The following is a 230,686-nucleotide window of genomic DNA, read 5'->3' as shown; positions in this document are numbered from 1 at the left end:
GGAATAGGGCCGTAAAAGCTGCAAGGGTAAATGCAGAAGACTAATTAGCAAAATTTAAACAGATAAGAATTTAATTTTATGAATGTATATCTCGCAGAATTTATTGGAACAGCACTGATGATTCTTCTAGGAAATGGCGTTGTGGCGAATGTTGTGCTTAAAGATACTAAGGGTAATGGCAGCGGCTGGATGGTGATAACAACGGCATGGGCACTTGCTGTTTTTGTTGGTGTAGTGGTCGCCGGCCCCTATAGTGGGGCGCATTTAAACCCTGTTGTTACCTTAGGTTTGGCTATTGGCAAAGGCTTTAGCTGGGCATTGGTACCATATTACATTATGGCACAGCTTGCTGGTGCCATTACAGGTTCGCTATTGGTTTGGCTGATGTACAAAGATCATTTCGATGCCACAGAAGATCCCGGTTTAAAAGCTGCGCCTTTTGCAACTGCCCCGGCCATTAGAAATAAAGTTTCCAATCTTGCTTCAGAAATTGTTGGCACCTTTGTTTTAATATTTGTGATTTTCTATTTTACAGATGCAAGCATGGGTACCAAAGAAACCGTTACCCCTATCGGTTTAGGTTCAATGGGTGCTATACCGGTTGCATTTTTAGTTTGGGTAATTGGTTTGGCCTTAGGCGGAACAACGGGATATGCGATAAACCCTGCACGGGATTTAGGTCCGCGGATTGTACATTTCTTAATTCCGATGAAAGGTAAAGGAAACAGCGATTGGAGTTATGCTTGGGTACCGATTGTTGGACCAATTATAGGATCTATATTGGCTGCAATTGTATTTTTAATGATAAGTAAGTAGCCATTGTGTAATTCGATTTTAATTTGATTAGGTGTTATTTTGAGCCTGTAGGAACACCATAATGGTAACACGGTCGTCATTCTCGCGCATGTGGGAATCTTAATGCGTTTGCTGGTACCGATAGTTGTAAGATTGCTTCGTCGGCTGAAAAAGCCTTCTCGCAATGACGATCGCCTCAAAAACTTTACGAATAGTGAATAGAAGAGCGATCCAAGACAATCTTTTTTGTATTTTTTTAACACGGTCGTCATTCTCGCGCATGCGGGAATCATAATGCGGTTGCTGGTACCGATAGTTGTAAGATTGCTTCGTCGGCTGAAAAAGCCTTATCGCAATAACGATCGTCCTAGAACTTTACAAATAGTGAATAGAAGAGCGATTTAAGAAAATCTTTTATGTATTTTTTTAACACGGTCGTCATTCTCGCGCATGCGGGAATCTTAATGCGTTTTGCTGGTACCGATAGTTTTAAGATTTGCTTCGTCGGCTGAAAAAGCCTTCTCGCAATAGCGATCGCCTCAAAAACTTTACGAATAGTGAAATAGAACAGCGATCCAGTGGTTTTCAATTCCTATAAATAATCGTTTATCATCACTAATTAATTACCTTTGAAATACGGTCGAACTGAATAGATAAATTAACCTAAGCATTTAAAATTGCAAAACTACTTTCTGGTTGTTGATACTGAAACATCTGGTCTGCCAAAAAACTGGTCTGCCCCCTATTCTAGTGAAAAAAACTGGCCATACATCGTACAGATTGCATGGATAATTTACGACAGTTCACATCAGGAAATCAAAAGAGAAAACCATTACATCAAGAATACAGGTTTCACCATTGATAAAGCAGCATTAAAAATTCATAAAATTACGCCCGAGTATTTAGCTGTTCATGGAGAAGATAAAGAAAAAGTGATGCTGCAATTTGCTGCTGATATCGAAATGTACAACCCTTTGGTAATTGGCCACTTTATCGAACTGGATTACCACATGGTGAATGTAGAATTATACCGTATTGGCAAGGAAAATATCTTTAAAAACCTCGTTTTCTTCTGTACCATGAAAGCCAGCGCCCCATACATTACCAATACGGTGATCAGTCACTTAAAATTGGATAAGTTTTATACCATTTTGTTTAATGAAGTACCAGAAAACATGCATAGCGCATTATCTGACGCTTTAAATACAGCAAAAATTTTCTTTCACCTTTTAAAAACAGGTGCAATAAGTTTAAATTCAGTTTATACCCAGGAGCATACTTTTACATTGGAGAAGAAAGAAGAAAAATTTTCGTTTAAAAGAATTTTACAGGAACTTTTTAATGGAAGATAAATTAGCAGATCAAATTTATACCGCCCGCATTGGCGACATAACTTTCAGAAAAATAGTTAGCTGCCCGCCAGGCACACCCATTTTTGAAGCTGCTATAAAAATGGCAGAACAAAAAACCAGTTGTCTCTTTATAAAAGATCAGGATAACTACCTGGGCTTTGTAACCGATATTACCCTACGGGATAATGTGATTGCCAATCAACTTGATACCAACCTACCTATCGACCAGGTAATGGATACCAACATTGTAACCATTACACCCGAAGCTTACGTGTATGAAGCGATATTGATGATGTTCAGTAAAAAATCGCGTTATCTTTTAGTTAATGATCATGGCAATTATGTTGGTTTTCTGAGCAGGAACAGGCTTTTGAGTGAGCAGGCAGAATCACCGTTGGTTTTTATCCAATCGGTAAAATCGGCTGTAAATACGAGTGATTTAAAATTGAAATGGCAAAAAGTGCCGGGTATTGTAGCACAATTATTGGCTCGGGGGGTACATGCCAAAATCGTTAATGAGGTAGTTACCACCATTGCAGATACCATTTCATTTAAAATTATTGAAGATGTAATTACTAAACTCGGCCCTCCGCCCGCAAAATTTGTTTTCATGGTTTTGGGAAGCGAAGGCAGAAAGGAACTCAGTCTTAAAACCGACCAGGACAATGCCATTATTTACGAAGATACCGCCGAAGATAAAAGAGCGGCAGTACGCTCATATTTTCTTGATATGGCTACACAGGTTTCCGATAAACTCAACTTTGTTGGTTTTGTATACTGTGATGGTGATTATATGGCTACCAATCCTAACTGGACACACTCGCTTTCGCATTGGAAATACAATTACAAAAACTGGATAGAGGAAGCCCTTCCGGAAGCAGCAGTAAAATTTGCGGCATTTTTCGATTGCCGGGCCATTTATGGTGATCTAACCATTATGGATATTCTGAGGTTGTTTGTTGATGAAGAACTGCAAAAACCTATTGAAAAGTTTTATGTATACCTTGCTAAAAATGCTTTATTGTATGAGCCGCCGCTCACTTATTTCAGAAACATCAGAACCCAAAAGATCCATAAAAAGGAAGTATTTGATATTAAAACGGCTATGACCCCCATTGTAGATCTGGCGAGGGTGTATGCCTTGCAGAACAGGATTTTTCAAAAAGAGAATACCGGCGAACGTTTAAAAGCATTAAAAGAACTGGGTATTTTTAGTGAAAAACAGTTTAATGAACTTTCCCAATCATATTATTACCTTATGGGCTTAAGGTTAAAACACCAGGCCAATCTGATTATTAATGACCAGGCCGTACCCAATAACTTTATTGAAATTGATTCCCTAACAAAAATTGAAAAGGTAACATTGATCGAAATCTTTAAAATTATACAGAACTTCCAAAGTGGCATCAGGATGAAGTTTACCAACAGTTTAGGTTAACTCAAAACAATCTGACTAACATAGTAAAATACCCGTTGCAGCATACATACAAACCATGTAAGCATCCGCATACACGCAAATCGCCGTGAACGCACAAGGCAAGCAAACGTTTGCGTGTTCTAATCTGTATTTCTTTCAAATTAAAGCTTCAGCATTCTAAAATCACAGGGCTAAATACCTGAAAAAAAACATTTTGACAACCATTGGAAGAAATTTTAATCAAACGTTTGCGCAAAGTTTAATTGAATTAACTTATCGCCTAGTGTGTAACTTAACCATAGAATCGGTAACACACATCGCTCCAATAAACTGATTTCTCTATTAAGGATTTGAATGGCGGCCTGGACTGGCAAATAATGATGGCATAATCAGATATAATATATCTGGATTATTGGCAAGGAGGCTGGGCTCAGCAAAATAATAAAGACAAATAACCAATTGCAATATTATCAACCCTAACCTAAAATTATCTTATGAAAAAAAACAGTCTACTCTTAACAGGCATTGTCTCAGCCTGTTTTCTTACTTTTTCCTGTAAAAAAGCCGAAACGCTAAAAACGGAAGAAAAAACGCCCACCTTAAGCCAAAAGCTGGCCACTACCAACATTATTACCCAAAGCCGCAATGTAAATATTGTGTATTTTGTGCCCAATGATCTTGATACCCTTGCCGGTTATAGAAAAAGATTGAGCGATTTATTATTGTGGACGCAAGACTGGTACAAACAGGAAATGAACCGCAATGGTTATGGAAACAAAACTTTTGGCCTTGTTAATGATGGAGCCGGAGGAGTAAAAATTTTAACCATCAGAGGGAGTTTGCCAAAAGCCAGCTATCCTTACTCCGGAGGGAACGGTGCAGTGGCAAGTGAGGTAAATGCTTACTTTGCAGCCCATCCGGCAGATAAAACCAGCGACCACACGTTAATTATTATTCCACGTTATTCTATCGGTACAAATGGCACACCAAGTGGAGGTCCGTTTTATGGTACCGGAAGATGGTGTTATGCACTTGATTACGAAGAAATGGATATTGCCAACCTTGGTTTGAGTACTGCTGTGGGAAACCGTTTCAGCGTCTGGTTCGGTGGTATGGTTCACGAACTTGGTCATGGATTAAATTTGCCGCATAACCGACAAAAAGTTTCCGAAAACTCAACACTTGGCATGGCATTGATGTGGGCCGGTAATGGAACTTTAGGTAAAAGCCCTACCTTTTTAACCGCTGCTGATGCCGCTATTTTAAATGCCAATCAGGTTTTCAACAACAATTCCAATACCTATTATGGTGCAGTAACCAGCAATATTAATAAAATATACGCCAGCTATTCCACTTCATTAGCATCAATTGTTGTATCTGGAAAATTTACATCAACGGGCAACGTAACCAGTATTTTATATTATAACGACCCTAATGTGAACAATGAAGGCACCGGCGTAAACCACGATTACAATGCCATCACCTGGGAATCGAAAAAAATTGGCACAGATAGCTTCAGGGTAGTAATGCCTATTGCCGATTTACAGGAAAAAGCAGACGGCATACCCTATGAGTTGAAAGTAAAGTTGGTACACGATAATGGAACCGTAACAGAACAAATTTATTCCTATACGTTTTCGGGTGGTTTACCTGTATTAACCTTCTCAACCAAAAATGAGCTGAGTAAAACCGGATGGAGAGTTGCCTCATTCAGTTCGGAAGAAACCAGTGGCGAAGGCGCAACAAATGGTAGAGCTGCAAGATTGATTGATAGCAACATAAGCACCTACTGGCACTCGAGATGGAGCAGTTCGGCAACAAGTTATCCGCATACAATCGTAATTAATCTGGGTGCTTCAAAAACAGCTACAGGCTTAAGTTTAACACAAAGAAGTGGCTTAAGCAGGGCGGTAAAGAGTTTTGAATTGTTAACCAGTACAGATGGGGTAAACTTTACTTCCGTTAATAATTACGTGGCACAAAATGTAAACGGACCGCAATACTTTGATTTTGGCAGTGCAAAAACATTCCAGTATTTCAAAGTGATTTTGAATACGGCACAGGATGGTTTACAGTTTGCCAGCTTAGCAGAACTGGGATTATATTAGATTTTCAAAAAACTAAGCCACAAAAAAAAGTCCTGATTTACATCAGGACTTTTTTTAAATATGATTGTCGCCGAAGCGAAAATTTCTATTTTACTGCATCAATTACAGCTTTGAAAGCTTCTGGGTGATTCATTGCTAAATCAGCCAATACTTTACGGTTTAAACCGATTTCTTTTGAAGCTAATTTACCGATCAATTGAGAGTAAGAAATACCGTGTTGACGTGCACCAGCGTTGATACGTTGGATCCACAATCCGCGGAATTCTCTTTTCTTAACTTTACGGTCACGGTATGCATATTGCAAACCTTTTTCTACTGTGTTTTTAGCAACAGTATAAACCTTACTTCTTGCTCCCCAATAGCCTTTGGCTAGATTAAGGATTTTTTTTCTTCTTCTTCTCGAAGCTACTGCGTTTACCGAACGTGGCATGTTGTTGTTGTTTTTTGGCAAGCGGCGTTCCGTTTAACCGGAAACTTAAAGCCTGATACCTGGTGAATTAATAAATTACTTTCCGATACAAAGCATACGTTTAACGTTACCCATATCAGCATCAGATACGATACTTGCTTGACCTAAGGCACGTTTACGTTTAGTACTCATCTTTGTTAAGATGTGACTTTTGTATGCGTTGTTTCTTTTGATTTTACCTGTTCCAGTAAGCGAAAAACGCTTTTTAGCACTGGAATTGGTTTTCATTTTTGGCATAACCTGTTTTTTAATTTATAAACCTATTTTTATTTTTTTGCTACTTTAGGTGCAACTGTAAGGAACATCCTTTTACCCTCTAATTTAGGTAATAACTCTACTTTTCCTACATCTTCCAAAGCCTGAGCAAATTTTAACAATAAAATTTCTCCCTGCTCTTTGTATACAATTGCTCTACCTTTAAAATGCACATAAGCCCTTACCTTCTCACCGTTCTCTAAAAAGCTTATAGCGTGCTTCAATTTAAACTGGAAATCGTGATCGTTGGTATTAGGGCCAAAACGGATCTCCTTAATTACAGTTTGTTTAGCATTTGATTTAATTTCTTTCTGCTTTTTCTTTTGTTCGTAAACAAATTTACTGTAATCAATAATCCTACAAACCGGTGGTACGGCATTTGGAGAAATCTCTACCAAATCCAATTCCAGTTCATCAGCAAGCGCCAAAGCTTTCGCCAAAGGATAAATCCCCGGTTCAACATTATCGCCAGCTAAACGCACTTCGGGCGATTTTATATACTGATTAATGTTATGCTCTGCTTCTTTTTTCTTAAAAGGCGGACGTGGTCCCCTGTTAAATCCTGGTCTTCCTAATGCCAAATTTGTACTATTTTAATTTAAACTGTTATTTCTTTTCTTAATAAATTGTTGAATTCTTCCAACGTCATTTCGCCTAAATCTCCCTCACCATGTTTACGGACAGAAACTTTTCCTTCTGCCATTTCTTTATCACCGATAATGAGCATGTATGGGATCTTTTTAACTTCCGAATCGCGTATTTTGCGACCGATTTTCTCATCACGAAAGTCAATCAGCCCGCGAATATCGGAATTATTTAGTTCATCTAAAACTTTTTTTGCATATTCTTCATATTTTTCTGAAATAGGAAGTACAATAAACTGTTCCGGACTTAACCATAACGGGAAGTTTCCTGCGCAATGTTCAATCAAAACGGCAATAAATCTTTCCAATGAACCAAAAGGCGCACGGTGGATCATTACCGGTCTGTGTTTCTGGTTATCGCTACCAGTATATTCCAATTCAAAACGCTCTGGCAAGTTGTAATCTACCTGAATGGTACCCAACTGCCATTTTCTACCCAAAGCATCTTTCACCATAAAATCAAGCTTAGGACCATAGAATGCAGCTTCGCCATATTCTACAACAGTATTTAAGCCTTTCTCTGCAGCTGCTTCGATAATTGCATTTTCAGATAGTCTCCAGTTCTCATCAGAACCAATATATTTTGCCTTATTCTCTGGATCTCTTAATGAAACCTGTGCAGTATAGCTTTCAAAACCTAATGATTTAAATACATAAAGCACTAAATCAATTACTTTTTTAAACTCTTCTTTCACCTGCTCAGGCATACAAAATAAGTGAGCATCATCTTGAGTAAAACCACGTACACGGGTTAAACCATGTAACTCGCCACTTTGTTCGTAACGGTATACGGTACCAAACTCTGCAAAACGAACCGGAAGATCTTTGTAAGAACGTGGTTTTGTTTTGTAAATCTCACAGTGGTGAGGGCAGTTCATCGGTTTTAAAAAGAACTCCTCTCCTTCTTGCGGGGTTTTAATCGGCTGGAAAGAATCTTTACCGTATTTTTCCCAGTGACCAGAAGTTACATATAAATTTTTATGCCCGATGTGTGGGGTTACAACTTGCTCGTAGCCTGCTTTAGCTTGTGCTTTAGTTAAAAAGTTAACCAAACGTTCGCGCAGAGCAGTTCCTTTAGGCAACCATAAAGGTAAGCCCATGCCTACTTTTTCTGAGAAGGCAAATAACTCCAACTCTTTTCCTAATTTACGGTGATCGCGTTTTTTAGCTTCCTCAATCATCAAAAGATATTCGGTAAGCTCGCTCGCCTTAGGGAAAGTTACTCCATAAATACGGGTTAACTGTTTTTTAGTTTCATCACCTCGCCAGTACGCGCCAGCTACATTCATCAGTTTTACGGCTTTTACAAAACCTGTATTTGGAATGTGCGGCCCACGGCATAAATCAGTAAACGAACCCTGGGTATAAAAAGTAATTTTACCATCTTCAAGGCCATCAATCAAATCGAGTTTGTACTCATCGCCTTTTTCGGTAAAATATTTCACTGCATCAGCCTTGCTTACACTTTCGCGCACAAAAGTTTCCTTTTGCTTAGCCAGTTCGATCATTTTGGTTTCAATGGCTTTGAAATCGTCCGAAGAAAATTCACGGTCGCCAAAGTCTACATCATAATAAAAACCAGTTTCTATAGCCGGCCCGATACCAAATTTGGTGCCTTGATAAAGTGCTTCTAAAGCCTCAGCCATTAAGTGAGCGGATGAATGCCAAAAAGTCGATTTTCCGGCAGTATCATTCCAGGTCAATAATTTCACTGATGAATCAGATTCGATTGGTCTTGTTGAATCCCAAACTTCGCCATTAACCTCAGCGGCTAATACGTTACGGGCTAAACCCTCAGAAATTGACAATGCAATTTGGTGGGCAGAAGTGCCCTTTTCATACTGACGAACGGAGCCGTCAGGTAAAGTAATGTTAATCATCTACAACTATGATTTAAATTTTAAATAAAAAAGATTTAAAGATCACTTACAATGTGATTTTATTTTGTACAAATGTATGCATTTTCAGACTAAAAAGCAAGGTGAAGATTCTAAAAACACACATGAACACGGTAATTATATATTGATTTGGCCTATACTAATTATTTGCTGACTTGATTATTTTATGCCTGCCTAACAAAGTTGTCATGCTAGATTGATTTAGCATCTGACCTAAAAACTTACCCTGAAATAAGTTAAGGGTAACGACTGTAAAAATTGAATACTGGCAAGTACCGACTTATAAAAATTTAGCTTTCAAATATTTACGCAATGGAATATCTACAAACCTCATGATCAGATAAGCTAAAATAATTAAAAGCATTACCGATACAGGAATTACCACCCACAAAGTTGACATAGTTGGTTTAACCACGGCAACATACGTGAGGAATACCCAAACAAAAGGATAATGAGTCATGTATAAAGGATAAGATATATCGCCAGATAGTTTGCAAAGATTTTTTGATCCATGATTTAATGTTGCCCCGGCACCTAAAGCTACCAACAGTGGAAAATAAAACAGTACAATTATAGGTTCGGTAATCCAGTTGTAAGCATCTCTATAAGGGAAAAGAAAGGCCGCAAGTAATAGTACAATCATACCTAAAAAGCCAAGTTTATTTTTAATGATCCAGTTAAATCGGTAAACGAGCATTCCGGCAGAGAATGAATAGAGTACCCTAACGCCTCCATCCCAAAAATTTTGGCCGCCCCAGCCGCCACTCAAATTCGAATTGGGAACTTTTAAAGCTACGTAACAAATGCATGCTGCGCCAACCAAAACGAGTGCAAACAACACTTTTTTATTGAGTTTATACAACAAAAGAATATAAAAGATGTTCGCAATATATTCCCAAAATAACGACCAGGCAGGCGCATTTAAGCAGAAAAGATTGGTGTACCTTTCGGGCATAACCGGATATGGAATTAAAAATGCGGATGTTAAAAACAGTAATAAAGTTTTTCCAAAGCCATAAACAGGATAAAAATCGCTAAAGGGATCGAATAAAAAAGTGAGCAAACCTAAAATTGAACCAATAACAACAAGTGGATGCAAACGGATTAACCTCAATTTAAAAAATTGCATAAGCCCAATGTGTGGTGCCCTGGTATCGTAGGCATAGGCAATTACAAAGCCTGATAAACAGAAAAAGAAATCGACCGCAAGAAAACCATGTGAAAGGAAATTTTTATTGTAATCGGTAATGGCGATTTCCATAAAATGGTATATTACTACCACAATTGCGGCTACGCCCCGTAATCCATCTAAAATTTCGAAATGTTGTTTTGTTGCAAGTAAGTTGGTCTTGTTTTCCGTTGTTATCACCTTGGTCAGATTATTGTAAGCCCCAATAATAGTTATTCTTCATTTAGCAGCAAAAACTAAAGCCAAGGATTTCAAAAATGATACAAAAAAGCCCTGAAAGCTTAAAACTTCAGGGCTTACTACACCCATCTTACTGGGTGTAGTCATATTTTACGCTATTCTATATGGTAAACTATATAGAATTAATTTATACCAAAAGATCTGATTTGACCTCCACCACCTGGTCTGTTTTGTCTAAAACGTTTCATCATGTTCTCCATTTTAGCTTTGTATTCTTCAGCAGTAATCAATTTTGCTTTCTTAGGTGCAGTTACATCTTTGGAACTTACGTTTCTATATTCTATACTTTTTGCAATCGAACTATTGCCTCTACCCTCAATCGCTAATACCGCACCTTCTGTCCACATATTTGGGTTGGGAGAAAAATCGAAGCCCAAATCTTTTGTGTACCAGATTTTGGTTTCTTCTACTACATTTTTATCCATATCCAATATTTTAATTGCCTTGGTAGATCTAACAATGGCCTGGTGACAAGTAAAACCAATAATCTGTTTGGTCGAATCTGTTTTAACCACTTCAATTGTTGGTGCCGGAGCAGGCTTTGCTTTAGTGGTATCGTTAGGATTACCACCACCCATTCTAAACGAGCTAATTGGTCCTGAGCTTGCCAAAGTTAATTTACTTGGCATATAATAAGTGGTATCGTTGAGATCGAATACCTCCGTAAGTCCTTTATCGGCGAATGTATAATAATACTCACGGTTACCACCACCGCCACCAAAACGCATCATCATACGGCCCATGCCGCCACCGCCACCACCTGCACCATTACTATCTTCAGTTTCTTCAACTGGCATATAACTCGCGTTTGTAGCCGTAAATAACAGTTCGAAATTGCTTTTGCTTGATGATGGCATCCTCGCCTTCATCTGATCGGTTAATTGTATACCGCTGGCCGAAGCCATAGCCGCCGGATCGATTGTATTTTCGAATTGAATTGCTCCGGAAGTTTTTTTCTGCGCATTTGCATAACCTGCAATGGACATAACTCCAAGTAAAGCGATGAATATTTTTTTCATTATGATTTTGTTTTCTTGTTAGATACGAAAGCTTTTAAAAGGTTTAACAAAGATATTGCTGCTTGTTACGTAAAGCTGTTAAATTGTGTTAAAATCAATGGATGGATTCGCTGGACAGGGTGTTTAAAGGAAGATGTAATTTATTTTTTACAATAGAGCTTATTTTTTGAAAAGCAATTGCAGTGGTTCTTTGGTTGCAGTAGTCCTGCCCTCTGCTTAATCCCGATTGAACATACTCTTTAATTAAAAATTGATCTTTAAATCGGGATAACGCTGACGGTCAGGTTTATTTAACAAAAAACTGTGGTTCTTTTAAAATAAAACCTCGCAGGTTTTAAAAACCTGCGAGGTTTAAATTATTTCTCCTCGGTCTGTGTCCTCACAGACCGAAATTTTTGATAATGATAATGATGGTCTGTGAGGACACAGACCATGGCTGGAGGCTAATATTCTGTACTCTCCAACCAGCCATTACACAATACATCTGCGATATGCATGGTTTTAATGGCGAGGTTATTTTTTTCGATGTAACCCTGAAGGTGTAAAAGACAAGATAAGTCGGTCGAGATAATATAATCTGCTTGTTGTGCTAAAGCATGGTTAACCTTTTGCTCAGCCATAGCAGATGAAATGGCATCAAATTTTACGGCAAAAGTTCCTCCAAAACCGCAGCACATATCCGTATCTTCCATTTCAATCATTTCCAAGCCGTGCACTTTAGCAAGTAGCTGGCGCGGTTCATCTTTAATTTTGCATTCGCGTAATGCACTGCACGAATCATGATAAACAGCCTTTCCTTCTAATTCAGCACCGAAATAATCTTTTTTGGCCACATTTACCAGGAAATCAGAAAGTTCCCAGATGTTGGATTGCAAGCTACGGCATTTATTGTGTACAATGGTATTGGTAAAAAGATCGTTAAAACCACCTTTCACCATTCCTACACATGAAGCTGAAGGTGCCACTACATAGGTGTTTTCGGTAAAATCATTCAAAAATTTTGTACCAACTTCCTTAGCTTCATCCCAATAACCAGCATTATACGCAGGTTGCCCACAACAGGTTTGTTTTGAATTGTATGTAACGTTACAGCCCGATTTTTCTAACAGCCTTAAAGTGTTAAAAGCGGTTTCGGGATATAACTGATCTACAAAACAGGGAACAAACAATTCTACTTTCATCAACAAATTCTTTAGTCTGCAAACTTACAATTTTGCGGTTTCATTGCGCTCGATTTTTTTTAGGAATACTAAAACCACCAATCCCACTATAAAAAATGATGCCAAAGCGATAATGGATTGGCGCATATTGTGTGTTAAACCTTCGATAAGTGCAAAACTAAACAGGCCAATTACGATTGCCAATTTCTCTGTAGCATCGTAGAAACTAAAAAATGAAGCAGTGTCGGTTGTATTTTCCGGAATATGCTTAGAATAAGTAGAACGTGATAAAGATTGTATACCACCCATAATTAGGCCTACAATGGCGGCCAGGGCGTAAAATTGAGTAGAATTAATTATAAAATAGCCATAAATACAGCAAGCTACCCAAACCAAAACTACGATGATTAAAACATTAATATTACCCATTTTTTTGGCTAAAAGCGACATCATCCATGCACCTAAGATTGCCACCAATTGAATGATTAAGATCACAGCAATTAAACTGCCCGATTCCATTTTTAAAACCTTGGCGCCGAAACCCGCCGCAGCAAGCATAATGGTTTGTACACCCATCGAATAGAAAAAGAAGGCAATTAAATATGTTTTTAAAAACTTCATTTGCCTTAATTGATTCCACACTTTTGCAAATTCACCGAAACTGCTTTTAATAATTCCCTTGTTTACTGCGCCTGGATTAGGCACATCTTTAGGCAACGCCTTAAAAGGAATCTGAGCGAATAAAAACCACCAGATACCAACCAGCAAAAATGATATTTGAGCCGGCAATGATTTATCCGTTATACCAAATAATTCGGGTTTTAGCACAAAAACAAAACAGATTAACTGCAATATCACGCTACCCACATAGCCATATGAAAATCCCTGTGCACTTACTTTATCCTGGTTATCGGTTGAAGCAATTATGGGTAAATAGGCATTGTTAAACATTACACCGCCAACATAGCCCATTGCAGCCAGCACAAAGCAAATAATTCCGGCTTCTAAAGTTTCTAATTTGAAGAAAAATAAACCCATACAGGCAAAAGATCCTATATAGGTAAACAATTTCATGAAGAATTTCTTTTTGCCTTTTGCATCCGCATAGGAAGATAGTACAGGCAGCAAAACTACCATTAATAAGTAAGCGAAAGCAAGCGCATAATTAGAAAGAACGGTATTAATAAAGGTTTTACCAAAAAAAGTTACTTCATCACCATGCGCCTCTGTTGTGGTGATTGCTACGTAATAAACAGGAAAAATGGTCGAAGTAATTACTAAATTATAGGCAGAATTTGCCCAGTCGAAGAAAGCCCAGGAGCGTATGGTTTTCTTATTATCTTTTTCTATCATTGATTTTTCGGTTCTCGGAAGACTATACTGATTGTTTGGGTAACACTGATTAAATAGTTCATCACAAAACTAATATTTTATCGCTAACTTGAGATGCATTTTTCTCAACTCTCAACTCTCAACTCTCAACTCTCAACTCTCAACTCTCAACTCTCACATCTCACCTCTCAACTCTCACATCTAAAGATAATACTTCTTCCCGTCTGTTTTAATCTTGCCGGCATCTAATAGTTCTCTAATGGCATTAATTCTTTCTGTTTCAGCTCCATTTTTAACGTTGGTAACCAAATCATCAAGATTTAAAGGTTGCTGTTGCAGTAATGAAACAATTTCGTACTCAATTTCATCTCCTATCTGGTTCTGATTTTCTGCCCTTTTTTCAGCTAAACAAACATCGCAAACACCACATTTTGTAGCATGATGTTCATCAAAATAGTTAAGCAATTGAACGCTTCTGCATAGATGAGAGGAAGCATACCCAACAACCGCATTAATCTGCTTGTGTAAAATTTCCTTTCTTAAATCAAGGTATTTCACATCCAAATCAAAATGATCCATATCTACCCTTGACCTAACATATTGTAACTGCGGCTGATCGGTTTGCTGGATGTAAGTTAGCAATTCGATACTTTGCAACTTATTTAATAACGCGACGATTTCTTTATAGGATAATCCGGTTTTCTTCGCTAAATCGGCCTCGTTAATTTTAACAAAACCATCAAAGGCTCCACCGTGCGAACGCAGAATTGTTTTAATGATTCCATCATAAACCTTATTTTCAATCTGGAAACGGTAAATATCTTCATGACTGGCAATAAACATAATCCTTGATGGTAAAAAAACACTTTCAGATAAAGTGATGTAACCATCATGCTCCAAGAATTTTAATGCAGAAATTGTTTTTAAAACACTAATATTAAATCGTTTGCAAAAATCAGCAATATCAAAGGTAAAAGTCAAACCCTCTCCTGCACCAAATGCAAGCTGAAAATAATTACCAAGATAATGATAAGTTTTTCTGATCTCATCTGGTGAAGGAAAACTATCAAGATACCTCGATTCCAGCCCTAAAACATCAGCGTTATTGGCCAATAATACAGCATAACTTCGCTTTTCATCTCTGCCTGCCCTACCTGCTTCCTGGTAATATGCCTCTAAACTTTCGGGTAAGTCTAAATGCACTACAAAGCGCACATCAGCTTTATCAATCCCCATCCCAAAGGCATTTGTAGCCACCATTATCCGGGTTTTGTTATTCTTCCAATCCTCTTGTTTTGCGAAACGCACATCACGTTCCAGTCCGGCATGATAAAAATCGGCTTTAATTTGGTTGCGGTTTATAAAATTCGATACTTCTGCGGTTTCCCTACGGTTACGAACATAAACAAGGCCTGTACCTTTAACATTTTGGCAAATATCAATCAGTTTTTTATACTTATCTTCATTACCGAAAACCACATAACTTAAATTATCTCTTGCAAAACTTTTAACAAAAATCTGTGGATCTTTCATTTCCAGTTTTTCTACAATATCCTTTCGTACAAAATCAGTTGCTGTGGCAGTAAGTGCCAAAACCGGAACATTGGGAAGAATTTCGCGCAGTTTAGCAATTTGCTGATAAGGTGGTCGGAAATCGTAGCCCCATTGCGAGATACAATGTGCTTCATCAACCGCAATTAAGTTTACATTCATATACGAAATGCGAACACGCACTAAATCAGCTAGTAAACGCTCGGGAGATAAATAAAGAAATTTAGTTTTTCCATAAATGCAATTGTCGAGTAAAATATCGATTTCTCGTTTTCCCATCCCTGCATAAATGGCAATTGCTTCAATACCTTTTGCTTTCAGGTTTTCTACCTGATCTTTCATTAGCGCAATTAAGGGCGAAACAACAATGCAGATTCCTTCTTTAACCAAGGCAGGCACCTGAAAACAGATTGATTTACCACCGCCAGTAGGCAACAACGCCAAACTGTCTTTCCCCTCTAAAACCGAAGAAATAATATCTTCTTGTAAGGGTCTGAAAGCCTGGTGTCCCCAATATTTTTGTAAAATCTCTATTGCTGTCATAAATCGGCGGTATCAAAACTATACATTTAATCCAAAATCGCCATTTATTATTGCCATAAATTGAAAAAATCATCTATAAAAGATTATTAACTTTGCTAAACAAGACAGTTGCATGTTAGAATTACAGTTTGAAAATCATATTCTCTACGGAGTTGCGTCACCCTGTCCCAATTTCCACCAAGAAATAAGGGTCTGAAAGCTTGAAAACGCGAAGCACAGCCCGGATTAATAAAAAATAATGCTTTACAAAGATCTTTAGCTAATTATTAAAAGAAGTAAAAAACGCTCACAATATTGAGATAAATACATTTTAACAAAACGACCATACAAATTATTCAAATAACTATCCCTTACATAATGAAACATCTCTATTTTCTATCCGCTCTTTCCCTATTATTTTTGTATTCTACTGCCCAGGAAAAAAAGTGGGACATTGAAAAATACCAGGGAACGACAAAAAATTTCACCCTAAACACAGATGAAGGCACCTGGATGAACCTTGATGTAAGTGCCGACGGACAGGAAATTGTTTTTGATTTATTAGGTGATATTTACGTAATGCCGATTACCGGTGGTGGGGCAAAATTAATTAGTGGCGGTGTGGCCTGGGATGTTCAACCTCGTTTTAGCCCGAATGGAAAATATATTTCTTACACAAGCGATAAAAGCGGTGGAGATAACATCTGGATAATGAACCGCGATGGTTCTGGCAAAAAACAGGTAACTAAAGAAAGTTTCAGGTTATTAAATAATGCTACGTGGATGCCCAATAGCGAATATGTAGTTGCCAGAAAACATTTTACAGCAGGCCGTTCATTAGGGGCCGGCGAAATGTGGATGTACAATATAAACGGCGGTGATGGCGTACAACTAACCAAACGTAAAAACGATCAGCAAGATGCGGGTGAGCCCAATGTTTCGCCAGATGGCAGGTATCTCTATTTTAGTGAAGATGTTAGTCCGGGGCCTAATTTCGAATACAGTAAAGATCCCAATGGTACCATCTATGCTATCCGCCAGCTGGATTTAACCACAGGTAAATTAATTACACTTATTGATGAACAGGGTGGGGCGTGCAGACCACAGGTTTCTCCGGATGGAAACTTGATTGCATTTGTAAAAAGGGTTAGGTTAAAATCTACTTTATATGTACAAAACCTTAAAACAGGTGAAGAATGGCCGATAAATGAAGATTTATCGCACGATCAGCAAGAAACATGGGCTATTTTTGGCGTATATCCAAATTTCGCCTGGACACCTGATAGTAAAAGCCTCCTTTTTTATGCAAAAGGTAAAATCAGGAAAACCGAAATCGGCACATTGATCAACAGCACCATTCCTTTTCAGGCAAATACCATTCAAACCGTTCAAAAAGCCTTACATTTTGAGCAGCAGGTTTTTAGCAATGAGTTTTCGGCAAAGATGTTAAGGCAGCTAACCACTTCGCCCGATGGAAAAGTTATTGTTTTTAACGCTGCCGGATTTTTATACAAACAAGAATTACCAGCCGGAACACCAGAAAGGTTAACTAATGGTTTGGATTTCGAATTTGAACCTGCTTTTAGTCCTGACGGAAAATATATAGTTTATACCACCTGGAGTGATGAATTGCGTGGAGCAATAAAACGAACCGACCTAAAATCGGGAAAAACCATTATGTTAAGTGATGAAAAAGGCTTTTATTATTCGCCACAATACTCTACCAAAGGCGATAAAATAGTTTTTAGGAAAGGAAGCGGAAACGATGTTTTAGGCTATAATTATGGTCGTGGAACGGGCATTTTTATCATGCCAGCCACCGGTGGTGCCAAAACATTGGTTTTAGATAATGGAATCCGTCCGCAATTTAACAATACCGATACCCGGATTTACTTCCAAAGTTATGCAGATGGCAAAAAAGCTTTAAAAAGTATCGATTTGAATGGTGCAAATGAAAGAACGCATTTTACCTCGCAATATGCCAATCAATTCGTCATCAGTCCGGATAATAAATGGTTAGCATTTAACGAATTGTTTAATGTTTACATTACGCCAATGATCAATATTGGTACTGCACAGGATGCTTCTGCAGGTAATAAAGCTATACCAGTTACAAAAGTAACCACCGATGGCGGAACATATATTCAATGGAGTGCCGACAGTAAAAATTTACATTGGACGTTAGGCCCAAAATATTTTACTGTTGATGTAAACAGTGCTTTTAATTTTGATGGCACTATCCCTAAAACTGAAGCTTCGGCTATCGACATCAATCTGGTATTAAAATCCGATATCCCAACGGGTATAGTGGCGTTAAAAGGTGCCAGAATCATTTCAATGAAAGGTGATGAGGTGATTGAAAACGGAACTATTGTTACGGATGGAAATAAAATTATGGCAATTGGGAAATCTGATGCCGTAAATGTTCCGGCCAATGCTAAAGTAATTGATGTGAATGGCAAAACCATTATGCCGGGCATTGTAGATGTGCATGCGCATTTACGCACCAGTCCGGATGGAATTACCCCTCAAAACGATTGGAGTTATATGGCAAATTTAGCTTTTGGGGTAACCACTTCACACGATCCATCAAGCAATACAGAAATGGTATTTAGCCAAAGCGAAATGCTTAAAGCTGGTAGAATGGTTGGACCAAGAGTTTTTTCAACAGGATCAATTTTATATGGTGCAGATGGCGACTTTAAAGTGGTAATTAACAGCTTAGATGATGCTTTAGCCAATTTGAGAAGATTAAAAGCGGTAGGTGCATTTTCAGTAAAATCTTACAATCAACCCCGCAGAGAGCAACGCCAACAAATTTTAGAAGCTGCGCGCCAGTTAAAAATGGAAGTGGTGCCAGAGGGTGGATCTACTTTTTTCACCAACATGAATATGGTTGCCGATGGCCATACCGGAATTGAACACAGCATTCCTGTTTTGCCGGTATATAAAGATGTTACTACGCTTTGGAACAATACTGAAGTTGGCTATACCCCTACTTTAATTGTAGCTTATGGTGGCCAATGGGGCGAAAATTATTGGTACGACAGAACTAATGTTTGGGAAAACGAAAAATTGATGACGTATACTCCGCGTTCCATAATAGATGCAAGGGCCAGGCGCAGAACCACTTCAGAATATAGCGATTATAACCACATCGACATTGCAAAAGCAACCAAACAAATTGCCGATGGCGGTACAAAAGTTAATTTGGGTGCACATGGGCAGATACAGGGCTTAGGTGCTCATTGGGAGTTGTGGATGTTGGTACAAGGTGGTTTCAGTCCGCTACAAGCCATTAGGGCTGCAACGTTAAATGGAGCAGGTTATTTAGGCATGAGTAAAGAAATTGGCTCACTAGAAGTTGGCAAACTTGCTGATATGGTAATTATGGATGCCAATCCTCTGGATGATATCAGAAATTCGGAGAAAATTAAATTTGTAATGATCAATGGCAGACTTTACGATAGTGCTACGTTAAATGAGGTAGGTACCAGAGAAAAATTAAGGGGTAAGTTATGGTTCGAAAATAGCAGGGGAAATGGATATATTATTCCAAATGGAGAATCAGAAACCTGGACTTTTACTGTGCCACATTGTGATTAATTTTTTTAGCATAATAACCTAATATTGAGTAAATTTGATTTATGGAAACAGTACTGCTTCAGATTAATAACAATAAGGCATACCAACTTCTTAAAGATTTGGAGGATTTAAATATTGTAAAAGTTTTAAAGAAAACGGAACTGACTGAATCGAGTAAGAAGCAGGGAATTAGTTTCCCTGCTGTCTCCTCACACCACCGTACGTACCGTTCGGTATACGGCGGTTTGTTAGAATAACTTCGTTTGGTGTGTCGTTTTCCAATAGTAATAATTGGTAAATCCATCAAGTCCATGCCTCAAAAAGAACTTCTTGTCAAGGGTTGTAAGTAATATCGGGCTGTTTGCAGTCCTACAGTACCCCTTACGGGTATTGGCCAATTGATAGGCCCTTGATTTTACCAACCCCATCTTCATTAAATTCCGCGCTCTACCCGTTATACTCTTCCATTGCTTCCAAAGAACAATCCGCAGTCTGGTCCTCATCAACTCGTCCAGTCTGGTCATATGACTCTTTGCTTCTGCAATAGAGAAATAATTAACCCAACCATGAATGATTTCCTTAAGCGTTAATATTCTTTCTTGGAATGGAACTGGTTGGCTACGTTTAGTTTGCTCCCGGATTTTCTCCTTGATCGCTCTTAGAGATTTGGATGAAATTCGCATCTTCCATCCCTCTTTGCTACCATAGAATGAAAACCCGAGCAGACTACTTTGGCTTGGCCTGCTAACCTTACTTTTCTCCCTGTTAACCTTCAGTTTCAGGCAGTCTTCCAGATATACTGAAATACTTCTCATTACCCGGTGTGCTGATTTCCTGCTTCTTAGATAGATACTGCAATCATCAGCATATCGCACGAACCTGTGCCCACGCTCTTCGAGCTTAACATCGAGTTCGTGAAGGATAACATTTGATAGTAACGGACTTAATGGACTGCCTTGTGGCGTTCCTTCTTTTCTTGGGCTGACCAATCCATTCTCCATGATCCCCACACTCAAATAAAGACGAATAAGCTTCAATGTCCGCTTATCCTTTATCTTTACTGACAGCAGATGCATAAGTTTATCATGGTTTACCCGGTCAAAAAATTTGTCCAGGTCAAGTTCCACAATCCAGGTGTAACCTGTGTTAAGATATTCCTGAGCCTTTAACACTGCCTGATGGGCATTGCGATCTGGCCGGAAACCATAACTATCAGAGGAAAAGTCGCCCTCGTACTTGGGGCTCAGCCATTGAGAGATGGCCTGCTGGATCAACCGGTCAATGACCGTTGGGATGCCAAGCATCCTCTTACCACCACTGCCTTTGGGAATCTCTACCTTTCTTACAGCGTTCGGTCGGTAATGGCCTGATAAAATATCACTCCGTAATGCCTGCCAGTTAGCATTCAGGTAGTCGCGAAGTTCATCGGTCTGCATACCATCAATACCACCAGCACCCTTATTGGCAGTAACCTGCCTAAAGGCTCTTTGTACATTTCGGATGTCTAATATTTCTTCAAGCATAATACTAAAAAAAAAAACTCCTTCCCAGGCATTGTGTACATTGGTTGCACGGCTCGGCTCAGCTCCTCTTATAATTTACTCTCGGATTCCGTCCTACCCTCATATAAGCAGTTCTCTAATGTGGTTCCGCTGTAAACGCTCTGCCATAAACTTCCTGTTTCCTTTGCCATCCTAACATTTGGTCCTTTCTGCATCCGAAAAATGCAGTACTACGACCGCTGCTGACTTCTGATTGAGGCATTTAACATCTCTGCCAAATGTTTCTTCTCCTGTAATCGCGCTTACAATTGACAGAACTCATTCAGATCTCCCGGGGTAAGACAATCTACTTCCTATGGATGTGGCCTCTGTATCTGCGTAATAGTCCCCGTGCAGTATTGGGCTTCTGTTTGTTTCGCAACATCACCCGGACTAAATCCGCCTCGTATACAGTTTCTGTTCGTAAGCCCCCATATTTGCCGCGGACTTCCTTCAGATTCGCAGTCACCCACGACACCCTTGTCTCGAGCTAACACTTCCTACTGCTAAGCGTGTTCGGGACTTGAACCCTATAGTCGATTGCCATGCCCGGCGCACGAAAAAAAAATCAGCCCATGATTTTATAGGGCTGATTTCAAAATCGGATATGGATCTAATTGATAAAGCTATTGAAGAAGATTGTGGAAATATCGACTTAGATGGCTGGAAATAGGGTTTTATTGGACACCAATATCATATCAGCATTATTTAAAGGAGATATTACTGTTGCAAATCATATTGATAAATCAGAAGTATACTTATCTTCAATTATCATTGGGGAACTTTGTTATGGTGCTGAATATTCAACCAAAATCCAGCAGAATATTTCCAACATTAAACAGCTAATTTCAGCTTACGAAGTTTTAATTATCGATGATGAAACAGCGCTTATTTATGGTAAAATTAAGGCAGATTTAAGAAGGAATGGCACTCCGATCCCTGAAAATGACATTTGGATCGCATCTACTGCAATACAACACAAGCTAAAGCTAAGCACAAGGGATAAACATTTCTTAAAAATCGAAGGGTTAAAAACGTTAGCTTGGTAAGTCGAATAAATCTTTAAGCCTGCATTTATTTAATAAATAGGTAATCATTTAATATAAGTTAAACACCTCATCTATTTACAATTTGCTTATATGAAACCCAACAAGCGCTATACCATTGCCTGTGTTATATTTTTAATACTTAGTTTACTTGTATTTTCTTATAGCGGCTATTACATTCTGGGTATACAAACTGTAAACTTATTCCTGGCACTGATTGCAATGGCTTTTATCACCTCTTTAATAGCGGTGATTAAAGATCGGAAATCTACGCCATCCTGGTTATTGCTGATCTTAAATTCAATTATATTGATCTGCATCCTCTATTTCCTTACACGTTTTAAAATGAAGATGTAAAGCTAATGCCATCTTTAAATTATTGATTATCCTCCCTATACCGCAGCGGAATGGAAAGATAGACCTAGACAGATTTCTCGACTTTGTTGCAATCGCTCGAAATGAAGATTTATAATAAGAATTTACAAGACCAATAAACCGTATTCTCTCAAAGTATTAATAGGTTTTGAATACCAAAAAAGTTCGAAATTTTCCATTTCCCGTTCAAAATCTATTTTAACTTCTTGAAAAGTAAGCACCTTTTCATTATCTATCGAAACCTTATCTAAAATAGCATTCAGCCACTCCCCTTCTTTTTTATTGGTTTGTACCGTAAAAGTTTCCTTTTTATCGTGGAAGGTAAGCGATGCCATTTCCCAGGTATGGCCTTTTTTAGATTTTGTAAAGTAACTGGTGGCAGGCTTACTACCTATCCATACTACTTTTGCAGTTGGTTTGGTGTTAAACTGATCTCCGTTGTGTAAAGCTTTCTCAATAAAATCGGCAGGAATTTTTGTTCTCGGGATTTTGAAATCGAACCAATCCTGAAGTTCGTAATCAAAACATATTCCATGCATGAAGTTAAAAAGTGATTTCTTTAAACCAAAGCTAAATTTATTGTGATCGATACCTGTTTTATCAGTGTAGTTAATATCATTATTGGCAAAGGAACCAATTGCTTCAGTGTCCTTTACCACGCCAAATTTTTCGGGGTACATCCCCACCGGACTATGGGCCGTCATGGCAAATTGGTGCCAAAAACCCGATTGTAATATCCCAACTTCAAACAACTGGCGTACCATTTCTAAGCTATCAACTGTTTCCTGTATGGTTTGGGTAGGATAGCCATACATTAAATACGCATGTACCATTATTCCTGCTTCAGTAAAATTACGGGTAACTTTTGCTACCTGCTCTACTGTTACGCCCTTATCAATTAGTTTTAACAGGCGATCTGATGCTACTTCCAATCCACCAGAAACAGCAATACATCCCGATGCCTTTAATAATAAGCACAAATCATGCGTAAAGCTTTTTTCAAAACGAATATTTGTCCACCAGGTTACGGCCAATTGCCTTCTGATGATTTCCAAGGCAACTTCGCGCATTAACGCGGGCGGTGCAGCTTCATCAACAAAATGGAAGCCATTCTGTCCTGTTTTTGCATATAAATCCTCAATGCGGTCTACAATTAATTTGGCTGCAACAGGTTCATAAACCTTAATATAATCGAGAGAAATGTCGCAAAAAGTACACTTACCCCAATAACAGCCATGTGCCATGGTAAGTTTATTCCATCGTCCATCGCTCCACATGCGGTGCATCGGGTTAACAATTTCGATTACTGAAATGTATTTATCCAACAATAATCCTGTATAATCCGGTGTTCCTACATCAGCCTGCTTGTAATCGTTTCTAAAGGCATCATTGCGGTAAACAACTTTACCGTTTTCTAACAAGAAAGTTCTTTTATAAAAATGTGCTTCTGTTGGGAAAGGATGTGTGATATTATGGTATAAAAGTTCAATTGGTAATTCGCCGTCATCTAAAGTGATGAAATCAAAAAATTCAAAAACCCTCGCATCCGATAGTGACCTTAACTCTGTATTTGGAAAACCACCACCCATAGAAATCTTAATCTCCGGATGGTTTGCCTTAATCCATTGTGCGCAACGGAACGCGCTATACAAATTACCCGGAAAAGGAACAGAAATTAAAAATAATTTTGGCTGAACGGCCTCAATCTTTTCTTTCAAAACCGAAATCAGAATACGATCAATATATGTCGGCTCTTTTATCAAAGCACCATATAATTCATCAAACGAATTGGCACTTCTTCCTAAACGCTCTGCATAACGGCTAAAGCCGAAATTTTCATCAATACATTCAACTATATAATCAGATATATCTTCGAGATAAAGTGTGGCAAGGTGTTTGGCTTTATCTTGCGTACCCATGGCACCAAAAGCCCAATCCAATTCTTCTAAAGTTGCAAAACGCGAAGCTTGAGGAAGAAAATCATCACTACAGATCTGCAAGGCCAATGTTGGGTTTTTTCCTTGTAAAAAGGCAATTACAGCATCAATAGTTTTTAAATATTCATTTTTGAGTGCAAAAATCCTTTGCGAGTTATCGCTTTTTGGAAGAAGATTATCTTCTGTTTGGATAAATAAATCTTGTAGGCCTTTTTTAGAAAAAAGCCTTAAAATAACTTCAATTCCCAAATCTGCCTGGGTAGAACTGATATTTTTCGTGTTTAGAAAACCTTTTATATACGCTGTTGCTGGATATGGAGTATTCAGTTGGGTAAATGGTGGCGTAATTGCAAGTATATCGGTTTTCAAGAAGGATTGTTTTTTGTTGCAAAAGTAAGGGAATTATTAATAGCGTAGTCACCCTATCCGGATTTTACATCTTGATCAAGGTCTATTCTGCGTAAAAGATGCTAAAATAAATTCAGCGTGAATAATCAATGACGCAATTTTAAACTAAAACCGCTATGTAAACGTTTTAACAATACATCAACGCATTTTCTACCTGAATGAAAGTTTTTTGTTTTTTCTTCCTGATGCTCTTCGTGCAAATCAGCTTTGCGCAAAAAGCATTTGTATTTCCCAAAATTAAAGCGCAAGGTACTTCTGCTGAACAATTTACACCTGCCAACTGGACTGCTATTGACCGGGTTTATGGTGACCTTAACAATGATGCGACAGATGATTTAGCTTTGGTTTTTGAATTTAACAAAACTATAGATGAAACACGCGTTTATGGCGACAACAATACCGATATCATAAAAGAAACGCAAAAGCCGAGAATATTGGCCATTTTTTTTAAAGATAAATCAACAGGAGCGTATCATTTATCTACCCAGAACAATGACTTTATTCTTCGATCGGAAGAAGGAGGTAAATTAGGCGATCCACTACAACAAATTACCATTAAAGATCAACAACTTTATCTGCGCTTTCAAGGTGGCTCTGAGTGGCGTTGGGAATTGGGCTATACTTTTAAATTTGAAAATAAAGACTGGTTTTTAACAAGTGCAATCAATCTTTATTTTAACCAAAACAGCGGCGATATGACCGAAAGGGTTTACGATTTCAAAACGCGTGAATTATTTACCACCGTTGGCAACTTGCACAGAAGAGATATTGCGAACCGGAGAACGAGTGAGGTTTTATACTTTTCTCAAATGAGGACTTTCAAAACCTTTAAAAAGCCATGGGCATGGGAAGTAATGCCTAATGTTTATTTGTAGTGAAAAACTAACCTCGCAAGCTTTAGAAACTTGCGGAGTTTATTTTAGCTTGCCACTAAAAACTCCAAACACAAACCTTCTTAACTTTCTACAGGTGAAGCAATTGTAAAATTTTACAGTTAAATATTTTGTGCGATTACAAAACCACTCGCCCAGGCCCATTGAAAATTATAGCCGCCCAACCAACCTGTAACATCTAAACATTCGCCACCAAAAAACAAATTTGGAATCTTTTTACTCTCGAGCGTTTTAGAAGAAATTTCGTTCGTATCTATCCCGCCACGCATTACTTCGGCTTTATCGTAACCTTTATCACCCGCAGGCTTAACTTTAAAATGATGAATGGTTTGCTCAATTAAATCGATTTCCGATTTTGTTAAGGCTGCAACAGGTTTATTTAAAGGCAAAAATTTACCTAAAGCATCGGTAAATTTCTTAGTATAAATCCTATTTAATAATGTAGATAATAAGGTTTTACCGTTATTTTTCCTTTCATCATCCAATAAGGAAACAATATTTTGATGAGGCAACAGGTTTAAATTAACTGTTTCTCCCCTTCTCCAAAAGGAAGATATCTGCAAAATTGCCGGGCCACTTAAGCCCCAATGTGTAAAAAGAATATTTTCTTCAAAAGAGATTTCATTATTGCTTACTTCGCAAAAAACAGAATTGCCAGAGAGCTGTGCAAACCATTCTTCATCTTTACCGGTAATGGTTAGCGGCACTAACGCTGGTGCAGTTTCTATAATTTTAAGCTCATGCTTTCTGGCAAATCGCAAAGCGAAATCAGTAGCACCCATTTTTGGGATCGGTAAACCACCAGTTGCAATTACCAGTTTTTCAGATTTTAAAATAATCGTTTTCCCATTTTTTTCATAGCTTATTTTAAACCCTTCAGGAAGTATTTCGATATCCTTAACGTCAGCATTACATCTTATTTCCTGTCCGAAATCTGCACAAATGGAAGTAAAAACTTCTACAACATCTTTGGCATTCTTATCATCAGGAAATAATTGACCTAATGTTTTTTCTTTTCCTGTAATCCCGTAGGTTTCGAAAAAACCAATGGTATCATCAACAGTCCATTGTGTAAAAGCCGATTTGACGAAATGCGGATTGGCCGATATAAACTGCTCAGCAGATGCAAATTGATTGGTATAATTGCACCTTCCCCCGCCCGAAATCAATATTTTAGCACCTGGCTTTTCATTTTTTTCCAGTACAATTACTTTTTTCCCCAAATAGCCTGCCTGCACCGCAAACATCAATCCGCAGGCACCTGCACCAATAATTATTGCATCAGCATTCATCAATAAAATTTATTATGGTTACTTTTGCACAAAAGTAGCATTATTTTCAAGCGCATGGCAAAACAGATTAGCGAATTAAAATTAGGTATTTTAGGTGGCGGACAATTGGGTAGAATGCTCATTCAGCAAGCCATAAATTACAACGTAACCACATTAGTTTTAGACCCGGATCCTGATGCCCCCTGCAAAAATATTTCCAACTATTTTGAAAATGGTTCAATCACTGATTTTGATACCGTTTATAATTTCGGAAAGAAAGCAGACATTATTACCATTGAAATCGAAAAAGTAAATATTGATGCCTTGGAGCAACTTGAAAAAGAAGGCAAAAAGGTTTTCCCACAATCGAGGGTAATCCGCTTAATACAGGATAAAGGCGTACAAAAACAATTTTTCAAAGAAAACGATATTCCTACATCTCCTTTTCAGATTGTAAATACTAAAGAAGATATGGAGAACAGTCCTTTCCATTTTCCATACATTTTAAAATTGCGAAAAGATGGTTACGATGGTAAAGGTGTAATGAAAATTAACAGTGCTGCTGATCTTGATAAAGCTTTTGATGCACCATGTATTATTGAAAAACTTGTTGATTTTGACAAAGAAGTAGCGGTAATTGTGGCTCGTAATGCCAATGGTGATATGAAAACTTTCCCTATGGTAGAAATGGAATTCAATCCTGAAGCCAATCTTGTAGAATTTTTAATTTCTCCATCCACTTTTGCCGAAAGTTTGCAGCAAAAAGCGGAGAATATTGCTAAAAATATTGCCTCAGCCATGAACATTACCGGAATTTTAGCCGTAGAAATGTTTGTTTGTAAAGATGGCGAATTGTTGGTTAACGAAGTTGCTCCCCGCCCACACAATAGTGGCCACCAAACGATAGAAGGCAATTATGTTTCTCAGTTCGAACAGCATTTACGTTCTATATATAACCTGCCACTTGGCGATACCGGTAGCATTACCAACGCCATTATGATTAATTTACTTGGCGAGAAAGGTTTTGAAGGCGTAGCTAAATATGAAAATCTAGAAAAAATATTGGCAATAGATGGTGTTTATGTCCATTTATATGGTAAAAAATACACAAAACCTTTCCGCAAAATGGGCCATGTAACCATAGTGGATATTGACAGGGAAAAAGCCATTGAAAAAGCACGGTTTGTACAAAAAACATTAAAAGTAGTGGCATAAGCCCCCTAGCCCCCTGAAGGGGGAACTAATAGCAGGATGGAAAAACAAAAAGTTTAAAGAATAAAAATTAAACGATATACACGAACGTCTAGAACTCAAAGGCCCTGAAGGGGAAACCGATAACAAGGTGGCAATAGCATAAATAAATAACACGAGTAAAAAAAAAACGATTGATATGAACGATGGAAATTCAAGTTCCCCTTTAGGGGCGGAGGGGTTTTTGGTAGGAATAATCATGGGTAGTAAATCAGATCTTCCTGTGATGCAAGATGCTGCCGATGTGCTTAAAGAATTTGGAATAAACTATGAAATTACAGTAGTTTCTGCACACAGAACACCAGAACGCATGTTCAACTATGCTAAAGAAGCACAAGGACGTGGCCTGAAAGTAATTATTGCTGGTGCTGGTGGCGCAGCCCATTTACCAGGCATGGTTGCTTCCATTACAACATTGCCAGTAATTGGAGTTCCAGTAAAATCATCAAACTCTATTGATGGCTGGGACAGTATTTTATCGATCTTACAAATGCCAAATGGCATTCCCGTTGCTACAGTAGCATTAAATGCAGCTAAAAATGCAGGCTTATTGGCTACGCAGATCTTAGCTACGGCTGACGAATCTTTAACGGTTAAAATGCAGGCTTATAAAGATGAGTTGAGAAGAAAAGTTGAAGAAAGTGCTGATAGTCTTGAGTCTTAAATGTTAATCATAAGCGTCGTCATTTCGAGCGTAGTGCAACACAATGTAGAAATCTGTTCTGATAGATTTCTACATTTCACTGCGTTTCAGTCGGGATGATTGTTATGACAATTACAAATTTTATGCGGCTAAATTATAGTTGTTTTTGAACGGTGTTTGTTTTTTTATTACCGAGGCTACCCTAAGCACTATTTTGTTTCTAACGGCGTTTAGAATACTCATGCTATGTTTTCCCTCATCCTTTTTTCTGTTATAATAGTTCCTGATTTCTGGATTATTTTGGATAGCGGACAAGGCGCACAGGTGCAATAGTCTTTTTAGTTCCTTGTTTGCCATCCTATGAACTCTTGGTTTGCCCTTTATGCTAATGCCGCTGCTGTGCTCAAATGGGGCTACCCCTGCATAACAGGCCAGTTGTTTTCCGCTTGGGCTACCTGCAAAATTAGCTGTGCATCCAATAAGGTATATGGCAGTCACGTGTCCTATTCCCGGTATGCTGACCAGAAGTTCGTAATTGCTTTTGAAAGCCCTGTTTTCTCCTATTATTTTTCTGATCTCCATTTCAATATTCTTGATGGACCGGGCTATTCCATCGATGGCTGATTTCAGCGATCTCTCAATGAGCTTCTGATGTGGCTTCTCATTTACATTTCCCAGCTCTTTAATGGAAACTTTTAGACTGGTTATCTGCTTCAACAGCTTTGTCCTGGCAGATATAAAGTCCTTCAGGTGTATCAGAACAGGGTCTAACGGAGGTGTGGCAGTCAAAGAGTCTGATTCCCGATAGGCATAGTTGCATAAGCGAAGGCTGTCTATCCTGTCATTCTTTCCCCTGGCTATCCCAAAGCTCCACTTGATGTGTGCCGCATTGCCAATGTGGATGGGAAGATTTTTCTTGCTGCAGAAAGACCAGATCAGGCGGTGATAGATACCGGTGTTTTCGATCACAACAAGTGAATGTTCATCCATAGTAACCCTATGGCTCTTGAGCCACCTGTCAAAAGCTTTGATCCCTGTGATACTGTTATCAAATCGGGCAGTATCGACAGCCTGTTTTACATGGCTGACAACCGCCATAAGGGAAGCATCGAAATAAGGTTTTGAAACATCGATACCGATGAAGAATTTTGTAGTGACAATCATCTTATTATTTTTATGTTTGCAACAGTTACCTAATTCCAGCCCATCGATCCAAGTCCTTAATAATGGGTAATTCCCTAATTGTTATCTGGTCACTAAGGGAGAAAAACCGGTAGCGGATTGCATCATTCCATAGGCATAAAAACCTTGACGAATCATTAATGTGCCGCTACCGGTTAGGTAACATTTTAAATATTTTAGTCATAGCTAAACTAATCGTAATTTCAATTAATCCCTAAATAAAATACTTAGACAAATCTAAAGGACGACAACTTTATTATAAATATAGTAATCCGATCAATTCAAACTCGGATCAACCGGGAAATTACTGATATGTGCATACTTCGGACCTAAATTTACAACCACATCCCGCCAAAGTTTTTCATCATCATTACTAAAAATAAGATCAGGATTAAAAGTATCGCTCACCATCCATGCATTCTCTTCAATCTCCCGATCCAGTTGTCCTTGGTCCCAACCAGAATAACCCATAAAAAATTTCACTTCATCAGTACTTATTGCATTGGTATTTAAGAGAATTTTAAGGGTTTCAAAATTTCCACCCCAGTACAAACCATTGCCGATAGGTTCTCCGCTCTGTAGTTTATCAAAACTTCGATGTATAAAATGTAAGGTATCCGCAGCTACCGGGCCGCCAAAATAAATATAGTTTTTCGCATCCCATAAATCCTGAATTACGTCGTTAAGGATTAAATTTCCTACCTGGTTAAGAATATATCCTACAGTACCATCATTGCCATGTTCGGTTAATAATACTACAGATCTTTTAAAATTAGGATCGGCCATAAAGGGTTCTGAGATGAGCAGGCGGCCTGTTTTTGGTTTTATATTGTTTAGCATGATGATAATCGTTTGTTACACCGTAAAAGATGCCTATTTTTGTTAAATGCAAGTTACAAATGAATTTCTACAAAACCTGCGCCAAGATTACAAAAGCGCTTCGCTAGATGAATCTGACGTTGATCAAGACCCAATTGCCCAGTTTAAAAAGTGGTTTCAGCATGCTGTTGATGCTCAGATATACGAACCGAATGTAATGACTTTGGCTACGGCTGATAAAACTGGCCGACCAGATGCCCGCATCGTTTTACTTAAAGGTGTTGATACAGATGGCTTTAGATTTTTCACCAATTATCTGAGCGCAAAAGGAAAAGAATTAAAGCGCAATCCATATGCGGCTCTGGTATTTTTCTGGCCAGAATTAGAAAGACAGGTTAGAATTGAGGGAACAGTAGAAAAACTGGATAAAGAAACCTCAGAAACGTATTTTAACACCAGGCCAATTGCCAGTCAGATTGGTGCAGTAGCTTCACCTCAAAGTCAGATTATTCCAAACAGAGGGTTTTTGGAAGAAAAATTCGAAGCGTTAAAAGCCAAAAGCAATGATGATGGTATACCTAAACCTGCACACTGGGGTGGTTATATCGTAAAACCTACACGAATAGAATTTTGGCAAGGAAGAAGAAGCAGATTGCACGATAGGATAAATTTCGAAAAAGTTAAAGGAATCTGGACCAAAACCAGATTAGCTCCTTAAGGGGTTGATAAAATAAATAGAGATCTGCTATCCAGCAAGATCTCTATTTTAACTAATCATTAACTAACCTAAATTGACTAGGAAGTACCTTTATAAAAACGTCTTCATTTTCTAAAAATGTCGACGGTTATTTTCTATATTTTAAAGCAATTTAATTCTGTTTTTGTTTTTCTTAATAGCTTAAAAACCCTTAAAAAAGACATTAAAATGAAGTAATATCCATGTATATCTACTTTCCGTCAATACAATAGTTACCTTAAAAGGTTAACATTTTATTTAATAAATTTTAAGTTTATTTTTTGTTAATCAGCATTTTAAAAGCTTATAAGGCAATAAAAAATTATTGTATTAAAGGTCATTTTCATCCTGTAATCTTCATTCCCAATATGATAGAAAACTGATGGTGAAAATTTTTGATTAAATTAAAAATTAATACAAAAACATTCAAAAATCATCATCATATCAGTTAATCAAGCTTGAATTTTTAATTATAATGATTGATGGAACTCGGCTTCAAATAAGTAAATTCGCTTTTTAAATCCTTTAAAAGATGAAACAAATTGCAGTAATCGGATCTGGTACAATGGGAAATGGCATAGCCCATACTTTTGCGCAATTCAATTACCAGGTAAACTTGATTGATATCAATCAAACTGCGCTGGATAAGGCTTTACAAACCATTATAAAAAATCTAGACAGGCAGGTTACTAAAGGATCCTTAACCGAAGCCCAAAAAGCAGCAACAATTGATAACATTACAACATATACATCAATAAAAGATGGCATTCAAAATGCTGATTTAATTGTAGAAGCAGCCACGGAGAATGTAGATTTAAAATTGAATATTTTTAAAGAATTAGATCAATTTGCTCCCGCTCATGCCATTCTTGCTTCCAATACGTCTTCTATTTCCATCACTCAAATTGCTGCTGTAACCAATCGGGGCGATAAAGTAATCGGAATGCATTTTATGAATCCCGTTCCGGTGATGAAACTGGTAGAAGTAATCCGTGGTTATGCCACAAGCGATGAAACAACGAATACCATCATGTCGCTATCACAAAGCCTTGAAAAAGTTCCTGTAGAAGTAAATGATTATCCTGGTTTTGTAGCCAACCGCATTTTAATGCCGATGATTAACGAAGCCATTTATACATTATATGAAGGTGTTGCCGGGGTTTATGAAATTGATACGGTGATGAAACTCGGAATGGCACACCCAATGGGACCGCTTCAATTGGCAGATTTTATTGGTTTAGATGTTTGCTTAGCAATTTTAAAAGTTTTGAACGATGGTTTTGGTAATCCTAAATATGCGCCATGCCCTTTACTGGTAAATATGGTAGCTGCTGGTAAAAAAGGTGCTAAAACCGGCGAAGGCTTTTATAAATATAAGGTCGGCTGAAAAGATCTGGTGGTTTCTGATAAATTTAAAAAATCCTAATTTTTTTAGCATTTAATTTTATATTTGCTGTATGAATGAGAATCTGGATCCTGAAGCAAGCAACCTTACCCCTACCGATCGTGATATTGAAAGGGTTTTAAGGCCACAGGCTTTTGAAGATTTTACCGGACAGGAAAAAGTGATGGAAAACCTGAAGATTTTTGTTCAGGCGGCAAAACTTCGTGGCGAAGCTTTAGATCATGTGCTTTTACATGGTCCTCCGGGATTAGGTAAAACTACACTTTCTCATATTATTGCCAATGAAATGGCAACTGGTATTAAGGTAACTTCGGGTCCTGTTTTAGATAAACCCGGCGATTTGGCTGGTTTGTTAACCGGGCTTGATGAAGGTGATATTCTATTTATAGACGAAATTCACCGCCTATCTCCTTTGGTTGAAGAATACCTCTATTCGGCCATGGAAGATTTTAAGATCGATATTATGCTCGAAACCGGACCAAATGCCCGCTCAGTTCAAATATCGCTCAATCCTTTTACATTAGTTGGTGCCACCACCCGATCTGGATTATTAACTGCACCTTTGAGGGCCCGTTTTGGGATCAATGCCAGGTTAGCTTATTATGATGCCAAATTACTGACAACGATTGTTTTACGTTCTTCGGAAATATTAAAAACTCCAATCAGTGATGAAGGAGCTTACGAAATTGCCCGCCGTAGCCGTGGTACACCCCGTATAGCCAACGCACTTTTACGGAGAACGAGGGATTTTGCCCAAATTAAAGGAAACGGAAATATTGACACCGAAATAGCCCGCTATGCTTTAGATGCCTTAAATGTAGATGAACATGGCCTCGATGAAATGGACAACAGAATTCTGGTAACCATTATCGATAAATTTAAAGGTGGCCCGGTGGGATTAAAAACCATTGCAACTGCTGTTGGAGAAGATGAAGGAACTATTGAAGAGGTTTATGAGCCATTTTTGATTCAGGAAGGATACATTATGCGCACTTCAAGAGGAAGAGAAGTTACCGAGGCAGCCTATAAACATTTGAAAAAGAATTTTCCAGGGCAAACCGGAAAGTTGTTTTAACATCAATATTTTTCCCACAGATTAACTCAGATAAAAAACACAGATCATCAAAGATAGAACATGTAGGATACTGATAAAAAAATATTTTCAATCTGCGGCCCTGATCTGCTAAATCTGTGGGAAAAGTGCCACAAGGTATTTAAAGATCTAATCGGTTAGCTTTTCTGAAAATACTATCCGCGATATTATCCGTATTAAAATTGACTAATATACCTAATTTATAATCTGACAACTTTAAATAAGTTAGCAATTGCTTATGATGAACGTTCATAATAAACTCCACTGATTTCAGTTCAATAACTACCTTATTTTCTACCAAAAGATCTAATCTATATCCAACATCGACTGTAATTTCCTCATAGTGCATAGGTAATGAAACCTGCCTTTTCACAAGTAATCCAGCCTTTTCTATTTCATATTTTAAGGCAGCTTCATAAGCAGATTCGAGTAAGCCTGGTCCAAGTGCATTATAAACTCTAAAAATACTTCCCCGAATGATGTATGATATTTCATTTTCCGTCATTATCTAAATATAATAATTTATTCTAAAAAGGAATATATTAAATCCCGGAACAGAAAACCTGTTTAACAGATTTAAAAAAACATTAAGGCAACTTTTATGTTCAATAATTACAAATCAAACATTATGAATATTGAATTACGTAAGCTAACGCTCGAAGATTACGCAGACCTTAAAGAATCTATGCTCCAGGCATACGACAGCATGGGTGGTTCCATCTGGCCAAAATCAAGTATCGCAAAATTAGTTAATATTTTTCCTGAAGGACAGCTTTGTATTGCTGTTGATGATAAAGTAGTAGCCTGTTCGTTAGCCATTATTGTTGAATATGATGAATATGGCGACAGGCACACCTATAAACTCATTACTGGCGATTACTCGTTTTCCACACACGATCCGAACGGAGATACACTTTATGGCATCGAAATTTTCGTTCACCCCGAGTTTCGCGGTTTGCGTTTAGGAAGAAGGTTATATGAAGCCCGGAAAGAACTTTGCGAAAGCCTGAATTTAAAAAGTATTATTGCCGGAGGTAGAATTCCAGGTTACCACGAATATGCTGAAAAACTTAGTCCGCGACAATATATCGATAAGGTTAAATCCAAAGAAATTTACGATCCTACGCTAACTTTCCAAATTTCCAATGACTTTCACGTAAGAAAGGTATTGAAAAACTATTTACCCGGCGATAAAGAATCAAAAGAATATGCCACCTTAATTGAGTGGAACAATATTTATTACCAGGGTATAGATGCTTCAGCACGATCAGCAATGACCATCCGGTTAGGATTGGTGCAATGGGAAATGCGTTTATTCCCGAATATGGAAGCATTTTATGAGCAGGTAGAATTTTTTGTTGATGCGTTGAGCGGTTACAAATCAGATTTTGTAATGTTTCCGGAGCTATTTAACACGCCATTACTGCAACCTTACAATCACTTACCAGAAATTGAGGCCATGCGCAAACTCGCCGAAAAAACTGAAGAGATTGTACAAAAAATGCATGAATATTCACTGAGTTACAATACAAATATCATTACAGGTAGTATGCCGCTTATTGAGGATGGCAAGCTTTATAATGCAACCTACCTTTGCCACCGCACCGGCAAAATAGATGAGTACAGAAAAATACACATTACGCCAAATGAACAGAAATATTATGGCATGATTGGAGGCGATAAAGTACAGGTTTTTGATACTGACTGTGGTAAAGTGGGTATTTTAATCTGCTATGATGTAGAATTTCCGGAGTTAAGCCGCATTTATGCCGATCAAGGCATGCAGATTCTGTTTGTTCCGTTTTTAACTGATACACAGAACGGTTATACTCGCGTTCGCCATTGTGCACAGGCAAGAGCAATTGAAAATGAATGCTACGTGGCCATTGCAGGCTGTGTAGGTAATTTACCAAAGGTAAATAATATGGATATTCAATTTGCGCAATCTGCCGTGTTTACACCTTCCGATTTTGCGTTTCCAACCAATGCAATAAAAGCAGAAGCTACGCCGAACACAGAAATGGTGCTGGTAGTGGATGTTGATTTGCACTTACTGGACGAACTTCATCATTACGGAACAGTAAAAGTGCTTAAAGACCGCCGAAAAGATCTTTACCAGGTTAAACTTTTAAAATAACAAGCCATAAAAAATGCCGGTCAAATTAATGAGCCGGCATTTTCATTTTAAATCTAAAGCTAATTATTTTCTCATCACAAACCAGATAATCAGACCAATAATAACTGCTATTGGCAATACCCATTTTAAGGCTTGTCCCGCACCGTTTTCGTCTTTTTCCGTTACAGCAGGCTTTGCTGGTCCTGGATCTTGTTTATGACTTTCGTAATCTTTTTCAATCGGTTTAGGAGCTTCTCCTGATTCCGTATGTTGCGGATCTATATTTTCCATAGCTAATACTCTAAAAGTTCTCCATTCCAGTTGTTATGCCATTCTGGATGAACCATAATCAATTAATTTAGTTTCAGTATTTAGAACAAGCGATTAATGAAAATGTTTTAAATCCTAAGCCTTATCTTTGCAGTTAGGTGTATAACAATTCTGCAAAATATAGCCAATTGATCAAAGATGAAGCCTTGCGTTTGGGCTTTATGGCCTGTGGCATTTCGAAAGCTGAATTTCTTGAAGAAGAAGCACCGAGGCTTGAAAACTGGCTGAACCAAAACCGACATGGCGAAATGAAGTACATGGAAAATTATTTCGATAAACGCCTCGATCCAAGGTTACTGGTAGATGGGGCAAAATCGGTAATTTCCTTATCATTAAACTATTACACCAACGAAAAGCAATCAGATCCGGATGCACCGAAAATATCAAAATATGCTTACGGACAAGATTATCATACTGTAATTAAAGAGAAACTGAAGGAACTCACTCATTTTATTGAAGAAAACATTGGAGAGGTTTCTGGAAGGGCCTTTGTAGATTCTGCACCGGTTTTAGACCGTGCCTGGGCAAAAAGATCGGGTATTGGCTGGATTGGTAAAAATTCCAACTTAATCAGTAAAACCGATGGTTCATTTTTTTTCCTTGCTGAATTAATTGTTGACCTAGAATTGGATTATGATCATCCTTACCAGGCTGATTATTGTGGAAGCTGCACCCGCTGTTTGGATGCCTGCCCTACTGATGCAATTATTGCCCCGCAAGTTGTTGACGGTACGAAATGTATTTCTTACCTCACCATTGAGCTTAAAAATGAGATTCCGAACGAATTTAAGGAGAAGATGAGCAATTGGATGTTCGGTTGCGATATTTGTCAGGATGTTTGCCCATGGAACCGGTTTTCAAAAGTTCATAACGAAAACGCCTTTAAACCTGAAAATGGATTACTGGATTTGAATGCAAATGATTTAACAGAAATTACAGATGATGTTTTCAAAAAAGTGTTTAAGGGATCAGCTGTGAAACGCACCAAATTTGCAGGATTAAAAAGAAATATTGATTTTTTGAAGCCAGAATAATGAAAAATCTTTGCTACATTTGATATTATGACTGATATTCAATTATATACAAAATTAGCAGACCTACCTACAGAATTAAAAAAAAGGGTATCAGATTATATTGATTCTTTATTAGCCAAGGAGAAATCAAATACTAAACAAAACCATAGAGTAGCCGGATTAGGGAAGGGTTTAATTACCATTAAAAATAATTTTAACGATCCGATCGAAGGTTTTGAGAATTACATTTAATGAATTTATTGCTTGATACGCACATTGTAATTTGGTTTATCACGAATGACACCAAACTCTCAAAAAAAATTAAAAGCCTGATCGAAGATCCCAACAACAAATGCGTTGTCAGTTTAGCATCATACTGGGAATTATCAATTAAATATGCGCTTGGCAGATTACAATTAAACTCAACGATAGAAGAAATATTTGATATAATTGAAAAAAGTGGCTTTGATATATTGCCCATTACAATGAGCCATATTATTCAGCTTTCTAAGCTAGATCATTTCCATAATGATCCTTTTGATAGATTAATGATATCGCAGTCCCTAACCGAAAAATTGTATATGGTAAGTTGCGATAACTACTTCCCTGCGTATAAAATTAAACTTATTAATTAAGCAATAGTAAATGTTTAAGAAAGGAAGCCAAGCTTTTAAAAACTCAACTTCCTCAAATCATTCTAATTTACAGAGAAACTATTATCGCTTTTTACTTTATCTGGCGTGTGCGGATTGCCCATTACCACTTTTGATAACTTTTTAGTGGTTTTTATTTCAATCTTAACCTGTTGATTTCCTTTTTCCCAAACACCAATAGTACTGTGGTTATTTTCTGTAGATCCATCTTTATAAGTTAAAGTTAAATCGATTGGCAAAGGCTTTATGCTTTTATTTTCGATTATAATTGTATAACCATCAGAAGTTTTATCGACTGATTTTATGGCCATATCGGTTACACCGCCCTCAAAAAACCAGGCTTTCCAAAACCAATTCAGGTTTTTTCCACTACCCTCGTTTATACTGTTGAAAAAATCGTACGGCATTGGGTGCTTGCCATTCCAGTTTTTAATATAAGTATGCAAAGCTTTGGTGAATAATTCATCACCCAGATAATCCTTAACAAAAAGATAAGCCAAACCAGGTTTTGGATAAGAGTTGGTAAATGATCCCGATCCTTTTAAATCAGGAGTTAAGGTCATAATTGGTGTATCATCTTTGCCTCCAGATGAGGATGCTGTAGGTTGAACGCCATACTCATCTACAATAGTAGAATCGATCATTGGCGAGATCAACCACTCGCCTATTGTTGCCCAACCTTCGTCCATCCATCCATATTTGGTTTCATTTATACCCATATAAAAAGGAAACATGGTATGAAAAATTTCATGATCTGTTAAGGTAATCGCATCTACGCGATTATCTACTGGATTATCATTTACCATCATTGGATATTCCATTTGGTCTAACCCATCAAATATAGTTTCGTGGTTATAAGGAAAAGGCCATTTCGGAAAGGTGTAACTCATTGATTCTACTGTTTTACGGGCAAAATCGATTACTTCATAATAATCTTTATGTTTTGGATTAAAAACAGCATCAACACGGGTTCTTCTTTTCGTTTTTGGATCAACAACCAAACTGCTCGATTTCCATAAATAATGGTCGCTAAGGGCAAAAACAAAATCCGTTACATTTTTCGCTTCGAACTTAAAGGTATTAAAAGCATTGGGCTGCGTTACTTTTTTATCTGCCAGGTTTTTATCCGTGATTACATCTACCACAGCATCATTTTTTTCGGCAGAAAGCATTCTCGAAACAACATCTTTCTGGAAAACTTCTGCAGGATTTTTCAAATCTCCGGTAGCCCAAACTCCATATCCACCGGGTACCGTTATCGAAGCATTAAATTGATCAAAATCATTGTAAAACTCTTCGGCACCAGTATAAGGAAATTTGTTCCATCCATCAACATCATCATAAACTGCAATACGGGGAAAAAAGTAGGCCACAAAATGTGAACCTTCATCTACCTGACCGGTACGCATATGCGAACCCTTGTTAAGGGTATAATTGTAATCTATTGAAAAACTAATGGTTTTACCAGGCAATACTGCTGCAACGTTAACAGTCATATTGGTTCCATCTATTTTAAAATCGGTTATTGCTTTGCCGTTGGCAAGCAATTTTTCTATCGCAACACCTTCACCAAGATCAGATTCTGCAAATTTTGATTTCCGAGGTGTTCCTTTTTTGTAGAGATTCGGATAAAGTTTAAACCAGATCTCTTTAAGCGTATCAGGACTGTTATTTGTATAGGTTACCTGTACTTTTCCCTTCAACAACCTGCTGGTAGGATTAAAATTTACATTCAGATCGTACTTAGAGCTATTTTGCCAATAGTTTTTACCAGGTTTGCCATTGGCACTTCTGGTTTCCTTTTGATAGGTTTTCTGAAATTCAGATGCTATAGGCAACGTTGTTTGCGCGTTTAAACAAAACGCACTTAATATTAATAAACTAAATATTGGTAAGGATTTCATTTTTCTTAGCATAGCGCTTAACGCATGGCGCCTGGCGGTTAATTTATACAAGTAAACATTAACAGTAACCGATTAAGCAGCTTAAACAGTTAATCAAATATTTATTTACCAAACTTCATTTTCAATTGTTCCAACATATCCGTATTAATCGGCTCTGCAGGTTTTTCTTTTTTGGGTTGAGGTTTTGGCTGGTATGGAGGTTTATTTGCAGGTGCAGGATTTTGTGGTTTTGCAGCTCTGTTTTCGTTTTTCTTGGCATTGAATTTTGCCCATTCTTCATCTAATTTCTTCTTCGTATATAAAGGGAAATCACCATTTTTCATCCATGCATAATAACTTGGCTCTACACTAAATACCTGATGAGTGGTTTTGCCCTTATGCTTTCCAAAATTAAAACACACCTGATCGTTATCATCGTAAACCAAACGGCCGGCAAAATCTACCGGTTTATTAATATTGGTAAAAATATGCAAGGCATCCACATCATTTACAACCGGAATGCTTTTAACACCTTGTTTGCTTTCAAATTCAGTTTCTTTGTACATTTCCAACTGGCCGAGTAAAACTTTATAAGTTGCAATTACATCAGCTTCTGCAGCGTGGGCGTTAATTAAATCTTCCTGGCAATAAAACTTATAGGCCGCTTTTAAAGTACGCTGTTCCATCTGATGGAAAATGTTCTGTACATCAACAAATTTGCGGTTGGCCATATCAAAATCCACCTCAGCCCTTAAAAATTCTTCTAAAAGCATCGGGATATCGAATTTATTGGAATTATAGCCCGCCAGATCACTTTCGCCAATAAATTCGGCAATTTCTACCGCCAAAGCTTTAAATGTTGGCTCATTGGCAATGTCTTCATCATAAATACCGTGAATTAACGAAGTTTGCAAAGGAATCGGCATTTCAGGATTTACACGCCAGGTTTTAACAATTTCAGAACCATCCGGCATGGCTTTTAAAATCGCAATTTCTACAATTCTATCTGCTCCAACATTTATTCCAGTAGCTTCTAAATCAAAAAATGCTAAAGGGCGCTTTAAATTTAATTTCATTTCTTATGATGTGAGATTGGCGACATTAGATTTGTATCGGAATGTCAAATTCATTTTTTTCAAAAGTGCTAAAAAGGTTTCATTAGTTCTCTAAAACAACTTTATTAATTTCTAAATTTAATTGTCAAATTATTTCTGAATGTTAGTTTGTAGGGTTAAATTGCACCAATTTATTATCGCTCAAATGAATAAAACCTTAACTTTACTATTTCTCTTATTTTTATCGCTGGCTGCTCAGGCACAAAATTTCAACTACGGAGCCATTACTTACGACGATTACGAATTCGACAGGAAAAAATTAGATAGTAACGCCAATGCTATTGTGCTAAAAGAATTCGGTACGGCTTCCATCCAAAGGGATGACAATACAGGAAGTATGGAACTGATTTTTGAACACCATGTAAAAATCAAAATTTATAATAAAGAAGGTTTTAAAGAGGCCAATATTATTATTCCTACGTATAAAGACGATACCCGCGAAGAAACAATCAGCGAGTTAAAAGCTTCTACCTTTAATTATATCCAAAATAATTTTGTAGAAACGGTGATGGATAAAAAAGCCGTTTTTACCGAAAACCGCTCTAAATATACCAGGCTTACCAAATTTACCCTTCCCAACCTTAAAGAAGGTTCTATTATCGAATATAGTTATAAACTGAGGTCGCCAAATATGTTTAACTTTAAAACCTGGGAGTTCCAAAGTGATATACCCAAGGTAGTGAGCGAATACCTAGTTTACATCCCCGGAATTTACAATTACAATGTTTCTTTAAGGGGATTTCAGAAACTTACTGATCAAAAAGTAGAATTGAGCAAGGAATGTCTGCGTTTATCTGGCACGGCAATAGATTGTTCGAAAATTACTTACCAGATGAAAGATATTCCTGCATTTATTGAGGAAGATAACATGACCGCGCCCAGCAATTTTAAATCAGCCATTTATTTTGAGCTTTCTGATGTTCAGAGTTTAAATGGAAGCAAAACTTCATATACCAAAACATGGAAAGATGTTGATTATGAATTATCAACTGATAAATCATTAGGGGCGCAGATGAAAAGAAAGGATGTTTTTAAAGATCTTATCCCGGTAATTACGAAAGGAAGCAATGATGATCTGGAGAAAGCAAAAGCCATATTTAATTACATTAAAAAGCAGATTAAGTGGGATAATTATTACGGAAAATACGCTGTAGACAATATTAAAAAAGCACTCGAAAACCGATCTGGTAATGTTGCGGATATCAATCTGAATTTAATCGCAGCCCTCTCAGCAGCCAATTTAGATGCCGAAGGGGTGATTCTCTCTACCCGCGACAATGGAACTGTAAATAAACTTTATCCGGTAATAAGTGATTTTAATTACCTTGTTGCTAAAGTAAATATCGGCGATAAAAGTTACCTTTTAGATGCCACTGAGCCACTCCTACCCTTTGGTTTACTGCCATTGAGGTGTATTAATGATCAGGGCAGGGTAATTAACCTGAAAAAACCTTCTTACTGGATTGATTTAACAGCAAGTCAGAAAACTGTTAGCAGTTACATTCTGATCGGAAAAATGACCCCGGAAGGAAAAATTCTAGGTACTTTGACTACCCATACACTGGGATATGCAGCATACAATAAAAGAAAAGATATTTTGCGTTATAATTCTGTAGATGAATATGTAGAAAAGTTAGACGAGCGCTTAACAAGAATTAAAATACTTGAACATAGTATAATAAATATTGATAGTGTAGAACATCCGCTTACAGAAAAATACGAAGTAGAATTTACGGTAACTGATGGCTCAAACGCCAATCAATTCTATTTAAGTCCGTTTTTTATTAATACCATTTCTAAAAATCCATTTAATTTAAATGAGCGCACCTACCCTGTAGATTTAGGCGCGGCCTCAGACGAACGCATCATTATCAATGTTACTTTACCCGAAAAATACCAGCTGATAGAAAAACCAAAAGATATGGCCATTGGCTTACCAAATGCCGGCGGAAAATATATACTAAATACAAATTTAGAAGACAATACCATTTCTATGAACCAGGTTTTGCAATTTAACAATGCAATTTACCAACCAGAAGAATATTTGTTTTTGAAAGAATTTTACAGCAAAATTATTCAGAACCAGAAAACAGAATTTTTATTAAAAAAGGCAAATTAAATGAAATTTTTATTCAGTGCGGCTTTCCTGCTTTTGGTATCGGTTTCTGGCTTTGCGCAAGATAATTATGATGTCGATTTAATTCCTGCCAATTTACGTAACCGGGCTAATGCATGTATCCGAAATGAGGAAACTACCGTTGATATGCGTTCTCCGGATAATGTAATGCTGAACGTTAAAAAGGCAATTACTGTTTTTAATCAAAACGGCGATGAAGAAGCACGTTTAGTGCTTTATTACGATAAAAACATAGCAATTAAGGGGATAAAAGGTGAAGTTTACAATAGCGTAGGCAAGCTCACCAATAAATTCTCCCAAAACGATTTTTCTGATATGAGCGCTGCTGATGGATTTTCGCTTTTTGTTGATAGCCGTGTAAAACACTATCTGCCAGCTGTAAACCAATATCCCTACACCATCGTTTACAATTACGAAATCAGAAACAAACAAAACCTCATTATACCCGATTGGAACCCAAAACCGGCAGATGATGTTTCTGTTGAAAAGAGCACTTATACTTTTGTTTGTAAACCTGCAGACCAGGTAAGAATAAAAACGCAGAATTATAGCGGAACTCCTGAGGTTACAACTGATGAGAAGCAAAAAAAAACCATTTGGAAAGCAAATAACATATTAGCAGTTAGAACTGAACCTTATAGCCCATCGCACGAAACGTATAACACGAGTATACAGATTGCCCCTCAGGATTTTTATTACTACAACCATAAAGGCACTTATACCAATTGGCAGGAACTGGGCAAATGGATTTATGATGATTTGTTAAGAGAACGCAAATCGCTGCCGCCTACCACAATACAAACCATAAAAGACCTGGTTAAGAACGAAAAAACTGAAAAAGATAAAGCCCGCAAAATTTATCAGTACCTACAGGATAAAACGCGATACATCAGCGTTCAGATTGGTATTGGTGGTTTTCAGCCTATTGCTGCCGGCGAAGTAGACCAACTTGGTTATGGAGATTGTAAGGCATTGGTAAATTACATGCAAAGTTTACTTAATGCGGCAGATATAGATTCTTATTATTGCGTGGTAGAAGCCGGCTCTGAGAAGAAAAGCATGGACCCAAAATATGCCAGTATGGTACAAGGGAATCACATTATTTTATGCATGCCGTTAAAGGGCGATACCACCTGGTTGGAATGCACCAGTCAGAAAATACCCTTTGGCTTTTTAAGCGACTTTACCGATGATAGATTGGTACTGGCCTGTACCGCAGATGGCGGAAAATTATTACATACCCCAAAATTAACCACTGCCGAAAACCTGCAAAAACGCAATGCCGACTTAATTATACAAAAAGATGGAAGTATTGCCGGACAAATGAAAACGGTTTATGCAGGTTCTCAATAGATAACCAGGAATCACTGATCGGAAAATCCATAACGGAACAGCATAAGTTGTTAAAAGAAACTTACAACATTGATAATATTGATTTTGAAAAGGTTTCTTTAGCGCAGAAAAAAGAAATAAACCCTAAATTGATAGAAGATATTTCCATCAACATCAGGAATTACGCACCTGTAAACGGAAATAAAATGTTTTTGCAGCCCAATGTTTTCAATGTTAAAAGATCAATACCTGAAATGAGGAACAGAACTTTACCTGTTTACATTAACCGTGGCTACACTGATGAAGATACCATTATTTATACCCTTCCTGATAATGTTAATACCGCACTAATTACACCCCAGGATAAACATTTTAAGAGTGCATTTGGCGAATATGTTTGCAAAGCAGCTGTTAACGGAAATAAACTAACCTATTACCGCAAACTGGTTTTAAATGATGGCACATTCCCTGCTGATCAGTATACCGAATTTTCGAAATTTATTAACGATGTTAATGCCTCAGATTATTTAAAATTAGCACTTAGCTTGAAATAATTACTACTTTAAAAAAAACGCAAGAAACACATTTGTGCTATTTTTGTGGGGGGAAAATGGGTTTAGCTTAAAAAAATGATCCCTAATCCGATTCCAATAATCATAATTAGGTACATTAGAATTTCTGTAGAGGCAAATCTTTTGTATTTGGTCCAGAATGAGTAATCATTTTCTTCGTTTGGCATTTTTATATTCTATTCGGCAAAAATAAGCAAATAGATTTAATTACCCGGTTTGTAAGTTGTAATCTCTTTAGCCATACCTTTAAAAAGCACAATGTGAAATGGCCACATGGCATACCAGTACATCCTGCCCCATAAGCCCTTAGGCCTGAAAGTTGCGATTTGCGATAAAAATGATTTGCCATGAAATTCTACCAGTTTAAGCTCCAGCCATGCTTCGCCTGGTACTTTCATTTCGGCATATAACAATAATCTTTTACTTTTTCTATCTGCCAGCAATACCCGCCAAAAATCCAGCACATCACCTGCCTGAAGATCAATGTTACTAGTTCTTCCCCTCCGCGTGCCAACGCCACCGAACATTTTATCCAAAAACCCGCGCAATTGCCAAAGCCAATCCATAAAATACCATCCCCTGCTGCCGCCAATGCTCCAAATATTCTCGAAAACTTCTTCAGCTTTGCGCTCAAATGGCATTTTTACTTTATACTGCAAGGTTCCGTTTTGGGGAACCTTAATCTGATCCATAAAATTAGAGTTCAGGTAACCGCGGTTTAAAGCATCTTTCCAGCTGGAAACGATAGAATTCTGATCGATTTTTTCGAAGGCCAGGTGCAGGGATTCTGCATATGTTAAACATTTCCGTGGCACCACTTGCTCAATGCGGTTATCCTTACACACCACTTCATTCTTCATGCTATCAACCAAACTCCTCGCCAGTGAATAAGGTACTGGGGTAATCATGTTTAACCATAACGATGATAATCTTGGTGTTAAAACCGGAACAGTGATAATCCATCTTTTCAGTCCGCGTTCCCTGGCATAACCTAAAAGCATTTCACGATAAGTAAGAATATCAGGTCCACCAATATCAAAGGTTTGATTATAAGCTTTATCATTGTGCAATACCCCTATTAAATACGCCAAAACATCGCGGATACCAATTGGCTGACAACGGGTTTCTACCCACTTGGGCGTAATCATGAAAGGTATCTTTTCAGTTAAATCCCTAATAATTTCGAATGAAGCACTACCAGAACCAATAATAATGGCCGCCCTTAAAATTGTACAGGCCTTTCCTGATGATTTAAGTTCTTCTTCTACGGCGAGTCTCGAACCCAAGTGTTTAGATAAATGTTCGTCGTTCGCTATACCCGTTAAATAAATAATCTGCTTACAGTTTGTTTTCTGAATGGCTGCTGAAAAATTCTCAGAAGAAGCTTTTTCCATATCAGAAAAACCAGTTTGACTGGATGACATAGAATGTACCAGGTAATAGGCTGCATCAATATCTTCAGGAATTTCATTTAACGTATCTGCTTGCAGTAAATCGCCGGTAATAATTTTAACATGATCACTCAATTCAGATTCAGCAATAAACCTACGCTTATCGCGCACCATACAAACAATTTCATGCGATTCCTCGAGCAGCAAAGGAATTAGCCTTGTACCGATGTAACCATTTGCACCGGTTAATAGAATTTTCATAACGCCTGGTTTTCCTATGATAACACGTAAAGAAATGCTTTGTTAGAATAAATAACGGAATAAAACTAAAATCATATTCCAAAAAGCTATACTATTAAAGCTAAGTCATTAAATTGTAAAAACAATTTGTATTTTTAGCACTACAAACCAACTTGGGCAACATAATGCCCAATCGAACGTATAAATTACTCAACATCAAAATAAACCATACTGAATGAAGAAATACACCCTGGGCATTGCTGCGATTTTATTAGTGGGTATGAGCATTGTCGGAACAAGTTGGAAAGCCGTGGAGCATCCAAACACTCAACAAGAAGCAGTTAAAAATATTGCTGCAGACAGTATTTACAATCAATACATTTTAAATATATACCATGAAGTTCATCTGGATTCGGCAGGGTTAAGTGAACAGGTTTTTGAAAAGGCACTTACCGGATTTTACAACATGAAATATTCGGGCTTAGTGAGTGCCAAGTCCATTTTAACCATTGCGGATTTTGATCAGGAAAGCTGCAAAAAACGTTTGTACATTATCGATCTGGAGAATAAAAAACTCCTGTTAAACACTTGGGTAGCTCATGGGCTGAATAGCGGTGGAGATAAACCTTCATCATTTTCGAACAACATCAATTCCAACCAAAGCAGCTTGGGGTTTTACTTAACCGGCGAAATTTATTATGGCAAACATGGCCGTTCGCTCAAATTAGATGGTATGGATCAGGGTTTTAACAGCAACGCCAGAGAGCGGGCCATTGTGGTACATGGTGCAAGTTATGTGAGTCAGCAAAGTATTGATCAGTTGGGCAGACTGGGCCGAAGCCAGGGGTGTCCGGCCGTGCCTGCTAAACTGGCCGATAAGGTAATCAATACGATATCAGATCATACGGTACTCTTCATTAATAAATCAGATCAGCAATATAATTCGGCATTTTTAAATGAAACACTTGCAGCCAGCGTAGCCTTAAACAAGGAACAGATTTTTGCTGCACAGATGGATTAATAAGCTTTAATGTTTCTTGAATTAAGGTTTTTGGGTAAAATGGCAATAAAAAGCGATTTGCTGCCTGCAAGTAAATCCCAAACCCAGCGGTTGCTATCTACCGATTTCTCTCCGCAATCTACCACTTCGGCACGCGTGAGCAGTTTTTTAACCAAATTCTGAATCCATTTAATGCGAACTATGCGGTTAAACGATAAGCCAAGGTAATCGCAATATACATGCACCAATATCTCTACAATGAGCGAATTATTTGAGATATCCAGTTCTTTACCAAAATGTTGTGCGTAATCGGCTTTAATTGTATCCACCATCAGTTCAAAGCGTGTATTTGCCTTACCATCAAGGTAGGCCCAAAGTGATGCATTACTGTACACACGGATGAGCTGAGGTTCAATACCGACTTTAATATGATAACCTGCTAATTCGTAAACTTTATCCATTCATTTAATAACCAATTGTTGCTGTTAGATTGATCTACTACCGATTTGTTAGTCAATTCGATATAAAAATTTACACCACCAATCCTGTACAAAGTTACCTGATAATTGTTTTTGAAAACGAAAGGCAAATGGCATTGTGAGTAATTTTTTTAAGCCGTTGATAATTTTTTAATCATCTTTGGGGTTGAAAAGATAAGCCCATTCATGAAGATTGTAATTGCAGAAAAGCCCTCTGTTGGCCGCGAACTTGCAAAAGTTTTTGGCGCCACCACCAGAAAAGATGGATACATTGAAGGTAAAGGATATTCTTTTACCTGGGCATTTGGGCATTTGTTACAATTGGCACCCCCACAGGATTATGGCTTTATAGGCTGGAGAAAACAGCATTTACCCATGCTTCCGCAAAAATTTAAGCTCGCCATTAGAAAAATAAAAACTAAAGATGGCTTTGTGGAAGATCCTGCCGTTAGGAAGCAACTTGATACCATTAAAAAACTTTTTGATGAAGCTTCGGAGATTATTGTGGCAACGGATGCGGGGCGTGAGGGTGAATTAATTTTCAGGTACATTTACTACTATTTAAAATGTAAAAAACCTTTTAAACGGCTCTGGATTTCCTCGCAAACTGATGAAGCGATAAAAGATGGTTTCAGGAATTTAAAACCGGGAACAGATTATGATACTCTGTTTAATTCCGCCCATTGCAGATCAGAATCTGATTGGCTAGTGGGGATGAATGCCACCCAGGCTTTAAGTATTTCGGCCGGAAACAGAACCGTATTATCCCTAGGGAGAGTACAAACACCCACCCTGGCCATGATTTGTGCGCGCTTTTTGGAAATCAAAAACTTTAAACCACAAACCTATTACCAGATCAGCATTATGCTGATTAAAGATGAGCAGGTTTTTAAAGCCATATCTACCTCGAATTATAAAGATAAAGAAGAAGTAGAAAAACTATTTGCCCTGGTAGAAGATGTAGCCTCAGGTTTTGCCACAGGAGGAAATATTACGGCAGTAGAGGCCAAACCCAGAAAAGAACCACCACCTTTATTGCACGATTTAAGTAGTTTACAGCAAGAAGCCAATAAGAAAAAAGGCTATACTGCCGATCAAACCCTTAACATATTGCAGAATTTATATGAGAGCAAACTGGTTTCTTATCCACGTACCGGATCGCGCTATATTGGTGATGATGTTTATGCCAGCGTACCAGATTTGATTTCGAAGTTTACAACGCATCCTGATTTTGGAAAACAGGCACAGTTTCTGCAAACAGTGGCCTTAAATAAACGAAGCGTTAACGCCAAAAAAGTTACCGATCACCATGCGGTTTTACCTACAGGAGAACAGGCTTATGGATTGAGCCCAGATAAACAAGCGGTTTATGATATGGTTGTGGGCAGAATGATAGAAGCTTTCCACCAGGAATGCCTTAAGGAACTGACAAAAATCACCATTCAATCAGGACTTACATTTATTGCCAACGGAACGGTTATCCGGTCAGCAGGCTGGCGCGCAGTATTTAATGACCTGGAAGACGATAAAAAAGATGAAGACAATGCAGCTTTGCCAAAGGTTGCTGTTGGGGAGTTGCTTCCGATAACAGAAAAGACTTTGTTGGAGAAGCAAACAAAACCCAAATCGATGTACAATGAAGCATCGTTGTTAAAAGCCCTCGAAACCTGCGGTAAGGAGATTGAAGATGAAGAGTTGCGTTACGCCATGAAAGATAGTGGCTTGGGTACTCCTGCTACCCGGGCATCCATCATTGAAACGCTAATTACAAGAGAGTATATTACCAGGGAAAAACGGAACCTTGTGCCCACAAATAAAGGTTTGGCTGTTTATGAAGTGGTTAAAGATAAACAGATTGCACAGGCAGAACTTACCGGACAATGGGAAAAAAGGCTCGAAGAAATCCGTTCAGGTTCATCGGTAAAAGATTTCAAATCTGAAATTACTGAATATACCAAAACCATTACTCATGAACTTTTAATTGCAGGTGCAAGTATATCTGGCAAGCTTGAAGAAGAAAAGAAACTGGAAAAGGTTTAATTATTTTTAAGGATTAGGATTTAAAACCAAAGCTGCTATTAAAAATTTGCGATGTAGGATGCTGCAAATAGTGTTTAATTATAAATCCATAAATTCCCAGGCACTGTGGTAAGCATTAAGGTTTTCGGTGTACTCGATAAACCCTGCATAAAATTTAGATTTCGACAAGGTAGAACTGTCGCCAATTACCACTAACATTTTCCTTGCCCTCGTCATCGCAACATTCATTCTCCGTGTATCTGATAAAAAGCCGATGCTGCCCTCCGCATTACTCCTGGTTAAACTGATGTAAACCACATCGCGCTCCTGCCCCTGAAAACTATCGATTGTATTTACCGAGATCTGATCCCGGTGTGGATTCAAAATTTCACTTTCCTGTACCAAAGCGTTCAAAATCTGTACCTGCTGTTTGTATGGCGAAATAATGGCGATCGTAGGAAAACCGGTTTGTAGTGGATCACTGATTAAACGTTCTGCTAAATGTGTTAAATGCTTAACTAAAAATGCGGCTTCATCAGGGTTGGTGGTACTTGTACCATCTAATTTTTCATCGTAACTGCAACCGGCGGTATCAATAAACTGAATGGCTTTTTCGCCGGGAAACAAAACACGATCTGCAACCGAATGGTGCGCTTTTAATGCGTTATTGTAAATACTGATGATGAATAACCCATAATATTGGTATTCATCCGGTATTGCTCCTCAAGTAGAACCACCGATTCTGGATGAAGTTTTACAATTTTTTCCAGTAAAGTGTTACTTAATCCATTTTTAGCTGCCTCGTTTGATTTAATGGTTGGCGAAAGTTGAAAATGATCACCAGCCAATACTACTTTTTGTGCTTTTAAAATAGGAATCCAGCAGGCAGGTTCCAAAGCCTGGCCGGCCTCATCAATTACAATGGTATTGTATTTCAAATTCCGAACGGTATAATGGTTTGCGCCAACCAATGTTGCCGTAATAATCTGCGCTTTTGTAAACAGATTATCCATGATGTACTGTTCGGTTTTTTCTACTTCTTTTCCAATTTTGTGTGCTTCATCAAAAAGGGCTTTACGTTGTTCCCGTTCCGCCCTGCCAAAACTCCTTTTGTACTTATGGGCCATGTTTTTATATTCATTGGCCTGTTTTTTAAGGGCTTTAATGGTTTTCATTTCCGGATGATCGGCCATTTGATGATCGAGCGTAGCAGCCAGTAACTTTTCCGAAACCCTGGCAGGATTACCCACTCTTATTACATTTAAATCTGCTAAAGCCAGTTTTTCAGTCAATAAATCAACAGCCGTATTGCTCGGTGCCACCACCAGTATTTTCTGATTACTGTGTTTTGCCAACGATTTTATGGCATGAACAAGCGTAGTGGTTTTTCCGGTTCCGGGCGGACCATGCACCACTGCTAAATGATCTGCAGCAATAATTTTGTTAACCGCCAATTGCTGCGAATCATTTAAATTATTAGGGATGATAAACTTTTCTTCTCCTTGAAAAGATGGTTTTTCACCCTTCGTCAATATTTTGATTAATTTATTCTCCGAATCATTTTCCGCCAAATGCGTTGCCTGTTTAAGTGCATTTTGCATTTCATCGTAACTGTTATTATCAAAAAGTAAATCAACACCGAGCTTTCCATCCTTTGTCCAATCAGGTAATTCATCTACCCTGAAGTTGATTTTCATCCTGCTCGGACTTTGATGGGTTATAATCCCCTCAACACGGTCTTCCTTTGCATCGTGATTGGAAAATAGCACAACGGCAGAACCAAAACGAAACTGATGAGAAAAATCCTGATGGGTTGTTCGCTCCAATTCTACCGTTAAGTAATCGCCCCGGCCAATTTCCGTATTTCTGATCGCTATCGGGTACCAGGTTAAACCTAAAGCTCTGCGATCTGCGGCTGAAGTGTTTTCAGTAAGTTTTAAGTACGATTGCAGGTCTTCTTCACGCTCTATGTTGAGCAAATCCTGAAGTTTTTTAAAATATTCTTTAGGCAAGGAACGAGGGTTTATTATTATTTTGGTAAAAGGTAAATTGATTAACTGTTTAATGGTATAAACTGGTTAATTGTTGTTGAAAAGGATCAAAGAACCAGCTCCTGATGTAACCGCAACATGGTTGTTTCAGCATCATCACAAAAACCGGGATGCACTTTTGAGCATTGTAAAACAGTACTTCGGGTTGCGGTGAGCCATCTGAACCGCGAAGCCTGATCGTATTGACCGATAGGCCCAGATCCTTTTGCAGCAGTACTGATCCTTTCGAATGCAGCTAGATTTTCTTTCAGTTCCACTAAATCAACAGCAGCAGAAAATGCTTTTACCCTGGGTTCATCCAAAACAAAAACACTTTTTAGAAACTTCTGCTTAGCACAAAATAAAATTATACCCACATTAATAAACTCCTCGCGTTCTACCCTCGGCATCACGCGGATTACAGCATACTCAAATAAGAATTTCCCTTGCATGCTGCGCTTCTTTTAAAAATATATCCGAATGTGATAACCGCTCTGTTAAAAAATAGGTATAGGCTTTTCGATGTTCATCTTTGGTTTCGAAATTTGTTTCGCCTTCCAACCAGTCATCAGGAATTAATTTAATTACGGACTCAATTTTCTCTGCGGTTAGCATTTTAGTAAACGCTTCGTGTACGCTTTCCAATTCGGTGGCCCAGGGCAGTAGTACATGATCTTTAACCAAAAAGAAGGGTTTAACGGCCTGTTCTTTCCAGTTTTGCCATGAATGATGGAAATATAGCGCTGCTCCATGATCAATTAACCAAAGTTCCTTATGCCAAACCAGCATATTGGTATTTCGGCAGGTGCGGTCCATATTGGTTAAAAAGCAATCTAACCAAACAATCTGCGAGGCAAGTGTAGCATCAACAGTGGTAACCGTTGGATCGAAAGTAATTGCTCCTGATAAATAATGTAATGCCAGATTAAGGCCAACACTCGCTTTTAGTAAATCCTGAATTTCTTCATCCGGTTCGGTTCGGCCAAAAGCTTCGTCTAAGTTGGCGAAAACCAATTCTGGTACCCGTAAACCAAGTAAGCGGGCAATTTCACCACCAATTAACTCGGCAATTAAAGCCCTTGTACCCTGGCCTGCTCCCCTAAATTTAAGTACATATAAAAAATTATCATCAGCCTCCGCAATAGCTGGCATAGAGCCACCCTCACGCAAAGGCGTAACATACCGGGTTACATTTACTGTTCTAAGTTGTAAATCGTTCATATTTGCAATTAGAATCGCCGCTTAAATTGGGCAAAATTCTAAACTTGCAGCAAATTTAGCAGAATTCCGACAATAAAACCGTCAAAGTTTAGTCGTAAAGCATGTGATGGAATTATATAGGTAGCTGTTTATCAGCTTCTGAAAAAGCATATATAAATCCGAAAATAAGTATTAATATAAATCCGTCCATTGCGAGAAGGCTTTTTCAGCTGACGAAGCAATCTTTCTAGCAAGAATTACCAGCATTAGAGATTGCTTCGGGGTTCCACCTCAGCAATGACGAGGATAATAAAAACCCTATTCTAGTTAAAATCGCCTAGTCGTGCCCTAAATATGCATTTCCGGCAGGCGTCATTGCCGACGACCATTGTACCGATTCGCGATTGATTGTGATTAATCCCATACTTTCTAATTCCTCATACTCTTCTTCCATCCCACCTAAAACCGAAGAGCTAACCTGTTGATTAATAACCTCTAATAGAGATATAATTTCTGATCTTTCCATAACAATAAGTGATTAGGTTTATTTAATCTAACATAAATATACTTAAAATGTTTATTGCTTAACTAAACATTTTAAAGGGTTTAAGGTTTGTACATATACAGCAATTAAATCAATGGAACTACACATCTATTACCTCTTCGTTATGGCATTACCGGTAGCCTGTATTGCGTGGACGGTTACAAAAGAAGAAATATTCAGAGAGGCACGCGAATTTTGTGTAGACCGGTCAAAAAACTGCAACAAACTGGTTAAACGTAAGTTTTTTTATGTTTTTACCTGCGAGTACTGTTTCAGTCATTACGTTACCGCACTTTTGCTGATCATTACCAAATTCACATTAATTTACCCCGATTGGCGTGGTTATATTATTTCTTTCTTTTCCATCGTGTGGATTGCCAATGTTTACATGAGCTTATATAATATCATTAGGATTGACCTTAAAAAGGAAAAAATTAAAGTTGCAAAAGAAGAGTCGGAGCTGAATAACGATTAAAACCATTCTCAACAGGAGCTGTTTTTAACGCATAAACTAAAAGGTTATGCCATCATCGGTAATTAAACATTTCAGTTATGATTCAGCTAAAAAATTACTAAAGGTAGTTTTCGTTACTGATATGGTATACGTGTACAAAAATGTTCCCGAAAAGATTTATAAGATGTTAAAAGCCTCCGGTTCAAAAGGGCGCTATTTTAACAGCTACATAAAAGATAAATATAAATTTCAGAAATTAGAAAACGAATAACATGCCCGAAGGCCCATCTATTATCATATTAAGAGAATTAATCGAAGAGCTACATTTGAGCAAGCCAGAAGTACTGGAGGTAGCGGGCAATGCAAAAAATTTCGACAAAGACAGGCTTCTACACAAAAAGATCCAAAGCTTTAGGAGCTGGGGCAAACATTTCCTGATCTGTTTTGATGATTTTACCGTCCGCATCCATTTTATGCTTTTTGGAAGCTACTTAATTAATCAAAGTAAGAAAATACCACTTAAGCTGGGACTTATTTTTAAAAAAGACGAACTGAACTTTTATACCTGCAAAGTAGATCTCTTAGAAGGAAACGTTAACCAACATTACAATTGGGAAAATGATGTTATGGCCGATGAATGGAACAGCAGTGCAGCCATAAAAAAGTTAAATAGCGTGCCCGAAGCCCTGGTTTGTGATGTTTTACTGGATCAACAAATTTTTAGTGGAGTGGGTAATATTATTAAAAATGAAGTTTTATACCGTACCCGAATCCATCCTTTAACTAAAATTGCCAACTTAAAACCTGCAAAACTAAAAGCCCTTGTTAATGAAGCCAGAAATTACAGTTTCGACTTTTTAAAGTGGAAAAAAGAAAACACCTTAAGTAAACACTGGGAGGCGTATAACCAAAAAGAATGTCCGCTTAAGCATGTGATTGAGAAAAAAGAATTGGGCAAAACTCATAGGCAAACTTATTACTGCCCCAAATGCCAAAAATTATACAACTCTTAAATGAGGCTGCTGTAGTAGTTAATATGTTAGTTATGTTTTCTCAAATAACGTCTTCTAATTTTCAAACCACTCAGCATCGGGCTTAAAAATATTTGCAGATAAGGAATGAAAATTGGATTTACTGAAAATTATTTTATTCTTCCAATTCTTAACGTAAATACATAAAGCGCTAAAAATTAATAGCTTATTCTCTTCATTAACAAAAACCCAAACAACCAACTATAATCTTAAAGTAAAAGAAATGTTAATCTTTTAGGAATTTTGTAAACTAGTCCTATATTTGTCCTCGAGAGCGTTAATTTAGATACGGGTATACGACTTAGGTTGTATGCCCGTTTTTTGTTTTAGCAGTTGAGGCATGTTTCACAACCTCATTTAAACAGATTCTCAGCCACGGTGTATACGCTTCAGGATTACGTTCGATATCCTTAGCCAAAGCTTCCAAATCCATATATTTAAAGGTTTCCACTTCATCAGGGTTAATAACGGGCAAATCATTGCTCAACCCAAAAAACACATGGTCTACCTCATGTTCAGTTAAACCATCTGCAAATTCGGCACGGTAAGTAAATTTAAAAAGGTAACTGATATCACAATCCATCCCCATCTCCTCTTTCAATCTTCTTTTAGCGGCTTGTAAATTGCTTTCGCCAATCCGTGGGTGACTGCAGCAGGTGTTGGTCCATAAACCACCCGAATGGTATTTACTTAGGGCCCTTTGCTGCAATAGCAGCTCGCGGTTGCTGTTAAAAATAAAAACTGAAAAGGCCCTGTGCAATAAACCCTTTTGATGCGCTTCCAATTTGTCCATCTGTCCTTTGGGCACATCTTCCTCGTTTACAAGAATAACTTGTTCTTCCATTTAAATTGCATTTAACTTATTTCGGATAAGCGAATCGAACATTAAACCAACCTTTCGAGTGTTGGAAATCCTGATCCTTTCCGTCATAATTTTTTCGGCACTTAACCGCTTTATTTTAACAAATAATTTTTTATAATATACGTAAGATAAATATACCCCGTTTTTAGAGGCTGCAGGCAACATTTTAATTCCTTTTAAGGCATAAGCAAATTCTTGCTCAATCTCATCTTCAATTTCCTTTTTTTGGCGATCGCAGAATATAGCTAAATTCACATTTGGGAAGTAAGTGCGGTTTAACCCCTGGTGGTCGGCTTTAACATCACGAAGAAAATTTACCTTTTGAAAGGCCGAACCGAGTTTCATTGCATAAGGCTTTAACCGTTCATATTCTGCCGGGTCACCATTTGCAAACACCTTTAAGCACATTAAGCCCACCACCTCTGCCGAGCCTAAAATGTATTCGTTGTACAGTTCGGGCGTGTATTGCTGGTCAGAGAGATCCATTTCCATACTTTTAAAAAAGCAATTAATTAACTCATGATCAACCTGATATTGATTGATAGTGCGTTGAAAAGAGTTAAGGATTGGATTTAAACTGATGCCCAGATCGATGGCTTCAAAAGTATCATGCTTAAATTTATCAAGTAAAAATTTCTTATCAAAGTAATGAAAACTATCCACAATTTCGTCTGCCAACCGTACAAAGCCATAAATAGCATGAATGGGCAAACGCAGTTCTTTACCCAAAAAATAAATACCCAGCGAAAAACTTGTGCTATACTTTTTGGTGGTTAGCCTGCTACAATCGGCCGATAATTGATCAAAGATTTCTTTCATGTAACTAGGGATATTGGAGTAATTTTTCAAATTCATCAAGGGTTTTAAACCAATTGATGTGACCGATATTTTTTAATTTACCGATTACCTGGCCGTTTCCGGCGAGATGAATTTTAGCGGATGAGCATAGGGATGATAATTGATCTATATATTTTTGTGATGCGGTTTCTGATCTGGATTTTACCATAAAAAGTAAAACATGATCCACATTTAATATTGAGAATACTTTTTCAATTGAATCTAAAGGAACTTTACTCCCTAAAAAAATAACCTGATGATGGTGCATTTTAAGCATATAATTTGCAAAAAGTAACCCGATATCGTGGTCTTCATCTTCAGGTAAAAAAAGAAGCCAGGTACCACTCGACGATTTTGCCAGTGGGAGATTATTAATGTGGGTAAATATTTTCTGCCGGATGATGTTTGATAAAAAATGTTCGTGTGCAGGGCATATATCGTCTTTGCGCCACATCAATCCCAACCTTACCAGTAAAGGATATATTATTTTGCGGTAACAATCAGAGAGTCCGAATTGGGCTATCCCATCATCAAGTAAACGATTAAAAGATAATTCATCAAAAGCTAAACCATGACTGATAAGTTGGGAAATATAATATTCCAGATGCTCATCATCCGACGGGTAAGAAAAATGTTCGTTTAAAAGTTGGTCAACATCCTGCTCTGAAAGACTACAGATTTTAGAAATTTTTAAACCGCTTTTATTTAAGCTAGCGATATTTAGCAGTTTTTTAAGCTGTTTATCATCATATAAGCGGGTATTGCCCTCCGATCGTGAAGGCGTTAAGGCATTATAACGTTGCTCCCAGATCCTGATGGTATGAGAATGAATGCCCGAAAGCTGTTCAAGATCTGAAATGGAATAATTCATTATTTTGTTTAAATATATTCAATAAAATATAAACAAAAAGAATACTGGAAAGTTTTTTCAACAAGTGCACTTAAATGTTTTGCCAGATTTTTTAAATAGTGATGTGTGATGCTGATCGTTATTGGCAGGCTTAAAGCAATTTTAAAACGAAGGCTAGTTGCTATCGCTTTAAAATTACTTAGTTAGCTGAAATAGCCTTTAAACAATGGCATGGCTATATATCGACAAATAAATCTGCCATTACTAAAAATAATTATTCGAAATATGATTTATAATCTTCAACAAATTCTGAGAACTTTCTTGGCAATTTACCGGTAACATCCTTAACTGTGTCGGTTACAATAGCCGCTTCACCGCGTGCATAATGTGCATAATCTTCTATTAAACCTTCGGCCTGCCATTCGGGAAAACCAAAATGAAGTAAGGCCGATAACATCTCCTGATCAGCAACATTAACATAGTTAATTTCTTTTTGCAGTACTTTTGAAAGCACTTCTGCTATTTTATTATGACTAATGGCTTCAGGTCCGGTAATGGTAAAAACTTTACTCTCCTTGTTGCTCGTAATCAACCTTTCTACTGCAATAGCGGCAATATCCCGAACATCAACCAAACTAATTTTTGCATCGCCAGCTGTGGCAAAAAATTGCTGCTGGTATTTTATGGCATCGGCAAAGCCAAGTAATCCCTGCATAAACAAATTGGGCCTTAAAAAACTGTATTGCAAACCCGTGCTTTTTATCTTCTCTTCTACAACTGCATGGTAGCGAAGAAAGCGAACAGGCGAATGTAAATCTGCCGCAAACTGCGAAAGTTTAACTATATGTTTTACACCACTTTTAACAGCTGCATCTACAAAATTGCATTGTAAATGCTCGGCTTCATCAGACGAGTTACTTAACAAAAAAACATTTTCTATTCCTTTTAAGGCGTTTAAAATGCTTTGTTGATTGTTAAAATCGCCAACTATCAGCTTCACACCTTTTAAATGTTTTAGAGCTTCTGCTTTATCTAACGACCTTACCAAGGCGCTGAAAGGAATTTCTTTAGCTGCCAGTTGTTTTGCCAATTCTAATCCTACACTTCCCGTTGCTCCGGTGATCAGTATAGAGGGGTTTATTAAATCTGTCATGCTTTTATATTTAATTACACCACAAATTTCAACCCTTGCATAGGAATAAAATTGTAAGAAAACGAAAACCCGTTAAAAAGCTTTCTCGGTTAATAACACCCCTTTTTCGCCATTACCGGTTTCTATGGTATGCACGTGTTTATACGAATGGCTAAAAAAATCGTATCCATGTTCCATCTGTTTAATGGCTACAGTATTTAATGGATAATTAAAATTGGTTTGCATGCATAACAAGTTTCCATTGGCCAACAAAAGAAAGTCGCAGTCGTAACCCCGCTCTTGTAATTCAATTACTTTTTTTGTGATGGAAACATTCAATCTATTGGTGGTTCGGGCAATATTTTTCATGGGACACTGGTTTAGGGATGATTTAAAGGTTATTCAATGTAGGTATTAATAATTACGAATCAAAATGCAATATATTGTAATACAAGCGTTTAAATCAGTTTGTTTTGTTCATTTTTTGCCGAAGATATGCCTAAATGTCGCTGATGCAGTTATTTAGCACACAAATCATATTTGTATCATATTCTTTACCAATGCAACTAAAAACCAATACAAAGCGGAATTTAATTTCATTATTTAAAATGCAAGCCATAATTTCGTGAATCTTAACATCACACCTAATGAAATTAAAATGTATCGTAATAGACGACGATATCCATGCCGTAAACGGTATAAAATCTTATATTAACAACCTCTCAAACATCCAGCTAATCAAATCTTATACCGATCCGATACTGGCACTTAATGAGATTACAGCTGGAAATGCGGTTGATATTGTTTTTATGGATGTAGATATGCCAATGATTTCGGGCATTGAATTATCAAAGGCAATCAGGCATAAAACAGATAAACTCATATTTACCACATCGCATTCCAAATACGCTTACGAAGCTTTTGAGATGTATGCAAGTGCCTATCTGTTAAAACCTTACACATTTGCCCGCCTGGCCGAAACCATTAACAGACTTTTTCCACATAGCCCGGGCACACAAAGCGTAAGCATTAAGCAAGAAGATGATTATTTTTTTGTGAGGAATAAAAGCGAAAAAAACAACTTAATTAAAGTAAGGTATACAGATATCGTTGCAATAGAAAGTCTGCAGAATTACGTGCGCATATTCACTTTAAACGAAACCATTGTTTCTTACATCGCATTATCTGAAATTAAAATTATATTAAAAGACTACCATAATTTTGCACAGGCTCACCGCTCATTCATTGTTGCTAAAAATTACATTGAAAAGGTAGAAGGCAATAGCTTAAAAATGATTAATAACCTCACCATAAATATTGGCAATAGCTATCGTGAGAGCATACAGGAGTACATTAAAGAAAAAACGATTAAAACAAATCGTTCTTAAAACTAAATTTTTAGTATTTTCGTTATCAGAACATTAAAACATATGTTTTTTTGTTAACCATATTTTATAGCCGTTCCCCCATTTACTAGCCAAATGAGTCGTATTAACGAAAAAGAGCATCAAAAAAAACGCAGCATTCTGGAATGGATTGCCAGCAAAAAACTTCACATCATCATTTGGATCATCTTTATTTTTTACGAATCCATCATTGTTGGTTTAATAAATGGAAAATTTGGTCAGCTTGCTTCCTATATCCTTTATTATTCGCTCAATATTATTACTTTTTATGTACATGCACATGTTGTGCTTTCAATAGGTTTACAAAAGCCAAAGCAAACGGCCTGGAAACTTCCTTTGCTCCTTGTTTTGGAAATTATAGGGTATTTAATTTTAACCATCATCCTTGATTATACCATTATTCACCACACTAATTATACCGGAACAAGAAAGATTACCCTTGATTTACAGTATTTTACACCATCGCTTTACCGCTGTATCTACTTCATGTGCTTTTCTACGGGTTATTATTTTTTAATGCGATACATCAATGAAAGAAAAAAAACCGAAGAATTAGAAAAACAGCGTTTAAATAACCTGATACAAATTGCCAGATCGGAAAATGCGTTTTTAAAAGCACAGATCCAGCCTCATTTACTGTTTAATACGTTAGATTTTATCTATCAAAACGCAAGAGAATCTTCTCCAACGGCTGCAGAAGCCATCCATTCACTTTCCGAAATGATGCGTTATTCTGTAGACAGCAACAAAGACAGGGAATTTATTTTACTGGATGAGGAAATTAATCAGGTAGAAAATTTAATCAATCTACACCAGCTCCGCAAAGATCATGGTGTACAGCTTCGATTTTGGTATGAGAATGAAATCCGCGGTATAAAAATTATTCCTATGGTACTGATTACCTTGGTTGAGAATATGTTTAAACATGGCGAGTTGCTTAAAGAATCGCACCCGGCAGAAATTTCACTGAAAGTAGATCAGGGAGAACTGATTATAGAAACAGCTAACCTTATTAAAACCTTAAAAAATACTTCAGGTTTAAATGCAGGAATGGAAAATATCAGAAAACGTTTAGAATACACCTATGGAAGCAATGCAACGTTTAAATATTTCAGTGATACGGAGCATTACTTTAAAGTTTTATTAACAATCAAGCTCTAATAAAACAAATAATTTTAACATCTTTCTTTCAAAATATTAAATTCTTCATAGAATTTTAAATAAAAAGATAATTTTCCTTGCCGAAAATACAAAAATCCGTTTCGAACTTGTTTTTTTTTCTTTTTATAGGCCGAAATAGTAATTTGCATTAACTAAACCTATAAAAATGTCAATAAGTTGCATCGCTATCGATGATGATCCGCATGCGCTGGAAAGTTTAATCGCATATATGGATAAGTTGCCAGACTTAAAACTTGTTCAATTTTTTACCGAACCGCTCCAGGCATTAGCTGAAATATCTGTTTCCAACCCTGTCGACATCATTTTTATGGATGTAGAGATGCCTTCAATCTCAGGTATCGAACTTGCCGGATTACTGAGACAAAAAACAAAACACCTGGTTTTTACCACAGCACACCCCCGGTATGCCATTGATGCCTTTAAGGTTGATGCTGATGCTTACCTGCTTAAGCCATATTCTATATTACATTTTGCTAAAACGATAAACAATTTATATCCTACAGGAAAAAATACACCAAATCTTTTTTCAGTTTTTGATGAACATTTCTTTTACATCCCTTTACAGGAAGAAAACGGCGATTTAGTAAGGATAGACTTAAATGAATTAATTGCTGTTGAGGATTTTGAAGTGGATATTAAATTTAAAACGACCAAGAATACCTTTTTAAGTTCTAAATCGAATTTTATTAAACTGCTTAACATGTTTAAAAAGCATGAAGCATTTATTCAAATCAGTGATAATGTGATCATTTCCAAACAACACATAAAAAGTGTTTTAGGAGATAACATTTTACTTTCCGGCGAAACCGCTTATACGGTTTCTGAGGCTTATAAAGAGCGTTTTGAAATCTTTATTAAAAATAATCTGCTAACCGACAGGCCCAAACCCGGGGCTATACAATAAACGAATTTACCATCCAACACCTACGGTTTTAGGCTTTTTTATCTCCTTTAAAACATTAACGTTAATTTTTTGTATTAGGATAGTCTATTTTATTACTAAATGATTATCCGTTTTGAAAAGAGTGTTGGTTGTAGATGATGATCCCGATGTATTAGAGGTTTTTCAAGAAGTGCTGGAAACTGAAAATTATAAAGTTTTCCCTTTATTATCACCGAGATACATATTTAAAACCATTAAAGATTTTAATCCTGATCTGATTATTCTAGATATTATGTTGAATGGAATGGATGGACGTGCTGTTTTTAAAGAGTTGAGGCTAAATCCTGATACAGAAAATATACCTGTTATTTTAGCTTCAGCCAGATATGATGAAAATTACATCACCTCCCAAAAGTACCATCCCAATGATTACCTGGAAAAACCATTTAACATGGTCGATTTATTAAATAAAGTAAATGCTTTAACAGAAAATTAAAAAATCAGATATGAAATTAAAATTACTAACACCAATTGTATTACTGTGCGCAGCAATATCATTTAAAGCAAATGCACAAGGCAGACCAGATAAACTTTACTCAATGAGTGGAATTGGATTTGCATTCCCCGTAGGTGAAACTTCAGATTACTTTAAGCCAAAATTTTCTACTTCTTTAGGTTTAAACCTGGGTTTAGGCGATGGTGGTTTATTTTTATACCCTAAAGTTAGCTTGCATGCCTTTACCTTTAACCAAATTACGCCAGATGAAGGTTACACCTACACACTGCAAAAAGGACGGGCTACCACCTACTTATTAAATGTTGCATTGGGCTATCGTAAAATTGTAAACAAATGGGCCTTTTATGGTTTTGCAGGTGCAGGAGGCGGATTTATCCTTACTCCACAAGCTGCCGTAAACAGTACAACTTTACAGGTTACTCAAGATAATAAATCAAACAGTTTAGGCATTGCCGAAGGCGGCGGAGGTATAGAGTATAATATTGGAGGTGCCAATTTATTTGTGGAAGCCAGCTACATGTACGGTTTCAGCAAAATCCAGAACAGGGCTTTCAATACCGTTCCAATCAATATCGGAATTAAACCTAACCTGAGTAAACTTTTAAATAAACTTAAATAATATTTGCATACAAAATGCGCGAGCGGTTACGTTAAATACGTAATCGCTTTTTTTGTGCTAAAGAAATAATCAAAATTATTTTTATACTAATTATTTTAGCATAGATTTGTATTTCAAATTGATTTAATGTTATACGCAGTTGTAGATATAGAAACCACTGGTGGTCATGCCTCAGCAAATGGCATTACCGAAGTTGCCATTAATATTCACGATGGCAATCAAATCGTAGAATCATTTACTACACTAATTAATCCAAGGCAATCTATCCCTCCATATATCACAGCACTTACAGGCATTGATAACGACATGCTTAAAAATGCGCCTGTATTTGAAGATGTGGCATTACAGATTTACCAACTATTAAGCGATAAGGTATTTGTAGCACACAATGTAAATTTTGATTATTCTTTTTTAAAACACCACTTGGCTGCTGCAGGATTTGATTTACAATGCAGAAAACTTTGCACGGTAAGGTTGAGCAGAAAATTAATTCCTGGCAAAACATCTTACAGCCTGGGTAAATTGTGTATCGCGCTCCAAATACCGATACAAAACCGGCACCGTGCAGCGGGCGATGCGGATGCAACAAGTATTCTTTTTAACTTATTATTGGATAACGACCTGGATGGTGTAATTGCCGAAATGCTAAAGAAAACCTCAAAAGAGCAGGTTTTACCGCCGCATTTGGATAAAGCCTGCATTTTAAGATTGCCAAACCAACCCGGTGTATACTATTTTAAAGATAGTAAAGGTAAAATCATATATGTGGGCAAAGCAAAAAACCTTAAAAAACGAGTTACAAGCCATTTTACAGGAAACACTCCAAATAGGCAACGTCAAGACTTTTTACGCACCATACATCATGTAGATTTTGTGATTTGCGGTACCGAACTGATGGCTTTAATTTTGGAGGCCAACGAGATTAAACGTTTGTGGCCCGAAAATAACCGCGCCATGAAACGTTATGAACATAAATATGATTTATACGTTTTTGAAGACCAAAACGGCTATTTACGCCTGGCCATTGATAAACATAAAAAGAATAACAATGCCCTGCAAAGTTTTAACAGTTTACTGGAAGGCTATAATTTTTTAAATCAACTGGTTGATAAATACCAGCTTTGCGCCAAACTTTGCTATCTCCAAAAAACCGCAACCAAATGTTACGCCCATGAAAACGGACAATGTTTCGGTGCCTGCAGCGGGATAGAAACGGTAGCTGTTTACAATAAAAAGTTAAATGCAGCACTTCAGGATATTCAACAACAACAACCAAGTTTTGCATTGGTTGATGAAGGCAGAAAAGATGAAGAATTTAGCTGTTTACTTGTAGAAAATGGTAAATTTTACGGAATGGGGTACTTTACTGATAAAAATTACCTTTCCGATGGCCTTGCTCCTGTTAAAAATGATTTAGCAACCTATCAATCTAACAGTTATATTTTGAATTTGATTTTAAATCATGCGGAGCAACACCCACAGAAATTGTATAAACTGTAAGCTACTTATCCCACAAAATGGAAGCACAAACTTTTATAAGCCATTGTCTATCTTTTGAAGAAGTGAGTGAAGTGCCGCATTTTGAAAAACGATCTTTCCGGGTAAATAAAAAAATCTTTGCCACATTAGATGTTAAACAAAATAAAGCCACATTTAAATTATCCGCAATCGATCAATCGGTTTTTTATGATTTTGATCCAAACAGCATACAGCCCGCTACAAGTACCTGGGGCAAACAAGGATGGACCATTTTTAATCTAACAGAGCTTAAAGATGAAATGATTATAGATGCGCTCACCCTTTCATACTGCAACGTGGCGCCAAAAAAGCTTTCTGAGAAATACAAAAATCAAATATAATTCCTAACCTCATAAGCGGAAATGCACTTAAATGCCTAACATGGTAAAATATCGAGATAGCCTTACTTACCAGAAGTGATAAAAAATAACTAATAACACGATGCTTTATATAACGCAACATTACCATAATGCTTTAACTATTTTAAGAATAGGAGAAAAATAAGCTAATCAAAATAACTTAAATTGTCTCAAACAGCCCTGTAAATTTTCTTTTTTGACAAGTACAACTCTCCCATCGCTTTGCTATCTTTACCTATAACAAATATAAAACCTTATGACAAAATCACTTTGGATCAATCTTCCAGTAAAGAACATCAGTAAATCAAAAGAATTTTTTACACAATTGGGCTTTACGCTTAACCTGCAGTACGGTGTACGCGATGATTCGGCCTGTTTTTTAGTTGGTGAAAGCAATTTAGCCATCATGCTTTTTGAAGAATCTTTATACGAAGGTTTTGCCGGAACTGGCATTGCAGATCAACGCGACGGTGCTGAAGTTTTATTCTCTTTTGATGCCGAAAGTCCGGAAGAGGTGGATGAGCTTGCCAAGAAAGTAGTTGCTGCAGGTGGTACGCTCTACGGCGAACCAGGTTACAAAGATGGATGGATGTATGGCTGTGGCTTTATTGATCTGGATGGACAGAGATGGAGCATTTTGTATATGGACATGACTAAAATGCCATTAGGCTAAAATAATGAGTTGAGTGGTTTATTTAACCACACATTAAAGGGATGGACTCAGATAAAGATCCGTGTTTATCTGTGTGCATCTGTGGTTATTAATAAAGCCTAATTATAGTTTAACCACAGATTAAAGGGATGGACACAGATAAAGATCCGTGTTTATCTGTGGGAAAAAATGCTTTTTTGTTACCTCAGCGTAATCTAAGGACAAACCTATCGGTTGGTGCCGCACCGACCGAAAAGTTGTTCAGCCTCCGCATTGGGATTACTTCGTACCTCGCAATAACGACCGCTTTATAATATTGGTCGGTAAAACATCGACCAGTAGAGCAAAGTATACGCTAGTAGCGATCGTTGTAAGATTGCTTCGTCGGCTGAAAAAGCCTTCTCGCAATGACGATAATTTAAACCTATCGGTTGGTGTCTCACCGACCGAAACGTTGTTCAGCCTCCGCATTAGGATTGCTCCGTACCTCGCAATAACGACCGCTTTATAATATTGGTCGGTAAAACATCGACCAGTAGAGCAAAGTATACGCTAGTAGCGATCGTTGTAAGATTGCTTCGTCGGCTGAAAAAGCCTTCTCGCAATGACGATAATCTGAGGAAATTAATCCTTTTAATTGAAAAGGATGCACACAGATATAAAAATCCGTGTTTATCTGTGTGCATCTATTGTTAAAAATGATTTATTAAGAACCTAAATAGCGTCTTGTTACAACCACACTCTTAATATTTGCTTTAAAACTCTATTTACCAACAAATTAAACCTCATCCAAAGCTAATTTTATAGCTTCGTATATATAATTCAAATCTTCATCACTGATCACATATGGAGGAAGAATATAAATAATATTGCCAAGTGGCCTCAGTATAATTCCTTTGTCTAAGAAATAAGAATACAGTAAATTACGGAGGTTACTTAAATATGAGGTTTCATTTCCTGTTTCCCACTCAATTGCGATGATCGTTCCAGTTTGCCTAACTGCTTTAACTTTTACATGTGATTCGATTTCTTGGAGAAAAACAGCATGTTTGGCTTCTACACGTTTGATATTTTCGAGGGTTTCGCTTTTTAATAAAATATCCAAACTCGCTAAAGATGCAACGCAAGCAATTGGGTTGGCTGTAAATGAATGGCCATGATAAAGTGTTTTCAGTTTGTCGTCACTTAAAAAAGCTTCAAAAATTTCATTTGTGCAGGTGGTTACGCCTAAAGGCATGGTTCCGCCGGTTAAACCTTTGCTTAAACAGATGATATCGGGTTTATGATCTAACTTATCGCAGGCAAAATAAGTTCCGGTCCGCCCGAAACCTGTCATCACTTCATCGGCGATCGCGAGAATTTCTGCTTTTTTACAAGCGGCCAAAAGCTGATCTAAATACTTGGCTTCATACATCAACATACCACCAGAACCTAAAATAAGCGGTTCGAAAATGAAACAAGCAGTATCTGTTAAATTTGAGATATGCGATGTTAGCGCTGAGATGTTATCCTCGTTCGGAAGATCAATAAATTCTACATCAAATAACAAGCTGTTAAAAGCATCAGTAAAAATACTCCGCCCACTAACCGACATTGCCCCGAAAGTATCGCCATGGTAGGCATTTTTAAATGCCAGTATTTTAGTTTTAGGTTTCCCTTTGTTATCCCAATATTGCAAACACATTTTTAGGGCTACCTCTACTGCTGTAGAACCATTGTCGGTATAAAAAACCTTTTCCTGCTTTCCTGGTAAAATTGGTAAAAGCCTTTCGGCCAATAATACAGCAGGTTCGTGCGTAAAACCAGCAAAAATAACATGTTCCAATACATTGAGCTGTTCAGCAACTTTTTGAGCAATATAAGGGTGAGAATGGCCATGTATATTTACCCACCATGAGGAAACTGCATCAATATACTTTTTTCCGTTTTCATCAAAAACATAAACACCTTCTCCCCTAACAATCGGGATATGCGGCAATGCATTTTTCATTTGGGTATATGGATGCCAGATTACTTTTTGATCGCGTTCAGTTAGATTAGATTGAGCGTTTGCAGTTTGCAGTTCGGAGGTATCTGACATAAATAATTATAATTTGACTGAATATTGTTCTTTTAAAAGTTGAGCCACGGTTTTATCGGTTTTGAAAGTGATGTCTTCGATATTTAAATCCTGAATTTTCACCCACCTAAAAGCCTGGAGAATTTCGCCCTCGCCATCAAAATCATAAATAACATCTTTAAATGCCAGCTGTAAGGGTGCTTTTTCTTTCACTAAATAATATACACTAATTACCTGACTATCATTAAATGAAGATTTTTCGTAGAAATCCGTTGTATAAAAATGAGATAACACCTCAATTTCTGCATCACATTCTTCTACAAATTCGCGCTTTAATCCATCAATTAATCCTTCACCAAGTTCCAAACCTCCGCCCGGAAATTTACTGAAACGGAATCCGTATTCTTCTTCGTCGCTAATTAAAACCTCATCATCGGTATTAATTAACAAACCATAAACCCTTACATTAAAGTAGCTCATTTTCGAAATGTTTTTTATTTTTAATTACTATTTCTGGTGTCCACACAATTTCTTTTTTAAAGGCTTCAAACCTAACTGCACAGGCACTCATGTGGCAATAATTGCAACACTTGGGCAAACATGGGTCAGCGTGAATAAAGAGTTCGGCCTTACGGAAACCATTTTTGTTGATCAGTTCATCAATTTGGGAAATCTCTTTATGTACTTCGTTCAAATTAAAATAATAGGGTAAAGTTACATGGCAATCGATATGAAATTCAGGTCCGTATTGCTGTGTACGTAAATTATGTACATCAATCCATGGATTATGCCTGTTTTTTTGCAATACTTCTACCACCTCCTCTACAAGTGTTAAATCGCTTTCATCCATCAAACCTCCCACTGAGCCACGGGTGAGTTTATAACCAGAATATACAATGTAAAAGCCAACTAAAACAGATAGTAAGCTATCCAGCCAAATAATATTTGTAAGGTGAATCAGAATTAACCCTGCAACAATGGCTGCACTCGTGTAAGTATCTGTTAATAAATGCTTTCCATCTGCTTGCAGCGTAACAGAATGTTCATTTTTACCTACATTAATCAGATAAAGGCCAGCAACAAGATTAATCAAGCCGGTAATGCCAATAATCAGTGTTCCTGTTAGCAATTCGCTAACTGCATGTGGATAGATAATGTTGTATGAAGATTTTAAAATAATAACCACACCAGCTATTAAAATCAGAATTCCTTCTACAAATGCAGAGAAAAACTCAACTTTTCCATGTCCATAAGGATGGTTTTCATCGCGTGGCTGTGTGCTTAAATAAATACTGTAAAAGGCGAAACTTCCTGCAATTACGTTAACTATACTTTCTGCTGCGTCGGTCAATATTGCATTTGAACCTGTGATGAAGTAAGCAACAAATTTGGCCAGCATCAATACAACACTCAGCAACAGAGAAATGATTATGGCCTTCTTTTTTACCGACACAAGGGGATTTTTTTCAAAAATACGCTTATCGGATAAATTAAATGATAAAAACTATCTCTTTTTTAGTGCAGAATAATATTTGGTTTATATATTTGCGCTCAAAGTAATTAACCATGAGCACCTTATCGAAAAGAATCAACAGTTTATCAGAATCTGCAACCCTTAAAATGACCAAACTTGGCCGCGAACTAGCGTCTAAGGGCATTAACATCATTAGTTTAAGTGTTGGCGAACCCGATTTTAATACACCTGATCACGTAAAAAATGCTGCAAAAAAAGCATTAGACGAAAATTACACGCGTTACTCGCCGGTACCAGGCTACCCTGATTTGCGCCAGGCAATCGTTAATAAGCTAAAAACAGAAAACAACCTTGATTATGATATTTCTCAGATCGTGGTTTCAACAGGTGCAAAACAATCCTTATCAAATGTTATTTTAACGCTAATTGATCCTGAAGATGAAGTAATTATCCCTACTCCTTATTGGGTTTCTTACTCTGAAATGGTGACTCTAGCTGAAGGAAAATCTGTTTTTATTGATACTGATATTGAGAGTAATTTCAAAATCACACCAGCTCAATTAGAAGCCGCCATAACACCGAAATCAAAACTTTTTATGTTTTCTTCTCCATGTAATCCAACTGGTTCAGTTTACAGCAGAGAAGAATTGGCAGCATTGGTTGCCGTTTTTGAAAAACATCCTGATATCTATATCTTGTCTGACGAGATTTATGAGCACATCAACTTTGTTGATCAGCATGAATCTATTGCGCAATTCGACAGCATTAAAGACCGCGTAATTATTGTTAACGGTTTCTCTAAAGCTTTCGCAATGACGGGTTGGAGATTAGGTTATATAGCTGCAAACAAAGAAATTGCAGCTGCAAACGATAAATTACAGGGACAAACTACTTCAGGAACATGCTCTATTGCACAAAGGGCCGGGATTGTTGCTTATGAGCAAGGCTTGGCAAGTGTTTTGGAAATGAAAGAAGCATTTTTACGTCGTAGAGAATTGGTTTACAATCTATTGAATGAAATTCCTGGAGTAAAAACAAACCTTCCTGATGGTGCTTTTTACTTTTTCCCTGAAATCAGTTCATTTTTTGGTAAAAAAGATGCTGATGGAAATGTAATTAAAGACTCTTCAGATCTTGCTTTATATTTATTAAATGTTGGTCACGTAGCAACAGTAGGTGGCGATTCTTTCGGTAATAACAACTATATCCGCTTATCTTATGCAGCATCAGACGAGAGTTTGGTAGAAGCATTAAGAAGAATTAAAGAAGCTTTAGGCAAATTATCATAATCGGTTAGCGGTTTTCAGTTAACTTATAAAAAAATCCTCCGTTAATTATATTTAGCGGGGGATTTATATTTACTTTTCCATACCAGTCGTCATCCTGAATTTGCACCAAATCATCGTCTTTGTTTGTAACGAGGATGAATGAGAAAGGCGATTTTATCACCAAAACCAATATTCTCATTACAAATGTAAATCTTGCGCGTACTATTAAAGTTTATGCTATAACAAGGTTTGATAACTGCAACTAATAACTGAAAACTAACTTCTATTGCAACGGATTTAATTTCTAATGTTTGCCGTCTTGTGGACCAAACCCGAATATTTTTGATGATTTGGAAATGAAAGGCAGCATTTCATCGGAGAATCTAGTCCTTCTTTCCGTTACAAGTCCTCGCTGCGCTGTGGGCTTTACACTTCAATAAGGTTTATAATCTACGGTAACTGAAACTAACAACCGGTAACCATATCTTCGAGATATCATCGTCCTCGTTTGTAACGAGGATGAAGAGAAAGGCGATTTTATCGCCAAAACCAAGCGTACTATTAAAGCTTATGCTATAACAAGGTTTGATAACTGCAACTAAGAACTGAAAACTAACTTCTATTGCAACGGATTTAATTTCTAATGTTTTGCCCTCTTCTGGACCAAACCCGAATATTTTTTATGATTTGGAAATGAAAGGCAGCATATCATCGGAGAATCTAGTCCTTCTTTCCGTTACAAGTCCTCGCTGCGCTGTGGGCTTTACACTTCAATAAGGTTTATAATCTACGGTAAATGAAACTAACAACCGGTAACCATATCATCGAGATATCATCGTCCTCTTTTGTAACGAGGATGAATGAGAAAGGCGATTTTATCGCCAAAACCAATCGTACTCTTAAAGTTTATGCTATAACGAGTTTTGCGAACTGCAACTAATAACTAACTTCTATTGCAAATAATTTAATTTCTAATGTTTGCTGTCGTATTGGCCAAACCTGAATATTTTTGATGATTTGAAAATGAAAGGCAGCATTTCATCGGAGAATCTAGTCCTTCTTTCCGTTACAAGTCCTCGCTGCGCTGTGGGCTTTACACTTCAATAAGGTTTATAAACTACAGTAACTGAAAATAACAACCCCTAACCATATCATCGAGATATCATCATCCTCGTTTGTAACGAGGATGAAGAGAAAGGCGATTTTATCGCCAAAATCATTATTCTCATTACAAATGTAAATCTTGCGAGTACTATTAAAGTTTATGCTATAACAAGGTTTGCGAACTGCAACTAATAACTGAAAACTAACTTCTAATCGCTTCCACAGGATCTAATCTCGATGCCGAATACGCAGGCCAAAAACCTGATATTGTTCCAATAATAATCGAAATGCCAATACCTAAAGCTATGTTATTTAAACCCAAAATAATATGAAAATCTGTTATAGCACCAATACCCAATGCGAGTAAAAAGACGAGCAAAAGTCCTAATAGGCCTCCTAAAATACAAAGTGAAATGGACTCAAAAATAAACTGAAGTAAAATAAAGTAGTTTTTTGCACCAAGTGATTTTTGAATCCCAATGATATTGGTACGCTCTTTAACCGATACAAACATAATGTTGGCAATACTAAATCCACCTACCAAAATAGAGAATCCTCCGATTACCCAACCCGCAATATTCACCATTTTAAACATCGAATCTAATTGGTTAGAAATAATGGTTGTTTTATTCAGTGCAAAATCCTCTTCCTGTCCAGGCCTGATTCTGTGAATGGAGCGCATTAAACCTTTCAATTCGCTTTCTACTTCCTCTAAACTCACATTATCTTTACCACGTACGGTAATCTGCGGACCGTAGCGTTCATTTTGAATATCTAAAACACCTTTTGCAAATGAAATTGGAATATTAACATTTTTATCAAGCGAAGTACCCAACATATCCTCCCCCTCTTTTTTGAAAACGCCAACTACAGTTAGTCGTCGCCCCAAAATCTGAACCTGCTTTCCAACAGCTTTATCTCCGTCAAAAAGCCCATCAGCAATATCAGAACCTAAAATACAAACTGGTGAACCATTTTTACTTTCATTTTCGGTAAAATACCGGCCATCCTGTAGTTCGAAATTCCATGTTTTATTAAAATCGTGAGATGCTGCCCAAACCGAAATACCTTCAACAGAGCTACTTCTGTATTTAATTGTTCTATCATTGGTGGATATTTCGAAGGTAACTCCTTGTGCATTTTCGATTCTTTCTCTAAGTGCTTCAAAATCACGTAATGATGGCTGAGGGCGGTTCATGTATTTCCACCAAGGGTAATTGTCTCCAAAACTCCAGGGCCATTTTTGAACATAGATGGTATTGGAACCTAATTTATCTACACTTGCCTGCAATTTACCACGAAAAGTATCTACTGCAGAAAATACAGCGATAATGGTAAAAATACCAATAGTTATTGCCAGTAGCGATAACATGGTACGCAGTTTATTCTGGCGCAACGCATCAAATGCAAAACGGAAACTCTCGCCTATTAGCCTAAAGATTATCATAATTATGGTTTAGATGCACAGCCATTAAAAAGGTTACACGATCATCAAAACTAATTAATTTTACAGCTATAAAAGCATTTAAACAAGGTATTATTTGATTTAAAATGAGGTAAAACATAATATACCTAAAATGCGTTTGATAAAATACGGAAAAGAAAAATTAAATTCGTATTTTTGCACCTCAAAAAATTCATCAAGAATGAAATTATCACAATTCAAATTCAACTTACCAGAATCATTAGTTGCCAACAATCCGGCAGAACAACGCGACGAAGCTCGCCTAATGGTTTTACACAAAGACAGCGGTAAAATTGAGCATAAAATTTTCAAAGACGTTTTAGGTTATTTTGATGACAAGGACGTAATGATATTAAATAACACCAAAGTTTTCCCTGCCCGTTTATATGGCAATAAAGAGAAAACTGGTGCCACAATCGAAGTTTTTTTATTACGCGAATTAAACAAGGAATTACGTTTATGGGATGTTTTGGTAGATCCGGCACGTAAAATCCGCGTAGGAAATAAATTATATTTTGGTGACGACGATTTATTGGTTGCTGAAGTTGTGGATAACACTACATCACGTGGCCGTACCATCCGTTTCTTATTTGAAGGTACTGACGAAGAGTTTAGAAAAAACGTTGAGATTTTAGGCGAAACACCACTTCCTAAATACATTAAACGTAAAGCTACTGCTGAAGATAAAGAACGTTACCAAACCATTTTCGCAAAACATGAAGGTGCAGTTGCTGCTCCAACGGCAGGTTTGCACTTTAGTCGCGAGTTAATGAAACGCCTTGAACTTAAAGGTATTGAGTTTGCTGAAGTAACATTACATGTTGGTTTAGGCACATTCAGAACGGTTGAGGTGGAAGACTTAACCAAGCACAAAATGGATTCTGAGCAATTTATCATCGAGCCGAAAGATGCTGGTATTGTAAACAAAGCTTTAGAAGAAAAAAGAAAAATCTGCGCAGTGGGTACTACTTCAATGCGTGCTATCGAATCTGCAGTTTCTGCAAACAGAACATTAAAAGCAGCTAACGACTGGACAAGTAAGTTTATCTTCCCTCCATACGATTTCAGTATTGCAAATTCAATGATTACCAATTTCCACACTCCAGAATCTACTTTATTGATGATGGTTAGTGCATTTGGTGGTTACGAAAATGTAATGAATGCTTACGAAGTTGCAGTAAAAGAAAAGTATAAATTTTATAGCTATGGCGATGCCATGCTGATTATATAAGTTTCGCGGTTGGCGTTTAGCAGTTTAGTGCTAAACGCCATACCCTAAACGCTCAAACATGAAATACTACGCTATAATTGTAGCAGGCGGTTCTGGAAATCGGATGCAAACGGAAACCTCAAAACAATTTCTACTGCTAAAAAACCTTCCGGTTTTAATGCACACCATAAAAGCTTTTGCGCAAAGCGATACTCAACCTAAAATTTTATTGGTTTTAAATAAAGATCAGCAGGGATATTGGGGCAGATTATGCGAAGAATTTAATTTCTATGTTCCGCATCAGCTTATCGACGGCGGAACTGAACGCTTTCATTCGGTAAAAAATGCCATTCACGCCATCGAAGAGGAAAGTTATGTAGCCATACATGATGCCGTTCGTCCACTGGTTTCAAAATCATTAATTGATAGCTGTTTTAGTGCGGCACAAACACAGGGAAATGTAATTGCAGCTGTTCAATCGAGTGATAGCGTTCGCATGCTTAGAAACGATAAAACATCAGCTTTAAAGCGCGATGAAATCTACCTGGTACAAACACCTCAAACTTTTAGTCTTAACACCCTGAAAGAAGCTTATAATCAGGATTTCGATAGTCGTTTTACCGATGATGCCAGCGTGGTAGAATCAATCGGCCAGGAGATCAATATCATTGAGGGCGAAAGGGGTAATATTAAAATTACCTATCCTATAGACCTGGAACTTGCAGAGTTGCTATTGAAAAAATAAAAACATAAAAAAGGAGTTTCGTGATGAAACTCCTTTAATAATACATCCATTTTAAACTATATCGCTAAAAATGGATGACGGCGCGATATACCTTATGCTGCCCGGCCGATAACTTTAAGCAGAATTGCAATTACTGCGATTACCAATAAAACGTGGATGATTCCGCCTACTTCGCCGAAGCCGTGAAACACAAATCCTATTACCCATAGTATTACCAATACTACTGCGACTAAATACAATAAATTTCCCATAGTGTTAATTTTTTTAGCAATGTTATATTAATGATCTATTAACACACAGGTTTTAAGTTTTGTTTAAAAAATGTAAAGATTTTATAAGTTATTGTTATAAATGCCCTGTGAATGAGGGTTATGAAATTACAGCACATAAAAAAAACCTTCCAGTTGAGCTGAAAGGTTTCTTATCATTTTTAATTTTAGTATTCATCCTCATTAAAGAAGAAATCTTCTTTAGTTGGATAATCAGGCCAGATTTCCTCAATTGTTTCATAAGGTTCGCCATCATCTTCTAATGCCTGTAAGTTTTCAATTACTTCTACTGGGGCACCAGAACGGATACCATAATCAATTAATTCGTCTTTAGTTGCAGGCCATGGTGCGTCTTCCAAGTGCGATGCTAATTCTAATGTCCAATACATATCGTCAATTCAATTAAATTCTTGTTCTTATTATTGCGCAAAGTATATTAAAATTTTTGAGCAAAACAAACTTATTTTTCCACTATTAAACACGCGGAATCCAAATGTTTTCTTCTGCCTTATAATACATGGTCAGTTTTCGTGCCAAAACGAATAAATAATCGCTTAAGCGGTTCAGGTAAACTGTTACATGCTCATCTACAAAGCTATTTTCTGCAAGTTCAACTGTCAGTCGTTCTGCCCTCCTACAAACACATCTTGCAATATGGCAGTAAGAAACGACAGTATTTCCGCCAGGCAAAACGAAATGCTTTAAATCTGGTAAGGTTTCATTGATCAGGTCCATTTCATTTTCAAGCAGGGTAATATCATGATCATGAAGATCAGGAATTTTCATTTTCGATTTTCCGGGATCCGCAGCAAGTGATGCACCTACTGTAAAAAGCCTGTCTTGAATTTCTTTTAACAACTGCTGATCCTGTAATTCAATATCCTGGCACATGATTAAACCTATATACGAATTTAATTCATCTACAGTTCCATAAGCTTCGATACGCAAATGGTATTTAGGCACACGCGTACCGCCAATTAGTGAGGTTTGGCCTTTATCGCCTGTTTTTGTGTAGATTTTCATTTAGAAAGGTTTAAAAAGAAGGTTTAAGGTAGTGAGGTTTAAAAAGCTTTAAACCTTACGCCCTCCGCCTTACACCTTAATGCTAGTTAATTTTTTCCCAGTCGCTGCCATTGTCTTTCAATGCCTGCAAGCGTGGAGATACATTTTTAATGTCGGTATTTAAGTAATCGTTTTCTATCAATCCATCACGCATACGTACAATTCGGTGTGCATGCTGGGCAATATCTTCCTCGTGTGTTACTAAAATAATGGTATTGCCCTTACTGTGGATTTCTTCAAGCAAACCCATAATTTCTACTGATGTTTTGGTATCGAGGTTACCTGTTGGCTCATCGGCAAGTATAATGGAGGGGTTATTGATTAAAGCTCTTGCTACAGCCACACGCTGCCGCTGCCCACCTGATAATTCGTTTGGTTTGTGATCCATACGGTTACCCAAACCAACATTTTCCAAGGCTTTGGCTGCCCTTGCATCCCGGTCTTTTTTGCTGGTTCCGGCATAAATTAGTGGTAGGGCAACATTATCTAAAGATGTGGAGCGTGGTAATAAATTAAACGTTTGGAAAACGAAACCAATTTCTTGGTTGCGCACTTCAGCCAAAGCATCATCGCTCATGTGGCTTACATTTGTTCCATTTAATATATACGTTCCGCTTGAAGGTGTATCCAAACAACCTAAAATATTCATTAAGGTTGATTTTCCTGAACCGGATGGCCCCATCAATGCTACAAATTCACCTTTATTGATATCTAACGAAACTGATTTTAAAGCATGAATCACTTCAGATCCTATAACATATTTACGGCCGATTTCTTTTATAGTAATGAGTGGTTTCTCCATGTTTTTTCTTTTTTAGACAAGCGTTAAGGGCTAGATGTTACAAGAGGGATTAAAATTAAGCACAAATGTTAATCTTAAAGGATGCTGAATTAAATTCAGCATAACGATTACAGCATTATTTTTCAATAATTTTTGGCACCATAAAAAATTGTTCGGTATGTTTTGCGGCATTTTTCAAACCATCGGCCGTAGAAATTTCTTGTTTAACCACATCCTCACGCCAAACATTAACCGATTCGTTCATATATACCAAAGGCTTAACATTTGAAGTGTCTAACTCATTTAATTTTTCCATGAAAGATAAAATTTTATTCATTTCAGGAATTAAGGTATCCACTTCTTTATCATCAATATGAATTCGGGCCAGATCGGCTATTTTATGGATGGTTTTTGCGTCTAAATTCATATTTATACTAATTTACTGTCAATCAATTTAAAAACCTTTTCTTTTAATACATCAGAATCAATATCAGTCAAGGTTGAGGTATTAATTGGTTTGTGGACGTAAATATCGCAAATTCCGGGCTTACTTCCATACTTTGCGCCATCATCCCAGTTAATTTTCCAAACATCGGTGATACTAACGGGTACAAGCGGAATATTTTTATCAATGGCCAGGCGGAACGGGCCATTTTTAAATTCGCCCAGTTTTGGAGGATAATGATCGTCTATTTTACCTTCCGGAAAAATGACAAGGCTCATGCCCTTTTCTAAATTTTCGCCTGCTTTTTTAAAAGCTCTAAAGGCAGAAATTTTGCTATCACGGTTTACGGAAATATCAATGGTTCTAAAAAAAACGCCTAAAACAGGATTATTCAGCAATTCATCTTTTCCCATAAAATGAAATTTGCCATGCCCCATGATACAAAAAATCATGATATCCAAGTTTGAAGTATGATTGGCACAATATATATAAGTTTGTTTTGTATTTAGCGGCTCTTCATATTGATACCGGAAAAATACACCTGAAAAAAAACTACACAGAAAGCTATTGGCTTTTCTACAAAAATTGAGGATACCATAATATTTCTCATTACGTGATGTAATGTAGTATAGAGGATAAAACAGAGCGAAAAAAAAGAGTATCCAGAATAAAAACCAAACCCGGTGTACTTGCCTCAGAAAGTGAATCATAGATAACCAAAAATATAAAATAGTTTCATATTTCAAACTACTGATTGCATTCGGCAAAGTTGTGGTTGTATTACATCAGCCACTAGGAAAAAATAGTTGACGGAACGCTAACCGGTCATTGTTCAAAGATCTCTTCGCTACGGTCGAGATGACGACTATAAACATAAACCGTAGGTCATACCGGTGTTTAAAAAAATCTTCCCATTAATTAGTGCGATTTATGATTTGCTTGTATTTTATTTTTAATTTCGTGCCATTATGAAAGAAACAGTGGTGAGCGGCATCCGCTCAACAGGAAAATTACATTTGGGTAATTATTATGGTGCGGTTAAAAACTTCGTTCAAATGCAGAACGATTACAATTGCTACTTTTTTATTGCCGATTTACACTCATTAACTACACACCCTACCCCTGCCGACTTGCACGGAAACATTAAACACGTTTTGGTTGAATATTTGGCAAGTGGCATAGATCCAGAAAACAGCACCATATATATACAAAGTGATGTTCCTGAAATTGCTGAGCTTTACTTATATTTAAATATGAATGCCTATATGGGCGAGCTTGAACGCAGTACTTCTTTTAAAGATAAAGTTCGTGCAAACCCTGATAACGTTAATGCTGGTTTACTCACGTACCCGGTATTAATGGCTGCTGATATTTTGATCCATAAGGCTACAAAAGTACCTGTAGGGAAAGACCAGGAGCAGCATTTGGAAATGGCCCGTACTTTCGGAAACCGTTTCAACAGATTATACAATACCGAATATTTTCCTGAGCCATACGCATTTAGCTATAGCGACAAGCTGGTTAAAGTACCTGGTTTAGATGGTAAAGGTAAAATGGGTAAATCAGAAGGCGAAGCAAATGCCGTTTACCTTTCGGATGATCCTGAAACAATCCGTAAAAAAGTAATGAGAGCTGTGAGCGATGGCGGTCCGACAGAGGAAAACCAGGTAAAACCTGAACCTATTCAAAACCTTTTCGATTTAATGAAAGTGGTTTCGAGTGCTGATACCCATGCCCATTTTGAAGATTTGTACAGCAAAATGCAGATCCGTTATGGCGATTTTAAAAAGCAACTGGCAGAAGATATGATTATTGCTACAACGCCAATGCGCGAGCGTATTCAGGACATTGCCAAAGATGATTCTTATTTAAGGCAAGTTGCTAAACACGGTGCATTAAAAGCCCGGGAAAGTGCACAGAAAACCATCAGGGAAGTTCGCAGTTTAATCGGGTTTAAAAGTTTTTAATTATTTTAATAGATTTGAGAAGTGGACATTAGATTGAGACAATACATTTCTCATCTCACATCACACATCTCAAAATCTCATAGCTAAAGGAAATGCACATAGCAATTGTAGGAAATATAGGTGCCGGTAAAACCACTTTAACAGGTTTATTGGCTAAAAATTATGGATGGGAAGCTTTATACGAAGCTGTGGACAATAACCCATATCTGGAAGATTTTTACAGCGACATGAAACGCTGGAGCTTTAACCTTCAGATTTATTTCCTGAATAGCCGTTTTCAGCAAATTACAGACATTGAGGTAAATAAACGTAATGTGATCCAAGACAGGACCATTTATGAGGATGCACATATTTTTGCAGAAAACCTGCACGATATGGCTTTGATGACCACCCGCGACCACGACAATTACCGTGCGATTTTTGACAACATTACTTCTTTTATTAAACCGCCTGATTTATTGGTTTACCTGCGCGCATCAGTACCTACCCTGGTAAACAACATTCAGCGCCGAGGCCGGGAGTATGAAGCGGGCATCCGTATAGATTACCTTTCTAAGCTGAACGAAAAATACGAAGCCTGGATAAAGGGATATAACCTCGGTAAATTATTAATTTTAGATAAAGACAAATTGGATTTCACGAATAATCCGGAAGATCTGGGTACTGTTATCCAATCAATAGAGGCTGAGATTAACGGTTTATTTTAGCTTCGAGCCAAATAAAAGGAGGTTGAAACAGCGATAAATGGTTTGAAAATTTAAAGTGATCAATATGAAAAAAGATTTCGAGCACGAAAATCCTGAAAACTGGAAGTGGGGTACTTTTTATTTCAATAGAAAAGATTCCAGATTAATTGTTCCTAAACGCGTTAAATTACTCGGCTGGACATTAAATTTCGCGCATCCAATAACTTACATCATTATCGCGGTAATTTTCCTCTTTGTTTTTTATCAATTTTATCGAAATAACATATGATTGATGAAAAATCAGGTTCATTTGTAAAAGATCCTAAAATTATCGGCATTATCCCGGCGAGATATGCCTCTACCCGTTTTCCTGGAAAACCTTTGGTTGATATTGCCGGAAAAAGCATGATTCAACGGGTGTATGAGCAAGCAACTAAAGCTGAAAGTTTATCAAAAGTGGTTATTGCCACTGATGATGAGCGGATTGCGGATGAAGTGAAAAGGTTTGGCGGCGAATTTATTTTTACCTCTTCCGATCATCAAAGTGGTACCGATCGGTGTGCTGAAGTAATTGAGAAGCTGCCAGGTTTTGATATTGTGATTAATATCCAGGGGGACGAACCTTTTATCGAACCTGCGCAGATTGAATTGCTGGCGAGTTGCTTTGCGGAAGAAAAAGTTCAGCTTGCTACGTTAATTAAATCTATCCAAAGCCAGGAAAGTGTGTATAATCCTAACAGTCCGAAAGTAGTAATTGATGTTAATGGCCGTGCAATGTACTTTAGCCGTAGCCCGATTCCTTTTATCAGGAATGGAGAACCGGGTGTGTGGGCAGAAAAGCATCAGTTTTACAAGCATATCGGTATTTATGGTTACCGTACCGAATCATTAAAGGCCATTACGAAACTTCCTCCATCCTCTTTAGAGATTGCTGAAAGCTTAGAGCAATTGCGCTGGATTGAAAACGGGTTCTATATCCAAACTAAAGTGACTGATTTAGAAACGGTTGCAATTGATACACCAGAGGATTTATTGAAGCTTAATAAATTACTTAAGGCACTGAAATTAGAATAATTGGTTTTTTTAAGCAAACACCAACCCTAACCACTATCCCCTAAGCTACTTGATCGCCAGTTCCATCTGGATATTACACCTTGTGTAAGGCGTAGGCTTACCTGCTACTTTTTGGAAGCCCAGTTTATGATAAAGGTTAATTGCAGGTTTTAAAATGGTGTTGCTCTCTAAATAAATTTTAGATGCTCCTAATGACTTCGCTTTTTGAATAATGGCATTAGCCAGTAAGAAGCCTACATTTTTGCCTTGTGCTTTTGGTGATACCGCCATTTTAGCCAGTTCGAAATCATATTCTCCATCATTCATCTTAATCATTGCACAAACACCCAGCGGTTCACCTTTGTATAGTGCAACCATTATAAAACCTCCTTTATCTAAAATATAGCCTTGTGGATTATCCAAAGCTTTATAATCAGATTCTTCCATGGCAAAATACTGCGAAATCCATTCTACATTTAGCAATCTGAATATTTCCAGGTATTTAGGCTCATAATTTACAATCTCAACTTTTAAACTGTCGCGCTGCTTCTTTTTCTCAATTACCCTCCTGAGCAATGTTTTCTGTTCCAATAAAAATTCCCACTCTGCTATTGCTTCCCACAGATTATTTTGGGCCTGAGCAGAAATTTCTTCTACAGCTGCATTAACATCAATTAACTGATCTTTTATCTTTTCTGAAATCTCCAATCCTTTTTTAGAAAGACTCACAACATTTCTGCGTCCATCGGTTTTGTCTTTACTTTCTTTAACATAACCCTTTTTAAGCATTTCACTAATAATTTTACTTACTGATGGATGCGAATGACCGATTTCTTTAGCGAGTTCGGTTATGGTTTTCTCCTTATCTTTTGTTAAAGCATAAAAAACAGGAAACCATTTTGGTTGCATATCTATATTGTACAGTTTGTAAATCTGTGCACCATCTTCTGTTACCTTATCGGTTAACATTCTTAACCTACTGCCAATAGCCACCTTGCCTGCCTGTTCAAAAAAGTTCATATAATATTAATTACGTAATCAGTTACGCAAATATAAAAACTTATTTAGAACATTCAATAAAATTAATTGCAAGGAATAATATTTAGTATTTTAGATGATCTATGAACAAGAAAACGCTCTTAATAACATTACTTTTATTCGGATATGCCGCTTCTGCACAAGAACCTGCCGGATTAATTGTTAAAACAAACCTTTTGAATTTGGTGGCTAAAAGACCTGGAATTTCAATAGAAAAAACTTTTTCCAATCTCTATGGATTGGAAATCGCTTACACTTTTGGCGAATTTAAAAACATTAGTTATCGTGATTATTACCATTACAATGGTTTTTTGTTTCGGGCTAAAAAGTATATTGTACCTATCAGAAAGCGCGAAGCAAACGCTTTTTACGGTGTTTATTTTGGAAACCTTAATCAAACATTAATCTCGCACCGCTCTTATGATGAAACTGGTATTTTCAGTATAGGCCGCGACAGGGATTTTACAGCCAGCTCTTTGCGTTATGGCGGAACTTTTGGAGTATCATTTATTCCTAAAAACCATTTCCTTATAGAAGGGCTTACTGGAGTGGGTTATGGCAATTACTATAATGTTCGCAACAATTTAAAAGCTAAATTGCCTGCTGGGTATTTCGATTTACAATTATGGTTATCTATTGGCTATTCGTTCTAAATTGGCGAAGATTATAAATTCAAATCAGAACTAAAACATAAAATTTGTAGTTTTGAAAATGAGAAATATACCGCTCTTCGTTTTGATGTGCTTTTTAGCACTTGTTGGCTGTAAATCTAACGGTAAAAAAGAAACCAATACCATTGAATTTAAGAATGTGAACCAGCGCATTGCCAAATCATTTTCTGATTTAAAGCGATTGGATACTTTTAAAATAGAACTTACCGGCCGGAAGCCTGAGGAGATGGTATTGACCTTCAGCATCAAAAATTTTGATGGAAAAGAAATTTACAATACCAAAATAAAAGGCACTGAATTATTGGGCAGTACCGACCCTAATGTAGATTTATCAAAAGAAAAAGACCAGGTTATTTTTTTAAAAACAATTGCTGATGATTTTTTTAGTGATGATAATTTTCTGGAACCTGCGGTAATGCCTGAAGATAAGGCAGACAAGTATACCCCTGATAAAGCACTTTACGAAGAATTAAAAAAATCGGGACTGAATGGCTTTAAATATCGTTTAGGTAAAGAAAATAACATTTATATAGCCTGGAGTGAGAAAGAACAGAAAGTGAAGATTTATTATAACTGCTGTTAACCTGATTATCAGTATATTAGATAATTAAAGATGCAACGATTTGATTGTCAATTATTAGAAATTTCCAATATCAACGTTTTAGGCATTTTTTAAAATTTCTATGTAAAGCAAATACTTTAAGGCATAAAAACTGATGCTGAAAAAGATTTTAAAAAATGTTCGATCTCTACACGCGTTATGGGGATAAAAAGAATCTCAGAAAGATCGAATAGATTAAAAAAGAACTTTTTACCTGGGTATTTTAATTCGGCAAGAACTTAAAACATTCAATATCAGCGCAATCTTGACCTTAAAAAATATTCTTGCAACTATCTAATCGAGCGATAATTTTTCGTACCTTTGTATCCCGTACAAAAACAATTAACAGGGCTATAAAAAGCCTGGTTAATTCCACAAATTATCAATCATGACAAAGTATATTTTTGTTACGGGCGGTGTAACTTCCTCTTTAGGTAAGGGCATCATTTCCGCATCTTTAGCTAAACTTTTACAGGCACGTGGCTACCGTGTAACCATTCAAAAATTCGATCCGTACATTAATATCGATCCAGGAACTTTAAATCCATACGAACATGGCGAATGCTTTGTTACCGAAGATGGTGCAGAAACCGACTTGGATCTAGGTCATTATGAGCGTTTCCTTAACGTTCCAACTTCACAGGCAAATAACATTACCACCGGCCGTATTTATCAAAATGTAATTAACAAAGAGCGTAAAGGCGAATATTTAGGTAAAACCGTTCAGGTTGTACCGCACATTACCGATGAAATTAAACGCAACATGCGTATTTTGGGCGATAGCGGTGAATACGATATTGTAATTACTGAGCTGGGCGGAACTGTTGGTGATATCGAATCTCTACCATTTATTGAAGCTGTGCGTCAGTTTAAATGGGAAGAAGGCAGTACAAATGCCATTGTAATTCACCTTACTTTGGTGCCTTATCTGGCAGCGGCAGGCGAATTAAAAACCAAGCCGACACAACACTCTGTTAAAGCATTATTGGAGTATGGCATTCAGCCTGATATATTGGTTTGCAGAACCGAGCACCACATTAGTCCCGAAATCAGAAAAAAAATCGCTTTATTTTGTAACGTTAACATCAATGCGGTAGTCGAATCGATGGATGCATCTACTATTTATGATGTGCCATTGTTGATGTTAAAAGAGCAATTAGACAAAACTGTTTTATCGAAATTAAAACTGCCTACCAAAAACGATCCGGATATGGAAAGCTGGAAAGATTTCCTTGGCCGTTTAAAAAACCCAACAGCTGAAGTTAAAATTGGCTTGATTGGTAAATATGTAGAATTACCAGATGCTTATAAATCAATTATCGAATCTTTTGTACACGCAGGTTCGAAAAATGAATGTAAAGTAAGGGTAGAATATATTCACTCTGAAGGCATTTTCCCTGATAATGTTAAAGAGAAATTAAACCATTTGCAAGGGGTATTAGTGGCACCTGGTTTTGGTAGTCGTGGTATTGAAGGTAAAATCGACGCAATTAAATATGTGCGCGAGAACAATATTCCTTTCTTCGGAATTTGCTTGGGCATGCAATGTGCAGTTATTGAATTTGGCCGTAATGTTTTAGGCTTGAAAGATGCACATACTACTGAGATAGAAGAAAATGCTGCAAATCCGGTTATCAATATGATGGAAGAGCAGAAAAAAATAACAAATAAAGGTGGAACGATGCGTTTAGGCTCATATCCTTGTGATATTAAAAAAGGTACAAAAGCATTTTCTATTTATGGAAAATCGCATATCAATGAGCGTCACCGTCACCGTTACGAATTTAATAACGATTATTTAAAGCAATACGAAGAGGCTGGAATGATTGCATCGGGCATGAACCCGCAAACCAATCTGGTAGAAATTGTTGAGCTAAAAAATCATCCATTTTTCGTTGGCGGACAGTTTCACCCAGAATTAAAATCAACAGTTGCTAATCCTCACCCACTTTTTGTTAAATTTGTCGCCGCTGCGATGGAGTTTGCGAAAAAGAAAACGAATTAAAAGCAGTACATACATAAATAATGGATAGAAATACCTTTACAGGACTGTTCCTGATTATGATCATTTTGGCAGGATCATTCTACTTTTTGAAGCCGAACGCGGCTGAATTAAAAAAAGCCCAAGAAACGGAGCATCTGGATTCTTTGAAAAAAGCTGGTATTAAGCCAGTACATAAAGATACAAGCAAAACCGCTGCGATTGCAAATCCGGTTGTAGATTCTTTAGCCTTGAAAGGGCCTTTTGGTACCGCAATAACAGGCACTGAAGCCAATACTGTTTTAGAAAATGAAAATTTATTAATTAAATTAAGTAATAAAGGTGGTAAAATCACCTCTGTTGAAGTAAAAGGTCAAAAAACCTTTACCGGAAAACCGCTTATATTATTTGAAGGAAACGATAATAAATTTGGTTTAAGTATTAACGCAGCCGGTAAAGTGATCAACACAAACGATTTATACTTTACACCAACAAAAGCTGGTAATACGGTTACCATGCGTGCCAATTACGGTGCCAATGCTTACGTAGAATATGTTTACGACTTAAAAGCATTAAGCAATAAAGTTGGTTTTAATATTAACCTTGTTGGTTTACAGCAGGTAATTGCGGGTAACAACATCGGCCTTAACTGGCAAACTACGTTATTACAGCAAGAAAAATCGATTGAAAGTGAGCACCGTTACTCTGCACCTTATTATAAATACTTGGATGGTGATGTAAACCATTTAAGTGTTTCTAAAGATGAAAAAGAAGAGTTATCGAAAGGTAAAATTCAATGGTTCTCTTTTAAACAACACTTTTTCTCAGCTTCATTAATCTCAAAACAAGCTTTCGACAAAGGAACTTTAGAAGTTAAAATCCCAACTACTCCAGGTGAAGTGAAGTTTTATGATGCCAATATGCAATTGCCATATGCACATACAGCAAACCAGGTTTACGAAATGGAATTTTATTTTGGAACAAACAAATTCTCAGCTTTAAAAGCACAGGGATATGATTTAGAGCAGCAGGTTGATATGGGTTATTGGCCATTAAAATACATTAACCGTTTTATTGTATTGCCTGTATTTAATTTCTTAAACAGTTTTGGCTGGAATTATGGTTTGATTATTTTGGTATTAACCATTTTACTAAAACTTGCTTTATCGCCACTTACTTATAAGTCATACCTATCAATGGCTAAAATGAGGGTTTTAAAACCAGAAATGGACGAAATTAAAGCTAAAGTAGGTGAAGATAATCCAACATTGGTTCAACAGGAATATTTAAAACTCTATAAGAAAGCTGGTGTAAACCCACTCGGTGGATGTTTGCCAATGGTATTACAATTGCCGCTGGTAATGGCTTTCTTTTTCTTCTTCCCTAACTTGTTTGAGTTGCGTGGTGAGAGTTTCTTGTGGATGAAAGATTTATCAACTTATGATGAGTTTATCAAGTTTGGTGTTAAAATCCCTTTCATTGGCGATCACTTAAGTTTAATGTGTGTATTGATGACCATCTCTACATTGATTATGACTTACTTTAATAACCAGGTTTCTGGTGCAACAGGCCAGATGAAATACATTGGTTACATTATGCCAGTTATTTTCTTAGGTGTATTAAACAGCTACCCTGCCGGATTAAACTATTATTATTTCTTAGCCAACTTAATGACTTTCGGACAGCAGTTCTTAATCCGTAAGATGGTTGATGATGATAAAATCCATGCTTTAATTCAACAGAATAAAGCCAGACCAGCTGATGAGAAAAAGAAAAAATCTAAATTTCAACAGCGTTTAGATGATTATATGCGTCAGCAACAACAAGCTAAAAAATAATTTAGCACATATTAATATGAAACCCCCGATTGCTTTTAAAGTGATCGGGGATTTTTGTTTTAAGGGAGAGCGATTAGCACATGCATTAGCCGCTAAACTTCAATCCCGATACCGCTAATTCTTAAACTAAATGCTTTTAATTGTAATATTTGGCATACAAGTTTCTTAATAAGCTAAAAAATTCCAATTTTAGAAGATTAAATCTCAACCAACAAATTAATTAACTTTTAAAATGCAAAAGAGACTAACTATTATTCTGTTTTTCGTTGTCAGCTTTGCCTACGCACAAAAAAAACCTTTAGATCATACCGTTTATGATACTTGGGAATCAGTAGGTACTAAGCAATTGTCAAATAACGGTACTTGGGCAATGTACAGCATCTTACAGCAAGAAGGCGATGCACAGCTATACCTAACCAATATTAAAACCAATGCAAAGCTTACCATTGCAAGGGGAATGAACTCGCAATTTAGCAACGATTCTAAATTTGCTGCTTTCAATATCCGGCCGTTAAATAAAGATTTACGTCAGGCTAAAATTAAAAAGAAAAAGCCCGAGGAATCACCTAAAGACTCATTGGGTATTGCTAACCTTACTACAAATGCAATAACCAAAGTACCAAGGGTAAAATCATTTAAATTTCCGGAAGAAGGTGCTGGTGTATTGGCTTATTTAACTGAAAAGCCAGATACAGCAAAGAAAACAGTAAAACCTGCCGATAAAAAAGATGGAGAGAATGATTTTGCCGATGATGACCCTGCTTCTAAAGCAAAAACGGATGAAGGAACAGATTTAGTAGTAAAAAATCTTTTAACGGGTGCAGATAAAACCTACAAATTTGTTACCGATTATTATTTTAGTAAAGATGGTAAACAACTTGTTTTTGCTTGCAGCGGATCAAAAAAAGATAAAACTGCTCCACAAGGTGTATTTTTATTAAATACAGAGAAAGGCACACTTAAAACCTTAATTAAAGGCAAAGGAAGTTTTAAAAATTTCACATTCGATGATGACAGTGAGCATGTAGCTTTTGTGGGCGAACAAAGTCCGGAGAAGCAGGAAATAAAAGATTATAATGTTTATTACAACTCTTTAACGCTTGATACTGCACAAATATTGGTTGATTTTGATATGCCAGGTTTGCCAGCAAAATGGTCGGTTAATGGTGACGGAAAAATAACCTTTAGTAAAGATGGAAAAAAACTGTTTTTTGGCATTTCTCCGGTTAAAAAGCCAAAAGATACCACTATTGTAGATTTTGAAGTGGCAAAAGTTGATGTTTGGAATTATAAGGATGATTACTTACAGCCGATGCAGCTTAAAAATGCAGATAGAGATAGTAAGAAAAGCTATTTATCAGTAATTGATGTATATAGCAGTGATCCTAAAGTAATTCCACTAACAAATTTACAATTGCCCGATGCCAACCCAATTGCAGAAGGCGATGCAGCAATGGTGCTTGCTTCTACTGATTATGGCCACAGAATCGAATCACAATGGAGCGGATCAACTTCAAAAGATTATTATCTGGTTGACACTAAAAACGGACAAAAAAAGAAAATTATCGAAAACCTGAATGGTTACGCATTGGCCTCTCCGGCAGGCAATTACATTTTATACTTTGATAGAAAAGCAGGCAGCTGGAGTACCTATAATGTAGCCACTGGAAAGGTTACCGTTTTAACCGCTGGTTTAAGTGAAAAATTTGTTGATGAAGAAAACGATGTGCCAGATTTACCATCAGCATATGGATTAGCTACCTGGACGGAAGGTGATAAAGCTGTTTTAATTTATGATAAATATGATATCTGGTCGTTTTCACCAGATGGAAAATCGGCTCCAAAAAACATTACTGCCGGATTTGGAAGGGCAAACAACCTTACTTTCCGCTATGAAAGGGTAACGCAGGATAATAGATTTGAAAGAAATGCCGACAGTAAATTTGTTAAAGCAAACGAATTGGTTTGGTTGGATGGTTTTAATAATGCAACTAAAGAAAATGGTTTTTACCGCACAAACGTAGGTTCTGTTAAAGCACCAGAATTGGTAATAATGGGTAAATTTAAATATTCGAACCTGGTAAAAGCTGAAGATGCAGACGTTTATATTTACGATAAAGCTAATTATGTAGAATCGCCAAATGTTTACGTTACGACTGATTTTAAAACTGAAACCAAATTAAGCAATACCAATCCTCAGCAAAAAAACTATAATTGGGGTACTGCCGAACTGGTTAAATGGACTACTCCAAAAGGTTATAAAGCAGAAGGTATATTGTATAAGCCTGAAAATTTCGATCCGAATAAGAAATACCCAATGATTGCTTATTTCTACGAAAAACTTACTGATGGTTTATATACCTATCAAGCACCTGCTCCTACTCCATCGCGTTTAAATATTTCTTATTTCGTGAGTAACGGATACTTGGTTTTTGCACCTGACATCAGTTATGAAACTGGTCATCCGGGTAAATCTGCTGTAGAGTTTATCAATTCGGGTGTAGAAAGTTTAAAGAAAAACAGTTGGGTAGATGGCAGTAAAATCGGCATCCAGGGTCAAAGCTGGGGCGGTTATCAGGTTGCTTACCTTATTACCCAAAATAATATGTACGCAGCAGCATGGGCGGGTGCGCCTGTAGCCAACATGACTTCTGCTTATGGTGGTATCCGTTGGGAAACCGGGATGAACCGTCAGTTTCAATACGAAAAAACACAAAGCCGTATCGGTGCAACCCTTTGGGAAAAACCAGAATTATACATCGAAAACTCTCCGTTATTTATGTTCCCGAAGGTGAATACACCAGTGGTGGTAATGGCCAACGATGCGGATGGAGCTGTGCCTTGGTACCAGGGAATTGAAATGTTTACAGGCTTGCGCCGATTGGGTAAACCAGTTTGGATGCTTAATTACAATGGTGAAGCGCACAATTTAGTGCAACGCCAGAACCGTAAGGATATTCAGATCCGCGAACAACAATTTTTCGATTATTATTTAAAAGGTGCAAAAGCTCCTGCATGGATGACAAGCGGGGTTCCTGCTACTGAAAAAGGGAAAACCTGGGGTTTTGAATTAACTGATGATAAACCTTAAATGAGTCTGGAGTGTTGAGTTGGGAGTTTGGAAGCCATGGTGCAGAAGCAACAGTTCATCGCAGATAGATAAAATATTTAAATCCATAATAGATAGCCTAACTTTTTATTATGGATTTTTTCAGTATTAATATTAAAAAGCAGTTATCCCTCTTTAATATTATGGCTATGGGTAATGACTCATAACCCCAACGTCTCAACTCCAAACTCTTTTCTATGATCTTTCGCTTAAAAAAGGTATTTTAACCCCTTCAAAGCAAAACATTAAACATTCCTAATGGCATTAAGCAGAATTTGGTCGGCATTTATTATTGTAGCTATTTTTGTAGCCTGTATTAAATGCTTTTTCTTCGGGCAAAGCGATATTTTTAACTGGATGGTGATCGGCAAATCGTCTGATCCGGCAAATCCATTAAAATTGGATGGAATTATCGAAACCTGCTCTATTGCCGTTAAACTTTGTATTGAACTGGTGGGCACTTTGGCTTTATTTATGGGTTTTATGAGCATTGCCGAAAAAGCAGGAGGAATCCGTTTATTATCTAAAATCATTGCTCCTTTCTTCTCCAAACTATTTCCTGATATACCAAAAGGGCATCCTTCTATGGGACACATGATTATGAATTTTTCTGCCAATTTATTGGGTTTAGATAATGCAGCAACGCCATTCGGAATTAAAGCAATGGAAAGCCTTCAGGAATTGAACCCAAATAAAGATACTGCCAGTAATGCACAAATTATGTTCTTGTGTTTGCATGCGGCTGGATTAAGCCTAATACCTGTGAGTGTTATCGCGATCAGGTCTACACAAAATGCCTCTGATCCTACTGATATATTTATTCCCTGCATGATTGTAACCTTTATGGGTACCATGGCTGCTATGCTGATTGTTTCTTTTAAACAGAAAATAAATATTTTTCAACCTGCAATCATTACCTGGGTTTTAGGAATCTCGGCTGTGATTGGTGCGCTGGTATGGTATGTAAGTAAATTGAATGCAGAAAGCATAAAATCATTTTCTGGTTTATTAAGTGGCGGTATTATCCTGCTGATTTTTCTGCTCATTGTATTAGGCGCACTTTACAAAAAAATTGACGTTTTCGATTCATTTATTGAAGGTGCCAAAGGTGGCTTTGAAACAGCAATAAAAATTATCCCCTACCTTGTTGGCATACTGGTAGCCGTTTGTATGCTAAGAACGAGCGGAACTTTCGATGTAATTATGAACGGGATTAAACAGGCTTTTGTTTTATTTGGCGCTGATACCCGCTTTGTTGATGCCCTTCCTACAGCATTAATCAGACCGTTAAGCGGTGGGGCAGCAAGAGGCATGATGGTAAGTACCATGATTTCTAACGGACCTGATTCATTCGCCAGCAGACTTTCGGGAGTTTTTCAGGGGGCTTCTGATACTACTTTTTATGTAGTAGCCGTATATTTTGGATCAGTTAGTATAAAAAATACCCGTTATGCAATTGGTTCGATGTTATTGGCCGATTTGGTAGGCGTAATTACTGCAATTACAATGGCCTATTTATTTTGGCCGGGATTAAAATAATTTACTAACGAAAAATCCCTGTCTGATATAACACCAAACAGGGATTTTTTTATGAGCATTAGGTTAAATGTGATCTTAATTTTACGAAACCTGTGGAATTGAAATTCGGTGAATAATTTCGTCGATCGCATCTGGATCGATTGCCACATTTTTAGAGGCACACCATTTTTCACTTTTATTATCTAACCAGATACAAAAGGAATGATATCCATCTAAAACAACGGCATAAGTTTCATGAAAATCATCTTGAATACGCATGCAAAATCCTTTAAAAATTTTGCCTCTGACAATAAATTGCAAGGTTGAATAATTTTCTAACATGGCTCATTATATTTTTGGTTAAATTACAACAAAATATAAACGAGAATGTTTGGTTAATTTTAACAAATTAATAATTAATTCTTAAATGCTGCTTAATGCCTTAACCTATGTTTAACATGTTGGAATAACCTTTGGCAATTAAACGTTTTTTCGAGGGCAAATATAGCTCACATTGCAGGTTTAGAATGGTGCGTCCTCGCTTTACAATTGAGGTTTCGGCTATTACCTCATCTCCTTCATTTGCAGGTGCAAAATAATCAATATAGTTACTTACAGTAGTGTAACGCTCATTTAATCCCATCGTAAATACCGTTGCCCCGATTAAATCATCAATAATACCTGCGGTTACGCCACCGTGCAAAATCTGATAAGGATTAGTCATTTCTTTACGGATGGTATACTGGCAAATTAAAATTCCATTTTCCGCTTTAATTAAAACCGGCGCAAGCCAGTTCATAAAATTAGATGGCGAATCGGTTATTACCTTACCTATTGATTGCCTTAAAATTTGGAGTCGCTGATCGCTTAAAGATTCTTCCATATGGTTTGGGATGTATTAAGGGGTAAAAATAGGGAAAACAGTTGGGAGTTGAGGGGGTGGAGGAGTTGGTAGTTGGGAGTTTGGAGTTGGGAGTCTATGGTTGATAGTTTATGGTTGATAGTTGATGGTTCATGGTTGGGAGGTTAATAGTTGATGGTTAATTGTTGATGGTTATAGTTCATGGTTGGTGGTTGGGAGTTTAAAGGGCATGTATCAAATGTGCTTTAATTAACAATCGAGTAAGAAGCAGGGAATTAGTTTCCCTGCTGTCTCCTCACACCACCGTACGTACCGTTCGGTATACGGCGGTTTGTTAGAATAACTTCGTTTGGTGTGTCGTTTTCCAATAGTAATAATTGGTAAATCCATCAAGTCCATGCCTCAAAAAGAACTTCTTGTCAAGGGTTGTAAGTAATATCGGGCTGTTTGCAGTCCTACAGTACCCCTTACGGGTATTGGCCAATTGATAGGCCCTTGGTTTTACCAACCCCATCTTCATTAAATTCCGCGCTCTACCCGTTATACTCTTCCATTGCTTCCAAAGAACAATCCGCAGTCTGGTCCTCATCAACTCGTCCAGTCTGGTCATATGACTCTTTGCTTCTGCAATAGAGAAATAATTAACCCAACCATGAATGATTTCCTTAAGCGTTAATATTCTTTCTTGGAATGGAACTGGTTGGCTACGTTTAGTTTGCTCCCGGATTTTCTCCTTGATCGCTCTTAGAGATTTGGATGAAATTCGCATCTTCCATCCCTCTTTGCTACCATAGAATGAAAACCCGAGCAGACTACTTTGGCTTGGCCTGCTAACCTTACTTTTTTCCCTGTTAACCTTCAGTTTCAGGCAGTCTTCCAGATATACTGAAATACTTCTCATTACCCGGTGTCCTGATTTCCTGCTTCTTAGATAGATACTGCAATCATCAGCATATCGCACGAACCTGTGCCCACGCTCTTCGAGCTTAACATCGAGTTCGTGAAGGATAACATTTGATAGTAACGGACTTAATGGACTGCCTTGTGGCGTTCCTTCTTTTCTTGGGCTGACCAATCCATTCTCCATGATCCCCACACTCAAATAAAGACGAATAAGCTTCAATGTCCGCTTATCCTTTATCTTTACTGACAGCAGATGCATAAGTTTATCATGGTTTACCCGGTCAAAAAATTTGTCCAGGTCAAGTTCCACAATCCAGGTGTAACCTGTGTTAAGATATTCCTGAGCCTTTAACACTGCCTGATGGGCATTGCGATCTGGCCGGAAACCATAACTATCAGAGGAAAAGTCGCCCTCGTACTTGGGGCTCAGCCATTGAGAGATGGCCTGCTGGATCAACCGGTCAATGACCGTTGGGATGCCAAGCATCCTCTTACCACCACTGCCTTTGGGTATCTCTACCTTTCTTACAGCGTTCGGTCGGTAATGGCCTGATAAAATATCACTCCGTAATGCCTGCCAGTTAGCATTCAGGTAGTCGCGAAGTTCATCGGTCTGCATACCATCAATACCACCAGCACCCTTATTGGCAGTAACCTGCCTAAAGGCTCTTTGTACATTTCGGATGTCTAATATTTCTTCAAGCATAATACTAAAAAAAAAACTCCTTCCCAGGCATTGTGTACATTGGTTGCACGGCTCGGCTCAGCTCCTCTTATAATTTACTCTCGGATTCCGTCCTACCCTCATATAAGCAGTTCTCTAATGTGGTTCCGCTGTAAACGCTCTGCCATAAACTTCCTGTTTCCTTTGCCATCCTAACATTTGGTCCTTTCTGCATCCGAAAAATGCAGTACTACGACCGCTGCTGACTTCTGATTGAGGCATTTAACATCTCTGCCAAATGTTTCTTCTCCTGTAATCGCGCTTACAATTGACAGAACTCATTCAGATCTCCCGGGGTAAGACAATCTACTTCCTATGGATGTGGCCTCTGTATCTGCGTAATAGTCCCCGTGCAGTATTGGGCTTCTGTTTGTTTCGCAACATCACCCGGACTAAATCCGCCTCGTATACAGTTTCTGTTCGTAAGCCCCCATATTTGCCGCGGACTTCCTTCAGATTCGCAGTCACCCACGACACCCTTGTCTCGAGCTAACACTTCCTACTGCTAAGCGTGTTCGGGACTTGAACCCTATAGTCGATTGCCATGCCCGGCGCACGAAAAAAATGGAAGATAAATTAATTACCTTCCATTCATAAAACGAAACATTTAACACTAAAACATGGAAATTTTATCCCATAATAGTATTTACCATTCCTAAATTGGAATAATGACTTTAAAACTGAAATTTCTGCCCATATTGTAAATTCCAGACCGACCGTTGCCAGACTGTTTGTAATATTCAAAATATTTTAGCCTGTTTAAATTAGATTGGTAAGCGATATTGAAAATGTTATCTGCCTGAATAAATATATCACACAAAACTTTCCCCTTTTTTGATTTCAGGGTTGATCCAATGCCACCATTAATTAATGTATAACCGGCGGTAAAAGTCTCCGTATCATCCAAGGCATAAAATTTATCCTGATCTGCAAAAAAAGCAGCATCAACCTTTATGTAAGGCTTGTCAAAAATGCCAAACGGTTTTTGTGAAGTTGCCTTAATCTCTGTTCTAAATTGCAATGGCGGAATAAATGGTAAATATTTAGCTTCCCTGCCATATTTGTTCAAAAGTTCCTGATTTTGATTTAACCCCACTACATAAGCCAGACTATTGTTGAAACTTAACCATTTTATGGCAGCAGGATGCAGGTTTACTGAAACTTCAGCACCGTATAACCTGGCTTTCGATTGTTGATACTGATAAGTTAAATTTCCTGGAACTATAACCACCGGATTCCCATTGGCATCGGTTAAACGCGATTGATAGATGTAATTCTGAATATTGTTGTTAAAAACTTCCAGGCTAATTTCTGCATCTTTTAAATAAGCAATAACGCCAATATCCTCCTGAAGATTAAACTCTGGCTTAAATGTTCTGTTGCCTAAATACACAATGTGGGCACCTGGATCTAAGCCATTAGAACCTATTTCGGTAATATTTGGTGCGCGGTAACCCCTTGCAATATTGGCCTTTACAAGTAATTTTTCGGAAATATTATACGTTATACCCAAACTTCCTGATAAGCCGTAATAATTTTTATTAAAAGCAGGAAACTGTAATTCCCCTGTAGGATCACTTGAATTAACCTGTTTACCAAATCCGGTTTGGGCATCGGTGCCGACGTAAAAATCGTTCCAGTTTATGTTTCTTCTATCAATTCTGATTCCTCCCGAAACCGCTACCTTACCCATCGATTTCTTTGCAAAATAAAAAGCACCAATATCAAAGAGGTCGTAATCAGGGATCGGAAAGTCGGTGGCCACCTTGCTCCTATTGCCCTGGTACATTCCGTTTATGCCAATGGTGCTTTCGATACCACTAAAATCTGGCAGATTATATTTAAGATCGTAATTAAAAGTATTGAGCACTACATAAAGCCCAGCCTGGCTTGGCAACGTGGGGTGATTGTATTCTCTCCTTACACTTTGCTGTCCGCCGATTAGCAGATTAAGATCGCTGGTACCAAATTTAAACTGACTGGTGTTGTAAAACCTGTAATGGTGAATGTGCTGATGCAGCGGATTAATGGTATAGCTGTTCAGATCGTTCTCCGCAACAATTGGTCTGTTTTTAATGTCATCACCCTCATCCAAAACCTGGCGTGTAAACTTTCTTGATAGAGAATCTCTGCTGCCATCGGGTATTTCCATTAAATTATCGTAATAGGTTATAGCCGTTTTAGAAAACCCCCAATCCTTATCTACCCTTGCGCTGGCTGATAAATTATATTCTCTAAAGGCTGTTCCATAAACTAAACCATCAATTTTATTCTTGTAGTTGTGCGCCATTTTCCCTGTAGCCCTAAAGGTATATTTCCAGTCGTTTTTTATATAAGCAATGCCCAAAGAAGAACCAATCATCCCATTATTGCTTTGGTAATTTGCTGTAAAATCACCTTTTAAATTTTTATTCTCAAAATTTGGGCTAAATGGAATCATGTTGATTACACCTGCCAGGGCATCAGAGCCATAGGTTAAACTGGCCGGGCCTTTTACCACCTCAGCCCTAACAATACCATATTCATCTACTTCAATTCCATGTTCATCACCCCATTGCTGGCCCTCCTGCCTTAAACCATCATAAAGTGTTAAAACACGGTTGTAACCCAAACCGCGAATAAATGGCTTTGAAACGTTTGGTCCGGTGGTAACTGCTGTAATGCCAGGAACACCTTTTACAATGGCTTCGATGAGGTTGGTATTGACATTCTGATCCATTGATTTTTTAGAAAGCACTGCAATTGGCACAGGGCTTTTACGCAGTTGTGTTGCCCGGTTAACGCCGGTAATTACCACATCACTTAAATCGGATGTTAAACTTAACAAATCAGCATTAACCTGAACACTGTCCTCTTTAAGCAAAATTTTGATTCTCTTAGATTGATAACCTATGCCAGAAAAAATAAGGTCGTAATTTCCGGATTTGATGCCATTCAATTGATAAATACCGGCATGGTCTGATTTGGCCGATAGTGCTGATCCAACAACTTTAATATTAATGTTTTCTACAGGTACATTTTGTGAGGTGACCAGGCCTTTAACAACAACTTTTTGTGCAATGGCATTTAGCGAGATAAAGAAAGTGAAGCAAAATAGAATTGAAGATTTCATGAACGGAATAGATTTATCTAAACATAATTTTAGACAAATCTAAATTTTAATTTAAATAAATCAAATAAAATATTTAGATAACATTTAATTGCAGGTAAATTTACGTTCAGTTAAAGGCGAAAAGTGATGACTAAAACAGCGCAAATACCTGTATTAAAGTTAAATACAAATAAATATTTTAAATGATTTAATAATCGTTCTGTGTTAATCTTCTTAAGTCTGCGGGAAATTGATAGCGAAATACTTACGCAGATTTCATGAATCAACACAGCGTTATCTTTTAATTAGGCGAATTTTATTAGATCCTGAAACAAGTTCAGGATGACGAATGGCTTGAGAACATAATGCTAAAGATGCTCTACATTAATTTACTCATATTTAAGCGCATCTACAGCATTTGCCTTTGCTGCGCGGTATGATCTGAAACTGACTGTAATTAGCGTAAGCACCATTGATGCAACCATGGCCAACATAAAGGGCCAAATACCAGGCGAAACACGATAAGCAAAACCTGATAGCCATTTACTTGTTAAAATGTAAGCCAATGGCCACGCAACGAGGTTGGCAATAAAAACCATTTTGATAAAATTGCGATTCAGCATTTTAACCAATTCAGCTGTGGTTGCGCCAAGTACTTTTCTGATCGCCATTTCGCGCGTACGCTGAGCTGCAACAAAAGAAATTAACCCAAAAAGACCGATAAAGGAAATAAACATAATCACACCTGCAAATATTTTAAACAAAAGGCCTGTTATATGTTCCGACTCGTAATAATTATTAATGTCATCATCTAAAAATCTTGAATTATACACCTCATTAGGAAAAGTACTTGTCCAAAGATTTTCTATTGCTTTCATGGCATGCATCATTTCCTTTGCATCTAATTTTATTGCCATATTATAATATTGCCTTTTTTCCTGGTAGAAAACCATCGGCGAAATTTTTTCTTTGAGTGATTGATCATTAAAATCTTTAATAACGCCAACTATCGGACCTGTTCTTCCATTTTGTGCAATTACTTTTCCAAGGGCCAACTGAGGGTTGGCGATACCTATCTTCTTTACAAAAGTTTCGTTGGCGATGTAAGCATTAGCGGTATCACTCTTTTTGTAAACACTTCCTGCAATAAACTGTAGCCCGAACAGATCGAAATAGTGTTCATCACTCATACTCAGCCGAACCTCAAAATCTTTATTCTCTCTACCATCAACATAAAAATTTGTGGTATTCATACTTCCTGAAAGTGGCGGCCGGGCAAAATAACTTTGCTTTTCAACCCCTGGTATATGAAGCAATTTTTCTCTAAACAGTTGCTGATGGCTTATGCTCGAACTATCTCCAGGGAATCCAATCATCACTACCGCATCCTTCTTAAAACCAAGTGGTTTTTCTCTTACGTATTGCATCTGTTTAATCACAACAAAAGTGGCAATGATGAGCACAATGGTAATAGTGAACTGTATTACAATTAATATCATTCTTAAACTCAAATTGCCTGATTGGACAACGATTTTGTTTTTTATGGCTAAGGCCGGACTAAAACCTGAAATAATCATTGCAGGATAAAAACCGGCTAAAAAACTAACCAGAACGATCATCAACAACAAAAACACAAAAACTGCCGGACTTGTAAATAGCGACAGAACAACTTCACCTTTAAGGAGATGCGACAATGAAGGCAAGAGTAATTCGGATAAGATACAAGCAAATAGCATTGAAATTAATACAATTGTTGTTGTTTCTGCCAAAAACTGAAATAAAAGTTGCTTGCGCATTGCCCCCATAACTTTACGTACCCCTACTTCTTTTGAGCGGTTAATCGATTGTGCGGTAGCTAAATTTATAAAATTAATACAAGCCGTAATGATTAAAAAAATGCCGATGATGGCCAGGCCATACACTTCTTTTTTAGTAACCGATGTTTCGGAAAAGTTACCATAACGTTCGCTGAAATGAATATCTCTTAAAGACTGTAAGTGACTATTTTGATTCCCTGCAAGCTTTTTCAGTTTAAGGTATTTCTCATTCATTCTTTTTAACGACTGCTCAAATGCAGCCACAGTTACACCCGGCTTTAGCAAAGTAAAACACTCATTATAAGTGCTTACAGAATCCCAATCTTGATTATTTTTCCCATAAAATGTTGGGTAGCTAATCATAATTTCCATTGGAATACTACTGCTGCCTGGTAAATCGGCAAATATCCCAACAACCCTGAGCGAGATGGAGTTCCAAAAGGTGAAATTTTTTCCCATGGCCGTTTCTGCAGAACCAAATAAAATTTTAGCTGTTCTCTCTGAAATAACCACAGTATTGGGTATTGAAAATGATTGGGTTGGTTTTCCAAGAAGCCATTTAACCTGTAGCACATCAAATAATTCCGATTCAGTGAAATATACATCCTTAACGGCTTTAAAATGTTCGGTACCATCATCATTGCGTACCAGTGTAACACCACTATTACGCGAAATTCTGGCTATTTTTTCTATACCTGGAAGTTCGGCTTTGGCGGCAGGACCAAAAGGTAAAGGAACTCCCGCCGAGTAATCGTCAAAGCTATTGTATTTCCAATCGGTTACGAACCTGAAAATCCGGTCGCTATTTTTGAAATGGGTATCGTAACTCAGCTGAAATTGAATAAAAATAAAGATCAAAATACAACTGGTCATACCGATAGATAAACCAAGAATATTAATCAAGGCATATGATCGATTCCGCAACAGATTTCTAAAAGCAATCTTCAGGTTTAATTTGAACATAATTTATTTTTTATGACCAGTGCGATTCTTATGCCAAATATAAGCAAGCGTATTGAGCTTGTATACAAAGGGATTAAACAGTATTTTAATCAATTGCGGTGTTCGTTAATGAACAGCATTGTGCGTAAACGAACAGCAAAAATTAAAACATTTTGCTATAATAATCAATTGGTGACGCATTGCATACGAAAACAAACATGCTGTATATTAATGCATTATCAATAAAACCCAAATGAGTAAAAAAATCTTTAAAAGATTTTTATACGTATAGGCTTAAAGGCACCGTTATTATCGCTATAATTGGAAACAGAAGAGTGAAACCAACTACATAGCGGAAGGATTGCTGTACCTAACGGAGTTGTTAAAATAGTAATAAACAGATAAACAGAATTACATGTTGGTGATTAATAATTTTGAAGAGTATGAATCGCATTTAGGGAAAGAATTAGGCGTTTCCCAATGGCATACCATAGATCAGGAACAGATTAATAAATTTGCTGATGCAACATTAGACCATCAGTGGATCCACACTGACCCTGAAAAGGCGAAGAACGAAGGACCGTTTAAGGCTACAATTGCACATGGTTACTTAACCCTTTCGCTAATTCCTTATTTATGGAAACAAATTGCTGATGTACGCAATATTAAAATGGAAATTAATTATGGTATAGAGCGTTTTAAGTTTGGCCAGGCCGTTTTGGTAGATAGCGAAGTACAGCTGAAAGCAAAATTGAATTGCATTAGTAACCTTAGGGGAATTACTAAAGTAACCATCCAGGCTACTCTTGTTATTAAAGACCAACCCAAACCTGCTTATGTAGGCGATGTGGTATTTTTATATCATTTTATTTAATTACTTCTTTTGTCAGGAAACGTTACTTGGTATCCATTTGGCACGAATCCATCAGGATAAAAACCAATATGGGATAAGTTTGTTAGTTTAAGTATGGAAAATATCATCACACCTGATCAATTAATCAGCAACCATGCCAGCAACGGCAATAAGGCAACATTAAAAGTGGGAAGTAAATTTCAGTGGGATAGAAAACACGTTTCGAAAGAAATACCTACGCTAGAAGCATTTAAAAATGAAATCGATAACTTTTACGATTATAAATTGATATTGGGTTACGACGGTGCAGTTGGGCAAACGGTTTACATGGTTACTGCTATTAAATAGATCATTTTCTTCGCTCAAAGTTGCTTAAGTTACGTGTATGTAATCGGACAAATGAGGTATCTTGTTATTTAAAGAAGGCTTTTACGGGCGATGAAGCAAGGCAATCAGCATGAAAGATTGCTTTTGTTTATGTTTACGAAGACGATTATTTATCGTAAACCTGTTTAATTGATACAAAATACGCTAAAGAATAGATTCAATCTGTAGCTTTTAATATTATACGCCTAATCGCTTAATTAACTTCTGCAACATAACCACCTTTGTAATCGGTTTTTGTTTCAATAATTTTGATATCAGGGATTCTGGTTTTGGCAACGGCAGTTTCTATGGCGAAAGATGCGTTTGATTTGGTGGCTAAGTCAGCAATATTTTCAGTAATTAACCTAATCGCTCTTAAAGCTGCAAAGTACTGGCGATCTAGCGTTTTTATGGTATTAAGATCGCGTTTTTCGCGTTTGTTGGCCAAATTCGCCTGTGCACAGCAATACTGCTGCATCTGATCTAACTTTACTACTTTTTCGGTAATGGTTGCTAAAGCTGATGGCGAAAGTTCGATCCCATTAACACCGATTACCTTATTTTTTTTAACCAAATAATCAAATCCACTAAACGAAACGATGCTTGCCGGACCATTATTTATAATTGAGGTAATTTTTGGAGATTCTATTTTAGCATCAAAACCATTTTTGATGATTGACTTGTTAAAGTTAAACCTTTGTAAGATTAATGTTTCAATCAATTGATCGCCATCTACCTTTTCCAATTTTGCCACTGGTAAGGTCTCATTCAGCTTATTACCTTTGAAAATCAGATTTTTATCCGACCGGAATCCCATACTTAGAGTAAGAATTACTGAGAGTCCTAAAGATAGTGAGATAGCGTTTTTCATGACCAAAATTTTATTTCGGTGCAAATTAGGAAAATAAATTCATGTTACAATTCACAATTTTTGTATAACTGGGTTTACAACTTTTACACATTTTTGTTCACAACCCATTTATAATACTTGATTATTCTGAATTGGAGTTTCGCCTAAATCTTAATAAAACCTGTTTCATTATATTTTAGATATATAGATAATCTATGCAAATCTTTAGTAAATAGCAGTTAAAACAGTTTAATGCTATATTTAACATATACATTCCCCATTACCCCTCATTTATAAGGGTTTACATCGATTAGTAAAATGATGAATTTTGAACGTAATCATCTAACAAAATAAATTGCCAACCAGCAGATTGTAATCAATCACATTCTATCGTATCTTTATCATTACAAACAAAACAGATTATGAAAACGATGAAATTATTTTTAAGCCTGGCTTGCCTTTTAGTGATGTTAGGCACCGCCAAGGCGCAAACCGCAGCCAGTGTAAAAATTGCTGAATGGGAAAGAGCAAAAGCTTATACAAAAGAGTACCTGGATGCCATGCCTGAATCTGGTTATGCGTTAAAGCCTACACCCGAAATGCGCTCTTTCGCTGAACAAATGCTCCATCTTACAGATGCCAATTATGGTTTTACCGCAACGGCAACTGGCGAGAAAAGTCCTTTTGCATTGGGAGCAGTAGAAAAAATAACCGACAAATCGAAAGCAAACGTTACCAAAGAAGTAATGGCCGGTTATGATTATGTGATTGCAGCATTAAAAAAGATGACTCCTGCTCAATTGGAAGAAAAAGTAAAATTTATGGGCCGTTTTGAAATGACCAAGGATATGGTTTTTACTAAAGATTTTGAACACCAAACGCATCACCGTGGCCAGGCAACTGTTTATTTACGTTTAGCAGGGGCTAAACCTCCACAAGAAAAACTATTTTAAGGTTAAGTATTGTTCCGTCATTTTGAACGGAGTGCAACGCAGTTGAGAGATCTAATTTGAAACAAACTTCATTTTAGATCTCTACATTGCGTGTTGTTTCAGTTTAGATGATAATTTACTGATAACTAATATTACCTCGTATCACTATCCGGTTGTTTCGGGCCGCTCAGTTTCGATGTACTTATTTTCTAATGTACCATCACTGTATAATTTTAGTATGGCGTAACCCGGGGCTGTTTCCTGGTAATAATAAGGCCTGGCTGATCGTTTATCTCCTTTACCCCACCAGAAGCCACTCATTGCACCATTACAATAATATTCTACCCCGTTATACCATGCCCGATCTAATAAATGCTGATGACCGCTCAGGCACACTTTCACTTTATGTTTATAAAACAATTGTTTCAGTTCTTTATGGTCGCCATGCTGCCCACCTTCAAAGGTACCGGTAACGGTTAATATAGGGTAGTGCGACATAAGCAATACAGGTGTATTGGCAGGCAGATTTTCCAATTCGGCTTCGAGCCATTTATATTGTTCAGCATCCAAAGCTGTATTCTTATTATTTCCGTCTAATACGATAAAATGCCAGCCTTTTTTAGTGAAACTATAATAACGGTTAGGAATTTTTAGTCTTTTAACCACATAATCTTTTCCATACATTTCATCTGCGGTTGATGGTGCAGCCCACCAGATATCGTGGTTTCCGATACAGCTGTGTACCTCATAACCCGCAATTTGTTTGATGCAGTTATCCCAGATACCCCATTGCTCTGTTACACTTTCACGCGTAATGTCTTTATAATCTGCGGCATGGATACTATCACCTCCGTTTAGAAAAAAATCAACTTTCAGCTTTTTAATCTCCTGCAAACATTTCTCAAATCTTGCAGGCGCATTGTCGCCACCTCTGATATGTACATCAGTAATGTGTGCAATGGTTAATATAGGCTTACGGTTATTGCTTTTTTCAATAGGTGCAGCTAAAGTAACATTCTTTAAATCTCCTACCACAAGAGCAGCAGCAGCCAAAGGGATTGACTTTAATAAATTTCTTCTTTTCATATTTTTGTGTGTTTGTTGATTAAAGTAAAGGCACAACCGTCTTATTGAGCCTGTCGAAACATAGTAAAATGGTTTAAACCAAATCTTTCGCTAAGCTACCGTTGACAGGCTCAGTAAAGCGGTCGTTATTGCGAGGTACGAAGCAATCCTAAAACACACGCTACTAGCGATCATTTTAAGATTGCTTCGTCGGCTGAAAAAGCCTTCTCAGCAATGGCGATAAACTGAGGATATTCATTTCCTTAAATTCATGTCATTGATAATAAGTCCTATAAAATAAATCACTCCTTAGTATGACGATGTTTTAATTGAATCCAGCCTCTTATTTACTATTGCCAGCCAGTTGGTTGTTTTAACTGCGGGTTAAGCAAAATTTGTTGTATTGGAATAGGAAAATAGTAATATTTTGGTTCGATGAATGATCTCGGAGCACTGATATTTTCGGGGAACATGATGAAGCCCGAACTCCCGTTACTCAGATAAAAACTGTTATCGCTGAGGTAATATTTTACCAGGTTCTTTTTTACATCAGCTGTAAGCCCATCAAGTGGACCTTCCTGATCTTTAGCCTGTAAAATGGCAATATCTTCTACCCCATCACCAGTTACATCATAGGCACCGAGTTTGGGTAAATACATGCCCTGGGTTGGCCTTTCGAGTAATTTACCTGCTTTCCATCTCAATAAATCGCGAAATCTAAGCCCTTCACACGCCATTTCTACATTACGCTCTCTACGGATTTCTAAAAGAACTCCTTTGTTGCTTCCGTTAACCAATGGATACATATTGGCTAAAACAGGATCAGGTGAGGTGTTGGCATCAGCCATATTCAGTGGAGCAACTCCGGCACGGTTCCGTAGAACATTAATGGTAATATCCACATCGGCCTGGTTAAGCAAGCCCAGCTCGGCCTTTGCTTCTGCATTAATTAACAAAACCTCTGCATAACGCAAAATCGGAAGATCGGTAAACTCAGTGTATACCTTCGTAGTGGGATCAATAGCGTAGTATTTAATTTGTGGGTAGCCGCCAAAGGTAGGTCTGGTTTTACTAGGAATACCGCCCAATGTGGTAGAAAAACCCGGAGGCATAATGGTTACTGCCATCCGTGGATCGCGGTTATTAAAAATTTCGGCGTAAGTTTTTTTATCCCAGTTAGGGCTTGAGGTAAATGGTGTACCATCTGTCATAAGGTATGTATCTACCAGGCTTTTATTTATGGCCCACTGCCAATCGAAAACATAATGCGTACTGTTTGCCCGGTTTAATGCCTTATCGTAATCATCATAATAGATCATTTCTTTATTGCTGCTTAAATCCTGACTGGTAAAAAGCTTTTGATAGTCTTCTCCTTTTTTGCCGGTGTTATATATGCTAAATCCTGCTCCCATTACCTCTTTACTTGCAGATTCTGCACGCTGGATAAAAGTATTGGCTGATGCCTGCAAACCAAGCTCATCATGATATTTGCGAAAAGTACCTTCGAAAAGGCAGAATCTTGCCAGTACAGTTAATGCAGCCCACTTGGTAATCCGCGTATTGGTTCCTGTTGGGATGATGTTGGTTGCAGCATACTCAAGGTCGGCTTTTACCGAATCGGCCACCAGGGCACGCGGATCTTTTGCTTTGTACAACTGCGCCTGGTCATCTGGATTGAGTACGCTGGAATAATATGGAACATCGCCATACCTAACAATCATATTATAATAAAAAATGGCCCTGTAAAAGCGGGCAATGCCTACAAAATGTTTAATGGTTGCAGCATCTCCCTTTACCTGCTGTAAATTATTGAGCATGTAATTAATGGTACGCAGATTCCCCCAACTCCAGCCTCCAACATTGGTTGGGCTGATTTTTCCCCTGATCATGTTATCAACTTCACTGCCCCCTAAGTTTACAGATATGTTATCAGAAAAAAGATCGTTCGTACTCGGGCCGAACATGCTATAAAAACCATTACTGTAGGTTTCGAGATCTGCTGTTGTTTTAAAAAACTGATTGGGTGTAATGGTGGTTTCAGGAATCCGGTCTAGAAAATCCTTTTTACAACCCGCCAAAATTCCTATTATCAATACAAATAGGAAAATATGAATGTAATATATAGTTTTCATCTGTTCAGTGTTAAAAATTAAAGTTTAAGCCAAATGAATAGGTCCGTTGAAATGGATAAATATTGCCATCAAGGCCTTCAGGATCAAGCTTTACTTTAAGGTTAGAATGTTCAAAAAGATTTTCGCCGCTCACATAAAAATGCACGTTCTCTAACTTTGCTTTTCTTAAAAAGCTTTTAGGCAAGGTATAACCTAAGGTGATGTTCTTTACGCGTAAATAAGAAGCATCCTGTAAAAAACGGGTATTCGGTATACCAAGTTCCTCTCCGGTATCTTCGGCAGCATAGGCTTTTATCCTAGGGAAGTAGGCATTTGGCCTTTCAGGACTCCAATGATCGAGGTTCTGCACCGTAACGTTGGTCCATGGCTGTGCGTATATGCCCCAGAAGTAAATGTTGCTTCCTGCGGCATACCAGTCTCTTTTGGCTACTCCCTGTACATATACCCTTAAATCGAAACCTTTCCATGCACCTGATAAATCAAAGCTATAAGGCAACCGGCTCCTGCTATTCCCAATTTTGTAAAAATCACCGGGGTTATTTACCGTTTCATTTCCAAAATCCACTTTGCCATCACCATTGCGGTCTTTAAATTTCATATCCCCCACAAAATACTGGTAGCGCTGATCGTCGGTTCCTACTGCAGTTTGGTTGGCATGATTTTTCAGTTCATCAGCATTCTGGAAAAAGCCTTCTGATTCCAATCCCCAGATTTCGCCAATTTCCATTCCTTCATAATAATCACTTAATAGTTTATTTGGATTATCAAAACGGGTAATGTATGATCTGCTATCGCTCAGGGCAAAAACAGCGTTATACGTAAACGGAGAACCACCAAGCATAAACTGATCTTTCCAACCTATTTTCAACTCCCAGCCTTTGGTTTTTAAATCGGCGGCATTTGCCGTTGGCGATCCTGTTCCGAATACTGCAGGAAGCGGTTTTCCGGGCACCAACATGTTTTTGGTGAAACGGGTATAACGGTCGAAACTCAGGTCTAATCGGTTTTTAAAGAAACTCATATCAACGCCAAGATTAATGGTTGATACTTTTTCCCAGGTAAAGCTATCCGAAATTGCTGCTGGTGGATTTACATAATTCGGTTGAGAACCGCCTAAAATCTGGATGGTTTTCCCACTGGTCATTTTTAAGAAATAATCATACTCATTTGCAGCGGCCTGGTTACCCAGCATACCATAAGATCCCCTAACTTTCAACATATCCACGGCCAAAAGTTCTTTTACAGGTTCAAAAAACTGCTCTCTTGAAATAACCCATCCTGCAGATGCAGAAGGAACGAATGTCCACCGTTTATTAGGCGCAAAGCGCGAAGATCCATCATAACGGCCATCAAGCTCTAATAGATAGCGCTCTTTATAATTATAATTAAGCCTATAGAAAAGCCCCTGAACTGCCCATTCTGCAACATTCTCTGTTATTGTTTGATCACCGGTGGCCAGATTGACTGAAGGCAGACCATTTGAAATCAGTTGCTTACGAGAAGCTAAAAATTTGGCATTTCTAAAATGTTCTTGATTATAACCTACCAATCCTGATATAAAATGATCCCCTATTTGCTTTTGTGCCTGGGTATAAAGATTGATAACATTGTATTTTACATTCCCATTCTGATCTGTTGCCGAGGTAGAAGTAGTTAAAGGTGGCGCAAGATTTGGTCCCGTTTTATACGGAACCGGAATTTCGTATGATTTATTTAAGCTATCTACCCTTCTAAAAGTTGCATCCCCTTTTAAGCTCCATATATTTTTAATTAGTGAAGCATCGAAAGAAAAGGTACTTTGAACGGTATTGGTGCTTATGTTTTTTCTTCCGCCCTCTTGTACGGCGCCAAGCAATGATGCCCCGGCCGAAGTCCATGAACCATCAGGGTTACGCGGAATATCGGTTACATTGGTGCGGTTAATATTCCAAAAGTAATTGCCATCTATAAATGTTGGTGCCTCATAAAAGGTTGAGGTTAGCATGGTGTTATTTGAAATGGTAAGCCATTTGGTTACATTTAAATCTACCTTTCCCCTTAAGTTATAAATGTTATTGTTTTCATTTGCATTTTTGATCATTCCTTTTTGCCTGTAATAATTTGCAGATAAGAAATAACTGATCTGATCGGCCTTTTTAGAAATATTTAAGCCTACATTATAAGTTGGAGCGGATTGTTCGTAAGCTTCTTTTAACCAATCAGTAGATCCGATGTAAAACCATTTATTAGGATCAGTAGGATCGGTAATTACATCCGGTCGTGAAGGATCAAGCGAACGCAACCTTGCGGCTTCAACCAATGCTGCACTGTAAGCTGGATTATATAAAGGAAAAGCTGCTTCATTTTTTACTTTTAAAACCTCGTAAGGATCTGTAACTAATTCGGGCAGTTTGCCTACGGTACGGTAAGCGGTATAACTGTTTACACTCACATTTAACTTATTGCTTTTGGCAGATTTGGTTACCATTAATACCACTCCAAAAGGTGCTCTGGCCCCATATATTGCCGAAGCAGCAGCATCTTTTAATACCGATACACTTTCTATATCTGCCGGGTTAAGGGTTAATAACTCTGATGCGCTAAAAGGCACGTTATCTACCAAAATCAGCGGTGCTCCACTCCCATTGATGGAAGCAAAGCCTCTAACATTAAAATTTGGTGCAGTATTCGGCCGTCCGTTTGCTATGGAAATATTCAGATTGGGAATTAAACCTTGTAAACCCTGACCTAAATTTGCAATTGGCCTGTTTTCCAACTGCTTTGAACTGATGGCATCAACTGCTCCGGTTAAATTTGCCCTTTTCTGCGTGCCGTAACCCACTACCACCACATCCTCAAGATCGGCCATATCGGGCTGAAGGGTGATGCTGATTTGGCCAGCTTTTGAAACTGGTACTTCCTGGGTTTTATAGCCTAAATAAGAAACCACCAAGGTTGCACCTTCATCTGCGATGCTAAATTTAAAATTTCCGTTCTCATCAGTTTTATGGTAGGTTTTTGTTCCTTTTATAAGGATAGAGGCATTTGGAAGGGTATTCCCTTTTTCATCCAGTACTTTTCCGGTAATTTCTATAGCTCGGAAAATATTAATTACTTTCTCCAGTAATGATAAGGGCCTTGATTTGATAATTATTGTTTTCTCATCAATGGCGTAGGTAAGGTTTTTACCTTCGAAACATTTCCCCAACACTTCATCAAGAGAAGCGTTGTTAAATTTCGCATCGATGGTTTTGCTGGTTTGGAGTTTATCGGCTTCCCAAAGTACATTATAACCGATTTGTGTTCTAATGGCTTTAAAAACCTTTTTTATGGTTATGTTTTTTTTGACCAAAGATAAGCTCTGGGCATTGCTTGTTGTAGCACTTACCTGAATCAGGCAGGTTACCATTAAAACTATTATTAGTTTCATTACTCGCAAAAATTTGGTCGCGCAGGATCGATACCTGCAAAAAATATTAGCAGAATTTGTATACATTTGTTCGTTTGTTTTGGTTTAAGGTATTCTATCTCAATAGTGTATTTAAACTGAGCCAAAGCATTCCCGGGTAATCCGGTTAGGGTCAGTAATGTTCGTAGCATTGCTGACTTTTTTTTGGACTGCAGTTTTTAAGTTTTTATTTTATCACCACAATCCTCCTTCCTTCAATTTTAAAGTGTACGGAACCTGTAAATTCTATCTTTTTAAGCACTTGTGATACATTTGCAAACCGCGAAACCGTTCCGCTGAATTCTTTTGATTTTAAACTGCTGTCATTAAATACCACCTCAACATCATACCATCTTGCTACCTGGTTCATAATACTTTGCAGGGTTTCATTATCGAACATAAAAAATCCTTCCTTCCAGGCAAGTACCTGTTCGGTATCAACTGTTGAAACTTGCAGGGCCGAAGCGTTCAAAACCGATTGCTCACCAGGTTTTATGGTTTTAGCGGCTAAACTTATTCCCTTTGCAGCGATAGGATGTACTGCTACTGAACCTTCTAATAAGGTTGTTTTGGTGTTCCCATCTTCCTGATAGCTATTGATGTTAAAATGGGTACCCAGCACTTCTACTTCCTGCATATTGGTTTTTACCACAAATGGCAATCTTTTACCATTAACTGTTCTTTTGGCCACTTCAAAATAGGCTTCCCCTGTAAGCGTTACTTCTCTTTTAGTTGCAGCAAACTGTGCCACATAGCGCAAAGATGAACCGGCATTTAACCAAACTTTGGTGCCATCGGGTAAATTAACCTGGTATTGCCCTCCTTTTGGCGTTTCAATGGTATTGAAGTTAGCCATGGTAGAATTTTTCTGACTGGATTTAGCATTATCTGAAACGGTATAAAGCAATTGCCCGTTAGCAGTTTTTGAAATAACAACACCGGTTTGATCGGCAATTTTTCCGTTTTGAACATCATCTAAGGCAATGCGCTTACCATCAGCAAGTGTTAAAAATGCTTTATTTCCTCCGGGAGCAATGTCGTTACGCACAAAATCTGTTGTTTTTTGTACTGATGCATTTGTTTTATTAGCCAAATAATACACGCCCACACTTAGCGCAATAAAAACCGCTGCAGCTGCTGCCAATTTATATTGCGGCACCAATTTCCTGGTTTGATTGTTTTCCTGCTGTATGTTTTTCCAAATCGATTTCTTTAATTCATTGTAATCTGGTTCCGTTTGGAATGGTCCGGGATCTGCTGTTTCTTTTAAATACCAAGATTCTACAAGATCTATTTCTTCGGGGCTGCATTTGCCCTCCAGGTATTTATCAAGTAGTGCCTGAGCGCGTTTATACTCCATACTATATTTCCTCTTTTGGTAGATGTATGGTTATGAACGCTTGCTCCTACGATGGGAGTAGACGAAATGAAAAAATAATTAAAAAATTAAAAAGAAAAGCGTTCCAAGCTTTAAACGAAGGATTTTTAAGGCATTTGCCATTTGTTTCTTCACGGTTTTATCTGAAATTTCCATTTGTGAGGCAATTTCACGATGAGAAAGATGCGATTTTCGGCTAAGTTCAAATACCGCCCTCATTTTGGGGGGCAACAGGGAAACTTCATGCTCAATCCGCCTGGCAAGTTCCCGATCACGTACCAGATGGTCGGTAGTGTTGTTCTCATCATCCAAAAATTGAGTTAAAGAACTTAAATAGTTGGCCTTTACTTTTCCGCGTTGAAAAAGCTTAAGAATACTATTTCGGGTAGCAGCATATAGAAAACAGGAAAGGGAAATTTGTATATGTAAGGTTTCGGCCTTCGACCACAGCATCACGAAAACATCCTGTACCACATCTCTCGATTCTTCATCATTTTGAAGTATTTTACGCGAATACCTAAAAAGTATGGCCCAATAGCGATCGTAAAGTATGGCATATGCACGGTGATTCCCTTCTTTCAATAAAAGAAAAAGTTCTTCATCCGTATACAGATTATAATTTGCCATTACTCCGCCTAAATTTAGCTACAAAAAAACCATTTACAGATTAAAGATACAATTCTTCTTATATTATCAATTTGTTAAGTTAAAATCGCTGATCAATTATGGCCAGTTACTTTAATTGGAGAACACTTTAAAATAACTTGATTTACAGCTCATTACCAGCCAATCCCATAATCTTCGCCATGATTACTCGATCCTCCTTGTAAGCTACCATGTTTCCAATCGAAATAAATTGCATTGATCGGGCCACTGGTGCGCTCAGAAAAACTGAGTTTATAACCCATTTTTTTTAATTCATCACGCACCGTTTCTTTGGTATTTGCGTTTAATAAAATTTGACCGGGTTTTGGTTCCCTGTCGCTGGTTTTAGTGCCACCCAATGAAAGCCAAAGCTGGTTGGTGTTAAAGTTAGCTGCTTCTGTAGCTTTTTGCACCGACATGCCAAACTCTGCCATGTTTAAAAAAAACTGCAACAAATTCTGGTCTTGCGTATCTCCACCCTGAACTGCAGCAGAAACAAATGGCTTACCATCTTTCAAAAATAAAGATGGAGATAAAGTAACCCTTGGGCGTTTGCCGGGTGCAACAACGTTGAAAGGATTTAAGGTAGAATCAAGCACAAAACTTTGCATCCGCTGACTCATGCCCAGCCCTGTATTGCCCGCAATGCAAGCGGGTAGCCAGCCTCCACTTGGTGTAACCGATACTACCCAACCTTCTTTATCAGCAGCCTCAATAGAGGTTGTACCTCTCCATAAGCGATCTTCATATATTTCTTTTGTAGAATTGTTGCCTAAATCGTGTTTAGGAGCAAAGTTCCTCTTGGTTGTATCCAGCTCAAAACCTCTATTTTTCAAAAGATTAAAGTAAGGATTTTTCTTTCCTTCATAAGGATAAGGATCGCCTGGCCCAATGTGTTCATCGTTTTTATCCAACTGAATCAGCGATGCCCTTTGCTTTGCATAATCTTTACTTAGCAAACCTTTCATGGGTTCGGCAGGTGCCTGATTAGGGTCTCCATAATAAAAATCACGATCTGCGAAAGATAAATTCATGGCCTGGTAAACCGTATGAATATACTTTGAGCTATTGTAGCCCATGGCTTTTAAATCAAAATTCTCCAAAATATTCAGGGCTTGCAGTAAAACCGGGCCTTGCGTCCATTGTTTTAATTTATAAACCGCTATCCCTTTATAATTGGTGCTTAAGGCTTCTTCCTCAACAGGTTTCCATTTGGCCAGGTCGTCCATAGTAATTAAACCACCTTGCTCTTTACTTCCACGAACAAATTCCTGTGCAATATCTCCTTTATAAAAACGATCATAAGCGGCCATCAATGCTTCCTCACGGGATTTACCTTTTTTTAATGCAGCCTTTTCAGCTTCAACCATTTTAGTTAAAGTAGTAAGCAGGTCTTTCTGGATAAAAATTTCTCCGGCTTCAGGTGCTTCACGTTTCTCACCGGCATGTGGTAAGAGCACTTTTTTGCTATAAGGCCATGTTTTAATCAATTCTTTATCACGCTCGATGGCATTTGCTGCCTGCGCTTCAATAGCATAACCTGCAGCCATATGCATTGCCGGAGCCAAAACCTGCCCTAAACTCATACTTCCATATTTACTCAGCATAAAAATAAGGCCTCCAGGCGTGCCTGGGGTAGTAGCAGCCAAAGGGCCATATTCTGGCGGAAAATTATAGCCTTTACTTTTAAAAAAGGCTACTGTAGCTCCGGTTGGTGCAACGCCCATTGCATTAATTGCGATAACTTTTTCCGTTTTTGGGTTATAAATCAGTGCCTGTGTTTCTCCTCCCCAACTCAAGGTATCCCACATGGTGCAGGTTGCAGCAAGCATGGCACAGGCAGCATCAACAGCATTTCCACCTTGTTGAAATATCATAGAACCAGCGGTTGCAGCCATGGGTTTACCCGTAATGGCCATCCAACTGTTTCCATAAAGCATTGGCTTTTGCGTTTGTTGGGCACATAGTGGAGCGATAAAGAGCGAGAAAACAAAAATTAAGGCAAAATTCTTCATAACCCTAAGATAAGTAAATTATAGAACTGAAAAGGCTAAATCTCCCCTATTATCCTGTTGAGGGAATTTAAGGCAGTTTTGCTACAAAATTTTGAGCGGAGTAAAAACATTCCGGTTTTTTGCTTGTTAACTGAAAAGAATGAGCTGGTTATAAATTTTAACTCACTATTTTTGAGTATTTTATATCAAATTAATTCTTTTCTCCACTTCGGGATATTATACCTCACAAACTAAGCCGTACCTTTGAAAAAAATTATTACAATGAACAATATTACGCCATACCCAGTTTTAGAATACGTTGTTAACGTCATCAAGAACGCCATTAGTGACATTAAAACCGAATATACTGCAGCAGATGCAGCCACCCTGAAGGACGGCAATGATACCATAGATTTAGTACAACGCTTTGATGAAACGGGAAAAACCGCAACAGTTTTTATAAAAGACCCAAAAGACATTATTTTTAGTGAAGATTTGTTCCCGGAATTAAAAGATTTGCAGAAAAGTGCGAAGGGAAAAGCAATTCCGGAGTTACAAAACGCCAAAGTAATTATTAACGACCTGAATATTGAAACACATTTGATTTTCCAGGGGGTAAAAGATTTTTTTGACGAATTAAGCAGCAGTTACGAATTTGGTAAAACTGTTGAAAAAGATGCCAATATCACCAAGAATACCTATAAATTCGGGAGCCACTTTTTTGGTTTAACGGTAATTAACGAAGCCGATACCATTGTGATTAAAACAGGTTTTCAGGCGTCTACTGATCCAGCGATCAAGAAAATAATTGAAAATGATGCACTTAAAGTTCAAAACGCAGCTATAAAGATGTTTAAGAGCGGCAAATAACGATTTAAAGGAGGATACGATATACCTTAAATAGCCTCGTCATCCTGAGGAGATATCGTCAATTGCGAGAAGGGTCTTTTTCGGCCAACGGAGCAATCTTACAACTATGATCTCATTAACATTAAAGATTGCTCCGTTTTTCCTCCCGCAATTGACGACTTAATTTATGACTTGATTTCTATAAGCTCAATATTACAAATACGCGGTTTAATTGTTGGCCATTTTTTCTTGCTCGGCCGTATACCTTGCACCAGTATCAGGATATTTTTTTAATAAATCATCAATAACAGCCAAATCAGCTGCATTCAGATTTACATCCACTGCACCAGCATTTTCTTTCAGGTATTTGGTTTTCTTGGTACCCGGAATAGGAATAATATGCTCACCCTGACTTAATACCCAGGCCAGCGCAATTTGGGCCGGTGTAACATTTTTCGAGGCAGCCAATTCTGCAAAACCCTCAGCCAGTTTCTTATTGTTTTCGGCGTATTTTTCCTGGTAGCGAGGTAGGGTTTTTCTAAAATCATTATCCCCAAGTGTACTTACATCCAGCGTATTGGTTACCAAGCCACGTGCTAACGGACTAAAAGGAACAAATGCTATACCCAGTTCTTTTGTTAAGGGAAGAATTTCTTTTTCTACCCCTCTTGTTAGCAAAGAATATTCACTTTGAAGTGCTGCAATTGGATGTACTGCATGTGCTTTTCTGATTGAAGCAGCAGAGGCTTCGGAAAGGCCAAGGTACCTCACCTTCCCTTCTTTAACCAATTCGGCCATGGCACCAACGGTTTCTTCAATGGGTATATTTGGGTCTACCCGATGGGCATAATATAAATCGATATGATCTGTACATAAACGTTTTAAACTTTGTTCTACAGCTGTTTTAAGGTAAGCGGGTGATCCATCAAAAGCACTGGTTCTATCGTCATCCCATCTGAATCCGAATTTTGTTGCTATAAAAATTTTATTTCTGTTCGGCACCAAAACCTGCGATACCAGTTTTTCATTCTCTCCTTTGGCATAAATATCAGCAGTATCCCAAAAGTTAATACCCAGATCGATGGCCAAATTTAATGTTGCGAGTGATTCCTGATCATCTGGTTCGCCATAAGCGTGGTTCATCCCCATAGTACCTAATCCAATTGCAGATAATTGTTCTTCGGTATTTCCTAATTTTCTATATTTCATATCCTTATTGATTAAAAGATTGATTTTTGAATTTACAACACAAATTTAGGCAGAAAAGGGAGTCGGTTAATTACCAAAATCAAACGAATTGTTATGCATTTCAAATATTCAATTGATCTGGCGGAGCTGATGCCTTTCAAATTTGATTTTCTCCTTATCATTTTCTACATTGAAGCGGAATTTAATCCTCCATGAATTAAGCGTTATGAAACGATACCTATTTATTCTCCTTTTGGCATTCTCTTTTTCTGTTCAGGCACAATCAAATGCCAACAATTACAAGTACCTCATTGTGCCCGAAAAATTCAGTTTCCTTAAACAGGTTAATCAATATGGTTTAAATACCGAAACTAAAGCAATGCTGGAGGGGAAAGGTTTCACTGTTTATTTTGATAACGGAGATTTACCAACCGAAATTGCAACGGATAGATGTAAAGCTTTAACAGTAGAGCTACAGGAAAAAAATTCTATGTTTGTAACCAACCTTAGCCTGGTTTTTAAAGATTGTAAGGGAACTGTTGTGTTAAAAAGCAAAGAAGGTAAAAGCCGGGAGAAAGAATATAACACCTCTTATAATGCCGCATTAAAAGATGCATTTGCTTCTTTAGGCGATTTCCGGTATGTTGCGGGCAGCACAGCTGAAGTTTCTACACCTACGCCTGCAGCAACAACGCCAGTGCCAGCGGCTACAACTGCTCCGGCAACATCTAATCAACCTGTTGCGGCCGATGCAAAACAACCAGAAGCTTTATTGTATGCGCAAGCCATTACCAATGGGTACCAACTGATTGATGCTGCACCAAAAATTGTTATGACTTTACTAAAAACTTCTGTTAACGATTTTTTTATCGCAAATAACGGAAGCCTTAACGGGGTGGTTATTAAAAAAAATGGAAACTGGTTTTTTGAGTATTACAAAAACAATTTGCTTGTTTCTGAACAGTTATCCATTAAATTTTAACAAAATAGATCGAAACATTGATTTTGTAAAGAATAACTGTAGCTTAATTGAGCCTTTTAGCTCAATGCTTTATGTTTTTCGCCCCAACTTTCGAGTTGCTTAATAACCGTTTTCAATTCATAACCTATTGGCGTTAATTCATACTCTACCCGGGGTGGTATTTCTGCGAATACGGTACGTTTAATAATTTTACTTTCTTCCAGTTTGCGAAGTTGCAGTGTAAGCATCCGCTCGGTAATATTGGGCAGATGTTTTTTCAATTCACTAAACCTGAGCTTTCCATTGATTAGCCACGAACAGATTACCAGTGCCCACTGGCCGCCAATAATATGGGCTGCATAAACCTCCGGACACTCATCGGCTAATGCCTGCTTATTGGCAAAATTGGTTGAAGTTTCCTTTATTTTAGTCATTACTTACATTTTTTATAGTACCCTACAATGGGTGGCTAATCTACAGAATTTACATTAGCTGCTTTATTTTTGTGGCTGATAAATTTGAAAATTGACAAAAATGAAGACACTTATAATTGCAATACACCCCGATATTAAAAACTCAGTAGTGAATAAAAGATGGATTGAAGAACTGAATAAATTTCCGGATAAATACCATGTTCATCAACTACATGAAATATACCCTGACGAAAAAATTGATGTAACTGCAGAGCAAAAACTGATTGAACAATATGATAAAATTGTATTCCAGTTTCCTTATTATTGGTTTAACTGTCCTGCGCTATTCAAAAAATGGCTCGATGAAGTATTAACGCATGGCTGGGCTTATGGCAGCAAAAGTGGTTACAAAGTTGCAGGTAAAAAAGTTGCCCTGGCTATCTCTTTGGGGGTTGATGAGGATGAACTCGGCCCATCAGGAATATATAAATATCCTCTTTCAGAACTTACCCGCCCTTTCGAACTTTCTTTTGAATACGTTAAAGCAGCCTACCAACCTTTATTTGCCTATTATGGAATTGAATACAATTCTTCTTCCGAAAGGATTGAAAACAGTGTAAAGTTGTATCTCGATTTTTTGGAAGCTTTGTAATTTGGGCAGGGTTTTAAAATGATTTAACGGGCGGTAAAAACCGCCCATTAAATTAAGCATTTTCAGTTTCTAACGCTACGGCAACAGGCCAATCTACCGGAACTTCTGTTAAAGCATGCAGATAGTTGGTAATAATTTTATCGCCGATTACCATATTTACATCTACCAAACTACCTTTAGTATAACCAGCAGCGTAAAAATTGTCCAATAGTTCAGCGGCTACATGTCCTTTACCCAAAACTATTCCTTTAACTAGTTTGGCAAGTGCATCAAGTTTAGCATCGAATGTTAGATTTACTTTTCTAATTTCAATAATCTGTTCATCACTAAACCCATTCATTTTGGCAAAAGCAGTGTGGGCACTTAAACAATATAAACATTCATTCAGCTGGCTTACAACAAGGTTAATAACCTCACGCTCTTTCGCTCGTAGCGAACTTTTACCATTCTGCAAGGTTAAGTAATTGGCCAATGCATGTTCTGAATGTGCAAAAACTGCATAAAGATTTGGCACAAAGCCAACCATACCTTCCAGGTTGGTAAAAATAGCCTGGTTTGCTGATGAAACGTCTTGTTTTACTGGGATTGTGAAATTTTCCATAATATTTTATTTTAAATAATTACTTGTTTCTTTATAAGGATAAAGGTCTTGAGTTTTTAGGCAGGAAAGAATGTACAAACTTCCCGAATGTTTGTAATTAATGCCTTGTTTTTCCAACACAGAAAAAACATTACGATATTGCAGCAAGTAAAACCACCTAAAATGAAATTTCAATATCTGCAAGAGCTCACCCGGGGAGAATTCAGGCTAACTATAAATGAAAATCAACTCGACCGATTTTTTTTTCAGCGAGACAAGCAAGATAAATTTTTAACCATCGCCTGGAACAGGGGTGCTGCTCAACAAATTACCATTGATGGTGTAGGTTATGAATTTCCTCAACAAAGCATAATTCCATTGGTGGTTAGCCAGTCTTTCAGTTTTGAGAAACCCGAACAGATTATAGCCTGGCAGTTTAACCGGAATTTTTATTGTGTGGTTGATCATGATAGGGAAGTTAGCTGCGTTGGTTTTATTTTTTATGGTTCATCGGGCAATATGTTCATCAACCTGGATGAAACTCACCAGAAAAAAATCGACTCCCTGATCGAAGTATTTGCAGATGAGTTTGGAACTGCTGATAACATTCAACTGGATATGCTGCAAATGTTATTAAAACGTTTGATTATTATTGTTACCAGGCTTGCAAAACAACAATTTATCCCCGCCAATACGGTAAGCGATGACAAACTTGATATCATCCGAAGTTATAATCTATTGGTAGAAAATCACTACCGTAAACAGCACACGGTGGCCTTTTATGCAGGCCAATTATACAGGTCTTCGAAAACATTATCCAACCTTTTCGCGCTTTATGACCATCAATCGCCACTGGCAATCATTCGTGAGCGTTTACTGCTCGAAGCTAAAAGATTATTGATGTATACCGATAAATCAGCCAAAGAAATTGCTTACGAGTTGGGTTATGAGGATGCTGCATACTTTAGTGGCAACTTTAAAAAACAAACTGGATATTCACCCACCGATTTTAGAGCAGCAAAAACAGCGCTAGTTGTTCAGGTTTAATTAATACGTAATTTTATAAGAAATAAGTTAATCCTTAGTTTTTTTTGATCAATGCCACTGGATTATTTTATTAATTTTGATTTACATAAAATCCTAAACTACCTGATCATCCTATGAAAATCAAAGCCTTATTCTGCCTCTTTTTTCTTCCCATTTTTGCCTTTGCTCAAAATGTGCACGAACCGGGTGACACCCCAAAAGAATGGTCTGAACCCTATACTCCTTTCCGTATTGTTGGCAATATTTATTATGTAGGCACTGCTGATCTGGCTTGTTACCTGATTACTACTCCAAAAGGAAACATCCTCATTAATACGGGTTTAAGTTCATCAGCAGAACAGATTAAGCGCAATGTAAACACTTTAGGTTTTAAATTTAATGATATTAAAATTTTGCTTACCACCCAGGCACATTACGACCATATGGGTGCAATGGCAGAAATCAAAAAGCTCACGGGCGCAAAAATGATGGTTGACGAAAAGGATGCCGCGGTAATGAAAGACGGCGGCAGATCGGATTATGCACTTGGCGGTAAGGAAAGTAGTTACGCGCCTGTTTCTGCCGACCGTTTATTAAAGGATGGCGATCACATACGGTTGGGAAATACCGATATTACTATGCTCCACCATCCCGGGCATACAAAAGGATCGTGCAGTTTTCAATTAACAACAAGAGATGAAAAACGCAGTTATGTAGTGTTAATAGCGAATATGCCAAGCATTGTTACCGATAAAAAGTTTTCTGAAATACCTGCATACCCTGAAATTGAAAAGGATTATGCCTCTACTTTTAAATCGCTTAAAAACCAATATTTTGATATTTGGCTGTCATCTCATGCGAGCCAGTTTAACCTGCACGATAAGCACAAACCGGGCAATGCCTATAATCCAGCTGCATTTATTGATCGTAAGGGATATGATACAGTATTGGCAGCGCTTGAGGCAGCTTACAATAAGAAAATCGGTAAACAATAGCATTAAAGTGATCTTTTACCTGACGCGGGATTAAGTTGAGCAAGCTTAAACGTTTTGACCAGCGAGCGATTTTAAAAACGAAATAACTGCCGATTTCCAAAATTTTACCTCACCTTTGCTTGTGGCTTGAAATTTGTGCCTTTTAAGATTATGGAAAACACCAATAACCCAAAAAAGAAGATTTTAACACCTTCTGTTGTACACGATGATTTACCAGAGGTTAAAAAACCTGAGCACTTAAGAAGAGTAGCGGCAGATCACGACAATGGGTTACCTGAAAATCCGGAGAGAAATTACCATCACGAAGAACTAAAAAGTGTAACGTCCAGTCATGACGAAATTAGACATGCTGATGATGATATCTGGAACGGAGAAGATGCTTAAATTACTTTTTTGAAGATACATTTTGGCAATTTATTGATGTTTTAAGCAGTTAAATATTTAAAAATATCGCTTTTTAGCCGTTAGTTTTGATGTTTCAGCATGAATATCTAATTTTAATTGCTTCGTTTTTAAATACTTATTTAAAATAAGAAAAACAGCCTTCAAATAGTTTAAAATATATTTTTACATATTCAATAGAACTTCTATATTTGCAGCTCATTAAAAAATGGGCCTCGGTAGCTCAGCTGGATAGAGCGTCGGTTTTCTAAACCGAGGGTCAGGGGTTCGAGTCCCTTCCGGGGTACAAACCGTAGTTATTTAAAAGTGTGCAGTCCCTTACTGCACACATACTACGGTGCAGATGCTTGCAGAGCATCAAGAACAACGCCGTTCCGGCTAATAAAGTCATAGGTTGTTCCGACAATTTTTTCTTTCATGAAATCAGGATCAGGTATGTTTTCTTTTTCTTCAAAACTGTGGTTTAACAATCGCAGAATCAATAAAGTGGATGGTTATGCATCTGTTTATATACAAGTGACCATTAACCGGCAGCACGATGAGTTTGATCAGATGCTTCGGTGGCCAGCTGATAAAATCGATACTGTAGGCTTTAAATTATTACCCAGATATCCTAAGGATCCTGACGTATCAGATTATAATCTCATCCTTAAATGCGCACAAGCCAAGCATTCTGAAATACTGCTCACCTATCGCTTGAGGAAAGAAGACTTAACTATTAAAGGATTTGCACGAGAGCTCCGGACTTTTGACGGAAAAGAATGTTTTATAACTTTTATGCGAAAGGAAGCCGAACGTAGATACAATAAAAAGGAGATTGAATTCAAAACTTTTCAAAATTCTAATTCTGCACTTTTGCAAGTTATGGCTTATGATAATTTAAGTCTCTTTAAAAACATAGATTTAAAATGGATCCAGGGATTCAAACTTTATTTGCAAAAGGTAGAATATGGTTCACAGCGTAAAAGATATAAACCCACAACTGTTTGGGATATATTGAAAAATACAATGGCATACCTACGCCTGGCCTCTAAAGAGCCTATGATTTATGTCAATCCGACGGTTTTTGAAGTGAAGAATTCAGCTCCAAAGCCAAAGACAGTTTATTTAGACCGGGCAGAATTAAGACGGTTGGTTGATCTTCAAAGGGAGCCGTTAAAGGATGTGGAAATGCGGGTTTTAAAAGGCTTTCTGTTTATGTGTTTTACAGGTTTAAGAATATCTGACCTTTATTTGGTAAATGGCCAATGGGAGATACAAAAAGGATTTTTGGATTTTATACCTCATAAAAACAGAAAACTTCAGAGAACGATCCGGATTCCCTTGCTACCGGTAGCAAAATCATTTATGAAAAAAAGTAACCTCGATTTTTTCGATCTTCCGAATCAGGTTCAGTTTAATCAGACTTTAAAATCATTAGCATTTCTCTCTAAAATTTCAAAAAATCTTACCGCTCACGTCGCCCGCCATACGTTTGGCTACCTTTTCATGACCTCGGTAGGAAATATAATGGCACTCAAGGAACTTCTCGGACATACAGTTGTGAAAACTACAGAAAGGTATGCTCACCTGGATGATGAATATAAATTCGAATCTACAAAGGCGATAGAAAAAGGCTTTTCAGATCTAGTTCTAAAAATAGCAAATTGATCAAAACAGCCGTTTTTAGTAAAATATGCTCCTAATGCTCCTATCTAATATGAAATAGTGATCAGCGCACTTTTTAGCTCTTGATCAGCGAGGAAACGATAGGAACATTGAAACGCGTACGGGATCCCGTAAAAATTAACCTGGTGACTGAGGTAATTTGCGACATGTTTACAATAAAAATTACGGAAAAGCAGTTTGAGAACCTAGGCAAGGGGCTTGTTATTGCAATGAAAGAGTTAGATAGATCGGACCATATCAGCGACAATAAGCTTTCTGTTATGTTGGAATACCTCAAAACGCAGATTGACAAACAGGTAATGTTGCAGTGGGAAAAGAAATAACTCAGCGTTGAAACCTAACGCTGAGTTATATTATTACTTGGAAATATTAGCAGATACTAGCATGGATTTTATCTCTGCAAATAGATCTTCAGAAATATTTGTTCCTGGCTGTAAAACATAATCGCTTTTAGAATTCTTACCAATATATCCAATAAAAACGGAGTCTTTCGCAATACGGAAAAGGTTATTTGTTTTTTTGACCTGATCAATTGTTATTACAAAATCTGAAAAATTAAAAGAAATTCTATCCATCATACTCGTTATACATTTACTCGGTTTCTAATTTTATCGACCTTATTTTCATGTTCGACCAAATTTAAATAATTAAAAGGAATACCTTCATCCCACTTATTCAAAAGATCTTCAAGTTTACTCTCAACACCACTGTTGTCATTTACAGCAACAGTGGGTATAGGGCTATCAGCTGATTGGTTACTTTGATCAATCATTCCTCCAGACGCATACCTCATTGCTTTACTTGCCAAATCTGTATTTACAGAAACCGGAGCTCCGTTCCGGTACTGGCTGTTATAAAGGAGATCGTTTATTACTTGACGGTTATTGGCATAGGTGTCTTTGCTCAGCACCAGGAGCGGCTCACCGCCTTCCATTTCGCCTAAACGTTCCCCGGTGGCATTATTGATAAGGTCGATGCCGCCTTGCTCATGGCTCGGTCCGGTTGGAACCATCGCGCCTTTTCTGTACACTGGAGGTTTTTCTGATTTAATTGCGATCGCGTTAGCAATACCTGCTCCCAGGGCAAGACCAGCGGCCACGAAATTGGGCAATGCTTTTGCTGCACCGAGCAAGCCCGCAATGAGTGCCTGCTTGGCTGCAGCATTCTGATCCGCTTTCCAAGCCCTTAATTTTTCCTGTTTTACCTTAGCATCAAATTTGTCATTGATTGCTTTTTTTTGGTCTTCAGTAAGATTTTTGTTCGAAAGCTCTTTGGCCCGCTCATCATCGAGGCTTTTCATCCTCATGTCTGCTTCGTGCTTTCTTTTATTATTCCCCATGGTGGCAATTGTGTTGGCAATCGTTTCCGCTCCCTGGATAGCAAGATCTCTGTCTTCCTGATGCTTCTGTTTGTTTTCGTTAGCATTGGCACTGTCGCGGTTGGAGTTGATCTTATTGATCAGATCCTGACCCTCTTGGGAAATTAAGCCTTCCTGGGTATACTTTTCTTTTAACGCTTCAATTTCTGCATCATACTGCTTCTTAATTGCTGCCAACCGCCCAACATGTGTATTTGCGGCTTCTGAATCAGTAATGACTTCAAGCTTAGCTTTTTCATCTTTTAAACGGTTTTTTTCGCGTATTTCGGCATCTGTAAGGTCTTTGGTCCGGTCTCCATTTATTTTAGCGGTGGCAGCAGCATCTCCTGCATTTTTTTTCAATTGCTCATCGTAAAATTTGTTGATCTGGTCTTTCTCTTTGTCGAGTTCGGTTGAATGCTTATCAGCTAAAGAGGTGCGCAAATTGTCGATCGAAGCCGACATTTCCTGTTCAATTTTCACCCGCGTATCAGCTATCGCTTTATCCTGCTGAATTTTTAAGTCTGCAATTTCTTTTTCCCGGCTTTTTCTTTGTTCTTCAGTAGTTCCCTGTGCTAATAGAAAAGCATTTTGCTCATCTATCAATTTTTGAAACTTTTGCTTTACAAGTTCAACTTCCTTTTTATTTTCCGAAAAAAGATTGTTTAACCTCTCAATTCCTAATTTTTTGTACTCCTCACTAAGCTTTTTATCCTCACTGATCGCAGCAGCGATTGCCCTTTCCCGCTCCGCTTTGGCTTTGGCTTCTGCAGCCTTGCGCTTTGCGATATCCGCGTTTGCATCAGCTTCGTCTTTTGCTTCTTTGGCAGCTCTGGCTTTTGCAGCGGCTTCTTGTTTAGCTTTATATCCTGCTGTCTCAGCATCATCTCCGGATGTGTCAAGTCCATATTTGGATGCAAATTTTGTTTGATCATTAAGGAATTCGTTTTTTGCTTTCTTGGCATCTTCATAACTTTTCCTAATTCCGATCAGGTTTTTTGCAGCTGCATATAAATCTTTTTCAGCGAGATCCACTCCAAACGTCTTACCGTCAGTCTTTGCCTCTTTCAATTTGCTAAAAAGAAAATCCACCTGCTTAAGATCATCCAATCCTTTTGGCATTACAAATGTTATCCCTTGGTCTTTAAGTTTGGAAGTTATTGCCCCCATAGTCATTGATAAACTGGTGGCAGCTTTATCGGCACGCAGGAAAGCATCTGCCTCATCTTGCATGGCATCATTCAGACCTTCGCTTTTCTTCTGGAAAGCAATCTTTATGATCATAGCCTGGTTAATTTTTTCAAGGAGCGGAAGTAATTTCTCATTACTTACTTTTTCCGCATCAATCTGCCCAATGTATTGAGGGTATCTTGCAATTAAGTCGTTTATGATTTTTACCCTGGTTTCGGTACTTGTATTGCTTGCCTGAAGCTGAACGGTATTCCCGGCCAGTGCTGCCCGGTCCCTTTCCAGGGTTTCGGAAAGTCTGCTTGTGGTCGCCCTTTCCAACCAAGTAAGAAATGGGGCGAAAGCTGTAGCCAATCCGGCTTTTACTTCGGTGCGGAACGCGCCCAAAGATTCCTGAATATTTCCTAGCCTGGTCTGAAACTTTTGCAAGCCTCCGGAATCAGTATTGGCAGCTGCTGCTGCCACTCCGCCAAATTCCTTTTCAAGTTCCTTTAAAATAATTGCTTGAGCCCCGGCGATATCTCCGGTTTTTTGCATGTTCCGGATTGTTTCCTTTTGCGATTCGTTGAAAGAAACACCGACCTTTTGAAGTGCGGTCAGTCCTTTGATCGGATTGTTTAAAGCTTTTCCAACCTGAATGGTAGCTGCATTAAGATCTGTACCCATTGCCCGGCTCATGTCCAGGATCAAAGGAAGTGAGCGATCGAACATTTCGCCGCTGATCTTTGTAAAAGTCAGTAATAAAGACTCGGACTTGGTAATCAAATCATCGTCAACACCTGTAAGATCCATCAAGCTACCGGACAGTTCATTTAACTGATCTTTGGATCTTCCTGCAGCTGATCCGGTTGATTTCAGTACAGCTTCGAGTTGAGCCTGATTTTGTTCTGCTTCAGCATATGCAGCATCAGCTCCCGCATTAAACTCAGATAGTGCTGACCACGCTGATTCAAGGCCCCCGGAGATCATATTGCCGATAGAAACACCGCCGGCTAAATTTTTAATCTTATCCCAGGCACTTCCCATATCCTTATTTGCATCCCGGGCAGCATTCGAGGTTGCATAAATTTCGTTGCGCCATTCCCGTTGGAGAGTAACTAACCTGTTAAGACGGTCGACGGATGCCTGATAACCTGGATCAGTCCGGTCCATCCGGTTCAGTGCCCTGGTCTGGGCGGCAACCTCAGCAGTTAAATCCTTGAATTTTTTAAATTCGTCAATCCCGTTTAATTTTAGATTGATCTGTACATTTTCTGATTGTGAACTCATAGCATCATAAAGATGTGCATGGCTCAAAAGCAGACAAAGGACATGCTAAAGCTCTATATTGAAATTCCGGGTAGTGATTTCGATATCCTCAATGACAGCATTTGAAAGGTTGAATGCCATCAACTCCCTTAGGCGGGCGATTTCCCTATATTTCGTTTTTGAATACCAGGGTGATTTTTTACGGTTAAGATTTCCAGATTTTATAGCAGCTCCACGGCCAACCCTCATATCGCGCAAACGGCCATATTCCAGAAATTTCACGATGACCGAATTAACATTACCACCAGATTGAATTACCTGGCCCGCAATACTGTTCCATAAAGGGCCATCGAGTTTTCCTATTTCGTATTTATCCAGGGCATTGTGGAGTTGGTCGACCATTATGTCCAACCATCCATCGACAACCTGGAGCAGCTTTGGAGATTGTGGCTGATTATCCATTATTTTATAATTGTGTATTGAGGGTTCGCCTGTACTGAAAATATTGAGTTCCGGTAGATCCAAACTTCTGAACACATCATTCTTTCGTCCGCGTGCGCGAGATCACCATCATAATCCCCATCCCAGGCAGATATCCACCAATATTCGTATGCCTTTTTAATTGCAGCCGGCAACGTAACAGTATTGTTTGCTCCAAATAAGACCCTTCTTACCGAGAAATATTCCTGTTGCTGCTGCGATCCGGTTCCGGGTTCACCCACGTTCGGGTTCCGGTTCTCGGTAAAATCTCTCCGGTTTTCACTGGTTATTGTTTTTATAAATACGGGAATGTTCGAATTTAACAATGGAATGGTGCACGCCCTGTCCGACCAGATGGATACTGTTAGGTCAACGTAGTTGTTGGTCCGGTCAATCTGATAGGCTCCATATGGTAACGTCATCACATCGCGACCATCATGTGCAGCACCTTCCTGGGGATTACCTTCCGAAATTTTGATAAACACGCCGTTATTGTCAAGCGATACAATGTACGCGCTATCCAAGATAATCAAATCCACTTCGGCCTGCACCTGGTCACTCCGGTTTGAAGTAAAAGATATTTTTTTATAAAGAGCCTCTACTGTTACTCCGTTTTCACCTTTAAGCAAAATTATGTCATTGTCCTTCAGGTTGCAGATATCGATCGGATCCAATAATGCGTTTATGGTGACGTTTTTTGCTGCATAGGTCCTGTCGTACCATGGGCGGATCGCATACTTATCAAGCCCCTGCAGTTGAAGCACCGGGATTTCAGGCTCACCTGGAGTAACTGTAGTTTTATAGGTTCCGGAGACCTTCAGCGAAAGTAAGTCTCCGTCCGGAGATCCCATTGGATAGGAAACCGTACTATTATTCCAAAACCCGACGCCCCTGCTCACCACCAGTCGCAAAGGAAATTCGGCGAAATTATCTGTCGAGCGGAAGTTCCCGAGATCCGAAAAAATAGGATCGACGATGTTACCGGCACGACTATCCCATGGAATTGTCCAGAGCCTGTTTAAACCTGGTATCGGCTCTTCAACCGTTCGCATCGTACCGGCCTTGATATCGATTTTTTCCTTTCCGGCACCAACTGTGACGCTATCGACCGGCTGCTCTTTGTCTGCTTCCATTTTGTCAATCTCTGCAGTAACAGTATAGCCTTCCGAAATTTCAGAATCCATCTTTTTGATTGTTATCGCCTTCTTGGTCCAGTCAGCGTAGGTGGGCTTTTCAAAAACGGTTTTTTTCCAGGAAAAATTGATTTCTCCTTTCGCGATATCAGGAGTAATCCTCACGCACATCGCGCTTAAAGCCTTAAACAGATCGCTGATCAATATCTTAGGTAAATGATCACTAGCTTTAAAAAATACCCCCTGCTTTTCTTCAACTGGTAAATGTGGTTCAGAGGCACGGCTTATGAATGTGCCGTTCAAATTGTAAATGACGGTTTTGGCTATATCCGGGTGTTGAATAAAATCACCGGTGAGATTCATATTTAGAGCCTCACATATCTTACTTAGCACATATGAAAGATAAAAAAAAGGTACTGTGTGATGCTTTGCCGGGATATTATCCGGCAGCTGCACCAAGAACTTCGTAATATTACCATCAGGATATACACCGTTTATGATGGTCGTATCTTCCGCGCGGGGTGCCGGCGTTCCGACCGGACTGTCTTCCGTACCGAGAACCGGATCAGCGGGGCCAGATGATGCTCCTCCACAATATTGATAATTCCGGACTGGAAAGAAAGTATAAGGGATTTCCCTCCAGTCCAGGTTGGCTGCAGCATCTGCCAAAGAAGACTGGATCTCCAGAGCCGTTTTACCAATATTATAAGTTTCAAAAGGCAGATCAGTTAGGTATGTGGAGCTTAGAAAATTATTGATAATTCCAAGATCAATGTCCAAGTTGCATTCAAAACTCTTATTGGAAACCGACACCCGAAGGGTACACTGTTTGAAATCTTTTCCATTTATACTGGCCAATACCTGTATCTCCCGACCTTTTACATTAGTTTCGATTGCATTAGCAAAACCAAGCAGAAGCTTGTTCGGCCCATTGAAGGCAACATCCAAAGGATAACTGAAGCTGCCATTGAATTTACCACCATCATTAAACAGACTGCTGTTCATTTCAATGGTAACTTCCGGTTTGTTGAGCGTGATTTTTTCTCCTTCTAGTGTTCTAAGTTCGATCATGCTAAACGTATGATAAGGTAATAAGATGAGTGTGTGGTGCGGAGTATGATACCGCTATTTGCATGGTGTAGATGCTGTACCATTGATTATTTACGTTCAACCGTAGGTAATTGTTCAAATATTCCGTTGTGATATCCTCCTCTGAAGCTTCATCGTAGACCTCGGAAATTTCCATTTCTTCAGGAATCGCAATGGTGAAATACTTGTTCATTCCTGTGACCAGACTAACTTCCAAAACCTCTCCTGGTTGATTATTAGTCAGGGCTTTAATCTGCGCTGAATTGACCGGCTTAAATGTTGTACCACCGAAGAAAATAAAATCTGCCATATCTTCGGGCGGATCCACCGGGACATAATCCATGTTTTCTATAATGACAACCTGGTGCTCGTGAGCGGAAGAATAACCGATTGCCATTACCATCCCGTAAATTTTATAGGGAATGCCGGAAACTATCACTGTTGACTGGTTGGCCAGGTATTCTGAAGAGATATCCTCCTCGGAGGTCAAATCAAAAACTGTATTAAGTTTCTTCCACGCGGGAACAGCAATACAGAAAGTTTTGCCGGTTCCGGTAGGCAAAATAAATTCAAGATCGGTATCTGGTTGGTTATTTGGAAGCGACATAACTTCACCTGCAGTAACCGGGATCCTATCACACAAACCATAATGAACTGTTCCCGATGGAAGTGGATCCAAAGCTACCGCAATGTCCATATCGCCCTCTGTGAACTTATAATCCTCAAAGCTTAGCGAAACGGCTATATCCTGTTTGATTAATGTGTTGCCATCCTTATACTCGCCAGTTTTTTTTGCACTGGCCACTACTGGAAATAGTTTTCCTGACTGAGCCAAAAATTTATACTCAGCGATAAAAAAGTCCTGTAAAAGATCAAAACGGCGTTTGTTTAGCCAACCGGTGTTAATGGTAAAGTTTTTTTGTATCCTGAGATTGTAGGCCCGCATAATGCCGTCGGTAAGCGAATAATCCATTGGAAGCATACTTTCGGCCTGCTCCTGGTTTAGCGTATTGTCTTCCGATCCTTTCCCGTTGGCCAAGAAAGTGTCAAAAGAGCCCAGACTTCCTGAATATAAAAAGTACCTGGTAACTTCTTTAAAAGAATAGTCCAGCCGATAAGTGATTTTTTCGGATACCTGATTCCCATCAATGTCCACCAGGTAGCAGGTGTAATGATCAATGGATCGATCCGGGTCCAGTACAGCAAGCTGCTGCTGGTTATATCCGGTGGCGAAAGCATATTTTTTATACTGCAGCAAATTGATCGATACAACTTTCTGTACTTTTTCTGCGCCATCGTTAAACCTGATATCGGTTTTAAGGTAAACCTGTTTTGAGCTTCTCAAATTAATGAAATACAAAAACTCAGGCTGATCGGTCCGGATCCGGATGAATGATTTGTCTCCTTGTTTAAGGAATAAATCCTTTTTTGGATCCGGCATCGATGGACGTAGAAACTTAACTGCAGAAAGAAACTTGTTCGCCGTATAAGAAAAACCTCCCGTTGCAACATTGAAAATTTCTGAGCGGGTTACGGATTTGACTGTATTATCGTAAACTTCCGCAAACTGACAATAATATGAACGCATGCTTTTTGTGCAGGACATCGGCTGGTAAGAATTTGGATTTGGTACATCCTCGTCAAGCGCAGCACTTAATATGTTATGTAGATCGATCTTCAGCTTGCCTGAAAACGGAAGGTCTGCAGATAGCTTCTCGGTGTAGATCTTCGCTTCCAAATTTCCATCTGCAGATAAAACAACAACTTCGAACAGGAATTTAAACCCGGACCTTTCGGCTCTCTCTATCCCTGCTATCGAGCTGACCATTGGATAAGCCGGAGCAATCCAGTTTGCCGCAGTTCCTTTTTGTTTCGAGGTAAAATAAATCCTTCCACCAGATATGGTGATATCATAAGTTGAACTCAGCGCGTAATTTTTTCTAAAATCGGCTGCAATTGTCTCCAACGGATTGATACTTGCTGTGTCGGCGGTGAACTGGTTCCCGCTAAGGTCAGGTACCAGTGCCGCAGTCATGGTAACAATCTGATCAGAAAACCTGATCAGGAAAACCGTCCCTTCATACCAGGCTCCGCTCCGTTCTATATATCCCACAAAGGCTGTCCCTCCCGAAAGAATGTTGTTGTCGCTCTGAAGGGAAAAAATTATCGGGTTTGCTGCAAATGAAAATACTGCAGGTTTTGAAAGAATAGTGATCGCCATAGTTTAAACATTATTCTGCCAATCTACTGCGGTGTCCGAGGCCGTTAAAGGACATCTCCACTTAAAACCCACTGTGACACCGTAATATTTAACCAGGACCGGGCCGATCGGATCAATGGGCAAATCTTCAAAGTCGTAAAAAACCTTTTTGATATCCCCATCAATATTGATCTCTCCACCTCCGCCAAAGTCCTCAAGCATTTTTACCAGGATTGAAAGAATTATTTTTTCAGCTTTGATCTCTGCTTCTTCAATGGAGGACTCATCGCCCGCTTCCGTTGAGCATAAAATTGAAAAACGCCCGTTGAAATGATGGAACCGGTTATTGTTCCTGTTGGCACTCACATCGGAGGTATAACGTTCGAGAAGCAAGGCGGGGGTTTTTGCTGCAGCTTTGATTGCATCATCGAAAGCTTTGAGGTTGTACTTATCCTTGATATAAAAAAAAGCTCTGTCGGCATCTGTATGGAGGATGTCGGGATGGTTTTTGGCAAGTCGCTCGAAATAAGTTCTGTAATGTATTATCATGGCTTTTTATCTTTTTCCATCTGGATCAGACGGTCGTTGAGTTCACTAAGGAACTTATGTACGTTTGATTTCTCGGTTTCCTTAAGGTTTCCGAATATTCCGCCGGCTGCACTTTGCACAACCTTTGCCCACACCGCCGGCTTTCCTTGCTCACCGGTATCCGGACTTTTGAATACCTGTTTGTAGGTGCCGGTTATATAGTTCCTGCAGCCTTCATAATTCAGGTAAACGGACCAGCGCATTTTTTCGCTTAGCTTCTTAAATCTCCTGGTCCGGATTTCCCTCGAATAAGTTCTCAATGGCGTACGGATATCATCATCAATCCCGAAATATCTACGTGGCCGGTATAAGATTGCAACCAGGACATCAAGAAATCCTGGATCCTTGGTCAGTTGAAAGTTCTCCCAACAAAGCTCACATAGACCAAATTCCTCTGCTGTGATATTTGACAGTTTGTTTTTCGGTCCGTAATATTTCCTGAACCCTGACCAAAACGATGGGATCAACCAGGTGAACAGTTCGTTCTTTTTGAAAAGAAAATCGATCTTCAGTGATAGGCGGTACTGGTGATGCCTTGGCAGAACCCTAGTAAAAATTCGTTTTGGAATTTTAAAAAGCATAGCTGCAAGCAGTTTCTTAGCTTTTAGAGTTTCAAGTCCGGAACACATCGCAGCGGCCCAGATGAGAAGGTGATCCTTCTGCATCTGCCTCCAGTTGGCCGGTCCGGAATAAACGGAATTAACGGAATTTCCTTCTTTAGTTACAGTGAGCGTAATCTGTTCCATAGTTTTGTCAAGTAGGGTTTAAAGAAAACAAAGCCTGGTACAACAAAGAGGGCAAGCACCATCAATCCGATCAGTCCGGCTGAGGGGAATTCCGCCGGAACTTTAACGGAATTTTTGGAATAACCGGAATTTCTGGAATTTTGGTCGAGAATTTTACCGGAATTTATGGAAGCCGTGGAATCTTTCTTTAAGGAGGTGTCAACCTGCGCATTTTCCTTTACGGTTTTTTTGCCTTTCCCTTTTACAGATTTTCCTTTACCCTTAAATCCCTGTTCAGGAGTGAAGGTAAATTCCCCGTCCGGAATTATTTCGAATTCATATTCATCAGTTGTAAACCTGAAGGATTTTGATGTTTCGTAGAACACTGTCTTCAACTGAACTTTAGAGCTGCTGTCTGTAGTTAACCGCAAATTGAAAGCTGCAGAAGATTTCTCCAGGTCAACAACCCGTTTGCTGCAGGCCTGGAGTATTAACAACAGGGCAAGTATCTTAATTAATGTAAGTAGTGACCGCATAAATCTGTCTTTTTAATCTGCGTTTACGATAAACTCCATCGCCTTCGCGACTGCCTGCTTCATTGGTATTGCCTTCAACGGTGATGACCGAAGTTTCTTCCCATCGATCCACAAAGCCGGTATGAGCGACGCGTTTTTTTTCTGGGAAGTAAATAAAAAAGACATCTCCGATTTGCGGGATCTGTGTAATATGACCGGACTTATAAATGATGCGCCCTTGTTCCATGAGCTGAACACAGCCTCCGGATCTAGCTTTCGTAATTCCATTCTGGCCAAGCGTCCAGGAAACGAAGGCTGCACACCAGGGATTACCAGGTTTAAGCCAGACATATGAAAGGTACCTTGAAACCGCAACGCCATCGTTGCGGCCAGTAAGTTCTCTAATCCCGATCTGTGACTGATATGTATCCCTAATCCTTTCACGTGTTAAAGGGGTCTGTTGAGCAAAACCAACATTAAAAAAAAGAAGCAGAACACAGAGACTGATAAAGTGGTTTTTTGCCATGGCGTTAATGATTTAAAATTGTCCTTAAAATGAAATTTCATGAAGTGGCCAAGATCTGGCCAGATAAACTTGAACCAGGTCCAAAGCACGGTGGTTATTACCGCGAACTGTACCAGGGAAAGGTTTATGATCTGGAGAATGCCTGCATCGAAAATACCTGCAGTAGGATCAATCCACCTAAGCACATAGCTGGAGCAAAAGAAAAGGGAGACCATGATCAGAAGCGCACTGTATTCTTTAAAAGCTTTCATTTTAATAAAACCAAAGCTTATGGTCATGAAATACCATATGCCGGTTATAAGGAAATACAGGAAATCCTTAATTGCGTTAATCTTGTTTTTGATTTTCATATTTTAATTGTCTAAGTTTTTTGCGGTTTTTTTTAACGGCGCGTTTGTCGAAATACTCCATAATCTTTAACCATACGGTCAGGACTGCAACGATTGCACCGGCCCATACGCCGAAAGCTCCAACCAGTTTTAAAGTGGTTTCATCGGTGAAGAAATTTTGAACTGTTAAGATCACACCGGATCCGAGTCCGGATAAAATGCCGATAACCGGCTTATGAGTTAGTGTTGAGAACATTATTTATTAAATCTGATTGTTAAACGTAGAAGAAATGACTGCCTGAGGAGTTAAGATCAATATCATCCGAAGCGGTATCTGCAGTATAAAGATTAAATTTGCCGGCATTGGTGTTAAGCCATTTTTTAAGTCGCTTCACTTCCAGCTCACCATTGATCAGGCATTGGTTCATCAATATGCTCAGGCGTTCATCACTCATGCTCATGCTCGCCTCAATGTTTTCATTCCCTGCAGCACGGTAATTTATCGACAAGCTTTTACCGTCATAATTGAAATTAAGTATCGGTATAGCCTCGCCGATTGAAAGCGATGCCAATGGTTTCTGAATTTTGCCGATCAAAGTTTTCTCATCTGCAGAGAGCGTTCCCTCCAAAGCTTTAGATTTTAAATCCTCAAAGAACTCCTCACCAAGTACCGGGAGGATATAGTTTGATTCTGCCATTCCGATAGAGCTGAGCGTAGCACGGTAGGTAGTGGATGAGTTGGCCAGCGGACTGAACCATTTTGTAAAATCCTTCGAATTGGTAATAAAGTAATGTGCAGCACCTTCTTTCACATCACTGTTTTTATATGGAAGGAAATCCGGTTCGTTGATGTTTTTCTCCAGGTATGACAATGCCTGGTCCAGGGCTTTATATCCGGCTTCGTATCTTCCATTGCGGAAGACCACCATTTTTTTGTCTGATACCGGTCTGGTGTCTCCGGTAGCGCTTACATAAAAACCGGAATCGCTGATCCGGAAAGATCCCGAATCGGACATATTATATAAAGCGAGGTGAACGATCGCCTTCTGCAGATATTCAAATAGCTGAAGTGTTTTCCCCTGAAGGGTATTGTTTGTGTATTTATCACGCAAACTATCGTAAAGCTCCTGGCTGATCTCTGGAATTACCTGATCGCTTTCGGCATCGAGGATGAAAGACTGGAGTGATTTAAAATTGTAGTCTTTATCAATACTTGAAAAATATTTCCTGATTTCTTCAGTTGTTCTAAGCAGCATTCGTTACCTCCTTTGCAGTCTGATGTGATTTATCTAAAGTTTCCATTACGGTGTCGCGGTAAGCTAGGGTAAAGCCGGGATACAGTTCGGTCCATCCGTTGAACTCTGCAGCAAACATTAAAGGGTCCATCATGATGTCGCGGTAAGGGCCTATCTTGGCCATAAAGAGATTCCAGGCAATCCGTTTGTCAGATCCTGATCCGGCACCCATGCCCCCGGTCATCAAGTTTCCGACGATGGCATTGTCAAGGCCGAGTGCCCGCATTTTATGTGCTGAAGCTTCCTGACTGTCTTCAAGGAATGCGCCGGCTTTGGTTTTATCATCGATCACGATAATATTCCATCCCGGAAGTTTCTCCTTGGTAACCGGATCGATACCTACCTCATTAAGGATTGATTTGCCTGTATTCTCGACGTCGGTCAAAGCTTTGTTTATCTCCTCAAGTTTTTCCTTTTTCTTTTGATTACGCATTTTGTCGTCATAATCTTCCCAATCCTTATATGCCGATGGCCAATAAGTGTTTGGGATCTGAATTAGATATTTGATCGTCATCTGATTTGAAAGCAAAGCTTTTTTAAACGCGGGGATTTTTGCAGCGATCTCTAACCACCCTGATACTCGAAGACCGTCCCAATGGGCAAGCTGATAATAAGTCTGGCCAACCGTTGGATAACTACAGGGAAATATCCATTTCTTTTTTGTCTTATCTTCCTTCAGGCTCTTCAGAACATCCGGATCGTAAACATCAATTGCAGGGATTACAGTTGTTTCAATGGGATCCGTAAGCTTTGCATTTGGCCAGTTTTTATTATGGATGACATTCTTTAACATTCCAGAATCATCCATTTGTGCCCAACGGCAATGGGTAGCTTCATTGATATAAATTCCGTGGATTCTGCTCCGGTCCTTGGTCGGGATCATTTCCGGAAAGACATTAAAAAATGTGTACAGGTCCTGATATCCTTCAAGAAGATATTTCCGGACCATTCGCGACTTATAAAACTTGCGGACCTCAGGATCCTGAATCGCTTTTAGAATCGGGTTACCATCATCATCGATACCGGTTTCCTGAAAAGGAATTACACCTTTGCCCATGGAATAAAGCACAAGAGTGTTGATCAGCTCTTTAAGTTCCGCATCACCGTCGAGGATTTTTTTGATCGCACCGGGGAAGTCGTTGTCATCACCCCAAAACGCGGGAGTAAGTGCAGCACCTTTCGCGCTGACTGTTCCGGTTGTACCGGTGGTAGCCTTGTCAGCAGGAGGAGCGTCTGCCTGCATGTAAACAGCAACTTTGTGCTTTTTAATAAAGCCGATCTTTGTGCTGTTACCCGATGAGATTAAAATTTCGTCCATTTAGATATAGGTTTTTTCGTCATTGAATTTTGTGATCAGGAGGGCGTGAACGGTTATCGGCCTACTTTTGGTAGGCACTTTGATTGTCCTGGTCACGTTCATGAAGTTCCGCGGGTTCTTTCTGGAGCTTTTGCTCGAATTCCCAGCAGCTAGAAGTACTGCATTGTTATAAGTGGTGCGAAAACCGCCGGTTCCTTGCTTCAGGTTCAGGGAAACTACCTCGAAACTGAAGGGATCACCTGTGGCCATTACCCTGAGCATATCGGTAAACTTGATCATTCCTTCCATAATTCGAAGATGAATCCGGAACGATAGCCCATAAAGGACACGCACAGCTGCCGGCACGCTCAACGAAAAAGCTACCGAAATGAAAAAAACGTTAAAACGTTGATTGAAAATTATTTAACCCATTTTTAAAAAAATGAAACATGCTTTTTCAGAATTGAATGCAGGACACGCACTATCCAAAAAGTGAGCTGCCCCCGGGGGTATTTCGCTGATATATGAAAAACCCCCTTAGGAGCATCCTAAGAGGGATATTTAAATAAAAGACGTATGCTAAATGCAATCAGATAGGTTTTAGAAGATAGCCTCGGTACTTGGCTGTTGATATCCGACCTTGAACTGATGATGTCCGATGATCAGGGTATCGAAGGCATCGGTAAGGTGGGTGGCTTCCTCCTGAAGCACGTCGCTCCGTTTCTCTGGACGCTTATCTTTCTTGACACCATCATTGCCCTGAATGGCACCGGCACATTGAAGCGATACCAATAGCGATGCCGCATTGTTCCGGTTGAATCGCAATGGCTTGATACGCTCAAGTAGATCATCCTCCTTAAGCAAGGTACCGGCCAGGTCGAACCTGGTCTTGTGGCCTGGCTGTTGCCCGATGTATACCATGTTGACCTTCCAATGGTGGTTATTAAACCTTAGCTTTATCGTATCAGCATTCGACAATATGGTTGTAGCATCGGTACCGACAAAGGTATGGTCATAATAAAACGTTACTTCTTTCTTCACATGCTTATCATAATACTTACAGAAGTCATCAACAAGCTCAGGTAGTCGCTTGTTTCCTTTTACATAAAGACTCTTAACGATCCGGTACTCATCCGCATGTTCCTGGCCAACCGCCATACAGTTGATAGTTGAGCCCCCATCGAAGGCTACATCTAATGGTCTATTACGGTCAACATCACCATCATTCAATGAACCCTGTGCGACACCATTGGGCAACCATAAGCCCTCTATGCCAGAGTAATCATATTTATCATAAGCATGTACATTCAGGTCGAGGTCCGGATAAAACCCATGTTCAGCGATATATAGCCGTTCGTTCAGTACCTGAGTGCGAAAGATCACATCCAAATCATCACGCTTCCACTTCTTCAAAGTTTTAAGGCCGATAAAGTGAGCGTTATCCAGACTGGAGGCTTCCATATACATCGCTGTTTCCTGGCGCAAATAATTCAGGATCTTCTCATCGGAGTTGATAAGTCTGATCAGGTTGTTTCTCTTGGTCAGGTTCTGCTCGGTATAAAGCTGATACTTGGCTTTGTTGACTTCGATCTGGTAGCAGCTGATCAGCTTCATCAGGTCGCTCATTTTATATACCTTGCCGTTCTTCTTTATTTTCAGATCGTTGTGGGACTGATTGGCCAGGATCCATTTGGCTTCCGGAGTCGTTGGCATATCGGTAAGAAATAGCTGTCCGCCATGCCCAGCATAGTGCGAAAATTCCTTAACGTTGCCACGGCTCGCCTTCGATATTTCGTTATCAAATTTTGTTTTATTGATAAAACGTGCCTCATCACCATAAAGAAAATCCAACGTTTTTCCATTAGCGGATCCGGGTCTGTCCTGTGAAATGATGGACATATAGGCACCATTGAACCAGAAAATACAATGTTTGGAAGCTTCTTTATCCGGACCGTATAAAGGGCGCGGAATGTTTAGCTCCCTTGGTGGTGATATTCCAACCCAATAATGCACGTTCCGGATATAGCCCATACGCTCCCACCCGACATATAAAGGCGGGAGCGTCCGGTCAGCTGCCTGCATAAAAGTTCTGCAGACCACGCCGATCGCGGACCGGGGCATGTGAAGTATCTTATCAATCAATGCCGGAGCACCAACTCCTTCCGACTTTCCCGTGGCCCGCCCCATAACATAAGTTCCGGTATTTGGGTTTGTGGTGAGGATCCGTTGTTGGGGATCATTATAATAGGTATTTCTAAACAGTACCATCGGAATCTGCCTCCTCTTCCAGTTGAGCATCTTCCATATCCAGCTGGCTTAGGAATTGCGCCCTGGATCCACGGAGTTTAGTAAGTTCCTCCTCGAGGTTCTCAATTTGCGGTACACCTAATTGAGTCGGATCACTGATAACCAGAATCGGCTGAATCTCAAATTTTTCATAATCAGGTAAATTGGGATCTTCCCGTTTGAAGCCCTGGATCTCATCAAGCTCTTTGATCAATAATGCTGTAGCACGAAAGTCGCATTCCTCTTCAGCCTTCCAGATCAACCGCTCAAGCCATTGGATAGACTTTCCCCTGGCATATTCCTTATCTTCACGGGGCCTGGCTGATAAAAAGAACTTTTTAGCTCGAGCGATATCATTTTCAAGCGTTCTGCGAGATACGCCATGATTCTTAAAATATTGCTCCATGTCATCAAGCAGATTGAAGTACATGGATCCGACTCCACCTTTAGTTAATTTCCGGTCCGCATATTCCATTCGCTCAAGAACCTTTTGTTCAACTTCGGGAAGTTTATCAATTGAGTGAGCGAGCCAGGCTTTATAAATCCGATCGAGAAGATCTTCAGGCTGAACAAATGATGAGCGGATACCCGGTCTATTATTTTTGGCCATCAACTGCTCCTTTCATTTTAGCTTCAGCAATCCGCGCATTGATATCACAAAAATCCTTTTTACGCTGAGCAATTAAAGCCAAAGTGTAATCCTTCGGCTTTGATTGTTTTTTTAGACGGTTTTCGGCTTTGTTTAAAGACTTTCTTATACGCTCTTTTTCCTCAAGCAGATTGAAATCGATCATTACCGGTGGTCTCACCTCCTCAGGTTCCGGTGGCTCGTATCCGTTTTCGATAATGTGGTTTTTCATCATCATCAACTCTGAATTCCGTACCCCTAACCGTTGGATCTGCAGGGCAACCTGTCTCAACGGCTCACCCTCTTCAGTAAGAGATAAATATGGATGCAATCCCCTCAGTTCTGCAAAATTTGCGGCGATCTGATTTGAAATTTTTAAGAGTGCGGGAAGTTCACCTGGTGGCGGGGGAATGATGTGAGGCTCGGCATGAGCAGGAGCATGAACTTGTTCCAAAATTGGAACCTCGACTGGTGGTGGTGTATCGGGAATAATCAGAATTTCACCTAAAGCTTCAGCAAGCTTTTGTTTATTGAAGGCATTCTCGCCTTTTTTAAGAATTCTCAATAAAAAATCATCGGATCCATATTCCTCATAAAGACTTAAGCCTTCTGAATAGTTTGAACCGTTTTCGAGCCATGTAGCGATATCTTTTGACATGCTACAAAAAAGGGGGCAGCATCTAAACTAATAAAGGACAGTATTAGTAATTGTGGAGGTTTTATATATCTTTGCAGCCGACCAACATTACCAATTGTACACCCAAAAAAGGGCTTTGTTCCACTCAATAGAATAAGCCCGGACTTTGGGTGCTTTTTTGCACCTGGTACAATGGTAGTGTTGGTCCACGATCCTTTATGCCGTCCGGGCTTTATTATCAATAATTGGTAGTAAATACTTCAACTTTTCTTTTCTGATATCCACTTTTGGCATTTACCGAAACATTTTGTTCAATTGACCTGGTGGACCATCCAAACTCAGCTGAGTACTTCTTCAGGATATCGGATGGATAAGAGGATAAAAGGAATTTACCCTTAATCTTCGATAAAGTAATCAGCAGCTCTTCAAAATCCTTTTCCGAATACCCATCATAGTGACCACAGTCAGAATTGAAATAAGGGGGATCACAATAAAAAAACGTTCCGTTAGTGTCCCGGCTCTGGATGATGTAAACAGCATCAGCGCATTCAATCTGTACATTGTGCAGACGCTGTTTGATTTCATCTGTAAATTCCGCTCTTTTATTGGAGATCTTTTGCGTTGTGGTATTGCTTATTTTGTCAAACCCCCAGGATGAGTCTAACTGAGCAGCAAAACTTTGAGTACTGAGCACCCAAATTGACCATGCACGTTTAACATCCGAAAAAAGATGCGGAAAATTATAAATTACTGAAGCATCCTTGTGCAGATCCCTGCTATGAAGCGTTTCCTTAACTTCTTTCTCCAGAAGCGAAAAATTGTTCTGCGCAACTTTGTAAAAATTGATCAGCTCACTGTTTGTGTCGTTGATCACCTCCACAGGTGACCTATCTTTTCCAAAAAATACTGCGGCCCCTCCAACGAAAGGCTCGCAATACATTACGTGTTCAGGGATCAGTTCGATGATCCTCTTGCATAACTTTTGTTTACCGCCGTAGTATGATATCGGCGTTCTTAACTTAATTTTTGACATAATTCTTTTAAAGTTTGTTGGCATTGTTCCCTCAAAAGATTTGTCTTTTTTTTATCGAAAATCCCTAAAAAAAGGACCATAGATATCTCTAAGCAGATCCTGAGCGACAGAGGTCGTTGCTGTGTGCTCATTGTCCAACATATACATATTTTTAACGGTCAGATCTTTTGAAGGATCTGAGCCATTAGCCCCAGCGAATGGCTTGTAATTGGAATTGTTATCGGTCCAAAGATGTTGTGTATTCGGAACTCGCTGCTGACTCCAACCCGTTTTTTCCCAAGTCTTAAGTATAGGTATTGACCAATAGTTCGCGAAATTTTCTTGCGCTCTTGCAACAGCAGGATGCTGCTGGTCTTCATAATGGCCGATCATAGCAACCCGGGCAAATGGATTGAACTTATAAATTAAATCCATAAACATATTTGCAGCCCCCAATTCCGTCTTTGGATTAGCTCGCTCTGATCCATTAGGTATAGTCATAAATGCTTCATCAGTTTCATGCAGCATCCATCCTTTATATCCATTGTAAAAATGTCCTATAAATATTGCATCGGGAAAAGTTAGTGTTCCATCCAAATATGGTAGCAGCCTTCGTTCAAAACTTGTAGACACATAGAAAGCAGCATCACTAATGCCTAATTGCGCAGCTTCTACTTCATTACTTCCCTCGAAATAAGAGCGCATAGGTGGATCAGGTAAGCCAGGGCCAATACATAAAGGGCGGTATTCAGCATCCCAGTGATCGAGAATGTAAACCTTCTCGGCAACTGTTGACATTAGAGCCCTTAGTACCAACGGCCAAGCAACAGGCTGATCCACATTAAAACGCATAGGACTGGCACTTACTGCCTGATTAATAAGATTTGCTCCACAATCCTGAATTGCGCTACCGGCCTCATAACTTTTGGCAAAAATTGATGTGCCGAAAACCATGGCGGTTTTATCTTTTAACCAGGCTGAAGGATATCTAAGCTTACTGTCGTAATCTCCTGGTTTTACGCCAGAAGATAAAGTTTTGGTTCCTATATCGATTTTCAGTTCCGATACATACGGGGGATAATATGAAAAATTGATCCCACCTACAGCAATGATCAGGCTGGCCCAATCAATTGCCAGGTCATAATAAATAAACCTGTTCCGGTCAGCTGCAAATGCTTTGCCGCTATAGGTTTGTATTCCTTGTATAATTGCGGGATTTACAGGGTCATATTGGCCGATATTATACGAATCACCAGTACTTAAATTCCTGATCTGAATAGTCCAGTTGTAGGCGGCTCCAAGAACAGGTGCTGCAATCATTGATACCGCAGAAATTCTCCAGTCATGATTCATGTATGCATTCTGCACGATAATATCGCAAACCGAAATGGCATTGATAACTTTTCGCGCATCGGGAGTATAGTCTTTTTTTTCCTTTTCCTTTAAGTATGCGGGTATTTTGGCAAAATCAAGTTTTTCGTTTATGAATGCCGAATCGCTGAACACCCCTGTTTTTAGGTGAAGCCTGGTGTCATTCTTGTTGAACTCAAAAACTTCTGGGACAACGTTCCAGTCAATGGCAATGTTATATTTGAAAACTCCATTGGCGTAAGGATACTCTATAGATCCTGAATAGTATTTTATGCCGTTTACATCTGTAATCTGCTCAGAGTGTTTAACGATATCCCAATTAACCGGAGGGTCTAGTGAATTATTTTTTATGATAACACTGTTCTCGTAGTTTCCGATGAGGGCTGGGGTTGTAGGATGTGTTGTAAATAAGACAATTATAAAATCATTATTGGACTCACTGTCAATGGGTAGGATGTCGAGGCTTTTTACAGCATTTATGATAGTTTTTTCGTTTTCATCGAAAGCAGCATGTTTGTCGGCCAGGTATTCCGGATAATTGTCTGCAATGGTTGCGTAGTCCTGAAAATACGGTACCAGTTCAGCGTCGCTGATTCCCTTTCGCCAAACGTAATCCAAAATACCTCTGTCAGTCGTTATTCCGACAATCTTTCCCCTTCTAAAATTTACACCGCCGATATCGGTATTTGGAATTGCAGCACATGCAGCTGCAGCATTTGCGTACGGTCCGTACCATTCATCCAGCGGACCAGGATTAAGTTTTTTAAAGCCTTTGGCTATTTCTGTTGAAGACATGATTTGAGATTTCTGAATTTATACCCAAATAAAGCTGCAGGAGGTAATCCGGTAAAGGACATAAACAAAAATGGTCCGGCGTAACCGGACCATTCAAATTATCTATTTTTCTTAAAAAATATTCTTTCGCAACTCTCGAAATGCTTTTAACTGACTTGGATTGTTTGATAAGCTCGACTTTCTTAGTTTTCCTTCGAATCCCTTTTTGATCATCAGCGAATCCATTGCGTCACCCAAATGCGGACTGCAGAGAACTTGTTTTTCGAAATCGATAGGTTTTTCGGTTAGTCTAGTAATTAAGACCTCATTCACTTCTTTGTCCAATTTATTTGGCCAAGCCCAAATATTATGTTCGCTGTTTTTTTTGATCATTTCGACTGAAATTAAAGAATTGATTGCTTCTGGAGTTACCAGGTTAAAATTTAGATGGCCGCTGTTTACGTTGACCTCGGTCGGAACCGTTTCCTTGTGCTCTCCTGGAGAACCGAAGGTTTTGCTTGCCGTCACAGACACCATTGCGATTGCAGTGACGCAAATCAGGATTTTGAAACTTTTCATTCTTTGATATTTAGTGATTTGTTTATGTAACTCAAATATCAAAAAGGGAGCAGCCCATTAAAGGACAGCGATATCTGTACTGGTGATTGATATTCATTAAATCATTATATTGGGTGCCTAAATTATCCAATATGAAAAGTCTTTTAACATTCTTGCTATTTATTTTTTTCTTTTCGTGCTATGCTCAGAATTCGGGGAAAGTTGCTACATCATCGCCAGAGTCATATGACCACCAAGACGTTGAATTAATTAAAAAACACCTTGAGCATGTTGAGAACCTGGTTTCAATCGCTAATGATTCAGTAGCAAATCAGCTGAGCGGGATAAATTCACTACTGGCTGTAGTTGCGGTTATACTGGCTTTGGCCACAATTTATATATCTTGGCATTTCTCGAAGATTGCTGCACGTGTCCAGGATGCCGAAAAGAGAATTAATGATATCTCCCTTCTGATTGATCGAAAGCTTATACTGGTACAAGAAGCAGAAAGTAGGATCGAGTCTATCCAGCGAAATATTAACGGAAACATGACCAAGATTTACATGGATCTTCAAAATGAGGAAATAGAGGACATTGTAAACGATCTATCACAAAATCCAACCAACTATGGTTTTCACAGCGAGAGGATCAATCGTTTAAATTTCAAAAGTGAATTTATTAAGGAATTTCAAAACATTATTCCGTTGCTCTCACATGAGGATAAACACAATGTTAGAAGAAGACTTACGGAACTTTTCCCTGTGGAGGTTATGAAATTCGAGGGCTTTTCTGATCTTGATCTTAACAGATATCCACAGGTTTACGAAATGCAGTTGGCCTACCTATTATCGAAGGAGAGCTTGGATGATGAGCCATCTGTTAGGAATCATGTTTTGAAAATTTTAGAGAAGATTCCTTACAACGAACAAAGTATTAAAAAACTTTCCTCTTTTTTATCTAGAGAAACTCTGGTGCAGTTTATCGGATTAAAAAATATAGACGTGGATTTCCGAAACAGCCAAAAAAGCAAATTAATTAAAGAAATAACTGAGAATGGCGGTTTTTGGAAACCTTAAATAAAAAACCCCGGCCTTTTGAGCCGGGGGAAAAATACAACTTATGAAAAAGCGGAGAGTACCTATACAGTAGGTTCTGGGATTGTATTTTTAGTTTTTTCGATAAAAGGGTTAGCAGCTCGGACCAAAGCTTCAGCCTGGTCAATTGTGATCACCCTGAAGTCGATGTCTCCAACTTTCGGATCGTAGATCTTAAGTGGAGCATCTTTCTTCAGTTTGAACTGAGCGCTTACCGGTTCCGGTAAAATATTCTTAGTGGCCATGCATTTAAATTTAAGCGCCTAATTTCGGAAGGATAGCGGTGTATAAATAGTAAGGAGCATCACATGGTGCTTCGATCTCAAAAGTAACTCCTTTCTCACCTTCAGGTCCTTCGCCCAACTTAACTGATCCGCTTACTACATATGCGGGAAGTTTAGAGGAACCGATCTGGATCATTCCTTCACCATTTAATGGCTCAAGAAAAGTAATTAAATCCGCGTTTTGAATCTTGGCAGCAAAACCCAAAACTTTTGCTTCAGTACCTGCGTAAAACAGCTTCGCTTTTGGTTTCCAGCTGTGAGATTTACGGGTAGCACCAACCATTGTTGATTCAATTGTACTTTTATCGTACATCACGGTAAGCTTATGCACCTTAGCACCAGTTTTTAAAACGTGGGCAGTTGTAATTTCAACAACGGCCTCCAAATCTGCGGGATCCGCTACCGGTTCGCCCAAAGTTGTAAAGGAAGACTCAAACGCAATGTATGCGTTTTTTGAGATTCCTGCCATATTTTTTGCCCCGTCGGGAAACTGAACATCTTCTAATATATCTGACATCGTAATTGATTTAAAGGTTAATCTTCGATTAATTCAGTGATCGCAGTCGACTTGTTTTTGATCAACTCAGCGACCAATTTTGAGTCTGCGGCGATATCTTCACGGGATTTGATTACACCGCCTTCAGTCCTTACCTGGTGGTGAATCTGGTATTGCTTTTTATTGAATGTAACCGTAGGAAGATAGTTCGGATTGCTCGTCCTGGCTTTCTCGACAGCTTTATTTTGCTCATCGATGATTTTCTCAGCAGACTCAATCTGACTTTCTGCGCCAAGAAGCGCGGCAATAGCTTTACCGGCAAGGGCTTTAAGTCCTTCTTCTCCGGTAGTGTTTTTTAATTCCTCAGCTAAAATTGTAGCTGTAATTTTTTCTTTTCCCATTTTGAATAGTGTTAAAAATTGAAAAAAGTACCAGGGAAAATTACCTGGTACTTGGGTTTATGGATCGGTGGGGATTATAATTTATCGTTTACGTAAAGGATTTCAAGATCCTGAACCTGGAAACCCAACAAGAATTTCATAATCGCTTTATAACCGTGAAGCGTCGGGATCATTTTACCGATCGTGTTTAAAGCACTTTCCTGATCTGTACCCATAACCAGATTTTTGTCAAGTGTTAAAATAACACGTTGGCTACCGGCCATATAGGTTACTGGTCTCAATTCACACTTATCACTTGAATCTCGCAGATAAACAGTTTTTTTGGTATCCACATCGTTTAACACACCGTTACCGGTACCGTATCTGGTATTGTGATCAGTACAGTATTTTTGGAAAACGTCCGGAGCAACACGCATGATGCTCTTTTTGGTTTTGAACTTTTCTGGAGCTGCGTTCCAAACTTTTTGAAGTTCTGCAACAGTATTGGTATCTGTGAAAGCATTGGTCGAAACCGGAGTAAGGTTAAGAGCAGCAATCTCTTTTACAATGATAGTTCCAATTCCTTCAGTAATAACCGTGTTATTGCGCTGCTCCCATTTAACGGTATGTGTGGTTGGTGACTGGCCAGCTGCTGTGGCTGTTACGCAGATATAGAAATCATCTTCAAATCTGATATAAGATCCAACAGTATAAGCGGTAGCCGGATTGAACTCTGCAGCATCCGCATGAAACTCAGCATAAAACATGCTTTCGTTAAGTTCTTCAGCAACAGTTTCAAATTCTTTAGACCAAACCCATTGCGCAAACGGAACTTCTGTTGCATTTGGATCCAACATATCGGACATGAAAGTATCCCTAAGTTCTTCAGGAACAACTTCAAAGATTTTCATACCACCATTTACCGTTAACTTACGGCCTGACCATTTACGGCCTGGGCCTTTTACAGTATCGATGGAAGTATCCAATGGACGGATACCTTTAGTGATGGTTAATTTGGTAAGATTGATCCCGCTTTTTACATTTCGGATTACGAAAAGATCGGCAGCGATATCTAAACCATTCAGCAATTGACCAATAAGGTCCTTGCTATATGTACCGGCATAATTTGAAATGGCGGTAACGTCGTTTGTTACTTTTTTAACTGACATCGAGTATTAATTTAAGATTAGTTCTTTTTGAAACCGGCGCGCATTTTGGCCACTTCAGCATCAGTTTCCGAATGGAAATCATCAGCGTCAGCACTTGTGCTTTCGATTGCGTCGGTCCCGATTTTTTTACCTGCAGTTGGCTCATCGGCTGGCTCATCTGCTAAATCGGCTGCTTTTTTCTCAGCTGCTTCCTTCGCATCATTTGCCGTTTTCAGGTCAGCCTCCAGTTTTGAGATTTTATCTGTTGCAATCTTGTGATCAGCTGCAGAGATGGATCCTTCAGACTTCGCAGCTTTATCTTGTAAAGCCTGCAGTTCAGAATCCAGAACGAGCGTAACATCGGGCACGTTTGCTGCCGCGATTTGCTCATTGATGCCTTCCACGTCTGCAGAGGTAGTTGAACCTGCTGCCTTACCGGCTAAAGCACTTAGTTTTGAGAATTTTCCGAAAACATTTATCATATTAATAGTTTTTTGTGATTTGCTTGTTGAGGGAGCTTGAACAAGGTCCATGGTGTACTGGCATACACTATCGAAATCTGATATTTCATCTATAAGACCTATTTCAATTGCTTTTTTTGCCAGGTAAACTTTACCCGACAATGGTTCAATCCTAGTGATATCACCTTCCTTTACCGATGTTTCAACCAAACGGCCATCACGGTTTTCTCTAACGACCAATAAGAAGACATCATTAGTTGGATTGAGTATCTGAAGTTTAATCGGCCCATAGTCACCGTCCAGAGCCTTGTAATAGTCCTGGTTTTTGTCGACAGATGGATCTGCGTTGATATAGATCTCTTTGTATCCATACATCTTCATTGCTTCCCTGTTGTCTATAAATTTTATTGCAGTGCCGATACTCCCGACTTCTACGGTTAGATACGAGGCGAAGATCATCCGGCAAGCCGAAGCAATCCAATAGGCAGCTGAAGCACACAAGCCATCAGTAAACGCGATCATTGGTTTGATCGAGTCCGCCCATTTAATTGTCTGGGCAAATTCTCCCGTACCTTCCACAGATCCGCCACCGGAGTTTATTTTCAGAATGACAGCTGCGATGTTATCAGAATAAACCGCTTCCTTCACCCATTGAGACATTGTATCTGTTCCTGGTGAACCGCAATAGTCATCTTTGAAAATTGTACCTACAATATTGATGATCATGATGGAACCTACAGGAGCATCCTGATAAAGATTCCCCGAATCACTTCTTTTAGAAGCAACCAGGTTCCCTTCAGGGCTAAGGCAATATGTATTCGCGATGGGATCCTTTGCTTCATCGGTGGTGTCATCATCAAAAAATGAAACCTTTTCGCCGTTAAGAAAACGCGCGGCCATTGGCATCATGCCAACAGCAAAGCGTGGATCCATAAGAAGAGTTCCGCGCATAATAACCGATGCTAATCTGTTTATTTTCATATAACAGAAGCAAGTTTACAGGCGGCTGGAAGGCCTCTAAAGGACAGATGAACGTTTACAGAGTAACGAAATCGGCTTTAAATTCCTGCTTTCCTTTGAAGCTGATCTGATATCCATTCTCATCTGAAGTAATTTTACCTGAGGTTGAAGAGTGCATAAGTACTAGTTCCCCGGCATGGTGGCCGGCCAGCCTTTCGTTACCGTTCTGATCATGAACGTTTACCACACAAGGTAGTCCTGCATATTTATCCAGTAGTGTATCAATATCCGGACGCTCCTTTGGAAGTGAGGCATTAATGGTTACATTATAAAAGGAATCTCCGTTATCCAGGGCAGACTCCTGATCAACCTGGCCCGATTCGGAAGTGAGTTTAACTGTTATCCATTCAAAACCCTGTTTAAAGAGCAAATTGGATGCACTTAAATTTTGGAAAAAGAATCTTGGAGCAAACTTTAATATATAAAGCCCGCCCAGGTTCGAGCCGTTAATATTTAGCAATTCTATCATGGCACACAAATTGCGATAAAGGTGCTGTCCTGAAAAGGACAAACCCCACAAACAAAAAAAGCAGCCCTTTCGGACTGCCTCAGCCTTCGCGGTGGCTTTCACAATATCTTATTTAATGGTCCAATAGAGGACAAAAACGTAAAAAGTCGTATAACGATCTGATAATCAGATTAATTTTTGATCTTGGAAGACCTATAAAGCTGCTTTTTCATAGCATCAAACGTCAGATCGTCCTCAGTGATGTCATATTTCTTTAAAACATCGTATATAACTTCCCTCTGTTCAAAGAATTTTGGAGCTACTGATGGCTGTAACCTTTTGGTCTTAACCTTCTGTCCAGGCTCGGCAACATCAACCCTTACAACATTATATTTTTTTAGTCCGAGGCCTTCGTTTATCGCCGAATAATAATTGTTGATCTCGTTCATGATATCCATGTGGATGATCTCAATGAATGCATTGATCCGCGCCTGACTAAGATAGCAGCCTTTTTGTTGAAAGATTCTCGAAGGAATAACAATTTCTAGAATCTTTTGATTACTGGCATATTTCTCATGGCGGTGAGGAGCTCGTTCCAGAAACTCCTGAATCATCCTCCCATCTTTGCATTTTGAATTTAAATGCCATGGGCTGCCGTATTTGGCAGTGATGTATTTGTACACGAAAGTCTTAACTGGTACCCTAAGTACTATATCCATATAACGAGATACGTTTGGTTAAAAATAAACTAAAATCCTTACTATGAAGTAATAGAAATTTCACATTTCTATACAGGACAGCATGTTTTTTGAAAAATGTGCTCCTATGCTCCTAAGGTATCCGTTTGCTCCTAAGTGCTCCTAAGGCAATATTTAGCTAAAAAGTGTATTTAAAGTATAATAAGAGTATATTTTATATTAATTAGGAGCATTAGGAGCATTAGGAGCATAAATACTGCGCTGCGCACTTTTTTAACAAAAATTGAAAATTTTAAAAACGATCTGCCTTTAGGACTATTTAAAAGCATTTTGTTAAAATTTAAGCAAAAATGGTTTCGCTTAGGAACAGGTGCGCTTTTTAAGGATCGCTTAGGATCGGAACCGATTTGCTTAGGAGCAGATCGGTATTTTAGTAAAAATGTGCTTCACAAGTGTGAAATAAAATGCAAAAAAAAACCGAGCAGATCTGCTCGGTTTTTTTTTATGTTTTTCTGATCTACTAGATATAAGTAAAACTTACTCCTCGTTAGTAGATGAGGATAAGCTGTCCTGTGAAATAATCTGTTCAATTTCTTTATCAGATGCTTTTTTTATCCTGTCAATATATGCTAAAACACCTTTAATATTATTTCGATTCCCTGGATAATCATATGATTTTTTTAAGGCTGGGCCTAACTGGTGATTGAATCCTTCCCTTATGGCCCACCGATAAGACATAATTAGGCTATAATCTATCAGATGCCGATCTTCTGTAATCTTCTCGAGTTTTTCGATAGCTACTGCAATGTACCAATCACTGTAATTTGGTTCATACTTTTCAAATTCGTCAGACTTCTTTCTAAGAAACCAAACCAGGTTAGGTTTCTTTTTATATAAGACTTTCGAGGCGAAATCGTAATCATGTTGGATAAAAACCTCGCGACCTTCATGGTCCAGGCTTCTTTGATTTGTGTTAAGATTGTTCATTTTAAATTGATTTTTGATTTTGTATTTAGATTAAGATTGCTACTTTTGATGCGAGAGCGTTAATTTAGATTGAGACGGGGAAGCAATTAGTTTTGCTTCCCCGTTTTGCTTTTAGCTGAATCGCTGAATTTTATTAAAATAATTCGATCTGATTCAGGATAGGTACATTGGTTTCCTTCCTGATGTACTGTCTCGGTTTTATATCCGGATCCCGTTTTTTCTTCTTTTCCAGCTTAACTTTTTCAATAGTTCTAACTTTAAAATTTTCATCGATTTCATATTGAACATTATATTGATGTTTAATGCATTCGCCTATATAAAAACGTAAGCCGACCGGGATATCCATAAATCTTTTGTAAGGGACTTTGATCTCCCCAGTCTTGATATTAAAATCAATCCCGTATTCCTTCAGCTTCCGGTTCATATAATACCGCCGGTTAGCCACCGGTTTAAGTTTCTGTGGCTGTTTCATCTTGTCTGTCTGTAGCGTATACAAAATCAATTGTTCCAGGAATTCTTACCACCATCTGCTTATCGCTTACGTGTAAAAGGGTAAATCCACATATACCAGTTAAAAACATGCTCCAGTCCTGGTCTTCAGGACCTGATTTGTACCAGTTGGTGCCGATAGGTTTACATCGTTTGTTTTCTTTAGACAATCGATCTATTTCATTTTCGATAGCAAATTTGACATGATCAATATATTCTGATTTAACCAACGTGCGATTAATTCTTTTGAGGAACTTCTGAACCTCTCTTTCCAAGGAATTATGCGTATTATAAGTATTTGTGATATTAACTAAGTATTTCATAGTTTTTTAAGTTTGGCTTTCATTTTCTGCAATTCGTCCATGCAATGGTCTATTTCCGAATGCATGATGCGATTGTAATCTGCTTTGCAATCCTTATCTCCAGTATCATTTTCAGCCAGGGCCATGTCGCAACTGTCTGTTTTGCCCTGAAAATACTCATACAGTTCCGAATAAGCTTGAAGTGTATTTTTCATTTTATTTGAAATGGATTAATGCCCGATTGATCAGCTCTTGAATTTCTTCTAGATCTGAGCTGCAGGCGTTAAATCGGGTCTGCTCATGGTAGCTTCCGTGATTATCCCCTTCCGTTGAAACCTGTATCTGGATGGGATATTTCTTTGTTATGCGAAATCGAAAATTCCCATTCTCATCATCAGAATGAAATTCGTAATGTTCAGGTGTTTCTATAATTGCCATAAATTAAACTAAAAGTGTTTTCGGATAATTGTTGATTCTTTCCTGGCTATATGCAGATCCATCCGCATTTTAAACCAGTCAATTAAATTTTTTATCATTTAGTTTTCAGTTGTAGGTATTTCTATTGGATAAACTTTGATATCAATCAGAACATTTGTCTGAAGTACTATTTTGTTTCCACACCCTCCAATTTCAGTATCGCAGTAGTACAATTGATGATCTTTTCCCACCTCGGCTGTTAAGTACACGTGATCATGCTCCAGTCTGCAAACAGGACATTGGAACGATATATCATCGAAGGTTAACTCAGACATTTTTCACCTCCATATCTAAAAAATAGTCATCGAATTCATACGCACTAACCTCGGTTAAGGTTACGCCATACTGGCCATCAACATCGAAAAATCCTTCCTCATCCGCGAAGTCTTTTATAACTCCAATTTCATTGTGGCCATTAAACGTGGCGAATTTTATAGCCTTCAATGCATATTTCTTTAAGCATTCTTCGATCGGATCAGCCTCTCGAAGGTAACTCCAGGAGAAGAATTCCAGAGCTGATTTTGCCAGCTCCAGAGTAAATAATTCTGTGTCTACGTCAAAAGCTGCTGAAGCTTCACCCATGTGGAAATCGAATGAATATTTTTTAATTGCCATTTTTTTCTCCTTTCCTGCCTTCCAGATCACTGTAGAATTTTAGAACATCCTTAATTTCAAGCAATGTTTTAGATTCCCCGTCTGAAAATTCTAAAATAGAAACAGCACGTTTCAGTGCATTAACCAATCGTAAAACTTTTGCGGATACGTCGCTTGTTTTTGCTTCTTCCCACCTAAGAGCTTTCTTTAAATTATTACCGGCCTCTGCAGCATAGTCAGAATCCGATACTGTTTTCCCGAACGTTGTCACCGTTTCAGAATGTTGTTCCCTGGAGTAAGTGATGATCACCACCATATCCTTATCGAATTTCTCTGCGATTAGAGCAGCCTGATCAACCGGAACCTCGATTGCTTTTTTAATTTGTTTTTCCATCTTTGTAACTGTTAAAAATTAATTAGTGATTGCCCTGGCCACGAACCGGGGCTTTTGCTTTTATTGTCCTTCAGGCTCCTTTTCAAAAAAGTAAACCATATCTTTTGATTTTACGCCGGTGATATCGGTGAGAAGCTCATCAATACTTTCGCCTGTTACTGTACCGACCTGTTTCTTTAAGTCCTTTAGAAGCCACACAGATCTTTCCAATAAATTATCTGCAGTCAATGCGATCGCAGTCGCGGCCTCTTCACTGATGGTGCCATTCTTAGAGGCACTTCTTACAAGGTTTTTAATGTTCCCCATTTTTTGTTTTATAGTTTATTTGATAAAAAATTTTAAGTTCCCTTCGAAAATTTCGTTTTGTACATCTGTATATAATGGCCAGGGTTCGATTGTGGTTGATTTGCCTACCTCTAATATGCCGACTCTGTATTTTTCAGATTCTTCATACCAGAAATCAACTATTACCACCATCGTACCCTTTTTACTTACTAGCCAATCATACCGGTGGATGGCGATATCGCTAAAAGAGGCTTTCTTTTTTTGTTGTTCCATTGCTATCAAGTATTTGAACTGACATTACTTCCATTTTTCTACGTAGCGAATCATTAATTAATGTTTCCTGAAGCATCCCGATTAGCGATACCTTAATACCCTTTTTAAGAGCCGAAACGGCATTGATTTCTTTCGACCTGCATTTGGTGTAGGTCTGTTTATTTATCCAGACATTATCTATCCAGTAGCCTTCATCCTGGAGGACTGTGAACTCAAGATGAAGTTTACCAAGCAAATCAACCGCTTTGGAATCTTCGCAAAGTACTCCGGTAATTTTTGTTTCTACAGTTTCCGTGTCATCGTCTTTGGTTCGTTCCAGATTTACATTAAGAAGGTCATAATCGAAAATATAAGAGCTTGTATTAGTAGATTTTCCATTCCGTGCGCGGAAGCTACTCGCGGGATTGCTCCCTATAAAGCTTGGCAGGTCCTTCATATAACTTTCTACCGTTGCAGAACCGATCCCCGATTTGCCGGTGGCACTACGGTACTGCTTTAGATACATTGAATGAACAGTGCTGAAGCGTAGATAAAGTAGTTTTTTAGGTTCGGTAAAATTCTTTTTAAATGTTTGGTTCCGTTCCTTTGCTGCTAATAAAATGTCTGATTTCGTTTCGACCTTAAAGTGGTAACCCTGCTCGATATCATCTTCATCAACCATAAGCTCAACTGTTTTCCAGAAGTCTGCCAGTGCGTTCGTTTCACTGATGATCAGGCTTAGCGATTTGATTTGTTCTTTGCAATAATCAAAAAACGCATCGATTGAAAAGGCAAAAGTAATTTTATCAGCAACAAGGCTTGTGATGGTTAACGCATTCACGAAGTTTTCGAGAATCCTTGTTTTTGGCATCAGGTTTTCAGCCTTTAGAGACTCGGTCATTCTCTCAAGCATCTTATAAAAACGGGTATTGAAATTATCGGAGACATAATCGCGATATTTAAAAAGTTCACAACTGATTGATGTTATGCCTATTTTCTCAAGGTCTTTCAGTTCCTGGAATCGTTTCTTTTGATGCTCACTGCGGTTGTTATCTTCAACGAACTTAACCGGCAGGGTTCTTTGTAATAATGCACCGTCATCACCGGTGCTCAAGTACTGGCCGAGCAGAACCGGGAGACAGTTGATCTGTTGAGTTTGTGTCTTACCTTTCCTTCCTGATCCACGCAACCTGCCCTCACCATCAAACGCTCCTTTGAAAGCCCTGGTGAATTCTTCTTTGATACTTTTTTCATCAAATTCGTTGAAGAGCCTAGGCACATTGAAAAACCGGCTTAGGCTTTCCCATAATGCAAATTCTGTGGTTTGGTTAAGATTGAGTGCCGGCATATCTAACGTATAAGGAGCGGTAACACTCTCACCAAACTTACTTTTTCCAGATTGTGCAGCACCATAGAAATATGGTATCGGGCAGTTATTGTTTCTTTTAAATATGATATCCCGATAACAGGCCATTATCACGGTACAAACGCCCATCATCCCTTTTTCAAGGTAAGCATCCATCATTAGTTGTGTCCACTGGCCAAAAGAAAGATCAGAATCTACATACTTAAGATATTTATCATTTTTGTAGTCGTCATCCTGATCACGTAGGCCTGCCAGGATTTTACTGGCTCCCATACTCAGGTAGTTTACACCGTCAACTTCCGCGATACCATACTCGTCAAATCTTTGTGTGCCTTCCTTGTAAATCAAATTCGAATAAGCAAAGAATCCCTCTTTTTGCCAGCCAAGGTTTTTCAATTCATAGCATCTCTGGTATTGGGGTAGAATTGCGCTTTTCAGTTTATTTAAGTGAGGTTTTCCGAAACCGTCATTAGTAAAAAACACGCCTTTATCCATCAGGGTAGATTCAAACATATCACAGCTAGACCAGGCTCTGCTCGGAAGTTCTATCACTTCTCGCACCCATCCGTTGTTAATTTCTGTCAAACGACGGTTGCTGTCATCCGAAGTAAAGACGTGCATTAACGGCTTGATGGTGAAATTCGTAAGCTGTACAGACTCATTGTTGCTCCTGGCAAAATAGATACCTGTGTTTTCCTTAAAATTGAAGTCGACACGCTGATCAAATCCAAACCGGTAATAATGGTCCTTATTGATCCAACTGGCCAGAGCTTTTTGTCCTTCTGCTACGAACTGGACCTGGGCCTCCTTTTTCTTTTCTACGTCCTTTTTAACTTGGTTTGTGATCAAATTCGCCTTTATACCAAGTTTTTTACTGATTGTTTTGATGTAATATTCAGAAAGCATTTCGCTCTTTACATGCGCAATCATTACCGATATCGGTTCCAACATCAGGCTTTGTGCATGGATATCATCACCTGCCGACTCATAAAGTTTCTCGGCCTTATAAATTACTGCATCAACTTTATTCTCGTTAATATATTCTAAAATGCGTCCGCTCATTTGTTATGCAGCTATAAATAAACTTCTTGCGAAGGTGTCCGGATCTTCATCCTTTGGTAATGGGCAGATCTCAACGATAAATTCGTTGTCCAAAAGGATATCCACCGCTTTTAAATTTGCTTTATGTCCGGCGGAATCACCATCTGAAAAAAGCACAACCTTGTTGGTGTACCGTTTAAGTAGCTTTGCATGCGCGTCAGTAAATGCCGTACCACACCTTCCAACAGTATTGTTTGCTCCAGTCCAGTGCATTGTTATTACATCGGTGTAACCTTCAACCAGGATTGCAAAACCTAGTCTTTTAATGTGCGCTTTTGCCTGATAGAGACCGTATAAAACACGGTCTTTTTTATAAAGGATACTTTCTTTTGAATTGATGTACTTTGGATTTTCCTTATCCTCGCAGCTTCTCGGTTTCCTGCCTCCGAAACCAATAATCTGGCCGTGTTCATTTTGGATCGGGAATATCAACCTGTCACGGAACACATCGAAAACCGACGCGGTTGCACTGGTTTTTATCAGGCCTAACTCTTCTGCTGGAGCATAAAGATCCTTGTTGATTAATATTGTAGTTAAAAGCTTCCAATCTGCAGGAGCATAACCTATTTGAAACTCAAGCAATGTTGCGAAATCGTACATTCTTACAAAAGCAAGTTCCTGAGCACACCAATGGTTAAAATCAGTTATTGCCAAGAGTTTTTCCTGAAAATGCCTGGCTGCTGAAGCGTTTATGTTAAAGAGATCGATCTTTTTAGTAGCAGCTGCTTTTTCTTCAGGAGTTTCTTCCATCTCCTCCAGGTTAAAATTGTATGCCGATGCTATTGACCTGATTGCGGCAATGAAATCTAAGTTCTCTTTTTTCATTACGAACTTTATAGCGTCTCCACCTTCTCCACATCCGAAGCACTTGTAAATCTGCTTAGAAGTCGAAACACTAAAAGAGGGCGATTTCTCATCATGAAAAGGGCAGCAGGCAGACCACTTTTCTCCTTTTTGCCTGAGAGTTACGTTGTGTCTTTGGATTACCTCCACAATATCAATTTTATCTCTCAGCTCGTCGATTGATTTTTCTGATATCATACTAACTAGCAAGTTTTTTAATTTTATTTAGAATTTTCTCCTGCTGAGATTTTTGGATTGAAATAAGCCAATCAATCAATGATGGTATATAGTCGGCCTCAATCACAATTTTTGCCTCAACATCTTTTTTATTTTGCACAGGATCTGTGAAAAAACCTCCACTTGGAAAAGCTACCGCCTTCCTGGTTTGCATAGCGGCTCTTAAAATCTGCTCAAACCCTCCGAATGGATCCTTTTCAGTTATTTCGCGGCTATCTGACTTACAAACAGTGTTTATTTCAATTGTTAAATTTTCATTCTTAATTGATTCCTCGCCCAATCGGTTAAGGTTCTTAATGTTTTCTCCGATTTCAATGACATTATTTGTTAAATCTGCCATCTCTTTAATGTTATCAAAATTCATTTTTACGGGACTAGTAAAGATTTAATAGATTGGTTAGTTGGTAAATTAGAGCAATTAGATAAATTGAGATTCCGGTAATTAACCAGATTCTATCCCACATGATTCTCATAAACAGTAGGAAATTTGCGCTTACTTTCATCATTAATTTGCTTCACAACGGTAAATGCTGCAGCAGTGATCACAATCAATGCAATAGCGATAAAAGCAATTCTCAACAGCGGATCGATCTTTTGCCGGTCGGCCTCGAAATGGTACGGGTTTTTACTTTTTGACTTCATATAGTTTGTTTGTTATTTGCTTAAATATTTGTCGGCAAGCAAATTGATTTCGTTAGAAAACCGCTCATTTATACTGTACGACTTAAGGTCCCGGGAAAAATTAATATCAGGTTTAACCTGTTCATACACTCTAACGAGGGTTCTAATTTGTTCGCCAGTCAGACGATGGCCCAAAGCATGGCTCCCAATAACCCCTTTTTTCATTTCCGGTGTCATTTCTGACCATTTCCAAGTAATTAATTTGCTCATTTTTGGTTATGTGATTAGAATTTTTAAAAGGCCGGCCAGTAGTTTTTGCCGGCCTTTCATTTTGATGATGCATCCGGCGTATCGATCATCATCGCACATGGTCCCTTAAGCCATCTGTGTGCTGTTGCAACCGGCCGTTCCAGCAGCAATTACAACATAAAGAACATGTCCACACCTAACCGCTCCCGGCTTAGTTAATTTCAAAACCAAGATCTTGGAGAGTAATTTCCCTACAAAGAACTTCCTCCAAAATTCTAATAGTTGAATCCCTAGTCTCTATGGCTTCCATCATGATACGATAATTCAATAAGACCGTTTTATCGTCCTTGATTCCTTTTTTCAACCGGGCATTGATATCTCGGATGTCATCATTTACTGAACGGATAGTTTCGAGAGCTTCCGTCACTGGCTGTTGTTGCGTAGTTTTCATACGTTTTGTGTTAGATTGAGTTTTTGAGCATATCGCACCAGGTCAGCTTTCCTTGCACAACCTGTTTTAATGCGAATATTTTGAGAGTGAGTGCGTACAGTTTCTACGCTTATACCCAACTTTTGAGCAATTTCTTTGTCCAGATATCCATGAAAAACCCCGCAAACTACCTTCACTTCCATAGGTGTTAGGCCTGTTAATTGAGATTGTGTTCTGCAGAGTATACCATTTGATTTACAGGTCTCCCTTTTGTGGCAGAGCGTAAATTCACGACTGATTGTGGTCTTTCCTTTTACATAATCTGGCACAGTATCCTTATTAGATGCGTTGCAACTAATCCACTGATTTCGACGTGCAAAAACGTCAAAAACGCCCATTCTATCGAGCTCCCGGGCATCTGCGCAGGTTATCGAGGTCTCAACCGCTTCCATAATTTCTTGAGGAGCTTCTGAGAATGGCAAACATTGGCCGCCAACGATTATAAAATTGTTGCCTTCAATACCGAAAAACTCAGCATTTTCACAAAGAAGACCAGCTGTGATTTCCATTATAGCGCAGAGATTATTGTTTTAGAGTGTATTTTCTGTTTTTGCAAAGCAAGAGCTGTTTCTTGCTCAATCTCGAACTCTTCTGCAACCATAATGGTAGCGTCAATAATGTACTTATCGTATTTTTTAGGATCTCTTAGTGTTTCGCGAATCTTCGTTGCACCAAAATTTACTTTTAATTGTACTCTGGTTACCCAATCTTCTGGCAATCTCTTTTTTAAAGTCTTAAGGTCAGTTATTGTTAGCATGGTACTTAATTGGGATTTTTTTAATGTTGTCTTTGCGTTATGTTTGCGCTGCCTTAGCGTTGCTCAAGCGTTGTAATAATGTTGCACAAATAACGAATGAATTGTTCACAATTGCAATATAAATTCATTAATAACGCATTTAAAATACACAACTAATTGTCAGTCAATTGAATAATTTTTAGAAATTTTGTGAAATGGATATTCATATAGGAGAAATAATTGAACGAAAATTTCAGGAATCGGGACTTAAGATGCCCGTTTTCGCAGATCGCATAAATACAGGCGAGCGAAATGTGTATTCAATTTTTAAAAGAAGAGATATAAATGCCAGTATGTTGAAATTGATTTCTGAAGTCCTTGAATTCAATTTTTTTTCGCTTTATAATCCGATTGATACGAAGCCAAGTGTTGCTCCGAAAAAAGAACAGAAAATTACAATTTGTTTAAATGTTGCGTTGAGCAGGGATCACCTCGACGACTTTCCCAAATTTTTACAAGAAGTTTCTGCCTATGGATCAAAGCATGGAATTACGGTTATTTAAACTAAAATGCTCCGACAAATTGAAATATTACGAAAATCTAAAACCATAAACAACAAATAATCAACAGGATAAGCTTAAAGATTTTATAACCTTCCGGGGTACAATTAAAGGCTTCTAGTTTAAAAACTGGAAGCCTTTTTTTATTCAATTTATTTTCTATTTTCTGCTTCACTGCAATATTCTCTTATCCAAAAATTATCCCAAATAGCCCTATTATATGTCGCTTAATAACCCCAACTATCCATGTCTTAAAACGTAAATTAGTTTTCTTATTAAATAACTTTAACATGAAGCCTAAAAAGATATGGTCGAATTTTACAGTGAGTGATCTAGACCGAACAACAAAGTTTTATACAGCACTTGGATTTAAGCCAAACGGAAGAAATAACGACCTCACCAGCTTCTTAATTAGCGAGGATAATTTTATCATGCATTTCTTTTTAAAAGAAGTATTAAAAGCAAATGTTGAGATTGATATTTCGGATGCCCATATTGCTAACGAAATTATATTTACCCTTTCAGCAGAGTGTAAGGCAGAAGTTGATCAGTGGGCGAAAGATGTTGTGCAGGCAGGTGGCAAAATAGTTTCAGAACCTAAAGCCTTTGGTGAAGGATATTATGGTTTCGTATTTTCAGACCCTGACGGACATAAGTTTAATGTTTTTTATATGTAAAACTGAAAAACGGGGATAATGAGTGCAGAGAAGGTTCTTCGACTCCGCTCAGGATGTCACAAATAAAAGGAGAAATACTTACAGAAGGTTTAAAAATTTCCGTGATTTCAGTGTTTCCGTGGCAAATGCAAGAAAGAGCCTCACATTAAATAGCTGTGATTAACTCATGACTAAGATCCTGAAACAAGTTCAGGAAGACGAATAAGATGAAAATGGACGAATAACGACTCAGGAAGACGCATAAGGGCTCAGGGTGTCACTTCTAAAAAGAGAAATACGTATATAAAACATAATAGATTTTCCGTGATTTCTGTGTTTCCGTGGCAAAGGCAACAAAAATGCGCACATAAAACAAAGTTTGTTTATCCGTGCGCATCTGTATTTAAAAATTAAGATCCTAAACCAATTTCAGGAAGAAAAAAGAAATTAATAATTTCCGGTTACTCCTATTTCCAGGCCTCTCAGCTCTGCTAAACCTCTTAATCTACCAATTGCCGAATAACCCGGATTGGTTTCTTTTGTTAAATCATCCAGCATCTGGTGACCATGATCAGGGCGGAAAGGAATGGTTTTATCGCGTAAAGCATTTTCCTCTGTTAATGCTTTCATAATCTCATACATATTTACGTCGCCGCCTAAATGATCTGCCTCATAAAAACTGCCATCTTCATCTTTTTTAACATTACGCAGGTGGGCAAAATAAACACGTTCTTTAACTGCATTAAAGATTTCGAGTGCATTATTATCCATTCCGGCTCCTAATGATCCTGTGCAGAAACACACACCATTGAAAGGCTGATCTACCGATTTAATAATGTAGTTGAAATCATCCAAAGTGCTCGCAATTCTCGGTAAGCCTAAAATAGCATAAGGAGGATCATCCGGATGTATGGTCATTTTAATACCTTCTTCAGTACATACATCAGCAATTGAGGATAGGAAAAACTTCAAATTTTCTTTTAAGCCTTGTGTACCAATGGCTTTATATTCTTTAATGCTATAGCGTAAAGTTTCCAGTTCGATTTCTTTTTCGTTAGGAATTCCCATCAACACATTAATGCGAAGATCGATAAGGTCTTGCTCGCTTAAGGTTGCAAATTTATCTTTCGCTCTGTTTAAAATTGATTCCGAATAGTCAGCTTCAGCTTCTTCCCTTTTCAAAATATAAAGATCAAATATTGCAAGGTCGATCCAGTTGAAATAAAGTGCTTTCGAACCATCGGTCATTTCCAGATCCAGCTGCGTGCGGGTCCAATCTAAAACCGGCATAAAGTTATAGCACACGGTTTTAATTCCACATGCCGATAAATTACGCAAAGAGGTTTTATAATTTTCTATATAATCGCCAGCATCAGCCCTACGGGTTTTAATGGCCTCGTGTACAGGCACACTTTCTACTACCGACCATGTTAAGCCGGCAGCTTCGATTATGGCTTTTCTTTCTTGAATATCGGCCAATGGCCACACTTCGCCATGAGCAATATGGTGTAAGGCACTTACGATTCCGGTAGCACCTGCTTGTTTTACATCTTGTAAGCTAACCGGATCGTTCGGCCCATACCAACGCCAGGTTTGTTCTAATTTCTTCATATTATGATTGTACTGATAATGAGATAAAACAGATTAATAATTGCTAAACGCCAGAAAATGCGGTAAATCCACCATCTACCTTGATATTTTCGCCGTTTACAAACTTAGAAGCATCGCTCAGCAAGTAAACCAGGGCACCAATCAACTCTTCAGGAGCCCCGAAACGCTTAAATGGTGTTTTATAAATAATGGCTTCTCCCCTTGCGGTTAAACTGCCATCTGCATTAGTTAACAAATCTCTGTTTTGGTTGGTGATAAAGAAACCGGGAACAATAGAATTGATCCTTATTTTATCCTGATAACGGTTAGCCAACTCCACAGCCATCCACTTGGTATAACTATCAATAGATGTTTTGGCAAGCGAATAACCCAATACGCGCGTAATGGCTTGATTGGCAGAAACCGAAGAAATATTAACTATACTGCCTCCATTTTTTGCTATTTCTTTACCAAAAATCTGCGTTGGCAACATGGTACCAAACAAATTAAGATCAAATGCTTGTTTTAGGGCTGATATGTTAAGGTCGAAGATATCACTTCCGGGTTGAATTACCGCTTCGGCCACATTACCGCCTGCTGCATTAACCAAAGCATCTATACGGCCAAACTGGTTAATTATGGTCTCATTTGCATCGATTAAATTTTGCTCATTCAATACATCGGCAATAATATAAATGGCTTTACCACCTGCCTGCGTTACATCGGCAACCCTTTGTTTTGCAGCATCTTCATTTCTACCTATTACAACAATTGTAGCACCTGCGGCACACAATCCGTTAACAAAAGCCTCGCCTAAAACACCTGTAGCACCGGTTACTACTACAACCTTGTTTTTTAACGAAAACAGGCTTTCTATTTCTTTCATCATTTTGTTTGGTTCTTATTTTGGTTTATTCTACTACTAATGTGGTTATTGAATGCGGTAAACTGGTTGTTGTTGCCGCCTCACCTTTAATCCATAAACTGTATTTCAATTTATCGTCTGATTGATTCATCACTACTACCACAAGTTTTCCATCGGTATTTAAAAAGGCAGTTGATTGCAGTTTATCGCGACTTGATGCTGATCCTATCCTTTTAGCTCCGGGACGGATAAATTTAGAAAAATGGCCCATGTAATAATAAGCATTGGTGTAAATCAATTTATCATTTTTAGTATCTGCATGCACAGGGGCGAAACAGAAATTACCTACATGGTTTGGCCCGCCTTTTTCATCTAAAAGTATGTTCCAGTCTGTCCAGGCAGCTGTTCCGGCATTAAAATCGTTAATCATCGAATCGCCATAACGCTCACCTAAAGTCCAGTCGTCTAATTTATTCACATCGTATTTTTCCTTACATCCTTCAGTAAAGATTAATGCTTTATCGGGATAGGCTTCATGTGTTTGTTTTACATTGCCAAATTGCATTCCGCTACCTGTCCATGTTTCATACCAATGGAAACCAATTCCCCAAACGTATTTGGCTGCATCTTTATCATTTAAAATGGTGCTTGCCCTTTGGAAGATCTGATCGCGATTATGATCCCATGCGATTAGTTTTTTAGAGGCTAAACCTGATTTCTGTAAAGTTGGACCTAAAAAGTTTTTGATAAAATCGCGTTCTTCTTCAGCTGTAAACACACAAGATTCCCATTTCTGTTTCGCCATCGGTTCATTTTGAACGGTTAAGCCCCAAATCGGCATGCCCATTGCCTCGTAGGTTTTAATAAATTTTACATAATGATTGGCCCAACTTTGGCGATAGGCAGGTAACAAATGCCCACCCTGAACTAAACTATTGTTATCTTTCATCCAGGCTGGTGGCGACCACGGGCTAACAAATAAAGGTAATTTCCCTCCCGCAGCAGCAATGGCCTGTTTAATCAATGGAATTTTAAATTCCTGATCGTGTGCTACACTAAACGTTTTAAGGTCTTTGTCATTATCCTGAACATAGGTATAACTACCGCTAGAAAAATCGCAGCTGGCAATATTGGTACGTGCCAAAGTATAGCCGATACCCTTAACAGGGCTATAATATGCGGTTAACAGTTCTTGTTGATTTTTTTTGGAAAGTTTGGCAAATGTTTCGGCAGAAGCATCGGTTAAAGCACCGCCAATGCCCACCAAAGTTTGGTATTTAATGGTAGGATCGACAAAAATACAAGGCTCTGTTTCAAATGGTTGCTTATTTTCGGTAAAACTTAAGGTTTCAGTTTTACTGATTCGGTAGTCAGATTTTTCTGCCGTGGTATAAACTGAAACTTTTTTATTGCCAACGGCATAAGTTTGAACAGGTTTTACTGTTTTTTTGTTTTGGGCAACGGCGGTAAATGCGGTTGCCAAAATCAATAGGATACTCAGATTTTGCTTCATTATTATATATTTATTTAAACCAGTGCCTTACGAATGGCGTCATTTTTATTTACAGGTCCAATTTCCGAATAAATCGTGCATTTTCGCCATACAATCTTAAATATTACAGCCCATTATGCCTGTTTTAAAGCCTTAATGATATAACCTTTTATCAATAAGGAAAATACATCGATCATTTTTTTATCATTTTATTTATTACTTCTTACCAAAGCCTCCAAATAGTAATAATCAGCATAGTTAATAGGCACATCAACTTCCGATTTTGCAGGGCGATGCCCGGTACTGTGTTCTAAAATAAAACCATAATTATCGCCGATTTTACTGGTATACTTTGTACTTAATGAATTTAAAATTTTATCAGCTGCTGCCTTGTACTTTTTACCGTTTGTACTATATTTTGCCAATTCGTAAAGTGCAGATGCTGTAATTGCAGCTGCAGAAGCATCGCGGGATACATCAGGTATTTTTGGGTCATTATAATCCCAATACGGAATACCATCTGCCGGAGTAATTTTACTGTTCAAAATAAAATCTGCAACCCCGTCGGCCTGGGCTAAATAGGTTTTGTTTTTAGTTTCGCGATAACACATGGTGTAGCCGTATAATGCCCAGGCCTGACCACGTGCCCATGCAGATTCATTGGCATAACCCTGTGCGGTTAATTTTTGACGCACATTACCAGTAAGTGTATCATAATCAATTACATGATAAGAACTGAAATCGGGTCTGAAATGATTCTTCATTGTGGTATTGGCATGGGTTACCGCAATTTTATAAAAAGACGAATCGCCTGTTAATTTGGTGGTTTCGAACAGTAATTCCAAATTCATCATGTTATCAATAATAACCGGATATTTCCATTTATCGCCATTATGATCCCATGATTTTAAAACACCAGCTTTTGCATTAAAACGTGTAGACAGTGATTTAGCTGCCTGGATAATCACTGCTTTATAAGCAGGATCGTTCGTTAAGCGGTATCCGTTGCCAAATGGACAATAAATCATGAAACCCAAATCGTGCGTTCCGGTGTTAAACTGTTCTTTTTTAATGTCTTCAGTATATTTTTTGGCCAGGTCGAGCCATTTTTTATCATTGGTATATTGGTAGAAATACCAAAGTTCTGCCGGAAAAAATCCACTTGTCCAATCTCTGGAAACCACCATTTTAAACTGGCCGTTTTCTACCGTTCGTGGTGATACTAAATTGGGCTTTACTTTTCTGGCCGAATCTACATTCTTAATCAGTACATCGGTTTGTTTAGCTGCCGAGGCAAATGCTGTTTTAACATTTACTTTTTGTGCCTTTACAACACTGAAAGACAATAGACTTAGTGCCGTGATTGTTAGTTTTAAGTTCATATTATAACCAGATTATTGGGTTACGGATAGGTAAATTTCTAATTACTTCTTCTACTTGTGGTTTATGGTCTAATTTAGCCCAGGTTTGGTACCAGTTTTCCTGATGGTAAGCTACAGCACCAAACAATAAGAAAGGTTGCGCCACCGGCCAGTTCTCCCAATACATTACATCGGGTTTTAAAGTCCATTTATTTTTATCGGCAATAAACGGATACAAATAAGTTAATCCTTTATTAATGGATTTTCCATCTGCCGTTTCAAAATTCCAGAGGTTATTTTTCGGTGTCGATAAAATCTGGCAAAGCATTGTCATCGCATCCAAATTAAAAATCGAATAACCATAAGGTTTGGTTCTGGCCATTTCTAACGGGAAACTACCATCTGTACCCATTTGGTTGGGCAAAAGGACGGTTTTATAACTGTTGCGTAAAGAATCAAGCATATTTTCATCGCCACATAACCTGGCAAATGAGGCCACCTGCATGGCCCAACATGTTGCATGATTGTTTTTAACTGTTTTTTCCTGAATACCCGGTTTGCTGGTATTGAGCCATAAAGTATACTCTGCAAACCATTTTTTAACGCCCTTTGCTGTGTTTGGATCGAAAGCTTTGGCTTTCTGCATAATTAATCCACCTTGCGCCACTTCCATTAAATGAATGGTATCGATTATTCCATAATTACGGCCTGTAAACTTACCTTTTACAGCTTGTGCGAAAAGTAAATTTGGATTCATCAGTGTTTCGGCATTGATAAACCATGCCTGAAAATGTATAACAGCTGCTTTAACATATTTTTCATCTCCTGTGATTTTATAAGCCGATGCCAGTGCACCAATTATTTTACTAAAACGTACCATTGCTTTGCGATGCGCTAAAAAATTATCAGGATTTGTTAAGCCATCTCTATTGATGTATGGCCCGTCAGGGTTTTGAGGATCGGGCCAAAAATAATCAGCTTCAGAGAAGAAATCGTGTTTTCCGCCTGCGCTTCTTGGCGAGGAGGAAGCAGTAACGGTAATCGGTTTTTGCTGCATCGCCCAGGCTGCCTCGGTTAAAATCTGTTTTTTAAGCAACGCTTCGGCCTGTTTCTTAAAATTCCCCACTTTTGGTTTGTCATGGGGAACTGCCAACACTATTCCCGTAAAAAAGAACAGTGCGAGCATTGCAAATGTGATTAATTTTTTCATTGGTTAGAAATTTGTTAGCGGTTATAATGTAGTAAAAACTGTTTTCAAACCTTCGCTACTTACAGATATGGCACTTTGCCCTTTATTTAATTTAACTTTAATTATGGCCCTTCCATTGTAAGCCTGTACCTTTCTTGATCCTGAAGAAGTACCTTGATTATCAATTAATTTACCATCACCAGTTAAACCAAAAGTTATCCAGTTGATTGCATCTAAACAAAGTATTCCCTTATCATCAAAGAGTTTAACTTCTACAGTAGCTATATCATCCTGCTGATCGATTTTCCTGAGTTCCATTTTTGCGGGCTTGGACCACTTTTCAGTCTGATAGGTAAACTTAATCTCATCAGTTACGGTTTCTTTTCCATTCTTAGCAATTACTTTAACTGTATTTTCGCCTTTTGCAAAAGGAAGGTTCCAGCGTAAGCCTGCCGCGGGATAATCCTGACTGTTGCGTTTTTTACTTCCAAAACTTTTTCCGTTTAAAAAGATTTCAGCCTCGGTGCAATTGGAATATACTTTAACCATTTTTTCTTCACCTTCATCGCCCCAACGGGTGGGCCAGGTATGGCCGTAAATGTGTACCATTGGTTTTTCTGTCCAATAAGATTGAAAAACGTAATAGGCTTCCTTTTTGGTAAAATCTCTTTCTACCACGCCTTTCTGGTTCATATAAGGCACAGGATTATCTGGACGGACAGGTGTAGAAAAATCTTTAAATGGCCAGTAAGCTGTACCGCTTAACCAGGGCATGGTTTCCTGCTCTTTTAAATGCCAATCGATTAAATTGGTAATATAAGATTCGCTCCAGTCGCCATCTTTGGATATTCTGGCTGCACCGCCATACAATGAAGCATCTCCTGCCCTTTCATCGGCACTGCCCCCTGTTTTAATTTTACTTAGCGCTTTATCCGGATTTTCTGAGTGGCGTAACGCATGGCTATCTCCTCCCCACTCTACATGTAAAAAACGTTTAACCTTGGCAAACTCATCTTCTGATGCTTTTTTATAATCGGTATAAGCACCTCGGTACCAGCCAGCCCAAATGGAAGGCGAATACACATCTACAATATCGCTGCAAAAATCGCATCTGCGAATGGCGGTATAGCGCGATTTATCGAGTTTGTGCGAAAGATCGTTGAGTTCTTTCATAAAAGCCCTGATTTTCTCCTTATCAAATTCTGGGAAATCGCCCGGCCAATCGTTTTCGTTACCCATGCCCCAAATAATGATGGCCGGATGGTTATAATGCTGCTCAACCATATTGGTAAGCATTCTTTTGGCCTGCTGTTTATAAATATCGCCACCTAAACCGCCACGGCACCAGGGAATTTCTTCCCAAACCATAATGCCTAAACTATCGCAAAGGTTTAAAACAATACGCGATTGCTGATAATGCCCGAGGCGGATAAAGTTGACACCCATATCTTTCATCATTTGCATTTCCTGGCGGATCATGCCCTCCGTCATGGCTGCTGCCACACCCGCATGGTCTTCGTGGCGGTGGGTACCACGCAATAGCAAACGTTTTCCGTTAAGGTTAAAGGGGCCTTTTTCTACAAATTCGATATGGCGAAAACCAACTTTTTCTTCTCCTTTATAATTCCCTGTAGAGGAAATAACTTCGTATTGCAAACGGTATTGCACAGGTTTTTCGGTAGACCATAACTGAGGCTTTTTAAGCTCCAGCGACCATAAATCGATATCAGCACTTAAATTAGTAAGCTTTTTATCTGTTTTACTTACAGTTTTACCCTGAGGATCAACTAATTTCAATAGAACGGTTGCCTCGTTAAGTGCTTTTGGATTATATAAACGGGTTTTAACGGTTAATTTACCTAATTTACCCTGAGCATCTACTTCAGCTTTGGCAAACATTTTATCAACAGATAGTTGTGGTGCATATACTAAATTCAGGTAACGGTAAATGCCGCCATATACATTAAAATCGGATAGATTGGAAGGAATCATTTCCAGATCTCTAGAATTATCCGTCCGTACTGAAACCGGAACCTTGCCTTTGAACTGTTTCTGGTAAATAGCCGTTTTTTGGAAAGCAGCAACTGCATCCGTAATGTCTGCTGTCCATTCATCATAGCCTCCCACATGTGTAGCTACTTTGGTGGTATGTACATAAACTTCTGTTTTTTGTCCGGCACCTTCGAAATGTAAAATTGTTCTTCCGTTCTGGTAAGGGTTTTCTATTTTAAGCTGCGTGCGGTACCATGCGGGGCCCTGATAATAATTAACATCAGGATCTACAGCATCTTCTGCATTAAAGCAGTGCGGCAAAGTTACCTTCTGCCATAGTGGAACCGCCTCAGGATTGCCAACGCCAACGGGACGTACGGCTTCCCATATACCGCCCAAATCTTGCTTTAAAAATTCCCAGTTATTATTTAAACGTGTAGATTGCTGCGCAAACAATAACTCACTGTTAAACAATACAATAAACAAGAATATATACCTAATTAACTTTAACATTTATTTTTAAATTAAACTTTTAAACGTAATTTTTTCTTCTCCAAAAAATACACAATCCTGATCACCAAAAGTGCCATAACCAAAGAACGGATGATGCCACCTATACCTGAACTTAGAAAATGTGGAAAATGAAAATGAACCAAACTAAAAGTAGCATACAACAAATATGGAATGAGGTAACAGGTTAATGTACTGGTACCTGCTGGTTTGATTAACTTAAACCAATCGTTTTTATGTTTTACATCTATTAAATAAATAAGCAGTTGGAACACAAGGATGGTAATGCCCATGCACACAAATACCCAGGCAGATGTAGCGTAAATTTTAGAAATCCCCCCTGCGTAAGGCCTGATGAACATGCCAAAAGCGAACGACAATAAGCCATAAAAACTGATTAAGATCCAAAAATCCAGGTACTGTTTACTGCCAATGAGCTTTTTATATATGGAAGTAATTAATACACCGCCCAACATTAACACGATTGAAGAAGCATCACTGATGATCCATAAGTGGTGGTTAAATAAAGCCAGGTGGGTAGTAATGTTAATGCCCGCAAAGGCAACAAAAGCCAACATGAGCAATAACAAATTACCTTTTAAAAAAAGGTACACAAAAGCAGAAACCAGATAAGCCCAGCCAATAATACCTAAAATGCCCCACCAATGTGGCTTTAAGCCCTCAGGATGACTTATTGAACCACCTTTGTATAGTAATGCCAATACAGCAAGTAATAAAATGCCAAGCCCAATAAGGCCATACTTTTTATTTTTTGATAAATTTTCAGGGTAATCCAACCATATCAGAAAGAAAGCAATTGTGATGGCAATTGTATAAACCGGGTAAGGCAAAATTGCCGAATGGTGATTGTAATTTTCTAAATTAACATGAAAAAAGCCCATTACAATTAAAGCGAGTGCCCTTAAAGCAATATAGCCTGAAATAGAAAATAAGCTTTCGCCTTTAACAATTCTACTTTGAATGGCAAATGGAAGGGAAAGGCCTACAATAAAGAGGAAAGCCGGGAAAATTAAATCTGAAAAACCCAATCCATCCACATCGGCAGGTGCATGTTCTATCCATTGCGGAATGTTGGAAACGCCGGCAACATCGTTAACAAAGATCATTAAGAACATGGTAAGTGCTCTTAAAACATCAATCGATAAAATGCGCAGTGGAAGCTGGTTCATGGTTTTACAGATTAATAGATTTTTCTTAATTGTAATGCATTTAAAACCGGTTTACCTTTTATCGCGTTAAAATCAATTGAAATTCCTTTTCCATTCTGTACGGTTACCCTGGTGGTTTTTTTAACCGCTGTGGTATAGCCAAAATCTGTAGCGAGGTTTAATCCGGGTAAAAAGGATACGCCATTAATGGAAACATCGAAAATGCGTTGCTCTTCCACTTCTTTTTTATGGTTATTATCTAAATTATAAGCCAATGCTTCTTTTGTTTCGCCACCAACCAACTCTGCAAAGTGCAAGGCCAATTCATATTCGCCATCAGGCACATCAAATTTAAATTGCTTAATACCTACCTGTTGGGTTTGGTAAACCGGATCATTATCAGTACCTAAAATGTTTTTGTCGCTGCCATAAGTAATGCGGTTGTTGGTTCCTTTGTAAGGATCGCCACCTATCCATCCCCATGCGCCTATTTTGTAAGGTTGATCGGGCATCCAGAGCTGGTGTTCTTCTTCGTCGATATAAAAACGTTTTGAACCTAATAGGATATTGATGTTTTTAAAAGGAATATTGCTATCATTAAATTTAAAAGGTTGTAATTGAAAATCAACATCGGCCTGATCGTTCTGATCACCAGATATTACGCGTATTTGGTTGTTTCCATCAATAAATGGTACTTTCCATTCGATAATGTGATCTACAGCATCTTTTACACCTAAACTTTTACCATTTAGAAAAAGTTCTGCCGATTTGAGGTTGGTGGCCACCTGAACTGGCTGTGTACTGCTTAATGTGGCAGAATCGGCCGTTCCTCCTCTTTCTTTCCACTGTGCTGAAGTAATTTTAATAAAGGGCTTTTGCAATAAATAAGCCTGATAAAGGAAATAAGTATCTTTTGGATCGCGACCGATGGTTAACAAACCTTTGTTATTGATGTGCGGCATGGTTTCTTCGCGAGTTTCGGAGTTGAAATCGGCCAAATTCCAGGCTTCGCCTCCGGCTACAAATGGCCTGCTTAACATAGCATTTAGGTAAACCTGGTTAAATTTAACGCCATATTCTACGCTTTTATCAAAACGGATTGGTGAAAATGATCGAATCCTAGGATCAGCATCTGCTCCGTATTCGGTAACCATAAAAGGGGTATTTGGCAATTCTTTGTGGTGACGGTCTAAAAATTTAGCAAAATCATCGGGTACGCCAGAGTACCATCCGGAATATAAATTCCAGCCCACAATCATCGGGATTTTAGTTAAACCCACCTTGTTGTAAATATCCCAGGCACCGTGGTTAACCAAAAGGGTATAACGTGATGGATCTTCTTTGCGGGTTAAACTATCTAATTTTTGGGCCAGTTGGCGTACATGCTCAAAATAAATTTGCTGACGGGGTTTATCGTTAGAAAACTTTAGGCGAAGTAAGATTTCGTTCATATATGCCCAGATGATGATACTTGGGTGATTGAAATTCTGTTTGATCATTTCAGTTTGCATGTTCAAACAGTTTGCGGTAAAAGCCTCGGTTTCGGTAATGGTATTAACTACCGGAATTTCTACTGAAGCCAAAATGCCCAAACGGTCGCATGCTTCTAAAATTTGTGGGTCTTGAGGATAATGTGCTACCCTTAAAAAGTTACCGCCCATGGCTTTAAGCAACTCAATATCTTTGATCTGCAACGCATCTGGTGTAGCATTGCCCCTATTTTCGTAATCCTGATGCCTACTAGCACCAATAATTTTCATTGGTTTATCGTTTAAGAAAAATCCTTTATCGGCATCGAACTTAAACCAGCGGAAACCTAAAGGATTAGAAACCTGATCGATTACCGACTTAGTTTTAACATCGATAATCTTGGTCACCACGCGGTATAAATAGGGATTTTGCGGCGACCATAATTGAGGCTGCTTTATAGATTTAATAGTCTGAACCACAACTATACTAGCCCCTTTATTAATATTTTGGGCAGTGCTTTTATTGGCTACCGCATTGCCTTTTGCATCGAAAATGGTGGTAACAACTTGTATCTTTTTATTTGTAAAAGATGCGTTATCAATCAAACTTTTAACTTGTACACTTGCCGCTGAAGCAGAAACCTGCGGCGTGGTGATAAATACACCCGAACTTCCGTTTTCTTTTTGCGAAAAGTGAATTGGATTCGCAATTAACAGACTTACGTTGCGGTACATCCCACCAAAAAATGTAAAATCGGCCGTAAGCGGTGGAATATCTTCATTAAAACGGTTATTTGCCCTTACTTCTATAACATCGTTTTTATAATTTAAAAATGAAGATATGGGCACAGTAAAATGGGTATAACTGCCAATATGTTTTCCGGCTGTTTTACCATTGATTAATACTTCAGCCTCTTGTGCTACGCCATTAAATATCAAGTAGATATCTTTTCCTTTCGCACTTTCATCAAGCTTTAATTTACGTTCGTAAATACCTAAACCCCGGTAATAGCCAGGCACATCATCCAAAACATCTTTATCATTCCAGGTATGTGGAATATTTACTTTTTCAACAGGTCCGTTTTCTTTATTAAATTCCCATTGATCGTTTAAGCTAATGGTTTTGCGGCCAGCATCCTGGGCAAAGCTGTTTAAGGCTGTAGTTGCTGCTATAATTAGTAATAAAAGTGATTTCGATCTTAGGGATGATTTCTTCATGTTATATTTTTGCACTTTATTTTTTGCCACGGAAACACAGAAGGATCGGAAATTTTTGTTTTGAATTCCTTCCTCGCCGCTGCCACCAACCGTTTAATTTTTTCACTAAGAAGGCACTAAGCACACAAAGTAGCCTTGCGACATAATTGGGTGTTTCTGTGTCTCCCTGGCCAATCTAATTCAATAGCGTAAAATCCTTTTCCAGTTTAATATTATTCGAAGCAGTTCCGATCATTAATTTGAAATCGCCAGCCTCAGCAACCCATTTGAGCTGTTGGTTATAAAAGGAAAGTTTTTCTTTATTAATAGTGAATGTGATGGTTTTACTTTCTCCCGCCTTTAACATCACCTTTTGAAAATCTTTCAGTTCCTTAACAGGGCGTACAACAGAAGCAAACTTATCTTGTAAGTAAAACTGAACCACTTCTTCACCTGCATATTTGCCTGTATTTTTTAAGGTAAAGCTTACACTTATTTGATCATCAAGTTTCATTTGTGTTTTACTTACAGCCAAATTGCTATAATCGAAAGTGGTATAACTTAAACCGTACCCAAAAGCGAATTTAGGACTGTTCGGCATATCCAGATAAGCAGAACGGTAGCGGGTATCTTTATCATTTTTAGCCGGACGGCCAGTGCTTAAATAATTGTAATACAAAGGGATCTGTCCTTCATCGCGTGGGAATGTCATAGGTAATTTACCTGCCGGATTATAATCTCCATAAAGTACATTGGCCATGGCATTACCGGCTTCACTCCCTAACCACCAGGTATACATTATAGCCGGAACATTGTCGGCTGTCCAGTTGAAAATTAGCGGCCGGCCGGCCATTACCAATACCACAACAGGTTTGCCTGTAGCTTGTATGGCCTTTATTAAATCTTCCTGTACACCAGGCATGTGGATATTGGCTTTACTTTTTGCTTCACCACTCATATCCAACGTTTCACCAACAGCCATAATTATTACATCTGCCTGTTTGGCTACTGCTACAGCCTCAGCAAAACCAGTTTTAGAAGAGTCGGCCACTTCACAGCCTTTGGCATATAATAATTCGGTTTGGTTGCCGACTTTGTTTTTTAGTCCTTGGTATAACGAAACCAGGTTATCTTTCTCCCATGCGATAGACCAAAAACCTTGCATATCCTTTTCAGATTTTCCTAGAGGACCAATTACAGCAATCTTTTTTAAGTTTTTGGACAAGGGAAGTACCTGATTTTCATTTTTTAACAGCACGATGCTTTTTTCGGCCATTTTAAGCGATGCTGCTCTGTTTTCAGCAGAATTTAATTCCTTTTCCTCACGGTTTTCATTACTGAAACGGTATGGGTCATCAAACAAGCCCAGTTCGAATTTCTTGCGTAAAACTCTTTTCACGGCATCATCAATCAAAGCAAGCGGTACTTTTTTATCGGCAACCAGTTTAGCCAGACCAGGCAGGTAACTCCTGCTTTCCATGTCCATATCGCTTCCTGCTTTGATAGCCAGCTCGGCTGCCTGTTCTTTATCTTTAGCATAACCATGGGCAATCATCTCCCCTATAGATCCCCAATCGCTTACTACAAAACCCTGGTATTTCCACTGTCCTTTTAAAATATCGCGTTGTAAATAACTGTTTCCAGTAGCGGGAATGCCATTAAGGGTGTTAAACGAATTCATAAAAGTTGCAGCACCTGCATCAACCGCAGCTTTAAATGGCGGCAGGTAGGTTTCCCAAAGCGTATGTTCGCTCATATCAACTGCGTTATAATCTCTACCGGCTATTGCAGCACCGTAGGCTGCAAAATGTTTTGCACAAGCCATAACGGCATCAAGGTTGCCTAAACCTTTACCCTGAAAACCTTTTACACGGGCAAATGCAATTTTAGTACCCAGGTAAGTATCTTCTCCTGCACCTTCCATTACCCTACCCCAACGTGGATCGCGGGCAATATCAACCATGGGCGCAAATGTCCAGTGTACACCCGAAGCCGCGGTTTCTCCGGCTGCAACTCTTGCAGCGTTTTCCATTTCGGCCAAATCCCAGCTTGCGGCTTCGGCCAAGGGAATTGGAAAGGTAACGCGGTAACCGTGAATAACATCCAAACCAAAAATCAACGGAATTTTCATTCTCGATTGCATGGCCACTTCCTGCACGGCTCTGGTTTCTTTTGCCCCACGCACATTTAGCATGGAACCCAATTTACCATCGCGGATATCCTTTAATTTATTCGGATTATTGGTAATTGGTCCTGTTGCATCCCTGTCGCCTGTGTATTGATTTAACTGACCGATTTTCTCCTCGAGGGTCATCAGTTTCAAAACGGAATCAATTTTCTTTTCGATTTTTTTATCCTGCGCAGAAGCAGAGAGTGAAATCCCTAAAATTAAGGCTAATGGTAAGTATCTTCTCATAATTGATGTTTGCTATTTAACGCCATCTAAAATTGCTTGATAGGCCGGTTTTCGCTGATATTGTGCATCAAAAGGCAAAGGCCAATCGGCTCGGTTATAATTTGCAGGAATCCAACTGTCTGCATCGGTAACATTCCACTGGGTAATGCCAAATTGCTGACTTTTTGGTATGGCATTATAGGCCTGAACAATGGTTTTGTATTTTGCAGCCTGCTGTTCGCCCAAAGCAGTAGTGTAAATAATGGATGGTACGTTATCGGGATTTAAGGAAATATCTATTTCTGAAATGTGTATTTTTAAACCTGTGGCAGCAGCAGTACTGATGGCAGCTGTTAAATTTGCATCGCTTTGTGTTACGCGGGTATGCATCTGGATGCCGATACCATCAATAGGAATACCTTTATTTTTTAAACTGGTAACCAGGTTTAGTATTGCAGTGCGTTTTGTGGTGCCAAATTCATGACCATAATCATTGTAAAAAAGTAACGCATTTGGATCGGCTTCGTGTGCGTATTGAAATGCCCTGCCAATATAATCAATGCCTAACTTTTGCACCCAAATGCTGTTGCGGATCGTACCACCTTCGTTAACGGCTTCGTTTACTACATCCCATGAAACAACTTTGCCTTTAAAATGGCCTACAACGGTTTGAATATGGGTTTTTAAAAGGTTTTCCCAATCGGCGGTAGTCCCCTGGAAATTATTTACCCAATCTGGTAATGATTTGTACCAGTTTAAGGTATGGCCATGTATTCTTTTTCCATTGGCTACGGCAAAATCAACCAGGTAATCGGCATCGCTCCAGGTGTATGTATCTTTTGCTGGATGTACGGATGCAAATTTCATGGCATTTTCTGCCGTAACACTATTAAATTCTTTAATAACAAGATTACGGTAGTTCGTATTGCTTTTTAATAAACTTACATTAACGGCTGCCCCCATGGGGAAAGGCATGTTTGCCTGCAAAGTAATTTCTGCTATTTTTGGTGCTGCTATTGCCATTCCAGGATCGATACTGGTACTCTTGTATTTTGCACAAGAAAGGGTTAAAAGCGACACCGAAAGCATTATTTTCGAAGCGAAACTAATTCTCTGTAATCTTTTCATAATCTATTTATATTTAACCTGTATTTGGTCGTAAAAGTCTTTCAGCACATAGAAAGCTTTCTTTTTCTTTCCTGTTTCACTAATTAATCCTTTACGGTTCCAAAAATTTTGATAAATGGGATGTTGTCTTCTTGGCGACCTGAAATCGGTCAAAATCCAGGGGGTCATACCACGTAATGCACCAATTTTGCTCAGCATGGTAATTTGGTTTTTGTATAAAGCTTCTTGATATTCTTCGCTCCAGCGGGTATTTTCATCAGCATGGAAACCACCGAGCGCATCACCACCGAATTCGGTAATTACTACGGGTTTTTTATACTTGATATCGAAATTGTATTTAGTAATTTCTGAAGGATTACCTCCCCAGTACCAGCCCGCATATTCATTAAAACTTACCAGATCGATTTTTTCGCCCAAAGGATCGTTCAAAATGATGTTATTTCCTTCACGGTGCACCTCCAAAGCCGCAGCAACCAGGCGCGTATCGTCCAAAGTGCGGGCAGTTTCTGCCAAATTGCTCATAAAGCTTAAACGGGCATCGCTTAAAGGAGTTTCATTACCGATAGACCATACAATTACACTTGCCCTGTTTTTATCGCGTACAATTAAATCGGTAAGTTGTTGTTTGGCATTGGCATATGTTGCAGGGTTGGTCCAGCTGATGGTCCAATACACCGGAACTTCAGCCCAAACCAGTAAACCCATTTCATCTGCCAAACGGATCATTTCTTCGTTGTGCGGGTAATGAGCCAGGCGAACATAATTACAGTTCATATCTTTTGCCCATTGCAACATCATGCGCATATCGCCTTCTGAACGTAAACGGCCTGCTAAAAGCGGGTTTTCATCATGCAGGGATATGCCCCTTAAAAAAACAGATTTACCATTTAAAAGAATGCTGTCACCATCAACCTGAATGGTTCTGAAACCAATTTTATCGTTAATATTTTCTTTGTCGGTTTTAATATTTACGGCATATAACTTTGGCGTTTCCGGCGACCATAAGCTTAAATTGTTCCAGGTAAATTCATCAGCTATTTTGCCTTCGCTATCTGTTTTGTATTTCTTTTCTAATTTTAATTCGGGGATAGAAAGTGTAATCTCCTGCCCTGCAGTTGCATCAGCAAGCTTTACTGAGAAATTTAACAGGTTTTTGTTTCCCTTTACGAGTTGAAGTTTATAATCGTTAATAAAATGATCGGGAAATTCTGCCAGAAATACATCACGGGTTATGCCTCCATAATTCCACCAATCGGTATTTACAGTAGGTATTTCATCTTGCTTACGGATATTATCTACTTTAAGTACAATAGAGTTTTCGCCAACCTTTAAATTGCTGGTAACATCAAACTGGAAAGGTGTAAAACCACCTTTGTGTACACCCAATTTTTTTCCGTTTAGGTAAACGTGTGCTTCGTAATTAACGGCAGCAAAGTACACGAAATATCTTTTTCCTTTTTCGGGTTTTGCATCAAACTTTTTGCGTAGCCAGACATTGCCTTCGTAAAGTTCTAATTTTTCTGACTGTGAGTTCCAATCGCCCGGAACATTCATTTGTGGTGAATGATCAAAATCATATTCTATCAGTTCTGACTTATCTTTTTGAACTTTATCGTCAAAATAACCACCTGTTCCGGTTTTGGATTGATCGAATGGTTCGTGGCGATAATCATAATAGCCATTTTCGTATGGATCGACAATATAATTCCATTTGCCGTTCAAACTTTGGATTTTACGTGCCTGAATGTTCTGTATAGCCGTAACCTGACCGTAACTGATGGATGAAAGGAGCGAAAAGCAGATTAAAAATACGCTATAGGTTGTTTTTAACATAACTTAAGTTTTAATTTAATTAATTGACTGTTTCAAAACTAACAATTAATTAACGGACGGTGTTTCCACCGCCCGCCTAAATTTGAGCAAAATCTAGTTTTTGGTTAATATCCAGGGTTCTGCCCCAAACCTGGAGCTTTATTTAATTCATTCTGCGAAATTGGATATAAGTAGTTTTTAGCCGTAAAAGCCCTGTTTTCTACCACAAATGGGGTATAGCTAAATGTAGTTGGCGTTAACTGTACAATGCGCATTCCTGTAACAGGTTTGTTAAATGTGGTTTCGCCTTCTTTCCAACGGCGTACATCATAGAAGCGGTGTTCTTCGAAACAAAGCTCCACCCGGCGTTCGTTATGAATCCTTTTACGGAGTTCTTCTTTTGTTGGGGCAACGTAACCCGGGCCCGATGGGTTTGTGGTTTGCAATGGAGGCATATCAACATTTTGTGCTGAAGTAGTTGTAGCTTTTCTTTGGCGAACTGCATTTACTGATCTCAGAATTTCAGTTAAAGCCGCCACACCTTGTGCCTCATTTAATGCTTCGGCATAGTTTAATAAAACTTCGGCATACCTAAAAAATATCCAAGGACGGCGAACATTGGTTGCTGTACCTGCCCAAACGGCACTTTCACTTAAATATTTACGCATGTAATAGCCTGTTTTTGTTGCGTTTACATTCAGGCCAAGTCCATCTTTACCGCCAACAAAGGTTTCTACAGGTTTTCCTTTAAATTGTGTGAGCAAATAAGCCGCATTACCTGGTGCTGTAGCTGGTTGAATTGAGGCTGAATTATATAATATTGCAAAACCCAACCTTGGATCGCGGTTGGCATAAGGATTATTGGCTACATAGCCAGAACCTGCATCTGTAATCGGTTTACCCGTGGTTTTCATTTCAAAAGCATCAACCAGTTCTTGTGTGGGGTTTGTACGTCCGTTTGCCCCATCGTAGCTAATAGGTGCATTATTTGATTCTATCGTATTGGTATTGAGTGTTTGTGTAGCAAAAATAACCTCATTATTATAAGCTGCATTGGCTACATTCCATAACCATATGTTTTGGTATGAGGCATATATACCATGTTTGCCAGTATCCATTAACCTTTTTGCCGCATTGGCTGCATCCTGCCATTTGCTAACATCGCCCGATGGATTATATTGTGGACTGGCCGCATACAACAACATTCGAGCTTTAAGTGCCATTGCTGAAGTTCCTGCAGCCCTACCCCGGTTTACATTATTCCAATCAGACGGAGAAGCAGGCAACCTTGTTATTGCCGATTCGCAATCAGCCGAAATCTGTGCAACACACTGATCAAAGGTGTTTCTTGGCAAATCTAAATTATCATTAATGGTTAAGGTTTTGGTAACTATCGGAAAGCTGCCATAACGTTTAAGCAATTCGAATTCGAAAAAAGCCCTTAAAAAATAAGCCTGCCCTTTTAAGCGCTCTATTTGCGAAGCAAGGGTTTGATTTTCGGGCACATTTGCTGGTAAAACTTCATCAATTGGCACAATTGCAGCTGCATCTATCTTTTCGAGGAACATGTTTGCTTTTCTAATCCCCGCATACATATCGGCATATACATCATCAAATGTTCTAACCGGACTCCAAGTACCATTATTTAGGGTAGAAATTGAGGCATTCTGATTTGAATTAACGGCTTCATCACTTCCAGAGGCTAATAAGGCACCATCGCCAAGGTTATACCGATCGGAAAGTGAGGCATAAACATTGTTTAAAAAATTTCTGGCATAATCAGGATTGGCCCACAATTGCGCTTCAGTAACATCGTTACCTCCGCTAAAAGATCCGTCCTGGAGAAATCCATCTTTTTTACATCCGGCAACCTGTAAAATTACAAGGGCAAGAAGGAGATAAAATATATTTTTTTTCATCTTTTTTTCTTTTTTTAATGGTGATGAAGCGATCATGATTTTAAGCATATCTTAATTGAAAGTTGTAAAATCATGATGGTTTCATTGTTCATTGTCTTATCTATTAAAATTTCAAGTTCAACCCTAATGAATAAATTTTCATGTAAGGATATGAGGCATTGTATCCCGATTCAGGCAATTCCGGATCGATAGGTAAATCGCCTAGTTTATCAAATGTTAAGAGGTTTAAACCACCTACATAAAACCTGAGCTGTGAGATTTTTAATTTCCTGGTAAAGGGTTGAGGCAGAGAATAACCCAGCTCTACGTTTTTTAACCTGATGTAATCGCCGGAGCGGATCCAAAAGTCTGAGTTGGCTGTATTATTGCCTCTATCGGTTAACAATAACCTAGGGTAAGCGGCACCGGGGTTAGCTGGTGTCCATCTATCTACACTAAACTGGCTCAAATAACCATTGTTTGCATTACCCGAGTTTACTAAGTTTTGAATGGTAATGGAACGGCCACTGGTACCTTGAAATAAAAAGTTGATATCGAAATTTTTAACGGATACTGAAGCACCAAAACCAAAGAAAGCTTTAGGTACAAAGTTGAAATCGGTTCTCACCCTATCCAGATCATTGATTACTCCATCACCGTTTTGATCAACATATTTAATATCGCCAGGTTTTACATCTCTTGATAAGATTTGTTTTGGCGAAGCATCAATCTGAGCCTGCGATTGAAAAATACCATCAGAGATCAGCATAGTTGATATATAACCGGCACTTGTATTAGCTGTAGCTGCCGGAGAAATTACACTCGAAATGGGATGCCCCAATTGTTTTTGATAAGCCGGCAGGCCAGCTGCTTCATTAATAGCCAGTATTTTACTTACGTTATAAGTGAAGTTTCCGAAAAGATTAACATTTACTTCCCCGATTTTCTTATTGTAATTAATACCTGTTTCAAAACCTCTGTATTCGGCCTCACCTTCATTTACATAAATTAGATTTTGACCAAGCAAACTAGGCAATAACGAAGCTGTGGTTAAATCTTTTCTATCCTCATAAAAATAATCGGCACTGATTGATAAAGATTGTTTAAACAGTTTAGCGTCGAAACCTAAACTGGTTTTATATGCTTTTTCCCAGGTTAAATCGGGATTAGCCAAAGCCAACTGACCAGAACCACTTACTCCGGCAAAAGCGGTACCGAAGTTATAACCGGTTGTACTTCTGCTGTAGAAATCGTTAAAGGCGAACCTTCTGGCCGAGCCAATGGCATCGTTACCCACTAAACCATAAGAACCCCTTATTTTTAAAAGATCAAGAAAACTGGTAGATCCTTTCATGAAATTTTCATCAGAGATGATCCATCCGGCTGATGCCGCAGGGAAAAAACCATACCTTTTACCTGGCGCAAAATTCTCTGAACCCGAATAGTTAGCGGTTACATCAACAAAATACCGTTGTATAAAGCTGTATGATAAGCGGTTAGACCAACCCTCTCTCCTTACATCCAAACTGCCGGATGACGATAAGTTTGCTCTTGAAACACGCGTTGAAAATTTAATATCATGCTGACCAAAGGTGCGGTTATAATCCAATCCTGCCCAAAACTCACTTTTTTTAACGTTTCCTGAAAAAACATTTCCCTGGTAGTTTACCTTGCTTGCTGTACCGTAGGCAGGAAGATATTTTCCATCTGTCCCGATTTCAGAAGTGGCATAAGTTTCAGAGAATCCTGAACGGTATAAACCTGCAATGTCATAAGCATAAAACACTTCAGCAGATAAACCTTTTAAAATGCCATCCATTTTCTGGCGGGCGCTGATAGTGGCAATCATGTTCCGCATTAAATCGGTACTTGCACCTCTTGCCTGTAACATAGCCAAGGGGTTACTTTGAGGGTAAACTGAAGTACCGCCATAAGTTCCGTTAGGATTTAAAATTGGAAAAGCATTGGCCGGTGTAGCATATACAGTGGTTAAAAAAGTAGCTGTACCTGCATTTGGGAAAGTAAGGTTGGTAATTCTGCCACCAATATCAAGCGCAACATCTAAATTTTTGTTTACATGCAAATCTAAATTGGTGCGGAGGTTATAACGGTTAAAATCGGTATTGGCATCATATGTTTCATTGTTTCCACCTTTGTAAAAACCACCTTGTTGGTAGGCACTTAATACGGTATAATATTTAATAAAGGCATTGCCGCCCGTTACTGAAGCTACATATCGTTGTGTTGGTGCTACCTTTTTGGTAAAATCGCGTACAAAATTGTTATTTGGATATTTTATTGGGTCTGAGCCATCCTGGTAAGCTTGTAAAGCTGCCTGATTATACACTGCAGCACCACCGCTGTTGATGGAAGCTTCATTGTATAGCGTTGCGTAAGAAAATGCATCTAACGGAGCTGTAATTTGCATAGGTGCCTGTAAGCCAGCCTGTGCATCAAAACTTACTTTGGTAGAAGTTGCACTGCCGCGGCGCGTTTTAACATAAATTACGCCGTTACCGCCATACATGCCATACCAGGCCAAGGTTGCTGCATCTTTTAAAACACTTACACTTTCAATTTCATTAAGGTCCATTGAGGTGAAATCTCTTTCAATACCATCAACAATTACCAAAGGTTCCTGATTGCTGTTGTATGATGAACGCCCCCTTACTAAAAAACTAGAGGCATCGTAACCTGGCTGCTGCGAACCACTCGGGTATACTGCTAAACCTGCTAACCTGCCGGTAAAAACGTTGGTTAATGAAGATGAAGGTATCTGAGGAAGGTCTTCAGCCCGGATGGTGCTAATTGTTGCGGTTATCGCTCTTCTTTTCCGAACACCGAATGGAATATACACATCATCATCATCGCCAGCATCAACCAGTGATTTGGTTAATACAATATCTCCCCTGCTTACATCTGTTGCTGGTTTTAATAAGGTACCATAACCTACAAATTTGAATATCAGCACATCACTTGTAGTGGTTTCGATAGTAAAACTACCATCAGTACCTGTAGAAACCGCTTTATTCGTTTTATCTTCCTGTATGGATATGGCTACTCCAGGCAGCGGCTTCTTATCCTGATCTACTACCTTACCCGTTACGGTTAATCTTTCATCAGGTTTTTGCCCATAAACATGCAGCACTCCTGCCATCATGAATAAGAGACAAATGATATATTTTGATTTTATAAATTTCATATTGAAAAATCTTTTTAGCGTTATATTAATTCCCTACTATTCCCAACCCGGATTTTGAGTTAAAACTCCATTACTTTTATAAATTTCTGCTCTGGGAATTGGATAAAGATTTTGAGCTTCTGTCCAGGTTTTCTGATAAGTTGGCCCTAAAACAATTGGGGTATAGGTAAAAGTTGCATTGGCATTTTTAACTACATCCATACCTTTCATTGGCACCGCAATGGTTTGTGCACCAATTTTCCAACGCATAATATCGTACCAACGGTGATCTTCGAAAGCCAGCTCAATAGCGCGTTCGTGTCTTATTACTGCACGCATTTCATCCTGGGTCATGTTATCTTTCAGGCCATAACCATTACTGCCCGCACCTTTTGTAATTCCGGCACGTTGACGAAGGGCTACAAGCTGTGCATAAACTGTGGCATCAGGTCCTACTGCTTCATTCTGTGCTTCAGCATAGTTTAATAATATTTCACCATAACGGAAATAGAGGTAATTTAACAACGTAGTACTTCCACCAACGGTACGGTAAACCTCAGGCCAGTATTTTTTACAATAGTAACGTGTTGCGGTATAGGTTATAGTTGTGCTATAATCTTTACCAAATAATATTTTATTATTGGCATCCAAAGAGGTCCACATTTCGATTTTCCTCCCTTGCCATGCTAAATCGTTGTAAATAATGTTGTTATAAAAACGTGGCTCGCGGTTTTGATATGGCTTTTGTGGATCGTAACCTGAAGTAGGATCGGTAATGGCTTTACCATTGGCCATTTCATACATATCTACATGGTTTTGTGTAGGGTTCATTTGTCCTTGCGCACCACCAGAACCTGGCGACATTGAAAAATCCTGCATCATTTCTCCGGCTAAAGGCGTTGGGCCTTTTATCCTCATCATGATATATTCTGGCGAAGAAGGCAGATTCAGCAATTCGCCATAATTAGGCTGTAATGAATACGTTTGTCTGGCTATAGTGCCCGCCATCACATCAGCCGCCGCAGCAGCAGCAGCCTGCCATTTCGTTTTATCGTTATTTGGATTGTTTAACGGACTTGCTGCATACAACAATACCCGTGCTTTTAAAGCTAACGCAGCACCAATGGTTGGGCGACCATAATTAGATGGGCCGTATTCTGCATCGGTACCCAGCTTGGTAATGGCCACTTCAATATCTTTAAGGATAAAATCGGTTACCTGGGCGAAAGAACTTCTTGGTACACTATTCAAATCATCCGTTACGGCATAAACTTTATCTATAATGGGTACGCCACCAAATCTTTTAGTAAGTTCGAAATAAGATAACGCACGTAAGAAACGCATTTCACCTTCTACGCGTTTGGCATCGAATATTGGTACGTTAGCTGCCGGAGGCAAAGGCACTTCCCCTATCCTGGCGAGCATTTTATTTTCTACAGCAATACCCGCATACATCAGTTTCCAAACCCCATAAATATCATTTAAAGAGGGTCCGTTAGAATGATCGTGGTATAAACCTCTGTTTAAGGAAGTTACCGAGCCTTCTGAGTTTCCGGAAACGGCCTCATCAGATGCCTGTGCTGTACAACCACGGTGATCGTTAAAACGAACATATTTTGTAATTACATAATTATAGGCATTATCGGCAAATCTTGCAGCCAGTGCCGGATCGGCAAAAATTTCATCTTCACTAATCGCCACCCCAGGCGTACGTTCTAAATAGTCCTTTTTACAGGAAACCGAGAAGAGCGTTAATAAAAGAATGGCTGTAAATATTTTATAATTTTTCATGATCTTAGAATTGAACGTTTAAACCAAAATTGTACACCTTTGAAGTAGGATAAATTGATTGCAATGGGAAAGCGGTATTTATCGTGTTTACGTTTTCAGGATCGGTATAAAATTTATACTTGGTCCAGGTGTAAAGATTCTGCCCCTGCACAAATACCCGCACATTGCTTAACTTCAATGCAGTGGCCCATTCTTTTGGTAAATTCCAGGCAAATTCTACATTTCTGATTTTGAGGTAGGCAGAATTTTGTAAAGTAAAATCGTTTAAAGCATAATTTAATGATGCAGTTCCCCTGGCATGGATAATTGGCCAGGTTGCTGTTGCTGCCGTGGCAGGTGTCCATGAATCGAGCATAAAAGGATACATCTGTTGGCCGTTGTTCTGCTCGTTCAAAATAACATTGGAACTTACATTACCAACTCCCTGAAATAACACCGAAAGTGAAAATCCTTTGTATAAAACACGTGGACTAAAACTATAAATGTACTCTGGGGTATTGGTATGGCCAATGGCTTTCTGATCTAAACTGGTAACAATGCCATCACCATCTAAATCTTTAAATTTTAAATCGCCCGGTATTGGCAGGTAGCCCTGTAATTTTGGTGAAGCAGCAATATCTGCGGCCGATTGGTAGAAACCATCTGTTACATATCCAAAAAACTGGCCAACACTTGCTCCTTTTCTTACCAATGAAGCCGGCAGGCCATCTGGTTCATCGTTTTCTACTATCTTATTTTTGGCATAACTTAACTGTGCATTTAAACCAAGGGTAATGCTGCCTATCTGTTTTTGGTAATCAAATTCTACTTCGTAACCTTTATTGTATACAATCCCTCTGTTAAAGTTTGGATACGTATGGCCATAAAGTGCAGAACCACTTAATGATGGTGTTAAAATATCTCTCCGGGTTTCGTCAAACAAATCTGCCGTTACTTTTAAGTTATCTTTAAATAAACGCGCCTCAAAACCGATGTTGCGTTTGGTTCCGGTTTCCCAGGTTACAATTGGGTTTCCGAGATCGTTTCCTGTAGCCCCAAAAAACTGGGGATCTCTGATTAGAATTGTTGGATAATTGGTTATGGAGTTAGGATTTCCAAATGGAGTTACCTGCCCACCAGCTGTTGTTGTGGTATAAGTTGAGTAACTGGTTAAAAATAAGAAACGGCTATCCGAAATCCTGTCGTTACCAACCAAACCATAACTACCCCTGATTTTAAAGTAAGATAGGATATCGTTTTTCTTCCAGAAAGGCTCATTGGTTAATGTCCACCCTGCCGAAACTGCCGGGAAAAACCCATAACGCAAGCCTGCTGCAAAGTTTTCTGATCCATTATAAGAAGCATTGAATTCTGCAAAATAACGCTCATCATAATTATAAGTTACCCTGCTTGCAACACCTTGCGAAGCTTTTGGAGGAGCGGTAAATGCAGTAGATCCTGTAGATTTTATTAACTGCCTGGTGCCCAATAATAAAGCACTTACATTGTGTTTTCCAAAATCGCGGTTATAATCAAATCCCGATTGGATATTCATGTTGGTACTCCCTTCAGTAACGCCACCATCCTGCACCGCACCTAAAGGCTCATCACGGTTGCGGGTATCGGTTGATAAAGTAGCCTCACCAGTTGCTGGGTTATATACATAAGCAGCCCAGTTTGCATTTCTTCTTTCGATATTGTTGTAATAAGAATCATAACCGAAAACTGTTTTAAAGCCTAAACCTTTGGTAATAAAGCCCAATTTATAATTGAGGTTAAAAGTACTTTCGATGGTATTGTTATCATCATTTCGGGTTCCAAAACGCGTTAAAACAGCATAAGGATTCCAGATATTTGTACCCACATTAGGGTTTGCAGTAATTCTGCCATCAGGCAAAGTAACCGGATAAGCATAAGCAGGAACCTGCAATATCCGCGAAATCATTCCTTCAATCGTATCGTAAGAGAAAGCAGATGAGGACCTTAAACCTGCCGGCTGATAACGATCGGCAAAACGGCCGCCCAGTTTAATTCCAACAGTAAAATCCTTATTCAGCGTTAAATCTACGTTCGAACGGAAATTGTAACGGTTGTAATTTGGAACTGTATTGATCCCATATGGTGAATCGAACTTTTTAAAAATACCATCCTGAAAGGCGTAACCTGCCGAAACAAAATATTTGGCCACTTTAGTTCCACCACTGATGTTGATGTTGTGCTGCGTTTGCGAATAATATTTTTTGGTTAAATAATCGAACCATTGCACATCAGGATAACCTATCGGATCTGATTTATCCCTGAATTTCTGGATTTCAGCATCAGTAAAAAATACTGGCTTGTTATCATTAGTGTACGATTGGTTTAACAAGATCGCACTTTCAAGCGCTGGCAATCCTACAGCTAAACCAGTATAGGTTTGCAAGGCATAATTACCGGTATAGGTTACCTTTGGAGCACCAATTTTACCTTGTTTGGTGGTAATTACAATAATACCGTTTGCACCACGAATACCATAAATAGCAGTAGATGCCGCATCTTTTAATACCGTGATGGTTTCTATTTCACTTGCATCCACATCCGAAAAACTCGGCCTTTCTACCCCATCAACCACCACAATAGCCGCATTGTTGGCCCCGTAGGTTGCAACACCCCTAACCTTTAGCTGGGCACCATCCGCACCGGGCTGTCCGCTAGTTTGTACGGCCAATAAGCCTGGTAAGCGACCAATTAAACTATTGGTAGGGTTTGGAGTTGGCGATTTCATAATCTCCTCCGAACTGATCTGTGCAATAGCACCAGTTAAGGTAGATTTTTTCTGCGCACCGTAACCAACCACAACTACCTCATCCAATCCCTGAGAGTTATCTTCTAAAACAATGGTTAGGGTATTTTTGCCATTTACCGCAACCTCTTTATTTACATAACCAACATAAGTAAAGGTTAGGGTTGCAGTTTCTGCTGCTTTGATTGAAAATTTTCCATCATTATCGGTTACTGCCCCAACTGTGGTGCCTTTAACCCTAACACTCACACCCGGCAAAGTAATTCCTTTGTTATCCTTAACCACACCTGTTACTGTTGTTTGCGCAAAAGCAGAGAAACAGGAACTGAGGAGGAAAAGAAAGGTTAAGGTATAGCGCACCTTTGACCATTGGATTTTCGCAAACCCAACACAGGTAAAAGTGCGGCTCAAATTGTAAAGTTTATCCATAATTATTATAAATATTAAATCTATTTGGTAAAAATTTAATGCATACTTCATACTGAACGACTGTAATTCAAGGAGAATCAGTCAAAAATCAGAGAAAAAAATTTCTTAGGTATTGCTCAGCGTTATCGGGTCGGCACTCAGAAAATTGTTGTTTTTTTAAACTGCCTCAGGCATTTTGAGAATTATACGATTTTGCCTTGAAAACGTAATATTTTGGAGACAAAACGATTTAGTTTTTTCAACTAAACCTGGCACTTCAGTTAAAGCCCTTTTTAAACTGAAATTGGTTTGTGATGATTTGATCATGTTTATTTGGTTAGTTTGTGTTAGCGGTAACGAATTTAGAAAAGCTTGAAAGATAAAAGTGTTTTTAAATAGCCTAAAACGCTATAAAATCCATTGAAACTACATTTCAAACGTTTGAAATAATTGCATTTTTTTTCTTATCTATGCATTGAGATTGGAAAAGATGATGAATAATACCCCTGTTACACTTAAGTTCTTGGCTGAAAAGTTAAAGATGTCAGTATCAACAGTATCAAAAGCCCTGAACAACTACCCAACCATTAATGAGTACACCAAAAAACGTGTGCAGGAAATGGCTCGCGATCTGCATTTTACACCCAATAAATCTGCCATCAACTTAAAGGAAAAAAAATCTCGCATTATCGGTATCATCTTACCAAACCTGCTTGATCATTTTTTTACCAGAAGCATATACGGGGTTGAACAGTTTGCCACTCAAAATGGATATAATGTAATTATCAGTCAATCGCATGATGACCTTGAAAAAGAAATTCAATCGGCCAACATGTTGTTACGCAGTCGTGTGGATGGTTTAATAGTAGCCATCTCTAAAAACACACAGGATTTTGCCCACCTCGATCAATTCGAAAACATGGGCATTCCTGTAGTTTATTATACCCGAAACCCTAGTTTTAACTTAAGCTGCCATAAAGTATTGGGCAATACCTTCCAGGGCTGTTACCAGGCAACAAAGTTTTTAATAGACAGGGGGCATAAAAAAATAGCGTATTTGGGCGGACCAAAGATGATTAATTTTACGCATGACCGTTTTAATGGATACATTAATGCATTAAAAGATAACCAGGTGCCTTTTTCATCTGAATTGGTGGCTTATACCGATTTTGATAAAGAAAATACCGTTTCAGCAATCCAGCATCTGTTTGCAAATCCAGCTAATATGCCAACAGCTTTGGTTGCCTTTAAAGAACCCATTTTGTTTGATGCAATAAAGTACCTCCGATCAATAAACCACCCAAACTTTAACGAAATTGAATGCATAGGTTTTGGCAATACCTCTTTTATCAGTTATCTTGATTCCCCTCCTATTGCCTCAATTGAAGAAAATCCGGAATCGGTGGGCGAAAATGCCATTAAATTATTGCTCCAGTTGATTAATAAGGAAATTGATATCCAGAATTACCAAAAAGTGATGGTGGATTGTAAGCTGATTGTGCACGGGTAAATGCGTGTAGCGTTTTAACCTACTATTTTAAAATCTGCGGTAAACCATTTGCACCAAACCTAATAGAACTTAACTCCTAAATGGTGACAAAACCTTATTAATTATCCGGCATTTAAAAATTTAAGGTGGTTAAGAAAATGAAAATAAACTTACATGATGATCTAACTACCAAATAATGAAAACTTATTCTTCAACTGATTGCGGCGGTTTTCATTATATACAAATGCAGCCACTATTAACAAACCTGCAAATCCTTCGAAAGCCACTACAACCTGTGTACTGAAAATATGCGCTAAATAACCCATTAATAAACTCCCAATCGGCAATACACCCTGGTAAGCCATAATGTAATAACTTAATGTTCTTCCCCTCATTAAATCGTCGGCATGTGTTTGTAAATAAGTATTTATGGATGAGGTTTGCGCCATTAAACCCAAAGCTGCCAAACCGGTACAAATTAAAGCCAGTATTAAAGATGGTGAAATAGCCAGGGCCACAACAGCAACTGCCAACAAAATACCCGACATCATTACAATTTTTTGTAGATTCTGATTTGCTTTTAAAGTAGCCATATAAATTGCACCAAAAAAAGCACCAAAGCCAGCTGCACTTTCAAACCAGCCAAAGGTTGTGGCATTTCCATTAAAAATATCTTTAGCAAAAACAGGCAGTAACGTTGTAAAAGGGATTACCAATAAACTCGAAGCAGCCATCATTAGTACCATCGAAGCCAAATCTGGTGATGATTTTAAGTAATCGTACCCTTTTTTAAGGTCAATCCAGATATTTTCTTTTGATTTTTGAGGTATGGTAAGTTTTAGTTTCATCATTACCATACAGCCCAATACGGCAATAAAACTTACAAAATTAATCAGGAAACAAATATCCTCACCCAATGTACTTAGAATTACACCCGCCAATGCAGGCCCGATTAATCTTGCAGCATTAAACATCGAAGAGTTAAGTGCAATCGCATTTGGTAAATCTTCTTTATCATCAATTAAATTTACCATTAACGATTGTCGCGCAGTTACATCAAAAGCATTCACCAAGCCCTGCACCAGTGAAAGTGCTGCTATCCAGAACATATCGTATACTTTAAACCAGATCATTAAAGCCAGTGCACCAGCTTGCAACATTAAAATTACCTGCGTAATTACCAGTATTTTATACTTGTTATGCCTATCTACATAGCTGCCGGCATAAGGTGCAAGCACCAGTGAAGGGATTAAACTTAAAAATGTAATTAAACCCAACAAAAAAGCCGACCCTGTTAAGCGGTAAACCAACCAGCTGATGGCTACACGCTGCATCCACGTGCCAATTAATGAAATAGCCTGACCTGTAAAAAATAACCTGTAATTGTAATGCCTTAGCGAACGAAATATGCTCATGTTTAAATTAGTAAAGTAACTTTACAAAAGTAGATATTTATAACGTAACGGAAAAGACTAAAATGAATAGTTTTATCAATTTAAAATCATAATTAGCATACTAATTTAAACTCATGATCATTTACTATAAAATTAAAACATTATATTTGTAAAGTTTATTTACCATTAATATGCCTACTCAAACACAAGAAATTGCCGCAAAATTAAGGAGCACCGTTACCCGCTTAACCAGGCAACTGCGTAAACAAAACGTAAGTTCCGAATTTAGCAATGCAGAATTGTTAACAATGTCGTTATTGGAGCAGCATGGCAAAATGTTATCTACCGAACTGGCCGATCTTGAAAGGGTATCTAAACAAGCCATCTCACAAATCATTAACCGGTTGTTTGATGCAAAATGCGTAGAACGGTTTCCCAGCGAAGAGGATAAACGTAAAGTTTTTATCGGCCTTACCAAACTCGGCGAAAAACACATTATTGCCAGTAGAAAAATAAAAGAAGAATGGTTGGTACAAACCATGGAAAAAATATTTTCTTCAGAAGAAATTAACCTGATTCAGGCTTTCCTTCCATTACTTTCACGCCTGGTAGAGTACAACGGCGTAAGGGTATAGTTTTCTTTTCTCTTTCGCCAAATAAGCCTTATCTTGCAGCTTCAAAATGGCACTATATTTTACATCTATAAATTCGGGAAGTAACGGCAATTGTTACTATGTGGGCAACGATAATGAAGCGGTGTTGATTGATGTTGGCCTAACCTGTAAAGAAGTAGAAAAACGAATGGACCGCTTAGGTTTATCAATCCATAAAATAAAAGCCATTTTTATTTCTCATGAGCACAGCGACCACATTAAAGGTTTAGCTGTTTTTGCCAAAAAATACCACCTTCCGGTTTACATTAGCACTGCAACATTAAAAAGCAGTCGCTTAATTTTAAATGAAAAGAACACGCACCCGCTAAATCATTTACAGCATATCCAGATTGGTGATTTAAAGATTTCGGCATTTTCTAAATTTCATGATGCTGCAGATCCATATAGTTTTACGGTAGAATGCAATGATGTAAGGGTTGGCATTTTTACCGACATCGGCTCAGTATGCGATCGTTTGATTACCCATTTCAAAAATTGCCATGCAGCTTTTTTAGAAGCCAATTATGATACACAAATGCTTCAGAATGGCAGCTATCCTTATTTTTTGAAAAGACGGATTATGAGCGGCCACGGTCACCTCAGTAACGAGCAGGCCCTTGAGCTTTTTAACAACCATAAAGCACCTTACCTTAGTCACCTTTTATTGAGCCACTTATCGAAAGATAATAACGACCCCGAACTGGTTGAAAAGCTTTTTAAAAACGTTGCTGGAGATACTTTTGTAAAAGTAGCTTCAAGGCATCAGGAAACTGAAGTGTATTATGTTAGCAACAGTCAAAACCCGGTATTAACGTACAGTTTCGATCCAGGCTTATATCAACCCGAGCAGTTGAACTTATTTTAACATCTTAAAGTCAAAAACCAACAGCAATTTGTTGAAAATTATCTCGCTTTGCCTAAAAAAATGCACCTAAGCACACATTTTGATTTTTGGTCATAATCAACACAAAAAATTTTCGATTTTATAAAAACATTTTAATCAAGCAGGGCGTTATATATATACTTCATAAATAGTTTGTTTGGTTTAATTGGGGCTTATGGATTTAAGCCCCTTTCTCTTGCCCAAAATTTTTCAGCACACAATTTATTGGGCATAAAAAAAGGTAAAATGACCAATGCATCTTACCTTTTATATTTGTTACAAACAGCATAAAGCCGTCTATTTATTTGCTTAATGCCTACAGGTTTTTCACAATAGCCTCGTCAGTAGGTTTTGTTTTAGAACGGAAACGGTGTACCAGTTCTCCTTTTTCGTTAATTAAAAATTTCTCAAAATTCCATTTAATTTCGCCCTGCTCCTCTGTATTGGTTTGAGAAGTTAAATATTTAAACAGCGGACTGATGTCATCACCTTTTACACTGCTTTTCTCTGCAAGTAAAAAAGAAACATTGTACTTTCCGGTGCAAAATTCTTTAATTTCTGCATTGGTAGAAAACTCCTGGCCACCAAAGTTACCAGCCGGAAAACCGATTAGAACTACCTTTTTACCATATTGTTTCTGCAGTTTTTCCAAATCTTCATATTGAGGAGTAAAACCACATTTAGAAGCAGTATTGACAATTAAGATTTTTTTGCCTTTAAATTTAGATAGTTTAATTTCTTTACCATCAATGGTTTTAAAGCTGAAATCGTAAACATTTTTTGGCGGTGATACCAATAAGTTTAATAGGATTAAAATTGTGCTGATCATCGTTCTTTTATTTTTATATACGAATATAGGTTTAAATTGGTTGTGTTGATGTAATGTCCCTGTAAATTATATCATATAGGTAATTAAAGAGCTCAGCGTTTTGAGAATCGGAAGAAAAGTGATTAGCCTACATCAAATGAGCAGTATATTTTGATTAGGAAACGAAAGCATTGTGAATCTTGGCGGCGTGCAATCCCGCTTTACACTTTATACCGATAAAGAATCGGTATGTTCGCTGCAATCGGGTTTAATTAACTAAGCCATCTGCCCGTTAACCTCTTCTGCTAAACACCACGCTATTAAAACGTTCATAGCAGCATTTCATACGCCACCTAAACCCGACCGAAGCGGAAAACCCGCAGACGGAGGAACGAGGTTGAGGATTTGTAGCAAAGCCCGGGATGAAGCTTCCATATTTATTACTGCTTTTGCTTTCCAAAAAACAAAAAAGATTAAAATCACATTAAAATCAACAGGAAATCGCCATATATCGGCAACCTTTCAGAAAAAAAAATGTATTAAATTTTCCCTAGGTTTGGATTTATGCTTTAATTATAGCTTTATTTGCACAAAAACGTATTTCATGGCCAAAAATTTATTAATCGTCGAGTCACCCGCAAAAGCTAAAACTATAGAAGGCTACCTAGGTAAAGATTTCCTTGTGAAATCTAGCTATGGCCACATTCGGGATTTAGTTAAAGGTGATATGGCTATTGATATTAAGAATGATTTTGCCCAGACCTACGAAGTACCGGCCGACAAAAAAAATGTTGTTGCAGAATTGAAAAAACTAGCGAAGGAAGCCGAAATGGTATGGCTAGCATCCGATGAAGACCGCGAGGGGGAAGCAATTTCATGGCATTTATTCGAAACTTTAGGCCTAAAAGTGGAGAAAACTAAACGCATCGTTTTTCATGAAATTACTAAACCTGCAATATTAAAAGCAATTGATAGTCCACGCGGTATCGATTATAACCTCGTAAATGCACAACAGGCACGCCGTGTACTGGATCGTTTGGTGGGTTTCGAACTTTCTCCAGTTTTATGGAAAAAAGTAAAGCCATCATTATCTGCCGGCCGTGTACAATCGGTAGCCGTACGTTTAATAGTAGACAGAGAAAGAGAGGTTTTAAACTTTAACGCAGCCGCTGCCTATAAAATAACTGCACAGTTTTCTACCGGAAAAGGGAAAGAAACGGTTAAGGCAGAGTTGCCGCAGCGTTTTGAAAGTGAGGCTGATGCTGAAAAATACCTTCAAGATTGTGCAAATGCGAAATTTGATATTACCAGTTTAGAAACCCGCCCGGCAAAGCGTAATCCTGCTGCACCATTTACCACTTCTACCCTGCAACAGGAAGCTTCAAGAAAATTAGGTTTTTCTGTGGCCAGAACCATGCAGGTTGCGCAACGGTTGTATGAGGCGGGTAAGATTACTTATATGAGAACCGATTCTGTTAACTTATCAGAAACGGCATTAAATGCTGCTGCAGCGGAGATAAAATCAGCTTATGGTGATAAATACCACCAGCACCGCGTTTATAAAACAAAATCTGCTGGTGCGCAAGAAGCCCACGAAGCCATTCGCCCAACTTATTTTGACAGACATAGCGTAGATGGCGATATTTCAGAAAAAAGGTTATATGACCTGATCTGGAAACGATCAATCGCATCGCAGATGAGCGAGGCTTTATTTGAAAAAACAACTGCTCAAATTACTGCTTCCACCCGTAAAGAACATTTAGTTGCCGAGGGTGAAGTATTAAAGTTCGATGGCTTTTTAAAAGTTTATTTAGAATCGACAGATGAAGAAGAAAACGAAGAAAAAGAAGGCGGTGCAATTTTACCTCCTTTAGCAAAAGGACAAGAATTATTTTTAAAAGAAATGCAGGCAACGGAACGTTATTCACGTCCGCCGGCAAGATATACAGAAGCCAGTTTGGTTAAGAAATTAGAAGAACTGGGCATTGGCCGTCCATCTACTTATGCGCCAACCATTTCTACGGTTCAAAACCGTGGTTATGTAGTTAAAGAAGATAGAGATGGTAAACAAAGAAAATTTACGGCGATTGTTTTAGCCGACGGTAAGGTTAGTAAAGAGATCAAATCTGAAATTACCGGAGCGGAAAAATCGAAACTTTTCCCTACGGATATTGGTGAGGTGGTGAACGATTTCTTAGTAGAGCATTTTAAAGGGATTGTAGATTTTAACTTCACTGCAAAAGTGGAAAAGGAATTTGATGAAATTGCACAAGGTTTACAGGAATGGACCAAAATGCTTCATTCTTTCTACAGCCCTTTTCATACCGAAGTAGAAACCACTTTAGAAACTGCCGAACGTGCTACAGGCGAACGTTTATTGGGTTTAGACCCTGCAACGGGTAAAAATGTATACACAAAGGTTGGTAAATTCGGCCCGCTGGTGCAGATTGGTGAGCTTGATGAGGAAGAAAAACCGCGTTACGCCAGTTTAATGCGCAGCCAATCTGTAGCCACAATTACGCTTGATGATGCTTTGGAACTTTTCAAACTTCCTTTCCAACTACCTGATTATGAAGGCAAAGAGGTGATAATCGGCGTTGGTCGTTTTGGCCCTTACGTAAAATGGGGAGAAAGTTTTATTTCGCTTCCAAAAAATGAGGAGCCTTTATCGGTAACCTATGACAGGGCTGTTGAAATTATCAAACAGAAAATGGATGATGATGCGCCTATTGCTTACTATGAAGGTTTAGGTGTAACAAAAGGTAAAGGGCGCTTTGGTCCGTTTATTAAATGGAATGACCTGTTTATTAATATTCCTGCTAAAGGATACGATTTTGATAACCTATCACAGGAAGATATCAATACTTTAATTGGAAAAAAAGTAGAAAAAGAGGCCAACCGTTTTATTAAAACATGGGATGCTGAAAAAATTTCTATCGAAAACGGACGTTGGGGAGCATTTATCCGTTTTGGCAAATTGATGCTAAAATTGAGGTACAATGAAGCCACTAAACAAAAATATACGCCAGAAGAATTGGCAGATATTGACTTGGAAGTAGTTAAGAAAATGATTGTTGAGCAGGTACCTAACGCTTTCGAAACAAAGAAAAAAGCACCTGCAAAGAAAAAAGCTGCGCCAGCAAAAAAAGCCGTAGCGAAGAAGAAATAAACTGAGTATCGTCACTCTGAATTTATTAAAGCTGATTAACTAAAGAGGCTGAAACGAGTTGAGCATGACGTTGAATAATGGTTATGAAATCAGATTTACCAGAAAATATAGTTGAAGATATTGCAATGGCTGTGGTATTGATGGGTGAAACACCTGAAGTAACAAGCTGGACGGTTTACCTCATCAACTTAAAAAGCGAACCGATAACCAATGTTTTAATCAGCTCTAAAGGTTACGGAGAAAAAGATGGAAAGCAGGTAAAAACTTCTGTTTTAAGGCATTTCGTTGGCGATATGAAGGCAAATTCGTTTGCAGGAGTTGAAGCTATAGATCCGGAAGTATTTGGTTTAACTAACGAATACTGGCTGAGTTATTACCTGGGCAGTACCATTTACGACAAAAAATTTATTTTCCTTCCTGAAAGCATCATCGATTCTAATCTAATTAAAATTCCGTTGGTGAACCGACCAGGAGTGATGATTAAGTAAGTTGGGAGTTTTGAGTGGTGAGTTTGGAGTCACCTCCTCACAGATTTAAAGCCTATAACTTTAGTACTATCGCCAGTTCTGCATCCAAAACTGAGAACTCCAAACTGTAAACTCCAACCAGCCTAAGGCACCTTAACCGCTTGTCTGCCAATTAGTTTCCAACCAGATTTTTCTTTACTCCAGATCAAAAGAATATATAATTTCACATTTCCAGGAACATTTTTATCATTTGTTTTGGCGTTTAATGTATGACGAACCAGCGCTGTTTTATTTTGAACAACAACGGTCTGATCAGTTAAATTAATATCCACAAAGTCTGATTCTCCAGAAAGTAACGAATGCATAAATTCCTGCTTGGTTTGAATCTTTCCACTGGAATGACCATAGCTTAGGTTATTCAAGATCATTTTATCAAGTGCCAAACTATCCGGTGTAACCATCAGTTTGGTTAATTTGCTTACGGCATCCTCAACATCAGTTTTTTGCGCAAAACAAAAACTGGTCGAAATTAACAGGCTCGAAAAAATCAAGAGTTTCTTTATCATATCTGGTTGTATAGGGGTTAATGTTGTAAACTTATCCAAATCCATGCAAAGGAACAAACCATAAGCGTTAATTTTCAACATAATTTATTTTAACGTTAATTTTAGTTTATTTTCGGAGGGAATATAGGGTTTTGACTACAAAAGATAATTGCGACACATTTATTGCTTTCACTTCACCACTATATTACCATTTATCTTAACGAATTTCATCCATGGAACAACCATCTACCTACCAATCTTCCTCTAAAAAGAAATTTATTTTCATCGGATTACTTGCTGTTTCTATAGCGGCAATTGTATTTATCTATTTCAATAGAAAGAAAAAAAGTCATGAAGAAAATCAGGCTTATGCAAAATATATTGAAGCTTACACCTCCGGAACGATTTCAAAAAAGAGCTTTATCAGGGTTCACCTGGCCAATGCAGCTACAGGTATGCAGGATTTAGGCAAGGCAGACACGCGCGAACTTTTCGACTTCTCCCCTTCTATCTCCGGTAAAACCTATTGGATAGATCCGCAAACTGTTGAGTTCAGACCCGACGAAAACCTCAAACCTGGTAAAAATTACGAGGCTACATTTAAATTATCAGAAGTTTCTGATACCGAAAAGGGCCTTGAAGATTTCGACTTTGAATTTAAGGTAATTACGCCCGGGATCATGCTTTCTCAAAACGGACTGGTTTCGCAAAATAATACTGCTTTAGATTACATGAAATTAACCGGCGAAGTGGCTACCGCTGATGCTGAAGAAACTGCAAAAATTGAAAAAACTATCTCCTTGGATTTCGACCAGAAGTTAAAAATTAAATGGCAGCATGATCCTGCAAAAAACTCTTCAAAATTCACCATTGATAGCATTAAAAAAACAAGTAATGATCAGAACTTAAAAATTGATTGGGATGGTGATGCCATTGATGCTGATCAAAAAGGTGAGATAGAGATCCGCGTTCCGGCCATCAATAAATTCGAAATACTGGACATAAAAGCCATACAGGGTGAAGAAGATTATGCATTGGTGCAATTCTCTGAGCCAATTGGTGTAGGCCAGGATTTAACGGGGATGATTACCCTTGGTAACCTGAGCGATTTAAGGTATACGATTGATGCCAGTCAGGTAAAGGTTTATGCAAATGAAGAATTAAAAGGCAATTATAATTTAAGTGTAAATGCAGGTGTAGAAAATATTAATGCAAAAACACTTCCAAACGGCAAGGTCATCAATCTTGTTTTCGAAGATAAATTACCGGCTGTAACCATTGCAGGAGCAGGAACCATTTTACCCAATTCGGGCAAACTTGTTTTACCTTTTGAGGCCATTAACTTAAAAGCCGTTGATGTAACGGTAATTAAGATATATGAAAACAACATCCCTCAGTTTTTTCAAACGAATAGCTATAAAGATGCAAATGAATTGCGTAGGGTGGCAAAGCCGATTTTACAAAAAACAATACGTTTAGACGAGGATAAAGCACTTAATCTCCATAAAAAGAACCGTTTTACGCTTGATTTGGATAAAATGATCCGAACTGAGCCAGGCGCAATGTACCGTGTTACCATCGCTTTCAGGCAGGAGTATAATGCTTACAATTGTAAAGCTGGATCAGCAGAAGAAAAAACTGATGAAAGTAGTGATGAGTATGGTGAATATGATGGCTACGGTGAAAAAATTGATGAGGACGATGATTTTTGGCAACGCTACAACAATTATTACCCTGAAAATTACAGGTGGAATGATAAAGACAATCCATGTACACCATCATTTTATACCAACCAGCGTTGGGCGAGTAGAAACTTAATTGCTTCGAACATTGGTTTGGTGGCCAAACGTGGCAATGATAACAGCATGCTTATAATTGCTACAGATTTACTTACAGCCAAACCATTAAGCGGGGTTAACCTGGAGTTGATGGACTACCAGAAACAAATTATTTTCACTACCAAAACAGATGGAGATGGCTTTGCAAGTTTCGATCTCAAGCGTCAACCCTTTTTATTAATTGCCAAAAATGGTTCAGAACGTGGTTACCTAAAACTGGATGATGGAAGTTCACTTCCATTGAGCAGATTTGATGTAGGCGGAGATATTGTTCAAAGCGGTTTAAAAGGTTTTATTTATGGCGAACGTGGTGTTTGGCGACCAGGCGATAGTTTATTTGTTTCTTTCGTTTTGGAAGATAAACTGAAAAAACTTCCTGCCAACTATCCGGTAACAATGGAATTTTATAATCCAAAAGGTCAATTGTATAAAAGATTGATCAACGGAAAACCATTAAATGGATTTTACACCTTCAAAACAGCTACCGAATCTACCGCGCCTACCGGAAACTGGATGGCGAAAGTTAAAGCTGGCGGAGCCACATTTACCAAAACTTTAAAAATTGAAACGGTAATGCCAAACCGTTTGAAAATTGATTTCAATGTTGGCAACAAACCTTATCTGAGTGCAGGCACATCAGCCGCTACCCTCTCGGCCAAATGGCTGTTTGGTGCGGTTGCGCAAAATTTAAAAGCAAAAGTTGACGTAAATTTAAATACCACAGAAACGAAGTTTAAAGGTTTTGAAGGTTTCAGTTTCGATAACCCAACTGTTAACTTCGAATCGCAGGTTAAAACCATTTTCGAAGGCACACTAAACCAAAATGGTACTGCCCAGATTAACACCAATTTAAACGAAAATAATACTGCTCCGGGTGTATTAAGAGCAAATTTCACCACTAAAGTTTTTGAACCGGGAGGCAATTTCAGCATCGATAATTTTAGCATTCCATATCACGTATACAATAGTTATTTGGGTATTAAACCTGAAAAAGGCGATCGTTTAAGCGGTATGCTGGTTACAGGAAAAGATCATAAAATTGAAATAGTAAATGTTAATACCGATGGAAAGCTGTTGAGTGGCACAAAAACCGTTCAGGTAGAGCTTTACAAAACGCAATGGCGCTGGTGGTGGGAACAGGATGATCAAAATACTTATGCCAACTTTACACAAAATCAGTACAATAAACTGGTAGAAACCCATCAGGTAAACTTATTTAATGGAAAAGGAAGCTGGAATTTACGTGTAGATGAACCAGAATGGGGCCGGTATTTGATTTTAGTACGTGATGTAAATGGCGGGCATGTTACCGGAAAATCTGTATATGTGGATTGGCCGGGATGGGCACAGCGCGAACAAGGCAGCAATCCCACTGAAGCATCCATGCTTTCGTTTACTGCCAATAAAGAAAAATTTACTGTTGGCGAAGACATCACCCTAACCATCCCAACAGGAAAAAATGGAAGGGCATTAATTTCAATTGAAAATGGAAGTAGAGTATTAAAAACCTTTTGGGTTGATACCAAAGCCGGTCAAACGCAATTTAAGTTTAAGGCTGAAAAAGAAATGGCACCCAATGTTTTTGCCAACATTACCTTATTACAACCGCATGCACAAACGGTTAATGATTTACCAATCAGGATGTATGGGGCTATCCCACTTTCGGTGGAAGATCCGCAAACGATTTTAAAGCCAACCATTAAAATGGCTGATAAAATAAAACCGGAAACCGAAAATACAATTACCGTGGGCGAGCAAAACGGTAAAGCAATGACTTATACCATCGCATTAGTAGATGAAGGTTTGTTGGATCTAACCCGTTTTAAAACACCAGATCCACATGGCGCATTTTACGCACGCGAAGGCTTAGGTGTAAAAACATGGGATTTATTTGATTATGTTTTAGGTGCATGGGGCGGAAATTTAGAACGTATTTTAAGCATAGGTGGTGATGGTAGCATTAACAAAAACCTCAATCCAGCCAAAGCCAACCGTTTTAAAGCTGTAATTAAATTTATGGGACCATTCACTCTTAGAAAAGGCGAAAGTAAAACACACAAATTTAAATTACCTCAATATATTGGTGCCGTGAGGGCAATGGTTGTTGCCGGGCAAGATGCTGCTTATGGTTTTGCAGAAAAATCTGTTCAGGTTAAAAAGCCCCTTATGGTTTTGGCTACTTTGCCAAGGGTAATCGGCCCTGGAGAAAGTTTCACACTTCCTGTAACAATTTTTGCTACAGAGAAAAACCTTAAAAACGTTTCTGTTCAACTCCAGGCAAACAATTTAATTGTACAAGGCAACAATAAACAGCAGCTTTACTATAAACAAACAGGTGAACAAATGGCCTATTTTGAAGTTAAAGCACCAAATATAGTTGGTATTGCCAAAGTAAAAGTGATTGCACAAAGTGGTGGTGAAAGAACAGATTATGATGTGGAAATGGACATCCGAAATCCTAATCCTTACATAACCAATGTGGTTTCGGCAACCGTACAACCTCATACCAAATGGGCGGTTCACTATTTACCTATCGGCATGGCCGGAACAAACTCTGGCTCACTTGAGGTTTCTTCAATCCCGGCAATCAACCTTGGCAAAAGATTGAGTTATTTAATTCAATATCCACACGGTTGCATTGAGCAAACAACTTCCGGCGTTTTCCCTCAACTCTTTCTAGATAGATTAAGTCCCTTAAATGGACAACAAAAAGCCACAACTGAGAAAAATATCAAAGCCGGGATCAATAGAATTAAGGGATTTCAAACTACTGACGGTGGCTTATCGTACTGGCCAGGAGAAGGTACTTCTGACGAGTGGGGAACCAATTACGCTGGCCATTTCTTAGTTGAAGCACAAAATGCCGGATATACCTTGCCTGTTGGCCTTTTAGATGAACTTTTGCGCTTTCAAAAATCAAAAGCAGCAAACTGGGCACCTAATAGTAATAATTTTTATGGCAGTGATTTATCACAAGCATATCGTTTATACATGCTGGCATTGGCTAAAAAACCAGAAATGGCAGCAATGAACCGATTAAAATCTTTTGAGTACTTATCTGTTGCCGCGAAATGGCGATTGGCTGCTGCATATAAACTTGCTGGACAAAATGATGTTGCTCAAAATATGGTCAGAGGTTTAGATACTTCAATCCAGGCTTATAAACAACTTGGCGGAACTTATGGTTCAGACGTTCGTGATGAAGCTATGATTTTAGAAACCCTAACTTTGCTAGGTCAAAAAGCCAAGACAGCAAGTTTATTACAACCTTTAGCCGCCAAACTGGGCGAAAATACGTGGTACAGTACGCAAACAACTGCGTATAGCTTACTGGCTATTGCTAAATTTTGTGGATCAAACCAATCCGCAAATAAACTGCAGTATCAATATGTGTTGGATGGTAAATCTGCGCCTGTAAATTCCAATCAATACCTAAACAGTACACCAGTAACTTTTAAAGGAAACACAGCTTCTATAACCAATAACGGAAATAATGTATTGTTTGTTCGTTTGGTTTTGGAAGGACAACCAGTGGCTGGCCAGAATAACTTTTTGCCTAACCGACCTGAGGTTTTAGACATGAACGTAACTTACAAACGTTTAAATGGTAAAGTATTAGATCCGACAACTTTAAAGCAAGGCACCGATTTTTATGCAGAAGTGACGGTAAAAAATCCAGGCAGAATGGGCTATTATGAACAAATGGCATTGACACAGATTTTCCCTTCGGGATGGGAAATCATCAATACCCGTGTTAATGATAACCAAAGTATATTGGCTTCATCGCCATTTACTTATCAGGATATCAGGGATGATCGCGTATTCACTTATTTCAATGTAAGAGAAGGCGAAAGTCTGGTTTATAAAGTATTGCTTAATGCCTCTTATCTTGGTAAGTACTATTTATCGGCAGTACAATGTGAAGCCATGTACAACAATGACATTTCAGCCACGGAAGTAGGAAAATGGGTACAGGTGGTGAAGTAAGATAAATTGGGTAAAAAAACATAAACCTCGGTCCGTGTATCCACGGACCGAAATTTAACAAGTTTAAACCTATTTGATGGTTCGTCAACATACAAACCACAGCTTAATAAGATAAAATCGGTTTTGGCGAAATAAATAGAACTAAGTAAAATGAAAACTATATTTACAATTTTAATTTTTCTTATTCCGTTGTGTTCCATTGCACAAAAAACCGGAATCGTATCAGACATTAATTACCAAATGGGTTATGTTTACCTAAAAGGGGCTTTAAATCCAAAGGTACTTGCAGAAAATGATCTGGATTTTAATGTATTGACGTATTTAACTGCTTATTTAAATAAGCAAAACGTTCAAAATGAACAATTTGAAAATTTCGATTTTAAAGAACTTGAATATTTTGATAGGCGATATAAATACAAAAAAATGGTTGCTTATGCAGAAGAGTTCTGCATTAAAAATAACCTGGATCAAATTATAATAATTAGAAAAAAAAATTCTTATAAAATGGCAGACCCAAGGCAAATGTTTTATGGCTTTCATCATGATTTTGGTATTGCAACATTGAGTATGTATGATAAGCGACCGATATTGTTCTATAACTTTTCAATAATTAGGTATTTGAAAGGAAGCAGTGATTTTAAAGTAGTTCTAACAAATAGTTACAAAAATCAAAAATTTGATGATGTGGTTTTTGATAAAGAAAATTATAAACTAATAAATGATAAAGTTTTAACATATTTTCAGCCAGTTTTTGAAGCATTGTTAAATAAAGCACTTGATAAATAATTTGATTGAATATTATTTAAGGCCCGCATTGATCATATCCATAAAACCCAAGCGAACAAATACTTATCTATTCCACATTGCGCTATTTTATAAAAATAAATAAATGGCTTATCGAGAAGTTAGATGAGTGTTTATAATTAAAATCAATAGGTTAAATTGGCTGACCATGACTTAAAAGAATAATAACCGCGGCATAAAATAAAAACAGAAGCCTTGGTCCATGTCTCCACTGACCGAAATCTAACTAGTTTAAACCTCGTAGGTTTTAGGAACCTTCTAGCTTGCAACAGAAAAAATCAAAAATGATCAAAACTCCAAAAGCATTCCTCATTTCCGATCTCATTTGTTTTGCTTTGCTTTTGGCATTTCTGTTTTCACTGCCTTCTAAACTATTCAAAACTCCAACTTCCTACGTAATTGAAGCCAGCAATGGTAATTTACTTAGTGCTGCAATTGCAAGCGATGGGCAGTGGCGATTTCCGGTTGCAGATAGCGTACCCATAAAATTTAAGGATTGTATTATCGCTTTCGAAGATAAGCGGTTCTACAACCACTTCGGCATTGATTTTTTGGCCATGAGCAGGGCAATGCGGCAAAACTGGAATGCGAAGAGTGTGGTAAGTGGAGGAAGTACATTAACCATGCAGGTAATCCGCTTGTCGCGGAAAAAAAACCGAACAGTTTGGCAAAAATTAGTAGAGGTAATTTTAGCCATTCGATTGGAAACAACTTATTCTAAAGAAGAAATAATTGGTTTATATGCTGCAAATGCACCATTTGGAAGCAATGTGGTTGGATTAGAAGCAGCAAGCTGGCGATATTACGGCCGCAATGCAAAAACGCTTTCATGGGGGGAAATGGCAACGTTGGCCGTTCTCCCAAACAGTCCGTCGTTGGTGCATCCAGGTAAAAACGCCACACGATTGATAAAAAAAAGGAACGATCTATTGGATAAACTCGCTCAATTAAAATATATTGATCAGGCAACCGCCAATTTATCTAAATTAGAACCTGTTCCAGGCAAACCTATGCCCTTACCCCAAAATGCACCGCACTTATTAAATCGATTCAAGGCCGAAAAAGCAAGTTTAGCGCACTTTTCAACTAAAATCACCTCCACTTTGGATGAAAATATCCAACTTAAGGTTAATGCCATTTTAAAAAGGTACAATAACCGCTATCGCGCAAACGATATCAACAATATATCCGCCTTGGTACTTGATGCAAAAACGGGAGAGGTAGTAAGTTACGTAGGAAATATTTATCAACCGGAAAATGCCGACTTGCAAAGCCATGTTGATATGATTAAAGCGCCACGTAGTCCTGGGAGTACCTTAAAGCCGTTATTATATGCAAGTATGATGAATGACGGCTTTATTTTACCACACACTTTAATTCCAGATATCCCGACTCAAATTGCAGGTTATTCACCTCAAAACTATGATCTGGGATATGATGGAGCTATTGCTGCAGACAAAGCATTAAGCCGCTCATTAAATATCCCTGCAGTAAAAATGTTGCAACAATACAAATATGAACGTTTTTACGATAAGTTAAAAAAACTTGGAATAAGCACTTTAAATCAACCTGCAGATCATTACGGCTTATCATTAATATTAGGCGGCAGTGAAGTTACAATGTGGGATCTTGCCAATACCTATATGGGTATGGTGCGCACGCTAAATCATTTTAACACTTATAAAGGACTTTACAATACCGAAGATTACAAACCAGCCACCTATTTTAAAAGGAATGAAAAAGCAGAAAAAGATTATCAACGCAATTCCTTTTTAGATCATGGTTCGATATGGGCAACCTTTAATGCGATGGAGGAGGTTATGCGTCCTGGAGATGAAGGCTTATGGGAACAATTTTCTTCCTCGCAAAGAGTAGCCTGGAAAACAGGAACCAGTTTCGGCTTTCGTGATGCCTGGGCGGTAGGGTTGACACCCAATTATGTAGTGTGCGTATGGGTAGGAAATGCCGATGGCGAAGGCAGGCCAGGCTTGGTAGGCATTGAAGCTGCTGCACCCGTTTTATTCGATATTTTTAGATTGTTACCGAACGGAAAATGGTTTGAAACACCAGTAACCAAACTCAAAAAAACTAAAATTTGCAAACAAAGTGGTTATAAAGCTGGCGAATATTGCACAAACGTTAATGAAGAAATGGTTCCATCTGCGGGAGAAAAAACGACGGTTTGTCCTTATCATAAGTTAGTTCATCTGGATCAATCAGGAAGTTACAGGGTTACCGATCAATGTGAAAGTGTTACCAATATGCAACACAAAAGCTGGTTTATTTTACCGCCCGCGATGGAATATTATTATAAAATAAAAAATAGCGATTACAAAAACCTTCCGCCTTTTAAAGAAGGGTGCAATACCGTGGGAGGAAACAGTGTAATGGAAGTAATATACCCTAAAAATAACGCTATTGTATATATTCCTATTGAACTGGATGGCACCAGAGGAAAAATTGTATTAAACGCAGCACATCGGAATTCGAGTTCGAAAATTTACTGGCATATTGATAATGAATATGTAGCTACAACAACAAATTTTCATCAATTGGCCATTAGTCCGGCACCAGGTAAACATACTTTAACTTTAGTGGATGAAAATGGGGAAAGGTTGGTACAGGTTTTTACAGTTTTAGATAAGGAGAAGAAATAATTAATATCATGACTTTATATCACCTACACGATAAATTAAATTTCGGTTCTGGTAACCACAAGTTGCCGGGATATTGTTCCATAAACAATTAAATACTGCGCAATCATATAACTGGCCATAATTAAAGCCCCGCTTTGTGGAATGGGTTGCGCAAATTTATTTACCGCTAATGCACTATCTGATAACAGGAAAAACAGTGCCCCGTATAAAATCAGTTTAAAGCTAAAAATATTCACTTTTCCGTAACGGTTAACAGCCATAAGCACCATGATGCAGATGATAATTGCATACATTAATACCGGAAATTGCATTGCCCCAAGCTTTGGCTGCAAATAGAAAAACAAACCTGAGCAAAATATTGCAAATGCCCCAACAGCCCATAAAAAATATGGTGTTTTATGACTTGGATTGGATTTATGATCAAGCGTAAAAGCCCTGATGTAAAAGATATGGCAAACTAGAAAAGCAATAAGTCCGTAAACGAAAAAACTCGGTTTACCATTTTGCAGCATGAGCAAAATATCTCCCACCAATGCAAAGATTAATCCCGTAAAAATTCTTTTATGAAAACGGCCTTTAAGATTTGTACTCAAGAAAAGCCAAACCAAAAGCACTATTGCAATGAGCGGTTTTGAAAAATTACGCAGATCAATATTATTGGCATATTCTGCATATAACTGAATTACAAACACTAAGAAAAATATAAAAGAAAATAGCTTGGTTTTCATCAGAATTAGGGTTTGCCTTTTGCAAATTAAAGAAGCAAATTACGGATATTAACTGAATAGCGACAAAAATTACTTCGTATCATTTACAAATTTACTAAAACCAAAATCTACCTAAAACGCATTAAATCGAAAATAATAGAATTCACTAAATTAAAGGTTGACATAATCCTTCACACATGGTATTTCTACCCGTTTTTTTATAACACTTGATTTATATTAAATTCACCTTACCTTTGTTAAACCATTTTCATTAAAATTATCCCATTTATGAAAAAATTATCTCTCCTTTTTTTGCTTTGTGGCGTAGCATTTTACGCAAAAAGCCAAACCTTAGTGTTGGCTAAAGATGCTGCTGATTATTTAGGTAAAAATGTAACCATTTGCGATTCTGTGTACAGCACAAAAGCCCTGGATAAACTAACCCTGATTAATTTGGGTGGTGCCTTTCCAAAAGAACTGATTACTGTTGTGGTAAATAAAGAAGATATCGGCAAATTCCCTTCTGAGCCTTCAACAATGTTTATGGGAAATAAAATTTGTGTAACCGGAATTGTAAGCGAGTTTAAAGGAAAAAAACAGATTGTGGTAACTGATCCGAAACAGATTATAGTGAAATAGCTTTATTAACCATCAAAACGAGGTATGATGGCTGTTTTGGCAGCCTCAACATAAAGTAAAACCTGATTAACGCAACTGGCCAGTTTCTTTTCTATATCGTGCTCCCAAAACCGCATTACAGTATAACCTTTCGCATTTAGCTGATGGTTAATTTGTTGATCTCTTTGCATATTCCGCTCAATTTTTGGAATCCAAAATTTTGAATTTGTTTTTAAAGCAGTTTTCTTTTCTTCCCAATTGTATCCGTGCCAAAAATCTCCATCTACAAATATGGCCAACCGGTATTTATTGATGATGAGATCAGGCTTGCCAGGAATATTTTTCGGATGAATTCTGAAACGGATTCACTTTGCCCAAAGTGCTTTTCTCAGTTTTAACTCGGGCAAACTATTTTTCGCCTTAATCTTGGCCATATTACTACTCCTTTTGGATGTAGTATAAAAACCAGCGCGCTCTTCAAAGCGTGGTATTTTAATCGATTCCTCAGGATATGGTTTTGATTCCATATTTAAGAAACCCCTCAAAAAAGCAAATTGTTTAACAAAAATATTTGGCTAAAAAAAAGAGAAATCTAATCAACCTAGGCCCCTCCTAGTTTTTAGGAGGTAGGCTTGGCTGGAGCGTTAATACAAAGCTATTATTTTAGGAAAAATGTCGATTTTGGTGCCTCTTCAGTCGGCAGGAAATTAATCCTGCCGACCTCGTAAGCATAGATATCCTTATTATCTACTGTGAAGATTAGAATTCCTTTCCATATTTCATAACAGGTTATACAGACAGGTGTATTTCCTTGATGAATAGTTTTATTTCCTTGATGAATATTTTTGCAGACTGTATTTTTTATTCTACTTGATAACCAATAAATAAATCAAAAAAGATGAACATTCCGTATGCTGTACTCGATAAATTATATAGATTATGCTGGATGATGAGGGATTTTCATCTTTAAAAAATCTATATTATGTATCATTTAGTTTAAAATTCATAGTTTTGGTTTTCGATCTGCCTATGCCCACTTTTTTAAAACGCAATACACTTATTGTAGCCTTGATTATTCTAATAGCTGCATTCACTTTTTTAAGTATTTTTATCGCAAACCATCCTATTTTAGCTTTCGACATTAAAATTTCCTTATTTATTCAGCAATTTCATGCAGATTGGCTGGATAAGGTAATGCTGGCCATTAGTTTTTTTGGCGAACTTCCCTATTCTTTGCTTTCAGTTTTAATTGTAGCTGGTATATTCTACTGGAAAAAATACAAACGTGAAGGCATGTTTATATCTACTGTTTTACTTTCAGGACTAATTATCCTGGGCATTAAAAATATAATTAACCGCCCCCGCCCTACTGCATTTTATGTTCGGTTAGTGGAAGTAAACCGTTTTCAAAGTTATCCAAGCGGACACGTGCTTTCGTACACACTCTTTTTCGGATTTTTGATAATCATCATGAACACAGCTAAAAACATTCCTAAAGTGACTAAAAATGTGGTTACCTACCTATCAGCGTTTCTGGTTTTTGCCATTGCTCCATCACGGATTTACCTTGGTGCACATTGGTTTACAGATACTGTAGGAGGCTTTTTATTGGGATTAATCTGTCTTTTTCCGCTATGTTATTTTTATTTCAACAAGAAAAAAGCATAACATTACTTTTCTTTTTCGGGTTTGTTTTTCTTCCTGATTCTACTCAGGGTTTCGATCCGCATGCCAAGATAACTGGCCAAAAACTTGAGTGGAACCCTCGATTTTATTGTGGGATGCCCAACATTAAATTGCTTATAACGGGCTTCGGCAGAAGGAATACGCGACAGGATGGAACGTTCCTGAGACTGGTGAAAATGTATCGCCAACAATTTACGGGCTAAAATATTGGTTTCAGGGAATTCAACATAAATCTCGTCGATAAAACGATAAGGAAGTATCAGCAACTCTGAATCTTCCAATGCCTGATATTGTTCTTTGTAAGTTGCAACGACTGTACCCGGATTTCGGATACTTCCGATTAAATGATTTTCGGCCGTTAACCATGCAGTAATATCTTTGCCTTCATCAACAATAAAGCCTCTTACCAAGCCCTTTAAAATAAAAAAAAGACAATCTCCCTCAATATCATTTACACAAGGGAGGATTTCATTTTTACGGACAGAGATTTTAAATGTTTCAGCTTTTGCACGGTCGACAATTTCTTTGCTAAGCGGCTGCAATCCATTTAGATAACTAATTAAAAGATCACTTTCATGATTGGCAGCAGTCATAACATTATGTCCCAATTGGTAATAAGATGCAAGCTATTACTTGTATACGGGATTTCCAAATATCAAAACGAATGCAACCGCCTAAAAATTACTGTTGTGGAGAATTAATTTTGTACTTCAGACCTAATTTCAATTAGAAAAACAGATTATTTGTTAAATTTTAACATGATAACCATGTTTTGACAAAATCATAAAAAAAATCTGATAGTTTTGTTGTCATGACTAATAATAAACCGAAAGCTTTTCTTTTCGATCTTAATGGCACCATGATTAACGACATGGCTTTTCACAATCATGCATGGCATAACATTCTTACCCAGGATTTAGGTGCAAGTATCAGCTTTGATGCTGTTAAAAAGCAGATGTATGGAAAAAATCAGGATCTTTTGGAACGCGTTTTTGGGGTTGGTCATTTCTCACAGGAACAAATTGATCAGATTTCTATCGAAAAAGAGCACAGGTACCAGGCAGCTTACAAAAAGCACTTAACCTTAATTGCAGGTTTGGGCGATTTTTTGGAAAAGGCAAAACAATCAGGTATCCAAATGGCAATTGGTTCAGCGGCTATACCTTTCAACATTGATTTTGTGTTGGATAACTTAAATATCCGTTCGTATTTTAAAACGATTGTAAGTGCTGAAGATGTAGTAATCAGTAAACCCGACCCTGAAACTTTTACTAAAGGAGCAGAAATTTTAGGTATAAGTGCTGATGAATGTATTGTATTTGAAGATGCACCAAAAGGTGTAGAAGCGGCACAAAATGCAGGGATGAGATGTGTAGCATTAACTACCATGCATACCAAAGAAGAATTTGGTGCTTATAATAATATTATCGCTTTTATAGAAGATTATACTGATCCTATATTGCAGGATCTTTTTTAAAAAATACGGCCCGTATTGCTACAGGCCGCATACTCATGTTATCATCATTGAGATGTAGGGATCGCCAAAACGATTATTTGGTAAATTTGTAAATCGAGCTTGTTTTATATACCTGCCCGGGTTTTAAAACGGTAGACGGGAATGCTGGTTGATTTGGAGAATCTGGAAAATGTTGGGTTTCCATCGCAATAGCTGTTCTGAAATCATCTTTAGCACCTGTTTTAAAAGTGTTTTTGCTTTGCATAAAGTTTCCGCTATAAAACTGTAAACCAGGTTCTTGTGTATAAATATCCATTACAATTCCCGATTTATCTCCTTTAACCGTAGCTGCATGAAACATGCCCATTGCCTTTGTTTTATTCAGTACATAATTATGATCGTAACCTTTTCCGAAAGTTAATTGCTCATTTTTATCGTTTATGCGTGCGCCAATAGCAGTTGCTTTAGTAAAATCGAAGGGCGTTCCTGCAACTTTTTCAATTTTGCCGGTAGGAATCAAGGTCGAATCAACAGGAGTATATTCATCCGCATAGATTTGTACCTCGTGATTTAAAATTTCACCGCTTCCATCGCCATTTAAATTAAAAAAGGCATGGTTTGTTAAATTTACAACCGTGGTTTTATCTGTTTTAGCTTCATAATCCATTTTCAATTCATTGTCATCAGTAAGTGTATAAGTAACCTTAACATCTAAATTACCAGGAAAATTTTCGTCGCCATCTTTTGATAAATAGTGAAGCACCAAAGTATTTGCATTGGGTTGTGTAGCATCCCAAACCACGTATTGAAAGCCTTTTTTGCCGCCATGGAGCGTATTTTGTCCATTATTGGTAAACAATAAATATGTTTTCCCTTCAAGCGTAAATTTACCTTTAGCTATTCGGTTGCCATACCTTCCAATTGTTGCTCCAAAATAGGGTTCTGTTGATTTTTCGTAATCGTTTACACTTTTAAAACCCACCACTACATCTACCAGCTTTCCATCTTTATTTGGCACCAGTAAACTAACTATGCGCCCACCATAATTGGTAAAAACAGCTTCAGCATTATTTTTATTTTTTAAGGTATAAAGGGCAGTTTGCTTACCATCAATTTCTTTTTTAAAGGAATCTGCAACAAGTTTTACAACTGCGGCAGAGTCGCTTTTTAAACTATCAGTTGATGAAGATTTTTTTGTTTCAGATTGGCAAGATGCAAATCCAATTGCAGCCAGAACGCCGAAGCCCGCTAATGATTTTAATTTCATAAAATGGAATACTTGGTTTAGAATTATTTAAGTTTTTAAATATAAGTATATCACTTAACTTTACAAATAAAACGATTTAGAAGATTCAAAATGCACATAGTAAAGAATAATTTACTTTAACCACTTCAATGAGACGATTTGTAGAATTAGTGATCACAAAACGTAGAAACAATAAATTTACTTATAAGTTTCACTATCATTCTTTATCCCTTCATTAAATTTTAACATCTTTTCGTAGTTATAAAGCCGGTTATTGGTTCGGCAAGAAACAGGCGCACATTAAGTCGAAAACCCCTCCCGATTAAGAATTTCGCAAATCACCACTGTTTAAGACATAAATTTTATGGCATTTTTAATTAAAATTCGCTTAAACTGATTATTATTGTGGCAATCAAATCCCAAATATGAATCAAAAAATTTCAACAGACCGTTACGATAAAATGCTTTATCGCCGTTGCGGAAACAGTGGCATCAAATTGCCAGCTATATCTTTGGGCTTATGGCATAATTTCGGATATGTAAACGTTTTTGAAAATAGCAAGAATTTAATCTATACTGCTTTTAACAATGGAATTACCCATTTCGATTTAGCCAATAATTATGGTCCGCCTCCAGGTTCTGCTGAAGAAGTTTTCGGAAAAATTTTACACGAAGATTTTAAAGGGTATCGTGATGAAATGATTATCTCAAGTAAAGCTGGTTATACCATGTGGGATGGCCCTTATGGAGACTGGGGATCAAAAAAATATCTGGTTTCGAGCCTGGATCAAAGCTTAAAACGCATGAAATTGGATTATGTTGATATTTTTTATCACCATCGCCCCGATCCAGAAACACCACTTGAAGAAACCATGGGCGCATTAAGTTTAATGGTTCAGCAAGGAAAAGCGCTTTATGTGGGTATTTCAAATTACAGAGCCGATGAAGCTGCAAAAGCAATTAAAATTTTAAAAGATAATGGCACACCCTGTTTAATCCACCAGCCAAAATATTCGATGTTTGAACGCTGGGTAGAGGATGGTTTATTAGCTGTTTTGGCAGATAATGGTGTAGGTTGTATCCCATTTTCTCCTTTGGCGCAAGGGCTGCTTACCGATAAGTATATGCATGGTATCCCTGCTGATTCGAGAGTAGCAACCAGTGGTGTGTTTTTGAAAGAAAGTAACCTAACACCCGAAAAACTGGAAGTAATTGGCAAGTTGAATGAGGTAGCAAAGTCGAGAGGACAAAAATTAGCACATATGGCTTTATCTTGGATATTGAAAGACAATCGCATTACGACTGTGTTGATAGGTGCCAGCAAGCCAGAACAAATTACAGATTCAATTAAAGCTTTAGATAACATAGTATTTAGTGCTGCTGAAATACAGCTGATTAATGAAATATTAAGTTAGAAGCACCCTAAATTAAACCCATTGACAGGCAATTGGCAATGGATGATTCGGTAGAGCGTTTTTATTTACAAGCATGGAGCAATCTTAAAGCGCACACGGGTTGTGATTTTAAGATTGCTTTTTTGCCAAAAAAGCCTTTACGAGATAACGATTTTGCTAAACGTTTCGATTTAAAACCAAATCTCATAAAAATCGTTTAAGAAATAAATCCTTTACATTTCTTAAATTTATGGCAAGAGCCAACAATTCTATTTATAGTGCCTTAGCGGCCAATTTATTAATTGCAGTTACCAAATTTATTGCAGGCGCTTTTACCAATAGCTCATCAATGATTGCCGAAGGCATCCACTCTACTGTTGATACGAGCAACCAATTATTATTGCTTTATGGTTTAAAAAGAAGCGTTAAACCACCAGATAAATCCCGCCCATTTGGTTACGGGAAAGAATTGTATTTCTGGTCGTTCATTGTTTCCATCATGATTTTTGGACTTGGTGGCGTAGTATCTATTTCTCAGGGCATTTCACATATACGCCATCCCGAAACATTGGGCAACCCTACGTGGAATTATGTGGTATTGGGTTTGTCGTTTATTTTCGAAGGTGCTTCACTGATCGTGGCCATGAAAGAATTTGACAAAACCCGGAAAGGTTTACCGTGGTGGAAAGCCATTATTAAAAGTAAAGATCCATCGGGTTTTTTGGTACTGTTTGAAGATGGTGCAGCCGTATTGGGCTTATTAATTGTATTTATTTTCATGGTGCTTAGCCATAACCTCAATATGCCATTTTTAGATGGATTAGCTTCTGTTTTGGTTGGCACACTACTGATTTTTGTTTCATTTATCCTGGCAAGAGAAAGCAGGAGTTTGCTGATGGGTGAAGGATTAACAACCGAAACGCAACAGAAGATTAAAGAGTTGGTAGAAAATGATGGTGATGTAATAACTGTTACCAGTATCCTTTCCCAATATCAATCACCAAAAGAGGTGTTATTGGTGCTCATTCTTACCTTTAAAGCGGATTTAAATACAACAGATTTAACCAATGCTATCGATCGGTTGAGGGATAGAATTAAATCAGAGTATACTATTATCAAATTTGTGATCATTCAGCCACAATCTGCAAATGTAGTAGAGCGGGATGTTAGCAAAGATATCTACCTGGAGTAAAACAGCTCAATTGGTATGCAATAAACACACCAATTGAACCATTTAAATTTATTTTGATGTAGTGTTGAATAAACCCCAAAATTTTGAGTTAAATCACCTGCAAAACAATTTTTCCACGGGTATGGCCCTGTTCACTTTCGGTTTGGGCCTGCCTTGCACTGGTAAAAGGTAAAACTTTCTCTATAATGGGTTTAACCTTCCCTGAATCGATCAATGCTGCAATTTCTGCCAATTGAGCTGGGATAGATTGTGCCATAAAGCCCGTTAAATGTAGCTTTTTCGCTTTAGCCTCTGCAGTAAATTCGGGCATTAAAGTGGTAATTACCCGCCCGCCCTCTTTAAGGATATTCAAAGATTTTAACTGTGTATCTCCACCTATGGTATCCAGTACAAGATCAACATCGCTTAAAATAGATTCAAAATCTTCCATTTTATAATCAATCACTTCATCGGCACCCAAACGTTTTAAAAAATCTATGTTTGCGCTTGAGGCGGTGCCGATTACATGTGCACCTTTCCATTTGGCAAATTGAACGGCATATGTGCCAACTCCACCAGCCGCTGCGTGAATCAGCACTTTTTGCCCCGCTTTTAACAATCCATGATCAAAAAGTCCTTGCCATGCCGTTAAACCAGCCAAGGGTACCGCTGCTGCTTCTGTATGCCCAATGCTTGAAGGCTTAAAACCAATAATATTCGATTTTACCACAATATATTCGGCATAAGCGCCATTTTTTGTTGGGTCGGGCCTGCCGTAAACCTCATCGCCTTTTCTAAAACCGCTTACTTTATTACCGATTTCTTCTATCGTTCCGGAAACATCCCAGCCCAATGTAAGTGGTAATTTTGAAGGAAATTTTTCTTTCCGTAGTCCTTCCCTTATTTTCCAATCTACTGGATTTACACTTGTAGCATGTACTTTAATCAATACTTCATCTGCCGCAGGTTGGGGTACCGGTATTTCATCAATTGATAAAACCTCGGGGCCGCCATGCTCATGGATTCTTATCGCTTTCATATGTATTCAATTATTTAATATAAACGGTTTTAATATTTACAAATTCATGGATGCCAAACATTCCCAATTCGCGACCATAACCAGATTGGTTAATGCCACCAAAAGGCAAAGCCGGATCAGATTTCACTCCCTCATTTACGAAACAAGAACCAGCGGCCAGTTTGTTCCTGGCAATATCTTCTGCCAGTTCCAAATTTTCTGTAAAAACAGCTGCACCCAATCCGAAATTGGTATCATTTGCAATATTGATGGCATCTTCAGTATCTTTTGCAGTGATAACAGCAGCTACAGGCCCGAATATCTCTTCATGATAAGCCAGTACGCCCTTTGTAACGTCAACTAACTATTGTTGGCTGGTAATAAGCATGTTTGCCATCCATTTTTGGAATTTCACCACCTAAAATGCATTTTGCGCCTTGTTCAATGCTTTTCAAAACTTGTTGATGCAATTCATCCCGCAGCTCTGCTCGAGCCATTGGTCCCAAATCATTTTCCTCCTTTAAAGGGTCGCCAGTTGTTTTACTTTCCATTTCTGTTTTAAACAGTTGTGTGAATTTTTCGGCAACAGATTTTACCACAATGAATCTTTTGGCCGCAATACAACTTTGGCCGTTATTGATTAACCTGGCATTAGCGCATATTTTGGCTGCTTTTTCTAGGTCAGCATCTGCTAAAATGAGGTAAGGGTCGCTCCCACCTAGTTCTAAAACAGTTTTTTTAATTAATTGCCCGGCCTGTTCGGCTACTTTTTGTCCAGCTTCGGTACTTCCCGTTAGGGTAACTGCTTTGATGTATGGATTTTCGATTACTTTCGGTATGGCTTTGCTGCTGCAAACCAGTGTCTTAAATACATTGGCTGGAAAACCTGCATCTACAATTACTTTTTCAATCTCGATTGCGCAGCCGGTAACGCCCGAAGAATGTTTTAAAACGCCGCAATTGCCGGCCATTAACGCAGGGGCTAAAAAACGGAACACTTGCCAAAAAGGAAAATTCCAGGGCATAATGGCCAGCACTACCCCAATGGGTTGAAAACTGACATAACTTTTGGCTGCACTTGTTTTAACTACCTGATCGGAAAGGGATTCATCACCATTTTTAGCATAATATTCACAAACCGATGCACATTTAAGTACCTCAGCTACACCATCTTTTAATGGTTTTCCCATTTCTAAGGCCATAAGTTCGGCCAGGTGGTTTTTACGCTCAATTAATAGTTTAGATACCTGCAAGAGTGAATTGCCGCGACTTTTAAAGTCTGTATCTTTATATTTTAGCCAGGATTGATGAACCTGCTCTATTTTCTGACTGATTGATTCTTCCGAATCTTCCTGATAGGTTTTAATGATTGCCCCATTTACAGGGTTTACCGATGAAATGCTCATTTGATAACAACAAATAAGCATTTGAGATTGTGTTTTTTATTTGAATATTCCCGCTATATGGAATGATTGATCTTAGGCGGGTTTTTTAAAAATCTACTCATTTACGACTAATTTATCCTTTATTTTTTGTTTCAACACACTGGCGGCCTGCGTATAACCTCCCTCAGCACCATCAACAAAATGAATGTGATCATCATCTAAATCCCTAACATAGCACGACATAATCGATTCGCCACTTACATAAAGGGCATATAAAATGCGGCCATCTTTTTCAATTTTATCCAATTCTTTCTGCAAAGCCAAACGCTGTTTTTCTGTTCCGGTAATCACCGTGTTAATTCTTCCGTCAATTACCAATGTATCCGACATTTCTACCAGTTGTTTCAGGTAATTTTTACCGCTTTCGGTTCTAAAGTAGATGTAGCCATAAACATTGATGAACCAGGATTTAATCAATTCGAAAATTTTAACCTTACCTAAACGGTGTTTCATCTCTTTACCCAAACTATTAAAGCTGGTTCTAAAAATAAGTTTCGATACAGAAATTGGCTGACGTTTTTCTGCGGTACCATAAATCTGATCGAGATGACGAATAACTTTACTAAACACTTCTGCTTGTTCAGCAAATTTTTGTGCAATTACGATAAGTGTTACCACCTCTTCACTATTTTCGGGTGGTTCAATTTTGTCCCAGCGGCATTGCATACCGCTTAAATCTATTTCATCGCTTGATGGATCATGGCCAGATAACAGGTAATCATCTCCCTTGATAATTTGCTCTGCATAGGCAAGTCCATCGCCTAAAACAATGGGAATGGAAAGTGTTCCTGAATTGCTGTATCTGCTGATTTTAAGTTGATGGCCTTTATGGTATATTTTTTCTACTGCAACAATTCCGGCTCTTAAATCAAGATTAAAATTTTGCAGGGTGTTTTCCTGGTATTTTAACAACGATTTCATTACCTCAGCTACCATACTGGCCGGAACAATAAATGTGGCTCCATCCCCACCGAAGAAAAAAGGAACAAGAATATTGGCCTTAAAAGCAATGTTGAGCACTGTAACAATACTTCCTGTAGCAATTAAATTTACGGTTTCGTGCAGCCCCGAATTAACAGCCACGGTTGAACTTTTTATATCGGTAATAATTACATGCCAATCTTCAGGTATTTCCTTGAACAAGTTATTTTTTAGCAATAACTGCGATAAAGGAATTTTATTTACAGCAAGATTTGAATAAAAATGGTCTTGATTACTTGGCATAATTCGATATAGAACATTCTAATATACGCATTCCATCACACAGCGTATTTTTCAAGACAGGCTAATGTTTAAATCTTATTTAGAATAAATAAAAATAATTTTGATAATCCGCTTCAAAAATAGTTCCTTTGCGCCAACTAAGAATTAATCTAAATAAAAATGGATAGAAAATTTACCTTCTTTTTAAATTTTATAGCCTTGTTTCTGTTCTTCGCAGTAACTACAATGGCACAACCTAAAAACGGATCGGTTTCCGGTACCATTAAAACAAGTGATGGCAATCCGGCCGGATATGTAAGTGTTGGATTAAAAAACACAAACAAAACTACTCAAACTGATGAAAAAGGTAATTTTACCATCAAAAATATAGCTCCGGGCACTTACACCATTAAAACATCAGCTATTGGAATAGCTGCGCAAGAAAAATCAATCACCATTACAGCTGGCCAAAACGTAAATGCTGATTTTACCATTGCCGAATCTTCTTCACAATTAAATGAGGTAGCCATTAACGGTTACAAAACACCCAACAGAAAGCCGGTAAACCTGGGTAAAATAGCAATTGCACCAATGGATTTACCACAAGCCGTACAGATTATCGGAAACCAGGTGATTACCGATATACAAGCCAACCGCTTAAGCGATGTGCTTAAAAATGTAAACGGGGTTGCTTTTGGTGAAAACCGTGGTTCAGTGAGTGGCGAAACTTTTTTTGCCCGCGGTTATAGTTTAGGTGCAAACAACGTATTTAAAAATGGCTCTCGTGCAACCAGTGGTGGCATGCCCGAAACCAGTACATTAGAATCGGTTGAGGTTTTAAAAGGAAGCGCAGCATTGCTTTATGGTGGTGTAAGCGGTGGAGCAGTAGTTAATTTGGTAACAAAAAAACCAAAATTTGAATATGGTGGCGAAGTTTCCATGCGTGCAGGGAGCTACGACATGTATAAACCTACAGGAGATATTTATGGCCCGATTACCAAAAATTTAGCTTTCAGGGTAATAGGCACTTATGAAGATGCGGCAAGTTTTAGAAACAGCGTAAATTCTAACCGGATTTATGTTAATCCATCTTTACTTTATAAAATAAGCGATAAAACAGACATCTTATTACAAGGCGACTATTTAAAGAGCAATATGACACCCGATTTTGGTATAGGAACGGTTGAAAATCAGATTGCAGATATAGGCCGAAAAGCTTTCGTAAATGCGCCATGGGCATACAATAAAACAAACACAGTTACTTCGCAGCTAAACATAAACCATAGATTTAATGATAATTGGAAGCTGAACATACTGGCCAACTTACAATCGTACAACCGTAATTATTTTAGTGCTGAACGCCCGTTTGCAGATACTAAAGTAGCTACAAATCCGCTTCCTTATGGCTTTGCTGCCCGTAATGTAACCCGCTCTAAAACGAAAGAGTTTACTTACAATGAGCAGATAAACTTAAATGGTTATTTTAAAACAGGAAACATTACCCATACTTTATTGGTTGGTGCAGATGCTGATCAATCGCGTACTACAAGTGGTGGGTTTACATTCAACAATAACTTAACCAGTTTTAATTATGGTAATGTAAACTTACTTGATCCTTCCACTTATTTCGGTTCAGGAATTGAGCCTACAGTAAATACAATTTCGGAAGTATTTGCTCCATTATACCGCATGGGAGCTTTTGTACAGGATTTAGTTTCAATAACTGATCAGTTTAAAGTACTTGCTGGTGTACGCTATACTTTCCAAAAAACACCAAGAACGGTTACAACAACTTTAGCAACAGGTGTACAAACTTTAAGCGTAAACAGCTTAAATAATTCTAAAGTTGAAAGTGCTTTCACTCCAAAATTTGGTTTAATTTATCAACCATTAAAAACTACGTCTATTTATGCCAGTTATTCGAGCAATTTTGTTCAAAATACCGGAACGGATATTAATTTGGCCCCTTTAGATCCATCAACTTTGCAGCAATATGAGGCTGGTGTTAAAAACGATCTGTTTAAAGGCAGGTTATCGGTTAATTTAACCTGGTACAGGATTGCCAATGATAAATTTGCACAGCAAGCGTTAATTAATGCTCAAGGCGCACCAAATGGTGATACAAACATCAAAGAACTTAACGGAAAATCATTAAGTGATGGTTTGGAACTTGATATTACCGGTACTATTGTTAAGGGATTGAACTTTATAGCTGGTTATAGCTATAACTTTATCCGCTACACCGAAACCCGGGATAAAACAGTTTTTACCGTACCAGCACCAACACCAGCTAAGCCAAACGATACAAGAACAGTTACATTGGGTGGTGTAGTAGAAGGCCAAAGATTGGTTGGTTCTACCAAAAACACAGCCAACGGTACCTTATTTTATACTTTCCAGGAAGGAAGTGTTAAAGGTTTAAAACTAGGTGCTTCAGCTTATTACACAGGTGCACGTAATGGTGGCTATAACGACACAAAAATACAAGCATACAGCAGGTTAATTCCGTTAAGTGCTTTTACCACTTTTGATTTATCTGCCGGTTACAACTGGAGAAAAATTTCATTGTTGGCAAAGATTTCTAACATTACCAACGAGCTAAACTATTTTGTGCATGAAAACTACAGCGTGAATCCAATTCCACCACGCCAGTTTATGACAACTTTATCTTATAAATTTTAAGCATTGCAAACAATTAAAAAAAGCTTCAGATCTAAAGATTTGAAGCTTTTTTAGTTTTACATGGTGGGAGATTGTGCATAGATCGTCCATTGCTGGTTTTTTGTATTTGATTTTTTCGCCAAAATAATGGCAGAATTGCTTTTCCCTTCTTTATCTTCAGGTGTGAGGTACAGCTCAGTTCCCTTAAGCTTAATCAGGTAACTATCTTTTCCGGCAGGCTCAAATTCATATTGCTGCTTATTATTTCCTGAAGCTAAAGGCTGTTCTTCCAAAGCAATATCAGCTTGCTTGGGTTGAAAGGTTTTTCCGGTTAATAGATTTTTTAACTTGTAGTTATTTCCTTCTACGTTGATAAAGTTCCAGGTCATACATTTCCAATTTTGCGGATCGTAAGCCACTAAAGGTGTTCCATTTTTCTTGCTGGCATCTTTTACCCTCAGCAATTGCCCGGTTTGAACATTTTTTATGGCGTAATTCCCTTTTATGGTTTGCGCTATACCAGCATAATTAATTAGCAATACAAAACCTATGGCTACAAGATATTTTCTCATAACGCTAATATAATGAATTTGTTAAGCTGAATTGAGGACTAAAGAATAATCAGTATGGTACCTGATTTGAGCAGTTTAAAATAATAATAAAATTCACCATGGCGTTTAATCTTTTCGATTTCACAAACCTTACCTGATTTTCCATATTCATCAGCTAATAAATCGCCTATTCTAATGCTATCCAAGAGATTGACGCTAATAGATGCTCTTTTAATTAATGTAGGGGTTTTTTCCATGAGATTGCCATTTGAAATATTTACGCAATCATAAAGATTTTGGTTTTGAAGGATCACAAATTACTTAGTATTAAGTAACAGGGATACAAATTGGTAGCTTTTGTCAGCAATTATAGCGGAAAATCCTTTAAGCAAAAATGCCTCCGAATAGTTCGGAGGCATGCTATTTAGGCGGCGTCGTAAATAATCACCTTATCAAAATAAACCTTAAATTCATCCAAGAAAGCCTTGTGCAAAGGGTGTACCTGGTAAACATCATGTGCAGCCAGATCGTTAAACAACAACAACAGGCTAAAGGTATAAGTGGTATCTACCACAGCGCGCTCAATTGGTGCAGGTACGCCAATGTGAAAAGTTTTAACAACTTCAATGTTTTCTAATGTTTGTAAGCTATTGCGAAAAGCAACTTTTTGCTCATCTGTGGTATCGGCTTTAAGCCAGAATAAAACGTGGTGTGCGATCATTTTTTAATTTTTTTCAAATATAAGGAAAGCTCTAAAAGATTAATGTTTTATCCGAAAACACTTTTGGCTTTACCAATTGCCTTTTTTAGGTCGATTCCTTTACCCAATACGCCTTTAAATAAATCGCCTTCAACTTTTAAACGGTCGATTGCATTAAAAATATTAAAATCTTTCATTTTCAAACCTGGTTTTACTTCATCCCAGTGCAAAGGCATAGATACCGTAGCTCCGATTTTTGGTCGTAAAGAATATGGGCCTGCAATGGTTGCCCCTGGCCTGTTTTGTAAGAAATCTAAATACATTTTACCTTTACGGGCAGCAATCATTCGTTCAAGCGAAGTAAAATCGGGAATTTGGTTGTGAACAAGGTTAACCACAATCTTGGCAAACATCTGACTTTGATCGTAACTATATTTTGCATTTAAGGGGATATATATGTGCATACCTGTTGAACCTGATGTTTTGCAAAAACTTGGTAGATCCAAGGCATCCAATACCTTTTTGGTTTCGAGTGCTGCCTCTATTACCTGATCAAAGGTATTTTTATCGGGATCCAAATCTATAACACAATAATCTGGGTTATCTGGACTTTGCGCACGGCTAAACCAGGGATTCATTTCGATACATCCTAAACTGGCCATCCACAACAGTGATGCTTCATCTGTGCCAACCAAATATTCTTTTTTCTCTCCATCACTGGTTTCGTACGGAAAGGTTTTAACCCAATCAGGAGCCTTACCTCTTACATCCTTTTGATAAAAGCTTGGTCCATGTATGCCTCCGGGAAAGCGGTTGAGCGACTGCGGCCGGTCTTTTAAATAAGGCATTATATATTCTGCTACCTGATAATAGTAATTAAACATGTCTCTTTTAGTTACCTTATCTTCCGGCCAGTAAATTTTACTCAAGTTGGTAAACTTCAGTTCGTGACCTTTAATTTTTCTTACCTGAGTTTCATCTTTAGGGTTTAAAAGTGTTTTGGGCTGCTTTCCTTTTGGTGGTGTAATTGCTTTAGCATGCTGATTATCGTTTTTATCGTCGGCCACAATTTCGGCGGTTGCTGTTTCTTCCTCGCGGATTACATCTTTGGCTTTTTTATCTTCGCGCATTCCCTGAAAGGAAGGATGACGGAATACACCATCATCAGTAACCTCCGTAAAGGCCACTTCGCATACCAGTTCGGGCTTAAGCCAGGTGGCTTTTGCTTTTGGTGGATTTGGCCTGAAACGTGAAGGTTTATTTACATCGGGAATGCTTTCGAAAGGGGTTTTGTCAACAATAAGGGGTTTAAATTGCTCCATCATTGATTTTTGTAATTTATCAGAAAAACCTGTACCTACCTTACCTACATATTGCAATTTCCCTTTTTCATATACCCCTAACAATAATGAGCTGAATGATTTTGAAGTGTCTTCGTTTTTGGTGAAACCTGCAATTACAACTTCCTGCCGTTTGTGCACCTTAATTTTAAGCCATTCTTTTGATCTTCGATCTGTAGCATAGGTACTATCCGTTTTTTTAGCAATAATCCCTTCTAAGCCCATTTTTTCGGCGGCATGGAAAAAATCAACGCCACTTGCTTTAAAAACTTTCCCTAAACGCACGCGGTCATCATCAGTTGGCAGTACCTCATTTAATACTGCCTGACGTTGGTACAAAGGAAGTTCCATCAGGTTTTTGCCTTCATACCATAAAATATCGAAAACATAAAATACCAGTTCTCCATCGGCCTCACTCCTCCAGTTCTGTAATGAACCAAAATTGGATATGCCTTTATCATTTAATACCAGGATTTCACCATCTATAACGGCATTGATTTTCCAATCTTTAAGCAAATCATAGATTGGATAAAATTTTTCGTTAAAGGATTTATTGTTTCTTGAAAATATGTCGACATTACCTTTATTGATAAACGCCAAAGCGCGGTAACCGTCCCACTTTACCTCATATTGCCAGTTTGGATCATCAAATGGCTCATCAACCAATGTGGCCAACATGGGCTTAATATTTTTTGGAATCGCCGACTTTGTTGCTTTCTTAAGTATTGCCTTTCCATCAACTGTAGCTTCTTCTCCAACCGGCTTGGTTTGTTTGGTGGTATTATGCTCAGTCTTTTTTTTTTCGGGTTTCAATTTCTGCTCTTTTCCTTCCTTCCAAACTTTATCTGATGTTTTCTCCATTTTTTCAATGGTTTTTCCCGAAAGAACAGATTTATCTTCTTTTGTAATATCTTTTGTGGAGGCGTAATCATCTTTATGTTTAATTAGCAACCAGCCGTTTTCGCCCATGCCATGGGTTTTAACAAGAGCAAATTCTCCACGAAGCTTCTCTCCATTCAATTTTATTTTTAATGAGCCATCTTTTAACTGGCCCAAAAGATGCTTTTCTTGTGCTTTTTTACCCTTAATGGCTTCAATTGGCTCATAAGTGCCTTCATCCCATACAATAACAGTTCCGCCGCCATATTCGCCCTGAGGGATAATGCCTTCGAAATCTTTATAATCATAAGGATGGTCTTCTACCATCATGGCTAAACGCTTGTTTTTTGGATCGGTTGATGGGCCTTTTGGTACGGCCCAACTTTTTAATACACCGTCCATTTCGAGTCTGAAATCATAGTGCAAACGGGATGCATCATGTTTTTGAATCACAAAATGTAACTTATTCCGATCATTGCTTTTACCCGATTTAGGCTCGGCAGTTTTAGAGAAATCACGCTTGGCAACATATTTTTCCAGACTCATATTTACTTTTTTATTTTTTTAAATAATCTTCAACTGCACGGGCAGAGGTACCAACGGTTTCTACAACCGCCTTGAGTTTATCTTTGCTTACGCCAAATTTGTTCGACCAATAATCTAGCTCATAACCTTCATTGATGTTGATCCTGGTGCGATCAGCATTTCCGTTTTTTAGTTTATCATCCATAATAATTTTGATTAGACAGCTATAAAACAGCTTAAAAACAAAAAAGGTTTTAATACCCGTTTATGCAAACGGATATCAAAACCTAAAAAAAATAAAAATTAAACTTAATCTATCAGCGCAGATACCATTTCTGGTTCTGCTTCTTCTGCAAAGACGAAACTATTTTTGGTTGAATTGTAAATAATTCTTAACCACACCAAAAAATATGGGAAGCTAAGTACAGCTAACGATAAGCGATGGGCTTTTGCATAGGTTGGAAAAAGCAATAAGGGGAAATTGCAGGCGGTGAAAAGTAAAATTGGCAATAAAACATTTTTTAGAGCTTTATTATTTTCTTTTATATACCAAATGCCCACACCGGTTATAGAAATGATGAATGTACAATCTTCAGCCCCAGTACTAAAAAGGATCGGAAACAACAATACTGAAGAGAGGATCATCAACTGAAATTTAGGTTTATGAAAATTGGAAATGCGACTAAAAGGCAACATAAACAATAGTGCACCCAAACCTATAAAAAGAAGGTTGGGTATTTTAGGCAGATTGAATAATTGACGGAAAAAACCCATTATCGAAATATCTATGCCTATACCGGTAACGTTATACATGTTTTTCCCTACCAACGAATTTTTCCAATCAACATAACTGTGCACAATAAAACCTGGAGAAGCAAACAACATTGGCAGTAAAAAAAGGATTACCGACCACATTAAGAGCCACATTATAAACGCAGGCTTTTTTTTGGCAAAGAAGAAGAATACCAGGCCCACTATACCGTAAAGTTTAATAAACGTACCTAGCACAATACAGAGTGCAGACCAGATTCCTTTATCTTTATTGATTTGAGTATAACTTAAAATCATTAAAGCCCCGGCTCCGGCATTAAATTGCTGATTGAGCATGGATTCGATTAAACATGGCACGGCAATGTAGCCAATCATCACCTTTTTATCTTCACTTAAAGGCAAAGTTTGAATGGCTTTAAAAAGTAAAAAGCAGTTAAAAAGATTCCAGAATAATAACCCGATCCAGTTGTGCATTAAGGCAAATGGGGCTATAAGCACACTAAAAATAGGGCCATAATGGTTCGCATCATCGTGCAGCTCCGGGTAAAAGCCATAAAACGATCTTTCATGAATCAGGTTTCTGAAAGTATTCTCAAAAATAAGGTAATTGTTATACCGATGAGTTGCCCATGAATCAATTACAAATATGAGTGTAATCAGTACCCAGATGAATAATACAAAGCGATTGTCTTGATAAAATTTTCGACGCGAAAAGTCATCAGCTGGTTTGGATAGAAAATAATTTAGCATTGTAAAAATTATATTACATTACAATAATAAATATGCTTTTTCACAAATCCTAATGTTTTGTAAGAAATACGTTACACTTTTTAGAAATATTTGTAGTGTTAAAAAACGACAGTTCTAAATCGATTTTATAGGCAGTTTTGCCTTTGTATTATGAGATGAATATTAACCTTATTTAACTAACATTTAAGCGAAAAATCTCTTAATATAATTTATTTGAATATCGGCTGACAAAACACCAAAACCAAATCGGATTAATATCTGTTTCTATCATAATACTAACCAAAATATCATAGAAATGGAATATCAAATTAATTCGATGAATGCCCGTAAAGAATTTATTGAGATTGCTGATGAACAGGATCGCAACTATTGGGCTGCCAGATTAGGCGTAACGGGAGATAAGCTTAAATCGGTTGTTAAAGCAATTCAAAGCATGGAATTTTCTATCCTGAAAGATTATTTGAGCATGGAAAAAGTTAAATCCGGAAGCACCTATCAAAGATTTGTTAACCAATAATAATTTATATGAGTTTAAAGATAAATGAAAGTCAAAAAAGCGTTAATCTCAAAAGCCAAACAATTACTGATTGTACTCATTTGATCGACTTACCCCCTATTTCAAATACATTTAATCGTAAAGAGAAAGGTGCAGATGTGAGCAACCCTAAAGCAGCAATTAGAATTTTAACTGCTTTTACACATAAAAATGGATTATCCAATTTGCTTTAACAGGGAGTTATTTTATAAAATCCTGATATAAAACATTAATGGCTTCCCTGCTAAAATCGGGAAGCCCATCAGTATATGTTGCATTTATACCGTTGGTTATAATAATGAAACCGAACTTTTCTTTCGGATTAAAAAACATTGTGCTATATAAGCCATACGCAGATCCTGTATGGCCTTTTAATTTCACACCAGGAATCAAATTATCTGCAGTTCTGATCGCAAAGCCATAACCTTCTTCGGGCGTAAGTGCTGTCTGCATTTTTTTTGCACTTTTTTTACTTATAATTTTAACGCCATTGGCTGTACCATAGTTCATATGCATGATCATGTATTTGGCAAGATCGGTGGCCGAAATCTTCATTCCTCCCGTTGGCGAAAAAACCGGAGTTGTATAACCCATAACATAATTTGCAATTTCTGTTCGTCTTGGTGCATAAGCTGTTGGCGATGGTGTGTATGTTTTAGTATCTGCGTGGTATTCATACAGGTTAACAAACCGGGTACTGTCTAAAGAGTCAACACAATAGCCAGCATATAGTCCCAGGGGTTTTAATATATGATTTTTTACATAATTATCAAAACGCTCTCCTGATTTCTTCTCGATAATTGTGCCTATAAGATTAAAATTAAGATTGCAATAATCGAATTTAGAGCCTGGCTGGTAATCATTATAACATTTGGCCCAGTTTGGATTTTTATCGGGATTAATCAGGTCGAGATTTAAATAACCCTGCGAATCGTTTAAACTCGAGGTATGAGACAAGGCCATTTTCAAAGTAATCTTCTGATCAGGAAACTTCGGATTGCGGATTTTAAAACCGACAAGATCGCCAAAATCATCATCCAGGTTAATTTTACCTGCTTCTACCAGTTGCATAATGGAAGTTGCCGAAAATGATTTAGAGATCGATGCAATTCTGAATATATCCTGATCACTCAAAGGTGTTTTATTTTCTAAATCCTTTAGACCGAATGAATGGGTATAAATTATCTTACCTGCTTTAACTATAGCAACTGAAGCACCAACAGCACTATATTTTTCCATAACGGCCTTAAAATCGGCTTCACTTTTTTGATTTTGGGCCTGTGCAGGAGCAAATTTTCCGGCGATTAAAAATGCAACGAGCGCATATTTCAAATTAAATTTCATAAGCAAGATAGATCTGCCTTAAATATAGGTGGTAAGCAAAAATAAAGTTAATACGTAGTAAAAAATTTACTTTGCATCATTTATTTCGAGCCAATGTCCATCGGGATCTTTAAAATAAACCTGTTTTACTCCATCCACTCTTAAGGTAATTCCTTTTTCTTTGCCAGCCCAATCTTCAAAGCGGATGTTTTTAGCATCGAGTTTTTTCACAAATTGATCTACTGATGGAACACTAAAGCATAAATGTGCATTTTTATCGAAAACCTCATTCCCTTTTGCGCCTTGTATTAAGTGCAATTGTCCGGCAGGCCCCAATGTAAACCAGGTAT

212 protein-coding genes and 1 tRNA gene (2 of these 213 running past the window's edge) are annotated in these 230,686 nt (G+C 38.2%); 80 read left to right on the top strand and 133 right to left on the bottom strand.

Annotated features, from left to right (window positions below; translation table 11 throughout):
- The 5 genes from glpK to ACZZZW_RS13905 all read left to right on the top strand — a co-directional run.
- On the top strand, positions 1-44 hold the end of the coding sequence (gene glpK, locus ACZZZW_RS13925) for a glycerol kinase GlpK (RefSeq protein ID WP_463494194.1). Its footprint begins 1,447 nt before the window's first position; the window shows 44 of its 1,491 coding nt (coding positions 1,448-1,491); its start codon lies beyond the left edge, outside the window; it ends in the stop codon at positions 42-44.
- 34 nt (positions 45-78) lie between these two features.
- On the top strand, positions 79-816 hold the full coding sequence (locus ACZZZW_RS13920; protein WP_463494192.1) for an MIP/aquaporin family protein: 738 nt from the start codon (positions 79-81) through the stop codon (positions 814-816).
- Between the two features lie 656 nt (positions 817-1,472).
- Positions 1,473-2,147 (top strand): 3'-5' exonuclease, encoded by a 675-nt coding sequence (locus ACZZZW_RS13915; RefSeq protein WP_463494190.1) that lies wholly within the window; start codon positions 1,473-1,475, stop codon positions 2,145-2,147.
- On the top strand, positions 2,137-3,585 hold the full coding sequence (locus tag ACZZZW_RS13910; protein ID WP_463494188.1) for a DUF294 nucleotidyltransferase-like domain-containing protein: 1,449 nt from the start codon (positions 2,137-2,139) through the stop codon (positions 3,583-3,585). Before ACZZZW_RS13915 ends, ACZZZW_RS13910 begins: the two co-directional genes overlap by 11 nt.
- A 473-nt stretch (positions 3,586-4,058) precedes the next feature.
- Positions 4,059-5,672 carry a discoidin domain-containing protein gene (locus ACZZZW_RS13905; protein WP_463494186.1) on the top strand — a complete coding sequence of 538 codons (1,614 nt, stop codon included), beginning with the start codon at positions 4,059-4,061 and terminating at the stop codon, positions 5,670-5,672.
- A gap of 85 nt (positions 5,673-5,757) precedes the next feature.
- Here the strand turns inward: ACZZZW_RS13905 and rplT are convergent, their stop codons facing one another.
- From rplT to ACZZZW_RS13860, 9 genes are all read right to left on the bottom strand, one after another.
- Positions 5,758-6,102 carry a 50S ribosomal protein L20 gene (gene rplT, locus ACZZZW_RS13900; RefSeq protein WP_025144714.1) on the bottom strand — a complete coding sequence of 115 codons (345 nt, stop codon included), beginning with the start codon at positions 6,100-6,102 and terminating at the stop codon, positions 5,758-5,760.
- Between the two features lie 75 nt (positions 6,103-6,177).
- Complete coding sequence (rpmI, locus tag ACZZZW_RS13895) at positions 6,178-6,378, bottom strand: 50S ribosomal protein L35 (protein ID WP_029279105.1); 201 nt, start codon at positions 6,376-6,378, stop codon at positions 6,178-6,180.
- 29 nt (positions 6,379-6,407) lie between these two features.
- On the bottom strand, positions 6,408-6,977 hold the full coding sequence (gene infC / locus ACZZZW_RS13890) for a translation initiation factor IF-3 (protein WP_055911781.1): 570 nt from the start codon (positions 6,975-6,977) through the stop codon (positions 6,408-6,410).
- Positions 6,978-6,994: 17 nt separating this feature from the next.
- Positions 6,995-8,920, bottom strand: a complete 1,926-nt coding sequence (gene thrS / locus ACZZZW_RS13885; protein ID WP_463494184.1) for a threonine--tRNA ligase — start codon at positions 8,918-8,920, stop codon at positions 6,995-6,997.
- 298 nt (positions 8,921-9,218) lie between these two features.
- Positions 9,219-10,307, bottom strand: a complete 1,089-nt coding sequence (locus tag ACZZZW_RS13880; RefSeq protein WP_463494182.1) for an acyltransferase family protein — start codon at positions 10,305-10,307, stop codon at positions 9,219-9,221.
- 182 nt (positions 10,308-10,489) lie between these two features.
- Positions 10,490-11,386, bottom strand: coding sequence for a hypothetical protein (locus ACZZZW_RS13875; protein ID WP_463494180.1), 897 nt, complete (start codon positions 11,384-11,386; stop codon positions 10,490-10,492).
- Between the two features lie 443 nt (positions 11,387-11,829).
- Entirely contained in the window at positions 11,830-12,567 is a 738-nt protein-coding gene (locus tag ACZZZW_RS13870; RefSeq protein WP_055911794.1) for a (Fe-S)-binding protein, read from the bottom strand.
- Between the two features lie 24 nt (positions 12,568-12,591).
- On the bottom strand, positions 12,592-13,899 hold the full coding sequence (locus tag ACZZZW_RS13865) for an MFS transporter (protein ID WP_463494178.1): 1,308 nt from the start codon (positions 13,897-13,899) through the stop codon (positions 12,592-12,594).
- Positions 13,900-14,079: 180 nt separating this feature from the next.
- Complete coding sequence (locus ACZZZW_RS13860) at positions 14,080-15,972, bottom strand: RecQ family ATP-dependent DNA helicase (RefSeq protein WP_463494176.1); 1,893 nt, start codon at positions 15,970-15,972, stop codon at positions 14,080-14,082.
- Between the two features lie 357 nt (positions 15,973-16,329).
- On the opposite strand from ACZZZW_RS13860, the gene ACZZZW_RS13855 reads away from it, so the two are divergent.
- Positions 16,330-19,557 (top strand): amidohydrolase family protein, encoded by a 3,228-nt coding sequence (locus ACZZZW_RS13855; RefSeq protein WP_463494174.1) that lies wholly within the window; start codon positions 16,330-16,332, stop codon positions 19,555-19,557.
- Between the two features lie 41 nt (positions 19,558-19,598).
- Entirely contained in the window at positions 19,599-19,793 is a 195-nt protein-coding gene (locus ACZZZW_RS13850) for a hypothetical protein (RefSeq protein WP_463494172.1), read from the top strand.
- Here the strand turns inward: ACZZZW_RS13850 and ltrA (ACZZZW_RS13845) are convergent.
- A complete protein-coding gene (ltrA, locus tag ACZZZW_RS13845; RefSeq protein WP_463491950.1) occupies positions 19,785-21,059 on the bottom strand; it encodes a group II intron reverse transcriptase/maturase in 1,275 nt (424 codons plus the stop codon). The two genes, ACZZZW_RS13850 and ltrA (ACZZZW_RS13845), sit on opposite strands and share 9 nt — an antisense overlap.
- Before the next feature lie 677 nt (positions 21,060-21,736).
- Between ltrA (ACZZZW_RS13845) and ACZZZW_RS13840 the strand changes: the two genes are divergently transcribed.
- Together ACZZZW_RS13840 and ACZZZW_RS13835 are read left to right on the top strand one after the other, a co-directional pair.
- Positions 21,737-22,126 carry a PIN domain-containing protein gene (locus ACZZZW_RS13840; RefSeq protein WP_463494170.1) on the top strand — a complete coding sequence of 130 codons (390 nt, stop codon included), beginning with the start codon at positions 21,737-21,739 and terminating at the stop codon, positions 22,124-22,126.
- A 90-nt stretch (positions 22,127-22,216) separates the two neighbouring features.
- Positions 22,217-22,480 carry a hypothetical protein gene (locus ACZZZW_RS13835; protein ID WP_463494168.1) on the top strand — a complete coding sequence of 88 codons (264 nt, stop codon included), beginning with the start codon at positions 22,217-22,219 and terminating at the stop codon, positions 22,478-22,480.
- Positions 22,481-22,602: 122 nt separating this feature from the next.
- On the opposite strand, the gene ACZZZW_RS13830 is transcribed toward ACZZZW_RS13835, so the two are convergent.
- Positions 22,603-24,804, bottom strand: a complete 2,202-nt coding sequence (locus tag ACZZZW_RS13830) for a B12-binding domain-containing radical SAM protein (RefSeq protein ID WP_463494166.1) — start codon at positions 24,802-24,804, stop codon at positions 22,603-22,605.
- Between the two features lie 197 nt (positions 24,805-25,001).
- Between ACZZZW_RS13830 and ACZZZW_RS13825 the strand changes: the two genes are divergently transcribed.
- Positions 25,002-25,718, top strand: coding sequence for a hypothetical protein (locus ACZZZW_RS13825; RefSeq protein ID WP_463494164.1), 717 nt, complete (start codon positions 25,002-25,004; stop codon positions 25,716-25,718).
- 119 nt (positions 25,719-25,837) lie between these two features.
- Here ACZZZW_RS13825 and ACZZZW_RS13820 read toward each other — a convergent pair whose 3' ends face one another.
- Positions 25,838-27,028, bottom strand: coding sequence for a BaiN/RdsA family NAD(P)/FAD-dependent oxidoreductase (locus ACZZZW_RS13820; RefSeq protein ID WP_463494162.1), 1,191 nt, complete (start codon positions 27,026-27,028; stop codon positions 25,838-25,840).
- A gap of 54 nt (positions 27,029-27,082) precedes the next feature.
- Between ACZZZW_RS13820 and ACZZZW_RS13815 the strand changes: the two genes are divergently transcribed.
- Positions 27,083-28,222 (top strand): 5-(carboxyamino)imidazole ribonucleotide synthase, encoded by a 1,140-nt coding sequence (locus ACZZZW_RS13815; RefSeq protein WP_463494160.1) that lies wholly within the window; start codon positions 27,083-27,085, stop codon positions 28,220-28,222.
- Positions 28,223-28,397: 175 nt separating this feature from the next.
- Complete coding sequence (gene purE / locus ACZZZW_RS13810; protein WP_463494158.1) at positions 28,398-28,922, top strand: 5-(carboxyamino)imidazole ribonucleotide mutase; 525 nt, start codon at positions 28,398-28,400, stop codon at positions 28,920-28,922.
- 120 nt (positions 28,923-29,042) lie between these two features.
- Here purE and ACZZZW_RS13805 read toward each other — a convergent pair whose 3' ends face one another.
- On the bottom strand, positions 29,043-30,065 hold the full coding sequence (locus tag ACZZZW_RS13805) for an IS110 family RNA-guided transposase (protein WP_463494156.1): 1,023 nt from the start codon (positions 30,063-30,065) through the stop codon (positions 29,043-29,045).
- A 294-nt stretch (positions 30,066-30,359) separates the two neighbouring features.
- Entirely contained in the window at positions 30,360-30,923 is a 564-nt protein-coding gene (locus ACZZZW_RS13800) for a YqgE/AlgH family protein (RefSeq protein ID WP_055911827.1), read from the bottom strand.
- Positions 30,924-30,969: 46 nt separating this feature from the next.
- Here ACZZZW_RS13800 and pdxH point away from each other — a divergent pair, with 46 nt between their 5' ends.
- The 3 genes from pdxH to ruvB all read left to right on the top strand — a co-directional run bounded on the left by pdxH (position 30,970) and on the right by ruvB (position 34,118).
- On the top strand, positions 30,970-31,620 hold the full coding sequence (gene pdxH / locus ACZZZW_RS13795) for a pyridoxamine 5'-phosphate oxidase (protein WP_463494154.1): 651 nt from the start codon (positions 30,970-30,972) through the stop codon (positions 31,618-31,620).
- Between the two features lie 550 nt (positions 31,621-32,170).
- Entirely contained in the window at positions 32,171-33,025 is an 855-nt protein-coding gene (locus ACZZZW_RS13790) for a 3-hydroxyacyl-CoA dehydrogenase family protein (RefSeq protein ID WP_463494152.1), read from the top strand.
- Between the two features lie 70 nt (positions 33,026-33,095).
- Positions 33,096-34,118, top strand: a complete 1,023-nt coding sequence (gene ruvB, locus ACZZZW_RS13785; RefSeq protein WP_055911838.1) for a Holliday junction branch migration DNA helicase RuvB — start codon at positions 33,096-33,098, stop codon at positions 34,116-34,118.
- A gap of 139 nt (positions 34,119-34,257) precedes the next feature.
- Here ruvB and ACZZZW_RS13780 read toward each other — a convergent pair whose 3' ends face one another.
- Positions 34,258-34,641: a GxxExxY protein gene (locus tag ACZZZW_RS13780; RefSeq protein ID WP_463494149.1), complete on the bottom strand. Its 384-nt coding sequence runs from the start codon at positions 34,639-34,641 to the stop codon at positions 34,258-34,260.
- A gap of 123 nt (positions 34,642-34,764) precedes the next feature.
- Between ACZZZW_RS13780 and ACZZZW_RS13775 the strand changes: the two genes are divergently transcribed.
- A complete protein-coding gene (locus ACZZZW_RS13775; RefSeq protein ID WP_055912022.1) occupies positions 34,765-36,273 on the top strand; it encodes a bifunctional GNAT family N-acetyltransferase/carbon-nitrogen hydrolase family protein in 1,509 nt (502 codons plus the stop codon).
- Between the two features lie 63 nt (positions 36,274-36,336).
- On the opposite strand, the gene ACZZZW_RS13770 is transcribed toward ACZZZW_RS13775, so the two are convergent.
- Positions 36,337-36,543: a hypothetical protein gene (locus ACZZZW_RS13770; protein WP_055911843.1), complete on the bottom strand. Its 207-nt coding sequence runs from the start codon at positions 36,541-36,543 to the stop codon at positions 36,337-36,339.
- 137 nt (positions 36,544-36,680) lie between these two features.
- Here ACZZZW_RS13770 and queG point away from each other — a divergent pair, with 137 nt between their 5' ends.
- The 3 genes from queG to ACZZZW_RS13755 are packed head-to-tail and all read left to right on the top strand — an operon-like array spanning position 36,681 to position 38,230.
- A complete protein-coding gene (gene queG / locus ACZZZW_RS13765; protein ID WP_463494147.1) occupies positions 36,681-37,616 on the top strand; it encodes a tRNA epoxyqueuosine(34) reductase QueG in 936 nt (311 codons plus the stop codon).
- Between the two features lie 27 nt (positions 37,617-37,643).
- A complete protein-coding gene (vapB, locus tag ACZZZW_RS13760; RefSeq protein ID WP_463494145.1) occupies positions 37,644-37,847 on the top strand; it encodes a type II toxin-antitoxin system VapB family antitoxin in 204 nt (67 codons plus the stop codon).
- Positions 37,847-38,230: a type II toxin-antitoxin system VapC family toxin gene (locus ACZZZW_RS13755; protein ID WP_463494143.1), complete on the top strand. Its 384-nt coding sequence runs from the start codon at positions 37,847-37,849 to the stop codon at positions 38,228-38,230. Before vapB ends, ACZZZW_RS13755 begins: the two co-directional genes overlap by 1 nt.
- A gap of 62 nt (positions 38,231-38,292) precedes the next feature.
- On the opposite strand, the gene ACZZZW_RS13750 is transcribed toward ACZZZW_RS13755, so the two are convergent.
- A complete protein-coding gene (locus tag ACZZZW_RS13750) occupies positions 38,293-40,086 on the bottom strand; it encodes a M1 family metallopeptidase (RefSeq protein ID WP_463494141.1) in 1,794 nt (597 codons plus the stop codon).
- A 167-nt stretch (positions 40,087-40,253) separates the two neighbouring features.
- Positions 40,254-41,207 (bottom strand): exonuclease domain-containing protein, encoded by a 954-nt coding sequence (locus ACZZZW_RS13745; RefSeq protein WP_463494139.1) that lies wholly within the window; start codon positions 41,205-41,207, stop codon positions 40,254-40,256.
- A gap of 184 nt (positions 41,208-41,391) precedes the next feature.
- Between ACZZZW_RS13745 and ACZZZW_RS13740 the strand changes: the two genes are divergently transcribed.
- The 3 genes from ACZZZW_RS13740 to ACZZZW_RS13730 are packed head-to-tail and all read left to right on the top strand — an operon-like array spanning position 41,392 to position 45,269.
- Positions 41,392-43,365, top strand: coding sequence for a DUF3857 domain-containing protein (locus ACZZZW_RS13740; RefSeq protein ID WP_463494137.1), 1,974 nt, complete (start codon positions 41,392-41,394; stop codon positions 43,363-43,365).
- Positions 43,366-44,736, top strand: coding sequence for a DUF3857 domain-containing protein (locus ACZZZW_RS13735; RefSeq protein WP_463494136.1), 1,371 nt, complete (start codon positions 43,366-43,368; stop codon positions 44,734-44,736).
- A 47-nt stretch (positions 44,737-44,783) separates the two neighbouring features.
- Positions 44,784-45,269: a hypothetical protein gene (locus ACZZZW_RS13730; protein ID WP_463494134.1), complete on the top strand. Its 486-nt coding sequence runs from the start codon at positions 44,784-44,786 to the stop codon at positions 45,267-45,269.
- 221 nt (positions 45,270-45,490) lie between these two features.
- Here ACZZZW_RS13730 and ACZZZW_RS13725 read toward each other — a convergent pair whose 3' ends face one another.
- The gene (locus ACZZZW_RS13725; protein WP_463494133.1) at positions 45,491-46,939 is read right to left on the bottom strand and encodes an SDR family oxidoreductase; all 1,449 of its coding nucleotides are present in this window, start codon (positions 46,937-46,939) and stop codon (positions 45,491-45,493) included.
- A 214-nt stretch (positions 46,940-47,153) separates the two neighbouring features.
- Here ACZZZW_RS13725 and ACZZZW_RS13720 point away from each other — a divergent pair, with 214 nt between their 5' ends.
- Positions 47,154-47,939 (top strand): murein L,D-transpeptidase catalytic domain family protein, encoded by a 786-nt coding sequence (locus ACZZZW_RS13720; RefSeq protein ID WP_463494132.1) that lies wholly within the window; start codon positions 47,154-47,156, stop codon positions 47,937-47,939.
- Here the strand turns inward: ACZZZW_RS13720 and ACZZZW_RS13715 are convergent.
- Positions 47,936-48,379 (bottom strand): hypothetical protein, encoded by a 444-nt coding sequence (locus ACZZZW_RS13715; RefSeq protein WP_463494130.1) that lies wholly within the window; start codon positions 48,377-48,379, stop codon positions 47,936-47,938. The genes ACZZZW_RS13720 and ACZZZW_RS13715 overlap by 4 nt on opposite strands.
- Before the next feature lie 204 nt (positions 48,380-48,583).
- Here ACZZZW_RS13715 and topB point away from each other — a divergent pair, with 204 nt between their 5' ends.
- Entirely contained in the window at positions 48,584-50,437 is a 1,854-nt protein-coding gene (topB, locus tag ACZZZW_RS13710) for a DNA topoisomerase III (RefSeq protein ID WP_463494128.1), read from the top strand.
- Positions 50,438-50,515: 78 nt separating this feature from the next.
- Here the strand turns inward: topB and ACZZZW_RS13705 are convergent, their stop codons facing one another.
- The 5 genes from ACZZZW_RS13705 to ACZZZW_RS13685 form a co-directional block, all read right to left on the bottom strand.
- Complete coding sequence (locus tag ACZZZW_RS13705; RefSeq protein ID WP_463494126.1) at positions 50,516-51,043, bottom strand: C-terminal helicase domain-containing protein; 528 nt, start codon at positions 51,041-51,043, stop codon at positions 50,516-50,518.
- Between the two features lie 29 nt (positions 51,044-51,072).
- Positions 51,073-52,428, bottom strand: coding sequence for an AAA domain-containing protein (locus ACZZZW_RS13700; protein WP_463494124.1), 1,356 nt, complete (start codon positions 52,426-52,428; stop codon positions 51,073-51,075).
- 86 nt (positions 52,429-52,514) lie between these two features.
- A complete protein-coding gene (locus ACZZZW_RS13695) occupies positions 52,515-52,898 on the bottom strand; it encodes a DUF3037 domain-containing protein (RefSeq protein WP_463494122.1) in 384 nt (127 codons plus the stop codon).
- On the bottom strand, positions 52,876-53,667 hold the full coding sequence (locus tag ACZZZW_RS13690; RefSeq protein WP_463494121.1) for a HipA family kinase: 792 nt from the start codon (positions 53,665-53,667) through the stop codon (positions 52,876-52,878). The genes ACZZZW_RS13695 and ACZZZW_RS13690 overlap by 23 nt, the downstream gene beginning before the upstream one ends.
- 316 nt (positions 53,668-53,983) lie before the next feature.
- Positions 53,984-54,172, bottom strand: coding sequence for a hypothetical protein (locus tag ACZZZW_RS13685; RefSeq protein ID WP_025143481.1), 189 nt, complete (start codon positions 54,170-54,172; stop codon positions 53,984-53,986).
- Positions 54,173-54,284: 112 nt separating this feature from the next.
- On the opposite strand from ACZZZW_RS13685, the gene ACZZZW_RS13680 reads away from it, so the two are divergent.
- Genes ACZZZW_RS13680 through ACZZZW_RS13670 form a run of 3 tightly spaced genes read left to right on the top strand, consistent with a single transcriptional unit; the run spans position 54,285 to position 55,657 of the window.
- Positions 54,285-54,665 (top strand): hypothetical protein, encoded by a 381-nt coding sequence (locus ACZZZW_RS13680; RefSeq protein WP_463494119.1) that lies wholly within the window; start codon positions 54,285-54,287, stop codon positions 54,663-54,665.
- Positions 54,666-54,711: 46 nt separating this feature from the next.
- Positions 54,712-54,915 carry a KTSC domain-containing protein gene (locus ACZZZW_RS13675; RefSeq protein ID WP_463494117.1) on the top strand — a complete coding sequence of 68 codons (204 nt, stop codon included), beginning with the start codon at positions 54,712-54,714 and terminating at the stop codon, positions 54,913-54,915.
- 1 nt (position 54,916) lies between these two features.
- Positions 54,917-55,657: a DNA-formamidopyrimidine glycosylase family protein gene (locus ACZZZW_RS13670; RefSeq protein WP_463494115.1), complete on the top strand. Its 741-nt coding sequence runs from the start codon at positions 54,917-54,919 to the stop codon at positions 55,655-55,657.
- Between the two features lie 319 nt (positions 55,658-55,976).
- Here ACZZZW_RS13670 and idi read toward each other — a convergent pair whose 3' ends face one another.
- The 5 genes from idi to ACZZZW_RS13645 form a co-directional block, all read right to left on the bottom strand.
- Positions 55,977-56,519 carry an isopentenyl-diphosphate Delta-isomerase gene (gene idi / locus ACZZZW_RS13665; protein ID WP_463494113.1) on the bottom strand — a complete coding sequence of 181 codons (543 nt, stop codon included), beginning with the start codon at positions 56,517-56,519 and terminating at the stop codon, positions 55,977-55,979.
- On the bottom strand, positions 56,520-57,356 hold the full coding sequence (locus ACZZZW_RS13660; RefSeq protein ID WP_463494111.1) for a phytoene/squalene synthase family protein: 837 nt from the start codon (positions 57,354-57,356) through the stop codon (positions 56,520-56,522).
- 4 nt (positions 57,357-57,360) lie between these two features.
- A complete protein-coding gene (locus ACZZZW_RS13655) occupies positions 57,361-58,245 on the bottom strand; it encodes a MerR family transcriptional regulator (RefSeq protein WP_463494109.1) in 885 nt (294 codons plus the stop codon).
- A 253-nt stretch (positions 58,246-58,498) separates the two neighbouring features.
- Complete coding sequence (locus ACZZZW_RS13650; RefSeq protein WP_463494107.1) at positions 58,499-59,377, bottom strand: SDR family oxidoreductase; 879 nt, start codon at positions 59,375-59,377, stop codon at positions 58,499-58,501.
- A 72-nt stretch (positions 59,378-59,449) separates the two neighbouring features.
- Positions 59,450-59,725 (bottom strand): hypothetical protein, encoded by a 276-nt coding sequence (locus tag ACZZZW_RS13645; RefSeq protein ID WP_055911898.1) that lies wholly within the window; start codon positions 59,723-59,725, stop codon positions 59,450-59,452.
- 278 nt (positions 59,726-60,003) lie between these two features.
- Between ACZZZW_RS13645 and ACZZZW_RS13640 the strand changes: the two genes are divergently transcribed.
- The 8 genes from ACZZZW_RS13640 to ACZZZW_RS13605 all read left to right on the top strand — a co-directional run bounded on the left by ACZZZW_RS13640 (position 60,004) and on the right by ACZZZW_RS13605 (position 66,513).
- Positions 60,004-60,744, top strand: a complete 741-nt coding sequence (locus ACZZZW_RS13640; RefSeq protein ID WP_463494104.1) for a LytR/AlgR family response regulator transcription factor — start codon at positions 60,004-60,006, stop codon at positions 60,742-60,744.
- Positions 60,745-60,837: 93 nt separating this feature from the next.
- Entirely contained in the window at positions 60,838-61,923 is a 1,086-nt protein-coding gene (locus ACZZZW_RS13635) for a sensor histidine kinase (protein ID WP_463494102.1), read from the top strand.
- A gap of 166 nt (positions 61,924-62,089) precedes the next feature.
- On the top strand, positions 62,090-62,848 hold the full coding sequence (locus ACZZZW_RS13630) for a LytR/AlgR family response regulator transcription factor (RefSeq protein ID WP_463494100.1): 759 nt from the start codon (positions 62,090-62,092) through the stop codon (positions 62,846-62,848).
- A 121-nt stretch (positions 62,849-62,969) separates the two neighbouring features.
- On the top strand, positions 62,970-63,323 hold the full coding sequence (locus ACZZZW_RS13625) for a response regulator (protein ID WP_055911904.1): 354 nt from the start codon (positions 62,970-62,972) through the stop codon (positions 63,321-63,323).
- A 10-nt stretch (positions 63,324-63,333) separates the two neighbouring features.
- Positions 63,334-63,963 carry a hypothetical protein gene (locus ACZZZW_RS13620; RefSeq protein ID WP_463494098.1) on the top strand — a complete coding sequence of 210 codons (630 nt, stop codon included), beginning with the start codon at positions 63,334-63,336 and terminating at the stop codon, positions 63,961-63,963.
- Positions 63,964-64,089: 126 nt separating this feature from the next.
- Positions 64,090-65,463, top strand: coding sequence for an exonuclease domain-containing protein (locus ACZZZW_RS13615; RefSeq protein WP_463494096.1), 1,374 nt, complete (start codon positions 64,090-64,092; stop codon positions 65,461-65,463).
- A gap of 17 nt (positions 65,464-65,480) precedes the next feature.
- Positions 65,481-65,822 (top strand): MmcQ/YjbR family DNA-binding protein, encoded by a 342-nt coding sequence (locus tag ACZZZW_RS13610; protein ID WP_463494095.1) that lies wholly within the window; start codon positions 65,481-65,483, stop codon positions 65,820-65,822.
- A 274-nt stretch (positions 65,823-66,096) separates the two neighbouring features.
- The gene (locus ACZZZW_RS13605) at positions 66,097-66,513 is read left to right on the top strand and encodes a VOC family protein (protein WP_055911912.1); all 417 of its coding nucleotides are present in this window, start codon (positions 66,097-66,099) and stop codon (positions 66,511-66,513) included.
- Positions 66,514-67,270: 757 nt separating this feature from the next.
- On the opposite strand, the gene bioA is transcribed toward ACZZZW_RS13605, so the two are convergent.
- The 3 genes from bioA to ACZZZW_RS13590 are packed head-to-tail and all read right to left on the bottom strand — an operon-like array spanning position 67,271 to position 70,004.
- A complete protein-coding gene (gene bioA / locus ACZZZW_RS13600; RefSeq protein ID WP_463494093.1) occupies positions 67,271-68,572 on the bottom strand; it encodes an adenosylmethionine--8-amino-7-oxononanoate transaminase in 1,302 nt (433 codons plus the stop codon).
- A gap of 6 nt (positions 68,573-68,578) precedes the next feature.
- Entirely contained in the window at positions 68,579-69,031 is a 453-nt protein-coding gene (locus tag ACZZZW_RS13595) for an NUDIX domain-containing protein (protein WP_463494091.1), read from the bottom strand.
- Positions 69,018-70,004, bottom strand: a complete 987-nt coding sequence (locus ACZZZW_RS13590) for a cation diffusion facilitator family transporter (protein WP_463494089.1) — start codon at positions 70,002-70,004, stop codon at positions 69,018-69,020. The genes ACZZZW_RS13595 and ACZZZW_RS13590 overlap by 14 nt, the downstream gene beginning before the upstream one ends.
- Before the next feature lie 113 nt (positions 70,005-70,117).
- On the opposite strand from ACZZZW_RS13590, the gene ACZZZW_RS13585 reads away from it, so the two are divergent.
- Positions 70,118-71,314: a pyridoxal phosphate-dependent aminotransferase gene (locus ACZZZW_RS13585; RefSeq protein ID WP_463494087.1), complete on the top strand. Its 1,197-nt coding sequence runs from the start codon at positions 70,118-70,120 to the stop codon at positions 71,312-71,314.
- A 1,285-nt stretch (positions 71,315-72,599) separates the two neighbouring features.
- On the opposite strand, the gene ACZZZW_RS13580 is transcribed toward ACZZZW_RS13585, so the two are convergent.
- Positions 72,600-73,844, bottom strand: coding sequence for an ABC transporter permease (locus tag ACZZZW_RS13580; protein ID WP_082458834.1), 1,245 nt, complete (start codon positions 73,842-73,844; stop codon positions 72,600-72,602).
- A 199-nt stretch (positions 73,845-74,043) separates the two neighbouring features.
- On the opposite strand from ACZZZW_RS13580, the gene queA reads away from it, so the two are divergent.
- A complete protein-coding gene (gene queA, locus ACZZZW_RS13575; protein WP_055912031.1) occupies positions 74,044-75,093 on the top strand; it encodes a tRNA preQ1(34) S-adenosylmethionine ribosyltransferase-isomerase QueA in 1,050 nt (349 codons plus the stop codon).
- A 58-nt stretch (positions 75,094-75,151) separates the two neighbouring features.
- Positions 75,152-75,817: a 2-C-methyl-D-erythritol 4-phosphate cytidylyltransferase gene (locus ACZZZW_RS13570; protein ID WP_463494084.1), complete on the top strand. Its 666-nt coding sequence runs from the start codon at positions 75,152-75,154 to the stop codon at positions 75,815-75,817.
- A gap of 92 nt (positions 75,818-75,909) precedes the next feature.
- Here the strand turns inward: ACZZZW_RS13570 and ACZZZW_RS13565 are convergent, their stop codons facing one another.
- The 6 genes from ACZZZW_RS13565 to ACZZZW_RS13540 form a co-directional block, all read right to left on the bottom strand.
- A complete protein-coding gene (locus ACZZZW_RS13565; RefSeq protein WP_157255466.1) occupies positions 75,910-76,068 on the bottom strand; it encodes a lmo0937 family membrane protein in 159 nt (52 codons plus the stop codon).
- Positions 76,069-76,253: 185 nt separating this feature from the next.
- Entirely contained in the window at positions 76,254-76,475 is a 222-nt protein-coding gene (locus ACZZZW_RS13560) for a DUF2795 domain-containing protein (protein ID WP_010603503.1), read from the bottom strand.
- An 85-nt stretch (positions 76,476-76,560) separates the two neighbouring features.
- A complete protein-coding gene (locus tag ACZZZW_RS13555; protein ID WP_463494069.1) occupies positions 76,561-77,109 on the bottom strand; it encodes a cob(I)yrinic acid a,c-diamide adenosyltransferase in 549 nt (182 codons plus the stop codon).
- Positions 77,110-77,191: 82 nt separating this feature from the next.
- Positions 77,192-77,950 carry an ABC transporter ATP-binding protein gene (locus ACZZZW_RS13550; protein WP_055911925.1) on the bottom strand — a complete coding sequence of 253 codons (759 nt, stop codon included), beginning with the start codon at positions 77,948-77,950 and terminating at the stop codon, positions 77,192-77,194.
- A gap of 115 nt (positions 77,951-78,065) precedes the next feature.
- Positions 78,066-78,356: an Asp-tRNA(Asn)/Glu-tRNA(Gln) amidotransferase subunit GatC gene (gene gatC, locus ACZZZW_RS13545; protein ID WP_055911927.1), complete on the bottom strand. Its 291-nt coding sequence runs from the start codon at positions 78,354-78,356 to the stop codon at positions 78,066-78,068.
- A 2-nt stretch (positions 78,357-78,358) separates the two neighbouring features.
- Positions 78,359-79,084: a lysophospholipid acyltransferase family protein gene (locus ACZZZW_RS13540; RefSeq protein ID WP_055911929.1), complete on the bottom strand. Its 726-nt coding sequence runs from the start codon at positions 79,082-79,084 to the stop codon at positions 78,359-78,361.
- Between the two features lie 258 nt (positions 79,085-79,342).
- Between ACZZZW_RS13540 and trpS the strand changes: the two genes are divergently transcribed.
- The 4 genes from trpS (at position 79,343) to kdsB (ending at position 82,101) form a co-directional block, all read left to right on the top strand.
- Positions 79,343-80,341 (top strand): tryptophan--tRNA ligase, encoded by a 999-nt coding sequence (gene trpS, locus ACZZZW_RS13535; RefSeq protein ID WP_055911932.1) that lies wholly within the window; start codon positions 79,343-79,345, stop codon positions 80,339-80,341.
- A gap of 92 nt (positions 80,342-80,433) precedes the next feature.
- The gene (locus ACZZZW_RS13530) at positions 80,434-81,048 is read left to right on the top strand and encodes a deoxynucleoside kinase (protein ID WP_025144984.1); all 615 of its coding nucleotides are present in this window, start codon (positions 80,434-80,436) and stop codon (positions 81,046-81,048) included.
- Between the two features lie 64 nt (positions 81,049-81,112).
- Complete coding sequence (locus ACZZZW_RS13525; RefSeq protein WP_463494065.1) at positions 81,113-81,316, top strand: DUF5808 domain-containing protein; 204 nt, start codon at positions 81,113-81,115, stop codon at positions 81,314-81,316.
- A complete protein-coding gene (kdsB, locus tag ACZZZW_RS13520; protein ID WP_463494063.1) occupies positions 81,313-82,101 on the top strand; it encodes a 3-deoxy-manno-octulosonate cytidylyltransferase in 789 nt (262 codons plus the stop codon). The genes ACZZZW_RS13525 and kdsB overlap by 4 nt, the downstream gene beginning before the upstream one ends.
- Before the next feature lie 45 nt (positions 82,102-82,146).
- On the opposite strand, the gene ACZZZW_RS13515 is transcribed toward kdsB, so the two are convergent.
- Positions 82,147-83,100, bottom strand: a complete 954-nt coding sequence (locus tag ACZZZW_RS13515) for a bifunctional helix-turn-helix transcriptional regulator/GNAT family N-acetyltransferase (RefSeq protein WP_463494062.1) — start codon at positions 83,098-83,100, stop codon at positions 82,147-82,149.
- A gap of 101 nt (positions 83,101-83,201) precedes the next feature.
- Between ACZZZW_RS13515 and ACZZZW_RS13510 the strand changes: the two genes are divergently transcribed.
- From ACZZZW_RS13510 to ACZZZW_RS13485, 6 genes are all read left to right on the top strand, one after another.
- Complete coding sequence (locus tag ACZZZW_RS13510) at positions 83,202-83,771, top strand: DUF3575 domain-containing protein (RefSeq protein ID WP_463494060.1); 570 nt, start codon at positions 83,202-83,204, stop codon at positions 83,769-83,771.
- Between the two features lie 58 nt (positions 83,772-83,829).
- Positions 83,830-84,372: a hypothetical protein gene (locus ACZZZW_RS13505; protein ID WP_463494058.1), complete on the top strand. Its 543-nt coding sequence runs from the start codon at positions 83,830-83,832 to the stop codon at positions 84,370-84,372.
- 406 nt (positions 84,373-84,778) lie between these two features.
- A complete protein-coding gene (locus tag ACZZZW_RS13500) occupies positions 84,779-86,395 on the top strand; it encodes a CTP synthase (protein WP_055911944.1) in 1,617 nt (538 codons plus the stop codon).
- A 20-nt stretch (positions 86,396-86,415) separates the two neighbouring features.
- Positions 86,416-88,209 (top strand): membrane protein insertase YidC, encoded by a 1,794-nt coding sequence (gene yidC / locus ACZZZW_RS13495; RefSeq protein ID WP_463494056.1) that lies wholly within the window; start codon positions 86,416-86,418, stop codon positions 88,207-88,209.
- Between the two features lie 232 nt (positions 88,210-88,441).
- Positions 88,442-91,300, top strand: coding sequence for a S9 family peptidase (locus tag ACZZZW_RS13490; protein WP_463494054.1), 2,859 nt, complete (start codon positions 88,442-88,444; stop codon positions 91,298-91,300).
- Positions 91,301-91,576: 276 nt separating this feature from the next.
- Positions 91,577-92,857 carry a nucleoside recognition domain-containing protein gene (locus tag ACZZZW_RS13485; RefSeq protein WP_463494052.1) on the top strand — a complete coding sequence of 427 codons (1,281 nt, stop codon included), beginning with the start codon at positions 91,577-91,579 and terminating at the stop codon, positions 92,855-92,857.
- A gap of 81 nt (positions 92,858-92,938) precedes the next feature.
- Here the strand turns inward: ACZZZW_RS13485 and ACZZZW_RS13480 are convergent, their stop codons facing one another.
- The 5 genes from ACZZZW_RS13480 to ACZZZW_RS13460 form a co-directional block, all read right to left on the bottom strand.
- The gene (locus ACZZZW_RS13480; protein ID WP_055911951.1) at positions 92,939-93,178 is read right to left on the bottom strand and encodes a hypothetical protein; all 240 of its coding nucleotides are present in this window, start codon (positions 93,176-93,178) and stop codon (positions 92,939-92,941) included.
- A gap of 100 nt (positions 93,179-93,278) precedes the next feature.
- A complete protein-coding gene (locus ACZZZW_RS13475) occupies positions 93,279-93,719 on the bottom strand; it encodes a PaaI family thioesterase (protein ID WP_463494050.1) in 441 nt (146 codons plus the stop codon).
- A 313-nt stretch (positions 93,720-94,032) separates the two neighbouring features.
- Positions 94,033-95,307, bottom strand: coding sequence for a group II intron reverse transcriptase/maturase (ltrA, locus tag ACZZZW_RS13470; protein WP_463494048.1), 1,275 nt, complete (start codon positions 95,305-95,307; stop codon positions 94,033-94,035).
- A 673-nt stretch (positions 95,308-95,980) separates the two neighbouring features.
- Positions 95,981-98,437 (bottom strand): TonB-dependent receptor, encoded by a 2,457-nt coding sequence (locus tag ACZZZW_RS13465; RefSeq protein ID WP_463494046.1) that lies wholly within the window; start codon positions 98,435-98,437, stop codon positions 95,981-95,983.
- A 368-nt stretch (positions 98,438-98,805) separates the two neighbouring features.
- A complete protein-coding gene (locus ACZZZW_RS13460) occupies positions 98,806-101,196 on the bottom strand; it encodes an ABC transporter permease (protein WP_463494044.1) in 2,391 nt (796 codons plus the stop codon).
- A 394-nt stretch (positions 101,197-101,590) separates the two neighbouring features.
- Here ACZZZW_RS13460 and ACZZZW_RS13455 point away from each other — a divergent pair, with 394 nt between their 5' ends.
- On the top strand, positions 101,591-102,049 hold the full coding sequence (locus ACZZZW_RS13455; RefSeq protein ID WP_029274701.1) for a MaoC family dehydratase: 459 nt from the start codon (positions 101,591-101,593) through the stop codon (positions 102,047-102,049).
- A gap of 93 nt (positions 102,050-102,142) precedes the next feature.
- Positions 102,143-102,376: a hypothetical protein gene (locus ACZZZW_RS13450; RefSeq protein WP_055904701.1), complete on the top strand. Its 234-nt coding sequence runs from the start codon at positions 102,143-102,145 to the stop codon at positions 102,374-102,376.
- A gap of 232 nt (positions 102,377-102,608) precedes the next feature.
- Here ACZZZW_RS13450 and ACZZZW_RS13445 read toward each other — a convergent pair whose 3' ends face one another.
- Positions 102,609-103,265, bottom strand: coding sequence for a hypothetical protein (locus ACZZZW_RS13445; protein ID WP_157255339.1), 657 nt, complete (start codon positions 103,263-103,265; stop codon positions 102,609-102,611).
- 410 nt (positions 103,266-103,675) lie between these two features.
- Here ACZZZW_RS13445 and ACZZZW_RS13440 point away from each other — a divergent pair, with 410 nt between their 5' ends.
- Complete coding sequence (locus tag ACZZZW_RS13440) at positions 103,676-104,197, top strand: DinB family protein (RefSeq protein WP_463494040.1); 522 nt, start codon at positions 103,676-103,678, stop codon at positions 104,195-104,197.
- Between the two features lie 144 nt (positions 104,198-104,341).
- On the opposite strand, the gene ACZZZW_RS13435 is transcribed toward ACZZZW_RS13440, so the two are convergent.
- From ACZZZW_RS13435 to ACZZZW_RS13410, 6 genes are all read right to left on the bottom strand, one after another.
- Positions 104,342-105,262 (bottom strand): metallophosphoesterase family protein, encoded by a 921-nt coding sequence (locus ACZZZW_RS13435; protein WP_463494038.1) that lies wholly within the window; start codon positions 105,260-105,262, stop codon positions 104,342-104,344.
- Between the two features lie 329 nt (positions 105,263-105,591).
- On the bottom strand, positions 105,592-107,373 hold the full coding sequence (locus ACZZZW_RS13430) for a RagB/SusD family nutrient uptake outer membrane protein (protein ID WP_463494037.1): 1,782 nt from the start codon (positions 107,371-107,373) through the stop codon (positions 105,592-105,594).
- 10 nt (positions 107,374-107,383) lie between these two features.
- Positions 107,384-110,782, bottom strand: coding sequence for a TonB-dependent receptor (locus ACZZZW_RS13425; RefSeq protein ID WP_463494036.1), 3,399 nt, complete (start codon positions 110,780-110,782; stop codon positions 107,384-107,386).
- A gap of 205 nt (positions 110,783-110,987) precedes the next feature.
- On the bottom strand, positions 110,988-112,160 hold the full coding sequence (locus ACZZZW_RS13420) for a FecR family protein (RefSeq protein ID WP_463494034.1): 1,173 nt from the start codon (positions 112,158-112,160) through the stop codon (positions 110,988-110,990).
- 78 nt (positions 112,161-112,238) lie between these two features.
- On the bottom strand, positions 112,239-112,805 hold the full coding sequence (locus ACZZZW_RS13415) for an RNA polymerase sigma factor (protein WP_055904684.1): 567 nt from the start codon (positions 112,803-112,805) through the stop codon (positions 112,239-112,241).
- A 152-nt stretch (positions 112,806-112,957) separates the two neighbouring features.
- Positions 112,958-114,838, bottom strand: coding sequence for a gamma-glutamyltransferase family protein (locus ACZZZW_RS13410; protein ID WP_463494032.1), 1,881 nt, complete (start codon positions 114,836-114,838; stop codon positions 112,958-112,960).
- Positions 114,839-115,099: 261 nt separating this feature from the next.
- Here ACZZZW_RS13410 and ACZZZW_RS13405 point away from each other — a divergent pair, with 261 nt between their 5' ends.
- The gene (locus ACZZZW_RS13405) at positions 115,100-115,687 is read left to right on the top strand and encodes a hypothetical protein (protein WP_463494030.1); all 588 of its coding nucleotides are present in this window, start codon (positions 115,100-115,102) and stop codon (positions 115,685-115,687) included.
- A gap of 207 nt (positions 115,688-115,894) precedes the next feature.
- Here ACZZZW_RS13405 and ACZZZW_RS13400 read toward each other — a convergent pair whose 3' ends face one another.
- Positions 115,895-116,875 carry an aldo/keto reductase gene (locus ACZZZW_RS13400; protein ID WP_463494028.1) on the bottom strand — a complete coding sequence of 327 codons (981 nt, stop codon included), beginning with the start codon at positions 116,873-116,875 and terminating at the stop codon, positions 115,895-115,897.
- 205 nt (positions 116,876-117,080) lie between these two features.
- On the opposite strand from ACZZZW_RS13400, the gene ACZZZW_RS13395 reads away from it, so the two are divergent.
- Positions 117,081-117,836 carry a hypothetical protein gene (locus tag ACZZZW_RS13395; RefSeq protein WP_463494026.1) on the top strand — a complete coding sequence of 252 codons (756 nt, stop codon included), beginning with the start codon at positions 117,081-117,083 and terminating at the stop codon, positions 117,834-117,836.
- A gap of 56 nt (positions 117,837-117,892) precedes the next feature.
- Here ACZZZW_RS13395 and ACZZZW_RS13390 read toward each other — a convergent pair whose 3' ends face one another.
- Positions 117,893-118,249 (bottom strand): winged helix-turn-helix transcriptional regulator, encoded by a 357-nt coding sequence (locus ACZZZW_RS13390; protein WP_055904672.1) that lies wholly within the window; start codon positions 118,247-118,249, stop codon positions 117,893-117,895.
- 100 nt (positions 118,250-118,349) lie between these two features.
- On the opposite strand from ACZZZW_RS13390, the gene ACZZZW_RS13385 reads away from it, so the two are divergent.
- On the top strand, positions 118,350-118,880 hold the full coding sequence (locus tag ACZZZW_RS13385) for an NAD(P)H-dependent oxidoreductase (RefSeq protein ID WP_463494024.1): 531 nt from the start codon (positions 118,350-118,352) through the stop codon (positions 118,878-118,880).
- 52 nt (positions 118,881-118,932) lie between these two features.
- Here the strand turns inward: ACZZZW_RS13385 and ACZZZW_RS13380 are convergent, their stop codons facing one another.
- The gene (locus ACZZZW_RS13380; RefSeq protein WP_463494023.1) at positions 118,933-119,481 is read right to left on the bottom strand and encodes a carboxymuconolactone decarboxylase family protein; all 549 of its coding nucleotides are present in this window, start codon (positions 119,479-119,481) and stop codon (positions 118,933-118,935) included.
- 162 nt (positions 119,482-119,643) lie between these two features.
- Between ACZZZW_RS13380 and ACZZZW_RS13375 the strand changes: the two genes are divergently transcribed.
- The 6 genes from ACZZZW_RS13375 (at position 119,644) to ACZZZW_RS13350 (ending at position 123,874) form a co-directional block, all read left to right on the top strand.
- Positions 119,644-120,507: a helix-turn-helix domain-containing protein gene (locus ACZZZW_RS13375; RefSeq protein ID WP_463494022.1), complete on the top strand. Its 864-nt coding sequence runs from the start codon at positions 119,644-119,646 to the stop codon at positions 120,505-120,507.
- 119 nt (positions 120,508-120,626) lie between these two features.
- The gene (gene bla, locus ACZZZW_RS13370; protein WP_463497752.1) at positions 120,627-121,481 is read left to right on the top strand and encodes a subclass B3 metallo-beta-lactamase; all 855 of its coding nucleotides are present in this window, start codon (positions 120,627-120,629) and stop codon (positions 121,479-121,481) included.
- A gap of 150 nt (positions 121,482-121,631) precedes the next feature.
- Complete coding sequence (locus ACZZZW_RS13365) at positions 121,632-121,865, top strand: hypothetical protein (RefSeq protein WP_463494020.1); 234 nt, start codon at positions 121,632-121,634, stop codon at positions 121,863-121,865.
- Between the two features lie 230 nt (positions 121,866-122,095).
- Positions 122,096-122,169, top strand: a tRNA-Arg gene (locus ACZZZW_RS13360).
- A 149-nt stretch (positions 122,170-122,318) separates the two neighbouring features.
- Complete coding sequence (locus ACZZZW_RS13355) at positions 122,319-123,533, top strand: tyrosine-type recombinase/integrase (protein WP_463494019.1); 1,215 nt, start codon at positions 122,319-122,321, stop codon at positions 123,531-123,533.
- 164 nt (positions 123,534-123,697) lie between these two features.
- Complete coding sequence (locus ACZZZW_RS13350; protein ID WP_463494017.1) at positions 123,698-123,874, top strand: hypothetical protein; 177 nt, start codon at positions 123,698-123,700, stop codon at positions 123,872-123,874.
- A 33-nt stretch (positions 123,875-123,907) separates the two neighbouring features.
- Here the strand turns inward: ACZZZW_RS13350 and ACZZZW_RS13345 are convergent, their stop codons facing one another.
- From ACZZZW_RS13345 to ACZZZW_RS13305, 9 genes are read right to left on the bottom strand one after another with little or no spacing between them, the layout of a single operon-like run.
- A complete protein-coding gene (locus ACZZZW_RS13345) occupies positions 123,908-124,129 on the bottom strand; it encodes a hypothetical protein (RefSeq protein WP_463494015.1) in 222 nt (73 codons plus the stop codon).
- A gap of 5 nt (positions 124,130-124,134) precedes the next feature.
- Positions 124,135-127,365 (bottom strand): phage tail length tape measure family protein, encoded by a 3,231-nt coding sequence (locus tag ACZZZW_RS13340; RefSeq protein WP_463494013.1) that lies wholly within the window; start codon positions 127,363-127,365, stop codon positions 124,135-124,137.
- Positions 127,366-127,410: 45 nt separating this feature from the next.
- The gene (locus tag ACZZZW_RS13335) at positions 127,411-127,806 is read right to left on the bottom strand and encodes a hypothetical protein (RefSeq protein WP_463494011.1); all 396 of its coding nucleotides are present in this window, start codon (positions 127,804-127,806) and stop codon (positions 127,411-127,413) included.
- A complete protein-coding gene (locus ACZZZW_RS13330; protein WP_463494009.1) occupies positions 127,806-130,028 on the bottom strand; it encodes a hypothetical protein in 2,223 nt (740 codons plus the stop codon). Before ACZZZW_RS13330 ends, ACZZZW_RS13335 begins: the two co-directional genes overlap by 1 nt.
- Before the next feature lies 1 nt (position 130,029).
- Positions 130,030-132,267: a hypothetical protein gene (locus ACZZZW_RS13325; protein ID WP_463494008.1), complete on the bottom strand. Its 2,238-nt coding sequence runs from the start codon at positions 132,265-132,267 to the stop codon at positions 130,030-130,032.
- 3 nt (positions 132,268-132,270) lie between these two features.
- Positions 132,271-132,795 (bottom strand): hypothetical protein, encoded by a 525-nt coding sequence (locus ACZZZW_RS13320; RefSeq protein WP_463494007.1) that lies wholly within the window; start codon positions 132,793-132,795, stop codon positions 132,271-132,273.
- Positions 132,792-133,580: a hypothetical protein gene (locus ACZZZW_RS13315; RefSeq protein ID WP_463494005.1), complete on the bottom strand. Its 789-nt coding sequence runs from the start codon at positions 133,578-133,580 to the stop codon at positions 132,792-132,794. Before ACZZZW_RS13315 ends, ACZZZW_RS13320 begins: the two co-directional genes overlap by 4 nt.
- Positions 133,556-134,095 carry a hypothetical protein gene (locus tag ACZZZW_RS13310; protein WP_463494003.1) on the bottom strand — a complete coding sequence of 180 codons (540 nt, stop codon included), beginning with the start codon at positions 134,093-134,095 and terminating at the stop codon, positions 133,556-133,558. The genes ACZZZW_RS13315 and ACZZZW_RS13310 overlap by 25 nt, the downstream gene beginning before the upstream one ends.
- Complete coding sequence (locus ACZZZW_RS13305; protein ID WP_463494001.1) at positions 134,070-134,600, bottom strand: CHAP domain-containing protein; 531 nt, start codon at positions 134,598-134,600, stop codon at positions 134,070-134,072. The genes ACZZZW_RS13310 and ACZZZW_RS13305 overlap by 26 nt, the downstream gene beginning before the upstream one ends.
- A 29-nt stretch (positions 134,601-134,629) precedes the next feature.
- On the opposite strand from ACZZZW_RS13305, the gene ACZZZW_RS13300 reads away from it, so the two are divergent.
- On the top strand, positions 134,630-134,965 hold the full coding sequence (locus tag ACZZZW_RS13300) for a hypothetical protein (protein ID WP_463494000.1): 336 nt from the start codon (positions 134,630-134,632) through the stop codon (positions 134,963-134,965).
- Here the strand turns inward: ACZZZW_RS13300 and ACZZZW_RS13295 are convergent.
- The 10 genes from ACZZZW_RS13295 to ACZZZW_RS13250 all read right to left on the bottom strand — a co-directional run bounded on the left by ACZZZW_RS13295 (position 134,928) and on the right by ACZZZW_RS13250 (position 144,808).
- The gene (locus ACZZZW_RS13295) at positions 134,928-135,185 is read right to left on the bottom strand and encodes a hypothetical protein (RefSeq protein ID WP_463493999.1); all 258 of its coding nucleotides are present in this window, start codon (positions 135,183-135,185) and stop codon (positions 134,928-134,930) included. The genes ACZZZW_RS13300 and ACZZZW_RS13295 overlap by 38 nt on opposite strands.
- A 19-nt stretch (positions 135,186-135,204) precedes the next feature.
- Positions 135,205-136,185, bottom strand: a complete 981-nt coding sequence (locus tag ACZZZW_RS13290) for a DUF6712 family protein (RefSeq protein WP_463493997.1) — start codon at positions 136,183-136,185, stop codon at positions 135,205-135,207.
- Entirely contained in the window at positions 136,175-137,542 is a 1,368-nt protein-coding gene (locus ACZZZW_RS13285; protein WP_463493995.1) for a hypothetical protein, read from the bottom strand. The genes ACZZZW_RS13290 and ACZZZW_RS13285 overlap by 11 nt, the downstream gene beginning before the upstream one ends.
- Positions 137,543-137,830 carry a hypothetical protein gene (locus ACZZZW_RS13280; RefSeq protein ID WP_463493994.1) on the bottom strand — a complete coding sequence of 96 codons (288 nt, stop codon included), beginning with the start codon at positions 137,828-137,830 and terminating at the stop codon, positions 137,543-137,545.
- Between the two features lie 291 nt (positions 137,831-138,121).
- Positions 138,122-139,819 (bottom strand): hypothetical protein, encoded by a 1,698-nt coding sequence (locus tag ACZZZW_RS13275; protein ID WP_463493993.1) that lies wholly within the window; start codon positions 139,817-139,819, stop codon positions 138,122-138,124.
- Positions 139,776-140,417, bottom strand: a complete 642-nt coding sequence (locus ACZZZW_RS13270) for a hypothetical protein (protein WP_463493991.1) — start codon at positions 140,415-140,417, stop codon at positions 139,776-139,778. The genes ACZZZW_RS13275 and ACZZZW_RS13270 overlap by 44 nt, the downstream gene beginning before the upstream one ends.
- Positions 140,404-141,093, bottom strand: coding sequence for a hypothetical protein (locus tag ACZZZW_RS13265; RefSeq protein WP_463493990.1), 690 nt, complete (start codon positions 141,091-141,093; stop codon positions 140,404-140,406). Before ACZZZW_RS13265 ends, ACZZZW_RS13270 begins: the two co-directional genes overlap by 14 nt.
- 217 nt (positions 141,094-141,310) lie before the next feature.
- Positions 141,311-142,105 carry a DNA adenine methylase gene (locus ACZZZW_RS13260; RefSeq protein WP_463493988.1) on the bottom strand — a complete coding sequence of 265 codons (795 nt, stop codon included), beginning with the start codon at positions 142,103-142,105 and terminating at the stop codon, positions 141,311-141,313.
- A gap of 51 nt (positions 142,106-142,156) precedes the next feature.
- Positions 142,157-144,250, bottom strand: a complete 2,094-nt coding sequence (locus ACZZZW_RS13255; RefSeq protein ID WP_463493987.1) for a hypothetical protein — start codon at positions 144,248-144,250, stop codon at positions 142,157-142,159.
- Positions 144,251-144,361: 111 nt separating this feature from the next.
- Positions 144,362-144,808, bottom strand: a complete 447-nt coding sequence (locus ACZZZW_RS13250; protein ID WP_463493985.1) for a hypothetical protein — start codon at positions 144,806-144,808, stop codon at positions 144,362-144,364.
- 131 nt (positions 144,809-144,939) lie between these two features.
- Between ACZZZW_RS13250 and ACZZZW_RS13245 the strand changes: the two genes are divergently transcribed.
- Positions 144,940-145,863: a hypothetical protein gene (locus tag ACZZZW_RS13245; protein WP_463493984.1), complete on the top strand. Its 924-nt coding sequence runs from the start codon at positions 144,940-144,942 to the stop codon at positions 145,861-145,863.
- A 62-nt stretch (positions 145,864-145,925) separates the two neighbouring features.
- Here ACZZZW_RS13245 and ACZZZW_RS13240 read toward each other — a convergent pair whose 3' ends face one another.
- From ACZZZW_RS13240 to ACZZZW_RS13130, 23 genes are all read right to left on the bottom strand, one after another.
- Positions 145,926-146,126, bottom strand: a complete 201-nt coding sequence (locus ACZZZW_RS13240; protein WP_463493982.1) for a hypothetical protein — start codon at positions 146,124-146,126, stop codon at positions 145,926-145,928.
- 10 nt (positions 146,127-146,136) lie between these two features.
- On the bottom strand, positions 146,137-146,682 hold the full coding sequence (locus ACZZZW_RS13235) for a hypothetical protein (protein ID WP_463493980.1): 546 nt from the start codon (positions 146,680-146,682) through the stop codon (positions 146,137-146,139).
- 17 nt (positions 146,683-146,699) lie between these two features.
- The gene (locus tag ACZZZW_RS13230) at positions 146,700-147,062 is read right to left on the bottom strand and encodes a hypothetical protein (RefSeq protein ID WP_463493978.1); all 363 of its coding nucleotides are present in this window, start codon (positions 147,060-147,062) and stop codon (positions 146,700-146,702) included.
- Between the two features lie 74 nt (positions 147,063-147,136).
- Positions 147,137-148,210 carry a hypothetical protein gene (locus ACZZZW_RS13225; protein WP_463493976.1) on the bottom strand — a complete coding sequence of 358 codons (1,074 nt, stop codon included), beginning with the start codon at positions 148,208-148,210 and terminating at the stop codon, positions 147,137-147,139.
- A 17-nt stretch (positions 148,211-148,227) separates the two neighbouring features.
- On the bottom strand, positions 148,228-149,631 hold the full coding sequence (locus ACZZZW_RS13220) for a S49 family peptidase (RefSeq protein ID WP_463493974.1): 1,404 nt from the start codon (positions 149,629-149,631) through the stop codon (positions 148,228-148,230).
- A gap of 55 nt (positions 149,632-149,686) precedes the next feature.
- Positions 149,687-150,139: a hypothetical protein gene (locus tag ACZZZW_RS13215; RefSeq protein WP_463493972.1), complete on the bottom strand. Its 453-nt coding sequence runs from the start codon at positions 150,137-150,139 to the stop codon at positions 149,687-149,689.
- A gap of 170 nt (positions 150,140-150,309) precedes the next feature.
- Positions 150,310-150,837, bottom strand: a complete 528-nt coding sequence (locus ACZZZW_RS13210) for a hypothetical protein (RefSeq protein ID WP_463493970.1) — start codon at positions 150,835-150,837, stop codon at positions 150,310-150,312.
- Between the two features lie 516 nt (positions 150,838-151,353).
- Entirely contained in the window at positions 151,354-151,803 is a 450-nt protein-coding gene (locus ACZZZW_RS13205; protein ID WP_463493969.1) for a hypothetical protein, read from the bottom strand.
- 133 nt (positions 151,804-151,936) lie between these two features.
- Entirely contained in the window at positions 151,937-152,227 is a 291-nt protein-coding gene (locus ACZZZW_RS13200; protein WP_463493967.1) for a hypothetical protein, read from the bottom strand.
- Positions 152,228-152,252: 25 nt separating this feature from the next.
- Complete coding sequence (locus tag ACZZZW_RS13195) at positions 152,253-152,615, bottom strand: hypothetical protein (RefSeq protein ID WP_463493965.1); 363 nt, start codon at positions 152,613-152,615, stop codon at positions 152,253-152,255.
- Entirely contained in the window at positions 152,612-152,809 is a 198-nt protein-coding gene (locus ACZZZW_RS13190) for a hypothetical protein (protein ID WP_463493963.1), read from the bottom strand. Before ACZZZW_RS13190 ends, ACZZZW_RS13195 begins: the two co-directional genes overlap by 4 nt.
- Positions 152,810-153,338: 529 nt before the next feature.
- Positions 153,339-153,686 carry a hypothetical protein gene (locus ACZZZW_RS13185; RefSeq protein WP_463493961.1) on the bottom strand — a complete coding sequence of 116 codons (348 nt, stop codon included), beginning with the start codon at positions 153,684-153,686 and terminating at the stop codon, positions 153,339-153,341.
- Positions 153,676-154,059, bottom strand: a complete 384-nt coding sequence (locus tag ACZZZW_RS13180; protein ID WP_463493959.1) for a hypothetical protein — start codon at positions 154,057-154,059, stop codon at positions 153,676-153,678. Before ACZZZW_RS13180 ends, ACZZZW_RS13185 begins: the two co-directional genes overlap by 11 nt.
- A gap of 60 nt (positions 154,060-154,119) precedes the next feature.
- Entirely contained in the window at positions 154,120-154,365 is a 246-nt protein-coding gene (locus ACZZZW_RS13175; RefSeq protein ID WP_463493957.1) for a hypothetical protein, read from the bottom strand.
- Between the two features lie 15 nt (positions 154,366-154,380).
- Positions 154,381-154,617: a hypothetical protein gene (locus tag ACZZZW_RS13170; protein ID WP_463493955.1), complete on the bottom strand. Its 237-nt coding sequence runs from the start codon at positions 154,615-154,617 to the stop codon at positions 154,381-154,383.
- Positions 154,586-157,024 (bottom strand): hypothetical protein, encoded by a 2,439-nt coding sequence (locus ACZZZW_RS13165; RefSeq protein WP_463493954.1) that lies wholly within the window; start codon positions 157,022-157,024, stop codon positions 154,586-154,588. Before ACZZZW_RS13165 ends, ACZZZW_RS13170 begins: the two co-directional genes overlap by 32 nt.
- 3 nt (positions 157,025-157,027) lie before the next feature.
- The gene (gene dnaG, locus ACZZZW_RS13160) at positions 157,028-158,104 is read right to left on the bottom strand and encodes a DNA primase (protein ID WP_463493953.1); all 1,077 of its coding nucleotides are present in this window, start codon (positions 158,102-158,104) and stop codon (positions 157,028-157,030) included.
- A gap of 1 nt (position 158,105) precedes the next feature.
- Complete coding sequence (locus ACZZZW_RS13155) at positions 158,106-158,507, bottom strand: hypothetical protein (protein ID WP_463493951.1); 402 nt, start codon at positions 158,505-158,507, stop codon at positions 158,106-158,108.
- An 89-nt stretch (positions 158,508-158,596) separates the two neighbouring features.
- Entirely contained in the window at positions 158,597-158,785 is a 189-nt protein-coding gene (locus tag ACZZZW_RS13150; RefSeq protein WP_463493950.1) for a hypothetical protein, read from the bottom strand.
- Between the two features lie 12 nt (positions 158,786-158,797).
- Positions 158,798-159,034 (bottom strand): hypothetical protein, encoded by a 237-nt coding sequence (locus ACZZZW_RS13145; RefSeq protein WP_463493948.1) that lies wholly within the window; start codon positions 159,032-159,034, stop codon positions 158,798-158,800.
- A gap of 190 nt (positions 159,035-159,224) precedes the next feature.
- The gene (locus ACZZZW_RS13140; protein ID WP_463493946.1) at positions 159,225-159,464 is read right to left on the bottom strand and encodes a hypothetical protein; all 240 of its coding nucleotides are present in this window, start codon (positions 159,462-159,464) and stop codon (positions 159,225-159,227) included.
- On the bottom strand, positions 159,461-160,012 hold the full coding sequence (locus tag ACZZZW_RS13135) for a helix-turn-helix transcriptional regulator (protein WP_463493944.1): 552 nt from the start codon (positions 160,010-160,012) through the stop codon (positions 159,461-159,463). The genes ACZZZW_RS13140 and ACZZZW_RS13135 overlap by 4 nt, the downstream gene beginning before the upstream one ends.
- A complete protein-coding gene (locus tag ACZZZW_RS13130; RefSeq protein ID WP_463493942.1) occupies positions 160,012-160,260 on the bottom strand; it encodes a hypothetical protein in 249 nt (82 codons plus the stop codon). The genes ACZZZW_RS13135 and ACZZZW_RS13130 overlap by 1 nt, the downstream gene beginning before the upstream one ends.
- A 194-nt stretch (positions 160,261-160,454) precedes the next feature.
- On the opposite strand from ACZZZW_RS13130, the gene ACZZZW_RS13125 reads away from it, so the two are divergent.
- A complete protein-coding gene (locus ACZZZW_RS13125; protein ID WP_463493940.1) occupies positions 160,455-160,802 on the top strand; it encodes a hypothetical protein in 348 nt (115 codons plus the stop codon).
- A 287-nt stretch (positions 160,803-161,089) separates the two neighbouring features.
- Entirely contained in the window at positions 161,090-161,476 is a 387-nt protein-coding gene (locus ACZZZW_RS13120; RefSeq protein WP_055904657.1) for a VOC family protein, read from the top strand.
- A 426-nt stretch (positions 161,477-161,902) separates the two neighbouring features.
- On the opposite strand, the gene uxuA is transcribed toward ACZZZW_RS13120, so the two are convergent.
- From uxuA to ACZZZW_RS13045, 15 genes are all read right to left on the bottom strand, one after another.
- The gene (uxuA, locus tag ACZZZW_RS13115) at positions 161,903-163,066 is read right to left on the bottom strand and encodes a mannonate dehydratase (protein WP_463493937.1); all 1,164 of its coding nucleotides are present in this window, start codon (positions 163,064-163,066) and stop codon (positions 161,903-161,905) included.
- 43 nt (positions 163,067-163,109) lie between these two features.
- Complete coding sequence (locus ACZZZW_RS13110; protein ID WP_463493935.1) at positions 163,110-163,934, bottom strand: SDR family oxidoreductase; 825 nt, start codon at positions 163,932-163,934, stop codon at positions 163,110-163,112.
- A gap of 22 nt (positions 163,935-163,956) precedes the next feature.
- Positions 163,957-165,423: a glycoside hydrolase family 30 protein gene (locus ACZZZW_RS13105; protein ID WP_463493933.1), complete on the bottom strand. Its 1,467-nt coding sequence runs from the start codon at positions 165,421-165,423 to the stop codon at positions 163,957-163,959.
- Between the two features lie 188 nt (positions 165,424-165,611).
- On the bottom strand, positions 165,612-166,784 hold the full coding sequence (locus ACZZZW_RS13100) for a glycoside hydrolase family 88 protein (protein ID WP_463493931.1): 1,173 nt from the start codon (positions 166,782-166,784) through the stop codon (positions 165,612-165,614).
- Between the two features lies 1 nt (position 166,785).
- Complete coding sequence (locus ACZZZW_RS13095; RefSeq protein WP_463493929.1) at positions 166,786-167,973, bottom strand: alginate lyase family protein; 1,188 nt, start codon at positions 167,971-167,973, stop codon at positions 166,786-166,788.
- Between the two features lie 21 nt (positions 167,974-167,994).
- Positions 167,995-170,457: a glycoside hydrolase family 2 TIM barrel-domain containing protein gene (locus ACZZZW_RS13090; RefSeq protein WP_463493927.1), complete on the bottom strand. Its 2,463-nt coding sequence runs from the start codon at positions 170,455-170,457 to the stop codon at positions 167,995-167,997.
- Positions 170,458-170,468: 11 nt separating this feature from the next.
- Positions 170,469-171,644 (bottom strand): DUF5009 domain-containing protein, encoded by a 1,176-nt coding sequence (locus ACZZZW_RS13085; protein WP_463493925.1) that lies wholly within the window; start codon positions 171,642-171,644, stop codon positions 170,469-170,471.
- An 11-nt stretch (positions 171,645-171,655) separates the two neighbouring features.
- Positions 171,656-174,310, bottom strand: coding sequence for a glycoside hydrolase family 2 TIM barrel-domain containing protein (locus ACZZZW_RS13080; RefSeq protein ID WP_463493923.1), 2,655 nt, complete (start codon positions 174,308-174,310; stop codon positions 171,656-171,658).
- A gap of 175 nt (positions 174,311-174,485) precedes the next feature.
- Positions 174,486-176,705: a beta-glucosidase BglX gene (gene bglX, locus ACZZZW_RS13075; protein ID WP_463493921.1), complete on the bottom strand. Its 2,220-nt coding sequence runs from the start codon at positions 176,703-176,705 to the stop codon at positions 174,486-174,488.
- 12 nt (positions 176,706-176,717) lie between these two features.
- Positions 176,718-177,812 (bottom strand): endo-1,4-beta-xylanase, encoded by a 1,095-nt coding sequence (locus ACZZZW_RS13070; RefSeq protein WP_463493919.1) that lies wholly within the window; start codon positions 177,810-177,812, stop codon positions 176,718-176,720.
- Between the two features lie 3 nt (positions 177,813-177,815).
- Complete coding sequence (locus ACZZZW_RS13065; protein WP_463493917.1) at positions 177,816-179,645, bottom strand: glycoside hydrolase family 2 protein; 1,830 nt, start codon at positions 179,643-179,645, stop codon at positions 177,816-177,818.
- A 104-nt stretch (positions 179,646-179,749) separates the two neighbouring features.
- On the bottom strand, positions 179,750-181,543 hold the full coding sequence (locus ACZZZW_RS13060; RefSeq protein ID WP_463493915.1) for a RagB/SusD family nutrient uptake outer membrane protein: 1,794 nt from the start codon (positions 181,541-181,543) through the stop codon (positions 179,750-179,752).
- A 103-nt stretch (positions 181,544-181,646) separates the two neighbouring features.
- Positions 181,647-184,724 (bottom strand): SusC/RagA family TonB-linked outer membrane protein, encoded by a 3,078-nt coding sequence (locus ACZZZW_RS13055; RefSeq protein WP_463493913.1) that lies wholly within the window; start codon positions 184,722-184,724, stop codon positions 181,647-181,649.
- A 36-nt stretch (positions 184,725-184,760) separates the two neighbouring features.
- Positions 184,761-186,494: a RagB/SusD family nutrient uptake outer membrane protein gene (locus ACZZZW_RS13050; protein ID WP_463493911.1), complete on the bottom strand. Its 1,734-nt coding sequence runs from the start codon at positions 186,492-186,494 to the stop codon at positions 184,761-184,763.
- Positions 186,495-186,498: 4 nt separating this feature from the next.
- Positions 186,499-189,684, bottom strand: coding sequence for a SusC/RagA family TonB-linked outer membrane protein (locus tag ACZZZW_RS13045; RefSeq protein WP_463493908.1), 3,186 nt, complete (start codon positions 189,682-189,684; stop codon positions 186,499-186,501).
- A gap of 469 nt (positions 189,685-190,153) precedes the next feature.
- Between ACZZZW_RS13045 and ACZZZW_RS13040 the strand changes: the two genes are divergently transcribed.
- A complete protein-coding gene (locus ACZZZW_RS13040; protein ID WP_463493906.1) occupies positions 190,154-191,173 on the top strand; it encodes a LacI family DNA-binding transcriptional regulator in 1,020 nt (339 codons plus the stop codon).
- Between the two features lie 161 nt (positions 191,174-191,334).
- Here ACZZZW_RS13040 and ACZZZW_RS13035 read toward each other — a convergent pair whose 3' ends face one another.
- Positions 191,335-192,567 carry an MFS transporter gene (locus tag ACZZZW_RS13035; RefSeq protein ID WP_463493904.1) on the bottom strand — a complete coding sequence of 411 codons (1,233 nt, stop codon included), beginning with the start codon at positions 192,565-192,567 and terminating at the stop codon, positions 191,335-191,337.
- Between the two features lie 170 nt (positions 192,568-192,737).
- Here ACZZZW_RS13035 and ACZZZW_RS13030 point away from each other — a divergent pair, with 170 nt between their 5' ends.
- Positions 192,738-193,181: a MarR family winged helix-turn-helix transcriptional regulator gene (locus ACZZZW_RS13030; RefSeq protein ID WP_055904613.1), complete on the top strand. Its 444-nt coding sequence runs from the start codon at positions 192,738-192,740 to the stop codon at positions 193,179-193,181.
- A gap of 46 nt (positions 193,182-193,227) precedes the next feature.
- A complete protein-coding gene (locus ACZZZW_RS13025) occupies positions 193,228-194,064 on the top strand; it encodes an MBL fold metallo-hydrolase (RefSeq protein WP_463493901.1) in 837 nt (278 codons plus the stop codon).
- Positions 194,065-194,398: 334 nt separating this feature from the next.
- On the opposite strand, the gene ACZZZW_RS13020 is transcribed toward ACZZZW_RS13025, so the two are convergent.
- Entirely contained in the window at positions 194,399-194,911 is a 513-nt protein-coding gene (locus ACZZZW_RS13020) for a glutathione peroxidase (RefSeq protein ID WP_055904609.1), read from the bottom strand.
- 583 nt (positions 194,912-195,494) lie between these two features.
- Here ACZZZW_RS13020 and topA point away from each other — a divergent pair.
- Together topA and ACZZZW_RS13010 are read left to right on the top strand one after the other, a co-directional pair.
- Positions 195,495-198,059, top strand: a complete 2,565-nt coding sequence (gene topA / locus ACZZZW_RS13015) for a type I DNA topoisomerase (protein WP_463493898.1) — start codon at positions 195,495-195,497, stop codon at positions 198,057-198,059.
- Positions 198,060-198,142: 83 nt separating this feature from the next.
- Entirely contained in the window at positions 198,143-198,547 is a 405-nt protein-coding gene (locus tag ACZZZW_RS13010) for a hypothetical protein (protein WP_463493896.1), read from the top strand.
- A gap of 122 nt (positions 198,548-198,669) precedes the next feature.
- On the opposite strand, the gene ACZZZW_RS13005 is transcribed toward ACZZZW_RS13010, so the two are convergent.
- Positions 198,670-199,173: a nuclear transport factor 2 family protein gene (locus ACZZZW_RS13005; RefSeq protein ID WP_463493894.1), complete on the bottom strand. Its 504-nt coding sequence runs from the start codon at positions 199,171-199,173 to the stop codon at positions 198,670-198,672.
- Positions 199,174-199,304: 131 nt separating this feature from the next.
- Here ACZZZW_RS13005 and ACZZZW_RS13000 point away from each other — a divergent pair, with 131 nt between their 5' ends.
- The 3 genes from ACZZZW_RS13000 (at position 199,305) to pbpC (ending at position 208,357) form a co-directional block, all read left to right on the top strand.
- A complete protein-coding gene (locus ACZZZW_RS13000) occupies positions 199,305-204,896 on the top strand; it encodes an alpha-2-macroglobulin family protein (RefSeq protein ID WP_463493892.1) in 5,592 nt (1,863 codons plus the stop codon).
- Between the two features lie 150 nt (positions 204,897-205,046).
- Positions 205,047-205,682 (top strand): hypothetical protein, encoded by a 636-nt coding sequence (locus tag ACZZZW_RS12995; RefSeq protein WP_463493890.1) that lies wholly within the window; start codon positions 205,047-205,049, stop codon positions 205,680-205,682.
- Between the two features lie 302 nt (positions 205,683-205,984).
- Positions 205,985-208,357 (top strand): penicillin-binding protein 1C, encoded by a 2,373-nt coding sequence (gene pbpC, locus ACZZZW_RS12990; RefSeq protein ID WP_463493888.1) that lies wholly within the window; start codon positions 205,985-205,987, stop codon positions 208,355-208,357.
- Positions 208,358-208,392: 35 nt separating this feature from the next.
- On the opposite strand, the gene ACZZZW_RS12985 is transcribed toward pbpC, so the two are convergent.
- Complete coding sequence (locus tag ACZZZW_RS12985; RefSeq protein WP_463493886.1) at positions 208,393-209,085, bottom strand: lysoplasmalogenase; 693 nt, start codon at positions 209,083-209,085, stop codon at positions 208,393-208,395.
- A 267-nt stretch (positions 209,086-209,352) separates the two neighbouring features.
- Here ACZZZW_RS12985 and ACZZZW_RS12980 point away from each other — a divergent pair, with 267 nt between their 5' ends.
- The gene (locus ACZZZW_RS12980) at positions 209,353-209,703 is read left to right on the top strand and encodes a hypothetical protein (protein WP_463493884.1); all 351 of its coding nucleotides are present in this window, start codon (positions 209,353-209,355) and stop codon (positions 209,701-209,703) included.
- 5 nt (positions 209,704-209,708) lie between these two features.
- Here ACZZZW_RS12980 and ACZZZW_RS12975 read toward each other — a convergent pair whose 3' ends face one another.
- Both ACZZZW_RS12975 and ACZZZW_RS12970 read right to left on the bottom strand, forming a co-directional pair.
- On the bottom strand, positions 209,709-210,035 hold the full coding sequence (locus ACZZZW_RS12975) for a very short patch repair endonuclease (RefSeq protein ID WP_463497749.1): 327 nt from the start codon (positions 210,033-210,035) through the stop codon (positions 209,709-209,711).
- Between the two features lie 12 nt (positions 210,036-210,047).
- Positions 210,048-210,209 carry a hypothetical protein gene (locus ACZZZW_RS12970; RefSeq protein WP_463493882.1) on the bottom strand — a complete coding sequence of 54 codons (162 nt, stop codon included), beginning with the start codon at positions 210,207-210,209 and terminating at the stop codon, positions 210,048-210,050.
- A 412-nt stretch (positions 210,210-210,621) separates the two neighbouring features.
- Between ACZZZW_RS12970 and ACZZZW_RS12965 the strand changes: the two genes are divergently transcribed.
- Positions 210,622-211,350 carry a phosphatase PAP2 family protein gene (locus tag ACZZZW_RS12965; protein ID WP_463493879.1) on the top strand — a complete coding sequence of 243 codons (729 nt, stop codon included), beginning with the start codon at positions 210,622-210,624 and terminating at the stop codon, positions 211,348-211,350.
- 2 nt (positions 211,351-211,352) lie between these two features.
- Here the strand turns inward: ACZZZW_RS12965 and ACZZZW_RS12960 are convergent, their stop codons facing one another.
- A complete protein-coding gene (locus tag ACZZZW_RS12960; protein ID WP_463493878.1) occupies positions 211,353-211,961 on the bottom strand; it encodes a Crp/Fnr family transcriptional regulator in 609 nt (202 codons plus the stop codon).
- Between the two features lie 218 nt (positions 211,962-212,179).
- Between ACZZZW_RS12960 and ACZZZW_RS12955 the strand changes: the two genes are divergently transcribed.
- Positions 212,180-212,845 carry an HAD family hydrolase gene (locus tag ACZZZW_RS12955; protein WP_463493876.1) on the top strand — a complete coding sequence of 222 codons (666 nt, stop codon included), beginning with the start codon at positions 212,180-212,182 and terminating at the stop codon, positions 212,843-212,845.
- 73 nt (positions 212,846-212,918) lie between these two features.
- Here the strand turns inward: ACZZZW_RS12955 and ACZZZW_RS12950 are convergent, their stop codons facing one another.
- Positions 212,919-214,091, bottom strand: coding sequence for an aldose epimerase family protein (locus ACZZZW_RS12950; RefSeq protein ID WP_463493875.1), 1,173 nt, complete (start codon positions 214,089-214,091; stop codon positions 212,919-212,921).
- Positions 214,092-214,495: 404 nt separating this feature from the next.
- Between ACZZZW_RS12950 and mgrA the strand changes: the two genes are divergently transcribed.
- On the top strand, positions 214,496-215,485 hold the full coding sequence (gene mgrA, locus ACZZZW_RS12945) for an L-glyceraldehyde 3-phosphate reductase (RefSeq protein WP_463493873.1): 990 nt from the start codon (positions 214,496-214,498) through the stop codon (positions 215,483-215,485).
- Positions 215,486-215,714: 229 nt separating this feature from the next.
- On the top strand, positions 215,715-216,656 hold the full coding sequence (locus ACZZZW_RS12940) for a cation diffusion facilitator family transporter (protein WP_463493872.1): 942 nt from the start codon (positions 215,715-215,717) through the stop codon (positions 216,654-216,656).
- Positions 216,657-216,744: 88 nt separating this feature from the next.
- Here the strand turns inward: ACZZZW_RS12940 and ACZZZW_RS12935 are convergent, their stop codons facing one another.
- From ACZZZW_RS12935 to ACZZZW_RS12920, 4 genes are all read right to left on the bottom strand, one after another.
- On the bottom strand, positions 216,745-217,674 hold the full coding sequence (locus tag ACZZZW_RS12935) for an NADP-dependent oxidoreductase (RefSeq protein ID WP_463493870.1): 930 nt from the start codon (positions 217,672-217,674) through the stop codon (positions 216,745-216,747).
- A 10-nt stretch (positions 217,675-217,684) separates the two neighbouring features.
- On the bottom strand, positions 217,685-217,975 hold the full coding sequence (locus tag ACZZZW_RS12930) for an aldehyde dehydrogenase family protein (RefSeq protein ID WP_463497746.1): 291 nt from the start codon (positions 217,973-217,975) through the stop codon (positions 217,685-217,687).
- A gap of 34 nt (positions 217,976-218,009) precedes the next feature.
- Positions 218,010-219,059: an aldehyde dehydrogenase family protein gene (locus tag ACZZZW_RS12925; protein WP_463493868.1), complete on the bottom strand. Its 1,050-nt coding sequence runs from the start codon at positions 219,057-219,059 to the stop codon at positions 218,010-218,012.
- Between the two features lie 93 nt (positions 219,060-219,152).
- Positions 219,153-220,322 (bottom strand): DUF3095 domain-containing protein, encoded by a 1,170-nt coding sequence (locus ACZZZW_RS12920; protein WP_463493866.1) that lies wholly within the window; start codon positions 220,320-220,322, stop codon positions 219,153-219,155.
- A gap of 159 nt (positions 220,323-220,481) precedes the next feature.
- Here ACZZZW_RS12920 and ACZZZW_RS12915 point away from each other — a divergent pair, with 159 nt between their 5' ends.
- Complete coding sequence (locus ACZZZW_RS12915; protein ID WP_463493864.1) at positions 220,482-222,983, top strand: TonB-dependent receptor domain-containing protein; 2,502 nt, start codon at positions 220,482-220,484, stop codon at positions 222,981-222,983.
- Between the two features lie 56 nt (positions 222,984-223,039).
- Here ACZZZW_RS12915 and ACZZZW_RS12910 read toward each other — a convergent pair whose 3' ends face one another.
- The 6 genes from ACZZZW_RS12910 to ACZZZW_RS12885 all read right to left on the bottom strand — a co-directional run bounded on the left by ACZZZW_RS12910 (position 223,040) and on the right by ACZZZW_RS12885 (position 228,478).
- Entirely contained in the window at positions 223,040-223,534 is a 495-nt protein-coding gene (locus ACZZZW_RS12910) for an RICIN domain-containing protein (protein WP_463493862.1), read from the bottom strand.
- A gap of 38 nt (positions 223,535-223,572) precedes the next feature.
- Positions 223,573-223,770, bottom strand: coding sequence for a hypothetical protein (locus ACZZZW_RS12905; RefSeq protein ID WP_463493860.1), 198 nt, complete (start codon positions 223,768-223,770; stop codon positions 223,573-223,575).
- Between the two features lie 167 nt (positions 223,771-223,937).
- Positions 223,938-224,234, bottom strand: coding sequence for a Dabb family protein (locus ACZZZW_RS12900; protein WP_055904545.1), 297 nt, complete (start codon positions 224,232-224,234; stop codon positions 223,938-223,940).
- Positions 224,235-224,281: 47 nt separating this feature from the next.
- The gene (ligD, locus tag ACZZZW_RS12895; protein WP_463493858.1) at positions 224,282-226,978 is read right to left on the bottom strand and encodes a DNA ligase D; all 2,697 of its coding nucleotides are present in this window, start codon (positions 226,976-226,978) and stop codon (positions 224,282-224,284) included.
- Between the two features lie 10 nt (positions 226,979-226,988).
- Complete coding sequence (locus ACZZZW_RS12890) at positions 226,989-227,162, bottom strand: DUF3606 domain-containing protein (protein WP_200912259.1); 174 nt, start codon at positions 227,160-227,162, stop codon at positions 226,989-226,991.
- A gap of 104 nt (positions 227,163-227,266) precedes the next feature.
- Positions 227,267-228,478 (bottom strand): glycosyltransferase family 87 protein, encoded by a 1,212-nt coding sequence (locus ACZZZW_RS12885; protein WP_463493856.1) that lies wholly within the window; start codon positions 228,476-228,478, stop codon positions 227,267-227,269.
- 295 nt (positions 228,479-228,773) lie between these two features.
- Between ACZZZW_RS12885 and ACZZZW_RS12880 the strand changes: the two genes are divergently transcribed.
- Both ACZZZW_RS12880 and ACZZZW_RS12875 read left to right on the top strand, forming a co-directional pair.
- On the top strand, positions 228,774-228,995 hold the full coding sequence (locus ACZZZW_RS12880) for a DUF3606 domain-containing protein (protein WP_055904536.1): 222 nt from the start codon (positions 228,774-228,776) through the stop codon (positions 228,993-228,995).
- Between the two features lie 8 nt (positions 228,996-229,003).
- Positions 229,004-229,207, top strand: coding sequence for a hypothetical protein (locus ACZZZW_RS12875; protein ID WP_463493853.1), 204 nt, complete (start codon positions 229,004-229,006; stop codon positions 229,205-229,207).
- A gap of 7 nt (positions 229,208-229,214) precedes the next feature.
- On the opposite strand, the gene ACZZZW_RS12870 is transcribed toward ACZZZW_RS12875, so the two are convergent.
- Both ACZZZW_RS12870 and ACZZZW_RS12865 read right to left on the bottom strand, forming a co-directional pair.
- Positions 229,215-230,357, bottom strand: coding sequence for a serine hydrolase domain-containing protein (locus tag ACZZZW_RS12870; RefSeq protein ID WP_463493851.1), 1,143 nt, complete (start codon positions 230,355-230,357; stop codon positions 229,215-229,217).
- A gap of 66 nt (positions 230,358-230,423) precedes the next feature.
- On the bottom strand, positions 230,424-230,686 hold the 3' portion of the coding sequence (locus tag ACZZZW_RS12865; RefSeq protein ID WP_463493849.1) for a VOC family protein. It continues 199 nt past the right edge of the window; the window shows 263 of its 462 coding nt (coding positions 200-462); its start codon lies beyond the right edge, outside the window; it ends in the stop codon at positions 230,424-230,426.

The organism is Pedobacter sp. AC379 (genome assembly GCF_979258145.1).
The sequence above is the reverse complement of the archived record's forward strand: the minus strand, read 5'-3'. Positions and strand labels throughout refer to the sequence as shown.

What these genes read in the sequence shown, in the direction of transcription:
- ACZZZW_RS13385 (WP_463494024.1), top strand. Translation starts at nt 118,350, where the DNA reads ATGAAGACACTTATAATTGCAATACACCCCGATATTAAAAACTCAGTA.
- ACZZZW_RS13315 (WP_463494005.1), bottom strand. Translation starts at nt 133,580, where the DNA reads ATGGAACAGATTACGCTCACTGTAACTAAAGAAGGAAATTCCGTTAAT.
- mgrA (WP_463493873.1), top strand. Translation starts at nt 214,496, where the DNA reads ATGAATCAAAAAATTTCAACAGACCGTTACGATAAAATGCTTTATCGC.
- ACZZZW_RS12910 (WP_463493862.1), bottom strand. Translation starts at nt 223,534, where the DNA reads ATGAGAAAATATCTTGTAGCCATAGGTTTTGTATTGCTAATTAATTAT.
- ACZZZW_RS13505 (WP_463494058.1), top strand. Translation starts at nt 83,830, where the DNA reads ATGAGAAATATACCGCTCTTCGTTTTGATGTGCTTTTTAGCACTTGTT.
- ACZZZW_RS13560 (WP_010603503.1), bottom strand. Translation starts at nt 76,475, where the DNA reads ATGTATTGGACATTAGAATTAGCATCGCACTTGGAAGACGCACCATGG.
- ACZZZW_RS13060 (WP_463493915.1), bottom strand. Translation starts at nt 181,543, where the DNA reads ATGAAAAAAAATATATTTTATCTCCTTCTTGCCCTTGTAATTTTACAG.
- bglX (WP_463493921.1), bottom strand. Translation starts at nt 176,705, where the DNA reads ATGAGAAGATACTTACCATTAGCCTTAATTTTAGGGATTTCACTCTCT.
- ACZZZW_RS12875 (WP_463493853.1), top strand. Translation starts at nt 229,004, where the DNA reads ATGAGTTTAAAGATAAATGAAAGTCAAAAAAGCGTTAATCTCAAAAGC.
- ACZZZW_RS13085 (WP_463493925.1), bottom strand. Translation starts at nt 171,644, where the DNA reads ATGAACCAGCTTCCACTGCGCATTTTATCGATTGATGTTTTAAGAGCA.
- ACZZZW_RS13615 (WP_463494096.1), top strand. Translation starts at nt 64,090, where the DNA reads ATGTTATACGCAGTTGTAGATATAGAAACCACTGGTGGTCATGCCTCA.
- queA (WP_055912031.1), top strand. Translation starts at nt 74,044, where the DNA reads ATGAAATTATCACAATTCAAATTCAACTTACCAGAATCATTAGTTGCC.
- ACZZZW_RS13735 (WP_463494136.1), top strand. Translation starts at nt 43,366, where the DNA reads ATGAAATTTTTATTCAGTGCGGCTTTCCTGCTTTTGGTATCGGTTTCT.
- ACZZZW_RS13480 (WP_055911951.1), bottom strand. Translation starts at nt 93,178, where the DNA reads ATGTTAGAAAATTATTCAACCTTGCAATTTATTGTCAGAGGCAAAATT.
- ACZZZW_RS13910 (WP_463494188.1), top strand. Translation starts at nt 2,137, where the DNA reads ATGGAAGATAAATTAGCAGATCAAATTTATACCGCCCGCATTGGCGAC.
- ACZZZW_RS13070 (WP_463493919.1), bottom strand. Translation starts at nt 177,812, where the DNA reads ATGAAAAGATTACAGAGAATTAGTTTCGCTTCGAAAATAATGCTTTCG.
- ACZZZW_RS13565 (WP_157255466.1), bottom strand. Translation starts at nt 76,068, where the DNA reads ATGGGAAATTTATTGTATTTAGTCGCAGTAGTATTGGTAATACTATGG.
- rpmI (WP_029279105.1), bottom strand. Translation starts at nt 6,378, where the DNA reads ATGCCAAAAATGAAAACCAATTCCAGTGCTAAAAAGCGTTTTTCGCTT.
- ACZZZW_RS13165 (WP_463493954.1), bottom strand. Translation starts at nt 157,024, where the DNA reads ATGAGCGGACGCATTTTAGAATATATTAACGAGAATAAAGTTGATGCA.
- ACZZZW_RS13690 (WP_463494121.1), bottom strand. Translation starts at nt 53,667, where the DNA reads ATGAACGATTTACAACTTAGAACAGTAAATGTAACCCGGTATGTTACG.
- ACZZZW_RS12880 (WP_055904536.1), top strand. Translation starts at nt 228,774, where the DNA reads ATGGAATATCAAATTAATTCGATGAATGCCCGTAAAGAATTTATTGAG.
- ACZZZW_RS13805 (WP_463494156.1), bottom strand. Translation starts at nt 30,065, where the DNA reads ATGATTGTCACTACAAAATTCTTCATCGGTATCGATGTTTCAAAACCT.
- ACZZZW_RS13685 (WP_025143481.1), bottom strand. Translation starts at nt 54,172, where the DNA reads ATGGAAAGATCAGAAATTATATCTCTATTAGAGGTTATTAATCAACAG.
- ACZZZW_RS13220 (WP_463493974.1), bottom strand. Translation starts at nt 149,631, where the DNA reads ATGAAAATAAACAGATTAGCATCGGTTATTATGCGCGGAACTCTTCTT.
- ACZZZW_RS13025 (WP_463493901.1), top strand. Translation starts at nt 193,228, where the DNA reads ATGGCACTATATTTTACATCTATAAATTCGGGAAGTAACGGCAATTGT.
- ACZZZW_RS13215 (WP_463493972.1), bottom strand. Translation starts at nt 150,139, where the DNA reads ATGATAGAATTGCTAAATATTAACGGCTCGAACCTGGGCGGGCTTTAT.
- ACZZZW_RS13000 (WP_463493892.1), top strand. Translation starts at nt 199,305, where the DNA reads ATGGAACAACCATCTACCTACCAATCTTCCTCTAAAAAGAAATTTATT.
- ACZZZW_RS13390 (WP_055904672.1), bottom strand. Translation starts at nt 118,249, where the DNA reads ATGACTAAAATAAAGGAAACTTCAACCAATTTTGCCAATAAGCAGGCA.
- ACZZZW_RS13195 (WP_463493965.1), bottom strand. Translation starts at nt 152,615, where the DNA reads ATGAAATACTTAGTTAATATCACAAATACTTATAATACGCATAATTCC.
- ACZZZW_RS13040 (WP_463493906.1), top strand. Translation starts at nt 190,154, where the DNA reads ATGATGAATAATACCCCTGTTACACTTAAGTTCTTGGCTGAAAAGTTA.
- ACZZZW_RS13065 (WP_463493917.1), bottom strand. Translation starts at nt 179,645, where the DNA reads ATGTTAAAAACAACCTATAGCGTATTTTTAATCTGCTTTTCGCTCCTT.
- ACZZZW_RS13860 (WP_463494176.1), bottom strand. Translation starts at nt 15,972, where the DNA reads ATGACAGCAATAGAGATTTTACAAAAATATTGGGGACACCAGGCTTTC.
- vapB (WP_463494145.1), top strand. Translation starts at nt 37,644, where the DNA reads ATGACTGATATTCAATTATATACAAAATTAGCAGACCTACCTACAGAA.
- idi (WP_463494113.1), bottom strand. Translation starts at nt 56,519, where the DNA reads ATGGAAGAACAAGTTATTCTTGTAAACGAGGAAGATGTGCCCAAAGGA.
- ACZZZW_RS13010 (WP_463493896.1), top strand. Translation starts at nt 198,143, where the DNA reads ATGAAATCAGATTTACCAGAAAATATAGTTGAAGATATTGCAATGGCT.
- ACZZZW_RS13770 (WP_055911843.1), bottom strand. Translation starts at nt 36,543, where the DNA reads ATGGAAAATATAGATCCGCAACATACGGAATCAGGAGAAGCTCCTAAA.
- ACZZZW_RS13800 (WP_055911827.1), bottom strand. Translation starts at nt 30,923, where the DNA reads ATGCTAAACAATATAAAACCAAAAACAGGCCGCCTGCTCATCTCAGAA.
- ACZZZW_RS13755 (WP_463494143.1), top strand. Translation starts at nt 37,847, where the DNA reads ATGAATTTATTGCTTGATACGCACATTGTAATTTGGTTTATCACGAAT.
- ACZZZW_RS13330 (WP_463494009.1), bottom strand. Translation starts at nt 130,028, where the DNA reads ATGATCGAACTTAGAACACTAGAAGGAGAAAAAATCACGCTCAACAAA.
- ACZZZW_RS13030 (WP_055904613.1), top strand. Translation starts at nt 192,738, where the DNA reads ATGCCTACTCAAACACAAGAAATTGCCGCAAAATTAAGGAGCACCGTT.
- ACZZZW_RS13095 (WP_463493929.1), bottom strand. Translation starts at nt 167,973, where the DNA reads ATGAAAAAATTAATCACATTTGCAATGCTCGCACTGTTCTTTTTTACG.
- ACZZZW_RS13655 (WP_463494109.1), bottom strand. Translation starts at nt 58,245, where the DNA reads ATGAATTATTCCATTTCAGATCTTGAACAGCTTTCGGGCATTCATTCT.
- ACZZZW_RS13320 (WP_463494007.1), bottom strand. Translation starts at nt 132,795, where the DNA reads ATGATAATACATTACAGAACTTATTTCGAGCGACTTGCCAAAAACCAT.
- ACZZZW_RS13555 (WP_463494069.1), bottom strand. Translation starts at nt 77,109, where the DNA reads ATGAAAATCTACACAAAAACAGGCGATAAAGGCCAAACCTCACTAATT.
- ACZZZW_RS13515 (WP_463494062.1), bottom strand. Translation starts at nt 83,100, where the DNA reads ATGAACTTTTTTGAACAGGCAGGCAAGGTGGCTATTGGCAGTAGGTTA.
- ACZZZW_RS13430 (WP_463494037.1), bottom strand. Translation starts at nt 107,373, where the DNA reads ATGAAAACTATATATTACATTCATATTTTCCTATTTGTATTGATAATA.
- ACZZZW_RS13440 (WP_463494040.1), top strand. Translation starts at nt 103,676, where the DNA reads ATGAAATTATTTTTAAGCCTGGCTTGCCTTTTAGTGATGTTAGGCACC.
- ACZZZW_RS13130 (WP_463493942.1), bottom strand. Translation starts at nt 160,260, where the DNA reads ATGCTAACAATAACTGACCTTAAGACTTTAAAAAAGAGATTGCCAGAA.
- trpS (WP_055911932.1), top strand. Translation starts at nt 79,343, where the DNA reads ATGAAAGAAACAGTGGTGAGCGGCATCCGCTCAACAGGAAAATTACAT.
- ACZZZW_RS13295 (WP_463493999.1), bottom strand. Translation starts at nt 135,185, where the DNA reads ATGTTCTCAACACTAACTCATAAGCCGGTTATCGGCATTTTATCCGGA.
- ACZZZW_RS13510 (WP_463494060.1), top strand. Translation starts at nt 83,202, where the DNA reads ATGAACAAGAAAACGCTCTTAATAACATTACTTTTATTCGGATATGCC.
- ACZZZW_RS13380 (WP_463494023.1), bottom strand. Translation starts at nt 119,481, where the DNA reads ATGGAAAATTTCACAATCCCAGTAAAACAAGACGTTTCATCAGCAAAC.
- dnaG (WP_463493953.1), bottom strand. Translation starts at nt 158,104, where the DNA reads ATGATATCAGAAAAATCAATCGACGAGCTGAGAGATAAAATTGATATT.
- ACZZZW_RS13245 (WP_463493984.1), top strand. Translation starts at nt 144,940, where the DNA reads ATGAAAAGTCTTTTAACATTCTTGCTATTTATTTTTTTCTTTTCGTGC.
- ACZZZW_RS13415 (WP_055904684.1), bottom strand. Translation starts at nt 112,805, where the DNA reads ATGGCAAATTATAATCTGTATACGGATGAAGAACTTTTTCTTTTATTG.
- ACZZZW_RS13835 (WP_463494168.1), top strand. Translation starts at nt 22,217, where the DNA reads ATGAAACCCAACAAGCGCTATACCATTGCCTGTGTTATATTTTTAATA.
- ACZZZW_RS13180 (WP_463493959.1), bottom strand. Translation starts at nt 154,059, where the DNA reads ATGGAAAAACAAATTAAAAAAGCAATCGAGGTTCCGGTTGATCAGGCT.
- ACZZZW_RS13530 (WP_025144984.1), top strand. Translation starts at nt 80,434, where the DNA reads ATGCACATAGCAATTGTAGGAAATATAGGTGCCGGTAAAACCACTTTA.
- ACZZZW_RS13875 (WP_463494180.1), bottom strand. Translation starts at nt 11,386, where the DNA reads ATGAAAAAAATATTCATCGCTTTACTTGGAGTTATGTCCATTGCAGGT.
- ACZZZW_RS12985 (WP_463493886.1), bottom strand. Translation starts at nt 209,085, where the DNA reads ATGAAAACCAAGCTATTTTCTTTTATATTTTTCTTAGTGTTTGTAATT.
- uxuA (WP_463493937.1), bottom strand. Translation starts at nt 163,066, where the DNA reads ATGAAGAAATTAGAACAAACCTGGCGTTGGTATGGGCCGAACGATCCG.
- ACZZZW_RS13455 (WP_029274701.1), top strand. Translation starts at nt 101,591, where the DNA reads ATGTTGGTGATTAATAATTTTGAAGAGTATGAATCGCATTTAGGGAAA.
- ACZZZW_RS12920 (WP_463493866.1), bottom strand. Translation starts at nt 220,322, where the DNA reads ATGCCAAGTAATCAAGACCATTTTTATTCAAATCTTGCTGTAAATAAA.
- ACZZZW_RS13540 (WP_055911929.1), bottom strand. Translation starts at nt 79,084, where the DNA reads ATGATTCACTTTCTGAGGCAAGTACACCGGGTTTGGTTTTTATTCTGG.
- ACZZZW_RS13035 (WP_463493904.1), bottom strand. Translation starts at nt 192,567, where the DNA reads ATGAGCATATTTCGTTCGCTAAGGCATTACAATTACAGGTTATTTTTT.
- ACZZZW_RS13225 (WP_463493976.1), bottom strand. Translation starts at nt 148,210, where the DNA reads ATGTCAGTTAAAAAAGTAACAAACGACGTTACCGCCATTTCAAATTAT.
- ACZZZW_RS13190 (WP_463493963.1), bottom strand. Translation starts at nt 152,809, where the DNA reads ATGAAAAATACACTTCAAGCTTATTCGGAACTGTATGAGTATTTTCAG.
- ACZZZW_RS12890 (WP_200912259.1), bottom strand. Translation starts at nt 227,162, where the DNA reads ATGGATGATAAACTAAAAAACGGAAATGCTGATCGCACCAGGATCAAC.
- ACZZZW_RS13310 (WP_463494003.1), bottom strand. Translation starts at nt 134,095, where the DNA reads ATGCGGTCACTACTTACATTAATTAAGATACTTGCCCTGTTGTTAATA.
- ACZZZW_RS13745 (WP_463494139.1), bottom strand. Translation starts at nt 41,207, where the DNA reads ATGAAATTAAATTTAAAGCGCCCTTTAGCATTTTTTGATTTAGAAGCT.
- ACZZZW_RS13285 (WP_463493995.1), bottom strand. Translation starts at nt 137,542, where the DNA reads ATGGACGAAATTTTAATCTCATCGGGTAACAGCACAAAGATCGGCTTT.
- ACZZZW_RS13155 (WP_463493951.1), bottom strand. Translation starts at nt 158,507, where the DNA reads ATGAATTTTGATAACATTAAAGAGATGGCAGATTTAACAAATAATGTC.
- purE (WP_463494158.1), top strand. Translation starts at nt 28,398, where the DNA reads ATGAACGATGGAAATTCAAGTTCCCCTTTAGGGGCGGAGGGGTTTTTG.
- ACZZZW_RS13300 (WP_463494000.1), top strand. Translation starts at nt 134,630, where the DNA reads ATGAAATTTCATGAAGTGGCCAAGATCTGGCCAGATAAACTTGAACCA.
- ACZZZW_RS13265 (WP_463493990.1), bottom strand. Translation starts at nt 141,093, where the DNA reads ATGTCAAAAGATATCGCTACATGGCTCGAAAACGGTTCAAACTATTCA.
- ACZZZW_RS13775 (WP_055912022.1), top strand. Translation starts at nt 34,765, where the DNA reads ATGAATATTGAATTACGTAAGCTAACGCTCGAAGATTACGCAGACCTT.
- ACZZZW_RS13450 (WP_055904701.1), top strand. Translation starts at nt 102,143, where the DNA reads ATGGAAAATATCATCACACCTGATCAATTAATCAGCAACCATGCCAGC.
- ACZZZW_RS13855 (WP_463494174.1), top strand. Translation starts at nt 16,330, where the DNA reads ATGAAACATCTCTATTTTCTATCCGCTCTTTCCCTATTATTTTTGTAT.
- ACZZZW_RS13780 (WP_463494149.1), bottom strand. Translation starts at nt 34,641, where the DNA reads ATGACGGAAAATGAAATATCATACATCATTCGGGGAAGTATTTTTAGA.
- ACZZZW_RS13050 (WP_463493911.1), bottom strand. Translation starts at nt 186,494, where the DNA reads ATGAAAAATTATAAAATATTTACAGCCATTCTTTTATTAACGCTCTTC.
- topA (WP_463493898.1), top strand. Translation starts at nt 195,495, where the DNA reads ATGGCCAAAAATTTATTAATCGTCGAGTCACCCGCAAAAGCTAAAACT.
- ACZZZW_RS13110 (WP_463493935.1), bottom strand. Translation starts at nt 163,934, where the DNA reads ATGATGAAAGAAATAGAAAGCCTGTTTTCGTTAAAAAACAAGGTTGTA.
- ACZZZW_RS13045 (WP_463493908.1), bottom strand. Translation starts at nt 189,684, where the DNA reads ATGGATAAACTTTACAATTTGAGCCGCACTTTTACCTGTGTTGGGTTT.
- ACZZZW_RS13460 (WP_463494044.1), bottom strand. Translation starts at nt 101,196, where the DNA reads ATGTTCAAATTAAACCTGAAGATTGCTTTTAGAAATCTGTTGCGGAAT.
- ltrA (WP_463494048.1), bottom strand. Translation starts at nt 95,307, where the DNA reads ATGCTTGAAGAAATATTAGACATCCGAAATGTACAAAGAGCCTTTAGG.
- ACZZZW_RS13580 (WP_082458834.1), bottom strand. Translation starts at nt 73,844, where the DNA reads ATGATAATCTTTAGGCTAATAGGCGAGAGTTTCCGTTTTGCATTTGAT.
- ACZZZW_RS13595 (WP_463494091.1), bottom strand. Translation starts at nt 69,031, where the DNA reads ATGAGCTACTTTAATGTAAGGGTTTATGGTTTGTTAATTAATACCGAT.
- ACZZZW_RS13290 (WP_463493997.1), bottom strand. Translation starts at nt 136,185, where the DNA reads ATGCTGCTTAGAACAACTGAAGAAATCAGGAAATATTTTTCAAGTATT.
- ACZZZW_RS13260 (WP_463493988.1), bottom strand. Translation starts at nt 142,105, where the DNA reads ATGTCAAAAATTAAGTTAAGAACGCCGATATCATACTACGGCGGTAAA.
- ACZZZW_RS13620 (WP_463494098.1), top strand. Translation starts at nt 63,334, where the DNA reads ATGAAATTAAAATTACTAACACCAATTGTATTACTGTGCGCAGCAATA.
- ACZZZW_RS13725 (WP_463494133.1), bottom strand. Translation starts at nt 46,939, where the DNA reads ATGAAAATTCTATTAACCGGTGCAAATGGTTACATCGGTACAAGGCTA.
- ACZZZW_RS13680 (WP_463494119.1), top strand. Translation starts at nt 54,285, where the DNA reads ATGGAACTACACATCTATTACCTCTTCGTTATGGCATTACCGGTAGCC.
- ACZZZW_RS13255 (WP_463493987.1), bottom strand. Translation starts at nt 144,250, where the DNA reads ATGTCTTCAACAGAAATAGCCAAAGGCTTTAAAAAACTTAATCCTGGT.
- ACZZZW_RS13240 (WP_463493982.1), bottom strand. Translation starts at nt 146,126, where the DNA reads ATGGCCACTAAGAATATTTTACCGGAACCGGTAAGCGCTCAGTTCAAA.
- pdxH (WP_463494154.1), top strand. Translation starts at nt 30,970, where the DNA reads ATGCAAGTTACAAATGAATTTCTACAAAACCTGCGCCAAGATTACAAA.
- yidC (WP_463494056.1), top strand. Translation starts at nt 86,416, where the DNA reads ATGGATAGAAATACCTTTACAGGACTGTTCCTGATTATGATCATTTTG.
- ACZZZW_RS13570 (WP_463494084.1), top strand. Translation starts at nt 75,152, where the DNA reads ATGAAATACTACGCTATAATTGTAGCAGGCGGTTCTGGAAATCGGATG.
- ACZZZW_RS13610 (WP_463494095.1), top strand. Translation starts at nt 65,481, where the DNA reads ATGGAAGCACAAACTTTTATAAGCCATTGTCTATCTTTTGAAGAAGTG.
- ACZZZW_RS13355 (WP_463494019.1), top strand. Translation starts at nt 122,319, where the DNA reads ATGTTTTCTTTTTCTTCAAAACTGTGGTTTAACAATCGCAGAATCAAT.
- ACZZZW_RS12960 (WP_463493878.1), bottom strand. Translation starts at nt 211,961, where the DNA reads ATGACTGCTGCCAATCATGAAAGTGATCTTTTAATTAGTTATCTAAAT.
- ACZZZW_RS13630 (WP_463494100.1), top strand. Translation starts at nt 62,090, where the DNA reads ATGTCAATAAGTTGCATCGCTATCGATGATGATCCGCATGCGCTGGAA.
- ACZZZW_RS12950 (WP_463493875.1), bottom strand. Translation starts at nt 214,091, where the DNA reads ATGAAATTAAAATCATTAGCGGGCTTCGGCGTTCTGGCTGCAATTGGA.
- ACZZZW_RS12885 (WP_463493856.1), bottom strand. Translation starts at nt 228,478, where the DNA reads ATGCTAAATTATTTTCTATCCAAACCAGCTGATGACTTTTCGCGTCGA.
- ruvB (WP_055911838.1), top strand. Translation starts at nt 33,096, where the DNA reads ATGAATGAGAATCTGGATCCTGAAGCAAGCAACCTTACCCCTACCGAT.
- ACZZZW_RS13550 (WP_055911925.1), bottom strand. Translation starts at nt 77,950, where the DNA reads ATGGAGAAACCACTCATTACTATAAAAGAAATCGGCCGTAAATATGTT.
- ACZZZW_RS13840 (WP_463494170.1), top strand. Translation starts at nt 21,737, where the DNA reads ATGGCTGGAAATAGGGTTTTATTGGACACCAATATCATATCAGCATTA.
- gatC (WP_055911927.1), bottom strand. Translation starts at nt 78,356, where the DNA reads ATGAATTTAGACGCAAAAACCATCCATAAAATAGCCGATCTGGCCCGA.
- rplT (WP_025144714.1), bottom strand. Translation starts at nt 6,102, where the DNA reads ATGCCACGTTCGGTAAACGCAGTAGCTTCGAGAAGAAGAAGAAAAAAA.
- ACZZZW_RS13645 (WP_055911898.1), bottom strand. Translation starts at nt 59,725, where the DNA reads ATGAAAAATATTGCCCGAACCACCAATAGATTGAATGTTTCCATCACA.
- ACZZZW_RS13425 (WP_463494036.1), bottom strand. Translation starts at nt 110,782, where the DNA reads ATGAAACTAATAATAGTTTTAATGGTAACCTGCCTGATTCAGGTAAGT.
- ACZZZW_RS13305 (WP_463494001.1), bottom strand. Translation starts at nt 134,600, where the DNA reads ATGGCAAAAAACCACTTTATCAGTCTCTGTGTTCTGCTTCTTTTTTTT.
- ACZZZW_RS12955 (WP_463493876.1), top strand. Translation starts at nt 212,180, where the DNA reads ATGACTAATAATAAACCGAAAGCTTTTCTTTTCGATCTTAATGGCACC.
- ACZZZW_RS13500 (WP_055911944.1), top strand. Translation starts at nt 84,779, where the DNA reads ATGACAAAGTATATTTTTGTTACGGGCGGTGTAACTTCCTCTTTAGGT.
- bioA (WP_463494093.1), bottom strand. Translation starts at nt 68,572, where the DNA reads ATGTCAGATACCTCCGAACTGCAAACTGCAAACGCTCAATCTAATCTA.
- ACZZZW_RS13825 (WP_463494164.1), top strand. Translation starts at nt 25,002, where the DNA reads ATGAAAGTTTTTTGTTTTTTCTTCCTGATGCTCTTCGTGCAAATCAGC.
- ACZZZW_RS13395 (WP_463494026.1), top strand. Translation starts at nt 117,081, where the DNA reads ATGAAACGATACCTATTTATTCTCCTTTTGGCATTCTCTTTTTCTGTT.
- ACZZZW_RS13850 (WP_463494172.1), top strand. Translation starts at nt 19,599, where the DNA reads ATGGAAACAGTACTGCTTCAGATTAATAACAATAAGGCATACCAACTT.
- ACZZZW_RS13105 (WP_463493933.1), bottom strand. Translation starts at nt 165,423, where the DNA reads ATGAAGCAAAATCTGAGTATCCTATTGATTTTGGCAACCGCATTTACC.
- ACZZZW_RS13100 (WP_463493931.1), bottom strand. Translation starts at nt 166,784, where the DNA reads ATGAACTTAAAACTAACAATCACGGCACTAAGTCTATTGTCTTTCAGT.
- ACZZZW_RS12940 (WP_463493872.1), top strand. Translation starts at nt 215,715, where the DNA reads ATGGCAAGAGCCAACAATTCTATTTATAGTGCCTTAGCGGCCAATTTA.
- ltrA (WP_463491950.1), bottom strand. Translation starts at nt 21,059, where the DNA reads ATGCTTGAAGAAATATTAGACATCCGAAATGTACAAAGAGCCTTTAGG.
- ACZZZW_RS13150 (WP_463493950.1), bottom strand. Translation starts at nt 158,785, where the DNA reads ATGAAGTCAAAAAGTAAAAACCCGTACCATTTCGAGGCCGACCGGCAA.
- ACZZZW_RS13270 (WP_463493991.1), bottom strand. Translation starts at nt 140,417, where the DNA reads ATGGCCAAAAATAATAGACCGGGTATCCGCTCATCATTTGTTCAGCCT.
- ligD (WP_463493858.1), bottom strand. Translation starts at nt 226,978, where the DNA reads ATGAGTCTGGAAAAATATGTTGCCAAGCGTGATTTCTCTAAAACTGCC.
- ACZZZW_RS13125 (WP_463493940.1), top strand. Translation starts at nt 160,455, where the DNA reads ATGGATATTCATATAGGAGAAATAATTGAACGAAAATTTCAGGAATCG.
- ACZZZW_RS13145 (WP_463493948.1), bottom strand. Translation starts at nt 159,034, where the DNA reads ATGAGCAAATTAATTACTTGGAAATGGTCAGAAATGACACCGGAAATG.
- ACZZZW_RS12935 (WP_463493870.1), bottom strand. Translation starts at nt 217,674, where the DNA reads ATGAAAGCGATAAGAATCCATGAGCATGGCGGCCCCGAGGTTTTATCA.
- ACZZZW_RS13420 (WP_463494034.1), bottom strand. Translation starts at nt 112,160, where the DNA reads ATGGAGTATAAACGCGCTCAGGCACTACTTGATAAATACCTGGAGGGC.
- ACZZZW_RS13005 (WP_463493894.1), bottom strand. Translation starts at nt 199,173, where the DNA reads ATGTTGAAAATTAACGCTTATGGTTTGTTCCTTTGCATGGATTTGGAT.
- ACZZZW_RS13445 (WP_157255339.1), bottom strand. Translation starts at nt 103,265, where the DNA reads ATGAAAAACGCTATCTCACTATCTTTAGGACTCTCAGTAATTCTTACT.
- topB (WP_463494128.1), top strand. Translation starts at nt 48,584, where the DNA reads ATGAAGATTGTAATTGCAGAAAAGCCCTCTGTTGGCCGCGAACTTGCA.
- ACZZZW_RS13325 (WP_463494008.1), bottom strand. Translation starts at nt 132,267, where the DNA reads ATGGCGATCACTATTCTTTCAAAACCTGCAGTATTTTCATTTGCAGCA.
- ACZZZW_RS13670 (WP_463494115.1), top strand. Translation starts at nt 54,917, where the DNA reads ATGCCCGAAGGCCCATCTATTATCATATTAAGAGAATTAATCGAAGAG.
- ACZZZW_RS13140 (WP_463493946.1), bottom strand. Translation starts at nt 159,464, where the DNA reads ATGAAAACTACGCAACAACAGCCAGTGACGGAAGCTCTCGAAACTATC.
- ACZZZW_RS13185 (WP_463493961.1), bottom strand. Translation starts at nt 153,686, where the DNA reads ATGGCAATTAAAAAATATTCATTCGATTTCCACATGGGTGAAGCTTCA.
- ACZZZW_RS13820 (WP_463494162.1), bottom strand. Translation starts at nt 27,028, where the DNA reads ATGAATGCTGATGCAATAATTATTGGTGCAGGTGCCTGCGGATTGATG.
- kdsB (WP_463494063.1), top strand. Translation starts at nt 81,313, where the DNA reads ATGATTGATGAAAAATCAGGTTCATTTGTAAAAGATCCTAAAATTATC.
- ACZZZW_RS13585 (WP_463494087.1), top strand. Translation starts at nt 70,118, where the DNA reads ATGAGCACCTTATCGAAAAGAATCAACAGTTTATCAGAATCTGCAACC.
- ACZZZW_RS13120 (WP_055904657.1), top strand. Translation starts at nt 161,090, where the DNA reads ATGAAGCCTAAAAAGATATGGTCGAATTTTACAGTGAGTGATCTAGAC.
- ACZZZW_RS13055 (WP_463493913.1), bottom strand. Translation starts at nt 184,724, where the DNA reads ATGAAATTTATAAAATCAAAATATATCATTTGTCTCTTATTCATGATG.
- ACZZZW_RS13905 (WP_463494186.1), top strand. Translation starts at nt 4,059, where the DNA reads ATGAAAAAAAACAGTCTACTCTTAACAGGCATTGTCTCAGCCTGTTTT.
- ACZZZW_RS13230 (WP_463493978.1), bottom strand. Translation starts at nt 147,062, where the DNA reads ATGGGAAAAGAAAAAATTACAGCTACAATTTTAGCTGAGGAATTAAAA.
- ACZZZW_RS13485 (WP_463494052.1), top strand. Translation starts at nt 91,577, where the DNA reads ATGGCATTAAGCAGAATTTGGTCGGCATTTATTATTGTAGCTATTTTT.
- ACZZZW_RS13275 (WP_463493993.1), bottom strand. Translation starts at nt 139,819, where the DNA reads ATGCTCAACTGGAAGAGGAGGCAGATTCCGATGGTACTGTTTAGAAAT.
- pbpC (WP_463493888.1), top strand. Translation starts at nt 205,985, where the DNA reads ATGATCAAAACTCCAAAAGCATTCCTCATTTCCGATCTCATTTGTTTT.
- ACZZZW_RS13790 (WP_463494152.1), top strand. Translation starts at nt 32,171, where the DNA reads ATGAAACAAATTGCAGTAATCGGATCTGGTACAATGGGAAATGGCATA.
- ACZZZW_RS13375 (WP_463494022.1), top strand. Translation starts at nt 119,644, where the DNA reads ATGAAATTTCAATATCTGCAAGAGCTCACCCGGGGAGAATTCAGGCTA.
- ACZZZW_RS13435 (WP_463494038.1), bottom strand. Translation starts at nt 105,262, where the DNA reads ATGAAAAGAAGAAATTTATTAAAGTCAATCCCTTTGGCTGCTGCTGCT.
- ACZZZW_RS13475 (WP_463494050.1), bottom strand. Translation starts at nt 93,719, where the DNA reads ATGGAAGAATCTTTAAGCGATCAGCGACTCCAAATTTTAAGGCAATCA.
- ACZZZW_RS13020 (WP_055904609.1), bottom strand. Translation starts at nt 194,911, where the DNA reads ATGATCAGCACAATTTTAATCCTATTAAACTTATTGGTATCACCGCCA.
- ACZZZW_RS12970 (WP_463493882.1), bottom strand. Translation starts at nt 210,209, where the DNA reads ATGGAATCAAAACCATATCCTGAGGAATCGATTAAAATACCACGCTTT.
- ACZZZW_RS13695 (WP_463494122.1), bottom strand. Translation starts at nt 52,898, where the DNA reads ATGCAAGGGAAATTCTTATTTGAGTATGCTGTAATCCGCGTGATGCCG.
- ACZZZW_RS13815 (WP_463494160.1), top strand. Translation starts at nt 27,083, where the DNA reads ATGGCAAAACAGATTAGCGAATTAAAATTAGGTATTTTAGGTGGCGGA.
- ACZZZW_RS12980 (WP_463493884.1), top strand. Translation starts at nt 209,353, where the DNA reads ATGAAAAAATTATCTCTCCTTTTTTTGCTTTGTGGCGTAGCATTTTAC.
- ACZZZW_RS13525 (WP_463494065.1), top strand. Translation starts at nt 81,113, where the DNA reads ATGAAAAAAGATTTCGAGCACGAAAATCCTGAAAACTGGAAGTGGGGT.
- ACZZZW_RS13175 (WP_463493957.1), bottom strand. Translation starts at nt 154,365, where the DNA reads ATGGGGAACATTAAAAACCTTGTAAGAAGTGCCTCTAAGAATGGCACC.
- ACZZZW_RS13740 (WP_463494137.1), top strand. Translation starts at nt 41,392, where the DNA reads ATGAATAAAACCTTAACTTTACTATTTCTCTTATTTTTATCGCTGGCT.
- ACZZZW_RS12870 (WP_463493851.1), bottom strand. Translation starts at nt 230,357, where the DNA reads ATGAAATTTAATTTGAAATATGCGCTCGTTGCATTTTTAATCGCCGGA.
- ACZZZW_RS13870 (WP_055911794.1), bottom strand. Translation starts at nt 12,567, where the DNA reads ATGAAAGTAGAATTGTTTGTTCCCTGTTTTGTAGATCAGTTATATCCC.
- ACZZZW_RS13400 (WP_463494028.1), bottom strand. Translation starts at nt 116,875, where the DNA reads ATGAAATATAGAAAATTAGGAAATACCGAAGAACAATTATCTGCAATT.
- ACZZZW_RS12995 (WP_463493890.1), top strand. Translation starts at nt 205,047, where the DNA reads ATGAAAACTATATTTACAATTTTAATTTTTCTTATTCCGTTGTGTTCC.
- ACZZZW_RS13865 (WP_463494178.1), bottom strand. Translation starts at nt 13,899, where the DNA reads ATGATAGAAAAAGATAATAAGAAAACCATACGCTCCTGGGCTTTCTTC.
- ACZZZW_RS13235 (WP_463493980.1), bottom strand. Translation starts at nt 146,682, where the DNA reads ATGTCAGATATATTAGAAGATGTTCAGTTTCCCGACGGGGCAAAAAAT.
- ACZZZW_RS12965 (WP_463493879.1), top strand. Translation starts at nt 210,622, where the DNA reads ATGCTGGATGATGAGGGATTTTCATCTTTAAAAAATCTATATTATGTA.
- ACZZZW_RS13350 (WP_463494017.1), top strand. Translation starts at nt 123,698, where the DNA reads ATGTTTACAATAAAAATTACGGAAAAGCAGTTTGAGAACCTAGGCAAG.
- ACZZZW_RS13345 (WP_463494015.1), bottom strand. Translation starts at nt 124,129, where the DNA reads ATGATGGATAGAATTTCTTTTAATTTTTCAGATTTTGTAATAACAATT.
- ACZZZW_RS13605 (WP_055911912.1), top strand. Translation starts at nt 66,097, where the DNA reads ATGACAAAATCACTTTGGATCAATCTTCCAGTAAAGAACATCAGTAAA.
- ACZZZW_RS13200 (WP_463493967.1), bottom strand. Translation starts at nt 152,227, where the DNA reads ATGAACCGGAAGCTGAAGGAATACGGGATTGATTTTAATATCAAGACT.
- ACZZZW_RS12905 (WP_463493860.1), bottom strand. Translation starts at nt 223,770, where the DNA reads ATGGAAAAAACCCCTACATTAATTAAAAGAGCATCTATTAGCGTCAAT.
- ACZZZW_RS13205 (WP_463493969.1), bottom strand. Translation starts at nt 151,803, where the DNA reads ATGAACAATCTTAACACAAATCAAAGAAGCCTGGACCATGAAGGTCGC.
- ACZZZW_RS13675 (WP_463494117.1), top strand. Translation starts at nt 54,712, where the DNA reads ATGCCATCATCGGTAATTAAACATTTCAGTTATGATTCAGCTAAAAAA.
- ACZZZW_RS13280 (WP_463493994.1), bottom strand. Translation starts at nt 137,830, where the DNA reads ATGGAAGGAATGATCAAGTTTACCGATATGCTCAGGGTAATGGCCACA.
- ACZZZW_RS13170 (WP_463493955.1), bottom strand. Translation starts at nt 154,617, where the DNA reads ATGGAACAACAAAAAAAGAAAGCCTCTTTTAGCGATATCGCCATCCAC.
- ACZZZW_RS13365 (WP_463494020.1), top strand. Translation starts at nt 121,632, where the DNA reads ATGGAAAACACCAATAACCCAAAAAAGAAGATTTTAACACCTTCTGTT.
- ACZZZW_RS13335 (WP_463494011.1), bottom strand. Translation starts at nt 127,806, where the DNA reads ATGGATAATCAGCCACAATCTCCAAAGCTGCTCCAGGTTGTCGATGGA.
- ACZZZW_RS13080 (WP_463493923.1), bottom strand. Translation starts at nt 174,310, where the DNA reads ATGAAGAAATCATCCCTAAGATCGAAATCACTTTTATTACTAATTATA.
- ACZZZW_RS13640 (WP_463494104.1), top strand. Translation starts at nt 60,004, where the DNA reads ATGAAATTAAAATGTATCGTAATAGACGACGATATCCATGCCGTAAAC.
- ACZZZW_RS13250 (WP_463493985.1), bottom strand. Translation starts at nt 144,808, where the DNA reads ATGAAAAGTTTCAAAATCCTGATTTGCGTCACTGCAATCGCAATGGTG.
- ACZZZW_RS13090 (WP_463493927.1), bottom strand. Translation starts at nt 170,457, where the DNA reads ATGTTAAAGTTAATTAGGTATATATTCTTGTTTATTGTATTGTTTAAC.
- ACZZZW_RS13715 (WP_463494130.1), bottom strand. Translation starts at nt 48,379, where the DNA reads ATGGATAAAGTTTACGAATTAGCAGGTTATCATATTAAAGTCGGTATT.
- ACZZZW_RS13410 (WP_463494032.1), bottom strand. Translation starts at nt 114,838, where the DNA reads ATGAAGAATTTTGCCTTAATTTTTGTTTTCTCGCTCTTTATCGCTCCA.
- thrS (WP_463494184.1), bottom strand. Translation starts at nt 8,920, where the DNA reads ATGATTAACATTACTTTACCTGACGGCTCCGTTCGTCAGTATGAAAAG.
- ACZZZW_RS13920 (WP_463494192.1), top strand. Translation starts at nt 79, where the DNA reads ATGAATGTATATCTCGCAGAATTTATTGGAACAGCACTGATGATTCTT.
- ACZZZW_RS13405 (WP_463494030.1), top strand. Translation starts at nt 115,100, where the DNA reads ATGAACAATATTACGCCATACCCAGTTTTAGAATACGTTGTTAACGTC.
- ACZZZW_RS13490 (WP_463494054.1), top strand. Translation starts at nt 88,442, where the DNA reads ATGCAAAAGAGACTAACTATTATTCTGTTTTTCGTTGTCAGCTTTGCC.
- ACZZZW_RS13210 (WP_463493970.1), bottom strand. Translation starts at nt 150,837, where the DNA reads ATGGATATAGTACTTAGGGTACCAGTTAAGACTTTCGTGTACAAATAC.
- ACZZZW_RS13660 (WP_463494111.1), bottom strand. Translation starts at nt 57,356, where the DNA reads ATGAAAGAAATCTTTGATCAATTATCGGCCGATTGTAGCAGGCTAACC.
- ACZZZW_RS12925 (WP_463493868.1), bottom strand. Translation starts at nt 219,059, where the DNA reads ATGAGCATTTCATCGGTAAACCCTGTAAATGGGGCAATCATTAAAACC.
- ACZZZW_RS13465 (WP_463494046.1), bottom strand. Translation starts at nt 98,437, where the DNA reads ATGAAATCTTCAATTCTATTTTGCTTCACTTTCTTTATCTCGCTAAAT.
- ACZZZW_RS13650 (WP_463494107.1), bottom strand. Translation starts at nt 59,377, where the DNA reads ATGACAGATTTAATAAACCCCTCTATACTGATCACCGGAGCAACGGGA.
- ACZZZW_RS12915 (WP_463493864.1), top strand. Translation starts at nt 220,482, where the DNA reads ATGGATAGAAAATTTACCTTCTTTTTAAATTTTATAGCCTTGTTTCTG.
- ACZZZW_RS13720 (WP_463494132.1), top strand. Translation starts at nt 47,154, where the DNA reads ATGAAGAAATACACCCTGGGCATTGCTGCGATTTTATTAGTGGGTATG.
- ACZZZW_RS13635 (WP_463494102.1), top strand. Translation starts at nt 60,838, where the DNA reads ATGAGTCGTATTAACGAAAAAGAGCATCAAAAAAAACGCAGCATTCTG.
- ACZZZW_RS13340 (WP_463494013.1), bottom strand. Translation starts at nt 127,365, where the DNA reads ATGAGTTCACAATCAGAAAATGTACAGATCAATCTAAAATTAAACGGG.
- ACZZZW_RS13135 (WP_463493944.1), bottom strand. Translation starts at nt 160,012, where the DNA reads ATGGAAATCACAGCTGGTCTTCTTTGTGAAAATGCTGAGTTTTTCGGT.
- ACZZZW_RS12900 (WP_055904545.1), bottom strand. Translation starts at nt 224,234, where the DNA reads ATGATCGCACACCACGTTTTATTCTGGCTTAAAGCCGATACCACAGAT.